The organism is Nocardia sp. bgisy134 (assembly GCF_057708325.1).
Map to the genome: position 1 here is coordinate 1 of NZ_JBYIRW010000009.1, position 228,008 is coordinate 228,008.

At 69.2% G+C, this 228,008-nt stretch carries 211 protein-coding genes and 3 pseudogenes (1 of these 214 running past the window's edge); 107 read left to right on the forward strand and 107 right to left on the reverse strand.

The annotated features are described in order from the left end of the window. Window positions 1–238: 238 nt before the first annotated feature. The 9 genes from AC3ERS_RS17070 to AC3ERS_RS17110 all read left to right on the forward strand — a co-directional run bounded on the left by AC3ERS_RS17070 (window position 239) and on the right by AC3ERS_RS17110 (window position 7,717). On the forward strand, window positions 239–2,089 hold the full coding sequence (locus AC3ERS_RS17070) for a hypothetical protein (protein ID WP_431969085.1): 1,851 nt from the start codon (window positions 239–241) through the stop codon (window positions 2,087–2,089). Further along, the gene (locus AC3ERS_RS17075) at window positions 2,086–2,277 is read left to right on the forward strand and encodes a hypothetical protein (RefSeq protein ID WP_431968568.1); all 192 of its coding nucleotides are present in this window, start codon (window positions 2,086–2,088) and stop codon (window positions 2,275–2,277) included. Before AC3ERS_RS17070 ends, AC3ERS_RS17075 begins: the two co-directional genes overlap by 4 nt. Next, a complete protein-coding gene (locus tag AC3ERS_RS17080; RefSeq protein WP_431968570.1) occupies window positions 2,274–2,657 on the forward strand; it encodes a hypothetical protein in 384 nt (127 codons plus the stop codon). Before AC3ERS_RS17075 ends, AC3ERS_RS17080 begins: the two co-directional genes overlap by 4 nt. Continuing rightward, the gene (locus AC3ERS_RS17085; RefSeq protein WP_431969087.1) at window positions 2,657–3,991 is read left to right on the forward strand and encodes a hypothetical protein; all 1,335 of its coding nucleotides are present in this window, start codon (window positions 2,657–2,659) and stop codon (window positions 3,989–3,991) included. The genes AC3ERS_RS17080 and AC3ERS_RS17085 overlap by 1 nt, the downstream gene beginning before the upstream one ends. A gap of 152 nt (window positions 3,992–4,143) precedes the next feature. Then, window positions 4,144–4,407: a helix-turn-helix transcriptional regulator gene (locus AC3ERS_RS17090; protein ID WP_431968572.1), complete on the forward strand. Its 264-nt coding sequence runs from the start codon at window positions 4,144–4,146 to the stop codon at window positions 4,405–4,407. Window positions 4,408–4,681: 274 nt separating this feature from the next. Continuing rightward, entirely contained in the window at window positions 4,682–5,080 is a 399-nt protein-coding gene (locus tag AC3ERS_RS17095; RefSeq protein WP_431968574.1) for a TOBE domain-containing protein, read from the forward strand. Continuing rightward, window positions 5,080–5,862, forward strand: coding sequence for a molybdate ABC transporter substrate-binding protein (gene modA / locus AC3ERS_RS17100; RefSeq protein ID WP_431968576.1), 783 nt, complete (start codon window positions 5,080–5,082; stop codon window positions 5,860–5,862). The genes AC3ERS_RS17095 and modA overlap by 1 nt, the downstream gene beginning before the upstream one ends. After that, a complete protein-coding gene (modB, locus tag AC3ERS_RS17105; protein WP_431968578.1) occupies window positions 5,859–6,671 on the forward strand; it encodes a molybdate ABC transporter permease subunit in 813 nt (270 codons plus the stop codon). The genes modA and modB overlap by 4 nt, the downstream gene beginning before the upstream one ends. Continuing rightward, window positions 6,668–7,717, forward strand: coding sequence for an ABC transporter ATP-binding protein (locus tag AC3ERS_RS17110; protein WP_431968580.1), 1,050 nt, complete (start codon window positions 6,668–6,670; stop codon window positions 7,715–7,717). Before modB ends, AC3ERS_RS17110 begins: the two co-directional genes overlap by 4 nt. Window positions 7,718–7,728: 11 nt before the next feature. On the opposite strand, the gene AC3ERS_RS17115 is transcribed toward AC3ERS_RS17110, so the two are convergent. The 3 genes and pseudogenes from AC3ERS_RS17115 to AC3ERS_RS17125 form a co-directional block, all read right to left on the reverse strand. Continuing rightward, on the reverse strand, window positions 7,729–8,367 hold the full coding sequence (locus tag AC3ERS_RS17115; RefSeq protein WP_431968582.1) for a P-loop nucleotide/nucleoside kinase family protein: 639 nt from the start codon (window positions 8,365–8,367) through the stop codon (window positions 7,729–7,731). Window positions 8,368–8,410: 43 nt separating this feature from the next. Then, a pseudogene (locus AC3ERS_RS17120) lies at window positions 8,411–8,694 on the reverse strand (ABC transporter substrate-binding protein); the annotation flags it as partial. A 14-nt stretch (window positions 8,695–8,708) separates the two neighbouring features. Continuing rightward, complete coding sequence (locus AC3ERS_RS17125; protein WP_431968584.1) at window positions 8,709–9,110, reverse strand: Dabb family protein; 402 nt, start codon at window positions 9,108–9,110, stop codon at window positions 8,709–8,711. Between the two features lie 386 nt (window positions 9,111–9,496). Between AC3ERS_RS17125 and AC3ERS_RS17130 the strand changes: the two genes are divergently transcribed. Beyond that, the gene (locus tag AC3ERS_RS17130; protein ID WP_431968586.1) at window positions 9,497–9,946 is read left to right on the forward strand and encodes an SgcJ/EcaC family oxidoreductase; all 450 of its coding nucleotides are present in this window, start codon (window positions 9,497–9,499) and stop codon (window positions 9,944–9,946) included. A 544-nt stretch (window positions 9,947–10,490) separates the two neighbouring features. Here AC3ERS_RS17130 and AC3ERS_RS17135 read toward each other — a convergent pair. The 3 genes from AC3ERS_RS17135 to AC3ERS_RS17145 form a co-directional block, all read right to left on the reverse strand. After that, complete coding sequence (locus tag AC3ERS_RS17135) at window positions 10,491–11,000, reverse strand: DUF8020 domain-containing protein (protein ID WP_431968588.1); 510 nt, start codon at window positions 10,998–11,000, stop codon at window positions 10,491–10,493. Between the two features lie 323 nt (window positions 11,001–11,323). Further along, entirely contained in the window at window positions 11,324–14,980 is a 3,657-nt protein-coding gene (cobN, locus tag AC3ERS_RS17140) for a cobaltochelatase subunit CobN (protein WP_431968590.1), read from the reverse strand. A 163-nt stretch (window positions 14,981–15,143) separates the two neighbouring features. Beyond that, on the reverse strand, window positions 15,144–15,581 hold the full coding sequence (locus tag AC3ERS_RS17145) for a nuclear transport factor 2 family protein (protein ID WP_431968591.1): 438 nt from the start codon (window positions 15,579–15,581) through the stop codon (window positions 15,144–15,146). Between the two features lie 98 nt (window positions 15,582–15,679). Here AC3ERS_RS17145 and cobG point away from each other — a divergent pair, with 98 nt between their 5' ends. Next, window positions 15,680–16,861, forward strand: coding sequence for a precorrin-3B synthase (cobG, locus tag AC3ERS_RS17150; RefSeq protein ID WP_431968593.1), 1,182 nt, complete (start codon window positions 15,680–15,682; stop codon window positions 16,859–16,861). 262 nt (window positions 16,862–17,123) lie between these two features. Here the strand turns inward: cobG and ddaH are convergent, their stop codons facing one another. Beyond that, window positions 17,124–17,969: a dimethylargininase gene (gene ddaH / locus AC3ERS_RS17155; RefSeq protein WP_431968595.1), complete on the reverse strand. Its 846-nt coding sequence runs from the start codon at window positions 17,967–17,969 to the stop codon at window positions 17,124–17,126. Window positions 17,970–18,104: 135 nt separating this feature from the next. Between ddaH and AC3ERS_RS17160 the strand changes: the two genes are divergently transcribed. The 5 genes from AC3ERS_RS17160 (at window position 18,105) to AC3ERS_RS17180 (ending at window position 22,113) form a co-directional block, all read left to right on the forward strand. After that, the gene (locus tag AC3ERS_RS17160; protein ID WP_431968597.1) at window positions 18,105–18,542 is read left to right on the forward strand and encodes an Lrp/AsnC family transcriptional regulator; all 438 of its coding nucleotides are present in this window, start codon (window positions 18,105–18,107) and stop codon (window positions 18,540–18,542) included. A 96-nt stretch (window positions 18,543–18,638) separates the two neighbouring features. Next, window positions 18,639–19,274: a precorrin-8X methylmutase gene (locus AC3ERS_RS17165; protein WP_431968599.1), complete on the forward strand. Its 636-nt coding sequence runs from the start codon at window positions 18,639–18,641 to the stop codon at window positions 19,272–19,274. Beyond that, window positions 19,271–20,821: a precorrin-3B C(17)-methyltransferase gene (cobJ, locus tag AC3ERS_RS17170; protein ID WP_431968600.1), complete on the forward strand. Its 1,551-nt coding sequence runs from the start codon at window positions 19,271–19,273 to the stop codon at window positions 20,819–20,821. Before AC3ERS_RS17165 ends, cobJ begins: the two co-directional genes overlap by 4 nt. Before the next feature lie 91 nt (window positions 20,822–20,912). Beyond that, window positions 20,913–21,518 carry a TetR/AcrR family transcriptional regulator gene (locus AC3ERS_RS17175; RefSeq protein ID WP_431968602.1) on the forward strand — a complete coding sequence of 202 codons (606 nt, stop codon included), beginning with the start codon at window positions 20,913–20,915 and terminating at the stop codon, window positions 21,516–21,518. A 70-nt stretch (window positions 21,519–21,588) separates the two neighbouring features. Next, window positions 21,589–22,113: a PadR family transcriptional regulator gene (locus AC3ERS_RS17180; RefSeq protein ID WP_431968604.1), complete on the forward strand. Its 525-nt coding sequence runs from the start codon at window positions 21,589–21,591 to the stop codon at window positions 22,111–22,113. On the opposite strand, the gene AC3ERS_RS17185 is transcribed toward AC3ERS_RS17180, so the two are convergent. The 4 genes from AC3ERS_RS17185 to dprE2 all read right to left on the reverse strand — a co-directional run bounded on the left by AC3ERS_RS17185 (window position 22,114) and on the right by dprE2 (window position 25,558). After that, the gene (locus tag AC3ERS_RS17185) at window positions 22,114–22,863 is read right to left on the reverse strand and encodes a cobalt-precorrin-6A reductase (RefSeq protein WP_431969089.1); all 750 of its coding nucleotides are present in this window, start codon (window positions 22,861–22,863) and stop codon (window positions 22,114–22,116) included. It abuts the gene before it with no gap. Further along, window positions 22,860–23,465, reverse strand: coding sequence for a DUF8020 domain-containing protein (locus tag AC3ERS_RS17190; RefSeq protein ID WP_431968606.1), 606 nt, complete (start codon window positions 23,463–23,465; stop codon window positions 22,860–22,862). The genes AC3ERS_RS17185 and AC3ERS_RS17190 overlap by 4 nt, the downstream gene beginning before the upstream one ends. 111 nt (window positions 23,466–23,576) lie before the next feature. Next, entirely contained in the window at window positions 23,577–24,806 is a 1,230-nt protein-coding gene (gene cbiE, locus AC3ERS_RS17195; protein WP_431968608.1) for a precorrin-6y C5,15-methyltransferase (decarboxylating) subunit CbiE, read from the reverse strand. Beyond that, window positions 24,803–25,558 (reverse strand): decaprenylphospho-beta-D-erythro-pentofuranosid-2-ulose 2-reductase, encoded by a 756-nt coding sequence (gene dprE2, locus AC3ERS_RS17200; protein ID WP_431968610.1) that lies wholly within the window; start codon window positions 25,556–25,558, stop codon window positions 24,803–24,805. Before dprE2 ends, cbiE begins: the two co-directional genes overlap by 4 nt. Window positions 25,559–25,664: 106 nt before the next feature. Between dprE2 and AC3ERS_RS17205 the strand changes: the two genes are divergently transcribed. Then, window positions 25,665–26,063, forward strand: coding sequence for a PPOX class F420-dependent oxidoreductase (locus AC3ERS_RS17205; protein ID WP_068066365.1), 399 nt, complete (start codon window positions 25,665–25,667; stop codon window positions 26,061–26,063). A gap of 16 nt (window positions 26,064–26,079) precedes the next feature. Here the strand turns inward: AC3ERS_RS17205 and AC3ERS_RS17210 are convergent, their stop codons facing one another. After that, the gene (locus tag AC3ERS_RS17210; RefSeq protein WP_431968613.1) at window positions 26,080–27,207 is read right to left on the reverse strand and encodes a M24 family metallopeptidase; all 1,128 of its coding nucleotides are present in this window, start codon (window positions 27,205–27,207) and stop codon (window positions 26,080–26,082) included. A 144-nt stretch (window positions 27,208–27,351) separates the two neighbouring features. On the opposite strand from AC3ERS_RS17210, the gene AC3ERS_RS17215 reads away from it, so the two are divergent. Next, window positions 27,352–28,320, forward strand: a complete 969-nt coding sequence (locus AC3ERS_RS17215; protein WP_431968615.1) for a 5'-3' exonuclease — start codon at window positions 27,352–27,354, stop codon at window positions 28,318–28,320. 337 nt (window positions 28,321–28,657) lie between these two features. Here AC3ERS_RS17215 and AC3ERS_RS17220 read toward each other — a convergent pair whose 3' ends face one another. From AC3ERS_RS17220 to AC3ERS_RS17250, 7 genes are all read right to left on the reverse strand, one after another. Beyond that, complete coding sequence (locus AC3ERS_RS17220; RefSeq protein WP_431968617.1) at window positions 28,658–29,392, reverse strand: DUF4333 domain-containing protein; 735 nt, start codon at window positions 29,390–29,392, stop codon at window positions 28,658–28,660. 122 nt (window positions 29,393–29,514) lie between these two features. Continuing rightward, window positions 29,515–32,214 carry a DEAD/DEAH box helicase gene (locus AC3ERS_RS17225; RefSeq protein ID WP_431968619.1) on the reverse strand — a complete coding sequence of 900 codons (2,700 nt, stop codon included), beginning with the start codon at window positions 32,212–32,214 and terminating at the stop codon, window positions 29,515–29,517. Window positions 32,215–32,217: 3 nt separating this feature from the next. Continuing rightward, entirely contained in the window at window positions 32,218–33,165 is a 948-nt protein-coding gene (gene tatC, locus AC3ERS_RS17230) for a twin-arginine translocase subunit TatC (protein ID WP_431968621.1), read from the reverse strand. A gap of 143 nt (window positions 33,166–33,308) precedes the next feature. Further along, window positions 33,309–33,569 carry a Sec-independent protein translocase subunit TatA gene (gene tatA / locus AC3ERS_RS17235; protein WP_431968623.1) on the reverse strand — a complete coding sequence of 87 codons (261 nt, stop codon included), beginning with the start codon at window positions 33,567–33,569 and terminating at the stop codon, window positions 33,309–33,311. Between the two features lie 102 nt (window positions 33,570–33,671). Continuing rightward, window positions 33,672–34,703, reverse strand: a complete 1,032-nt coding sequence (locus tag AC3ERS_RS17240) for a 2-dehydropantoate 2-reductase (protein WP_431969091.1) — start codon at window positions 34,701–34,703, stop codon at window positions 33,672–33,674. A gap of 19 nt (window positions 34,704–34,722) precedes the next feature. After that, window positions 34,723–35,703, reverse strand: a complete 981-nt coding sequence (locus tag AC3ERS_RS17245) for a helix-turn-helix transcriptional regulator (RefSeq protein ID WP_431968625.1) — start codon at window positions 35,701–35,703, stop codon at window positions 34,723–34,725. After that, window positions 35,700–36,695, reverse strand: a complete 996-nt coding sequence (locus AC3ERS_RS17250) for a helix-turn-helix transcriptional regulator (protein ID WP_431968627.1) — start codon at window positions 36,693–36,695, stop codon at window positions 35,700–35,702. Before AC3ERS_RS17250 ends, AC3ERS_RS17245 begins: the two co-directional genes overlap by 4 nt. A gap of 91 nt (window positions 36,696–36,786) precedes the next feature. Here AC3ERS_RS17250 and AC3ERS_RS17255 point away from each other — a divergent pair, with 91 nt between their 5' ends. Beyond that, entirely contained in the window at window positions 36,787–37,083 is a 297-nt protein-coding gene (locus AC3ERS_RS17255; RefSeq protein ID WP_431968629.1) for an MTH1187 family thiamine-binding protein, read from the forward strand. A 50-nt stretch (window positions 37,084–37,133) separates the two neighbouring features. Here AC3ERS_RS17255 and AC3ERS_RS17260 read toward each other — a convergent pair whose 3' ends face one another. The 8 genes from AC3ERS_RS17260 to dop all read right to left on the reverse strand — a co-directional run bounded on the left by AC3ERS_RS17260 (window position 37,134) and on the right by dop (window position 43,522). Continuing rightward, window positions 37,134–37,538 (reverse strand): type II toxin-antitoxin system VapC family toxin, encoded by a 405-nt coding sequence (locus AC3ERS_RS17260; protein WP_431968631.1) that lies wholly within the window; start codon window positions 37,536–37,538, stop codon window positions 37,134–37,136. Continuing rightward, a complete protein-coding gene (locus tag AC3ERS_RS17265; RefSeq protein WP_431968633.1) occupies window positions 37,531–37,770 on the reverse strand; it encodes a FitA-like ribbon-helix-helix domain-containing protein in 240 nt (79 codons plus the stop codon). Before AC3ERS_RS17265 ends, AC3ERS_RS17260 begins: the two co-directional genes overlap by 8 nt. Window positions 37,771–37,810: 40 nt before the next feature. Then, window positions 37,811–38,191: a nuclear transport factor 2 family protein gene (locus AC3ERS_RS17270; protein WP_431968635.1), complete on the reverse strand. Its 381-nt coding sequence runs from the start codon at window positions 38,189–38,191 to the stop codon at window positions 37,811–37,813. Window positions 38,192–38,314: 123 nt separating this feature from the next. Then, window positions 38,315–39,673: a Pup--protein ligase gene (gene pafA, locus AC3ERS_RS17275; RefSeq protein ID WP_218024195.1), complete on the reverse strand. Its 1,359-nt coding sequence runs from the start codon at window positions 39,671–39,673 to the stop codon at window positions 38,315–38,317. 337 nt (window positions 39,674–40,010) lie between these two features. Beyond that, window positions 40,011–40,781, reverse strand: coding sequence for a proteasome subunit alpha (gene prcA / locus AC3ERS_RS17280; RefSeq protein ID WP_431968638.1), 771 nt, complete (start codon window positions 40,779–40,781; stop codon window positions 40,011–40,013). Further along, window positions 40,778–41,626: a proteasome subunit beta gene (gene prcB / locus AC3ERS_RS17285; protein ID WP_431968640.1), complete on the reverse strand. Its 849-nt coding sequence runs from the start codon at window positions 41,624–41,626 to the stop codon at window positions 40,778–40,780. Before prcB ends, prcA begins: the two co-directional genes overlap by 4 nt. Window positions 41,627–41,640: 14 nt before the next feature. Further along, on the reverse strand, window positions 41,641–41,835 hold the full coding sequence (locus tag AC3ERS_RS17290; RefSeq protein WP_067781199.1) for a ubiquitin-like protein Pup: 195 nt from the start codon (window positions 41,833–41,835) through the stop codon (window positions 41,641–41,643). 187 nt (window positions 41,836–42,022) lie between these two features. Then, complete coding sequence (gene dop, locus AC3ERS_RS17295; protein WP_431968643.1) at window positions 42,023–43,522, reverse strand: depupylase/deamidase Dop; 1,500 nt, start codon at window positions 43,520–43,522, stop codon at window positions 42,023–42,025. 92 nt (window positions 43,523–43,614) lie between these two features. On the opposite strand from dop, the gene AC3ERS_RS17300 reads away from it, so the two are divergent. The 8 genes from AC3ERS_RS17300 (at window position 43,615) to yidC (ending at window position 52,075) form a co-directional block, all read left to right on the forward strand. Beyond that, window positions 43,615–44,814 carry a DUF418 domain-containing protein gene (locus AC3ERS_RS17300; protein WP_431968645.1) on the forward strand — a complete coding sequence of 400 codons (1,200 nt, stop codon included), beginning with the start codon at window positions 43,615–43,617 and terminating at the stop codon, window positions 44,812–44,814. Window positions 44,815–44,946: 132 nt separating this feature from the next. Further along, on the forward strand, window positions 44,947–45,660 hold the full coding sequence (locus AC3ERS_RS17305) for a hypothetical protein (protein ID WP_431968647.1): 714 nt from the start codon (window positions 44,947–44,949) through the stop codon (window positions 45,658–45,660). Then, window positions 45,657–46,193 carry an NUDIX domain-containing protein gene (locus AC3ERS_RS17310; protein WP_431968649.1) on the forward strand — a complete coding sequence of 179 codons (537 nt, stop codon included), beginning with the start codon at window positions 45,657–45,659 and terminating at the stop codon, window positions 46,191–46,193. Before AC3ERS_RS17305 ends, AC3ERS_RS17310 begins: the two co-directional genes overlap by 4 nt. Window positions 46,194–46,417: 224 nt before the next feature. Beyond that, window positions 46,418–48,226, forward strand: a complete 1,809-nt coding sequence (locus AC3ERS_RS17315) for an AMP-dependent synthetase/ligase (RefSeq protein ID WP_431968651.1) — start codon at window positions 46,418–46,420, stop codon at window positions 48,224–48,226. A 256-nt stretch (window positions 48,227–48,482) separates the two neighbouring features. Continuing rightward, window positions 48,483–49,682: a PucR family transcriptional regulator gene (locus AC3ERS_RS17320; RefSeq protein WP_431968653.1), complete on the forward strand. Its 1,200-nt coding sequence runs from the start codon at window positions 48,483–48,485 to the stop codon at window positions 49,680–49,682. A 155-nt stretch (window positions 49,683–49,837) separates the two neighbouring features. After that, window positions 49,838–50,653, forward strand: coding sequence for a helix-turn-helix transcriptional regulator (locus AC3ERS_RS17325; protein ID WP_431968655.1), 816 nt, complete (start codon window positions 49,838–49,840; stop codon window positions 50,651–50,653). 104 nt (window positions 50,654–50,757) lie between these two features. Then, a complete protein-coding gene (locus tag AC3ERS_RS17330) occupies window positions 50,758–51,051 on the forward strand; it encodes a DUF6412 domain-containing protein (RefSeq protein ID WP_431968657.1) in 294 nt (97 codons plus the stop codon). 103 nt (window positions 51,052–51,154) lie between these two features. Continuing rightward, window positions 51,155–52,075: a membrane protein insertase YidC gene (yidC, locus tag AC3ERS_RS17335; protein ID WP_431968659.1), complete on the forward strand. Its 921-nt coding sequence runs from the start codon at window positions 51,155–51,157 to the stop codon at window positions 52,073–52,075. A 17-nt stretch (window positions 52,076–52,092) separates the two neighbouring features. Here the strand turns inward: yidC and AC3ERS_RS17340 are convergent, their stop codons facing one another. Continuing rightward, a complete protein-coding gene (locus AC3ERS_RS17340) occupies window positions 52,093–52,473 on the reverse strand; it encodes a nitroreductase family deazaflavin-dependent oxidoreductase (RefSeq protein WP_431968661.1) in 381 nt (126 codons plus the stop codon). 90 nt (window positions 52,474–52,563) lie between these two features. Here AC3ERS_RS17340 and AC3ERS_RS17345 point away from each other — a divergent pair, with 90 nt between their 5' ends. Further along, entirely contained in the window at window positions 52,564–53,073 is a 510-nt protein-coding gene (locus AC3ERS_RS17345) for an NUDIX hydrolase (protein ID WP_431969093.1), read from the forward strand. Window positions 53,074–53,274: 201 nt separating this feature from the next. On the opposite strand, the gene AC3ERS_RS17350 is transcribed toward AC3ERS_RS17345, so the two are convergent. The 3 genes from AC3ERS_RS17350 to AC3ERS_RS17360 form a co-directional block, all read right to left on the reverse strand. Next, entirely contained in the window at window positions 53,275–53,955 is a 681-nt protein-coding gene (locus AC3ERS_RS17350; protein ID WP_431968663.1) for a TIGR00266 family protein, read from the reverse strand. Window positions 53,956–54,033: 78 nt separating this feature from the next. Next, window positions 54,034–54,402: an arsenate reductase family protein gene (locus AC3ERS_RS17355; RefSeq protein WP_431968665.1), complete on the reverse strand. Its 369-nt coding sequence runs from the start codon at window positions 54,400–54,402 to the stop codon at window positions 54,034–54,036. Window positions 54,403–54,424: 22 nt separating this feature from the next. Beyond that, window positions 54,425–55,960, reverse strand: a complete 1,536-nt coding sequence (locus AC3ERS_RS17360; protein WP_431968667.1) for a glycosyltransferase family 39 protein — start codon at window positions 55,958–55,960, stop codon at window positions 54,425–54,427. A 133-nt stretch (window positions 55,961–56,093) separates the two neighbouring features. Here AC3ERS_RS17360 and AC3ERS_RS17365 point away from each other — a divergent pair, with 133 nt between their 5' ends. Continuing rightward, window positions 56,094–56,597, forward strand: a complete 504-nt coding sequence (locus AC3ERS_RS17365; protein WP_431968669.1) for a PNPOx family protein — start codon at window positions 56,094–56,096, stop codon at window positions 56,595–56,597. 6 nt (window positions 56,598–56,603) lie between these two features. Here the strand turns inward: AC3ERS_RS17365 and AC3ERS_RS17370 are convergent, their stop codons facing one another. Both AC3ERS_RS17370 and AC3ERS_RS17375 read right to left on the reverse strand, forming a co-directional pair. After that, a complete protein-coding gene (locus AC3ERS_RS17370; protein ID WP_431968671.1) occupies window positions 56,604–57,482 on the reverse strand; it encodes a bile acid:sodium symporter family protein in 879 nt (292 codons plus the stop codon). A 95-nt stretch (window positions 57,483–57,577) separates the two neighbouring features. Continuing rightward, window positions 57,578–58,705 (reverse strand): PucR family transcriptional regulator, encoded by a 1,128-nt coding sequence (locus tag AC3ERS_RS17375; RefSeq protein WP_431968673.1) that lies wholly within the window; start codon window positions 58,703–58,705, stop codon window positions 57,578–57,580. Window positions 58,706–58,846: 141 nt separating this feature from the next. Here AC3ERS_RS17375 and AC3ERS_RS17380 point away from each other — a divergent pair, with 141 nt between their 5' ends. Further along, a complete protein-coding gene (locus tag AC3ERS_RS17380) occupies window positions 58,847–60,391 on the forward strand; it encodes an acyl-CoA synthetase (protein WP_431968675.1) in 1,545 nt (514 codons plus the stop codon). A 746-nt stretch (window positions 60,392–61,137) separates the two neighbouring features. Here the strand turns inward: AC3ERS_RS17380 and arc are convergent. Beyond that, window positions 61,138–62,898 (reverse strand): proteasome ATPase, encoded by a 1,761-nt coding sequence (arc, locus tag AC3ERS_RS17385; RefSeq protein WP_431968677.1) that lies wholly within the window; start codon window positions 62,896–62,898, stop codon window positions 61,138–61,140. 180 nt (window positions 62,899–63,078) lie between these two features. Here arc and AC3ERS_RS17390 point away from each other — a divergent pair, with 180 nt between their 5' ends. Beyond that, window positions 63,079–63,612, forward strand: coding sequence for a WKL family lipoprotein (locus tag AC3ERS_RS17390; RefSeq protein WP_431968679.1), 534 nt, complete (start codon window positions 63,079–63,081; stop codon window positions 63,610–63,612). Between the two features lie 92 nt (window positions 63,613–63,704). On the opposite strand, the gene AC3ERS_RS17395 is transcribed toward AC3ERS_RS17390, so the two are convergent. Further along, entirely contained in the window at window positions 63,705–64,538 is an 834-nt protein-coding gene (locus tag AC3ERS_RS17395) for a tRNA (adenine-N1)-methyltransferase (protein WP_431968681.1), read from the reverse strand. Window positions 64,539–64,620: 82 nt separating this feature from the next. On the opposite strand from AC3ERS_RS17395, the gene AC3ERS_RS17400 reads away from it, so the two are divergent. Beyond that, the gene (locus tag AC3ERS_RS17400; RefSeq protein ID WP_431968683.1) at window positions 64,621–65,529 is read left to right on the forward strand and encodes a RecB family exonuclease; all 909 of its coding nucleotides are present in this window, start codon (window positions 64,621–64,623) and stop codon (window positions 65,527–65,529) included. Window positions 65,530–65,542: 13 nt separating this feature from the next. Here AC3ERS_RS17400 and AC3ERS_RS17405 read toward each other — a convergent pair. From AC3ERS_RS17405 to metH, 11 genes and pseudogenes are all read right to left on the reverse strand, one after another. Then, window positions 65,543–65,688: pseudogene (locus AC3ERS_RS17405) on the reverse strand (putative sulfate exporter family transporter); the annotation flags it as partial. 78 nt (window positions 65,689–65,766) lie between these two features. Next, window positions 65,767–65,901 carry a hypothetical protein gene (locus tag AC3ERS_RS17410; RefSeq protein ID WP_431968685.1) on the reverse strand — a complete coding sequence of 45 codons (135 nt, stop codon included), beginning with the start codon at window positions 65,899–65,901 and terminating at the stop codon, window positions 65,767–65,769. Window positions 65,902–66,049: 148 nt separating this feature from the next. Further along, window positions 66,050–66,901 (reverse strand): ATP phosphoribosyltransferase, encoded by an 852-nt coding sequence (gene hisG / locus AC3ERS_RS17415; protein WP_431968687.1) that lies wholly within the window; start codon window positions 66,899–66,901, stop codon window positions 66,050–66,052. A 125-nt stretch (window positions 66,902–67,026) separates the two neighbouring features. Then, window positions 67,027–67,290 (reverse strand): phosphoribosyl-ATP diphosphatase, encoded by a 264-nt coding sequence (locus tag AC3ERS_RS17420; RefSeq protein WP_067847679.1) that lies wholly within the window; start codon window positions 67,288–67,290, stop codon window positions 67,027–67,029. Window positions 67,291–67,528: 238 nt separating this feature from the next. Further along, a complete protein-coding gene (locus AC3ERS_RS17425; protein ID WP_431968689.1) occupies window positions 67,529–68,095 on the reverse strand; it encodes a GNAT family N-acetyltransferase in 567 nt (188 codons plus the stop codon). After that, window positions 68,092–69,909 (reverse strand): choline/carnitine O-acyltransferase, encoded by a 1,818-nt coding sequence (locus tag AC3ERS_RS17430; protein ID WP_431968691.1) that lies wholly within the window; start codon window positions 69,907–69,909, stop codon window positions 68,092–68,094. Before AC3ERS_RS17430 ends, AC3ERS_RS17425 begins: the two co-directional genes overlap by 4 nt. 155 nt (window positions 69,910–70,064) lie before the next feature. Next, complete coding sequence (locus AC3ERS_RS17435; protein WP_431968693.1) at window positions 70,065–70,886, reverse strand: class I SAM-dependent methyltransferase; 822 nt, start codon at window positions 70,884–70,886, stop codon at window positions 70,065–70,067. A gap of 51 nt (window positions 70,887–70,937) precedes the next feature. Next, a complete protein-coding gene (locus AC3ERS_RS17440; protein WP_431968695.1) occupies window positions 70,938–71,798 on the reverse strand; it encodes a HalD/BesD family halogenase in 861 nt (286 codons plus the stop codon). A gap of 250 nt (window positions 71,799–72,048) precedes the next feature. Then, entirely contained in the window at window positions 72,049–72,720 is a 672-nt protein-coding gene (locus tag AC3ERS_RS17445; RefSeq protein WP_431968697.1) for an HAD family hydrolase, read from the reverse strand. A 207-nt stretch (window positions 72,721–72,927) separates the two neighbouring features. Beyond that, window positions 72,928–74,610 carry a serine/threonine-protein kinase gene (locus tag AC3ERS_RS17450; protein ID WP_431968698.1) on the reverse strand — a complete coding sequence of 561 codons (1,683 nt, stop codon included), beginning with the start codon at window positions 74,608–74,610 and terminating at the stop codon, window positions 72,928–72,930. A 460-nt stretch (window positions 74,611–75,070) separates the two neighbouring features. Beyond that, the gene (gene metH, locus AC3ERS_RS17455) at window positions 75,071–78,667 is read right to left on the reverse strand and encodes a methionine synthase (protein WP_431968699.1); all 3,597 of its coding nucleotides are present in this window, start codon (window positions 78,665–78,667) and stop codon (window positions 75,071–75,073) included. 324 nt (window positions 78,668–78,991) lie between these two features. On the opposite strand from metH, the gene AC3ERS_RS17460 reads away from it, so the two are divergent. Next, window positions 78,992–79,876, forward strand: a complete 885-nt coding sequence (locus tag AC3ERS_RS17460) for a PAC2 family protein (RefSeq protein ID WP_068069147.1) — start codon at window positions 78,992–78,994, stop codon at window positions 79,874–79,876. An 85-nt stretch (window positions 79,877–79,961) separates the two neighbouring features. On the opposite strand, the gene AC3ERS_RS17465 is transcribed toward AC3ERS_RS17460, so the two are convergent. Further along, entirely contained in the window at window positions 79,962–80,291 is a 330-nt protein-coding gene (locus tag AC3ERS_RS17465) for a hypothetical protein (protein ID WP_431968702.1), read from the reverse strand. A gap of 326 nt (window positions 80,292–80,617) precedes the next feature. Here AC3ERS_RS17465 and AC3ERS_RS17470 point away from each other — a divergent pair, with 326 nt between their 5' ends. The 6 genes from AC3ERS_RS17470 (at window position 80,618) to AC3ERS_RS17495 (ending at window position 91,077) form a co-directional block, all read left to right on the forward strand. Beyond that, entirely contained in the window at window positions 80,618–81,757 is a 1,140-nt protein-coding gene (locus AC3ERS_RS17470) for an XRE family transcriptional regulator (RefSeq protein WP_431968704.1), read from the forward strand. A 365-nt stretch (window positions 81,758–82,122) separates the two neighbouring features. Next, window positions 82,123–83,745 (forward strand): TIGR02677 family protein, encoded by a 1,623-nt coding sequence (locus AC3ERS_RS17475; RefSeq protein WP_431969096.1) that lies wholly within the window; start codon window positions 82,123–82,125, stop codon window positions 83,743–83,745. Continuing rightward, window positions 83,745–85,157 (forward strand): TIGR02678 family protein, encoded by a 1,413-nt coding sequence (locus AC3ERS_RS17480; RefSeq protein WP_431969098.1) that lies wholly within the window; start codon window positions 83,745–83,747, stop codon window positions 85,155–85,157. Before AC3ERS_RS17475 ends, AC3ERS_RS17480 begins: the two co-directional genes overlap by 1 nt. Window positions 85,158–85,159: 2 nt before the next feature. Continuing rightward, window positions 85,160–89,371, forward strand: coding sequence for a TIGR02680 family protein (locus AC3ERS_RS17485; protein WP_431968706.1), 4,212 nt, complete (start codon window positions 85,160–85,162; stop codon window positions 89,369–89,371). Window positions 89,372–89,381: 10 nt separating this feature from the next. Next, the gene (locus AC3ERS_RS17490) at window positions 89,382–90,743 is read left to right on the forward strand and encodes an MFS transporter (RefSeq protein WP_431968708.1); all 1,362 of its coding nucleotides are present in this window, start codon (window positions 89,382–89,384) and stop codon (window positions 90,741–90,743) included. 64 nt (window positions 90,744–90,807) lie between these two features. Beyond that, window positions 90,808–91,077: a DUF2283 domain-containing protein gene (locus tag AC3ERS_RS17495; RefSeq protein WP_431968710.1), complete on the forward strand. Its 270-nt coding sequence runs from the start codon at window positions 90,808–90,810 to the stop codon at window positions 91,075–91,077. A gap of 854 nt (window positions 91,078–91,931) precedes the next feature. Here AC3ERS_RS17495 and AC3ERS_RS17500 read toward each other — a convergent pair. From AC3ERS_RS17500 to AC3ERS_RS17515, 4 genes are all read right to left on the reverse strand, one after another. After that, complete coding sequence (locus AC3ERS_RS17500) at window positions 91,932–92,444, reverse strand: M15 family metallopeptidase (protein ID WP_431968712.1); 513 nt, start codon at window positions 92,442–92,444, stop codon at window positions 91,932–91,934. Window positions 92,445–93,334: 890 nt separating this feature from the next. Then, a complete protein-coding gene (locus AC3ERS_RS17505) occupies window positions 93,335–93,553 on the reverse strand; it encodes a hypothetical protein (protein WP_431968714.1) in 219 nt (72 codons plus the stop codon). A 134-nt stretch (window positions 93,554–93,687) separates the two neighbouring features. Next, window positions 93,688–94,083 (reverse strand): hypothetical protein, encoded by a 396-nt coding sequence (locus AC3ERS_RS17510; RefSeq protein WP_431968716.1) that lies wholly within the window; start codon window positions 94,081–94,083, stop codon window positions 93,688–93,690. Window positions 94,084–94,282: 199 nt separating this feature from the next. Continuing rightward, complete coding sequence (locus AC3ERS_RS17515) at window positions 94,283–95,959, reverse strand: fumarate hydratase (RefSeq protein ID WP_431968718.1); 1,677 nt, start codon at window positions 95,957–95,959, stop codon at window positions 94,283–94,285. Between the two features lie 327 nt (window positions 95,960–96,286). On the opposite strand from AC3ERS_RS17515, the gene AC3ERS_RS17520 reads away from it, so the two are divergent. Next, complete coding sequence (locus AC3ERS_RS17520; protein ID WP_431968720.1) at window positions 96,287–96,754, forward strand: MarR family winged helix-turn-helix transcriptional regulator; 468 nt, start codon at window positions 96,287–96,289, stop codon at window positions 96,752–96,754. Between the two features lie 7 nt (window positions 96,755–96,761). Here the strand turns inward: AC3ERS_RS17520 and mftD are convergent, their stop codons facing one another. Then, window positions 96,762–97,970 (reverse strand): pre-mycofactocin synthase MftD, encoded by a 1,209-nt coding sequence (gene mftD, locus AC3ERS_RS17525; RefSeq protein ID WP_431968722.1) that lies wholly within the window; start codon window positions 97,968–97,970, stop codon window positions 96,762–96,764. Continuing rightward, window positions 97,967–98,671, reverse strand: coding sequence for a mycofactocin biosynthesis peptidyl-dipeptidase MftE (gene mftE / locus AC3ERS_RS17530; protein ID WP_431968724.1), 705 nt, complete (start codon window positions 98,669–98,671; stop codon window positions 97,967–97,969). Before mftE ends, mftD begins: the two co-directional genes overlap by 4 nt. Window positions 98,672–98,756: 85 nt before the next feature. Between mftE and mftR the strand changes: the two genes are divergently transcribed. The 6 genes from mftR to AC3ERS_RS17560 all read left to right on the forward strand — a co-directional run bounded on the left by mftR (window position 98,757) and on the right by AC3ERS_RS17560 (window position 104,242). Then, a complete protein-coding gene (gene mftR / locus AC3ERS_RS17535) occupies window positions 98,757–99,350 on the forward strand; it encodes a mycofactocin system transcriptional regulator MftR (protein ID WP_431968726.1) in 594 nt (197 codons plus the stop codon). A gap of 125 nt (window positions 99,351–99,475) precedes the next feature. Continuing rightward, a complete protein-coding gene (locus AC3ERS_RS17540) occupies window positions 99,476–100,381 on the forward strand; it encodes an STAS domain-containing protein (protein WP_431968728.1) in 906 nt (301 codons plus the stop codon). Window positions 100,382–100,394: 13 nt separating this feature from the next. After that, window positions 100,395–100,784, forward strand: a complete 390-nt coding sequence (locus AC3ERS_RS17545) for an STAS domain-containing protein (RefSeq protein ID WP_067781095.1) — start codon at window positions 100,395–100,397, stop codon at window positions 100,782–100,784. Then, the gene (locus tag AC3ERS_RS17550; protein WP_431969100.1) at window positions 100,774–101,187 is read left to right on the forward strand and encodes an ATP-binding protein; all 414 of its coding nucleotides are present in this window, start codon (window positions 100,774–100,776) and stop codon (window positions 101,185–101,187) included. Before AC3ERS_RS17545 ends, AC3ERS_RS17550 begins: the two co-directional genes overlap by 11 nt. Beyond that, on the forward strand, window positions 101,180–101,815 hold the full coding sequence (locus AC3ERS_RS17555) for a SpoIIE family protein phosphatase (RefSeq protein ID WP_431968730.1): 636 nt from the start codon (window positions 101,180–101,182) through the stop codon (window positions 101,813–101,815). The genes AC3ERS_RS17550 and AC3ERS_RS17555 overlap by 8 nt, the downstream gene beginning before the upstream one ends. 126 nt (window positions 101,816–101,941) lie before the next feature. Then, window positions 101,942–104,242 (forward strand): SpoIIE family protein phosphatase, encoded by a 2,301-nt coding sequence (locus AC3ERS_RS17560; protein WP_431968732.1) that lies wholly within the window; start codon window positions 101,942–101,944, stop codon window positions 104,240–104,242. 8 nt (window positions 104,243–104,250) lie between these two features. Here the strand turns inward: AC3ERS_RS17560 and AC3ERS_RS17565 are convergent, their stop codons facing one another. Beyond that, a complete protein-coding gene (locus AC3ERS_RS17565; protein WP_431968734.1) occupies window positions 104,251–105,501 on the reverse strand; it encodes a PucR family transcriptional regulator in 1,251 nt (416 codons plus the stop codon). 250 nt (window positions 105,502–105,751) lie between these two features. On the opposite strand from AC3ERS_RS17565, the gene AC3ERS_RS17570 reads away from it, so the two are divergent. From AC3ERS_RS17570 to bla, 5 genes are all read left to right on the forward strand, one after another. Continuing rightward, window positions 105,752–107,209 carry a class I adenylate-forming enzyme family protein gene (locus tag AC3ERS_RS17570; protein WP_431969102.1) on the forward strand — a complete coding sequence of 486 codons (1,458 nt, stop codon included), beginning with the start codon at window positions 105,752–105,754 and terminating at the stop codon, window positions 107,207–107,209. Between the two features lie 116 nt (window positions 107,210–107,325). Further along, a complete protein-coding gene (locus AC3ERS_RS17575; protein WP_431968736.1) occupies window positions 107,326–109,146 on the forward strand; it encodes a DUF3556 domain-containing protein in 1,821 nt (606 codons plus the stop codon). A gap of 27 nt (window positions 109,147–109,173) precedes the next feature. Beyond that, on the forward strand, window positions 109,174–110,586 hold the full coding sequence (locus AC3ERS_RS17580; protein ID WP_431968738.1) for a phytoene desaturase family protein: 1,413 nt from the start codon (window positions 109,174–109,176) through the stop codon (window positions 110,584–110,586). A gap of 302 nt (window positions 110,587–110,888) precedes the next feature. After that, window positions 110,889–111,275, forward strand: coding sequence for a hypothetical protein (locus AC3ERS_RS17585; RefSeq protein ID WP_431968740.1), 387 nt, complete (start codon window positions 110,889–110,891; stop codon window positions 111,273–111,275). A 285-nt stretch (window positions 111,276–111,560) separates the two neighbouring features. Beyond that, window positions 111,561–112,457 carry a class A beta-lactamase gene (gene bla / locus AC3ERS_RS17590; protein ID WP_431968742.1) on the forward strand — a complete coding sequence of 299 codons (897 nt, stop codon included), beginning with the start codon at window positions 111,561–111,563 and terminating at the stop codon, window positions 112,455–112,457. 86 nt (window positions 112,458–112,543) lie between these two features. Here the strand turns inward: bla and AC3ERS_RS17595 are convergent, their stop codons facing one another. Together AC3ERS_RS17595 and AC3ERS_RS17600 are read right to left on the reverse strand one after the other, a co-directional pair. Further along, the gene (locus AC3ERS_RS17595) at window positions 112,544–113,029 is read right to left on the reverse strand and encodes a hypothetical protein (protein WP_431968744.1); all 486 of its coding nucleotides are present in this window, start codon (window positions 113,027–113,029) and stop codon (window positions 112,544–112,546) included. Between the two features lie 13 nt (window positions 113,030–113,042). Further along, on the reverse strand, window positions 113,043–113,216 hold the full coding sequence (locus AC3ERS_RS17600) for a hypothetical protein (protein ID WP_431968746.1): 174 nt from the start codon (window positions 113,214–113,216) through the stop codon (window positions 113,043–113,045). Window positions 113,217–113,792: 576 nt separating this feature from the next. Here AC3ERS_RS17600 and AC3ERS_RS17605 point away from each other — a divergent pair. From AC3ERS_RS17605 to AC3ERS_RS17640, 8 genes are all read left to right on the forward strand, one after another. Continuing rightward, on the forward strand, window positions 113,793–114,062 hold the full coding sequence (locus tag AC3ERS_RS17605) for a hypothetical protein (protein WP_431968748.1): 270 nt from the start codon (window positions 113,793–113,795) through the stop codon (window positions 114,060–114,062). Continuing rightward, window positions 114,059–115,201 carry a thiolase family protein gene (locus AC3ERS_RS17610; RefSeq protein WP_431968750.1) on the forward strand — a complete coding sequence of 381 codons (1,143 nt, stop codon included), beginning with the start codon at window positions 114,059–114,061 and terminating at the stop codon, window positions 115,199–115,201. The genes AC3ERS_RS17605 and AC3ERS_RS17610 overlap by 4 nt, the downstream gene beginning before the upstream one ends. 172 nt (window positions 115,202–115,373) lie before the next feature. Beyond that, complete coding sequence (locus tag AC3ERS_RS17615) at window positions 115,374–116,915, forward strand: class I adenylate-forming enzyme family protein (RefSeq protein ID WP_431968752.1); 1,542 nt, start codon at window positions 115,374–115,376, stop codon at window positions 116,913–116,915. Window positions 116,916–117,040: 125 nt separating this feature from the next. After that, window positions 117,041–117,859, forward strand: coding sequence for a crotonase/enoyl-CoA hydratase family protein (locus AC3ERS_RS17620; protein WP_431968754.1), 819 nt, complete (start codon window positions 117,041–117,043; stop codon window positions 117,857–117,859). A gap of 1 nt (window position 117,860) precedes the next feature. Further along, window positions 117,861–118,778 carry an SDR family NAD(P)-dependent oxidoreductase gene (locus AC3ERS_RS17625; protein WP_431968756.1) on the forward strand — a complete coding sequence of 306 codons (918 nt, stop codon included), beginning with the start codon at window positions 117,861–117,863 and terminating at the stop codon, window positions 118,776–118,778. A 107-nt stretch (window positions 118,779–118,885) separates the two neighbouring features. Then, window positions 118,886–119,587: a TetR/AcrR family transcriptional regulator gene (locus AC3ERS_RS17630; protein WP_431968758.1), complete on the forward strand. Its 702-nt coding sequence runs from the start codon at window positions 118,886–118,888 to the stop codon at window positions 119,585–119,587. Window positions 119,588–119,600: 13 nt separating this feature from the next. Then, the gene (locus tag AC3ERS_RS17635) at window positions 119,601–119,882 is read left to right on the forward strand and encodes a metallophosphoesterase family protein (RefSeq protein WP_431968760.1); all 282 of its coding nucleotides are present in this window, start codon (window positions 119,601–119,603) and stop codon (window positions 119,880–119,882) included. A gap of 166 nt (window positions 119,883–120,048) precedes the next feature. Beyond that, window positions 120,049–120,411, forward strand: coding sequence for a hypothetical protein (locus AC3ERS_RS17640; RefSeq protein ID WP_431968762.1), 363 nt, complete (start codon window positions 120,049–120,051; stop codon window positions 120,409–120,411). Here the strand turns inward: AC3ERS_RS17640 and AC3ERS_RS17645 are convergent. Continuing rightward, window positions 120,404–120,673, reverse strand: coding sequence for a hypothetical protein (locus AC3ERS_RS17645; RefSeq protein WP_431968764.1), 270 nt, complete (start codon window positions 120,671–120,673; stop codon window positions 120,404–120,406). The two genes, AC3ERS_RS17640 and AC3ERS_RS17645, sit on opposite strands and share 8 nt — an antisense overlap. A gap of 50 nt (window positions 120,674–120,723) precedes the next feature. Then, window positions 120,724–121,311 carry a DUF3558 family protein gene (locus AC3ERS_RS17650; RefSeq protein ID WP_431968766.1) on the reverse strand — a complete coding sequence of 196 codons (588 nt, stop codon included), beginning with the start codon at window positions 121,309–121,311 and terminating at the stop codon, window positions 120,724–120,726. A 120-nt stretch (window positions 121,312–121,431) separates the two neighbouring features. On the opposite strand from AC3ERS_RS17650, the gene AC3ERS_RS17655 reads away from it, so the two are divergent. Continuing rightward, a complete protein-coding gene (locus AC3ERS_RS17655) occupies window positions 121,432–121,668 on the forward strand; it encodes a hypothetical protein (RefSeq protein ID WP_431968768.1) in 237 nt (78 codons plus the stop codon). 211 nt (window positions 121,669–121,879) lie between these two features. Beyond that, window positions 121,880–122,353: an SRPBCC family protein gene (locus AC3ERS_RS17660; protein ID WP_431968770.1), complete on the forward strand. Its 474-nt coding sequence runs from the start codon at window positions 121,880–121,882 to the stop codon at window positions 122,351–122,353. Between the two features lie 61 nt (window positions 122,354–122,414). Here AC3ERS_RS17660 and AC3ERS_RS17665 read toward each other — a convergent pair whose 3' ends face one another. Continuing rightward, window positions 122,415–122,879 carry an iron chaperone gene (locus AC3ERS_RS17665; RefSeq protein WP_431968772.1) on the reverse strand — a complete coding sequence of 155 codons (465 nt, stop codon included), beginning with the start codon at window positions 122,877–122,879 and terminating at the stop codon, window positions 122,415–122,417. 288 nt (window positions 122,880–123,167) lie between these two features. Between AC3ERS_RS17665 and AC3ERS_RS17670 the strand changes: the two genes are divergently transcribed. After that, entirely contained in the window at window positions 123,168–124,748 is a 1,581-nt protein-coding gene (locus tag AC3ERS_RS17670) for a succinic semialdehyde dehydrogenase (protein ID WP_431968774.1), read from the forward strand. 129 nt (window positions 124,749–124,877) lie between these two features. On the opposite strand, the gene AC3ERS_RS17675 is transcribed toward AC3ERS_RS17670, so the two are convergent. Next, a complete protein-coding gene (locus AC3ERS_RS17675) occupies window positions 124,878–126,422 on the reverse strand; it encodes a hypothetical protein (protein ID WP_431968776.1) in 1,545 nt (514 codons plus the stop codon). A gap of 211 nt (window positions 126,423–126,633) precedes the next feature. Beyond that, a complete protein-coding gene (locus AC3ERS_RS17680; protein ID WP_431968778.1) occupies window positions 126,634–127,350 on the reverse strand; it encodes an alpha/beta fold hydrolase in 717 nt (238 codons plus the stop codon). A 149-nt stretch (window positions 127,351–127,499) separates the two neighbouring features. Here AC3ERS_RS17680 and AC3ERS_RS17685 point away from each other — a divergent pair, with 149 nt between their 5' ends. Beyond that, on the forward strand, window positions 127,500–127,874 hold the full coding sequence (locus AC3ERS_RS17685; RefSeq protein WP_431968780.1) for a helix-turn-helix domain-containing protein: 375 nt from the start codon (window positions 127,500–127,502) through the stop codon (window positions 127,872–127,874). After that, window positions 127,855–128,247, forward strand: coding sequence for a hypothetical protein (locus tag AC3ERS_RS17690; RefSeq protein ID WP_431969104.1), 393 nt, complete (start codon window positions 127,855–127,857; stop codon window positions 128,245–128,247). The genes AC3ERS_RS17685 and AC3ERS_RS17690 overlap by 20 nt, the downstream gene beginning before the upstream one ends. Here AC3ERS_RS17690 and AC3ERS_RS17695 read toward each other — a convergent pair. The 3 genes from AC3ERS_RS17695 to AC3ERS_RS17705 all read right to left on the reverse strand — a co-directional run bounded on the left by AC3ERS_RS17695 (window position 128,244) and on the right by AC3ERS_RS17705 (window position 131,073). Next, window positions 128,244–129,269 (reverse strand): hypothetical protein, encoded by a 1,026-nt coding sequence (locus tag AC3ERS_RS17695; protein ID WP_431968782.1) that lies wholly within the window; start codon window positions 129,267–129,269, stop codon window positions 128,244–128,246. The two genes, AC3ERS_RS17690 and AC3ERS_RS17695, sit on opposite strands and share 4 nt — an antisense overlap. Window positions 129,270–129,517: 248 nt before the next feature. Further along, window positions 129,518–129,913, reverse strand: coding sequence for a carboxymuconolactone decarboxylase family protein (locus tag AC3ERS_RS17700; RefSeq protein ID WP_431968784.1), 396 nt, complete (start codon window positions 129,911–129,913; stop codon window positions 129,518–129,520). Between the two features lie 185 nt (window positions 129,914–130,098). Further along, window positions 130,099–131,073, reverse strand: a complete 975-nt coding sequence (locus AC3ERS_RS17705; protein WP_431968786.1) for a DUF2332 domain-containing protein — start codon at window positions 131,071–131,073, stop codon at window positions 130,099–130,101. Between the two features lie 822 nt (window positions 131,074–131,895). On the opposite strand from AC3ERS_RS17705, the gene AC3ERS_RS17710 reads away from it, so the two are divergent. After that, entirely contained in the window at window positions 131,896–133,764 is a 1,869-nt protein-coding gene (locus AC3ERS_RS17710) for an acetolactate synthase large subunit (protein WP_431968788.1), read from the forward strand. A 379-nt stretch (window positions 133,765–134,143) separates the two neighbouring features. Here AC3ERS_RS17710 and AC3ERS_RS17715 read toward each other — a convergent pair whose 3' ends face one another. After that, entirely contained in the window at window positions 134,144–134,629 is a 486-nt protein-coding gene (locus tag AC3ERS_RS17715) for a MarR family winged helix-turn-helix transcriptional regulator (protein ID WP_431968790.1), read from the reverse strand. A gap of 46 nt (window positions 134,630–134,675) precedes the next feature. On the opposite strand from AC3ERS_RS17715, the gene AC3ERS_RS17720 reads away from it, so the two are divergent. The 3 genes and pseudogenes from AC3ERS_RS17720 (at window position 134,676) to AC3ERS_RS17730 (ending at window position 139,781) form a co-directional block, all read left to right on the forward strand. Next, a complete protein-coding gene (locus AC3ERS_RS17720) occupies window positions 134,676–135,044 on the forward strand; it encodes an antibiotic biosynthesis monooxygenase family protein (RefSeq protein ID WP_431968792.1) in 369 nt (122 codons plus the stop codon). A 29-nt stretch (window positions 135,045–135,073) separates the two neighbouring features. Next, window positions 135,074–135,172, forward strand: a pseudogene (locus AC3ERS_RS17725) (SDR family NAD(P)-dependent oxidoreductase); the annotation flags it as partial. Window positions 135,173–135,548: 376 nt separating this feature from the next. After that, complete coding sequence (locus AC3ERS_RS17730; RefSeq protein WP_431968794.1) at window positions 135,549–139,781, forward strand: WGR domain-containing protein; 4,233 nt, start codon at window positions 135,549–135,551, stop codon at window positions 139,779–139,781. A gap of 149 nt (window positions 139,782–139,930) precedes the next feature. Here the strand turns inward: AC3ERS_RS17730 and AC3ERS_RS17735 are convergent, their stop codons facing one another. Then, window positions 139,931–141,442, reverse strand: a complete 1,512-nt coding sequence (locus AC3ERS_RS17735; protein WP_431968796.1) for a cytochrome P450 — start codon at window positions 141,440–141,442, stop codon at window positions 139,931–139,933. A 113-nt stretch (window positions 141,443–141,555) separates the two neighbouring features. On the opposite strand from AC3ERS_RS17735, the gene AC3ERS_RS17740 reads away from it, so the two are divergent. From AC3ERS_RS17740 to AC3ERS_RS17750, 3 genes are all read left to right on the forward strand, one after another. Beyond that, window positions 141,556–142,740 carry a sensor histidine kinase gene (locus AC3ERS_RS17740; RefSeq protein ID WP_431968798.1) on the forward strand — a complete coding sequence of 395 codons (1,185 nt, stop codon included), beginning with the start codon at window positions 141,556–141,558 and terminating at the stop codon, window positions 142,738–142,740. Then, a complete protein-coding gene (locus AC3ERS_RS17745) occupies window positions 142,737–143,360 on the forward strand; it encodes a response regulator transcription factor (RefSeq protein ID WP_431968800.1) in 624 nt (207 codons plus the stop codon). Before AC3ERS_RS17740 ends, AC3ERS_RS17745 begins: the two co-directional genes overlap by 4 nt. A 406-nt stretch (window positions 143,361–143,766) precedes the next feature. Continuing rightward, complete coding sequence (locus tag AC3ERS_RS17750) at window positions 143,767–144,105, forward strand: STAS domain-containing protein (RefSeq protein WP_431968802.1); 339 nt, start codon at window positions 143,767–143,769, stop codon at window positions 144,103–144,105. Between the two features lie 52 nt (window positions 144,106–144,157). Here the strand turns inward: AC3ERS_RS17750 and AC3ERS_RS17755 are convergent, their stop codons facing one another. Beyond that, window positions 144,158–145,195 carry an LLM class F420-dependent oxidoreductase gene (locus AC3ERS_RS17755; RefSeq protein WP_431968804.1) on the reverse strand — a complete coding sequence of 346 codons (1,038 nt, stop codon included), beginning with the start codon at window positions 145,193–145,195 and terminating at the stop codon, window positions 144,158–144,160. Window positions 145,196–145,326: 131 nt separating this feature from the next. On the opposite strand from AC3ERS_RS17755, the gene AC3ERS_RS17760 reads away from it, so the two are divergent. The 4 genes from AC3ERS_RS17760 to AC3ERS_RS17775 all read left to right on the forward strand — a co-directional run bounded on the left by AC3ERS_RS17760 (window position 145,327) and on the right by AC3ERS_RS17775 (window position 148,884). Next, the gene (locus tag AC3ERS_RS17760) at window positions 145,327–145,986 is read left to right on the forward strand and encodes a cyclodeaminase/cyclohydrolase family protein (protein ID WP_431968806.1); all 660 of its coding nucleotides are present in this window, start codon (window positions 145,327–145,329) and stop codon (window positions 145,984–145,986) included. 148 nt (window positions 145,987–146,134) lie between these two features. After that, window positions 146,135–147,046: a GNAT family N-acetyltransferase gene (locus AC3ERS_RS17765; protein WP_431968808.1), complete on the forward strand. Its 912-nt coding sequence runs from the start codon at window positions 146,135–146,137 to the stop codon at window positions 147,044–147,046. A gap of 174 nt (window positions 147,047–147,220) precedes the next feature. Next, on the forward strand, window positions 147,221–147,973 hold the full coding sequence (locus AC3ERS_RS17770) for a L,D-transpeptidase (RefSeq protein WP_431968810.1): 753 nt from the start codon (window positions 147,221–147,223) through the stop codon (window positions 147,971–147,973). A 152-nt stretch (window positions 147,974–148,125) separates the two neighbouring features. Next, entirely contained in the window at window positions 148,126–148,884 is a 759-nt protein-coding gene (locus tag AC3ERS_RS17775) for a DUF8176 domain-containing protein (protein ID WP_431968812.1), read from the forward strand. A 104-nt stretch (window positions 148,885–148,988) separates the two neighbouring features. Here AC3ERS_RS17775 and AC3ERS_RS17780 read toward each other — a convergent pair whose 3' ends face one another. Continuing rightward, window positions 148,989–149,840: a bifunctional 5,10-methylenetetrahydrofolate dehydrogenase/5,10-methenyltetrahydrofolate cyclohydrolase gene (locus AC3ERS_RS17780; protein ID WP_431968814.1), complete on the reverse strand. Its 852-nt coding sequence runs from the start codon at window positions 149,838–149,840 to the stop codon at window positions 148,989–148,991. Between the two features lie 250 nt (window positions 149,841–150,090). Here AC3ERS_RS17780 and AC3ERS_RS17785 point away from each other — a divergent pair, with 250 nt between their 5' ends. Both AC3ERS_RS17785 and AC3ERS_RS17790 read left to right on the forward strand, forming a co-directional pair. Continuing rightward, window positions 150,091–150,963 carry a YdcF family protein gene (locus AC3ERS_RS17785; protein WP_431968816.1) on the forward strand — a complete coding sequence of 291 codons (873 nt, stop codon included), beginning with the start codon at window positions 150,091–150,093 and terminating at the stop codon, window positions 150,961–150,963. A 193-nt stretch (window positions 150,964–151,156) separates the two neighbouring features. Next, on the forward strand, window positions 151,157–151,957 hold the full coding sequence (locus tag AC3ERS_RS17790; protein ID WP_431968818.1) for a putative protein N(5)-glutamine methyltransferase: 801 nt from the start codon (window positions 151,157–151,159) through the stop codon (window positions 151,955–151,957). Between the two features lie 45 nt (window positions 151,958–152,002). On the opposite strand, the gene AC3ERS_RS17795 is transcribed toward AC3ERS_RS17790, so the two are convergent. Then, window positions 152,003–152,833 carry an SDR family oxidoreductase gene (locus AC3ERS_RS17795; RefSeq protein WP_431968820.1) on the reverse strand — a complete coding sequence of 277 codons (831 nt, stop codon included), beginning with the start codon at window positions 152,831–152,833 and terminating at the stop codon, window positions 152,003–152,005. A 26-nt stretch (window positions 152,834–152,859) separates the two neighbouring features. Next, window positions 152,860–154,434, reverse strand: a complete 1,575-nt coding sequence (locus tag AC3ERS_RS17800) for a succinic semialdehyde dehydrogenase (RefSeq protein WP_431968822.1) — start codon at window positions 154,432–154,434, stop codon at window positions 152,860–152,862. A gap of 147 nt (window positions 154,435–154,581) precedes the next feature. Here AC3ERS_RS17800 and AC3ERS_RS17805 point away from each other — a divergent pair, with 147 nt between their 5' ends. Both AC3ERS_RS17805 and AC3ERS_RS17810 read left to right on the forward strand, forming a co-directional pair. Beyond that, complete coding sequence (locus AC3ERS_RS17805; protein ID WP_431968824.1) at window positions 154,582–155,277, forward strand: TetR/AcrR family transcriptional regulator; 696 nt, start codon at window positions 154,582–154,584, stop codon at window positions 155,275–155,277. A gap of 54 nt (window positions 155,278–155,331) precedes the next feature. Then, the gene (locus AC3ERS_RS17810; protein WP_431968826.1) at window positions 155,332–155,991 is read left to right on the forward strand and encodes a TetR/AcrR family transcriptional regulator; all 660 of its coding nucleotides are present in this window, start codon (window positions 155,332–155,334) and stop codon (window positions 155,989–155,991) included. A gap of 89 nt (window positions 155,992–156,080) precedes the next feature. Here AC3ERS_RS17810 and AC3ERS_RS17815 read toward each other — a convergent pair whose 3' ends face one another. Then, window positions 156,081–157,574, reverse strand: coding sequence for a flavin-containing monooxygenase (locus tag AC3ERS_RS17815; protein WP_431968828.1), 1,494 nt, complete (start codon window positions 157,572–157,574; stop codon window positions 156,081–156,083). Between the two features lie 675 nt (window positions 157,575–158,249). On the opposite strand from AC3ERS_RS17815, the gene AC3ERS_RS17820 reads away from it, so the two are divergent. From AC3ERS_RS17820 to AC3ERS_RS17865, 10 genes are all read left to right on the forward strand, one after another. Beyond that, window positions 158,250–159,299 carry a 3-oxoacyl-ACP synthase III family protein gene (locus AC3ERS_RS17820; RefSeq protein ID WP_431968830.1) on the forward strand — a complete coding sequence of 350 codons (1,050 nt, stop codon included), beginning with the start codon at window positions 158,250–158,252 and terminating at the stop codon, window positions 159,297–159,299. A gap of 10 nt (window positions 159,300–159,309) precedes the next feature. Then, window positions 159,310–160,224 (forward strand): hypothetical protein, encoded by a 915-nt coding sequence (locus AC3ERS_RS17825; protein ID WP_431968832.1) that lies wholly within the window; start codon window positions 159,310–159,312, stop codon window positions 160,222–160,224. Continuing rightward, window positions 160,221–161,900, forward strand: coding sequence for a fatty acid CoA ligase family protein (locus AC3ERS_RS17830; protein ID WP_431968834.1), 1,680 nt, complete (start codon window positions 160,221–160,223; stop codon window positions 161,898–161,900). The genes AC3ERS_RS17825 and AC3ERS_RS17830 overlap by 4 nt, the downstream gene beginning before the upstream one ends. Then, window positions 161,897–162,223: a hypothetical protein gene (locus AC3ERS_RS17835; RefSeq protein ID WP_431968836.1), complete on the forward strand. Its 327-nt coding sequence runs from the start codon at window positions 161,897–161,899 to the stop codon at window positions 162,221–162,223. The genes AC3ERS_RS17830 and AC3ERS_RS17835 overlap by 4 nt, the downstream gene beginning before the upstream one ends. Continuing rightward, entirely contained in the window at window positions 162,220–163,263 is a 1,044-nt protein-coding gene (locus AC3ERS_RS17840) for an NAD-dependent epimerase/dehydratase family protein (protein ID WP_431968838.1), read from the forward strand. The genes AC3ERS_RS17835 and AC3ERS_RS17840 overlap by 4 nt, the downstream gene beginning before the upstream one ends. A 19-nt stretch (window positions 163,264–163,282) precedes the next feature. Then, a complete protein-coding gene (locus tag AC3ERS_RS17845) occupies window positions 163,283–164,476 on the forward strand; it encodes a peptide synthetase (protein ID WP_431968840.1) in 1,194 nt (397 codons plus the stop codon). A gap of 92 nt (window positions 164,477–164,568) precedes the next feature. Then, complete coding sequence (locus tag AC3ERS_RS17850) at window positions 164,569–166,695, forward strand: MMPL family transporter (RefSeq protein ID WP_431968842.1); 2,127 nt, start codon at window positions 164,569–164,571, stop codon at window positions 166,693–166,695. 150 nt (window positions 166,696–166,845) lie between these two features. Further along, entirely contained in the window at window positions 166,846–167,733 is an 888-nt protein-coding gene (locus AC3ERS_RS17855; protein ID WP_431968844.1) for a universal stress protein, read from the forward strand. 148 nt (window positions 167,734–167,881) lie between these two features. After that, window positions 167,882–168,271 carry a hypothetical protein gene (locus tag AC3ERS_RS17860; RefSeq protein ID WP_431968846.1) on the forward strand — a complete coding sequence of 130 codons (390 nt, stop codon included), beginning with the start codon at window positions 167,882–167,884 and terminating at the stop codon, window positions 168,269–168,271. A 160-nt stretch (window positions 168,272–168,431) separates the two neighbouring features. After that, window positions 168,432–168,737: a hypothetical protein gene (locus AC3ERS_RS17865; protein ID WP_431968848.1), complete on the forward strand. Its 306-nt coding sequence runs from the start codon at window positions 168,432–168,434 to the stop codon at window positions 168,735–168,737. An 86-nt stretch (window positions 168,738–168,823) separates the two neighbouring features. Here the strand turns inward: AC3ERS_RS17865 and AC3ERS_RS17870 are convergent, their stop codons facing one another. The 5 genes from AC3ERS_RS17870 to AC3ERS_RS17890 all read right to left on the reverse strand — a co-directional run bounded on the left by AC3ERS_RS17870 (window position 168,824) and on the right by AC3ERS_RS17890 (window position 173,002). Then, window positions 168,824–169,465, reverse strand: a complete 642-nt coding sequence (locus AC3ERS_RS17870) for an NAD(P)-dependent oxidoreductase (RefSeq protein ID WP_431968850.1) — start codon at window positions 169,463–169,465, stop codon at window positions 168,824–168,826. A 203-nt stretch (window positions 169,466–169,668) separates the two neighbouring features. Beyond that, window positions 169,669–170,073, reverse strand: a complete 405-nt coding sequence (locus AC3ERS_RS17875; RefSeq protein ID WP_431968852.1) for a hypothetical protein — start codon at window positions 170,071–170,073, stop codon at window positions 169,669–169,671. Window positions 170,074–170,083: 10 nt separating this feature from the next. After that, window positions 170,084–171,073, reverse strand: a complete 990-nt coding sequence (locus AC3ERS_RS17880) for a DUF6745 domain-containing protein (protein WP_431968854.1) — start codon at window positions 171,071–171,073, stop codon at window positions 170,084–170,086. 150 nt (window positions 171,074–171,223) lie between these two features. Next, on the reverse strand, window positions 171,224–171,778 hold the full coding sequence (gene msrA, locus AC3ERS_RS17885; RefSeq protein ID WP_431968856.1) for a peptide-methionine (S)-S-oxide reductase MsrA: 555 nt from the start codon (window positions 171,776–171,778) through the stop codon (window positions 171,224–171,226). Window positions 171,779–172,174: 396 nt separating this feature from the next. After that, the gene (locus AC3ERS_RS17890) at window positions 172,175–173,002 is read right to left on the reverse strand and encodes a hypothetical protein (protein ID WP_431968858.1); all 828 of its coding nucleotides are present in this window, start codon (window positions 173,000–173,002) and stop codon (window positions 172,175–172,177) included. Between the two features lie 432 nt (window positions 173,003–173,434). Here AC3ERS_RS17890 and AC3ERS_RS17895 point away from each other — a divergent pair, with 432 nt between their 5' ends. Further along, entirely contained in the window at window positions 173,435–174,391 is a 957-nt protein-coding gene (locus tag AC3ERS_RS17895; protein WP_431968860.1) for an alpha/beta fold hydrolase, read from the forward strand. Between the two features lie 102 nt (window positions 174,392–174,493). On the opposite strand, the gene meaB is transcribed toward AC3ERS_RS17895, so the two are convergent. Genes meaB through AC3ERS_RS17910 form a run of 3 tightly spaced genes read right to left on the reverse strand, consistent with a single transcriptional unit; the run spans window position 174,494 to window position 179,708 of the window. Next, complete coding sequence (meaB, locus tag AC3ERS_RS17900) at window positions 174,494–175,543, reverse strand: methylmalonyl Co-A mutase-associated GTPase MeaB (RefSeq protein ID WP_431968862.1); 1,050 nt, start codon at window positions 175,541–175,543, stop codon at window positions 174,494–174,496. Continuing rightward, window positions 175,540–177,819, reverse strand: coding sequence for a methylmalonyl-CoA mutase (gene scpA / locus AC3ERS_RS17905; protein ID WP_431968864.1), 2,280 nt, complete (start codon window positions 177,817–177,819; stop codon window positions 175,540–175,542). The genes meaB and scpA overlap by 4 nt, the downstream gene beginning before the upstream one ends. Continuing rightward, window positions 177,819–179,708, reverse strand: a complete 1,890-nt coding sequence (locus AC3ERS_RS17910) for a methylmalonyl-CoA mutase family protein (protein WP_431968866.1) — start codon at window positions 179,706–179,708, stop codon at window positions 177,819–177,821. The genes scpA and AC3ERS_RS17910 overlap by 1 nt, the downstream gene beginning before the upstream one ends. A gap of 182 nt (window positions 179,709–179,890) precedes the next feature. Between AC3ERS_RS17910 and AC3ERS_RS17915 the strand changes: the two genes are divergently transcribed. Beyond that, window positions 179,891–180,595: a TVP38/TMEM64 family protein gene (locus AC3ERS_RS17915; RefSeq protein ID WP_431968868.1), complete on the forward strand. Its 705-nt coding sequence runs from the start codon at window positions 179,891–179,893 to the stop codon at window positions 180,593–180,595. A gap of 107 nt (window positions 180,596–180,702) precedes the next feature. On the opposite strand, the gene AC3ERS_RS17920 is transcribed toward AC3ERS_RS17915, so the two are convergent. The 3 genes from AC3ERS_RS17920 to AC3ERS_RS17930 all read right to left on the reverse strand — a co-directional run bounded on the left by AC3ERS_RS17920 (window position 180,703) and on the right by AC3ERS_RS17930 (window position 183,387). Beyond that, the gene (locus tag AC3ERS_RS17920; protein WP_431968870.1) at window positions 180,703–181,635 is read right to left on the reverse strand and encodes a DUF4344 domain-containing metallopeptidase; all 933 of its coding nucleotides are present in this window, start codon (window positions 181,633–181,635) and stop codon (window positions 180,703–180,705) included. A gap of 328 nt (window positions 181,636–181,963) precedes the next feature. Next, window positions 181,964–182,869, reverse strand: a complete 906-nt coding sequence (locus AC3ERS_RS17925) for a S1C family serine protease (RefSeq protein WP_431969106.1) — start codon at window positions 182,867–182,869, stop codon at window positions 181,964–181,966. 209 nt (window positions 182,870–183,078) lie between these two features. Further along, window positions 183,079–183,387: a hypothetical protein gene (locus AC3ERS_RS17930; RefSeq protein WP_431968872.1), complete on the reverse strand. Its 309-nt coding sequence runs from the start codon at window positions 183,385–183,387 to the stop codon at window positions 183,079–183,081. A gap of 63 nt (window positions 183,388–183,450) precedes the next feature. Between AC3ERS_RS17930 and AC3ERS_RS17935 the strand changes: the two genes are divergently transcribed. Further along, complete coding sequence (locus AC3ERS_RS17935; protein ID WP_431968874.1) at window positions 183,451–184,566, forward strand: alcohol dehydrogenase catalytic domain-containing protein; 1,116 nt, start codon at window positions 183,451–183,453, stop codon at window positions 184,564–184,566. A gap of 40 nt (window positions 184,567–184,606) precedes the next feature. On the opposite strand, the gene AC3ERS_RS17940 is transcribed toward AC3ERS_RS17935, so the two are convergent. From AC3ERS_RS17940 to AC3ERS_RS17960, 5 genes are all read right to left on the reverse strand, one after another. Then, complete coding sequence (locus AC3ERS_RS17940) at window positions 184,607–185,317, reverse strand: hypothetical protein (RefSeq protein ID WP_431968876.1); 711 nt, start codon at window positions 185,315–185,317, stop codon at window positions 184,607–184,609. Between the two features lie 202 nt (window positions 185,318–185,519). After that, a complete protein-coding gene (locus tag AC3ERS_RS17945) occupies window positions 185,520–187,196 on the reverse strand; it encodes an asparagine synthetase B family protein (RefSeq protein ID WP_431968878.1) in 1,677 nt (558 codons plus the stop codon). Between the two features lie 13 nt (window positions 187,197–187,209). Continuing rightward, window positions 187,210–188,520: a nucleotide sugar dehydrogenase gene (locus AC3ERS_RS17950; protein WP_431968880.1), complete on the reverse strand. Its 1,311-nt coding sequence runs from the start codon at window positions 188,518–188,520 to the stop codon at window positions 187,210–187,212. A 3-nt stretch (window positions 188,521–188,523) separates the two neighbouring features. After that, the gene (gene asnB / locus AC3ERS_RS17955; protein ID WP_431968882.1) at window positions 188,524–190,305 is read right to left on the reverse strand and encodes an asparagine synthase (glutamine-hydrolyzing); all 1,782 of its coding nucleotides are present in this window, start codon (window positions 190,303–190,305) and stop codon (window positions 188,524–188,526) included. A 119-nt stretch (window positions 190,306–190,424) separates the two neighbouring features. After that, on the reverse strand, window positions 190,425–191,246 hold the full coding sequence (locus tag AC3ERS_RS17960; RefSeq protein WP_431968884.1) for a CorA family divalent cation transporter: 822 nt from the start codon (window positions 191,244–191,246) through the stop codon (window positions 190,425–190,427). Window positions 191,247–191,463: 217 nt separating this feature from the next. On the opposite strand from AC3ERS_RS17960, the gene AC3ERS_RS17965 reads away from it, so the two are divergent. Then, window positions 191,464–192,423: an Lrp/AsnC family transcriptional regulator gene (locus AC3ERS_RS17965; RefSeq protein ID WP_431968886.1), complete on the forward strand. Its 960-nt coding sequence runs from the start codon at window positions 191,464–191,466 to the stop codon at window positions 192,421–192,423. Here AC3ERS_RS17965 and AC3ERS_RS17970 read toward each other — a convergent pair. The 7 genes from AC3ERS_RS17970 to AC3ERS_RS18000 form a co-directional block, all read right to left on the reverse strand. Continuing rightward, window positions 192,410–193,285: a VOC family protein gene (locus AC3ERS_RS17970; protein WP_431968888.1), complete on the reverse strand. Its 876-nt coding sequence runs from the start codon at window positions 193,283–193,285 to the stop codon at window positions 192,410–192,412. The genes AC3ERS_RS17965 and AC3ERS_RS17970 overlap by 14 nt on opposite strands. Window positions 193,286–193,402: 117 nt before the next feature. Further along, window positions 193,403–193,579 (reverse strand): hypothetical protein, encoded by a 177-nt coding sequence (locus AC3ERS_RS17975; protein WP_431968890.1) that lies wholly within the window; start codon window positions 193,577–193,579, stop codon window positions 193,403–193,405. Continuing rightward, window positions 193,579–195,231 (reverse strand): hypothetical protein, encoded by a 1,653-nt coding sequence (locus AC3ERS_RS17980; RefSeq protein WP_431968892.1) that lies wholly within the window; start codon window positions 195,229–195,231, stop codon window positions 193,579–193,581. Before AC3ERS_RS17980 ends, AC3ERS_RS17975 begins: the two co-directional genes overlap by 1 nt. Next, window positions 195,228–197,030 (reverse strand): ABC transporter permease family protein, encoded by a 1,803-nt coding sequence (locus AC3ERS_RS17985; RefSeq protein ID WP_431968894.1) that lies wholly within the window; start codon window positions 197,028–197,030, stop codon window positions 195,228–195,230. Before AC3ERS_RS17985 ends, AC3ERS_RS17980 begins: the two co-directional genes overlap by 4 nt. 8 nt (window positions 197,031–197,038) lie before the next feature. Continuing rightward, window positions 197,039–198,334 (reverse strand): ABC transporter substrate-binding protein, encoded by a 1,296-nt coding sequence (locus AC3ERS_RS17990; RefSeq protein ID WP_431968896.1) that lies wholly within the window; start codon window positions 198,332–198,334, stop codon window positions 197,039–197,041. 183 nt (window positions 198,335–198,517) lie between these two features. Then, window positions 198,518–199,771, reverse strand: a complete 1,254-nt coding sequence (locus tag AC3ERS_RS17995; protein WP_431968898.1) for an SPFH domain-containing protein — start codon at window positions 199,769–199,771, stop codon at window positions 198,518–198,520. Continuing rightward, a complete protein-coding gene (locus AC3ERS_RS18000; protein ID WP_431968900.1) occupies window positions 199,771–200,202 on the reverse strand; it encodes an NfeD family protein in 432 nt (143 codons plus the stop codon). The genes AC3ERS_RS17995 and AC3ERS_RS18000 overlap by 1 nt, the downstream gene beginning before the upstream one ends. 145 nt (window positions 200,203–200,347) lie before the next feature. On the opposite strand from AC3ERS_RS18000, the gene AC3ERS_RS18005 reads away from it, so the two are divergent. The 4 genes from AC3ERS_RS18005 to AC3ERS_RS18020 all read left to right on the forward strand — a co-directional run bounded on the left by AC3ERS_RS18005 (window position 200,348) and on the right by AC3ERS_RS18020 (window position 204,979). Beyond that, window positions 200,348–201,172, forward strand: a complete 825-nt coding sequence (locus AC3ERS_RS18005) for a DUF3097 domain-containing protein (RefSeq protein WP_431968902.1) — start codon at window positions 200,348–200,350, stop codon at window positions 201,170–201,172. Window positions 201,173–201,301: 129 nt separating this feature from the next. Further along, on the forward strand, window positions 201,302–202,117 hold the full coding sequence (locus AC3ERS_RS18010; RefSeq protein ID WP_431968904.1) for a hypothetical protein: 816 nt from the start codon (window positions 201,302–201,304) through the stop codon (window positions 202,115–202,117). A gap of 349 nt (window positions 202,118–202,466) precedes the next feature. After that, window positions 202,467–203,741 carry a cytochrome P450 gene (locus AC3ERS_RS18015; RefSeq protein WP_431968906.1) on the forward strand — a complete coding sequence of 425 codons (1,275 nt, stop codon included), beginning with the start codon at window positions 202,467–202,469 and terminating at the stop codon, window positions 203,739–203,741. Between the two features lie 11 nt (window positions 203,742–203,752). Beyond that, window positions 203,753–204,979 carry a cytochrome P450 family protein gene (locus AC3ERS_RS18020; RefSeq protein ID WP_431968908.1) on the forward strand — a complete coding sequence of 409 codons (1,227 nt, stop codon included), beginning with the start codon at window positions 203,753–203,755 and terminating at the stop codon, window positions 204,977–204,979. A 136-nt stretch (window positions 204,980–205,115) separates the two neighbouring features. On the opposite strand, the gene AC3ERS_RS18025 is transcribed toward AC3ERS_RS18020, so the two are convergent. From AC3ERS_RS18025 to AC3ERS_RS18065, 9 genes are all read right to left on the reverse strand, one after another. Then, a complete protein-coding gene (locus AC3ERS_RS18025) occupies window positions 205,116–205,559 on the reverse strand; it encodes a hypothetical protein (RefSeq protein ID WP_431968910.1) in 444 nt (147 codons plus the stop codon). A 188-nt stretch (window positions 205,560–205,747) separates the two neighbouring features. Beyond that, complete coding sequence (locus AC3ERS_RS18030) at window positions 205,748–206,812, reverse strand: ferrochelatase (protein ID WP_431968912.1); 1,065 nt, start codon at window positions 206,810–206,812, stop codon at window positions 205,748–205,750. A 21-nt stretch (window positions 206,813–206,833) separates the two neighbouring features. Continuing rightward, window positions 206,834–207,670 carry an NADH-dependent enoyl-ACP reductase InhA gene (inhA, locus tag AC3ERS_RS18035; RefSeq protein ID WP_431968914.1) on the reverse strand — a complete coding sequence of 279 codons (837 nt, stop codon included), beginning with the start codon at window positions 207,668–207,670 and terminating at the stop codon, window positions 206,834–206,836. Window positions 207,671–207,782: 112 nt separating this feature from the next. Beyond that, window positions 207,783–208,505 carry a 3-oxoacyl-ACP reductase FabG1 gene (gene fabG1, locus AC3ERS_RS18040; RefSeq protein WP_431968916.1) on the reverse strand — a complete coding sequence of 241 codons (723 nt, stop codon included), beginning with the start codon at window positions 208,503–208,505 and terminating at the stop codon, window positions 207,783–207,785. A gap of 79 nt (window positions 208,506–208,584) precedes the next feature. Then, entirely contained in the window at window positions 208,585–209,589 is a 1,005-nt protein-coding gene (locus AC3ERS_RS18045; protein ID WP_431968918.1) for a VWA domain-containing protein, read from the reverse strand. Beyond that, window positions 209,586–210,542: a DUF58 domain-containing protein gene (locus AC3ERS_RS18050; protein WP_431968920.1), complete on the reverse strand. Its 957-nt coding sequence runs from the start codon at window positions 210,540–210,542 to the stop codon at window positions 209,586–209,588. Before AC3ERS_RS18050 ends, AC3ERS_RS18045 begins: the two co-directional genes overlap by 4 nt. A gap of 32 nt (window positions 210,543–210,574) precedes the next feature. Further along, on the reverse strand, window positions 210,575–211,750 hold the full coding sequence (locus tag AC3ERS_RS18055; protein WP_431968922.1) for an AAA family ATPase: 1,176 nt from the start codon (window positions 211,748–211,750) through the stop codon (window positions 210,575–210,577). Window positions 211,751–211,866: 116 nt separating this feature from the next. Further along, the gene (locus AC3ERS_RS18060; RefSeq protein WP_431968924.1) at window positions 211,867–213,279 is read right to left on the reverse strand and encodes an NlpC/P60 family protein; all 1,413 of its coding nucleotides are present in this window, start codon (window positions 213,277–213,279) and stop codon (window positions 211,867–211,869) included. Window positions 213,280–213,545: 266 nt separating this feature from the next. After that, window positions 213,546–214,121: an Rv1476 family membrane protein gene (locus tag AC3ERS_RS18065; RefSeq protein WP_431968926.1), complete on the reverse strand. Its 576-nt coding sequence runs from the start codon at window positions 214,119–214,121 to the stop codon at window positions 213,546–213,548. A 289-nt stretch (window positions 214,122–214,410) separates the two neighbouring features. Between AC3ERS_RS18065 and AC3ERS_RS18070 the strand changes: the two genes are divergently transcribed. Both AC3ERS_RS18070 and AC3ERS_RS18075 read left to right on the forward strand, forming a co-directional pair. After that, on the forward strand, window positions 214,411–217,227 hold the full coding sequence (locus AC3ERS_RS18070; protein WP_431968928.1) for an aconitate hydratase: 2,817 nt from the start codon (window positions 214,411–214,413) through the stop codon (window positions 217,225–217,227). Between the two features lie 130 nt (window positions 217,228–217,357). Beyond that, complete coding sequence (locus AC3ERS_RS18075; protein ID WP_011210017.1) at window positions 217,358–217,924, forward strand: TetR/AcrR family transcriptional regulator; 567 nt, start codon at window positions 217,358–217,360, stop codon at window positions 217,922–217,924. Between the two features lie 6 nt (window positions 217,925–217,930). On the opposite strand, the gene AC3ERS_RS18080 is transcribed toward AC3ERS_RS18075, so the two are convergent. Further along, window positions 217,931–218,722, reverse strand: a complete 792-nt coding sequence (locus AC3ERS_RS18080; protein ID WP_431968930.1) for a hypothetical protein — start codon at window positions 218,720–218,722, stop codon at window positions 217,931–217,933. Window positions 218,723–218,848: 126 nt separating this feature from the next. Then, complete coding sequence (locus tag AC3ERS_RS18085) at window positions 218,849–219,355, reverse strand: MarR family winged helix-turn-helix transcriptional regulator (RefSeq protein ID WP_431968932.1); 507 nt, start codon at window positions 219,353–219,355, stop codon at window positions 218,849–218,851. 150 nt (window positions 219,356–219,505) lie between these two features. On the opposite strand from AC3ERS_RS18085, the gene AC3ERS_RS18090 reads away from it, so the two are divergent. The 4 genes from AC3ERS_RS18090 to AC3ERS_RS18105 all read left to right on the forward strand — a co-directional run bounded on the left by AC3ERS_RS18090 (window position 219,506) and on the right by AC3ERS_RS18105 (window position 222,116). Further along, a complete protein-coding gene (locus tag AC3ERS_RS18090) occupies window positions 219,506–219,928 on the forward strand; it encodes a cupin domain-containing protein (protein WP_431969108.1) in 423 nt (140 codons plus the stop codon). Window positions 219,929–220,006: 78 nt separating this feature from the next. Continuing rightward, on the forward strand, window positions 220,007–220,423 hold the full coding sequence (locus AC3ERS_RS18095) for an acyl-CoA thioesterase (RefSeq protein WP_431968934.1): 417 nt from the start codon (window positions 220,007–220,009) through the stop codon (window positions 220,421–220,423). A gap of 259 nt (window positions 220,424–220,682) precedes the next feature. After that, window positions 220,683–221,138, forward strand: a complete 456-nt coding sequence (locus AC3ERS_RS18100) for a hypothetical protein (RefSeq protein ID WP_431968936.1) — start codon at window positions 220,683–220,685, stop codon at window positions 221,136–221,138. A gap of 15 nt (window positions 221,139–221,153) precedes the next feature. Beyond that, on the forward strand, window positions 221,154–222,116 hold the full coding sequence (locus AC3ERS_RS18105) for an MvdC/MvdD family ATP grasp protein (RefSeq protein ID WP_431968938.1): 963 nt from the start codon (window positions 221,154–221,156) through the stop codon (window positions 222,114–222,116). A gap of 154 nt (window positions 222,117–222,270) precedes the next feature. On the opposite strand, the gene AC3ERS_RS18110 is transcribed toward AC3ERS_RS18105, so the two are convergent. Together AC3ERS_RS18110 and AC3ERS_RS18115 are read right to left on the reverse strand one after the other, a co-directional pair. Next, window positions 222,271–222,510, reverse strand: coding sequence for a helix-turn-helix domain-containing protein (locus tag AC3ERS_RS18110; protein WP_357459224.1), 240 nt, complete (start codon window positions 222,508–222,510; stop codon window positions 222,271–222,273). An 83-nt stretch (window positions 222,511–222,593) separates the two neighbouring features. Continuing rightward, a complete protein-coding gene (locus AC3ERS_RS18115) occupies window positions 222,594–224,225 on the reverse strand; it encodes an ABC-F family ATP-binding cassette domain-containing protein (RefSeq protein WP_431968940.1) in 1,632 nt (543 codons plus the stop codon). A gap of 187 nt (window positions 224,226–224,412) precedes the next feature. Between AC3ERS_RS18115 and AC3ERS_RS18120 the strand changes: the two genes are divergently transcribed. The 4 genes from AC3ERS_RS18120 to AC3ERS_RS18135 form a co-directional block, all read left to right on the forward strand. Beyond that, complete coding sequence (locus AC3ERS_RS18120) at window positions 224,413–225,177, forward strand: SDR family oxidoreductase (protein ID WP_431968942.1); 765 nt, start codon at window positions 224,413–224,415, stop codon at window positions 225,175–225,177. Window positions 225,178–225,406: 229 nt separating this feature from the next. Next, on the forward strand, window positions 225,407–226,516 hold the full coding sequence (locus AC3ERS_RS18125; RefSeq protein ID WP_431968944.1) for a lycopene cyclase family protein: 1,110 nt from the start codon (window positions 225,407–225,409) through the stop codon (window positions 226,514–226,516). Then, window positions 226,516–227,472 carry a non-homologous end joining protein Ku gene (gene ku / locus AC3ERS_RS18130; RefSeq protein WP_431968946.1) on the forward strand — a complete coding sequence of 319 codons (957 nt, stop codon included), beginning with the start codon at window positions 226,516–226,518 and terminating at the stop codon, window positions 227,470–227,472. Before AC3ERS_RS18125 ends, ku begins: the two co-directional genes overlap by 1 nt. Window positions 227,473–227,598: 126 nt before the next feature. After that, on the forward strand, window positions 227,599–228,008 hold the 5' portion of the coding sequence (locus AC3ERS_RS18135; protein ID WP_431968948.1) for a DUF4247 domain-containing protein. It continues 10 nt past the right edge of the window; 410 of the gene's 420 nt are visible here — the first part of the coding sequence; the start codon lies at window positions 227,599–227,601; the stop codon falls past the right edge of the window.

The following is a 228,008-nucleotide window of genomic DNA, read 5'->3' on the forward strand; positions in this document are numbered from 1 at the left end:
CCCCCCCCCCCCCCCCCCCCCCCCCCCCCCCCCCCCCCCCCCCCCCCCCCCCCCCCCCCCCCCCCCCCCCCCCCCCCCCCGCCCCGTTCCGGCATCGACGGAAACGGGTCCGAACTGCCAACTCCCGGTACGGCGACGCAAGCACACCACACCACCGTTTATGTGTGCTACCTTTCGTAACATTAATACGGCTACGAGTGTAAACTCAGTGCGGTTGGAGGTTGTCGTGTCCGGCACGATGCACGAAGCGATAGGACGGCTCGCCGCGCCCGGCACCGAGGGCGGCGGCGCGGCGCTGGATCGGGTGGCGATCATGACCGGCTCCGCGGGCCTGATCGCGCTCGCCCTGCTCTGGGTCGGGTACCTGCACCGGACTCGACGCATCACCTGGCTCGGCGCACTGGCCGACCGCATCGGCGCCGTCTTCAACCGGCCCGGCTGGGTGGCCCTGCCCATCGTGATGTTCCTCGCCACCATCCTCACCGCGCTGCTCGGCTTCATCTGGGACGTCAGCCTGCACGTCGGCAACGGCCGCGACGAGGGACCGCTGGCCAATCCGGCGCACTACTTCATCCTGGCCGGCCTGTTCTTCCTGTTCACCGCCGGAATGCTGGCGATCGTGCTGCCCATGGACGAGAAGCCGGGCGCGGCGGCGGTGCGGATCACGCGCACCTGGTACGCGCCCGTCGGCGGCATCCTCATCGCGGGCGCCGGCCTCTACGCGCTCATCGGGTTTCCGCTCGACGACATCTGGCACAGGATGTTCGGCCAGGACGTCACGCTGTGGGGACCCACGCACCTCATGCTGATCGGCGGCGCAGGGCTTTCCCTGGTCGGCGTGCTGCTGCTGGAATTCGAGGGCAGCCGCAACCGGCCGGACCCGGATCGCGCGGACGGACGCCTGATCTGGACGCTGCGCGCGTTCGCGTTCGGCGGCCTCATCATCGGCCTCTCGGTGTTCCAGGTGGAATTCGATTTCGGCGTCGAACAGTTCCGGCTGGTGCTGCAACCGATGCTGATCGTCGCGGCCGCCACCGTCTCGCTGGTCGCCGCTCGCGCGACGCTGGGCGCGTTCAGCACCTTCGTGGTGGTCGGCTTCGCCGCGGTCGTGCGCGGGGTGGTGGCATTCCTGGTCGGCGGGCCGATCATCGACGCGCCGCGCAACGTCTTCCCGCTCTACCTCGGCGCCGCCGTCGTCGTGGAACTGCTCGCCCTGCTCCCGTTGGCGCGCAAGCCGCTCTGGTGGGGCGCGGCGGCGGGCCTCGCGGTGGCCACCGTCGGCGTCTGGCTCGAATCCCGGTGGGTCGACGCCGTATTCGTCGATCCGTGGCCGGCGGCGATGTGGCCGGAACTGCTGGCGATGAGCGTGCCGACCGGCATCGCGGGCGGCGTCGTCGGCGCGCTGCTCGGCATGGTGCTGCGCGCGGAGCCGCTGCCGCGCCCGCCGGTGCGCCGCGCCATGATGGTCGCCGCGGTGCTGATCGTCGCCGCCGCCACGACCAACGGCCTGATCGTTCGCGTCCCCGATCAGGCGAGCGCCACCGTCGCGCTGCGCGACGCCGAGCCCGTCGACGGCGGCCGCATGGTGACCGCCGATGTGCGACTAGACCCGGCCGACCTGGTCGGCTCGGATCCCGAGTGGTTGCAGATCCTGGCCTGGCAGGGCGGCGTCGGGTCGGACAGCCCCGGCCGCGGCCTGGTCGTCGATCAGCTGCGGCGAGTCGGCGACGGCCACTACGTCTCGACGAAACCCGTTCCGGCGCACGGATCATGGAAGACCGTGCTGCGCCTGCAGGACGGCCGCACGCTGACCGCGCTGCCGATCTTCATGCCCTACGACGCCGGTATCGGCGCGGCGGAGGTCGCCGCTCCGCCGGAGTTCACCCGCCCATTCGTCGCCGAGATCACGGTGCTTCAGCGGGAGCGTTCGTTCGATCACCCCGACTGGCTGTTCGGCGCGGCCTCGCTGGTCGTGCTGGTGTGCAGCGCGATCCTCATCGGCGCGCTGTCCTGGGGCGCGGCGCGGATCAACGACCGCTACTCCATCACCGCCCGGACCGACGCGACCGCGCCGGTGACGGCGGGATGACCACGCCCGGCGACGGCGTGGACCTGCTGGCGGACCATTCCGTTCTGCTGGCGATCCCCGCCTTCCTTCCCGCGCTCGCCGTGGTGGGCATCATCGTGCTCATCGCGGTGCGCGACCGCCGCGCCGAGCGGCGCGAGGGCCAACCGAACGAGAAGTCCCCCGCGAGCGGCGACGAGGAGACCCGATGACTCGCACCTGGCGAGACGCGGCGGTTGCCCTCGCGGTGGTGGCCGCCGCGCTCGGCTGTTCCGCGGAGGACAGCACGAAGCAGCCGGGCGTGAGCGCGACCGCCGAAGCCGACGCCGTCGTCGTGGAGTTCCGTATCGCGAACGGGACGGTGAGTCCCGTCAACGCGCGCAGGGACGCGAAGGTCGGCCAGCCGATCGATCTCGTCGTCGACAGTGACTCCGAGGACGAACTCCACGTGCACGCCACGCCGGAGTACACCTTCGTGGTCCGCCCCGGGGCCGGTCAGCGCTTCCGGTTCACGGTGGAGGTGCCGGGCCGGGTCGAGGTCGAGTTGCATCACGCGCACAAGACCGTCGCCACGGTCGTCGTTCGCCCGTGATCGAGATCAGCGCGCACGGGATCTCCGGTGCGACCGATCTGCCGATTCCGTTGTCCTACGCGTTGATCGGCGCCGCCTGGGCCCTGACGTTCTCCTTCGCCGTGCTGGCCTTCGCGTGGCGCGAGCCGCGACTGGATCCGGATTCGCCCGGCGCGCCGCTGCCCGGGTTCGCGCGCGCCGTGGTCGATTCCACTGCGGTGCGCACCATGCTGGGCGGCATCGGACTGCTCGGCGCGCTCGCGGTCCTGGTCGCCGGGCTCTTCGGTACGTCCGACTCGGCGCGCAATCCGGTGCCGGGGATCGTCTACATCTTCGTGTGGGTCGGGGTGATGGTGGCCTCGCTGGCGCTGGGGCCCGTGTGGAAGATCCTCTCCCCCACCCGCGCACTGCACCGCTCGATCTGCCGGGTGACGGGGCGGCCGCCCGAGTACGGGCCGCTGCGCTATCCCGAAGCGTGGGGCAACCGTCCCGCGGCGCTGGGCCTGTTCTCCTTCGTGTGGCTGGAATTGGCGTTCCCCGAACCGGGTTCGGTACTCGCCGTGACGATCTGGTTTCTCGGCTACCTGATCGCCGGAACCGCGGGCCTCGTGGTTTTCGGCACGGCGTGGGCCGAACACGGCGATCCGCTCGAGGTGTACAGCAGTCTGCTGGCGCGGCTGAGTCCCTTCGCCCGCCGCGAGACCGGCGTCCCGGTGCTGCGGTGGCCGCTGAACAATCTCGCGGGCACGCCCGCACTGGCCGGTTCGGTCGCGGTGGCGGCGACGCTGCTGGGATCCACTGCCTTCGACAGCTTTTCGATGTTCGCCGGGTGGCGTGACTTCCTCGATCGGGTGGGCGGCGACTCCACCCTGGCGACCACGCTGCTGCGCACCGCGGGCTTGCTCGGGTTCATCGCCGTGGTCGGCGGCGTCTTCGGTCTGGCGGCCCGGGCGACCGGCGGCCTCACGAAACCCGAACGGGCGCTGCTGCCGAGGCGGCTCGCGCACAGCCTCACCCCGATCGTGGCGGGCTACCTGATCGCGCACTACCTCAGCTTTCTCGTCGAGAAGGGGCAGGCGACGCTGATCCTGTGCGCCGACCCCTTCCAGCGCGGATGGAACATCCTCGGGCTGGCCGACCTCGACGTGCACTACATCCTGTCCACCCACCCCGCTGTGCTGGCCAGCCTCAAGGTGCTCGCCGTGCTCACCGGTCACATCCTCGGCGTCGCCGCGGCCCACGATCGCTGCCTGCGGCTGCTGCCTCCCGCGCACCGGCTCACCGGTCAGCTGGCGCTGATGCTGACCATGATCGGCTTCACCTTCACCGGCCTGTACCTGCTGTTCGAGGCCTGACCCGCCGCGGACGCGCGATGTCGGTCGTCATCGTCCGGCCCGGCTCGAACACCGGCTTCGGCAGGATCTCCACCGCAGGGTCGACCGGCGCACCGATGGCCCGGCCGCTTTCGAGATTGCGGTATTTAAATACCGCATCTACCCTGGGGCGCATGGTTCGTTTGCCGCTGACGCCCGCCCAGATCGAGGCGGGCCGCCGCTTGGGCGCTCTGCTGCGCGCGGCCCGCGGCCCGCGCGATCTCACCGAGGTGGCCACCGCGGCGGGGATCTCGCCGGAGACGCTGCGCAAGATCGAGACCGGTCGGCTGCCGTCGCCCGCGTTCGGGACCGTGGTCGCACTGAGCCAGGCACTCGACCTTCCGCTCCAGGAACTCGCCGACACGTGGCGATCGGCTGGGCTGGCCGAATCAGCCTGAGCCGCTATCGATTCGAGGGGCCCGAGACTTCCAGGGTGCCCAGCGTGCGGCGGGCGACGGCGAAGAGCTCCGACTTCGACTGCTCCAGCCGGTCCCCGATCGGCACATAGCCGTCGGCCCTGCCGAACGATCTCGTCGAGCGCGCGCCCGTAACGCACCGTCGACTGATTCAGGGACGACCGAGCGAACCCCTACGGACGCCCGGACTCAGCCGCGGCGGGTTCGCGGCCGGTTCGGTTTCCCTTTCCGCGAATGCGGCAATAAACTCCCGACCGTGGCGAATCTGCGGATCAGCGAGGCGGCCGCCCTCATGGGCGTCAGCGACGACACCGTGCGGCGGTGGATCGATCAGGGGCGACTGCCCGCGATCCTGCTCGACAACGGGCGCAAGGGCGTCGACGGCCGCGATCTCGCCGAATTCCTGCGCGCCAACGCCGAGGCGCCCGCGCCCGGCGTCACCGTGGCGGCGTCCGCCCGCAACCGTATGCGCGGCATCGTGACCCGCATCGTCAAGGACACGGTCATGGCCCAGGTCGAGATGCAGGCCGGGCCGTTCCGGCTGGTCTCGCTGCTGAGCCGTGAATCGGTCGACGAGCTCGGGCTCGAGGTCGGCAGCGTCGCCGTCGCGTCGGTGAAGTCCACGCACGTCGTTGTCGAAATACCGGAAAGTTGATGAGGATGACACTGTTTCGCACGGTGAGCGCGGTCACCGCGACGCTCGTACTCGCGTCTCTGACGGGCTGCGGCTCCGACGACGCACCGGCCACGGGTGACTCCGTGACCGGCACCGTGACCGTCTTCGCCGCCGCCTCGCTCACCGAGACCTTCACCGAACTCGGCAAGCAGTTCGAGGCCGCACATCCGGGCGTCAAGGTCGTCTACAGCTTCGGGGCCAGCTCCGCGCTCGCCGAGCAGATCAACCAGGGCGCCCCCGCCGACGTGTTCGCCTCGGCGGCGCCGAAGAACATGCAGCAGGTCGTCGACAAGGGCGAGGTCACCGCGACGCCGTCCACCTTCGTGCGCAACCGGCTGACGATCGCGGTGCCGAAAGGCAATCCAGGACACATCGCCGGGCTGACCGATTTCGGCAAGTCCGAACCCAAGCTCGCGCTGTGCGCCGAGCAGGTGCCGTGCGGGGCCGCGGCGCAGAAGGTCTTCGAAGCCGCGGGCGTCACTCCGCAGCCCGACACCCGCGAACCCGACGTCAAGGCCGTGCTGACCAAGGTGACGCTCGGCGAAGTCGACGCCGCGCTCGTTTACCGCACCGACGTGCGGGCCGCGAGCGACAAGGTGGAGAGCATCGACTTCCCGGAGGCCGACAAGGCGGTCAACGACTACCCGGTCGCGCCGCTGGCCGAGTCTCCCAACCCGGCCGCGGCGCAGGCCTTCGTGGACTTCGTCAAGTCGGACAAGGCCAAGGCGGTGTTCGCGCAGGCCGGCTTCGACACACCGTGACCGCACCCGCACGACGGCGGGCGGTCCGCGGGCGGCGACCGCTCGTCCTGGTGCTGCCCGCCGTCTGCGGGTTGCTGTTCCTGCTCGTCCCGCTGGCAGGGCTGCTGCTGCGGGCGCCGTGGCAGACCATGCCGGAACGCCTGTTCAGCGCCGAAGTAGGTGAGGCACTGCGGCTTTCGCTGTTCTGCGCGAGCCTCGCCACGGTCGTCTGCCTGCTGCTCGGTATTCCGCTCGCTTGGCTGCTCGCTCGCGGGGAAGTGCCCGGCCGCGGGCTGATTCGCGCGCTCGTCACCGTGCCGCTGGTGCTGCCGCCCGTGGTCGGCGGTGTCGCACTGCTGCTGGTGCTCGGCAGGCGCGGGCTGGCCGGCCGGTACCTCTACGACTGGTTCGGCGTCTCGCTGCCGTTCACGACGGCGGGCGTGGTGGTGGCCGAGGCCTTCGTGGCGATGCCGTTCCTGGTCATCTCCGTGGAGGGAGCGCTGCGCGCCGCGGATGTGCGGTTCGAGGAAGCCGCCGCCACCCTCGGCGCGTCGCGCTGGTACGCCTTCCGCCGCGTCACGCTGCCGTCGGTGCTGCCCGGCGTGGTCGCGGGCGCGGTGCTCTGCTGGGCCCGCGCGCTCGGCGAATTCGGGGCGACGATCACCTTCGCGGGCAACTTTCCCGGCAAGACCACCACCATGCCGCTGGCGGTGTACCTCGCGCTGGAGACCGATCCGGACGCGGCGATCGTGCTGAGCCTGGTGCTGCTAGTGGTCTCGGTAGGTGTGCTCGTCGCGCTGCGGGAGCGCTGGATCCGAGGTGCGCTGTGACGCTGGACGCCGAAATACGCGTCACCCGTGGCGCATTCAGCCTCGACCTCGCGCTCGCGGCCGAACCGGGCGAAGTGGTGGCGCTGCTCGGGCCGAACGGCGCGGGCAAGACCACCGCGCTTCGGGCGCTGGCCGGCCTGCTCCCGGTGACCGATGGACACCTGCGGCTCGGCGAGCGCACCTGGGACGCGCCGCCGTCGGTGTTCGTGCCCGCCGAACGCCGCGAGGTCGGCGTGGTGTTCCAGGACTACCTGCTCTTCGCGCACCTCTCCGCGCTGGACAACGTCGCCTTCGGCCTGCGCGCCCGCGGCCACCGTCGCGCCGAAGCCCGGCAGCGCGCCGCCGAATGGCTCGACCGGGTCGGGCTCGCCGAGCACGCGCACCGTAAACCTCGCGCGCTGTCCGGCGGTCAGGCTCAGCGCGTCGCGCTGGCCCGCGCGCTGGTCACCGACCCGCGGCTGCTGCTGCTCGACGAGCCGCTCGCCGCGCTCGACGCGAGCACCCGGCTCCAGGTGCGTTCCGATCTGGCCCACCATCTGCGCGACTACCCTGGCCACACGGTGCTCGTCACCCACGACCCGCTCGACGCCATGGTGCTCGCCGACCGGCTGATCATCCTCGAACACGGCCGGGTCGTGCAGCAGGGGCCGCCCGCCGAGGTCGCCAGGCAACCACGCTCGGACTACGTGGCGAATCTGGTGGGCCTCAACCTGTATCGCGGCGCCGCCCGCGAGCTCACCGTCGAACTCGACGAGGGCGGCGAGCTCACCGTCGCCGAACCCGCCGACGGACGCGTCCACGTCGCCTTCCCGCCGAACGCGGTGAGCCTGCACCTGGAACGCCCCGAGGGCAGCCCGCGCAACACCTGGCCGGTCACCATCGGCGGCATCGAACAGCACGCCCACACCACCCGCGTCCGCCTCGACGGTCACCCGCCCGTGCTCGCCGATATCACCCCGGCCACGGTCGCCGAACTGCGCCTGCGACCCGGCCTGCGCCTGTGGGCTGCGGTCAAGGCCACCGAGGCGCGGACGTATCCGGCCTGAGCTTCGGGCTGTCAGCTGGGAATCACGACATCGCAGGCGCGACAAGCCTTCTCGCGGGTCCCCGACTCGAGCACGGCGGACCGGTACGCCTCCCACTCGGCCAGCTTGGGCGCGTCCCGGTCGGCGCCCCGCGCGATCATCCGCGCCCTGATCCGATCCGCAGGGGTGTCCAGCCACACCGTGACGATCGGCATCGATCGCGCCGCCTCGGGATAGCCGCGCACGTACTCGCTGAGGGTGCGCCCGGCGGCGTGGGCGTTGCGGATCGTGGACAGGAACGGCGCGTCCAGCACCACCGGCGCGGCGGCGGCGGCAGTCAATCCGGTGCGGATGAGTCCCTCGTACAGGCCGGGCGAGATCAGCGTCCGATAGGTGTCGGAATCGCGGTCGTTGCGGTCGCCGGTCAACTGCTCCATCACCTGTTCCTCGAGCAGCGGCACGAAGCGGTCCTTGTCCAGCACCACGGCGCCGCACAGCGCGCGCAGATACGCTGCGGCCGTGGACTTCCCGGAGGCGGGGAAGCCGCAGAGCAGTACCAGCCCGCGGCGCCCAAGGGCCTCGGCCACCGGGCGCAGCCGCTCCCGCACAGGCGTCGGCACGCGCACGTCCAGCTGATCGCGGTTCTCCAGCATCGCTCCAGTCCACCACATCGCGGCGGCTCGACAACCGTCCGAGCCGGTCGACCGCGCGGGCTCAGACCGCGGCGGCCTCGGTGTCGGCGACGACCTCCCCGATCCACGGCAGCACCGCGTCGCGCACCGTACCGTGGCGGGCGGCAGCCCGTCGGCGGCCAGCAGGTCGGCGGCGCGCTGCTGCTCGTCGAGGAACGCTTCGGTGGCCGACCGGACGCCGAACGGCCTGCCGCGCAACGCCGCCTCCCACGCGTCCAGGTCGGCGGACCCGCCGCGGGCGACCGCGTCGTCGACGAAATACTGCGCGGCGGCCCGCGGGTGGGCGGTGATCCACGCGTCCGATTCGAGAGCGGGATTTCCTAGGCGACGAGCACTTCCGGGATCGACTCCATCAGCCGAGCCCACTCCGGGTACATCGCGAGCTTGCGTTCGTGCATGGCCATGATCTTGGCGCCGAGCTCCGGATCCATGTCGTCGGAGACGTCCGGGCCGATCGCGAGCTTGGCCAGGTGCGGAATGATGCCGGGATCGCCCGCGAGGTGCACCGGGTCGTGCATGTAGCGCTCGAGCGCCGCCAGGTCGGCGATGCCGACGCAGTAGCTGTGCGTGTACCCCGCCGTCGGATCTCCCAGGTGCTGCCCGACCGCCGAGAACGACACCGATTCCACCCCCGCCGTGCGCCGCATCGCGGCGAGGACGTCCGCTTTCCGCTCCTCCGTCGCCTCGTCGCGGAACGCGAAACGCAGCAGGTGAACGATCATGACAATCTCCTCAGCGCGGACAGGTCGTAGCGCGAGCCGCCGCCAGGATCAGCGACGCCTGCGGACCGTAGGTCTTGTTGTCCGCGGCCAGGCGCAGGATCCGATCGGGCCGAGCCAGGTTGAGGACGCCGTCTGGTGCGGTCGCCGCACCGCGCGCAGCGACTCGGCGGCATCGGTGAGGCGCGCTTGGAGCGCGCCGAACTTCCCTGATCGGTGATATCTCCTCGTGCCGAACCCACGCTGTGCTGCCGGCCACTCACGGTACGGAGGCCGCGGCACCGACAACCATGAGCCCAGTGGCCAGAACCTGCTCTTTTCGGCCAGAGTCGGCGAGCTTCCTCCGCCGATTTGACCTGAACCTTTGTTCGGGTACGAAGCTCACGGCCATGGACGCAACGACAGACGAATCGCCGGTGGTCGAGGACACGACCGTGGATCACACCGAGGACATCGCCGCAATCAAGCGATTGGTGGCCGATGTGGAGGAGGGCTTCAACAACAAGGACGCGGAGCTGATGGTCAGCGGGTTCACGGCCAACGCGTCGGCGGGGAACGCGATGGGCACGGTGATCACCGGACGGGAGGCGCTGCTCGACGCGGGGCGCAAGGGGCTGGCCGGGTTCCTGAAAGACGAGTACGCGAGGTACGAGGTGACCGACATCGTCTTCCTGCGCCCCGATGTCGCCGTCGCGCACAAGGCGGCGCGGGCGATCACGACGGACGGCGAGCCGATCGACCACGACCCGGCGATGGTCGCGCTGTACGTCCTGGTGAAGGAGAACGGCCGGTGGTGGACGGCGGCGCGGCACAACACGCTCGTTCCGAAGGCCGGATGAGGAGCGGGGCGAACAACCCCCGAACAGAACAGTCCCCGGTAGTCTCCATCGATTTCCATGAGTCTCAGTCGTCGCTGACGACTCCGGTCTTCGACTGGCTTGCCGGGGGCCTAGCCGGATCTTGAAGATTTGTCACTACATTCTTTGGACGTCTCCGCCGTTTGTACGACTCTTCTTCGGTGTTTCCGGTATACAACCTATCGTCCTCGGTTTTCCCCGCTAGTCAATAGCTGGACACCCCAATTTTCGACGCATTTCCGCCGCTCACCGCCGCCATCGGCACCCGCCGCGCCCTCCCCGCGAACCCGGGGCAGACCTGGCCGCCCCCACCCCTCGGCGAGGCGGGCTTCCCGCAGAGACTCGACACGCCGCGCAGATGCCGTATCGCCCATGCAGCGTTTCGAGAGTCCGCGCGAACCGATTTTCCGCGGAAATGAAAAGCGGGATGTCCGGAAATTGCGAGGGCGTGAGTGCGGCCCGTCCGGAATTCGTCCAGGACGGGCCGCCGGTGGTCGCGGGGCCGTTCCCCCCGCGATTGCTCGGCTCAGGCGTTCGCGCCGATGATCCCGCCGATCACGGCGCCGATGATGCAGCCGGGAATGGCGGGAAGGATGAGGAAGATCGCGCCGATCAATGCGCCGATCACACAGCCGATCGCGATACCACCGATCGTCGTTCCCGCATCGCCGATGAACGCCAGTTCCGGCCGGACCGGGCCGCTCACCGGGGTGAGCGTCAATTCCGTTGCGCTCGCGTCGATTACCGACGCGACTTGCACCTGCTGCCCCGCCACGGTGTGCAGCGTGGTCGGCAGGCTGCCGATCACCGTGCCGTCGGGCGCGTGCACCAGCACCGCGTCCGGCGCGACCTCGAAGGTCCCGGACGCGAGGGTGAGCGTGGCACCCGAGCGATCCGGCGCCACCGAGGCCGTGTACTCGACCCCCCGGTCCACCCCCGCCACCACGCCGCCGGGCGAGCCGTTGGCGGTCGCGGTGGCGATGCCGGTGGTCGCGGCAACGGTCAGCACCGCGGCCGCTATCAACTTTTTGATCATGATGAATCTCCATCATCCGGCCGATCCGAATATTGTGTGCCCCGAGAATCGGCTTTAGGGACATCGATAATGATGCGCCATGGGCGCTCTCGGTGTCGATAGAATGACGAGACCGAATTGTGTTGCAAGATCAGCGAATCGGCCCTGGAATTGGGGGGTTGCCAATTCTGGTCGATGGTATTTGCGCGCTCGAATCCACCGATAACTGGAACGAAACAACATGCGGCACAATAAAAACCGAGGCGTCGTTTTGCGGTGGTATACCACGGCATCGGTGGCGGGCGGACCTGATCATAACCGGGTCCGCCCGCACGACGCCGAGGCTACTCGAGCTCGCCCTCGGTCTCCAGGTACACCTGGCGCAACCGGTCCAGCGTCTCCGGCTCGGGGGCGGCCCACATGCCGCGCTCGGCCGCCTCCAGCAGCCGTTCGGTGATACCGTGCAGCGCCCACGGGTTGGACTGCTCCATGAACTTGCGGTTCACGTCGTCGAAAACGTAGCTCTCGGTGAGCTTTTCGTACATCCAGTCGGCGACGACGTCGGTGGTGGCGTCATAGCCGAACAGGTAGTCGACGGTGGCCGCCATCTCGAACGCGCCCTTGTAGCCGTGCCTGCGCATCGCCTCCAGCCAGCGGGGGTTCACCACGCGGGCACGGAACACCCGCGAGGTCTCCTCCGACAGCGTCCTGGTGCGCACCGCGTCGGGCCGGGTGCTGTCGCCGATGTAGGCCTCCGGGTTCTTGCCCGTGAGCGCGCGTACGGTGGCGACCATGCCGCCGTGGTATTGGAAGTAGTCGTCGGAGTCGGCGATGTCGTGCTCGCGGGTGTCGGTGTTCTTGGCGGCCACGGTGATTCGGCGGTAGGCCGAGCGCATGTCGTCGGCGGCAGGAGCGCCGTCGAGATCGCGACCGTAGGCGTAGCCGCCCCACGCGGTGTAGACCTGCGCGAGATCGTCGTCGGTGCGCCAGCTCTTGGAATCGATGAGCTGAAGCAGGCCCGCGCCGTAGGTGCCGGGCTTGGAGCCGAAGATGCGGGTAGTGGCGCGGCGGGCGTCGCCGTGCTCGGCGAGATCCGACTGGGCGTGCGCGCGAACGTAATTCGATTCCGCGGGCTCGTCGAGATCGGCCACCAGCCGGACCGCGTCGTCGAGCAGGGCGAGCACGTGCGGGAAGGCGTCGCGGAAGAATCCGCTGATGCGCACGGTCACGTCGATGCGCGGCCTGCCGAGCTCGGACAGCGGGATCACCTCGAGGGTGGTGACGCGACGGCTGGCCTCGTCCCACACCGGGCGCACGCCGAGCAAGGCGAAGACCTCGGCGATGTCGTCGCCGGAGGTGCGCATGGCCGAGGTGCCCCACACCGAAAGCCCCACCGAGCGTGGGTATTCACCGTGATCGGCCCGATAGCGTTCGACCAGCGATTCGGCCATGGCCTGCCCGGTCTCCCAGGCCAGCCGCGACGGCACTGCCTTCGGATCGACAGAGTAGAAATTGCGGCCGGTGGGCAGCACGTTGATCAGGCCGCGCAGCGGCGAACCGCTCGGGCCCGCCGGGACGAATCCGCCGTTCAAGGCGTGCAGCACCCGCTCGATCTCGACACCGGTCTGCCGCAGGCGCGGCACCACTTCGGTGGCGGCGAACCGCAGTACGGCCCGCACCGCGCCTGCCGTGCCGGGCTCCGCGCCTGCGACGGCCGCCGCCCCCGAGGGCGCCAGGGCGCCCGCGAAGTCCGCGACCAGTCCGTCGATCGCGTCGACCGACCACTCGGCGGCCTGCAACGCGCCGAGCAGCTCGCGCGCCCTGCCCTCGATCAGGTCGACCCGCTCGCGGGCCTCGCCGCCGGATTCGTTCAGTCCCAACGCTTCTCGCAGGCCGGGCACCGACACCTCGCCGCCCCACAGCTGCCGGGCGCGCAACATCGCCAGCACCAGGTCGAGTTCGCCCTCGCCGACGGGCGCCTGGCCGAGGACGTGCAGTCCGTCGCGGATCTGCACGTCCTTGATCTCGCAGAGCCAGCCGTCGACGTGCAACAGCATGTCGTCGAAGGACTCCTCGTCCGGGCGTTCGGTGAGCCCGAGGTCGTGGTCCATCTTGGCCGCGCGCATCAGCGTCCAGATCTGCTGGCGGATGGCGGGCAGCTTGGCCGGGTCGAGGGCGGAGATATTGGCGTGCTCGTCGAGCAGTTGCTCCAATCGCGAGATGTCGCCGTAGCTTTCGGCGCGCGCCATGGGCGGGATGAGGTGGTCGACCAGGGTCGCGTGCGCGCGGCGCTTGGCCTGGGTGCCCTCACCGGGATCGTTGACCAGGAACGGGTAGATCAGCGGCAGATCGCCCAGCGCCGCGTCGGTGCCGCACGAGGCCGACATGCCGAGGGTCTTGCCCGGCAACCACTCCAGGTTGCCGTGCTTGCCGAGATGCACCATGGCGTCCGCGCCGAAACCGCCCGTGGCCTGGGGCGCCGCCAGCCAGCGGTAGGCGGCCAGGTAGTGGTGGCTGGGCGGCAGATCGGGATCGTGGTAGATCGCGACCGGGTTCTCGCCGAAGCCGCGCGGCGGCTGCACCATCAGCACCACGTTTCCGAAACGCAGTGCGGCGATGACGATTTCGCCCTTCGGGTCGGCCGAACGGTCGACGTACAGCTCGCCGGGCGGCGGGCCCCACGCCTCGACGACGGCCTCGCGCAGGTCCTCGGGAAGGGTCTCGAACCACGCGGTGTAGGTGGCGGCGCCGATGCGGATCGGGTTGCCCTCCAACTGTTCGGCGGTGAGCCAGTCCGGGTCCTGGCCGCCCGCCGCGATGAGCGCGTGGATCAGGGCGTCGCCGTCGCGCTCGTCCAGCCCGGGAATCTCCCCTGAGTCGCCGAGATCGTAACCGGCGGAGCGCAATTCGGTCAGCAGCCGGATGGCGCTCGCAGGGGTGTCGAGGCCGACGGCGTTGCCGATGCGGGCGTGCTTGGTGGGATAGGCGGAGAGCACGACGGCCAGCCGCTTCTCGGCGGCCGGGATGTGGCGCAGCCGCGCGTACCGCGTCGCGATGCCCGCGACCCGCGCGGACCGCTCCGGATCGGGGACGTAGGTGGACAGGCCGTCGGCGTCGAACTCCTTGAACGAGAACGGCACCGTGATGATGCGACCGTCGAATTCCGGTACGGCCACCTGGGTCGCGACGTCCAGCGGCGAGAGGCCGTCGTCGTTGTCCTCCCACTGGTCGCGGCCGCTGGTCAGGCACAGGCCCTGCAGAATCGGCACGTCCAGGTCGGCGAGCGCGCCGACGTCCCACGCCTCGTCGTCGCCGCCCGCCGACGCGGTGGCCGGTTTGGTGCCGCCCGCGGCGAGCACGGTGACGACCAGCGCGTCGGCCTGCCGCAGCGTGGTCAGCAGCTCGGGTTCGGCGGTGCGCAGCGAGGCGCAGTACAGCGGCAGCGGTCGCGCGCCCGCGTCCTCGATCGCGGCGCACAGCGCGTCGACGTAGCCGGTGTTGCCCGCCAGATGCTGGGCGCGGTAGTAGATCACCGCGACGGTCGGCACACCGGCGACGGGCGCCGGGTGACGGGCCGCGCGCTCGAGCTCGCCCCAGCTCGGCAGCTGCACCGGCGGCGCGAAGCCGTGGCCGGTGAGCAAGACCGTGTCGGACAGGAAGTTGTGCAGCTGCCGCAGGTTCTCCGGACCGCCCGCGGCCAGGTAGTTGTGCGCGTCGGCCGCGACGCCGCCCGGCACCGTGGAGCATTCCATGAGCTCGGCGTCCGGCGCGATCTCGCCGCCGAGCGCCACCGTCGGCACGCCGCTGTCACGCAGCGCGGCAAGCCCGTCCTCCCAGGCGCGCTTGCCGCCGAGGATGCGGACGACCACGAGATCGGCTCCGTCCAGCAGCCCGGGCAGGTCGTCGACCAGCAGGCGGGCGGGATTGCCCAGCCGGTAGTCCGCGCCGCTGGCGCGCGCGCTGAGCAGATCGGTGTCGGACGTGGACAGCAGCAGGATCACGGGTGACCTTCCTCGGGTGACGCGCCCATCGGGGTGTGGTGCTCGCCGGAGAGGGTCTGGCTGTTCACAGTGGCGCGACCGCACCGGAATTGCACCGGTTTCCTCGTCGCCCGCCGAGCACGCCGATGCTACCCGGCCCGGTGCGGACCGCCGCACCCCCGGTTCAGGACAGGTCGGCGTTGCCGTCGACGACCTTGAGCAGATAGTGGAACCTGTTGATGCGCCAGCCCGCGGGCGTGCGCTCGACGCCGAGGTCGTAGCTGCCGACGAAGGTGCGGGTCTTGCCGTTGGCGGCGTCGTTCTTCACGTGCACGGCGATGGAGTCCGCGTGCACGTCGGCGGTGTCGCCGTCGCGATCGATCAGGTAGTTGCCCGCCTGATGGTGGATCGCGTCGAGGTCGCCGAGGCCCGCGCGCCAGTCGGCGACGATGTCGGCGGCAGGGCGCGACGCGGCGGGGTCGCCGAAACCGCCGTCGAAATCGACCTTCGCGGTGAACACCTCGGCCAGATCGTCCCAGCGCTTCTGGTCGCAGTAGACGAACATCTGGGTGGCGAGGTCGATGATCGCCAAACGATCTGCGACATCGGAGAAATCGGTCATGTCCGCCACCCTATCGATCGCGCGGGTCACCGCGCTCGGTGAATTCCCCCACGAGGCGCGATCTCGCGGCGCGGTCGCGCACGTAGGCTGAAGGAGCTATGACCAGAACCGCCCCCGATTCCTGCCCCGGCGTGCTCCGGCTCCATCAGGCCGCCGACGGACCGCTCGCGCGCATCAGGGTGCCCGGCGGACGCCTCACGCCGGAGCAGGTGCTGGCCTTGGCCGCCGCGGCGAGCGAACTCGGCGACGGCGCGATCGAACTCACCTCTCGCGGCAATCTCCAGCTGCGGCAGGTGCGCGACGCCGCGGAGCTGACCGCGCGCGCGACCGCCGCCGGACTGCTGCCGAGCCGGACACACGAGCGGGTGCGCAACATCGTGGCCTCGCCGCTGTCCGGGCGGGTCGGCGGACTCGCGGACGTGCGCGGGCTGGTCGGCGCGCTCGACGCCCGGCTGTGCGCGGAGGCCCGGTTGGCGGAACTGCCGGGGCGGGTCCTGTTCACGCTCGACGACGGACGCGGCGACGTCAGCGCACTGGATGGCGACATCGGCGTCCACGCGGTCGGTCCCGACGAGTTCGCACTGCTGCTGGCTGGGGCCGACACCCGCGTCCGTGTCGCCGGATCAGAGGCCGTCGATATCGTGCTGGCCGCGTCGGCGAGTTTCCTCGAGGTGAGCTCGGGGCAGTGGCGGCTACACGAGATCGCGGACGGCCCGGCCCGAATCGTCGAGTCGCTCGGTCTGGCTCCCGGTGCGGAGCGCGTGGAAATCCTCCCCGTCCAGGATGTTCCGATCGGCTGGCTGAACCAGGACGACGGCTTGGTCGCGCTCGGCGCGGGCGTGCGGCTCGGCGCGCTCGACGCCCGCGTCGCCGAATTCGTCGCGGCCATCGAACGTCCGGTGATCGTCACGCCGTGGCGCAGCCTGGTCATCGCCGACCTCGACGAGTGGGCCGCCGAACAGGTGGTGCGCGTCCTGGCCCCGATGGGCTTGATCTTCGACGCCGCCTCCCCCTGGCTGCACGTCAGCGCCTGCGCCGGACAGCCCGGCTGCGCGAAGTCGCTCACGGACGTGCGCGCCGATGTCACCGCCGCCGTCGAATCCGGCCGCGTGCTTGCCGAGGGCGCGTCGACCGACACCGCGCACGAGCAGGCCGTCCCCGCCGAAGAGGTCAGGGTCGCGGGCCGCCAGCACTGGTCCGGCTGCGACCGCCGCTGCGGACGCCCGCGCGGCGAGGTCACCGACGTGGTGGCGACTCCCGACGGCTATCGGGTCGACTGAGTCACACGGCTACCGACCACACGGCGACCTCACCGCCGCGGCGACAACTCACGACGGCTACCGCGTCGACTGATCGCACCCCCTGCCCGGAACCAGCCGCGTCTGCGGTGGCGCCGAGCCCATTCCGGCGTGCGGCCGTGGTCGCCGGGTTGGACTTCCGCCGAATCCGGAATCGGCGATGCCGCACGCGATCGTGACGCCGAGTCGGAGGTCCTGATGCAATGGCTGTGCCGCACGCGATTTCGGCTCCAGCCACTCGGGGTCAATGCAACTCCAAGGTGCAGCATTTGATCCCGCCGCCCGCCTTCAACAGCTCCGAGACGTCCACCGGGACCGGGAGGTAGCCGCGGGCGCGGAGGGCGGTGGCGAGGTCGGTGGCCTGCGGACTCAGGAAGACGTGGTAGCCGTCGGAGACGCCGTTCAGCCCGAGGGCCGCCGCGTCCGCGTCGGTCGCCTCGATGGCGTCGGGGAACAGGCCAGCGAGGACGGTGCGGCTGGTTTCGTCGAAGGCGGGCGGGTAGTAGGCGATGGTGGCGTCGTCGAGGACCATCAGGACCGTGTCCAGGTGGTAGAACCGCGGGTCCACCAATTCCAGTGAGATCACCGGGATTTCGAAGTGCAACTCGACCTCGCGGTGGGCCGCCGCGGAACTGCGGAAGCCGGTGCCCGCCAGGAAGCGTCCGCCGATCAAGGCGAAATCGCCTTCGCCCTCGTTGAATTCCGCCGCCGCCACGACCTGGACGCCGCCGCGTCCGGTGAACCAGCGGTGAAAGGCGGGTCCCTCGGCGGCGCGTTCGACGTGGGTGAAGCGCGCCGACATGATCCGGTCGCCGACGGCGAGGCCGCTGTTGGCGGCGAACACCATGTCGGGGAGCCCGGGTTCGCCGGGGACCACGTCGACCCGGTGCCCGTGGCGCTCGAAGGTCTCGCGCAAGGTGTCCCACTGGGCGAGCGCGAGTGCGCGGTTCACCGGAGCGTTCGGATCCATCCACGGGTTGATCGCGTACCGGACGTCGAAATGGTCGGGGCGACACATCACGAACCGGCGCGGCGCGGGTCGGCGCGCGGGGGTCGGCTCGGTGGTCTGGAGGGTAGCTACTGAGGTCATCGTGGCTCCCGGAGTCAGGCGCGGATTCGGCTGATCCGAAGGTAAACGGCCTACCATTGCGTCAGGAACGCCGAATCGTTGCGCAGATCGCCGTACATACGGCGGATCATTGCGCCGAGCGGAGGATGATGTGACGTGGACGATACCGACCGCCGAATCCTCGGCCATCTGTTGCGCTCGGCCCGCGCGTCCTTCCAAGAGATCGGCTCCGCGGTCGGCCTCTCCGCGCCCGCGGTCAAGCGCCGGGTGGACCGCATGGTCGCCAGCGGACAGATCACCGGCTTCACGGCGCTGGTGAACCCGGCGGCGCTGGGCTGGACCACCGAGGCCTACGTCGAGGTGTACTACCGCGACAACATCACCCCGGCCGAGCTGCGCCGCACCCTGGAGCCGATTCCGCAGGTGGTGGGCGTCTGGACGATCGCGGGCGAGGCCGACGCGCTGGTGCACGTGATGGCCACCGACATGGCCGAGATCGAGTCGACCGTGGAACGCATCAGGGAGAACGCGCGCGTCGGGCGCACCCGCAGCGCGATCGTCATGTCCCGCATCCTCGAACGGCCGCGCACCTGACCCGCGACCGGCGGGCGCGCTCGCCCAGGCGTGGCTCCGCCGCCCTGCGCGGGCTGTCGGCGAGGTCGGTTCGGACGCCCCATTAGGGTGGTGCCCATGTCCGACGTGCGCACCAGCTACCTCACCGACGGGGCCGAGATCTATCGGCAGTCGTTCGCGACGATCCGCGCGGAAGCGGACCTGAGCGCGTTCCCGGCGGACGTGGCGCGGGTGGTCGTCCGCATGATCCACGGCTGCGGCCAGGTGGACCTGACCGAGGACATCGCCTTCTCCCCCAGCGTCGTCGCGGCCGCACGGGCGGCGCTGCACGCGGGCGCGCCGATCCTCTGCGACGCCACCATGGTCGCCTCCGGCGTGACGCGCAAAAGACTGCCCGCCGACAACGAGGTGATCTGCACCCTCGCCGACCCCCGCGTGCCGGAACTGGCCGCGGCACTGGGCAATACCCGCTCGGCCGCGGCGCTCGAGCTGTGGCGCGACCGGCTGGACGGCGCGGTGGTCGCCATCGGCAACGCGCCGACCGCGCTCTTCCACCTGCTGGACATGCTCGACGCGGGCGCCCCGCGCCCGGCCGCGATCCTCGGCATTCCGGTCGGTTTCGTCGGCGCCGCCGAGTCCAAGGACGCGCTGGCGGCCTACGGCGGCGTCGAATACCTGACGGTGCGCGGCAGACGCGGCGGCAGCGCCATCACCGCGTCGGCACTGAATGCGATTGCGAGCGAGGCGGAATGAGTACAGCGGGCAAACTGTGGGGCGTCGGGCTCGGGCCGGGCGACCCCGAGCTGGTGACGGTCAAGGCGGCGCGCGTCATCGCGGCCGCCGACGTGATCGCCTTCCACTCCGCGCGGCACGGCCGCAGCATCTCCCGCGGCATCGCCGCGCCCTACATGCGGCCCGGCCAGCTCGAGGAACACCTCGTCTACCCGGTGACGACGGAGACCACCGACCATCCCGGCGGTTACCAGGGCGCGATCGACGAGTTCTACGAACAGGCCGCCGAACGGCTGGCCGCGCACCTGGCGGCGGGCCGGTCGGTCGCCCTGCTCGCGGCCGGTGATCCGCTGTTCTACAGCTCCTACATGCACATGCACCGCAGGCTGGCCGACCGCTTCGACGCCGAGATCATTCCCGGCATCACCTCCGTGAGCGCGGCCTCGGCGGCGCTCGGCACCCCGCTGGTGGAGGGCGAACAGGTGCTGACCGTGCTCCCCGGCACCATGCCGACCGAGGAGCTCACCCGCCGCCTGCGCGACACCGACGCCGCCGCCATCATGAAGCTCGGCCGGACGTATCCGGGTGTGCGGCAGGCACTCTCGGACGCGGGACGGCTCGACGACGCCTACTACGTGGAGCGGGCGAGCACCGACCGCGAGCAAGTGCGCACCGCCGCCGAGGTGAACGACGCCGACGTGCCGTACTTCTCGATCACGCTGGTGCCCGGCCCGCGACCGACCACGCCGCTGCCGCGAATCGCCGCGGCGAAGGAAGAAAAGGACGCGAACTCCACGACTGTTCCCGCGGAAGCGAATTCGCCCGGCGAGGTCGTCGTCGTCGGCCTCGGACCCGGCGCGGCGGACTGGACGACGCCGGAGGTGCGCGAGGCGCTGGCCGCCGCCACCGATCTGGTCGGCTACACCACTTACATCGACCGCGTTCCACACCGTCCCGGCCAGCGCAGGCACGCCAGCGACAACCGCGTGGAATCCGAACGCGCCGCCATGGCTTTGGATCTGGCCAAGCGCGGCGCCAAAGTCGCGGTGGTCTCCTCCGGCGATCCGGGCGTGTTCGCGATGGCGGCCGCGGTGCTCGAGGAATCCGCCGATCCGCAGTGGCAGGACGTGCCGGTGCGGGTGCTGCCCGGCCTCACCGCGGCCAATGCCGTGGCCAGCCGGGTCGGTGCGCCGCTCGGACACGACTACGCGATGATCTCGCTCTCCGACCGGCTCAAGCCGTGGGAGGTTGTCGCGCAACGCCTTTCGGCGGTCGCCTCGGCCGATATGGCGATCGCGGTGTACAATCCGGCGTCCTCGCATCGCACCTGGCAGGTCGGCGCGATGCGCGATCTGCTGCTGGAGCACCGCAAGCCCGACACTCCGGTGGTGCTCGGCCGCGATGTCGGAGGGCCCACCGAGTCGGTGCGGGTCGTCTCGCTCATCGATCTCGATCCGGCCGACGTGGACATGCGCACCCTGCTGATCATCGGCGCGTCCACCACCGCCGTGGTCGACACCGCGCACGGAACCCGCGTCTACACCTCGCGGCGCTACCACCGGCCGTGACCAGCGGGTGAGCCCTATCTGGTATGCGCATACCAGCACTCGTGATCGCCGCGTACCATAAGCCTCTTCGACGGGACGAAAGGAGACCGCGGTGCCGCGGCTGGTGGATCACGAGCAGCGCAGGCGGGAGATCACCGACGCGGCGCGGCGCGTCATCGCGCGCGGCGGACTGGAGTCCGCCACCTTCCAGTCGGTGGCCGCGGAAGCCGGAATCTCGGTCCGCTTGGTGCAGTACTACTTCGGCACCAAGAAGGACTTCCTGCGCGCCACCCACCTCGCGGTGAGCGCGGACGCGAGCGTCCGCTTCGCCCAGCGGTTCGCCGCACTCGGCGAGGCGGCCGAACCGCGCGATGTCATCTACGCGATGCTCGAGGAGTTGCTCCCGATGAACGAGGCGCGGCGACAGGACACCGTCGTGCTCGGCGCCTTCCAGGCCGCCAGTCTCGCCGGGTCCGGACTGTCGATGGACGAAACCCTCGGCGGCACGCGATGGCTGGTCACCGCGGTCGCCGATCAGCTCCGCCGGGCGGCCGATTCGGCCGACGCCGAGCGCGACGCCACCCTGATCGTGCTCGCCGCCGCCGCGCTCACGCAGACTATGGCGGCCGGGGTTCACACCAACGAGACGGCGACCGACCTGCTCGACCACCTGCTCCGACGCATACCCGGACCGGGCGCCGCCCGACCGGGCGAATGACGACACGACAACCGGCAGCGGGATCGTTCCGCTAACATTCCACTATGGAATGTCGAGAAGGGAGCGACCAATGGCCACGATCCGGCGCAAACCGTTGAATTCGACGGCCGCGTCGCTGCTGGGCTTTCTGCACGAGGGGCCGATGTCCGGCTGGGACCTGGTGACGCTCGCGCAGGACCGGATCGGCGATTTCTGGACCATCACACAGAGCCAGGTGTATCGCGAGCTCGCGGCCATGGACGCGGCGGGACTGGTGGTGAAGGGCGAGACCGGCGCGCGGGAACGCACTCCCTACCGGATCACCGACGCGGGCCGGGAGGCGTTTCTCGAATGGGTCACCCGCGATCCCGGCGCGGAGACCATCCGGGTGCCGCTGCTGCTCACCATGTCCTTCGGGGACCACCTGGACGCCGAGCATCTCGACCGGATCATCGCGGCCAATCGCGAGGTGCACCAGCGCCGCCTCGACCACTACTTGAAGGAAGAGGGCGCCCCCCGGCGGCCGCACCAGCGGGCCACCCTCGAGTTCGGCATCGGCTACGAGCGCGCGGTGCTCGCCTGGTTCGACCGGCTGCCCGGGCTGCTCGGGCGCTGATCACCGCGCGCCGGATGCCCTGGCCCGCAACCATTCCCAGGCTTCGGCCACCGTGTCGACGACCTCGGCGCCCGCGGGCAGTGGCGGCCGATCGATCACGACCACCGGAAGGTGCGCCGCGCGGGCCGCTGTCAGCTTGGCCTCGGTGCGATCGCCGCCGCTGTCCTTGGTCACGAGCACGTCGATGCGACGGCTCGCCAGCAGCCGGGACTCCTCGTCGACCGTGAAAGGCCCTCGGGCCAGCAGCACTTCGTGCCGCGGCGGCAGCTCGGTCTCGGGCGGATCGATGGCGCGGATGAGGAACCACTGCCGGGTGAGACCGGCGAACGCGCCGACGCCCTGCCTGCCGATGGTGAGAAACACGCGCTCACCCAACTCCGGAAGCGCGCGGGCCGCGGCGGCCGGATCGGGCACGCGAATCCATCGGTCACCCGGAACTTCGGACCAGCCGGGCCGCCGCAGGTGAACCAGCGGCACGCCCGCGTCCCGCGCGGCGGCGGCCGCGTTCGCGGTGATGGTGGCGGCGAAGGGATGGGTGGCATCGACAATGCTCTCGATCCCGTTGGCCACCAACCACTCCCGCAGCCCCGCGACGCCGCCGAAGCCGCCGATCCTGACCTCGCCCTCCGGCAGCAGCGGGTCGCGAACACGACCGGCGAGCGAGGAGACGATGTCGAATCCTCGCTCGCCGGAAGCGATGTGGGCCAGCTGCCGGGCTTCGCCGGTGCCGCCCAGAATCAGAGTTCTCAGGGCTGACCGCTGAAGTAGGCCATGCCCGCGTTCAGCAGCGACGGGCCGCCCGCGACCAGCAGACCGATCACGCCGCCGATGATGGCGCCGGGGATGACGCCGACGACCAGACCGAGCAGGCCGATCAGACCGCCGATCACGGCGCCGACGGCAGCGCCGAGCGAGGCGCGCTGCAACTCGGCGAAGAACCACTCCTGCGCGCTGACGTCCTGGACGGCGACCACGTCGGCCTTCGGGGTCAGCGTGAGGGTCTGGCCGGTGGCGTCGAGCGCGGCGGCGATCTCCACCGCGGCGCCGTTGCTGGCCTCGCGCGCGGCGAGCGGGATCGAGGTGACGACCTCGCCCGCGTCGTTCTTCAGCGTGACGGCCTTGCCGTCCGCGTCCAAGGAGAACGCGCCGCCGGTCACCGTGGTGACGATGGACTTGCCCGCGTCGGCGAGCGCCGCGGTGTAGCCGACGCCCTGGTCGACGCCCTGCGCCGACAGCGCGGCCTGCTCCTGCACGGCAGGCGCGTCGGCGGGGGCGGCGTAGGTGGTGCCCGCGGTGACACCAGTGGCGGCGACGGCCAGCAGAGCGGTGGCGGCGAATTTCTTGTACTTCATATATCTCCCCATCAGGAATCGGTTGTCCGATAACGGGCGGATGTCGCGACCGACCCTACCTGGCGACACACGCGTGTTTCACCCTCGCAGTGCAGATTTCAGGGTGAACCCCTAGGCTGATTTGACGATCGACCACTGGGCCACCGGCAGCTGGGGACGCCACGCGGTGAAGCCGCCCAGCGGTTCGGCGCGATAGATCTGGAACTTCCGCAGCTCACCGCCCCACTCGGCGGCCATCGTGACCAGCAACGATTCCGATTCCGCGGTGACGGCGTTCGCGACCAGCCTGCCGCCATGGCGCAGATGGGCAAGGCATGTCTCGAGCAGGCCAGCCTGAGTCACGCCGCCGCCAACGAAAATCGCATCCGGCGCGGACATTTCGTGCTCCGCGGCCAGTTCGGCGAGCACCTCGCCGCGCACCTCGACGTGCGGGACGCCCAGCGCGGTGGCGTTGGCGGTGATCTGCTGCCTGCGCCGCTCGAGCCGCTCGAAGGTCACCGCCCGGCAGGCGGGGTGTGTGCGGCACCACTCGATGGCGATGCTGCCCGAGCCGCCGCCGACGTCCCACAGCAGTTCGCCCGGTGCGGGAGCCAGCGCGGACAGGGTCAACGTCCGCACCTCGGCCTTGGTGAGCTGCCCGTCACCGCCGTAGACGGCGTCGGGCAGACCGGGCACGCGGGTGCGGCGGACGTGCTCCGCATCGGCGGCGCAGTCGACGGCGACGATGTTGAGCGGATCGCCCGTCTCGAGATCCCAGGACGCCGCGGCGCCGGATCGCACGCGTTCCGCGGGACCGCCGAGCTGCTCCAGCACCGTGAGGGTCGACGGGCCGAATCCGTTGTCCCGCAGCAGTTCCGCGAGGCGCGCCGGGGTGTGTTCGTCGCTGCTGAGCACCAGCAGCCGCCGCCCGTCGGCCAGGTCGGGCAGCACCGTCGCGACGGGACGGCCCACCGCGCTGACGACCGGCGTCTCCGCGAGCGCCCAGCCGAGCCGCGCGCACGCCAGCGACGCCGAGGACGGCTGCGGCAGTACGCGCAGCGAAGCGGGTCCGAACAACCGCGCCAGCGTGACGCCGATGCCGTAGAACATCGGGTCCCCGCTGGCGAGCACGCAGATCCGCCGCGCGCCGTGCTCGGCGAACAATCCGGGCAGCGCGGGCAGCAGAGGCGACGGCCACGCGCGGCGCTGTCCGCCGAGATCCGTTGGCACGAGCGCCAACTGACGCGCGGACCCGAAGAGAATCTCGGCCGCGGCCACGGCGTCGCGTGCTGCGGCGCCGAGACCGTCCCACCCGTCGGCCCCGATCCCGACCACCGCGATCGCGGGGCCGTGCCAGGTCATCGAGGCATCCGGCGCCAGAGGAATTGCGGAACCAGGCGCGCGACGACGACGGCCGGGCCGAGAGCGCGGGGCACCCAGATCCTGCCCGCGCGGCGGCGCAACCCGCGGACCACGGCATCGGCTACCTGACCAGGCGTGCTGGACAGCGGCGCGGGGTCCATGCCCTCGGTCATCGCGCCGATGACGAACCCGGGGCGCACCAGCAGCAGATGGACGCCGCTGCCGTGCAGCGCGTCGGCGACACCGCAGGCGAAACCGTCCAGACCGGCCTTGGCCGAGCCGTAGACGTAGTTGGCCCGGCGCACCCGCGCGCCCGCGATGGAGCTGAAGACGACGAGCTGGCCGTGCCCTTGCGCGCGAAGGAGATTCGCGAGGGTGGTGAGCACGCTGACTTGGGCCAGGTAATCGGTGTGCACGACGGCGAGCGCGTGCCCGGGTTCCCGCTCGGCGCGGGCTTGGTCGCCCAGGATGCCGAAGGCCAGCACGGCGACGCCGATGGGCCCGTGTTCGGCGGCGATCTTCTCCAGCAGCGCCGGGTGGCTGCCCGTATCGTCGGCGTCGAACTCCACCGGGTGCACCGCGCTCGCACCGGCCTGTTCGACGGCCGCGATCGGCCTCGCCAAGTCGTGGCTGCGCCGCGCCGCGAGGATCACCGTCCGGCCGGGGGCAAGACGCCGGGCGATCTCCAGACCCATTTCGCTGCGTCCGCCGAGTACCAGTACCGAGCCCTCGGCGATCCCTCGCATTCCCATGCGCTCAGTCTGTCATCCCGGGTTGCGCACCCCTCGATCCCCTCGCGGCCGGCCGAACACCCGCGCCGTGGCGGCCACCGCGGGACGCAACGGCTACCGTCGAGGGATGCCGACCACCACCGCACAGCTCTCCCCCGCCGCACTCGAGTTCGTCGCCGAACGCCATCTCGCGACCCTGACCACGCTGCGCGCCGATGGCACGCCGCACGTTGTCGCCGTGGGATTCACCTGGGACGCCGACGCCGGGATCGCGCGAATCATCACCAACGACGGTTCGGTGAAAGTGCGCAACGTGCGCCGCTCGGGATACGCGGCGGTGAGCCAGGTCGACGGCATCCGGTGGCTGACCCTGGAGGGACCCGCGACGGTGCTCGACGACCCGGACAGCGTCGCCGACGCCGTCGAGCGGTACGCGGGTCGCTACCGGGTACCGCGCGAGAACCCGACCCGGGTGGTGATCGCGATCGAGGTACGCCGCGTCCTGTCGTCGAGCACGTTGCGCTGACTGCACATTCCGGACGTCACAGCACGGTCAGGCCGTGCGGGCGCGCGTTCATGGATTCGCAGCCCTCGGGCGTGACCACGACGATGTCCTCGATGCGAGCGCCCCACTCACCGCCGAAGTAGATGCCCGGTTCGACACTGAACGCCATGCCCGGCTGCAGAACCAGGTCGTTGCCCGCGACGATGTAGGGCTCCTCGTGCACGGACAGGCCGATGCCGTGACCGGTCCGGTGCACGAACTTCTCGCCGAAACCGGCCTCCGTCAACGGATTCCGGGCGGCCGCGTCCACCGAGGCGGCGGTGACGCCGGGCCGGACCGCGGCGACGGCCGCGGCCTGGGCGCGTTCGAGTTCGGCGTAGCGGGCCGCGATGTCGGGGCTGGGCTCGCCGAGGACGTAGGTGCGGGTGGAGTCGGAGTAGTAGCCGGGCTCGACGGGTCCGCCGATATCGATCACCACCACGTCGCCGTTCTCGATGCGCCGATCGGACACCCCGTGGTGCGGATCAGCGCCGTGCGGGCCGCTGCCGACGATCACGAACGCCGCCTCGGTGTGCCCTTCGGCCACGATCGCCGCCGCGATATCGGCGCCGACCTCGGCCTCGGTGCGTCCTGCCTGGAGGAACTCGCCCATCCGCGCGTGCACCCGGTCGATGGCCGCGCCCGCTCGGCGCAGCGCATCGATCTCGGCGGCGTCCTTGAGCATGCGCAGCTCGCGCAGCACCGGCGTGGCCGAGACCGGCAGGCCGCTGAACGAGGCCGCCAGCGGCAGCAGGTGCAGGGCCGGCATGGCGTCGGCCACCGCGACACGGGAACCGACGTGCAGCGTCGACTTCACCACCTGGTACGGGTCGACGCCGTCGACCCAGTCCAGCACCTGCAGGCCGAGTTCCCCCGCCGCCGAGGCGGACAGCGAGGCCAGTTCGAGTTTGGGAATGATCACCGACGGCGTCGCACCGTCGGCGGGAATCACCAGGCAGGTCAACCGCTCGAAGGATTCGGCCGCCGAACCGATCAGATAGCGCAAGTCCGGGCCGGGGGTGATGAGCAGGGCGTCGAGGTGCGCCGTGCGCATCGCCTCCACCGCCCGCTCGAGCCGGTCTCCGTAGACATCCGCCGCGAATCTGGACTCCGTGTGCCCACTCATACCCATCGACGTTACCCGTGATCGACTCGCGGCGAACCCGAACACCGGGCGGCGCCGACCCCTCGGGCGAGCGCCGTGCCGTGTCGGGTGGATGCCGCGCCGGATCGGGTACGGCCTGTCGTAGCCTGCGGGTAGCCTCAGCGCGTGACCTCTGCTGCGACTTCCGGCCCGCTGCTGCTGCTCGACGGAGCAAGCCTGTGGTTCCGCGCGTTCTACGCGATTCCGGACAAGATCACCGCACCGGACGGGCGTTCGGTGAACGCGCTGCGCGGCTTCACCGATATGGTCGCCTCGCTGATCACCAAGCACGCGCCGAGCAGGCTGGTCGTCTGCCTGGACCTGGACTGGCGGCCGCGCTTCCGGGTGGACCTGGTGCCCTCCTACAAGGCGCACCGCCTGGACACCTCGGCCGACGCGGCGGAGGGCGCGGAGGAAGTGCCCGACAAGCTGACGCCGCAGGTCGAGATGATTCTCGAGGTGCTCGCGGCCGCCGGGATCGCGACCGCCGGTGCGGAGGGCCTGGAGGCCGACGACGTCCTCGGCACGCTGGCGAGCCGGGAGCGCACCGACGAGGTGATCGTGGTCAGCGGCGATCGCGACCTGTTGCAGCTGGTCCGCGACGAGCCCGCGCCCATCGTGCGGGTGCTCTACGCGGGGCGCGGTTTGGCCAAGGCCGAACTCTTCGGTCCCGCCGAGGTGTCGGCGAAGTACGGCGTCCCGGTGCGCAACGCCGGACCCGGCTATGCCGACCTGGCGACGTTGCGCGGTGATGCCTCCGACGGCTTGCCCGGCGTCGCGGGCATCGGCGAGAAGTCCGCGGCGACACTCATTTCCCGCTTCGGTTCGCTGGACGCGCTGGTGGCCGCGGTGGACGATCCAGAATCCGATCTGGCGCCGGGCGTGCGCGGAAAACTGCGCGCGGCCGAGGAGTATCTGAAGGCCGCGGCCCCCGTGGTGCGCGTAGTGCGCGACGCCGAGGTCGAACTCTCCCGCCCCGACACGCTGCCCACGGCGCCCGCCGACCCGGACCGCTTGCGAGAGCTGGCGGTGGCCTACAACGCGGAAAGCCCGGTCACCCGACTCACCGCCGCGCTGGCCGCACCGCGGTCCTGAGGCGCGAACACTCCCGCGAGGGCATGCGCCGCACCTTTGCACAAGGTGCAATTTCGCACACCATGCGTGCGCGCGCGTCGTGCCGCTGCGGCTCGATCCGAGTGATACCCGGCGGATTCGCCTCCACTCGCACGGCATGGGTTCTCGACCAGCTGCGCAGGAATCGCACGCGTGCATCCGTGCAGTGGGCTCGTCGGCGAAACGCGACGAGCCCACGAACATCGACGCCGACACCACGACCGTGGTGCACCGCCGAACCCGTTCGTGGGCCCGCTACTTCCCTACTCCCACCGGACGCCCGCGCCGCAGCACGGGCCGCCCGGTCTGGGCTCCGAGCTCAGTTCGGTCGACCGACCTCGTAGGTGCCGTCGTCCTTGGTGATCTTGATGTTGACCTTCTTCTGCTCACCGCTGACCTTCAGGGTGCACTGGAAGGTGGCGTCCACCTCGACCTTCTGGCCCGACGGGCAGGAGACGTCGGTGACGTCCTGGATGCCGTAGGAATCCGTGAGCACCTTCTTGACGCCGTCCTGGACGGCGGCCTGGTCCAGCTTGTCCGTGGAGGTCAGCACCACCACGAGGGCGACCACCGCGCCGATCACCAGCACGCCGAGCGCGGCCAGACCGATGATCAGCCCCTTCTTGCCACCACCACCGCCGCTCTGCTGCTGCGGCTGCTGCTGGCCCTGGCCCTGGCCCCACTGCTGCTGGGGCTGCTGACCCCACTGCTGCTGCGGCTGCTGTTGCTGGCCCCAATCCTGCTGCGGCTGCTGCCCCCACTGCGGCTGCGGCTGACCGGGCGTCTGTCCCCACTGCTGCTGCGGCTGTTGAGGCTGTTGAGGTTGCTGCGGCTGGCCCCACTGTGGCTGCGGCTGGCCGGGGGTCTGTCCCCACTGCTGCTGGGGCTGGTTCTGGTCACCCCAATGCTGGGTGGGCTGTGCCTGCGACGGAGTCTGCTGGCCACCCCAGTGCTGGGTCGGTCCGGCGCCGCCGGGCGCCTGCTGTCCGCCCCACTGCTGGGTGGGATCGTTGCGTCCCTCCCCGGGGTCGTTCGGTCCGTACGGGCCGCTCATCTGGTTGCCTCCACTCGCATAGTTACTCACACGGTAGCCCCCCGCCGGCGACTCGTCGTTGCAGAACACGACTCCTCCGCCACGGTCGGTACGCGAAAGAAATCAAATCACAATCGAATCCGCTACGCGGCGTCCACCGCCACGACACCCCGCCGGATGGCCCGGACCGCCTTCGCCGCCGTCCCCGCGATCTCCGGGTCGTCGGCCGTGCCGTGGATCTGATCGAGCAGGTCGATCACCTGCCTGCACCACCGGACGAAATCGCCCGCGGACAGCGGCGCGCCCTGGTCGCCACTGGCCAGCAACGACTCGGCCAACCCGTCGCCGCGCGCCCATTTGTAGACGCCGGTGACGAATCCGAGATCGGGCTCCCTGGTCGGCGGCAGCTTGTGCCGCGCTTCGTCGGAGCGCAGTTCGCTCCACACGCCGATGGTCGAGGCGACCGCGCGCCGGATCGGCGCGGTGGGACCCGAGGCGCCGAGAATGCCACCCTCCTGGCGAGATTCGTAGACCAGCGCGGACACGACACCCGCCAGCTCGGCCGGGCCGAGACCGCGCCAGAGGCCGTGCCGCAGGCATTCGGCGACCAACAGGTCGCTCTCGGCGTAGATGCGGGCCAGCCTGCGCCCGTCCGCGGTGACCTCGCCGTCGTGCACGAAACCGCGTTCCTCCAGCAGCCCGACGATGCGGTCGAAAGTGCGGGCCAGCGAGTTGGTCGTGGCGGCAACCTTCTGGCGCATGCTCTCGGTCTCGCGAAGCAGCCGGTTGTAGCGCTCACCGATCCGGCTCATCTGCTCGCGGTCCGGCCGGGTGTGCGCGGGATGCGCGCGCAAGCTCCGGCGCAGTGTGTCCAGTTCGCGGTCGTCGGCGGCCTCGGCGCGCTTGCCGCGGCGCGGACGGCCCGGCGCGCTGATGCCGGTGCTGCGCAGCGCGGACGCGAGGTCGCTGCGGGCGCGAGCGGTGCGGTGGTCGACGCGACGAGGCAGCCGCATGTGACCCAGCGGTTCCGCGGGCACCGGGAAGTCGGCGACCGACACCCGGCCCGCCCACTTGTCCGCGGTCAGCACGAGCGGGCGCGGATCGTTGGGCGTCGTGTCCGGTTCCAGGATCACCGCGAGCCCGGCGCGGCGGCCGGATGGAATGGCCACCACGTCGCCGCGACGCAGCGCCGTCAACGCGCTCACCGCCGCGCCGCGCCGGTCGGTGCGACTCTGCTGCGCCAGCTGACGCTCCCGCTGCCTGATCCGCTCGCGCAGCGAAATGTATTCCAGGAAGCCGCCTTCCGCGCCGCCGAGCTGGCCGCGCAGCTTGCGCAGCTGGCCCTCGTTGCGTTCGATGCCGCGCACCAGCCCGACAACCGAGCGATCGGCCTGGAACTGGGCGAAGGAGCGCTCCAGCAGGGCGCGCGATTCGGCGGCGCCCATCCGATCGATCAGGTTGATCGACATGTTGTAGCCGGGCCGGAACGAGCTGCGCAGCGGATAGGTGCGGGTGGAGGCCAGGCCGGCCACCGCGCTGGTGTCGACCTCCGGCTGCCACAGCACCACGGCGTGGCCCTCGATATCGATGCCGCGCCGGCCCGCGCGGCCGGTCAGCTGCGTGTACTCGCCGGGGGTGAGCTCGGCGTGCGTCTCGCCGTTGAACTTGACCAGTCGTTCCAGCACCACGGTGCGCGCGGGCATGTTGATGCCGAGGGCCAGCGTCTCGGTGGCGAAGACGGCCCGCACCAGCCCGCGCACGAACAGGTCTTCCACGGTGTGCCGGAAAGCGGGCAGCATGCCGGCGTGGTGGGCGGCCAGACCGCGGTGCAGCGCCTCGCGCCACTCCCAGTAGCCGAGCACCTCGAGATCGGACTTCGGCAGATCACCGGTGTGCTTCTCGATGATCGCGTCGATCTCGGCGGTTTCTCCCTCCCTGCTCAGGTCCAGTCGCGACCGCAGGCACTGAGCCAGCGCGCCGTCGCATCCCGCGCGGCTGAAGATGAAGGTGATCGCGGGCAGCAGCCCTTCCTCGTCGAGACGGGCCAGCACTTCGGGGCGGGGCAGCGGACGGAAGTCGCGGCGCATGCCGCCGCGACCGCGCGGCACACCCCAGTTGTTCATCCGGTCCGCGGACTCGCGGTGCCGGATGTAGCGCACCAGGTCCTCGTCGACGAGCACCTTCTGCTCGCTGGACTTGGTGTCGAACAGGTCGAACATTCGCTTGCCGACCATCACGTGCTGCCACAGCGGCACCGGGCGCGTCTCGTCGACCACCACCGTGGTGTCGCCGCGCACGGTCTCCATCCAAGCGCCGAACTCCTCGGCGTTGCTGACCGTGGCCGACAGGCTGACCAGCCGCACGTCCGACGGCAGGTGCAGGATGACCTCCTCCCACACCGCGCCGCGGAACCGGTCGGCCAGGTAGTGCACCTCGTCCATCACCACGTACGACAGCCCGCGCAGCGCCTCCGAGGACGCGTAGAGCATGTTGCGCAGCACCTCGGTCGTCATCACCACGACGGGCGCGTCGGGGTTGATCGACTGATCGCCGGTCAGCAGGCCGACTCTGTCGCGCCCGTACCGCTCGGTGAGATCGGCGAACTTCTGGTTCGACAGCGCCTTGATCGGAGTGGTGTAGAAGCATTTGCCGCCGGAGGCCAGCGCCAGGTGGACGGCGAACTCGCCGACCACGGTCTTGCCCGCGCCGGTCGGCGCGCACACCAGCACGCCGTGGCCGTCTTCGAGCGCACGGCAGGCGTCACGCTGGAAGGGATCGAGAGTGAACTTCAGCTCGGCGGAGAAACTGGCCAGCTCGCTGGTGCGGGACCGGTGATCTGTCACCGTTCAGAGAGTATCGGAGTAGTCCGACACCGGTCGCGTGGATTTTGCCGCCGGATCCATGATCGACTCCGCGGGCGTGATCGGCTCCGGCATGGCGATCGAGGAGGCCTCGTCGTCGGTCAGCGCGGCCAGCGCGTCCTTGCGCGCCTTGCGCTTGTCGTTGATCCTGGCGATCTGCACCGCCACTTCGAACAGCACCGTCAGCGCGGCCGCGAGCGCCAGCATCGAGAACGGGTCCTGCGGGGTGACCACCGCGGCGAAGACGAACAGGCCGAAGATGAGGCCGCGCCGCCACGCCTTGAGCCGCTCGTAGGTGAGCACGCCGATCATGTTCAACCCGATGATCAGCAGCGGCGTCTCGAAGCTGACGCCGAAGATGATCAGCAGCTGGATGATGAAGCCGAAGTACTGCGAACCGCTCAAGGCGGTGATCTGCACGTTGTCGCCGATGGTGAGCAGGAAGTCCAACGCGTGCGCCACCACGACGTAGGCGAGCACGGCGCCCGCCGCGAACAGCGCGGAGCCCGACGTGACGAAGCCGACCGCGACCTTGCGTTCCTTCGCGTACAGGCCGGGCGTGATGAACGCCCAGATCTGGTAGAGCCAGATCGGCGCGGCGAGCACGACGCCCGCGGTGAAACCGACCTTCAACCGGAGCATGAACTGCTCGAACGGCGCGGTCGCCAGCAGGCGGCAGGACCCGTCGGGGGTCAGCGCGGCCCTGGCCTCGGGCGGCAGCGAACAGTACGGTCCGCGCAGGATCTCGCCGAGGCTCTCGATGCCGAGGAACGGATGCGAGTACCAGAGGAAGCCGAGCACGGTGGTCAGCAGCACCGCGAACAGCGACTTCAGCAACCGGGTGCGCAGTTCCTGCAGGTGCTCGACCAACGACATGGTGCCGTCGGGATTCGTCCTGCGCCTGCTGCGCCGGGGATCGAACGGGATTCGCATATCTGTGGATTGCCCCTGTGCTCGAGTGCCGCGCCAGGCGCGGCGGTATCGCGTCCCGTGGGTTCAGGGACCGAAGCCTTCACGGACCGCCGAACAGCACTGACCGGGGTGAGTCCGAACTCACCCCGACGGGAGCATTCGACTCAGGCCGATTTCGTCTCGGTCTGCGGCGTGGTCGCCTGGTTCACGGGCTGCGCGGGCGGCAGCTGCTGCGCGGGTTGCTGTGCGGGTGCGGCGCCCGCGGTGGGGCTCGCCTCGTTCTGCATCTGGCTGACCTCGCTCTTGAAGATGCGCAAGGACCGCCCGAGGCCGCGCGCGGCGTCCGGCAGCCGCTTCGCGCCGAACAACACCACGAAGAGCAGCGCGATGATCAGCAGGTGCGACCAGCTGAACGTGCCTGACATCTGTTACCTCCCAAGACTGTGGTAGCTCCGATGCTACCGGACCGCCTGGCGCCCGAACTCGCCCACTTCGCCCGTTTACCGGGCGTTCAACCTCGACTTTTGCTATAGGGGCGGCTCGGCAGCAGCGGCGGCGCGCAGTTGCGCGAGCAACTCCGGCCCGGTCCAGGCCCGCCCGTGGCCCTGCTCGGCCGCGACGATGAGCTCGATGAGTCGCTCGTTCACCGGAGTCGGCGTGCCGACCATCGCGCCGAGGCCGACGATTTCGCCGCAGAGCCAGGTGATTTCGGTCTTGCGTCCGGCGGCGAGGTCGTCGGCCATCGAGGAGCGCGCCACCGGATCGATGGCGAGCACCTGCCCCGCGACCCGGCGGAACAGGCCGTCGGGCACGGTCAGCAGCCGGGTCATCAGCTCCGGCGGCAGCGGGGTGAGCCGGGCCGGGCGAATGCGCGCCTTGTGCATCGCGGCCAGTGCCTCGCGCTGCGTCAGCGCCAGGCAGCGGCGGTAGTCGCGGTCGGCGAGCTCCTCGCGCAGCGGGCGTCCGGACAGCGCGTTGATCGGGTTGTTCAGATTGAGCAGCAGCTTGGCCCACTGCACCGGCCGCAGATCCGAGTAGCGGCGCAGCGGCAGCCCGGCCCGCTCGAAGAGCTGGACATACTCGGCCAGCGCCGGATCGTCCTGCACCGCGAGCCCGCCCTCGGTGCCGCGGTGGAAGCGACCCTCCGGGTGGTGCACGACGTTGAACATCACCATCCCGGCCAGCACCACGCAGGTGGGCAGGATCTCCCTGATCACCGAGTCGTTGCCGATGCCGTTCTGCAGGCTCAGCACCACGGTGCCGGGACGGATCTTGCCGGTCAGCTCGCGCACCGCGCTCGCGGTCGCCCCGGATTTCACCGCGACCAGCACCAGATCGGCCGAGCCGACGTCCTCCGGGCCGGTCGCGAGCGTGAGCCGGTCCGGCGAGACGAGTACCTCACCGCCCTCGAGATCCGTCAGGCGCAGGCCCGAGGCGCCGACCTCGTCGAGCAACCACTGCCTGCCGACGAACGTGACGTCCGCACCGGCCGCCGCGAGTTTGCCGCCGACGAAGACGCCGATGCTGCCCGCGCCGAGCACCATGACTCGCCGCGGCATGTTGCCGAGCTCGGTCACCTCACTCCAATTCCTCTAGTCCGGCGTCCCGGTACGCGGCGAGCGCCGCGTTGGATCGCTCGCGCACGGCGGCGATCAGCTCCGGCGGACCGAGTACGGTCACGCCCGAGCCGAAGCCGAGCAGCAGGCGCGCCATCCAGTCCAGGGTGGCGAAGCGCATGGTCGTCTCCAGACTGCCGTCCGGATGCACGGCAAGCCGGTGCATCGGGTACTGGTCGAGTACCCAGCCGTAGTCGCCGCGGATGCGCAGCCGCGCCAACGGGACCGCCGGGTCGTCCTGGAACAGGTCGAGCGAGGCGGCCGCTTCGGTGGCGGCGTGGCTCGGCGGGCGGGCGGCCTCGGCGAGTTCGGTGGCGGCCTCGATCCGGTCGAAGCGGAACAGCCGCACGCCCTCGGCCTCCCGGCACCACCCCTGCAGATAGCTGTTGTCGTCGACGAGCACGATCCGGATCGGATCGACGACCCGCTCGGAGACCACATCGCGGCTGGCCGAGTAATAGATGATGCGCAGCGCGTGCTGACGAGCCAGGGCCGAGCGCACGGTCGCTACGGCGGGCGCCTCCACCGGGGTCGCCAGGGCGTCGTCGGAGAGCCGCGGGGCGCCGCCGGAGATGGCGGATTCGATCTTGGCGATGGCCGCGTGCGCGGCGGTCGGGTCCACCATGCCCGGCATCTCCGCGATCGATCGCAGGGCAACCAGCAGCGCGGTGGCCTCGGTGGAGGTCAGCCGCAGCGGCCGATCGATGCCCGCGGAGAAGGTGACCTCGATGCTCTCCTCCGAGAACGAGAGATCGATGAGATCGCCCGGACCGTAGCCGGGCAGGCCGCACATCCACAGCTGATTCAAGTCGCTCATCAGCTGCTTGGTCGTCACGCCGAGGTCGGCGGCGGCGTCCGCCGCGCTGATGCCGGGGTTGGCGATCAAGTACGGAATCATGTTGAGCAGCCGGGAAAGCCGCACCGAGAGCCGGCTGGTCGTCACGCCCGCACCTCCGTCGTGTCGAACACCGAACGTAGCCGGGCGACCACGTCGGCGCGCAGATCGTCGGGCGCGAGGACCAGGGCGTCCGGTCCGAGGCCGGTGATGAGCCTGGCCAGCCAGTCGCGCGAGCGGACGGGAACCTCGACCACCATGCCGCCGCGGTCGCCGACGGTACGTTCCTCGACGACCTGGCCGAGCCTGCGGATCTCCTGGCCGCGTCCGTCGGCGACCCATACCGTGGCCGAGCCGCTGACCGGCGCGCTGCTGGTGACCCGCGCGACGATCGCGCGCAGGTCGACGTCGTCGGGTTTGTGCACCGCGTTGACGGGGCCGTACGGCGTCACGTCGTCACCGATACGGGAGAGCCGGAAGCTGCGCACCGCGTCCCGGTCGCGGTCGTGGCCGACCAAGTACCAGCGACCGTGATGGGTCACCACGCCCCACGGCTCCACGTCGCGCATCAGGTAGGGCGCGTTGACCGCGCCGCGATGCTCGAAGCGGACGGCCTGCCCGGCGTCGACCGCCGCGAGCAGCTTGCCGAGCACCGGCTCCGAACCGCGGGTGCGGGCGGGCACGGCGGGCACCGACGCCACGGCCGCGTCGGTTTCGACGTGGATGCCCGCGGCCCGCAGCTTGAGCAGGGCGCCTTCGGCGGCGGCCGCCAGCTCAGGGGACTCCCACATCTGCACCGCGACCGCGACCGCCGCAGCCTCCTCGTCGCTCAGATCGATGTCGGGTAGCTCGTAGGCGTCGCGGTTGATCCGGTACCCCTCCAGCGTCGAATACCGGTTCACCGGTCCGACTTCCAGCGGAATGCCCAGGTCGCGCAGCTCGTTCTTGTCCCGTTCGAACATTCGGCTGAACGCCTCGTCGCTGGCCGAGTCCTCGTAGCCCGCGACGCTTTCCCTGATCCGCTCCGCGCTCAAGAACTGCCGGGTCGACAGCAGCGCGATGACCAGATTCATCAGCCGCTCGACCTTGGATATCGCCACCCGATAGAGGGTAATCGCCACCGCGACGTCACCGCGCGGCGGCGCGCGTTTCGTGGCCGTGCGATCGCCGCCCGCGGTGGACAATGATCCGGTGATCGTTGCCTTCTCAGTGACTCCGCTCGGCGCGGGAGTGGATGTCGGCCCCGCGGTAGCCGAGGCGGTGCGCGTCGTCCGGGCCAGCGGACTGCCCAACCGCACCGACGCCATGTTCACCACGCTGGAGGGCGAGTGGGACGAGGTGATGCGCGTCGTGAAAGACGCCACCGCCGCCATCCTCGCCATCGCCCCGCGCTGCAGCCTCGTCCTGAAAGCCGACATCCGCCCCGGCGTCACCGACGCGATGACGGCCAAGGTCGAGTCGGTCGAGCGCTACCTCGCCGAGGGCTGACTCCCGTGCCGGCATGAAAGAGCCGTACGTCCGTCCACTCGCGCCGTTGGCTACTCGATCAGCTCCACCACGCAGGGCAGACCCGGCGCATTCCCTAGTTTCGCGTCGCGTGTCAGCAAGGGGATCCCCAGCCGTGCCGCCAGCGCGACATAGAGCCCGTCGTAGAACGTGACCGAATGGCGAAGCTTCCACGCCTCGACCGATAACCAATCGTGGTGGGCATACCGCTCATCCACCAGCAACTTCAGCAACCGCATGCAGGTGAGCGCGGTGCGTTCCGAGATCAGCCCCTTCCGCTCCGCACGCCGCAGCACGCTACCCACCTCGGCGTCGATGAGGTGCGGCGAATGGCAGACGGACTCCGAGATTCGTTTGGCCAGCGCGACGCCAGCCGCGTCATCGCGCAACAGCGCATCCACGAGGGCCGACGCATCGACGACAATCTCGTCACTCACCTCGCAGCTCCCGCAGGGTTTCCAGGACGAAGTCGCGGTCGACACCAGGCCCGGAATCCTCGGCCAGTGCCTCGCGAATCTCCGCGAGGGCCTCCACCTTGGTCCGGCGCCGAGCCATGCTGATCAGCTCCCGGCGCATGTACGCCTGCAGCGACATTCCGGCCGCTTCAGCGCGCCGCCGGAGTACCTCGGCGTCTTCCTCGGGAACATCGCGGATCTGAATAGTCGCCATAGCGCTAGTTTAGCGCTCCCCTGGCGCTGAACCAGCGCGATTACTCCTCCGGGAAACGGGTCTGTTGGTAGCAGGTCAGGCGCCAGCCGTCGGTGGTGCGGAGGTAGATGCTCGACATCATGCCGCGGAAGGCTGGGGTGGGGTCTTCGCGGTAGGCGACGCCGATGTAGATCAGGGCCGCGGCGTCAGGGCCGACGTGCACCAGGCGCGGGTCCTGGATTTCGTAGGTGCGCCACGGGGGTGCGTGGCGTAGGGAGTCGACGACGCCGGCGCGGTCGAGCACCATGCCGTTGGCGAGGATCATCAGGGCGTCGTCGGTCATGAGGGCGCCGTAGAAGTCCGCGCCCGAGCTCGCACACAGCGAGTCCCAGCCGCGACCTTCGAGAGCGAGCAGCTCGTCGAGCACATCCGTGTCCGTCATGCGTCCCACATTAGGCAGGATCGGCGTGACGGCACCTCGTTCGATGCTCGGATTTCGTCCCGCCGACAAGCCGCTGGTCCACGACCTGGAGGTCGCGGACCAGCGTTTCCGAACTACATCGAGCTACATCGAGGCGATCAGCCGGTCGACGCGCTCGTCGACCGAGCGGAACGGGTCCTTGCACAGCACGGTCCGCTGCGCCTGGTCGTTCAGCTTGAGGTGCACCCAGTCGACGGTGAAGTCGCGACCGGCCTCCTGGGCGGCGGTGATGAAATCGCCGCGCAGCTTGGCGCGCGTGGTTTGCGGCGGGGTGTCGACCGCCGCATCCACCGCCTCGTCCTCGGTGATGCGCTTGGCCAGGCCCTTGCGCTGCAGCAGGTCGAAGACGCCGCGGCCGCGCTTGATGTCGTGGTAGGCCAGGTCCAGCTGGGCGATCTTGGGATCGGACAGCTCCATGTTGTAGCGGTCCTGGTAGCGCTGGAACAGCTTGCGCTTGATCACCCAGTCGATCTCGGTGTCCACCTTGGCGAAGTCCTGCGCCTCCACCGCGTCCAGGGTGCGGCCCCACAGGTCGACGACCTGGTCGATCTGCGGATCGCGATCCCGGTTGCGCAGGTGCTCGACGGCGCGCGCGTAGTACTCGCGCTGGATGTCGAGCGCGCTGGCCTGCCGGCCGCCCGCCAGTCGCACCGGACGACGTCCGGTGAGGTCGTGGCTGACCTCGCGGATGGCGCGAATGGGGTTGTCCAGCGCGAAGTCGCGGAACGAGACGCCCGCCTCGATCATCTCCAGCACCAGCGCGGCCGTGCCCACCTTCAGCATGGTCGTGGTCTCGGACATGTTCGAGTCGCCGACGATCACGTGCAGGCGCCGGTACTTCTCGGCGTCGGCATGGGGCTCGTCACGGGTGTTGATGATCGGGCGCGATCGGGTGGTCGCCGAGGAGACGCCCTCCCAGATGTGCTCGGCGCGCTGCGACAGGCAGAACGTGGCCGCCTTCGGCGTCTGCAGCACCTTGCCCGCTCCGCAGATCAGCTGCCTGGTCACCAGGAACGGCAGCAGCACGTCGGAGATCCGGGAGAACTCGCCCGCGCGCACCACGAGGAAGTTCTCGTGACAGCCGTAGGAGTTGCCCGCCGAGTCGGTGTTGTTCTTGAACAAATAGATGTCGCCGCCGATGCCTTCTTCGGCCAAGCGCTGCTCGGCATCGATCAGCAACTCCTCGAGCACCCGCTCGCCCGCCCTGTCATGGGTGACCAACTGATGCAGACTGTCGCATTCGGCCGTGGCGTACTCCGGATGCGAGCCGACGTCGAGATACAGCCGAGCGCCGTTGCGAAGGAACACGTTAGAGCTACGGCCCCAGGACACGACCCGGCGGAAAAGGTACCGGGCTACCTCGTCGGGGGACAGCCGACGGTGACCGTGGAAGGTGCATGTCACACCGAACTCGGTCTCGATCCCCATGATTCGTCGCTGCACACTATCGACATTACAGCCATGTCATGTACTCGCGTGGCGCTGCGGACAACACGGACGCATACGGCTTCACAACGATTCGGCACCGTATGCCCGGTGCACTCGGCCGGTCAGACGCGGATTTCGGCCCGTGGGCCGCGGCGAAAACCCGTGCGCCGAGCGCACGGAAGCACACAGAATCGTCGGCCGCATCGGCGTCGCACGACAGATCTTCCGACGTCCCGCCGACGCGCGCCGACCCGCCGGAATTTTGCACGGCTCCGCACGAGACGCGCTCGGAACCGCGAAAGGCCCGCACGGGACCGCCTCGGAGCGGTCTCGCGCGGGCCCTCGTCTTCGACTACTCCGAGTCCGACGACTCCTCGGGGAGCTCGACCACTTTGGTCTTCGCCCCCGGCTTGCCGGCCTGCAGCAACTTCTCCAACGTGGCGTCGGAGATCCTGCGGAACGCCCGGCGCGGCCGCGCCTGCTCCAACGTGGCCACCTCGAGCGAGCTCACGCCGAGCACCCGCTTGTCCTTGTCGGCGCCCTCCGGAATCCCGGCCTGCAACGCCTTGACCGCGACGCCGATCGCGCCTGCCAGGTCGAGACCCGGCCGGTAGGACCCCTTCAACGCGGAGACGATGGGCTCGGTCGTGCCGCCCATCACCACGAACTCGCGCTCGTCCACGATCGAGCCGTCGAAGGTGATCCGGTACAGCACCGACTGCGGCGACTGCTCCGGATATCCCACCTCCGCCACGCAGAGTTCGACCTCGTACGGCTTGAGCTGATCGGTGAAGATCGTGCCGAGCGCTTGCGCGTAGGCGTTGGCCAGCGCCCTTCCGGTCACGTCCCGCCGGTCGAACTGGTAACCGCGCAGGTCGGCCTGCAGGATGCCGCTGCGGCGCAGATTCTCGAACTCGTTGTACTTGCCGACGGCCGCGAACCCGATGCGGTCGTACAGCTCACTCACCTTGTGCAACGTCGCGGAGGGATTCTCCGCGACGAACAGCACTCCCTTGTCGTACGCCAGAACGATGACACTGCGACCACGAGCGATGCCTTTGCGCGCGAGCTCGGTCTTGTCGCGCATGATCTGCTCGGCCGACGCGTAGTACGGCAGTGTCATGCGTTGGCGCTCCCTTCCTCCGCCGCCGCGCGGTCGGCGACGATGCCGCGGGCGATCTCCTCCACACGCTCCTCGGGAACCTCCACCGCACCGTCCTCGTCGATCGTGACGATCGTCGGGTAGATGCCGCGAGCGAGATCCGGTCCACCGGTCGCGGTGTCGTCGTCGGAGGCGTCGAACAGCGCCTCGACCGCGATGCGCAACGCCCGGTCCGCGTCGATTCCCTTGGCGTACAGCTTCTTCAGCGACGTCTTGGCGAACATCGAACCGGAACCGACTGCGGTGTAACCGAATCGCTCCTCGCTGCGACCGCCGACCACGTCGTAGGACACGATGCGGCCGACCCGGTCGGGATCGGTGACCTGCTGGTCGTAGCCGACCAGCACCGGCACCACGGCCAGACCCTGCAGCGCGGCGGGGAGGTTGTCGCGCACCATCTTCGACAGCTTGTTGGCCTTGCCGTCGAAGGTGAGCGGAACGCCTTCGATCTTCTCGTAGTACTCCAGCTCCACCGCGAAGAGACGCACCATTTCTACGGCCATGCCTGCGGTGCCCGCGATGCCCGCCGCCGAGTAGGTGTCGGTGATGTACACCTTCTCCATGTCCCTGCTCGCCACCAGGTTCCCCTGCGTGGCGCGGCGGTCGCCCGCGATCAGCACGCCGCCGCGGTAGGTCACCGCGACGATGGTGGTGCCGTGCGGGGCGATGTCCTTCGCGACAGCGCCACCGGAGTGTCCGGTGGCGCCATCGATCGCGGCGAAACTGTTGCCCGGCAACAGTTCCGGTGCGTGTGCGCGGAGGTGTTCGGTGAACGAGGAGAGGGCGTACCCCGGGTGGAGACGCATGGGGTCACCTGCTGTCACTGGCCGCCCTTCTGCACATAGGCGCGGACGAAGTCCTCCGCGTTCTCCTCGAGCACGTCATCGATCTCGTCGAGCAGGTCGTCGGTATCCTCCGCCAGCTTCTCGCGGCGCTCCTGACCGGCGGCGTCGACGCCGTCGGGACCCTCGTCCTCGTCGCCGCCCCCGGTGCGCTTGGTCTGCTCTTGTGCCATGGCAGCCGACCTCCTCTGTCCTCATCATGACCGGAGCCAAAAGTATGAGCACGGCTCCGATCATGAGCAATGTGCGTGCTCGTACAACAACACTACCCAGCCGAGCCGACACGATGTCGGATCTGTGCCCAATTCGCCGCGCGGACAGCGCCCGATTCGCGACCCTGCCCGCGCGGGAGGAACGTAGCTACGTGGTGAGCTGCCGAACCAGCTCGGCGGCGGTGTCCACGCCGTCGAGCAGCTTGCCGACATGCGATTTGGTGCCGCGGCGCGGTTCCAGGGTCGGGATGCGCACCAGCGAGTCGCCGCCGAGATCGAAGATCACCGAATCCCAGCTCGCGGCGGCGATGTCCGCGCCGAAGCGGCGCAGGCATTCGCCGCGGAAGTAGGCGCGGGTGTCGGTGGGCGGCTTGGTCATCGCGTCGAGCACCTGCTGCTCGGAGACCAGCCGCTTCATCGAGCCGCGCGCCACCAGGCGGTTGTACAGGCCCTTGTCCAAGCGTACGTCGGAGTACTGCAGGTCCATCAGGTGTAGTTTCGGTGCGGCCCAGCTCAGTCCCTCGCGCTGGCGCATGCCCTCGAGCAGGCGCAGTTTGGCCGGCCAGTCGAGCAGGTTCGCGCATTCCATCGGGTCGCGCTCGAGCAGATCGAGCACCATCGCCCAGTTGTCCAGGATGTCCTGCACGCGGGCGTCCTCATTGCCCTCGCGGTCCATGAACTTGGCGACCCGCTCGTGGTAGAGCCGCTGCAGGGCCAGGCCGGTCAGCTCGCGGCCGTCGGCGAGCGCCACGGTGGCGCGCAGGCTCGGGTCGTGGCTGATCTGGTGCACCGCGGTGACCGGACGGGCCAGCTGCAGGTCGGAGAGGTCCTCGCCGGCCTCGATCAGGTCAAGGACCAGCGCGGTGGTGCCGACCTTGAGGTAGGTCGACATCTCGGCGAGGTTGGCGTCGCCGATGATGACGTGCAGCCTGCGGTACTTGTCGGCATCGGCGTGCGGCTCGTCGCGAGTGTTGATGATGCCGCGCTTGAGGGTGGTCTCCAGGCCGACCTCGACCTCGATGTAGTCCGAGCGCTGGGACAGCTGGAACCCGGCGTGATCGCCGGACTGGCCGATGCCGACCCGGCCGGAACCGCAGATGACCTGCCGGGAGACGAAGAACGGCGTCAGCCCGACGATGATCTGGTTGAACGGGGTGTCCCGGTTCATCAGGTAGTTCTCGTGGGTGCCGTACGAGGCGCCCTTGCCGTCGACATTGTTCTTGTACAGCTGCAACCGGGGGGCTCCCGGCACGCTGGAGGCGTGCCGCGCGGCGGCCTCCATCACGCGTTCGCCCGCTTTGTCCCAGATCACCGCGTCCAGCGGGTCGGTGACCTCGGGCGCGGAATACTCCGGGTGCGCGTGATCGACGTACAGGCGGGCGCCGTTGGTGAGGATCATGTTGGCAGCGCCGACCTCGTCGGCGTCGATCACCGGCGCCGGTCCGTTCATCCTGCTCAGGTCGAATCCGCGCGCGTCGCGCAGCGGCGACTCCACCTCGTAATCCCAGCGTGTGCGCTTGGCCCGCGGCACGCCCTCCGCGGCCGCGTACGCGAGGACCGCCTGGGTGGAGGTGAGGATCGGGTTGGCCGACGGCTCGGTGGGGGTGGAAATGCCGTATTCGACCTCGATACCGATGATGCGCTGCATACCTCGAGCCTAGGCGACACCGGCCAATGTCATACCGAGGGTGGTACTTCCGGAGGATCGCGGCGCCCGTGCGCGGGCCGGATAGTCGACACATGACCGAATCCATCGCCGAAACCGGGGCGGGAGCCGTCCAGCGGCCCCGCGTAGCCGACGCGCGCCCCGCGCGGCTCGTCGCGCTCGACGTGCTGCGCGGCATCGCGATTCTCGGCACGCTGGGCACCAATATCTGGATCCTGACCAATCCCGAGGGCCTGATCGGCTACATCGAGGAACTGGGCGCCGCGACGGACGGCGGCTGGATGTGGACCGAGCGGATGCTGCAACAGCTGGCGCAGGGCAAGTTCCTCGGCCTGCTGACGATCATGTTCGGTATCGGCCTCGCCATCCAGCAGGCCTCGGCGGTGCGCCGCGGGCGAGCGTGGCCGGGCGGCTATCCGTGGCGAGCCGGGCTGCTGTTCCTGGACGGCCTGCTGAACTTCGTGCTCGTCGCCGAGTTCGACGTGCTGATGGGTTACGCGGTGACCGGCTTGGTGGTCGCGTTCGTGCTCGCCACCGGTGAGCGCGCGCAACGCCGCTGGCTCGTGATCGCGGCGGCCGTCCATCTGGCACTGCTGACGCTCATCGCGCTCGCGATGACCTTTGCCCCGCAGCCGGATTCGGCCGCGCGCGAGCCGCTGAACCCGAATCCCTATGCGGACGGCTCGTTCTGGGACCTGGTGGTCTTCCGCCTGGAGAACGCCCTCGCGTTCCGCGTCGAGGCCGTCTTCGTGTTCGCCATGTCGGTGGCGCTGTTCCTCGCGGGCGCGCGGCTGTACCGGGCGGGCGTGTTCGCACCGGAGGGCGCGCGAATCCGGCGGCGTCTCATGCTGATCGGCGCGATCGCCGCACCGATCGACTTCGTCGTCGGCGTCCTCGGCGGCGATCTGGTGCTGTTCACCCGGTACGGCACCGCGCCGCTCGTCGCCTTCGGCATCCTCACCGTAGTCGCCGAGTTCTTTCTGCGCCGCCCGCGGCTGGGTTTCGCGGGCAGGCGGCTCACCGAGATCGGCCGTACCGCGCTGTCCTGCTACATCCTGCAGAACCTGGTGGCCTCGGCGCTGTGCTATGGCTGGGGTCTCGGCCTGGCCGCGCGGGTCTCCCCCGAGGCGCGGGTCCCGTTCACGATCGCGATCTACCTGGTGGTCGTGCTGATCATCGCGACGGGCGCCCACTTGTGGCTGCGGCGCTTCGAGCGCGGGCCGGTAGAGTGGGCGTGGCACACCTGCTATCGGCTCCTGGCCGGGGAGCGCTGAATCCGCCCTGGTCCGCGCCGTTGCACCGAGACCAGGTGGCGAACACGAGTAGCCCACTACTCGTGTTCACCGCCCCGCCTCGTCCCATGCTGAAATGAAACCTTTCCGCACTCTCGACGAGGGGAATCGTTCATGAAGGCCGCGGTGCGCCGCGTGTGGCTGGCGTTCAATGTGCCGTTGGAAGGCCGGGTGCCCTGGATGTACCTGGATTCCGAGGGTTTCGTGAGCACCGGTGTCGGCAACAAGCTCGACGACACCGCGCGGGTGCGTGCCGCCCCGACTCCAGCCGAACGAACCGCCTCGCTCATCGCGGCCCGCAGGCTGCCGTGGCGACGCCCGGACGGCTCGGCCGCCACCGGCGCGGAGGTCAACGCGGCCTGGGACGCGGTGAAGAACCGGATGGACCTCGTCGCGGGCGGCAATCGCGCTTTCGCGGACGTCTCCCTGCTGCGGTTGACCGACGAGGACATCGACCGCACCGTCTACGGCCGGCTCGACGAGCTGGAGACGCTGCTGCGCGGCCGCATGGTCCGGCACGGCAGCGGCGCGGTGGTCATGCCGTTCGCCGCCTTCGACTCCTGGCCCGCCGACGCGCAGCTCGGCATGCTCAGCATGTGCTGGGCGATGGGGCCGAGATTCAGCTTCCCCGCCTTCCAGGACGCCGCCTTCGCCCGCGACTGGCTGCGCTGCGCGGCCGCCTGCCGGGTCAATCCCGAGATCGGCACCGTGATCCGGCGCAACGATCGCGATCAGGAGTTGTTCCGCAACGCTTTTCGCGTCGAGGAGGAGCAGCTCGATCCGGAGGTCCTGCTGTTCCGTCTTCCTGAACTACCGTCGGGCAGGTGAGTTTCGCCGAGCGTTATCCGCTGCTGCACACCCCCGCCCGCTGGGAATGGGGCGGCCTCGATGTCCGCTTCTCCATCGAACTGCCACCCGACGAGCTGGTGACCAATGTGCACGCCGTGTGCTTCGTCGGCGAGCGGATCGTACTGTGCCGCGACGACCGCGACGTCTGGCTGCTGCCGGGCGGCACCCGCGAGGCGGGCGAATCCGTCGACGAGTGCCTGCGCCGCGAACTGCGCGAGGAGGCGGGCGCCCGTCCGATCGGCCCGGTGCGATGGCTGGGCGCGCACCACGCGACCAGCGACGCGCCGGAACCGTACCGGCCGTGGCAGCCGCACCCGCACAAGGCGTGGCTGTGGTGCGCCGCCGACGTCGTCCTCGACCGCTCCCCTAGCAACCCCGCCGACGCCGAGCAGATCCTCGAGGTCCGCGCCTTCGCATTCGAGGACGCACTCGAGCACGCCGCGTCGGATGGCGCGCACCTGCCCGAACTCCTCACGCTGGCAAGGGAACTGCACCGCCCAGGTGTGCGGTAGCGCACCGCGGCCGACAACCTCGGGACCATCCGCCGGGCGGGTGCTCCGGGGATGCCGGGCGCACCGCCGTTTGGTCCGGTGCACAAATCACGGCGGCACAGTCTTGTTCTTTGCCCCTGGTGAAGGGGGTCCGCGATGCGCTGAGCTTGGACGGACGACGAGGTCGACGCCACCGCCCCGGGTGCGGGGTTGCCTCGACCACACTCGAGCAGAAGGTTGCGGTCTTGGCTTCTCCCACAATTCCGGCGGTCGAGCGGGTGCGCCCGGACACCCTCTGCGCGGCGTTCCAGGCGAACGTCGCGCGATACGCCGACGCGGTCGCGCTGCGCACCCTCGGCGGCGGGCAGACCATCACCTGGCGCGAGTACGGAGAGCGGGTGCGCGCCATCGCGACCGGTCTGGCCGCGCTCGGCGTCCGCTCCGGCGACACCGTCGCGCTGATGCTGACCAACCGGCCGGAGTTCCACCTGTGCGACACCGCCGTGCTGCACGCGGGCGCCACACCCTTCTCCGTGTACAACACCAATCCGGTCGACCTGCTCGCCTACCAGTTCGGCAACGCGGGCAATCGGACCGTGATCTGCGAAAGCCAGTTCGTGTCACGGATTCTGGACGCGGTGGCCGAGGCCGCCACGCAGGGGCATCGCGTCGAGCGCGTGATCGTCGTGGACGAGGCGCCGGCCGGTACCGTCGCGCTCGCCGCGCTCGAATCGAGCACGGCCCCCGCGGGTTTCGATTTCGAGTCGACGTGGCGCGCGGTGCGTCCCGACGACCTGCTCACCATCGTCTACACCTCGGGCACCACAGGACCGCCGAAAGGCGTCGAGCTGACGCACACCAATTTCCTCGAGAACTCTCGCGTCATCGATCAATTCGGCGGCGGCCCGGACGACCGGGTCATCTCCTATCTGCCCGACGCGCACGCGGCCAACCGCTGGTTCGCGCACTACCTGACCATGCTGGAGGGCGGCCGGATCACCACGGTCGCGGATTTCACGCAGGTGGCCGCCGCGCTGGCGGAGGTGCGGCCGACGGTGTTCCTCGGCGTGCCCCGGGTGTGGGTGAAAGTCAAAGGCGCGCTGGAGGAACGCTTCGCCGCGGAACGCCCGCCGCGCCGCACGCTGGTCCGCTGGGCGGTCGGCATCGGGCGTATCCGTGCGCGTGCCGCCTCCGACGGACGCGCGCTCGGGTTCACCGAGCGGATCCAGCACAGCGTCGCCGAACGACTGGTGCTGCGCCCGCTGCGGGCGCGGCTCGGCTTTGACCGAGTGCGCGTCGCGGTGACGGGCTCGGTGGCCATCCCACCGGACGTGCACGAGTTCTTTCTCGGCATGGGTCTGCCGTTGTGCGAGGGGTACGGCATGACCGAGTGCACGGCGGGCGCGACGCTGAACGGTCCTGCCCGGATCAAGATCGGCACGGTCGGCACGCCGCTGCCCGGCGCGGAGGTCCGCCTCGCCGCGGACGGCGAGGTCCTGATCCGCGGCAAGATGGTGATGCGCGGCTACCGCGACGACCCGGCCGAGACCGCCGAGACGGTGGACGCCGACGGCTGGCTGCACACCGGCGACATCGGCTCCTTCGACGCCGACGGCTACCTGTCCATCGTGGACCGCAAGAAAGAACTCATCATCAACGCCGCGGGCAAGAACATGTCCCCGGCCAACATCGAGAACACGATCATCGAGAACTGCCCGCTGGCGGGCGCGGTCGTGGCGATCGGCGAGCAGCGCCCCTTCAACACCGCGCTGATCTGCCTCGACCCCGATCTGGCCGCCGCGTTCGCCCGGCGAATCGGGCTCGCGGCGGCCTCCCCCACCGAGCTGGGCACGGCCCCCGCAGTGCTCGCCGAGATCGAGCGAGGGGTGGCGGCAGCCAACGGCAAACTCTCCCGCGTGGAGCAGATCAAGAAGTACGTGGTGCTCGGCGAGGTGTGGGAGCCGGGCGGCGACTGCCTGACGGCCACCGGCAAACTTCGCCGCGCGCCGATCGCGAGCCGCTACACCGATACGATCGAGGCCATGTACTCGTGATGGTCGTACGGACTCGGAGGCGCTGATGAGCGAACGTGGTGAGCGAATCGTGTGCCAGCGCGCATCGCGCATGACGGAGCCGAGCGCCAGCGAGGCGGAGGCATGAGCGAACGCAGTGAGCGATTCATGTGCCAGCGCGCATCGCGCATGACGGAGCCGAGCGCCAGCGAGGCGGAGGCATGAGCGAACGCAGTGAGCGAATCATGTGCCAGCGCGCATCGCGCATGACGGAGCCGAGCGCCAGCGAGGCGGAGGCATGAGCGATGCGGGCGGAAGAGCAGGTCCGAGAGGCCACGCGCACCGCACCGCGGCGATCGACGGCCTGCACCAGGCCGCGGCGTCGCTGCTGGAGGGGTTCTACGGCACGCTGCCGCCGTACGCGCAACTGCCGCACTCGCTGGTGGAGACCGACTTCGCCCGCGGCGCGAAGCTCAATGTCGACCTGTTCTTCGAGTATCTCCGGCGCGGCGCCGAGCCGTCCGAAGCCGACACCAGGGAGCTTGTCGAGCTGGCGATGGACCGGCTGCGCGACGGCACCCCGCTGGCCGATGTGCTGGAACGGTATCGGCTCGGCGCCGTCTTCCTCTGGGACCGGCTACGCGATTCGGTCGGTGACGAGCGCCTGCTGCTGGAGGCCTCGCCCGCGCTGCTGAAGTACGTCACGCTGGTCAGCGCGCGCATCGCCACCGCGGCCACCCAGCGGTCGCACGATCCGCGGTGGGAACTGCTCGAGCGCCGCCGCGGCATCGCCGACGCGCTGCTGGCCGGACACGATCCGGTGGAGTGGGCCGCCGACCCGGTCATACCGGTGGCCGACGCCTTCCTGGTCGCGGTGTTCCGGCTGTGCGGAAGCCACGGCGGCACCGCCGCGGCCCTGCGGCACCGCGTCGAAGCCATCCCCGGCGTGTTCTTGCGGCTGGACACCGGCGGCTGGACCGCGCTGGTCCCGCTGGCCACGGGCGACGACGGCGCGGCCGCACTGGCCGGTCTCACCGCGCGCCTGCCCGCGCACGCGCCCGGCCGGGTCCCGCCGTACTGGGTGGGCGTCGGGGCCGCGTCCGCCAGGGCCGTGATCCCCGCGACGGCCGCCGAGGCGCGTGTCCTCGCCGAGCTCGGCCGCTGCCTTTCCTGGCGCGAGATCATCTGTCGCCGAACGGATCTGCACTTCGAGTACACCGTGGCGGCGAGCGACGCCGCGCGGCCGGGCCTCGCCGGGCTGCTCGCCCCGCTGGACGCCCAGCCGATGCTCGCCGAGACGCTGGAGACGTTCGTGGACACCGGCTTCAATCAGCTCGCCACCGCGCGGCTGCTCATGGTGCACCGCAACACCGTGACCTACCGGCTCTCGCGCGTGCACGAACTCACCGGGCTGGATCCGCACCGGCCCGCCGACGCCATGACGCTGTCCGCGGCGCGGCTGGCCCGCCGCCTCGAATCCGCGTCTTTCGCACCGTGATCGGCGTATCCCGTTCCGGCCACCGTGTCCGCGCGACCGATCGTGGGTGAATTCCTGGCTCACCTGACCGAAACGCTCACCGCCGCGGTGGGACCCGGATAGTCTCGGCGATGGGTCCGAAACCCGGATCCTTGCTTCACTGCCGGGAGCGTCCGATGGAGAAGGCTCTGGTCACCGACGGGGTGTCCGCGACACCCTGTAGTCCGGGCGGCGCCCGCACGCCCGACGAATCCCACCGGCGGGCAACGGCTTTACTCCGTCCCGGGATTCTCGCTTTCGGCGGCGCGATCCGCCCGACCGCATTGCACGCCCACCACACCGTTCAGGTGCTCGCCGCACGCACGCCGATCACGGTGATGGACGCGGGCGGGGTGCGCCACCGCGGCACCAGGATCATCGTGCCCGCCGACGCGCCGCACCGGATCGAGACCGCCGCCGAGGGCGCCGCGCTCTATCTCGATCCCGAGACCGCGGCGGGCGCCACCGCCGATCGCCGCGCGCACGCCGGCGGCTGGGCCGACGACCAGCAGGTCATGCCAACGACGCTGGCCACCGCGCCGATCGCCGAGCAGGTGGCCGCGATCGTGCGCGAATTGCGCTGCGCGCCAACGGCCGCCAACGGCTCGCACCGGCACGGCGCGGTGACCGAGGCGCTGCGGCTGCTGCCGAGTCTGGTGCCGGACCATTCGATGCGCGGCGCCGACGTGGCCAAGCGGGTCGGGCTCTCCCCCGCCCGGCTCTCGCACCTGTTCGCCGAACAGGTCGGGATGCCGTTGCGCCCGTACATCCTGTGGCTGCGGCTGCGTTTGGCGGTCAACCGGTTCCGCTCCGGCGACGATGTCGCCGCCGCCGCGCACGCCTCCGGTTTCGACGACAGCACCCAACTCACCCGCACCTGCCGTCGCACCTTCGGGTTGACGCCCGCCGCGCTGCATCGCGCCGAACTGTGGGACCTCGGCGACGGAGCCTGACGGACGCCGTCGGACGTCGGTCCGTCGACAGCCCGCGCACGGCCGGCGCGAAGCCGAACACACGCCATGACGCCGCGCCGCCCGTACCCGGTACGCTCGATCCCATGTTCTCGCGGGTGCGGCTGACGGCCTTCGCGGTGCTCGCGTGCCTGGCGCCCGCGCTCGCACTGCTGGTCGCGCCCCTGCCCGAGCACGCGTCGCTGGCCGCGCTCGGTGTGCTCGCCGTCGCGGTGTTCGCGATGGTGGCGCTGCACGGCGGCGCGGTCGCGCCGCTGGTCGTCGCCCGCGGCGGACCGCCGTCGGCACAGCGCCGCAGGCGCGGTTCCTATCTGCGACAGAGCAATCCCGATACGGCGGGCCGTCCGCGGCCGCGAGCACCGGGACTGGTCACGGGCTGATCGACGGCCCGCGCCGCGGCGCGGGTGTGGTCGGCCCGCGCCGTGACCATCTCCACTTCGCGTGCGTGTGCGCGCACGTCTCACCGAATCAGGTGCTCCCCCAATGCTCGATGTCCTCTATTACCCTGTCTCCGCCGTGCTCTGGCTCTGGCACACCGCGTTCGCCGCGCTGCTCGGATCCACCAGCGGCCTGGCCTGGGTACTGGCGGTGGTGTTCCTCGTCGTCACGCTCCGCGCGGCCATGTATCCGCTGTTCCTGAAACAGGTCCGCACCCAAGCCGTCGTGCGGCGCCTGCGACCCGAGATCGAGGCGCTGCGCAAGCGCTATCCCGACGACAAGCAACGACAGGCCGTCGAAATCCAGAAACTGCACCGCGAGAACGGTGTCGGCGTGCTGGCGGGCTGCCTGCCGATGCTCGGCCAGGGGCTCGTGTTCCTCGCGCTGTTCCATGTGCTTCGCTCGTTCGACCGCACCGGAACGCTCGGCCATCTGCCCTTCCAGGCGACGTCGACGCCGATGACGCCCGAACAGAACGCGCAGACCCCGAACTACGTCTTCGACGCCGCCGATGTGCAGTCCTTCCTGAACGCCAAGCTGTTCGGCGCGCCGCTGTCGGCCACGCTGACCGGTCAGCCGAGCGTGGCGATCGCCGCGGTCGCAGGCACGCTGATGCTGGTGGCGGCCATCGCGACGCACTTCACCGCGCGCGCCGCGATCGCCCGCCAGGACCCGGCCACGGCACAGCTGCCGCTGCTGAACACGATGACGCTCTGGGTGTTTCCGGCGGGCGCGCTCGTCGGCGGCGCACTGCTTCCGGTGGCGATCCTGCTGTACTGGGTGGCGAACAACGGGTGGACGCTCGCGCAGCAGCACGTCGCCCACCGCCGCGTCGACGCCGAGGTCATGGCCGCGGCGGCAGCGGCGGCCACGGCGCGGCAGGACAGCGCGCCGAAGCCAGGGGTGAAGCCGATGCCGGGCGTGAAGCCGCGACCGGGCGTGAAATCCCGGCGTGGCCGTCGGTGACCTGCCGGGGCACGCCGTCAGGCAGCGGGTGTGGCCCGCAGGTAGTGCTTGGCGGCGATGCCCCACAACACCTGGCGCACGCCGAGCGGAGCCCAGCCCGCCGAGCGATCCTCCAGCACCACCGGATCACGCAACGTCACGGTGTGCCCCTTGGTCTCCAGCTCGAAAACGCCCGCGGCGAGGACGTTCTTGACCCATTCCGTCTCACGGCCGTACGTCAGCGCGATGCGGTAGACGCCGTCGTCTTCGAACACCCACACCGGTGTCCGGTAGGCGCGGCCGGATCGTCGTCCTTTGTGCAACACCACAGCGAAGGGCGGCACCGTGCCCGCGACCAGTCCCGCCACCGGGTTGGTCACGTGCCGGTTGAATCTCGCCACTATGCGCGGAAGCACCATCGGACGGTCCTCTCTCCAGGTGGCGTGCGCTGCCCAGGTTACTCTCGAGCAGTGTCTGCGCAGCCGAACTTCGACGGTCCTTCCGGCGAGATGATCGCGGTCTACGACCGGCAGGGTCGCGCGGTCGGCGCGGCCGATCGCGCCGAGGTCTACCGCGAGGGTCTATGGCACGCCAGTGCCGGGGTGCTGGTGCGTTCGAGGGATGGCGAGCGGGTCTACGTACACCGCCGCACCGACACGAAGATGGTGTTCGCCGGGATGCACGACTGCCTCGCGGGCGGTGTCGTCGCGCCGGGCGAGGACCCGGCGCGGACCGCGATCCGGGAGCTGGCCGAAGAGCTCGGCATCGTGCTCACCGAGGACGCGGCGCCTCCGCTGCCGATGGCCAGCGCGTCCTGGGACGGGGAATGGGAGGGCAGGCCGATGCGCTGCCATTTGTTCGCCTACGAGCTGCGGTACGACGGCCCCATCCGTCATCAGCCCGAGGAGATCGCCGACGGCTGGTGGTGGACCGACGCGGAACTGCGCGCCCACCTCGCCGACCCGGACTGGCCGTTCGTCCCGGACACCCTGGTACTGGTCGGCGATCTCCTGGCCTGAACCAGTTACGCCGCGCTGCCGCTGCCCAGGGACAGCATCGTGGTCAGAATGTTGGCGACGACTTCGAGCAACTCCATGAAAGGCAATCCTTCGGGTAGTTCATCAGGTGGAGGGCCCAGCATCACGGATGTGGGTGTCGGGGAGGTTACCCGAACATGACGGACTCGGATGGGAGTCCTCGCAGCGTGACCCTCGCCGCGGTCAGCTCGACGAGGCGCCGGTGCTGGCCCAGGACAGGAACGCGCCGGGATTGCGGGTCTGCAGCAGCACCCGGCCGGGACCGACGAAGTCGAAGACGAAGCCTTCGCCGGACTTCAGCGACTGAATGGAGCGGCCGGAGACGGCGCGCCGGATGGTGAAGTTCATGGCCAGGTCGTAGGCCACCACGTGTCCGGTGTCGATGGTGATCGGTTCGCCCGGCTGCAGATCGATCACATCGATCGCGCCGAAGACGCCGACCACGATCTCGCCGTCGCCGTGCGCGCGCAGGCCGAAGCCGCCCTCGCCGCCGAACAGATTCGCGAAGCCGCCCCACTTGCTCTCCACTTGCACGCCGTGCGAATTGGCGATCCAGCCGCCGCGGCTGATGAAGTACGGCCGGTCCGGGGTGATCTGCAGGTTCAGCATGTCGCCGGGCAGGGCGGGCGCGACGTCGACCCAGCCGCCCTGCGGCGGAGCGGTGAAGGTGGAGACGAAGAACGATTCTCCGGAGAGCACCGAGCGCTTGAGCCCGGCCAGGATGCCGCCCTCGGCCTTGGCCTGCAATGTGACTCCCGCCGAATGGGCGACCATGGCGCCGCTCTCGACCCGCATCGGCTCCCCGCCTGCCAGGAAGCACCGCGCGACGGTGGAGGCGGGGTTGTGGCGCAGATTTACCTTCATGCCGCCGACCCTACCGCGTGTGCGCGGTGGACAGGGATGAGCGAATTCGGCCCCGGGAGACCGGGATTCGCTGGATCGTCAGTCGAGCGAGCGCAGCGTGTCCTCGCTGCGCGCGACCACCGCGCCGCCGTCGCCGGTGAGCACGATCGGACGCTGGATGAGCTGCGGGTTGTCGGCCAGCGCCGCGATCCACCGATCCCGGTCGGCGGGCGTGCGGCCCCAGTCCGCCATGCCCAGATCCTTGGCGATCTGCTCGCCGGTGCGGGTGATGTCCCACGGTTGCGCGTCGAGCCGCCGCAGCACCTCGCGCAACTCGTCGGCGGTGGGCGGGTCGTCCAGGTAGCGGCGCACGGTGTAGGTCGCACCCGTCTCGTCCAGGTGCGCGGTCGCGGCGCGGCTCTTCGAGCACCGCGGGTTGTGCCAGATCTCGGTCTGCCCAGATGTCATGCCTCCAGATAATCACGTCCCGCTACAGGTGCATCAAGTCCGGCCAGGTCTCGGCCCACGGATGACGCGCGCCAGTGCACTTCCACACGGTGACGTCCTGGGTGTTGCCGGGGAAGCCGAGCCTGCTGTCCGCCTTGCCGACCGGCTCCACGCTGTCGAAATTCCAGCGCAGGAAGCTCTCGGTCATCCCGACGGCGAGCACGGTGCTCGCCTCGTCGAGCGGCCTGCCGAAGTAGCCGTAGCCGCGGCTCGGGCTGTAGATCGGCGGCAGCTCGTCGCGGACGAACTGGTCGAGCACGCTGGCCTGCCAGTAGGTGTCGGTGACGACGACGGCGTTCGCGCGTTCGGCCGGGGCGAGGGCCGCCGCGGCCCGCGACACCGCGGCGGTCAGCTCGGGCCAGCCGAATTCGCCGTATACGCCGATGTTGATCGCGGCCTCGGCATCGTCGGCGGGCGGTGCGATGTGGTCGGGGTGCTGCCACGGTGTCGACCACAGCACGAGCGCCGCGGAGCACAGCACGACCGCCGACCCGCCCCCGGTGAGCAGCCGCCGCGGCGAGGGACCCAGTCGGCCCGCCTGCTCGACCAGTCCGGCCGCGCCCGCGGCGAGCACCACGCCGTACATGCCCGCCACGTAGTAGATACGTCCGCCCGTCACCAGGAAGATCGCGACGAGCAGCAGTAGCGTGGCCCCGAGGAAGCGGTACGGGCGCAGGGCCGGAGTGCGCAGCAGCGCCCACACGCCGTACACCAGCACGACCGCGCCGAGAATGCCCGCGGTCAGGATGGCCAGGGGCACGAACATCAGCCGCCCGCCGAGTACGCCCTGCTCGCCGCTGATCACCTCGCCCATGCGCAACTGCGGCCAGCCGTTGCCCGCCTGCCAGATCAGCGTCGGCAGCGTCGCGAGCAGGACGATCGCGCCGCCGAGCCACAGCAGCGGGCGCCGGACCAGCTCGCGCGGACCGAGGGCCAGCGAGGTCACGGCGACCACGATCCAGAAGAACGGGATCAGCCACTTCACCTGCATGTCCAGCGCCGTCACCAGCGCGGCGCACAGCAGCAGCGAGTCGCGGCGGGTGCGCACCCACCGCACCACGAGCCAGGTGACGATCACCCACAACGCGGTGTCGATCGCGTTGGTGGTGAGCATCTTGCCCTGCAACAGCAGAAACGGTGAGGTCGCGTAGGCGGCGGCCGCGAGCAGTTGCGCGCCGCGCCCGCCGCCCAGCTCCCTGGCCAGCAGCGCGGTGAGCGCCACGGCGAGCGTGGTCAGCGCGACCGCGGGCAGCCGGAACACGAAGAACGAGCCGGGAGCGATGGTGTCCATGAGCCGGGCCAGCATCGGAAGCACCGGGCCCTGATCGGCGTAACCGAAGGACGGGTGACGGCCCGCGGCGAGGAAGTACAGCTCGTCGCCGAAGTAGTCGTAGCGAGCGGCCGAGAACAGCAGCACCGCAAGGGAGATACCCGCCACTACGGCGATACCCGCGGTCGCCGCCGGAGGGCGCTCCTCCCCTGCCACGTCCAGCTCCTGACGCTCAACGGTATCGGTCACGCCGCTCCTCGACGAGTTCGGACTCGGGCCTGGTCGAATCTAACGAGAAACGGCCGCCCGCCCATCCGCCCACGGGGGGAGTCGAGATCAGCCTTTCGGCGTAGCCAACGGGGGATCGACAGATACTGGAAGGATGAGCGACACATCGAAGCCCGAAAATCCTTACGGAACACCGACTACCAGCGGTCCCAGTCCGATCCCGCGCTATCAGGCCGTGGTGAACCGCGTAATACGCTCGCTGCTGCGCGTCCCCGTGCTCTCCGGGGTGGTCGGGAAACGACTGATGACGCTGCACGTCGTCGGCCGCACCTCGGGCAAGATCTACGAAGTGCCTGTGGCATACACCCGCCACGGCAGCGCGTTGCTGGTCGGCACCGTGCTGCGGCCGTGGGTGAAGAACCTGCGCACCGGCACGTCGGTCACGCTGACCCGCGGTGGCGCGCCCGAACGCTTCGATCCCGTGGTGCACACCGGCGAGGAGGAGGTGATGCGGCTGTTCGAGATCATCGCGAAAGACAACAAAACCAACGCCTCGTTCAGCGGCATCGGGTTCGACGCCGACGGTTCCCCGAACAAGGCCGACATCTACCAGACCTGGCGGCAGGGCGGTGTCGTCGTCGAGCTGCGGCCGGTCTGATCCCGCTCACACAGTGGCGGTCGCCCGAACAGGCCGACGGCGTCGAGCCAGGAGGTAGGCCGCCCCGGCGGCGGGGATGTTCATCAGCACGCCGTACACCGCACCGGGAACCGCCATCGTGTCGTTGTGCAGCACCGTCACCGCGACGGCGATGGCGATCGCGCCGTTGTGGATGCCGATCTCCATCGCCGAGGCGACGGCCTGATCGTCGTCGACTCCGAACAGCCGCGGCGCGAAATACCCGACCGTCAGGCTCAGCACGGCGAACACCAGGCACAGCGCGGCCAGCTCGCCGAGGTGTTCGGTGAGCGTCTCGAAGTTCTTCGCCACCGCCGCCGCGACCACCAGTGCGAGCACCACGATCGACAACACCTTGACCGCGCCGCGCATCCGCCGCGCCCAGTCGGTGAACCGCCGATGCACCCACATGCCGAGCGCGACGGGCACCAGCACGATCGCGAAGACCTGCGCGAACTTGTCCGGCCGCAGCCCGATCGAGCCCTCGCCGTCCAGGAACACCGTGTAGGACAGCGCGACGACCAGCGGCATGGTGAACACCGCGAGCACCGAATTCACCGCCGTGAGTGTGATGTTCAGCGCGACGTGCCCACCGGCGATGTGGCTGAACAGATTCGCCGACGGTCCGCCCGGCGAGGCCGCGAGCAGCATCATGCCCACCGCGAGCGCGCCCTCCACCCGGAACAGCAGGATCAGCCCCAGGCAGGCGGCGGGCAGGAGCACCATCTGGCAGACCAGCGCGATCGCCGCGGCCGCGGGATAGCGCAGCACCCTGGCGAAATCGTCGACGGTGAGCGTCAGCCCGAGCCCGAACATCACCAGGGCCAGCGCCAGCGGCAGAAATACGGCGAAAGCCGTTGAACCCATGCGGATCTCCTTCCGAACCGACGCCCGCGAGCGGCATTGCCGGAGTCGACCGTAGCGACGGAAGACACGCAAGGAAAGCCCGCGCGGCGAATGTCTCATCCGCGCGGCGGGTACTGCGCCTTCCGGTATTGAATCGCCCACCAGACTTGCAGCGCGGTGTGCGCGACGCGCAGATCGGCGCCGGTGAGTTCTTCGAAGCGACCGAGGCGGTAGCGAACGGTGTTGGGGTGCACCACGAGTCGCTCGGCGGTGACCTCGACGCGCATGCCGGTGTCGAGGTACGCCTCGACGGTGTCGACGACCGTGCGGACGGACTCGCCGTCGCCGAGGGACGCCAGATAGCGCCGGACGAGTTCCCCGCCCAGGTCGGTATCGGCGGCGATCGCGGGCAGCAGGCCGACGCTGTCCAGGTCGACGATTCCGGTGCGGCCGAACAGCTGCGCGGTGGTCAGCATGCGGCCCGCCAGGCGAAACGAGCGAGCCAGGTCCTCCAGGCGGGCAGGCGGGCCGAGGCCGACGACCCCGTGCCCTTCCGGGCTTCTGGACTTTTCCACAAAACCGGCGATATCGCCGTCCACCGTGGTCACGAACCCGCGCGGGGCGATGCTCCGGCCTGCGGCGCGGGATTCGTCGGTCCTGGCGCGGTACGCGCGGTACTCGAGCTCCGGGTCCGCGCCGAGTTGCTGGGCGCGGATGCGCAGGTCCGCGGGACCGAGGGTGCCGAGCAGCGCGGCCCTGGTGAACTCGGCGCGGAACTGCTCGTCGTGCCGTGCCGCGGCGATCTCGACGTCGCGGTGCCCAGCGCTGTACGGGACGACGGCCACGTCGACGAGATCGAGCAGCGCGGTGGTCAGCCTCAGCAGTGTGCGATCGGCGGCCTGGCTCTCGCCCGCGGCCGCGCTCAGCTCGGCGAGAATCTCGCGCACCGCGATGCGCCACCCGTTCTGCACATCGGCGAGCGAAATGCCTTGGCGGGCACGGATTTCGCCGAACTCGCGGAGCGCGGCCAGATCCGCGGCGGCCAGCAGGTTGCCGTCGTGCAGCGCGGTGAGCAGGCGGTCGACGATCGAGGTGGTCGACGCGGCGATGGTCGCGGCGGGCAGCGGCGCGTACGCGGGCACCTCCGCCCTCGCCCGCGCCACGATGCGGTCGACCAGTTCGGGCGCCCGATCCCGCACGCGCACCACCGCTCGGCGTTCCGCGGCGGTCGAGAGTCTGCTCATGGCGATCGACCCTACGGCCGGGCGTTTAGAGAAATCAACAAACTGGCGACTGATAGTTCGACACGCCCTCCATGGCGCAGATCACACCTCCCGCCGAATACTCGTCGGGACCCACCACCGCTGTTCGACGAGGAATAGACGATGTATCTGACTCAGGGCCTGCACCGCGCCGCCCAGCACAACCCCGACGGCCTGATGACCATCTGCGGCCCGCGGACGCGGACCAACCGGGAGGTGCTCGACCGGGTGTCCCGATTGGCGGGCGCGTTGCGTGGCCTCGGCGTCGGCGCGGACGACCGGGTGGCGATGCTGTCACTGAACTCCGACCGCTACCACGAGTACCTGCTCGCGGTGCCGTGGGCGGACGCCGTCCTCAATCCGGTGAACATCCGCTGGAGCCCGGCCGAAATCGCCTATTCCCTGGCCGATTCCGACAGCCGGGTCCTCTTCGTCGACGACGCGTTCGCCCCCATGGTCCCCGCGCTGCGGGCGCAGTATCCCGAGCTCCGCGCCGTTGTCCACTGCGGCGACGGCCCGGCCCCCGAGGGCGCGCTCGACTACGAGCGGCTCATCGCGGATGCCACGCCCATCCCCGACGCGCGCCGCGGCGGCGCAGCGCCGGCGGGCATCTTCTACACCGGCGGCACCACCGGATTCCCCAAGGGCGTGGTGCTCAGCCACGCGAACCTGCTGACCTCCGCGCTCGGCGGCGTCGCCACCGGATACCTGATGGCTCCCGGTGCGGTCTTCCTGCACGCGGCGCCGATGTTCCACCTCGCCGACCTGGCCGGATGGCAGGGTGTGCTGATGCTGGGCGGCACCCACGTGATGATCCCCGCGTTCGATCCGGTCGCCACGCTGACCGCGATCCAGCAGCATCGGGTGAGTTCCTCGGTACTCGTGCCGGTGATGATCCAGATGCTGGTCGACCATCCCCGCGCCGCCGAGTTCGACCTGTCCAGCGTGGAGCACATCATGTACGGCGCCTCGCCGATCTCGCAGGCGGTGCTCGAGCGCGCGATGGCCGCCTTCGGGCGAGCCGGGTTCACCCAGGCCTACGGCATGACCGAGGTCGCGCCGATCGCCACCCTGCTGGGCCCGCAGGACCATCTGGCCGGTCGGTTGCGCTCGGCGGGACGGGCCGCCCCGCACAGCGAGGTCCGGATCGTGGATTCCGACGGCGTCGAGGTGCCGCGCGGCGAGGTCGGCGAGGTCGTCGTGCGCGGTGGCCACGTGATGCTCGGCTACTGGAACAAGCCCGCCGAGACCGCGGACGCGGTGCGGGACGGCTGGATGCACACCGGCGACGGCGGCTACATGGACGAGGACGGCTACGTCTACATCGTGGACCGCATCAAGGACATGATCGTCTCCGGCGGCGAGAACGTGTACTCCGCCGAGGTGGAGAACGCCGTCGCCGCGCATCCGGCGGTCGCCGCGGTGGCGGTCATCGGCGTGCCCGACACCGAATGGGGCGAGCGGGTACACGCGGTCATCGTCTGCAAGCCGGGCCGGCAGGTGACGGCGGAGGAGATCCGGGGCCACGCCAAGGAACTGATCGCCGGGTACAAGGCGCCGCGCAGCATCGAGATCGTGGACGCGCTGCCGGTGTCGGGCGCCGGGAAGATCCTGAAACGCGATCTGCGGCAGAAGTATTGGGACACCGGGGCACGGCAGGTCAACTGATCGGGCCGGATCTATTCCCGGAGCGCGAGATTCGCTCCGCGTCGGCACAGACGAAGGGCCGAGCCCCCTCTCGGGAGGCTCGGCCCTTCGATCCGTCGTGCGCGGTGGCCACGTGCGCTGCCCGACGGCGTCCGTCGGCCGTCCGCGCATGGCCGCCGCGGAGGCGGCGGTGGGCTCAGCTCGCGCTGCCCGACCCCAGCAGCTGCTGGATGGTCTTGATCAGAACTTCGGCCAGGAAATCCGCTGCAGATCCGGACATGGGGTGCTCCTCATCTCGATACGGTGCGCACGGTCGGCGCGCCGTTAATCTGAAGCATGCATGATTCAGATGTTTGCCGGAGGCGTTTTCGGTCCAAAAAGACCGGAGAAGCATCGCGCGCACACCTAGAGCAGGGCTCCTAGCTGGCATTATCTTCCCAGACAAGCGTCCAGTGGGTTGAATCACATTCCATTCAGTGGAACGCGGGGATCCGTTCGCCGGACACGGCGAAGGGCCGCGCCCATGGGAGACGCGGCCCTCGGCACAACCACCACCCGACACGGCGCGAGCCGCGCCCCCAAAGGAGACACGGCCCGCCACACCACCGAACTACAGGTACTGACCCGTGTTCGACTCTGTATCGATCGCACGACTGGCGCTGGCGTTCTTGCCGGTGCATCGAGCGCAGCCGGATGTACACAATGCGCTCACCCGACACGGCGCGAGCCGCGCCCCCAAAGGAGACACGGCCCGCCACACCACCGAACTACAGGTACTGACCCGTGTTCGACTCTGTATCGATCGCACGACTGGCGCTGGCGTTCTTGCCGGTGACCAGAGTGCGGATGTACACGATGCGCTCACCCTTCTTACCCGAAATGCGGGCCCAGTCATCGGGATTCGTGGTGTTGGGCAGGTCCTCGTTCTCGGAGAACTCGTCCACGATCGAATCGTAGAGATGCTGGATGCGCAGACCCGGGTTGCCGGTGTCGAGCACCGCCTTGATGGCGTACTTCTTGGAGCGGTCCACGATGTTCTGGATCATGGCGCCGGAGTTGAAGTCCTTGAAGTACAGGACTTCCTTGTCACCGTTGGCGTAGGTGACCTCCAGGAAGCGGTTGTCCTCGCTCTCGGCGTACATCCGGTCGACGACCCGTTCGATCATTGCGGCAATGCAGGCGACCTTGTCGCCGCCGAACTCTTCGAGATCGTCGGCGTGCAGCGGCAGGTGCTCGGTCAGGTACTTGGAGAAGATGTCCTGCGCCGATTCGGCGTCCGGCCGCTCGATCTTGATCTTCACGTCCAGGCGGCCGGGCCGCAGGATCGCGGGGTCGATCATGTCCTCGCGGTTGGAGGCGCCGATGACGATGACGTTCTCCAGGCCCTCGACACCGTCGATCTCCGAAAGCAGCTGCGGCACAACGGTTGTCTCCACATCGGAGGAGACGCCCGAGCCGCGGGTGCGGAAGATCGAGTCCATCTCGTCGAAGAACACGATCACCGGAGTGCCCTCGGAGGCCTTCTCGCGCGCCCGCTGGAAGATGATCCTGATGTGGCGCTCGGTCTCGCCGACGAACTTGTTGAGCAGCTCGGGGCCCTTGATGTTCAGGAAGAACGACTTGGCTTCCTTGGCATCCTCACCACGCGCCTCGGCGATCTTCTTGGCCAGCGAGTTGGCCACCGCCTTGGCGATCAGCGTCTTACCGCAGCCGGGCGGACCGTAGAGCAGCACGCCCTTGGGAGGGCGCAGCGCGTACTCGCGGAACAGATCCTTGTGCAGGAACGGCAGTTCCACCGCGTCGCGGATCTGCTCGATCTGGCGTCCGAGACCGCCGATGTCGTTGTAGTCGACGTCGGGGACTTCCTCCAGCACGAGATCTTCGACCTCGGCCTTGGGGATGCGCTCGAAAGCGAAGCCCGCCTTGGTGTCGACCAGCAGCGAATCACCGGGCCGCAGTTTGCGAATGGGGGCATCGGGGTCGTCCAGATCATCGACCTCGGCGACCTTCGCCAGCGGGCCCGCCAGCCAGACCACGCGCTCCTCGTCGGCATGGCCGACGACCAGCGCGCGGCGCCCGTCATCGAGGATCTCGCGCAGGGTGCCGATCTCGCCGACCGAGTCGTAGGTGTTCGCCTCGACGACCGTCAGCGCCTCGTTGAGGCGCACGGTCTGGCCGTACTCGAGGATCGCGGTGTCGATGTTCGGTGAACACGTCAACCGCATCTTCCGACCCGAAGTGAACACGTCGACCGTCTGATCGTCGTACACGCCGATCAGAATGCCGTATCCGCTCGGCGGCTGACCCAGCCGATCGACCTCCTCGCGCAACGCGACCAGTTGCTGGCGCGCCTCCTTGAGCGTGTCCATCAGCTTCGTGTTGCGAATGGTCAGCGAATCGATGCGGGCTTCCAATTCCCGTGTGCGATCCGGCGAATCGGCGAGTTGCCTTCGGAGTGCAGCCGCCTCGGCGCGTATCGCCTCGAGCTCTCTCCAGGCCGCCGAATCCGAATTCTCGATGGGGCTCATGTGCTGCTCCTCCCAGTCCCGGTCTATCAACGCTACCGGGCGCGAACCGTTCTCGCTTTCCGACATGGTTTCGTCGTGATCACATCTGTGCTGCGATCGGCGGCTGAGTGTCCATGTTAGCCTGCCCTAACCCGACGTGGGCGAGGTCCCTCGTCACCCGAGCCGAAAGGTTGCTGGACAATGCTCCTTCCTGCCAAAACCCTGCGTGTTTCCGTGGCTACCGCCGCGGCAGCCCTCGCCGTTACGGTGGGGCTGACCGCCTGCGGCTCGGACGACTCCTCCGACACCGCCGCGACCGGCACCTCGGCGGTGGTCACCACCTCGGCAGCGGCCACCACCGGCGCGGCGGGCGGGCACGACCACGCCGCGGGCGACGCTCCCAAGCCCGAGGAGTTGCAGGCCACCTTGGCACTGGTCGCCGATCCCAGCAAGCCCACAGCCGAGAAGACCGCGATCATCGTGGACGGTGAGAAGCGCGCCGCCAACATCGACCAGATGAACCAGCTGCTCGCCGGCTACGGCCAGCTCACCTTCGTGGTCAGCGACGTCAAGACCGAGGGCGAGACCGCCACCGCCCAGGTCGTCATCACCTCCCCGCACGGCTCGGCCCCGGCCATGCCGATGACCTGGCAGCACGTCGACGGCAAGTGGAAGCTCTCGGACGCCACCGCGTGCACCATGCTGGGCTTCGCCCAGGCGCCCTGCACGTCCTAGTCGCACCTCGGCCCGCGCGCCCGTGCGTGATTTCCCCGTCTCCGGTGAAACCTCGCCCGGGCGCGTTCTCGGCGCTGCGGCTCCCGAGCGCCTCAGCCCTTCGAGGGGCGGCGTTGCGGCTTGGGGGTGACCACACCCTCGGCGAGCCTGCGGGCGCTCACCAGGAAGGCCGTGTGGCCCTGCATGCGGTGCTCGGGGCGGACGGCGAGGCCGACGACGTGCCAGCCGCGCACCATCGACTCCCATGACCTCGGCTCGGTCCAGCACTCCTGTTCGCGCAGCGCCTCGACCACCTTGGACAGCTGGGTGACGGTCGCCACGTACACGATGAGGACGCCGCCCGGCACCAGCGCCTTGGACACCGCGGGCAGCGCGTCCCACGGCGCCAGCATGTCCAGCACCACCCGGTCGACCGGATCGCCCGCGTAGTCGGCGACGTCGCCGACGGTGAGACTCCAGTTAGCTGGACGTTCGCCGAAGAAGCGCTCCACATTGCGAACGGCGTGCTCGGCGTGGTCCTCACGGATCTCGTAGGAGACGACCTCGCCCTCCGGGCCGACCGCCCGCAACAGCGAACAGGTCAGCGCGCCGGAGCCCGCCCCGGCCTCCAGCACCCGCGCGCCGGGGAACACATCGCCCTCGTGCACGATCTGGGCGGCGTCCTTCGGGTAGATGACGGCCGCGCCGCGCGGCATGGACAGCACGTAGTCGACCAGCAGCGGGCGCAGGGCCAGATACGGGGTGCCGTTGGTGGAGTGCACGAGGCTGCCCTCGTCGGCGCCGATCAGATCGTCGTGCTTGATCCCGCCGCGGTGGGTGTGGAACTCCTTGCCCGGCTCCAAGATCACCGTGTGGAGGCGTCCCTTGGCATCGGTCAGCTGCACCCGGTCCCCGGTGGTGAATGGCCCGGTCCGTCTGGCCGTCATGAATCTCCGTTCGCTGCTGGTCTTCGCGCTGTCGTCGCGGTTCGGCACCGGCGTGTCGGTGCCGCCGGATAGCCTGCCAGGTATGCCAGCGCCCGTGTCCACGCCCCCTGCCGACGCCGCCTCCGCACCGGAGCCCGCGCCCGCCGAGACGCGCCGCAGGCCCGCGCTGTCCCCTTCGCGGGCAATGGATTTCAAGCAGTGCCCGCTGAAGTACCGGCTGCGCGCGATCGACCGGATTCCGGAGCCGCCCTCGCGGCACGCGGTGCGCGGCACGGTGGTGCACGCGGTGCTCGAGGACCTGTACGGGCTGCCCGCCGCGGACCGCGTACTCGAGCGCGCCGCCGCGCTGGTGGAACCGGCTTGGGACCGCGTGCTGGCCGCGCAGCCGGAGATCGCGGAGCTGGTCGCGGCCGACGGGCTCATGCCGTTCCTCGGCGAGGTCCGCGCGCTGGTCGAGAGCTACTACCAGCTGGAGGACCCGACCCGGTTCGAGCCGGAATCCCGCGAGGCCAGGGTCGAGGTCGAGCTGGACGACGGCGTGCTGCTGCGCGGGTTCGTCGACCGGATCGACGTGGCCCCGACCGGCGAGCTGCGGGTGGTCGACTACAAGACCGGACGCGCGCCGGGTCTCGCGCAGGAGACCAAGGCGCTGTTCCAGCTGAAGTTCTACGCGCTGGTGGTGCTGCGCACCCGCGGCGTGCTGCCCGCCCAGCTGCGCCTGATCTACCTGGCCGACCGGCAGATCCTCACCTACGCGCCCGACATCGAAGAGCTCGGCCGCTTCGAACGCACCCTGTCGGCGCTGTGGACGGCGGTGCGCGAGGCGGGCCGCACGGGCGAGTTCCCGCCGTCGACGAGCTGGCTGTGCGGCTACTGCGACTACAAGCCGCTGTGCCCGGAGTTCGGCGGCACCCCGCCGCCCTACCCCGGCTGGCCGGAGGGCGGCGGGGAGTCGCCGGACGAGACCCTGGCCGAGGCCGTCGCCGACTGACCTCCGGACCGGATCACACGCTGAAGTCGCGGAACAGCAGCACCGAGAGTCCAAGGCCGACAAGCAGATTCACCGCGACGGCGGACCGAAGACGGCGACAGGTCGCCAGCCCGCCGCACGCAGCCCGCGCAGCGAGAATTCCAGGCCGATCGAGACGAAGCAGCGCGGAGGTTTCCGAGCGCACCGGCGGCTCGGCGGAGGGCGCGGGATCGGCCTGCCGCGCGTGGGTGTCCGACATCAGGGCACCAGCCGATCCGGGATCGCGCCGAGCAGGACGAGCGCGACGAGCGCCAGTCCGACGATCGCCGCCAGCCAGTCCTCGTTCCAGGTGAAAGTGCTGCCCGGACGTTCCTCGGGCGGTGTCTGCGACACGGTGGTGCTCCTTGCGTTCCTCATCGAGAGGCCGCACCGTACCAACGCGCCGCCGCGGGTCGCAGCGGTTGAACTCCGCGTGAATCGATCGGTGGGAACGGACGATCCGGGCGGATACACTCCGGTATCCGCCCGGCGTCCGGCGAGGTCAGAAGGCCCGGCAGGACCGGATGTCGGTGGCCAGGATGGCCTTGGCGCCGAGGTCGGCGAGCTCGTCCATCACCGCGTTGCCCCGGTTGCGCGGCACCAGCGCCCGCACCGCGACCCAGCCGGCGTCGGCGAGCGGGGAGACGGTCGGCGATTCCAGGCCCGGCGTGATCCGCACGGCCTGCTCGAGCAGCTCCTTCGGGCAGTCGTAGTCCAGCATCAGGTACTGCTGGGCGAACACCACGCCCTGGACGCGGGCGATGAGCTGGTTGCGGGCCCGGTCGTTGCGGTCCGACCCGACGGCCTCGATGAGCACGCCTTCCGAATCGCACAAAGTTTCGCCGAAGGCGACCAGGTTGTGCTGGCGCAGCGTGCGCCCCGAACCGACCACATCGGCGATGGCGTCGGCGACGCCGAGCTGGATGGAGATCTCGACCGCGCCGTCGAGGCGGATCACCTCGGCCTCGATGCCGCGGCGCTGCAGGTCCGCGAGCACCAGGTTCGGGTAGGAGGTCGCGATGCGCTTGTCATAGAGATCCTCGACCTTCCATTCCCGGCCCGCAGGCGCGGCGTAGCGGAAGGTGGAGCGGCCGAAGCCGAGCGCGAGGCGTTCCTGCACCGGCGCACCGGAGTCCAGCGCGAGATCGCGGCCGGTGATGCCGAGGTCGAGTTCGCCGGAGCCGACGTAGACGGCGATGTCCTTGGGACGGAGGAAGTAGAACTCGACCTGGTTCGCGGGGTCGAGCACGCTCAGGTCGCGGGAGTCGGTGCGCTTGCGGTATCCGGCCTCGGCCAGGATGGAGGTCGCGGATTCGGACAGGGCGCCTTTGTTGGGGACTGCGACGCGCAGCATGGGGGTGGAGTCCTTTCGGTGTTCGACTTGGCGTTAGCGGGGGCCCTCCGTGGTCACGCTCCGCTACCGCCTACGGGCCTGACCCGTTCACGCCCGGGAACGAAACTACGGGATGGACGCGACCGTCACAGATGTCGGTACACGTCGTCGAGCTTCAGTCCCCGGCCCACCATGAGCACCTGGACCCAGTAGAGCAGCTGCGAGATCTCCTCGGCCAGCGATTCGTCGCTCTCGTGTTCGGCGGCCAGCCAGACCTCGCCCGCCTCCTCCAGCACCTTCTTGCCCTGGGCATGCACGCCGGCGTCCAGCGCGGCCACGGTGCCGGAACCCTCGGGGCGGGTGATGGCACGATCCTGCAGCTCGGCGAACAGGGCTTCGAAAGTCTTCACGGCTGGCCATTCTTTCAGACGCGCATTCCCAGCTACCGTCCCGGTCCACCTCCGACCGGCCGCGAGCCGTGCGTCCGACGGACGCGGGCGAACGAGGTCCGCGCGCGGCCGGACCGAACGCGGCGGAACGCCCAGCGTCCATGGTGACCGGATCGTCCCCGGGCCCGTCGCGCCGTGCCGAACCGTTGGGGCGGTTCGGCACGGCGACTCGGAGTGAAACGAGCGGCGCGATCCGGATTCAGCGCGGCCGGTCGACGCGGTAGATGTAGTGCGCGGTGCCGTTGGCCGGGTTGTCCGGCGTCAGCTCGCCCTCCGCGACGCGCCGCAGTCCCGCCTTCTCGAGCGCCCGCCACGATGCCGCATTGGCCGCCGCGACCGGCACGATGACGCAGTCGGCTTCCGGATACGCCGCCCAGGTGTCGGCCAGGGCGGCACGGATCATCGCCGAACCCACGCCGCGCCCGACCAGGTCCGGCTCGCCGACCAGGTAGTCGACGGTCATCGCCGACTCGGGCACCTCGGCGAGCTCACGCAGCTCGTCGAGGTACTCCGGATAGTCGGCGATCCGGCACCGCTGCACCAGGCCGATCGGCACGCCGTCGGCGTGGGCGAGAAGGTCTTCGGCCGGCTCCTCGCCGCGGGCGGTGGGGCCGAAATCGCGCCGCACCGCCTCCGGCGAGGTCTCGTGGTTCCACCACCGCGCCACGTGCGGACGCGCCAGCCAACCGCCGAGCAGCGGGAAATCCGCTTCGGCGACGCGACGCCAGGTGAACTCCGGCGTGCGCACCTCCTCCGCGCCGGTCACTCCCCCGACGACAACAGGTCCGCCAGTTCGGCGACCGCGACGCGCAAGTAGTCGGCGTACTCGTGCATCTGGTCGGCCACCGCCTTGGGCGTCGCCAGGTAGAGGTTCCAGCGGTCCGGCAGCAGCACGTAGGCCACGCCGATGCAGCGCGGGCTGGTCGAGCCGAAGCCGAAGTACTGGATGTTGACCGACGGCGCCGAGCTGGTGCTGAGGTAGTCGTCGCGCATGATCACCCAGCCGGGGCTGTCGTAGAGCGAAATCGGTTCGGTGACACCGAGTTCCGCGCCGCGGCGGCGCTGGATCCACTGCAGCTCCCACAGGTGCTGCTCCGGCGCGTCACCCGCCTGGCATTGCTTGGCCCGCTCGACATGCTTGGCCGCGGCGGTCCGCGCGGCGGCGAGCCGGGTCGCGGTGTCGGCGGCGGGGTCCTGCATGGCGTCGACGAAGGCGATCATCTCCGGCGTCACCACGCGCATGGCCTCGGTGCGACCGTTGCGGTACTGGCGGGTCGCGATCGATTCGTAGGTGGCGCCCGTGATGCCTTTGCTGCGCCGGTGCGCGAGCTGGTAGCTCAGCTGGGCGAAGGCGTCCGGCGAGATGCCGAGCTGCTTGGCCCGCGCGGTGCCGAAGTCCTCGAAAGAGACGGTCTGCGTGGCGTTTTCGGCCGCGTAGCGGGCGAAGGCGGCGCCCGCCGACGCGATGTCGGTGCGCAGTTCGGCGTCGAGGGTGAACTCGATCGATTCCACCGGCGGCAGCCCCTGCGCCTGCGCGCCCGAGCGTTCCGCGTGCTCGGCGGCCGAGGACTCGAGCACGGTGTCGACGAAGGACAGGATGGTGGTGCCGTCCAGCCCGCAGTGCTCCACGTTGATGCCCGCCTGGCCGTCGCCGAAGACGATGAACGAGACCGCCTTGTCGAACCAGCGGTTGGCGCTGTCACCGTGCAGCAGCTGGTCGCAGGCGTGCAGGGTGTCGCGCGGGGCGAAGTCCTCCAGGCACAGGCAGAACAGCGCCGTCTCGATGGTGTCGAGCGCCGCGACGTTGGCGGGTTCGGCGCGGAGCGCCGTCCGGCTCGCGGCCCACTCGGCGCGCGCCTTGGTGGTGAGGTGACCGACGGCGGTGTCGGTGCGCGCCGAGCGCGACCCGGCCTTGAGTACCGCGCGCAGACCGTCGGCGAGGTCGTCGAGCGAGTACGGCGCGCCGCCCGCGCCGATCACGTCCATCCGGAACATGCTGCCGCGGTAGAACACCACGATGTGCCGCTCCCGCGAGGGTCCCGGCCACTCCGGGCTGTAGGGCACCCGGACGGAGTCCTGCTGCTCGCCGGGAATCCTGGTCTCGGAGAACAGGTACTTGTTCTGCCACATGGACAGCTGCTGCCCGCGCTGGGTGACCGGCGGGATCGCCTCCTCGTCGAGGGCCAGCTTGTAGTCGACGGCGGCCGAGACGATGGCCGCGGCCCGCTCCACCTGATCGGCCGCGGTGGAGGCGGCCAGCGGCGTGTCGTCGCGGAAGAGGAAGAAGAAGTTGGCGTTCAACGCGATTCGGTCGCGCCTGCCGAGATAGCGCGACGGCCAGAACAGGTCGAGCCAGCTGCCGACGCCCGGCGTGGCGTCGTAGTCCGCCAGTGCCGCGTGCAGCGTCCGGCCCGGGCCGTCCGGGCGGAGCAGGTCGGCGACCGCCGCCTCGGTGGTGGCGAGTTCGTCGTCGGTGAGCAGCGGGCTGCACCACTCCAGGAACCTGGCGCAGCTGTCCTCCAGCGTCGGCAGCGGTACCCGGGGCAGGTGGTCTTCGGCGGCGAAGGTGCGGTCGGTCAAGTCGGGGTCCTCGCGGTTCGGGTGCGGTGGGTGAGACGCGCACGGCGGGACAGCATCCGTGCGCGGGAGTTCGTGGAATGCGTCGCTCCACTACAGATCCTCGGCGACGAGGCCGAGTTTCGACAAGAGGTTGCCGGTGTTTTCGAGCGAAAGGCTCAGGCTTGGCCCTTCGGGCCGGGACGCGACAGGTAGAGCTGCGCGTACAGCCAGCCGTCGGCTTCCCGGCCGGTGGTGTCGATTCCCTTGTCCGACAGCGTGTTCAGCACGCGCTGCTGTTCGTCGGCGGAGGCGAACCTGCGCTGCGCGAACAAACCGGACGCCTGCTCGGTGCGGTAGCCGAGCGCCGCCAGCTCTTCGGCCATCGGATCGAAATCGAACATGCGCAGCACGAAGTGCGCCATCCACGGCCTGCGCCGCGGGTGCGCGGTGGCGATCCGCAGCAGCGTCTTCTCGGTGACGTAGCCGATACAGCCGGTCGACAGGACGATGTCGGCGGCGGCGAGCACCTCGCACTGCTCGTCGGTGGGATCGGCGGATTCGAGGTCGGCGTGCACGATGTCGTGCAGGAATCCCGCGGCGTGCGCGTAGTCCAGCGCGGGGCCGGAGACGTCCACGCCGACGAAGCGCACGTCGGAATGATGTTCGCAGCCGGCGAGACGGTCGCGATCGCGCGCGACGAGCTGCGCACGGTCGACCTCGGCGGCGGTGCGGTAGTGCTCGGTGAGCTCATCGATGCTGGTCTCGAAGCGCAGCAGCGCCGCGTTCACGCCGTAGGAGCAGCCGATGTCGAGCACGGTCGGCGTCGCCACGCGCGCGGAGGCGCGGTACTCCCGAATCTGCTGCTCGAAGAAGGGCTTCGCCAGTTCCGGTATGCGGTAGTCCAGCTCGGACATCCGTGCGTAGTAGTCGCGGGGATCGGGACGGTCGTAGATGTCGTCGAAGGAGGCTTTCCCGGTCGTGTCTAACGGCACTGGCACGTGTGTTCCTCTCGGGTCGAGCTGAGCCCAGTCGATCGGGTCGAGCTGAGCTCAGTCGAGTAGTCGGTCACCGCGGACCAAGCGGTCCTCGGCGACGTGTTCGGGCAGGACGCGGCCGAACAGCTGGCGGGTCCGCTCCACGGTGCCGATGACACCGGGCCGGTCCGTGTAGGCGAAGATCGCCGAGTGTCGTTGCCTGCCACCGGAAACCGGGGACACGCGATGCAGGGAGAAGCGACCTTGGAACAGTTGCAGGTCGCCGGGGCGCAGTTCGAGCCTGCGGATCAGGCGCTCGCCGGAACCGGCGAGCACGTCGCGCACATCGGCGAGGTTCTCGGCGTGCGGCGTGCGGATGTCGGGGCAGTATTCGAAGACCCCGCCCGCTTCCGGCAGCTGAGTGAGCATGCTGACGGTGAACTCGTTGGTGTCGAAGTGCCACGGATGCGACATGCCGGGCGCGACCACGTTCAGGCACAGTCCCGCCAGCGGATCGGCGTATTCGTGCAGTTCGGACAGGCCGAAGCAGTCCGCGACGAAGCGCTGGAACGCGTCGCTGGTGTAGAGCCGGTGGATCAGCGCCTCGGCGGGGATGCGGTCGCGGGGCACGAACGCGTTTCCGCGTTCCATCACGATGCGGCCCGGATGATCCCGGGGCAGTTCGGTGTTCAGCGGAATGTTGTAGGCGTTGACCCGCTCCACCTCGTAGTGCGCGTGCGGCGCGATGTCCTCGCCCTGCGCGCGCAGCGTCTCGATCAGCTCGGGACGGATGAACTCGCGCAGGACGGTGCAGCCGCCGTCGGCCAGGTCGGCCCGCGCCGCGTCGACCGCCGCCCGCCACCCCGCCGACCCCTGCGACGCGAGCGGATACCTTGCGGTATCGACGATTTCGTCCAGCACACCCGTCGCAGCCATGGCGTCATCTTGGTGCAGAAATCGACGACACGCCCGGGGATTCGGAAAAGTTGCCGGTGAATACGGTCACACTTACCATCTGCGCGCACTTGCGTTGCAGGACAGTAACTCCCGAGCATTTGCTCGGTACTCGCAACGCGATCCGACCGACCAGTCCCGGGTTCGCTCCGCGACGTCTTCTTCCGCTCGCGCAACGGCTCCCGCCCCGCCGGACGCGATCGCGGCGCCGCCGCGGACGCGCGAAGGAGCGTCAGCCGCGGGCGTGCAGTGTGCGTTCCAGATCGACGTGGGTGAGACCGACCAAGGTGTCGCGGAAGACGAGGCCGGGCGCTTCCGGGACCGGGATCTCGCAAGGGACGACGAGGACGGCGCAGCCCGCGGCCGCGGCGGCGCGGGCGCCGGTCGGCGAATCCTCGATGGCCACGCAGTCGCGCGGGTGGACGCCGAGCAGCTCGGCGGCGCGTAGGTAGACGTCCGGTTCGGGTTTTCCCTCCGGCACTTCGTCACCGCAGACGGAGACGTCGAAGAAATCGCGGCCGAGGGTGTCCAGGCCGTACTCGGTGAGCGAGCGTTTGGTGTTGGTGACGAGCGCCGAGGCGAGGCCCGCGTCGCGGACGAGGCCGAGGGCGCCCTTGGCGCCGGGCCGCCACGGGATCGGGCCGGTCATCAACTCGGTCACCCGCCGCTCCAGGAAGCCCGCGGCGTCGCGCAGGGCCTGCGGCGTCGGGTCGAGGCCGAGTCCGTCGAACAGGATGCGCAGGGCGTTCGGGCCGGACGCGCCGATGAGCGCGTGCCTGATCTCGTCGGCCATCGCGGTGCCGAGTTCGACCGCCAGCTCCCTGACACCTATGTCCCAGAGCTTCTCCGAGTCCAGCAGCGTCCCGTCCATGTCCCACAGCACCGCGGCGAGTCGCGCTGTCACGTGCGGTCGTTCTCCTCGTGCGCCGATCGAATCGACGGACCGTGCGCCCGCCGGGGAAACCGACGTCCAGCGTAATGGGCACCGCCCCCGCACCTTCCGTCGGCCGGGCACGGCCGGACCACGGGTCCGGCAGGCGCCGCCGGACGCGGTCTGTCGCCAGTCCGCGCGGGACGGCGCTGGGGCGAGAGTCCCCCGACAGGCGGAGCGTCACACTCCGGAGGCGGTGATGACCAACCTGCCGCCGTCCTGGCGAACCTGGATCCAGCGGTTCTCCCGATCGACCGAGCCGTTGGTCTTCACGTAGGTCAGCGCGACGGTGGCGCCGTCGTCGCCGCGTGGGGTGATCCCGTTGACCTGGACCGAGCGGATGGTCGACCAGAACGCGGCGTAGGAGTTGTAGCCGCCGGTCTGGGCCTGGTAGCCCGGTGCGAGCTGCGTCCACGCGCCGGACACGTTGCCCGGCAGCATGCCGTAGTAGCCCTGGATGAACTGGGCGATCCGGTCCGGCGTCGGCGGGCCGAACGGCGTCGTGGTGATCGTGGTCGTCGGCGGACGCGTCGTGCTGCTCGGCGACCCCGACGGGCTGATCGACGGTGTGGCGGACGGGGATGCGCTCGGCGGTGCGGAAGTCGGGGCCCCGGTCGGCTGCGCGGCGGTGGGGACCTGAGCCTGGGGCTCCTGGGTCGGCTGCCCGCCCGCGTCCGTCGGGGGCTGCACCGGCTCACCGGTGCCGGGCGGCGGAGCGGCGGTGGGACCGTCCGAACCGCCTCGGTCCCCGCCGGAGAGGGCGAACGCCACCACGATCACGACGAGCACGACCACCGCGGCGGCCGCGAGGGCGAGGATCTGCTTGTTCGGCCCGCCACCCGTGGTCGCGCCGGGCAGCGTACCGCCGCCGGACGGCCCGCGTGGCGGCGCCGAGGCCAGGGCCGCCGTCGGCACGAATTCGGTGGCGTCGGAGGCGTTCGCGGTGCTCGCGGTGGCGGCGGACGTGGCGAGCACGGTGGTCGCGTCCGCGCCGGGCGCAGGGAGCACCTTGGTCGCCACCGGCGCCGCGGCCAGCGCCGGAACCCGGCCCGCCGCAACGGCTTCCAGCGCCTCCTGCGCCTCGCGCATGTTCGGGCGCGCGTCGATGCTCGCGGCGAGCAGGTGCATCAGCACCGGTCCGAGTCCGTCCGCCTGCCGCGGTTGCGGCACATCGGCCCGCGCGACAGCGTGCAGCACCGCCAGCGGGTTGTCGCCCTCGCCGAACGGCGGCGCGCCCTCCACCGCGGCGTAGAGCGTGGAGCCGAGGGCGAAGACATCGGACGCCGGTTCCGGGTTCTCGCCGCGCGCCACTTCCGGCGCGAGGTACGCGGGGGTGCCCGCGAGGAATCCGGTGGCGGTGACGGTCACGTCGCCGACCGCGCGCGAGATGCCGAAGTCGGTGATCTTCACGGTGCCGTTGTCGGCGACCAACAGGTTGGCGGGTTTCACGTCGCGGTGCATGATGCCCGCGTCGTGCGCGGCGGCCAGCGCGGCGGCGGCCTGCGCGCCGATCTTGGCCACCTCGATCGGCGACAGGGTGCGCCGACCGGACAGCTTGACGGCCAAGCTCGGCGCGTTCATGTATTCCATGACCAGCCACGGCTGGCCGTCCTCTTCGGCGACGTCGAAGACGGTGATCGCGTTCGGGTGGTGCAGCCGCGCGGCGATCCGCCCCTCACGCATCGCGCGCAGTTTCGACTCCAGCGCCTGCGCCTTGGAGAGCCCGGGCCCGAGTAGCAGCTGTTTCACCGCCACCGTGCGGCGTAACCGCACGTCGGTCGCCCGCCACACCACACCCATCGCGCCGGTGCCGATCGGATCCGTCAGCCGATACCGTCCAGCGATCAACCGATCCGCCGTCATGGGTCGTGCCCCTCCTGCTATGCGCCGAGCCGTCCAGCACTCCGGTGCGCTCGGCGAGTTTCCCGCGAAACCCATACGCTCCGAAGTGTTTTGCACCCGTCAGCAGCGAGACGAACAACATCCGCCGACTGCTCCGGATGCAGTTGCAACTCTTCGACAATGGCATACGGACCCGACAGACATCCAGCCGCGTGACCCGATACCGCGGACCGGGCGGTCGAATACCCAGGTCGCCTCGAAACATCAAGCGTACCCGCAGGTAACAGATACTTCGGCGACACCCGTGCGGTGACCCGCGCTTCCGCACGTCTCAGCAGGTCAGGGCCCATGGCAGGGGCCGGGCGATGGCGGCCCTCCGCTCATCGCGGTGAGTACCGTCACATCTCCCCGAGCCGTGTGCGCCGCTCACAGCGGAACGGCGGCTCCACACAGCGCGGAGCCGCCGTTCTCGCCGGACGAATCAGGCGTTGAAGTACTTCGCCTCGGGGTGCAGCAGGACGAACGCGTCGGTGGACTGTTCGGGATGCAGCTGGAGTTCCTCCGACAGGACGACGCCGATGCGGTCGGCTTCGAGCAGGTCGACCAGCTTGGCGCGGTCCTCCAGCTCCGGGCAGGCGCCGTAGCCGAAGGAGTAGCGCGCGCCGCGATAGCCGAGCTTGAAGTAGTCCAGCACGTCGTCGGGGTCGGATTCGGCCACCGAATGCCCGTCCAGCACCAGTTCCTCGCGGACGCGGCGGTGCCAGTATTCGGCGAGTGCCTCGGTGAGCTGGACGCCGATGCCGTGCACCTCGAGGTAATCGCGGTAGTTGTCGGCGGCGAACAGCTCGTTGGCGAAGTCGGCGATGGGCTGACCCATCGTCACCAGCTGGAACGGCAGCACATCCACCTGACCGGTGGCCTTGGCGTCGTCGCGCGAGCGCAGGAAGTCGGCGATGCACAGGAACCGGTCGCGCTGCTGGCGCGGGAAGGTGAATCGATAGCGGTGCGGCGCATCGGGATCCGGCTCGGTGAGCACGACGACGTCGTCGCCTTCCGACACGGCGGGGAAGTAGCCGTAGACCACGGCCGCGTGCTGCAGGACGCCCTCGGTGGACAGCCGGTCAAGCCAGGCGCGCAGCCGCGGCCTGCCCTCGGACTCCACCAATTCCTCGTAGGAGGGCCCGTCACCGCCGCGCTGGCCGCGCAGACCCCACTGGCCGAGGAACAGCGCCCGCTCGTCGAGCAGTCCCGAATATTCGTGCAGCGCAAGGCCTTTTACCACGCGAGTGCCCCAGAACGGCGGCACCGGCACCGGCAGGTCGGCGGCAACGTCCGAGCGGGCGGGCACCTCGACGGGGATCTCGGCCGCCTTGCGCTGCGCGGCGATCCGCTTGGAACGTTCGTGGCGGGCCTTGCGCTCGGCGGCCTTCTCGCGCTCGGCGACGGCCTCGGGGCTGTCCGGGTCGAGTCCGCCGCCGCGCTTGCGGGTCATGATGTCGTCCATCAACCGCAGGCCTTCGAAGGCGTCGCGGGCGTAGTGCACGTCGCCCTCGTACACCTCGGTCAGGTCGTTCTCCACGTAGGCACGGGTCAGCGCGGCGCCGCCGAGCAGCACGGGGAACTGGTCGGCCACGCCCCTGGCGTTGAGCTCCTCCAGGTTCTCCTTCATGACCACGGTCGACTTCACCAGCAGTCCGGACATGCCGATCACGTCGGCCTTCTTGTCCATCGCGGCGTCGAGGATGGTCGCGATCGGCTGCTTGATGCCGAGGTTGACCACCTCGTAGCCGTTGTTCGACAGGATGATGTCGACGAGGTTCTTGCCGATGTCGTGCACGTCGCCCTTGACGGTGGCCAGCACGATGCGGCCCTTGCCGGAGTCGTCGGTGGCCTCCATGTGGGGTTCCAGGTACGCGACGGCGGACTTCATCACCTCGGCCGACTGCAGCACGAACGGCAGCTGCATCTGTCCGGAGCCGAAGAGTTCGCCGACGGTCTTCATGCCTGCCAGCAACGTCTCGTTGATGATCTGCAGCGGCGGCACCTCGGCCATGGCCGCGTCCAGGTCGGCCTCCATACCGGCCTTCTCGCCGTCGACGATGCGGCGCTCGAGCCGTTCGAACAGCGGCAGCGCGGCCAGCTCCTCGGCGCGCGAGGCCTTCGACGACGACGTCGAGACGCCCTCGAACAACGCCATCAGCTTCTGCAGCGGGTCGTAGTCCGGGGTACGGCGGTCGTAGACCAGGTCGAGCGCGGTCTCGCGCTGTTCGTCCGGGATCCGGCTCATCGGCAGGATCTTGGAGGCGTGCACGATCGCCGAGTCCAGGCCCGCCTGCACGCATTCGTGCATGAACACCGAGTTCAGCACCTGCCGCGCGGCCGGGTTCAAGCCGAAGGAGATATTGGAGAGGCCCAGGGTCGTCTGCACCTGCGGGTGCCTGCGCTTGAGTTCCCGGATCGCCTCGATGGTCTCCAGCCCGTCGCGGCGCGACTCCTCCTGACCGGTGCCGAGGGTGAAGGTCAGGGTGTCGATGATGATGTCGGACTCGACCAGGCCCCAGTTGCCGGTGATGTCGGCGATCAGGCGCTCGGCGATCTCGACCTTCTTCTCGGCGGTGCGGGCCTGCCCCTCCTCATCGATGGTCAACGCGACCACCGCGGCGCCGTGCTCGGCCACCAGCCGCATGGTCTGCTGGAACCGGGATTCCGGTCCCGCGCCGTCCTCGTAGTTCACCGAGTTGACCGCGCACCGGCCGCCCAGGTGCTCGAGCCCAGCCTGCAGCACCGGGGCTTCGGTGGAGTCCAGCATGATCGGCAAGGTCGACGCGGTCGCCAGGCGCGAGGCCAGCGCCTCCATGTCCTTGGTGCCGTCGCGGCCGACGTAGTCGACGCACAGGTCGAGCATGTGCGCGCCGTCGCGGGTCTGGTCCTTGGCGATGTCCAGGCACTTCTGCCAGTCCTCGGCCAGCATGGCCTCGCGGAAAGCCTTGGAGCCGTTGGCATTCGTGCGCTCGCCGATCATCAGGACCGAGGCGTCCTGTTCGAACGGCACCGAGGTGTACATGCTCGACACGCTCGGCTCGTGCGCCGGGGCACGGCGCTCGGTGATCGGCGGCAACGCGGGCTCGACCTCGCGCACCGCATCGCGCACCTGGCGGATGTGCTCCGGCGTGGTGCCGCAGCAGCCGCCCACCAGCGCCAGACCGAACTCGGAGACGAAACCGCGCAGCGCGACCGCCAGCTCCTCCGGCGTCAGCGGATACTCCGCGCCGTTGGCGCCGAGCACCGGCAGGCCCGCGTTCGGCATCACCGAGACCGGCACCCGCGCGTGCCGCGACAGATGCCGCAGATGCTCGCTCATCTCGTCCGGACCGGTCGCGCAGTTCAGGCCGATCATGTCGATGCCGAGCGGCTCGATCGCCGTCAACGCCGCGCCGATCTCACTGCCGACCAGCATCGTGCCGGTGGTCTCCACGGTGACGTGGGTGATGATCGGAATCCGCCGGCCGGCCCGTTCCATCGCCCGCCTGCTGCCCGTCACCGCGGCTTTCACCTGCAACAGGTCTTGGCAGGTCTCGATCAGGATCGCGTCCGCGCCGCCCTCGAGCATGCCGAGCGCCGACTCGGTGTAGGCGTCACGCAAGATCGTGTACGGGGCGTGCCCCAGCGTCGGCAGCTTGGTGCCCGGCCCCATCGAACCGAGCACATACCGCGGCGTGCCGTCCTCGCTCGGCCCCATCTCGTCGGCCACCTCGCGGGCCAGCCGGGTGCCGCGCTCGGACAGATCACGAATCCGGTCGGCGATGTCGTAGTCGGCGAGGTTCGGCAGATTGCAGCCGAAGGTGTTGGTCTCGACCGCGTCGGCACCCGCCTCGAAGTACGCGCGATGGATGTCGCGCAGCACGTCGGGCCGGGTTTCGTTGAGGATCTCGTTACAACCTTCCAACCCGCGGAAATCGTCCAGGGTCAGATCCGCGGCCTGCAACATCGTGCCCATAGCGCCGTCACCGATGACTACACGCCGACGGAGCGTGTCGAGAAGCGTGGTATCGAACACGGCGGAGCGGGACACAGACATGTGTACAAGCGTAAAGGCCCGGTACGACTGGTAACCAACAGCCTGCGAATGTTCACGGCGAGCGTGTGCGGCGCCACATCCCCGACCACCCCCAGAATCGGTACACCGAAATCCCGAACCCCGACATCCCGCACTCCCAGCCACCCCGAGGGCGAGTCTTACGAGCCCGTTCGCGGCCCGTCTCGCGTCCGAGCCCTCGCGACGCAGGCGCCGCAGGCGCGAGTCGCGAGGGCTCGGACGCGAGACAACAGGGGGCCGCGAACACGCGCGCGCCAGCGCGCAATAGATACAGCACCATGCGGGCGCAACCCGTAGGCTGACCGGGTGAACCCCAGTGAAACTTCCGATTCGGAACTGCCGACGTTGCGGGATCCGGTGCTGGTTGCCGCCTTCGAGGGCTGGAACGACGCCGGTGACGCGGCGAGCGGCGCCGTCGAGCATCTGGAACTGATCTGGGATGCCGAGCCGCTGGCCGAACTCGATTCCGAGGACTACTACGACTATCAGGTGAATCGGCCGACGGTCCGTCAGGTCGACGGCGTGACCAGGGAGATCCAGTGGCCCGCCACCATGCTTTCGGTGTGCTCGCCACCGGGCAGCGACCGGGATGTGGTGTTGCTGCGCGGGATCGAACCGAATATGCGGTGGCGCAGTTTCTGCGGGGATCTGCTGGAGTTCATCGAACAGCTCGGCGTACAGACCGTGGTGATCTTGGGCGCGTTGCTCGCCGACACCCCGCACACCAGGCCCGTTCCGGTGACCGGTTCCGCGTACAGCAAGGAGGCGGCCGAGCGCTTCAATCTGGAGCAGACCCGCTACGAGGGCCCGACCGGCATCACCGGTGTGTTGCAGGATCAGTGTGTGAAGGCGGGCGTGCCCGCGGTGTCGTTCTGGGCGGCGGTGCCGCACTACGTGTCGCAGCCGCCGAATCCGAAGGCGACGATCGCGTTGCTGCATCGGGTGGAGGATGTGCTCGACATCGAGGTGCCGCTGGGTGAGCTGCCCAAGCAGGCCGAGGATTGGGAGGCCGCGGTGAACGAGATGACCGTGGGCGACGAGGAGATCACCGAGTATGTGCGTTCGCTCGAGGAACGCGGTGACGCGGCAGTCGATTTGAACGACGCGATGGCGAAGATCGATGGTGACGCGATCGCGGCGGAGTTCGAAAAGTATCTACGCAGAAGGGGTCCGGGTAGTTTCGGGCTGTGACCGTCCGGTCGCGGCTGCGCGGGTCCGGTCCCGGCGCGAGCAACACCGTGTCGAGGTGTTGCTCGCCGCGCCTGGGGTCGGTGGTTCACGCCACGGAGGGCGGCGCGTTCACCTCCTCGACGGCCCAGACCTGGGCCGCGGCCTCGTGGGCCAGTTTCGCGATCAGGATGTCTCGCGGAATCGTCTGGCCGGCAAAGTGATCGAGTGACGGCACCACCACGTGGTGCGCGTCGGCCCGCTTGAGTTCCTGCGTCAGCTCGGCGAACGCCGTACCGTCGCCCGCTGTCGATTCATGGAATGTTGCGGCGAAGCAAAGCCCTTCGGCTCGGGCGAACGTGCTCATCGCGCGCTCGAGCTCATCGCTGTGGCCGTCGGCCAGATCATCACGCAAGTATCCATAGATCAACGCTTCCACCCGAACCTCCGTTGGATAGGGCCGCTGTTCTCTTGTTTGGATCTTCCCGTGCAGGGTACTGCGACGAGGGCGATCCCGGATCTTGCATCTGCACTTACATTTGCAAATCCGGCAAACCTGACCGCTCCCACTTCAGGATCGCTGACGCCAAACTGCGAATGCAGGTGTCAACCCGCTGACATCTAGATGCCCTATCCGGGCCACCAGACGTTAACTGGTGCGATACTACAACCGTGGCCGCTGGAGACGATCGACCCGTCTGGGCAGTCCGGATGCGTTCCGAGCGCGATGCGAGGGGGTGGTCACAGGCAGACGCCGTCCGCGTGATGCGCGCGAAGTCATCGCACAATCTGCCGACAGACAGCACGCTGCTACGCAATTGGCGGCGTTGGGAGTCGGGCGAGTCGCGACCCGACGACTTCTACGCGCCGATCATCGCCGCCGCCTTCGACACCGTCACCGCGGCGTTCTTCCCCAAGGCCAGGCCGAATCGGGACGACGAGCTGCTTTCCGCAACGGGGATGGACACTTTGGAGTTCATCGGCAGGCTGCGCATGTCGGACGTCTCCGCGGCGACGCTGGACGCCATCCGGATCACCGCCGAGCGCCTGTGCTGCGAATACCCTTACGCCGATCCGCATGCGTTGCACGCCGAGGGCACGTCGTGGCTGCGGCGGATCACCTCGCTGCTCGACGGGCGGCTGACGCTGGCCCAGCACCGGGAGATCCTGGTGCTCGCGGGCTGGGTCGCGCTGCTCGTCGGCTGCGTGGACTACGACCTCGGCCGCCGTACTTCGGCGGAGGCCACCCGGCGTGCTGCGTGGTCGCTCGGCAAGGAGGCCGACCATCTCGAGATCCTCGGCTGGGCCGCGGAAATGGCGGCGTGGTTCGCGCTGACCCAAGGTAACTATCGGGGTGCTGTGGAAGCCGCCAACAGTGCGCTAGAGGACAGTTGCCATCTCGGGGTCGGTGTGCAACTGGCCGCCCAGCGGGCCAAGGCGTGGGCACGACTCGGCGATCGCGCCGAGGTGGAGCGGGCGCTGGGCAAGGGCCGAGCGATCCTGGAGCGACTCGACCATCCGGCGAACCTGGACAACCATTTCGTGGTCGACCCGCAGAAGTTCGACTTCTACGCGATGGACTGCTGCCGCGTGGCGGGCGAGGATCGGCTCGCGGAATCCTTTGCCCGCGAAGTCATCCGGAACTCCACCCGGGCCGACGGCACGGTGCGTAACCCGATGCGCGTGTCCGAGGCGCACCTGACGCTGGCCGTCGTGGCGGTGCGCGGACGCGATCTGGAACTCGCGCTGGCCGAAGGGATGCGCGCCTTCTCGGGGAAGCGCCGCTCGCTGCCTTCGCTGATGTGGATCGCGGGCGAGGTGGCCCGCGAGATCATCGAACGCTATCCGGGCGATCCGCGCACGCGCTGTTATCTCGAGCAACTGCGCGCGCTGTCCACCGAGTGAGCGGCCCGCGTCCGGGCGTGGGCGAACCGCGGGACAGCGGACGCAGCCACGCCGAACAGGGGTCGGTCTTGCCGGGCGGCGACCGGCCCGCTACTACCCTGTTCCCGGTGACCGACTCCGACGACGGCCCGCCCGCGGGCGATCAGCCCGGCGCGACCGCACTGGGTGATCGACCCGGCACCGCCGCGCAGGGTGATCAGCCCGGCACCGCCACGCAAGGCGATCAGCCCGGCGCTACCGCATTGGATGATCAGCACGGCTCCGCCACGCAAGGCGATCAGCACGGCACCACCGCACCGGGCGATCAACCCGGCACCACCGCATTGGGTGATCAGCACGGCTCCGCCGCACTGTGGGACGAGCGGCTGCGACTGTTCTCTTTCGCGACGGCGGAGAAGCGCGCCGATTACCTCTGGGTGCTGCGCGCTTTCGACAGCGCGCGGGCCGCCTACGTGGTGCTGCTGCACGCCGACGATGTGGCGGACTGGACTCGCCGCAACGGCGGACGCGCACGGGTCGCGGAGAGCGGACCTTCGCCGGACCCGACGGCATCCGGTCCGGCCGAGGCGCAGCCCGGTCTGTTCCGGCGCAGCGACGCCGCGCCGCTGAGCGCCGCGGAGATCGGCCCGCTGCTCGACCAGCTGCACCAGTGGGGCGTGCTGGAACGCAGCTACGACGGCACCCGCGCGGCGACGCTGGCCGAATACCGCAACCGGCACTACGTCTACCAGTTCTCGCAGGCCGGGTTCCAGGCCTATCGCGCGGTGGCCGGCGTACTGGAGGCGCGGCTGGACGAGGCGTCGCTCTCGCGGCTCGTGCTGCCGGAACTACTCGCCGACCTGCACACCCTCGCCGTGGCGAATCGGGCGGGCGACGCCGAGCGCGTCTATCGCACGCTGCGCAGGCTGGACGCGGCGCTGTCCGATATGGCCGCGCGCGCCGCCCATTTCTATCTGTCGCTCGGCGATTTGGTGCGCACCACCGAGATCACCCCGGAATCCTTTCTCGCGCACAAGGACGCGCTGCTCGCGCACATGCGCGAGTTCAGCATGGACCTGGCACGTTTCGCGCCCCGGCTGGCCGCCGCCATCGGCGAGATCGAGGAGACCGGCGTCGACGACCTCATCGCCCGCGCCGCGAGCTGCGACGAGCGGGTGCTGTTGAGCGCCGCCGAACGCGAGGCGGATTGGCACGCCCGTTGGCAAGGTCTGCGCACCTGGTTCGTCACCTCGGACGCCGAGGGCGAGTCCACGGAGGCGGACCGGCTGCGCGAGGCCACCATGAGCGCGATCGCGGCCGTGCTGTCGCTGCTGCGGCGGGTCACCGAGACGCGCCGCGGCGGGGTGAGCCGGGAGTCGGCGCTGCGCCACCTCGCGGGCTGGTTCACCGCCGCGCCCACCGCGGACAGCGCGCACGCGCTGTTCGACGCGGTGTTCGGGCTCGGCAGGCCGCGCCACATCGCCATGGAGCATCCGGACGCCGATATCGTGCCCGCGACGCGGTCGTGGTGGGAGGCGCCGCCGCTGGAGATCTCGCGCACCCTGGCCGAGACCGGGCGGCCGCCCTCGGCGGGTGCGCCGAGTCGAATCCAGCGCAACGACGCGGGGATTCGCCGTTTGCGCGAGGCCCAGCTGGCGGCGCAGCGAGCCAGGGCGGAGGCGGCGCAGTCCTTGGCCGCCGCGGACGTTCACGAACGGGTGCTCGACGAGCGCGAAACCGAGGTGCTGCTACGGCTACTCGACGCCGCTTCCACCGCGTGGGTGCCGGTCAGCGGGCGGGTCGGCGGCACCACGGGTTCGGAGAGCGGCGTCACCCTGACGGTCTCCGAACATCCGGGGCCGACCGTGGTCAGGACCTCGCGCGGGCTGCTGCACCTGAACAACCGCAAGCTCGACGTCCGCGCGACCAGGTCCCGAGGCGGGAACGCAGGGCGCGGGAAGGCCACCGAGAATGTGTCCGATGCCGAAACAGCAAGGGGCGGAGCATGATCCACGCCCAGCGCATCGACGCGCTCGCACTGGACAACTACCAGCGCGCCGCCAGGGTGATCCTGGCCAACCACCTGGTCACCCGCACCTATCCGGACCGGATCGCGCTGCCGCTGATTCGCCGGTGGGCCACCGAACTCCGCGAGGATCTCGCCGAACTGTTCGGTTACCGGCTCGAGGTCACCGAGACCACGGCGCGGGTCTATCCCGTGATCGATCGGCTCGACGGCGGCAAACCCGCCCGCACCGTGAACGACCGCGTCTTCGACCGCCGCCGCTACGCCTACCTCGCGCTGGCGCTGGCCGCGCTCGGCCGCGCGGGCGATCAGATCACGCTCTCGGAGCTCGCGGATCAGGTCGCGGCGTACACGGCCAGGATCGACGGGCTCGAGCTGGCGCCGGATCGCGCGGCCGACCGCGACGCCTTCGTCGACGCGGTCGGCTGGCTGGCCGCCCGCGGCGCGCTCGCACTCGCCGACGGCGACGCGGGCGGTTGGGCCGCCGATCCCGAGGCGGGCGAGGCGCTCTACGACATCGACCGGCCGGTGGTGTTCGCACTGTTCCGGCCGCCGCGCGCCCTGCAGCATCTGCACAGCGTGCGCGGCCTGCTGGCCGAGGATCCCGCCGTCACCGCCGGGCAGCCCGCCGCGGCGGCCGGCGAGATCGCCCGCCGGGTGCGCCGAGCGCTGGTGGAGCGGCCGGTGGTGTACTCCGAGGACCTGATGCCCGAGGAGCGTCCGGTGCTTGCGCAGGACCGGACGGTCGCCGATGTCGAGCTGTTCACCGGCCTGCGCGCCGAACGCAGGGCCGAGGGCGTCGCGCTCATCGACACCTCGGGGCGGCTGTCCGATGTCCGCTTTCCCGGCACCGGCACGCTCGCCCAGGTGGCGCTGCTGTTGGTCGGCGAGATCGCCGATGTGGTCCTCGACATCGATCACCCGCTCCCCCACCGCCCGCGCGCCGCCGATCCCGGTGTGGCGCTGGCCGATCGGCTCGACGACGCCATCCCCGAATCCACACTGTTCGCGCCGATGGCTGATCACCCGTTCACCGGAACCGAAGCGGCCGAGGCGGATTCGGCGGAGGACGAGGACGAGACCGAACCAGGGGCGACCTATCCGTTCGTCGCGGCCGACTGGGTGCGCGACACCGTGCAGGCGCTCACCGATCGCTACGGCGTCACCTTCGCCGCGCAGTGGCAGGCCGACGTGCCCGGCCTCACCGCGCAGGTCAGCGCGCTGCTCGCGCGGCTGCGGCTGGTCCAGCCGCTCGAGGACGGGTTGCTCGTGCTGCCCGCCCTGGCGCGCTATCGGGGTGCGGTGGTCACCGTGCGCACCAAGCGCGCCGCGGAACTGTTCGTCACCGCCGCCGACACGGTCGGGGCCGCAAGCACCGGTACGGAAGGGATCTGAACATGTCGGTCATTCACGGCGGAGTGCGTTTCCTCCCGACCCGCGCCGGAATCGTCAACCTGTGGGACTACCGAGACCAGGAGTTCTGCTTCGCCGACGGCAGGCTGGTGCTGCGCGGACCGAACGGCTCGGGCAAGACCAAGGCGCTCGAGGTGCTGTTCCCGTTCGTGCTCGACGGCCGCATCGAACCGCGCAGGCTCAACCCGTTCGCGGGCGAAGAGCGCACGATGAAGTCGAATCTGCTGTACCGCAAGCAGGAATCGGCCTACTCCTATGTCTGGATGGAGTTCGCGCGCGGGAAGTGGGACGACCCCGAGGTGGTCACCGTAGGGATCGGCATGCGCGCCACCCGCTCCTCGGACAAGGTCACGCGCTGGTACTTCGTCGCCGACGGACGGGTGGGCGTCGACTTCTCCCTCATCGGTCCCGACGACCGCCCGTTCACCCGCAAACAGCTGGCCGAGCAGATCGGCACCGACTCCATCGTGGACCGGCCGGTCGAATACCGGGCCGCCATCGACGCCCGCATGTTCGGGCTCGGCGCGCAGCGCTACGACCAGCTCATCAATCTCATTCTGACGCTGCGCCGCCCGCAGCTCGCCAAGAACCTCGACCCGCGCGGGCTCTCCCAGGCGCTCACCGACGGCCTACGCCCGCTGGACGAACAGCTGATCCTGGACGCGGCCCGCTCCTTCAGCGATATGGAAGAGGTCGGGCGCACCCTCGAGGGCTTGGTGCATGCCGACACCGCCACCCGCGCCTTCGTCGGCGTGTACCGGAAATACCTTGCGGTGCAGGCCAAGACCGATGTCGACCAGGTACGCGCCCGCTTGGACGCGGTCACCCACGCCAGCACCGCGCTGTTCGCCGCGACCGCGCTGCGCGAGCGCCGCGAGGCCGAGCGCACCGCCGCCGAGGCCCGCGCCGACGACGCCGACCGCGCCTACGAACAGGCCCTCACCGACCGCGAGACCCTGCAACGCTCCAGCGCTTACGAGGGCAAACAGCAACTCGACGACCTGGCCGACGCGGTGCGCAGGCTGGAGACCTCCGCGGCGGTGCACCGCGACAAGGCGCTCAAGGCCCGCCAGACCCTCGACCAGCGGGCCGAGGAGGCCGAGCGGGCGCGCGCCGCGGTGCAGCAGGCCGCAGCCGCGCTGTCCCGCGGCGAGGACGAGTTGCGCGCCGCCGCCGAGGAGGCGGGCATCGCCTGGACCGCGCTGTCCGACGACGCGCGCGGCGATCAGCTCACCGCGACCGTGCGGGCCCGCGCCGAAGAGCGCGATGCCGATGTGCGCGCGGTGCGTAAAGCGTTGCTGCTCATGGATTCCGCGGCTGCCGAGCGGGCCAGGGCGGAACGGCTGGCCGAGCGCGCGGTGGGGTCGCGCGAGGCGGCCGCCGCCGAGGTGGCGCACGCCGAGGCGGCGGTGACGCTGGCCCGCACCGAGGCCGCGGCGGCGCTGCGCGCCTGGTGGGAAGGGCACCGCGAGTGCTACGCCCCGCTCGGCGGCGGACTGTTCGACGCGCTCGACGCGGCGCTGGCCAAGGTCGGCTCCGACGACGCGGCGGGCGTGGCGGAGGTGCTGGCCGAACGCGCCGAACCGCTGCTCGACGAGTTGCGCGACCGCAGGCTGGCGGCGAAGGCGCGCGCCGCGGCGGCGGCCGAACAGATCGCCGAGCTCGGGGCCGAACGCGACCGGGTCGGCGCGCGGCGCGACGACGCGCCGCCCAGCACCGCGACACGCACCGACGACCGGACCGGGCGCTCCGGCGCTCCGCTCTGGCGGCTGGTCCGCTTCGGCGACGACGTGACGCCAGAGACCGCCGCCGGTGTCGAGGCGGCACTGCACGCCGCTGGGCTGCTCGACGCCTGGGTGTGCGCCGAGGACGAACTACCCACCGGCTATCGCAGCGACCAGTTCTTGGTTCCGCTGCCGCCCTCCGCCCGGCCGACCGGACGCACCCTGGCGGACGTGCTCGTGATCGAGGACGACGCCGAGGGTCTGACCGTGCCGCGACGGGTCGTCTCCGACGTGCTCGCCTCGATCGCGCTGCTCGACGAACTCGACGCCGCCGCGGGCGTGGCGATCAGCGGCGCGGGCGGGTTCCGGCAGGGCGTGCAAGCGGGCAGGCACCACAAGCCCGACGCCGAATTCATCGGCGCGACCGCCCGCGCCCGTCGCCGCGAACTGCGGCTCGCCGAGTTGACGTCCCAGCGGGACGCGGCCGCGGAGGTTCAGCGCGTCGCCACGGCGGAGGCCGACGCGGCCGACGCGGAACTGGCTCGGATCACGGCCGCCGCCAAGGCCCTTCCGCGTCCGGCCGCGGTCACCGCCGCACTGCGTTCGGTGTCGGAGACCGCGGGCGTCATGCGGTCCCGCTCGGAGGCCGCCGCGCAGGCCGAGAAGGATCTGGACCAGGCCGTCACCGAGGTCGCGGCCATCGAGAAGAAGTTGCGGGCCGCCGCCGTCGCGCACCGTGCGCCGCGCGAATCGCGCGAACTGGACGCGCTGGCCGCCGCCATCCGGCATTTCGAGAACACCGGCACCGGGCTGCTCCGGCTGCGCGCCGACCACGACCGGGAACGCGAACGCGAACGCGAGGGCGCCGACCGCTACGACGAGGCGCGCGACCTGGCGGAGGCGTTCGCCGAGGAGGCCGAGGCCGCCCAAGCCGGCTATCAGGAACAGCTGCGCAAACTGGAGACGCTGCGCGAGGCGCTCGGCGCGGGCGCGGCGGACATCGACCGCGAACTCGACCTGGCCAGGCAGCGCATCGAGGCGACGAGGGCCGAACAGAAGGCCGCGCGCAAGGCCGCCAACGAGGCGATCGAGGCGGTGGGTGACGCGGAGGCGGCCTTCCGCACCGCACACGAGTCGCTGGGCACGGCACTCACCGAGGTGCTCACCGACGTGAAAAGCCTTGCGCCCTATGCCCAGCCGGATCTGCTGTCGCTGCTGGGCGCGTCGCCGGAGTGCCGGTGGCCGAGCAGCGATGCGGCCTGGTCGACATCGGAACAGCTGCTCTACCGGATCACCCAGGCGGGGCCGGAACACGAACCGCGGGTGCTGCCCGAGGAGGTCGCCGAGCTCTTCGACGGCCTCACCGCGGCCACCGCCGCGGTGCGCGCGGGCGAGGCGGCACGCAAGTCCACCCGCAGCGCGGTGACCGCGGCCCTCCAGGAGTTCGACGCCGCGCTGGCAGCCTCGGGCCGCGACTACCGCTTGCAGTGGGACGCGGCCGACGGGCTCACCGTGGTGCAGGTGCAGGACGAGAACGGGATCGCCGCGCTCGCCGACTTCGCCGGACGCATCGACCAAGCAAGGCACGACCAGGAACTGCTGCTCACCGACGCCGAGCGCCGCATCCTGGAGGACGCGCTGCTCACCGGCCTCGCCCAGCAGATCCACGAACGCACCAGCGACGCACGCGAACTCATCGCCAAGATGGGCGCGGAGATGAAGAAGCGGCGGATGTCCTCGGGCAACACCATCGGCGTGCACTGGGTGCTCGCCGACAACCTGTCCGACGCCGCGAGGGCGATGTGCAAACTGCTCGACCGCGACGCCACCACCCTCGGCTCCGAGGACCTGGCCGCGATCCGCTCGCACTTCGCCGCCGAGATCCGCGCCGCGCGCGCCGCGCACCCCGAACGCTCCTACCCCGAGATCCTCGCCGCCACCCTGGACTACCGCACCTGGCGGGTGTTCTCGTTCACCCTCATCTCCGGCGACGGCAGCGAGGACAAGCTGACCGTGGCCAGGCACAGTGCGCTCTCCGGCGGTGAGCAGTCGGTGTCGCTGCACCTGCCGCTGTTCGCGGCCGCGCACGTCATGCTCGACTCCGCCGATCCGCAGGCGCCGCGCCTGCTCGCGCTGGACGAGGCGTTCGCGGGCGTCGACGACAACGGCCGCAGCGAATTGCTGGGCCTGAGCGTGCAATTCGACCTCGATCTGTTCATGACCGGCTACGACCTGTGGATCACCTACCCGCACGTGCCCGGCTGCGCCCACTACGACCTGGCACACTCCACCGCCGAGAACACGGTGAGCGCGACGCTGCTGGTGTGGGACAGCGGCGATCTGCTCGCCGAACACGACGGCGCCGATCTGACCACCGCGCTCGGCTCCCCCAACCGCCGCCGGGTGCCAGCCACCATCGAAGGCGGGCTCACCCTCGACGACATGCCGGGCGCACCCGCGCCCGTCGGCTGAATGGATTGCAGTGACCTCGGTTCCACCCCGCTCGACCGCCGTGTCCGCCCCGCGCCGGGTCGCCGCGGCCACCCTGATCGGCACGACGCTCGAGTGGTACGACTTCATGCTGTACGGCACGGCGTCGGCGCTGATCTTCGGTAAGCAGTTCTTCCCCTCGCTGAGCCCGGCCGCTGGCACCCTCGCGGCCTTCAGCACTTTCGCGGTCGGGTTCGGCGCGCGCCCGATCGGCGGGCTGCTGTTCGGGCACTTCGGCGATCGGTTCGGGCGGCGCACCACGCTGGTGGTGTCGCTGATCGTCATGGGCGTCAGCTCGACGCTGATCGGTGTGCTGCCCACCTACGCGAGCATCGGATTCTGGGCGCCGGTGCTGCTGGTCGTGCTGCGGCTCGTGCAAGGCGTCGGGCTCGGCGGCGAGGGCGCGGGCGCGACGGTGCTGTCCATCGAGCATGCACCGCCCGGGCGGCTCAACCGGTACGCGAGCTTCCCGCAGATGGGAACGCCCGCCGGGTTGATCCTGGCCAACGCGATGTTCCTCGGCGTGAGCGCGCTGCTGCCCGATGCGGCGTTCCAGTCCTGGGGATGGCGGATTCCGTTCCTGTTCAGCGTGATTCTCGTGGCGGTCGGCCTGGTGGTGCGGCTGCGCGTCACCGAATCCGAGGAGTACGCGGGACTGGTGCGGCGCGGGGAGGTATCGGCGTTTCCGCTGCGCGACGCGCTGCGCGTCGGAGCGCCGCGACTGGCGCTGATCCTGTGCGCGGCGGTCGCGACCTCGGCCGTGGTGTACATCTTCATGGTCTTCACGCTCACCTACGGCGCCAAGGAGCTCGGGTTCAGCAGGGATTTCCTGCTGTCGGGCGTCATCGTGGCCGCGATCGTCTGGTGCGCCACGATGCCGCTGTGGGGCGCGCTCGGTGATCGGATCGGTACCGCGCGGGTCTTCCTCGCGGGCACCGCGGCGCTGCTGGCGTGGTGCGCGGTCTACTTCCCGCTGTTGAACACCGGCAACCGAGTCGTGGTCTTCCTCGCGCTGCTCGGGATGGGCGTGGTCCTGCCGATCAGCCACAGCGTGGGCGGCATCATCATCGCCGAGTTGTTCCCTCCCGCGGTGCGGTACTCGGGGACCTCGCTCATCGTTCAGATCTCCGTGATTCTCGGCGGCGGGCTCGCGCCGCTCATCGCGACGGCGCTGTGGTCGATGGGATCGGGATCGGGGTCGGCGGGCTCCGGGTCGGCCCCGGTCGCCTGGTACATCGTCGCGGTGTGCGCGATCAGCCTGATCAGCACGTTCGCGCTGTTCTGGGTGCTGCCGCGGCGAGCGGGACGCACCGGCCGACGGATCGAGGCGACCGAACCTGTGCCGGTGCGCTGAGGCGCTGTCCGGCCGTCCTCATTACGGCTCGCGACTCGGCGGCGCGACCGTTTCGGAGTTACCGTTGAGTGCTCACGGCCCCGGCGACCCGATGGAGGACCCGGACATGCACATGACCTACGACCCGGCCGCCGACGCCGCCTACTTCACCATCGCCGACGAGATAGCCCCGGGCGAGGCGACCCGCCAGGTCGTCACCCCGGTCGAGGGCGGCACCGTAGTCCTCGACTTCAGCTCCTCCGGCACCCTGCTCGGCATCGAGGTCCTCGGCGCCCAACGCCTGGTCCCGACGGAAGTCCTCGGCCGGGCCCCGAGCCCGCCGTCGCGCTCGTGAGCCGCCGCCTCGATCCCGGCGTACCCACAGCCTGATCTCGGCCAGGCGCGGGCCGACGACCCCCTCCCCACCGGCGTGCCCTGGACGTGCCCGTCTTCGCCGCCGCTCCGGCCGTACGATGGACGAACTCCGCTGGCATCGAACGGGTAGACATCGCTGCGCCGCAGCCCTTTCCAGGCCGACGATCAATACCCTCCCGCAGCGCAACCAGGCCCACCTCTCCGCGCTCCGGCCGTGGGCGGGCCGACGACCGGCATCGTCGGACAGCAGCGATCAGGCGCACCTCGAGCTGCTCCGGCCATGAACAGGTGGTGGACGGATCCCGTCCAGCTACGGCAGCCCGCGACATACATCGGCCTCCGGTCCCGCCCCAAGCGGACCAAAGCCCGTCCAATAGCACCGATCTGACGCACCCTTCCCCTCGCTCTCGGCCATGCGCGGGCGCACGACCAAGCCCAGCAACGCCAACCAGCCATACCACGCCCAATCCCGCCATGCGCGGGCCGACGACCGGCACTGTCCCGCAAACGCAACCAGGCGCACCTCGCCCGGGCGTCGGCCGTGGACGGACCGACGACCGGCATCGTCGGACAGCAGCGATCAGGCGCACCTCGGTTGCTCCCGCCGAACTTGTCGTCGACGGACGTAGTTCCGCTGACGCCAACCCGGCATACTTCGGCCTGCTCTTCCGGCACACGGGGCCTACCGACCGACTCGGCCCGCGGTATGCCAGGCGCACCGCGGGCCCGCGCTTCGCCCATGCGCCGGTGGTGACCGGAAGCTGTCCAGCGGTGCCGAGCACGCATACCTCCGCCTGCTTTCGCCATGCGCGGGCTGATGACCGACAGCGTCGATCAGCGTTCGCTGGCGTCCGGACGGAGGGGCGGGCAGGCGGCGCCGGGGATGGTGGCCAACTCGAAGTGCCACCATTCGTTGGTGTAGGTGCGGCAGAGGCCCCAGCGGTTTCCGTTCTGTTCGAGCCATTGCGCGCCCGGTTGCGGGCCGACGTCGATGGCCTGGCCTGCGACGTGGGTGGATTCCTCGGCCGGCAGCACCCAGCGGCGCGCCTCCTCGGGGCTGCCGTAGGTGGCGATGCCGTCTTCCCAGAGGGCTTGCTGTTCGGCGTAGCTGCGGTATCCGGAGTTGATCCAGATCGGAACGCCTTCCGAATGCGCCGCATCCTCGGCGAACGAGTACGCCACCGCGAGCGCCGGATCGAGCCCTTCGGTGGCGGTGGCCAAAACCAAGACCTCCCGCTCGTCGCTCGGCGTAGCGAGCGCCTGCGGCGTACCCGCGGCGCCGATCGCGGCCGCCGCCAGCACCCCAACCGCCGTCCGCTTCCCGAATCCCGCATTCCTCACCAACATGGGCGCCATCCTAACGACGCCCAACCGCCCACTCCCCCAACCGATGATCACCAGGCGACCCACCCCCACCAGCATCGATCCGCGGCAAACTGGCCGCTACGCCGTCACAATCCAGTGCTTTTCGGACGCGACAAGCCGCCTGGCCGCACACCCCGGCGTCCACATCCAGAGAACCACCTGAGCCCCGCTCGACAATGCAGCCTGCACATCACCACCGGCAGCCGACCACCGCACCACCACCTACCCAGCAGCAGCCAACACCTCGGCCACCAACCCGTGCGGCACGCGGACCACCCCGCCCTCGCCCCAAAGGGCAACCACCAGCACACAACTGCCGCCCGCTCGGCAATAGGGCCTGCAAAGCTCACCCGACCCACCCGGCAGGCGGCCTGCGCACTTCGACCCCTACACCCTCACCCAGCCGAAGAACCGCACAGATCGACGGGAGAGAAATGGTTGTCCGACAACCACGTTCAGCCACGCTTTCTCTCCCGGCGAATCCATTTCTCTCCGCTCGGTAGCGAAAGGGTGGCTGGGCAACCAGAGACTGGACGGTCCCTTCGAGCGCCCCCGGGAACCCGGACAAAGTGCGCGGGCCCGCGCCACCATCGACCCCGAAACTGGCAGCGCGTGCAAGTTACCGTCAGGCACCAGGGATTTCGTGTGGATCACCTGTGGAGAGATGCCCGGCGGAGACTACATCTATCCCCCGAATCCACAGGCATGTGGATAACCAGAGGTGATAGCTTTTGGCTACATCCCGGCCCCAGATCGCCGCATCGGATCCCGAGTGCACATGCCTGGCAATCCCGATATCCACAGGAAAGATCGCTGTCCACATAGTTATCCAGTGCTGTGGATCACACTGGGGCGAGCCTGCTACCAATCCCCTACCGCGCCCGGACGACACGCACCAGCTCGCCGTCGGCGTACTCCAATCGGACACGGTCGCCGACGCGGACCGGAATGTCCGTATCCAGCAGGACATCTCGCACGCTGACGGATTCACAGGTCTCGGTGATCACCTCACCGAAGCCTCCGTCGGAATCCGGTACCCAGGTCGACACGATCGCCCACATCGGCTCGACCTTACCCCCGGCGTCGATCACGAGCGTTTTGTCCGAATCATCCCAGCCGCGAGCCCTTTTCGCTCGCGGGAGTACAACCCGAACTCGGAGAAAAGAAAAGCGCCGAGGTCGACGAGCGGCCTCGGCGCAGCGACCAACCGGTCGGCTTTCTGGGTCTAGATCGGCTCGCCCCGTTGAATCGCTTCGGTAGCTTGACGATTGCGACCGATCCGGGTGCCGATCTCCATCCGGTTGTCCCACGCGTACGCGAGCGCGGTCCTGATCTTGCGGGAGTGCAGATCGGATTGCCCGCTCAGCACGGCGATCCGGCGTTCCACCGGACCGTCCAGCTCGAGCAGCCTGGCCACCACCTCCCAGACATCGGGTCCGGCGGCCAGCGCGGCCCGCCGGTTGTGGATCGGCCCGCGGAACACGATCCCCGGGTGCTCCAACTGGTCGACCCCCTCCCGAATCAACCTGTCGAGCAGTGTGGTCGAACTGGTTCCCTCCAGTGCGGCTCGCGCGACAAGCCGTCGCCCGGCCGATTCCGAGACGCGAAACGACGTACCCATTGCCCTCCTCGGCTCGAAACTCAGCGACCTACTCGCTAAGGGTGCCCGGGAGGGCGGCGATGTCACACCGGTGATCATGGTGACATCGCCGTGTCCGCACCGCTGACCGCCTAGCGCCACAGCCGCATTCGAGAAGCGCCGCCGGACCGCAGTCTGTTCCACAGCCCCGCGAACGGCCGGAACGAAGGCGGAGGTACGCCTAGACCCGTTCCTTGGACCGGGTGCGCACCCGCAGCGCGATCGGCTTCTGCGTCTCGGCGAAGAAGTCGTTGCCCTTGTCGTCGACGACGATGAACGCGGGGAAGTCCTCGACCTCGATCTTCCAGACCGCCTCCATGCCCAGCTCGGGGTATTCCAGCACCTCGACCGACTTGATGCAGTCCAGCGCGAGCCGGGCCGCGGGGCCGCCGATGGAACCGAGGTAGAAGCCGCCGTGCTCCTTGCACGCCTTGGTCACCTGCGCCGAACGATTGCCCTTGGCCAGCATGACGAACGAGCCGCCCGCCGCCTGGAACTGATCGACGTAGGAGTCCATCCGGCCCGCGGTGGTGGGGCCGAAGGAGCCGGAGGCGTAACCGTCGGGGGTCTTGGCGGGACCGGCGTAGTAGACGGCCATGTCGCGCAGGTAGTCGGGCATCGGCTCGCCCGCGTCCAGCCGCTCCTTGATCTTGGCGTGCGCGATGTCACGGGCGACGACCAGCGGGCCGGTCAGCGAAAGCCGGGTCTTGACAGGGTATTTCGACAGTTCGGCGCGGATCTCCGACATCGGCCGGTTCAGGTCGACCTGCACGACGTCGCCGCCGAGGATCTCGTCGGTCTGCTCCGGCAGGTACTGCGCGGGCTCGCGCTCGAGCTGCTCGAGGAACACGCCCTCCGGGGTGATCTTGGCCAGCGCCTGCCGGTCGGCCGAGCAGGACACCGCGATAGCCACCGGGCAGCTGGCGCCGTGCCGGGGCAGCCGCACCACACGCACGTCGTGGCAGAAGTACTTGCCGCCGAACTGCGCGCCGATCCCGAACGACTGGGTGAGCTTGAAGACCTCTTCCTCGAGCTCGAGGTCGCGGAAGGCGTGCGCGGCGAGCGAGCCCTCGGTGGGCAGGTTGTCCAGGTAGTGCGCCGAGGCGTATTTCGCCGTCTTGAGCGCGAATTCGGCGCTGGTGCCGCCGATCACGACCGCGAGGTGGTAGGGCGGGCACGCCGCGGTGCCCAGCGAGCGGATTTTCTCGTCCAGGAACTCCAGCATCCGCGTGGGGTTCAGGATGGCCTTGGTCTCCTGGTAGAGGAAGGACTTGTTGGCCGAACCGCCGCCCTTGGCCATGAACAGGAACTTGTAGGACGGGTGCGCGGGATCGCCCTGGGTGGAATACAACTCGATCTGCGCGGGCAGGTTCGAGCCGGTGTTCTTCTCGTCCCACATGGTGATCGGAGCCAGCTGCGAGTAGCGCAGGTTCAGCTTGGTGTAGGCGTCGTAGACGCCGCGGCTGATCCATTCGGCGTCGTCGACGCCGGTGAGCACGCCCTCGGACTTCTTGCCCATCACGATGGCGGTGCCGGTGTCCTGGCACATCGGCAGGATGCCGCCCGCGGAGATGTTGACGTTCTTGAGCAGGTCGAGCGCGACGAAGCGGTCGTTGCCCGAGGACTCCGGGTCGTCGATGATCTTGCGCAGCTGACCGAGGTGCGCGGGACGCAGGTAGTGGCTGATGTCGTGCATCGCCTCGGTCGTGAGCAGCCGTAGCGCCTCGGGATCGACCTGCAGGAACGTGCGTCCGTTGTGCTCGAAGGTGCTGACGCCCTCGGTGGTCAGCAACCGGTACGGCGTGTCGTCCGCGCCGGTCGGCAGCAGATCTGAATAGCGGAATTCCGGGGCGGTCACGGATCGCACTCCTTCGGGTGGGACTGGGGCTCGAGCGGACCGTCGGCCGCAGGCGGGCTGGGCCAGGCTGGTCACAAGCACAGCGAGCCTATCCAGCGGTCCAGGACCGGCCACGGGTTAGGCAAACCTAATTGTGCAGGCGGACGCCTCACAGCCGCACCGAACCCATAGTGCGACTGTGCGACTCGGGGCCCGCGCATTGGTACGCCGCACAAAAGGTTGCACGTTCAACCCCAGTGGTGCTACCTGTCAGTCCCTACAGTTTGTCGCGCTCGACACGACCACAGCGGGGCAATTGGCTGACACGTCAGAGGCTTGGAGGCTGCCGTGACCGATCCGCAGTGGCTCGACGACGTCGAGATGCGGGCCTGGCTGGGATTCGTGCGCACGCGCGATCTCATCGCCGCCGCCGTGGGACGCGACTCGTCGCGTGAGTCGAACCTCACCTACGTCGAGTACTCGGTGCTCGCACGCCTGGCGGGTTCCGAGGACCACCGGCTGACCTTCGCCGACCTGGCCGAGGCGCTGGAGTGGTCGCAGAGCAGGCTCTCCCACCAGATCACCCGAATGGAGAAGCGCGGATTGGTGGTGCGCGAGCCGATCCCCGACGACGCGCGCCGCACCGCCGCGCGGCTCACCCCGCGCGGCGCCGCCGTGCTCGGCACCGCGGCGCCCGCGCATGTGCGCAGCGTGCGCAAGCACATGATCAACGCGCTGGACCGCGAACAGCTCAGCGCGCTGGCCGACATCTACGACACGCTGCTCTCGCACCACCGCAGACAACCTCCGGGCTGACCCGGGGTCAGGCCGACGCGGACGCCGCCTTCGCCGCGGCAGCCCCGGGCACGCCGAGCGCCCGTTCGAAGCCGTCGGGCACCACGAGGTCGCCGCGGTTCAGCTCGGTGATCGCCGTCTTGCGCAGACCGAGCAGGGCCGAGTCGATGCCGCCACGCAGGATGTCGAGCACGTTCTCCACGCCCGCCTGCCCGTTCGCGGCGAGGCCCCACAGGTAGGCGCGGCCGATCATCACCGCGCGGGCGCCGAGCGCCACCGCCTTGACCACGTCGCTGCCGCGGCGGATACCGCCGTCGAGCACCACCTCGATCTGGCCGCCGACGGCGTCGGCGATCACCGGCAGCGCCCGGATGGCGGCCGGGGTGCCGTCCAGGTTGTTGCCGCCATGGTTGGAGACCGAGATCGCGGCGACGCCCGCGTCGACGGCGCGCTGCGCGTCGTCGACCCGCATCACGCCCTTGAGCATCACCGGGCCGTCCCACTGCTCGCAGATCCAGCGCACGTCGTCCCAGTCCGGCGCGGGGGTCCCCATCCACTCGCCGTAGGCGCCGAAGAAGCCGGGGGCCGGGCCGCCGCCCACCGCCATGTTGGGCGCGGTGAGATCAGGAATGTGGCCGGAGCGGGCGTAGGTCGCCAGCCAGCGCGGGCGGGCGAGGGTCTGCGGCGCGAATTTGAGCATGGTGCGCAGGTCCAGCTTCTCCGGGATCACCGGGCTGCCCCAGTCGCGGCCGTGCGAGAAGGACCAGTCGAGCGTCAAGATGAGCCCGACCGCGCCTGCCGCCTTCGCCCGCGCCATGCGCTGCAGGATCTCGTCCTTGCCGCCGCACCAGTAGAGCTGGAAGAAGGTGGCCGGGTTCGCCGCGATCACTTCCTCGATCGGCTTGCTGGCGAAAGAGCTGAGCCCCATGGCGATACCGCGCGCGGCGGCCGCCCGCGCGACGGCTACCTCACCGTCGGGGTGCACCGCCTGCACGCCGGTCGGCGAGATCAGCACCGGCATCGACAGCGGCTGGCCGAGCACCGTGGTCGACTGGTCGCGCTCGCCGATCGGGCCCGCGACGTGCGGCGCGAAGCCGAGTTCGGTGAAAGCCTTCTGGTTCTCCTCGATGGTCTGACCGCGCTCGGAGCCCGCGATCAGCGCGCCGTACACCGATGTGGGCAGCCGCTTCTTCGCGCGGCGCTGCGCCTCGGCGACGGTTTCGAACCAGGGATTCATGATGGGAGTCCTTTCGGGGCGTGCGCCGGCCACCAGTGCCGGGTCTTCTGAGTCAGGTCGTCGGTCAATCGGGCGAGCAGGGCCCGGCCCTCCTCGGCGTGCGCGCCCTCGGGATCGCCGAGCACACCGTTCGGGCTCACCGCGCGCACTCCCCCGGCGCGCAGCAGCGGCAGCAGCTCGTCCAGCGGACGGGTGTCGCCCTTCTCCGCGCGGTCGGCGCGTACGAGATCGGGGCGCAGCGCGAGTTGCAGCGCGGTCTCGGCGCGACCCGCGTGCAAGCCGCCCGAATAATGCGGCAGGTACACCCGCACGTCACGGGATTCGCTGCGCAGCAGCTCCTCGGCGCGGCGCAGCGGGTCCAGGTTCCCGCCGTGCCCGCTCACCACGAGGACGCGGTCGAAGGTGTCGGTGGCCGAGCGGCACAACTCCACGATCACCAGCTCGAGCGCGGCCTGCCCGATGGACAGGGTGCCCGCGAATCCCGCGTGCTCGCCGCTGGATCCATACGGAATCGCCGGTGCCACAAGCACATCCGCGCGCACCGCGGCCAGCCCCGCGCAGAGCGCCGTGGCGATGTCGGTGTCGGTGGACAGCGGCAGGTGCGGTCCGTGCTGCTCGGTGGCGCCCACCGGCACGGCGAGGATCGCCCCGGTGGCGCGCGCGCCCGCCTCCGGCCATGTGAGATCCGCCATGCTGCCCATGCCAGCGAGATTAACGTCACCGACTGACATAATCAATACTTTCAGGGACTGACAAAATTAGACGGGCAGCGGCCATAATGACTCCGTGACCACGCGGACCACCCGGGGCCGACCCCGCGGCACCACCAAGCGCGAGCTCGAAGTCATCGCCATGCGCCTGTTCACCGAGCAGGGCTTCGACGACACCACCGTCGACCAGATCGCCGCCGCCGCGGGCATCAGCGGGCGCACCTTCTTCCGCTACTTCCCCACCAAGGCCGAGGTGCTCTGGCACCAGTTCGACGACGAAGTGGCCGCCCTGCGCGCGGCCTTCGCGACGGTGCCCGACGACGTGCCGATGATGACGGCCGTGCGCCGAGTCGTGGTGAACGCCAACCGCTATCGCGCCGAGGACGTGCCCGAGCTGCGCAGGCGAATGCACTTGGTGGCCACCGTGCCCGCGCTCGCCGCCACGGCGGGCGCGCACTACGACGCCTGGGAGCGCGCGGTGAGCGCCTTCGCCGGGCGACGGCTCGGCGAACCCGAGGACGGGCTCATCCCGATGGCCGTCGGCCGCACCACGCTCGCGGCGGCCCGCGCCGCCTTCGACGCCTGGTTGCGCCGGGCGGACGCCGATCTCACCGTCTACCTGGACGAGGCCCTGCTCGCCCTGGAGCGCGGATTCGTGACGACCACATGAATTGTGCGCGAGCTACCCATAGGTTTCAGCGGCAATCGGGATGGGGTATGACTAGGCTCGGACTCGGCCACGGCCGAGCGCACGACGAACCACCGACCTACCCGTCGAAAGGGGCTGGAATTTCCATGTCCGAGGTGTCCATGAGCCTTTCGGCGGACTCGCTGGCCGCGGGACCGGTAGACAACTTGCTTCCGCAGCTGGTCGAGCACCTGCGCCAGAACCGCACCGCGCTGCGCGAGGAGTGGGCGCGCCGTATCACCGATGCCCAGCTGCTCACCGCCATGACCCCGGAGGAGATCTTCTCCGAGGCCACCTCCATCTACGACAACTACGTCGAGGTGCTGGAAACCGGTAGCGTCGAGGCGCTGCAGGCCTACGCGCGCGACCTGTCCGAACGCATCATCCCGAGAGGAGTCGAGACCGACGAGGTCCTGGGCATCGTGCTCCTGCTGCGAGATGTGCTGGCCCGCTCGCTCTTCGAGAAGTACCAGTCCAACTTCGACCTGCTCAACCACGCGCTCGACGCCTACGAACCGGCCGCCAACCGCATCGCGAGCACCGTGGCCATCTCGTTCGTGCAGGAACGCGAACGCGTCATCCGCCAGCAGCAGGAAGCCATCCGCGAGCTGTCCACCCCCGTGCTCCAGGTCCGCGAACAGCTGCTGATCCTGCCCATCATCGGCGTACTCGACAGCCAGCGCGCCCGCCAGCTCACCGAACAGCTGCTCCGCGCCATCCGCCACAACCGCGCCAAGGTCGTCGTCATCGACATCACCGGCGTACCGACCATCGACTCCACCGTCGCCAACCACCTCGTCCAAACCGTCGACGCCTCCGGCCTGATGGGCGCCAGCGTGATCATCACCGGTCTGTCCTCGGAGATCGCGCTGACCCTGGTCACCATCGGCCTCGATCTGTCGAAGATGAACGCCGTCGGCGACCTCCAGGGCGGCATAGAAGAGGCCGAACGCCTACTCGGCTACGAGGTGACGCGCGTGACCGATCGAGCGGCCGAACGCGACGGACGCTGATCGAGCGCCCGCGATGCCGGTCCCCATTCTCAAGCAAGGCACCTATCTCATCGCGTCGGTCCAGTCCGCACTGACCGACGCCGACACCGAGCGCCTGCAGGACGACCTGATGAAACAGGTGAGCAGATACAGAGCGCACGGCATCATCGTCGACGTGACGGCGATCGACGTGATGGACTCCTTCGCCGCGAGATCGCTGCGCACCATCGCGCACATGACCCAGTTGCGCGGGGCGGAGACCGTCATCGTCGGACTGCAACCCGAGGTCGCGTTCGCCATGGTGCAGCTCGGACTGACCTTCGAGGACATGCACACCGCCCTCGACCTCGAAGAAGGACTGGCATGGCTGGATCGAAAATCTTCCGTACGCCGCCAGCGAGACGGTCGTGACAGTGGCCGCTGAGAACGTGGTGATCGCGGTCAAGCTGTCCGCGGACATCGTGACAGCACGACAAGCCGGACGGGAATTGGCAGCCAAACTCGGCTTCTCCCTGACCGACTGCACCATGATCTCGACGGCCATCTCCGAAATCGCCCGCAACATCACCAGTTACGCGGGCACCGGCGAAATTCGCCTGCTGGTCGACGATCGCGAGGGCCGCCAGGCGCTCGTGGTCCAGGCCAGCGATCAAGGACCCGGCATTCGCGACATCCCCCGCGCATTGGAGGACGGCTATTCGACGGGCCGCGGACTCGGGCTCGGACTGCCCGGCGCGCGACGGTTGATGGATCGGCTCACGATCGACTCCGCGCCCGGCCGCGGCACGTTGGTGGAAATGTGGAAGTGGGTACCCAACGGTGCATGAAGACGGGTTCATCGGCCGAATCGAGTGGGCGGTGGCCGGTCGGGCGTTACCGGGGCAGCACATCTCCGGTGACCGCTGCGTCGTCCTGGACGCGGGCGGCGGCGCGGTGCTGTTCGCGGTGCTCGACGGGCTCGGCCACGGCGCCGCCGCGGCGGACGCGGCCGACCGGGCCGCCCAGGTGCTCGCCGAGAACCGCTCCGAGCCTTTGGATGTGCTGATGGTGCTGTGTCATCGAGCCATGGCCGACACCCGCGGTGCCGCGGTGTCGCTGGCGCTGTTCGACGTCAAGGACACCATCTGCTGGCTCGGCGTGGGCAATGTCGATTCCCGGGTGCTCACCGCGAGCCCCGCCGGACTCACCGTGCGCGCCGCGGTCCTACTGACCGGAGGCATCGTGGGATATCGGCTACCGCAGAACCTGCAACCGCAGACCGTGCAGGTGCGCGCGGGCGATCTGCTGCTGATGACCACCGACGGCATCGTCACCGAGTCCGCCGAGGGCATCGACCTTTCCAGGTCCACCGCCGAGATCACCGCCGACATCCTGGCCCGGCACGCCAAGGACACCGACGACGCCTTGGTGCTGGCCGCCCGGCACCGCGGCGGGACCGCGAACGGGGTCTCATGAGCGAACGCAGTGAACGAATCGTGTGTCGGCGCGCTTCGCGCATGCCGGAGCCGAGCGCCTGCGAGGCGAAGGCATGAACGACGCGGCCGGGTGCAGGCGAGGCGAAGCCGGAAAGGGCGGTCGCCGATGAGCACTGTGCTGGCCGAATTCCTGGACGCCTACGCCGACGCCCTACGACGCCATCTGGACTCGCCCAGTCAGGACAGCCTGTCCGAGGGCTACGACCTCGGCCGACGCGCACTGGTCGAGGGCATCAGCCTGCTCGACCTCACCGAGAACCACTTCCGCCTGGCCACCGAGGCCGAACTGGCCGAGCGCGCGACCGAGGGCGCGCGGGAGCCGCGGATCGCCGAGACCGCGCTCGAATTCCTGTTGCAGACCCTCGCCGCGCTCGACATCGCCACCCGCGGCTACCTCGACGGCACCCGCCGCTACGAGCAACAGCGTTCGCGCGCAGACGATCTCGCGGGCCGCGACGCCTTCCGCACCGCGCTGGTCGAATCGTTGCAGGACGGGTTCTTCGTGGCCGACGCGCGCGGCACCATCGTCGAGGTGAACTCCGCCTTCGGCGCGCTCACCGGCTACGGTCCCGCCGACGTGCCGTACCCGGTGCCGCATCCGTGGTCGCTGCCCGCCGGGCCGCGCTACCCCGATCTCGGCACCGAGGCGCTGCGTTTCGTGCTGCCGATCCGGCACCGCGACGGGCGTCGGCTGTGGCTGGCGGTGAGCACCAGCGCGCTGGTCAAGCCGGAGAACAACGAGCTGATCTACGTCGGCACCATCCGCGACGTGACCGCCGAGCACGACGCGCAGGCCCGCGACCAGGCCGCCTCCCGGCTCGCCACCGCGGTGGGCGCGGCGACCAGCGTGGTCGAGGTGCTCGCGGTGGGCCTGGACGAATTGCGGCGCACCGTCGGCGCGGAGTCCGCGGTCGTCACCGTGTGGCCCAGCCGGAATGCCGACCCGGAGGTGTACGTCTCGGGATCTGTCGAGCGGCCGGGCGATTCGGCCGCAGGCGTCGAGACCGACCCCGCCGCGCTCGACAAACCCGCGCGCGCCCTGCTCGAGCGCGCCCGGCGCAGGCCGCCGCGCAGCCTGTTCGCGATCCCGGAAGGCGCGGAGAGCTCCGAGGGCATCGTCGCCCCACTCGGCGAAACCGGCGACGCCGCACTGTGGTTGCGCTTCGCCGCGCCGCGCGCGATCAGCGCCGCGGACTGGACGCTGTTCTCACTGCTGATCGGGCACCTCAGCCTGGCGGTACAGCGGGCGCGCAACTTCGATCAGGCCCGCGCCACCTCGCTCACCTTGCAGCGGGCCATGCTCGGCCCCATCGAGCTGCCGCCCCGGTTCTCGGTGCACTACGAACCGGCGCTGCCGCCGCTGGAGATCGGCGGCGACTGGTACGACGTGGTGCCGTTGCGCGACGGCACGATCGGCATCGTGGTCGGCGACTGTGTCGGCCGCGGCCTGTCCGCGGCCGTGGTGATGGGCCAATTGCGCACGGCGGGAAGGGCTTTGCTGTTGCGCGGCGCGGGCCCCGCACAGTTGCTCGCCGAGCTCGACACGGTGGCGAGCCGCATCCCCGGCGCCATGTGCACCACGGTGTGCGCCGCGGTGCTCGATCCGGTGCGCGGGCTGGTCCGCTACAGCAGTGCGGGCCACATGCCGCCGATCCTCGCCGACGTCGGCACGCCGGGCAGGCTGCTGGAGGGCGGGCGTTCGGTGCCGCTGGCCACCTTCGAGATGCCGCGCCGCCCCGAGGCCACCACCGCGCTGACGCCCGGCTCGACGCTGGTGCTGTTCACCGACGGTCTCGTCGAACAGCGCGGTGTCGACATCGACGACGGTTTCGCCAAGATCGCGGCCGTGCTCGCCGACACCGCGGGCAAACTGCCGCGCGAGGTGGCCGACGCGGTGCTCTCCCGGCTGCGTCCGGCCGCGGGTTACGACGACGACGTCGCGATGGTGGTCTACCGGCAGCCTCCCGCGCCGCTGCGCATGGACGTGCCCGCCGACGCCGACGAGCTCTCCGGCATGCGCCGCAGGCTCAAGGCCTGGTTCGCGGCCGCGGCCGTCCCGCACGATCTCGCCTCCGACCTGGTCGCCGCGGCGAACGAGGCATGCAGCAACAGCATCGAGCACGCCTACCGCAACGGCACGGCCGCGACCGAACACGTCGGGTTGAGCGCGGAATGCGACACCGAACGGGTGGTCATCGAGGTCACCGACACCGGCACCTGGAAGCCGCGCTCCGCCGATCCCGGCCATCGCGGCCGCGGCATCGACATGATGCGCGCGCTCACCGAGGAACTGGAGATCCACCACAACGGACCGGGCACGCGGGTTCGCATGTCGGTCACCCTTCCGGCGATCAAATCGCCCGTGGCGAACCCGCTGCGCGGCGCCAACCGTCGCATCGCCGGGTGACGCGACGGTCACTCCGCGGTGTCGGAGCGGCCGGAAGCCGGTGCGGTGACACCGAACTGCGCGCACACCATGAGCGCGATCTCGACGTCGAGCCGATTGGTGCCGAGCGAATGACCGAGCAGCTCTTCGGCTTTGCGCACCCGGTAGTGCACGGTGTTCTTGTGGACGTGCATGCGGGCGGCCGCGTCGGTGAGGCTGCCGCGCGCGTCCAGGTACACCTGGGCGGTCTCGCGCAGGCGGGCCGTCGACTCGTCGTCGCGCATCAGATCGCCGAGCACCCGGTGCGCCCAGGCCCGCACGTCCGGCAGGCGGTCCATCAGCAGACCGGCCACGGCGACGCGCGAGTACAGGGTCAGCTGGCGGACTTTGGCGGCGGCTACCGCCACGCCGCGCGCGCCCTGGGCGTCGTGGAACGTCTGCCGGAACCCGGCGAGCCCGAACCCGCGATCGCCGACCGCCATCCGGAGCGACGGTTGCTTGCGCAATTCGGCTTCGAGCACCGCCACGTCGAGTGAGGGCCTGCCCGTCGAGGAGATCCAGGCCCAGCAGTTGTGTTCGTCGACGAGGATCGTCAGCGGAAGCTTGCCGGTCGCGGTGGCGAGCATGCCCGCACCGGTGCGCAGCAGGTCGTAGGAGGCCGGGGAGCCGGGCGGCGTCCAGATGATCGCGGCCAGATGCCAGCCGCGCAGCGAGGTCCCCAGCATCTGTTCCGCCGAAGGCAGATCCAGCCGCTCTCCCTCCAGGACGGCCCGGACCTGCGCGGCGCGCGTCGCGTCCGAGCGCGCGTCCCAGCGCCGCCGCTCGTTCTCGTAGATGTCGATGATGCCCTCGATGACTGCGTCGATATAACGGTTGACCAGTGACGCGATCCGGCTGGTGGTCGCCAGGGCCAGTTCGGCCGATGGGTCGAGTGTCCGCAGCACGCTCATCGCCGTCTGCGCGAACATGTGCTCCCCTAGGCGATAGGCGCGCAGCAAAGCCTCCAGCGACATCCCGTGCTGGGCGAACCGGCGGGCGTACTCGGCGGCGGCGGGCGGCACGGTGAGGTCGTCGAACGAGATGCCCAGCGTCAGCAGATCGAGGATCCCGGCGAGGTTCGAGGCCGTGCTGGCCACCATCAGCCGCCGCACCTCGTCGTCGTGCCGGAACTCCGGGATCATCTCGGCGAACATCGCGGTCATGTCCGTGAGCAGCCGGGGAAGGTCGGCTTTGATGTCTTCGGCGACCTCGCGGACCGTCGACTCGACCTCGTCGTTCATGCCCGTGCCCCGCCGCCCGGCTCCGGCACGGCTGTCGCACGTCGGCCCATCGTTCTCTCACTGCATTCGCTCATCGGCCCGGACGATACTCCAGGTCAGCGGTCCGGACGGGCGCTTGCGCACTCCCTTTGTGCCACGGGCACAACACGCGGCGGAAACTCTGGGATACCGGCCCGTAGCCCTGCCCCGGCAATTTCCCTACCTTGGGAATGTAATCCCCGTCACATACGCATTCGATGGTGAGGAAATGGTGCAGCACGTAGCCGAGACACCCCGCGTCCGGGCGCTCTGGAATCCGACCGGACCCTGCCTCGCGGACGATCGCGAAGAACTCGACAACGCGAATTTCGCGCGCCGCGTTCAGACCGCCGCGACAATTCTGCACACACACGGAGTGGGGCGCGGCGACGTGGTCGCGGTGGTCTTGCCGAATCAGCTGGAATTGGTGGTCATCCTTTTCGCGGCCTGGCATCTCGGCGCCGCTGTCACCCCGGTCAAACCGGATTCGACTTTCGACGAACTGCAATACCAGATTTCGGATTGCGCCGCGAAAGTCGTGATCACCGAAGGCGGGCGCGGCCTCGAGTCGCTGGATGTGGCCGACGTGGCGGGCCCCGCCGCGACGACCACCGCGCCGGCGCCCGCGGCCGTCACCGAGGACGACGCGACCGCGCTGATCATCTACACCAGCGGCACCACCGGACAGCCGAAGGGCGTGGTGCTCGATCACTCGAACATCGCCGCCATGTGCGCCATGCTCATCGAGACGCTCGGCCTGGACGAGACCGATCACAGCCTGCTGATCCTGCCGCTGTTCCACGTCAACGGGATCGTGGTCAGCGTGCTCTCGCCGCTGCTGGCCGGGGGCAGGGCCACCATCGCCGGGCGTTTCTCCGCGTCGACCTTCTTCGACGTGATCGAACGCGTCCGGCCGACCTACTTCTCCGCGGTGCCCGCGATCTACGCCATGCTGGTGACCCAATCCCCGGAGCGGACACCGGACACCTCGTCACTTCGCCGGGTCGTGTGCGGCGCGGCGCCGATGCCCGCCGAGCTCATCGCGCGGTTCGAATCTCGTTTCGACGTACCGGTCGTCGAGGGCTACGGCCTGTCCGAGGGCACCTGCGCGTCGACCGTGAACCCGCCGGGCGGGCCGCGCAAGCCGGGCACGGTCGGGGTGCCGCTGCCCGGTCAGACGGTCGCGATCGTGGACCCCAACGGCTTCATCGCCGATCCTGGCGAGACCGGCGAGGTGGTGATCAAGGGCCCGAACGTGATGCGCGGATACCTGGGCCGCCCTGAGGCGACCGCGCAGACCGTCGTCGACGGCTGGCTGCACACCGGCGACGTCGGCTACTTCGACCAGGACGGCTACCTGGTGCTGGTCGACCGCATCAAGGACATGATCATCCGCGGCGGGGAGAACATCTACCCCAAGGAGATCGAGAACGTCCTGCACGCCCACCCGGACGTGCTCGAGGCCGCCGTGGTCGGCGCACCGCACGAGGTGCTCGGCGAGGTGCCGGTCGCGCACGTGGTCGCCATGCCGGGGACCACGGTCACCGCCTCGAACTTGCTCGAGCATTGCGGCATCTCGCTGGCCCGGGTCAAAATCCCGGTCGCCATTCATCTCACGGAAGAACTACCACGCAATCCGGTGGGCAAGATCGACAAGAGAAAATTGCGCACGATGCCGGCTCCTGCCTGAGCATCGACAGCATTCGGTAAACAAATCCACGAAGGCACAGTACGCCGTCGGAGCCACGCGCTCACGGACGTCGATGTCGTGCACCCGAAAAACGGTAGCAAGAAAGGTTCGAAACAATGGGGTTCAAAACGGGAGATTTCCCGCCCGTCGACGTCGATACATTTCTCGACAAACCACTGCGCGAGCGCATGCAGACCCTGGCGCTGCACTGGGTGGATTACGGCTTCGGCAGCCCGAGAATGATCCACACCGTCTATATCGTCAAACTCCTCGTGCTCTACATCCTGGGTGGCGCGGCGCTGGCGACCTGGACCTCCGGCGTCGGACCGGTCTGGGACGTGAGCGGCTGGTGGAACGAACCGATCGTCTACCAGAAGCTGGTGCTGTGGACCGTCCTGCTCGAGGCCATCGGCCTGGCCGGTTCCTGGGGTCCGCTCGCGGGCAAGTTCAAGCCGATGACCGGCGGAATCCTGTTCTGGGCCAGGCCGGGCACGATCCGTCTGCGGCCGTGGCGGCGCGTGCCGCTCACCAACGGCGACACCCGCACGATCCTCGACGTCGTCCTCTACCTGGCCTTCCTCGGCACGCTGCTGGTGGCGATCGCGCTGCCCGGCGTCCCGAGCGCGTCGCTGAACGCGGCGCTGCCGGGCGACACCTCCGGGCTGGTGAATCCGGCGCTGCTGATCGCGCCGATCGCGCTCTACGTGCTGTGCGGGCTGCGGGACAAGACGATCTTCCTCGCGGCGCGCGGTGAGCAGTACCTCCCCGCCTTGATCTTCTTCGCGGCGCTGCCGTTCGTCGACATGATCATCGCGGCCAAGCTGCTGATCTGCGTCGTCTGGATCGGCGCAGGCGTCTCCAAGTTCGGCATTCACTTCACGAATGTGGTTCCGCCGATGGTGTCCAACAGCCCGAGCGTGCCGTTCCGGTGGCTCGAGCGGCTGCACTACCGCGACTTCCCGCGCGACCTGCGCCCGTCCAAGGTGGCCTCGTTCCTCGCCCACGTCGGCGGGACCACGGTGGAGATCATCACGCCGCTGGTACTGCTGTTCTCGACCAATTACTGGCTGACCCTGGCCGGCGTGGTGATGATGGTGGTGTTCCACTGCTTCATCATTTCCACCTTCCCGCTGGCGGTGCCGCTGGAGTGGAACGTCTTGTTCGCCTACCTGTCGGTGTTCCTGTTCCTCGGCTATCCCGCGGCCGACGGCTATGCCGTCACCGACATGTCCTCGCCGTGGCTGGCCCTCGGCATCACCGCCGCGCTGCTGTTCTTCCCGATCCTCGGCAACCTGCGTCCGGATCTGGTGTCGTTCCTGCCGTCGATGCGGCAGTACGCGGGCAACTGGGCCTCGGCACTGTGGGCCTTCGCCCCCGGCGCGGAGGAGAAGCTGAACACACTGCCGCACCGGCCGACCGAGAATCAGCTCGACCAGTTGCAGGCCATGGGCTACCCGAAGGCCATCGCCGAGATCACCATGCAGCAGACCATCGCGTGGCGGTCCATGCACAGCCAGGGCCGCGGCCTGTTCTCGCTGCTGTACAAGCACATTCCCGAGCTCGATCGGTGGACGGTGCGCGAGGCCGAGTTCGGCTGCAACTCGCTGATCGGCTTCAACTTCGGCGACGGGCACCTGCACCACACCGATTTGATCGAGGCGGTGCAGTCCCGCGTCGGCTTCGCCCCCGGTGAGTGGATCATCGTGTGGGTGGAGTCCCAGCCGGTCCACCGCGGCACCCAGCGGTACCAGGTCATCGACGCGGCGCTCGGCGTCGTCGAGCGCGGCGAGTGGCGGGTGCGCGACGCGGTGCAGGCACAGCCGTGGCTGCCCGACGGCCCGATCCCGCACGAAGTGACCTGGCGGCGTGCCGGATACGAGGCGCCGACACTGCCCGCCGGGCCCGCGCCCGAACCCGAGCCGCAGCGCGTCGGCTGACCCGCGATCAACGGAACGGAGAGCGATATGAGCACAGCACTGGTGGTCGGCGGCGGCCCCAACGGCCTCGCGGCGGCGATCGTCCTGGCCAGGGCGGGGCTTCAGGTCACCGTGCTGGAGGCCGCCGACGAGATCGGCGGCGGCGCACGGACCCGCGAAGCGATCGTGCCCGGTCTGCTGCACGACCAGTGCTCGGCCATCCACCCGATGGCCGTCGGCTCTCCGCTCCTGCGGTCGCTCGACCTCGCCCGCTACGGGCTGACGTGGGTGTGGCCGGAGATCGACTGCGTCCACCCGCTCGACGACGGCAGCGCCGGTGTGCTGCACCGATCCGTCGCCGACACGGCCGAGGGCCTCGGCGCCGACGGCCGGGCCTGGCGGCTGCTGTTCGAACGCCCCACCGCGCGCTACGACCGCATGAGCCCGGACATCATGCGGCCGCTGCTGCGCGTGCCGCGTCATCCGTTGAGCTTGGCGCGCTTCGGGATTCCCGCGCTCGCCTCGGCCGACCTGCTCGCCGAGGCCTTCCGCACCCCGCAGGCGCGCGGTCTGTTCGGCGGCGTCGCCGCGCACGCCTTTCACCCGCTGAACCGGCCGCTCAGCGCCAGCATCGGCCTCGGCATCCTCACCGCGGGGCACGCCTACGGGTGGGCCGTCGCCGCGGGCGGATCCCAGCGCATCACCGACGCGATGGCGGCGCTGCTCAGCGATCTCGGCGGCAAGATCGAGACCGGGACGCCGGTGCGGACCGCGACCGACCTGCCCCCGGCGGACGTCGCCCTGTGGGATGTGGCGCCCACGGCCGTCGCCGACATCCTCGGCGACCGGCTGCCCGCGCGAATCAGCAAGGCCTTCCGGCGTTTTCGCTACGGACCCGGCGCCTTCAAAGTCGACTTCGCCGTCCAGGACGGAGTCCCTTGGACGGCCGAAGCCGCCCGCCGCGCGGGCACTGTGCACCTCGGCGGCAGCTACTCCGAGATCGCCGCGACCGAGCGCGACATCCACGCCGGACGGATGCCCGAGCGGCCGTTCGTGCTGGTCGGGCAGCAGTACCTGGCCGACCCACAGCGCTCGGTCGGCGACATCCACCCGATCTGGGCCTACGCCCACGTCCCGCACGGCTACACCGGCGACGCCACCGCCGCGATCATCGATCAGATCGAACGATTCGCGCCCGGCTTCCGCGACCGCGTCCTCGGCGCCGCCGTGCGCACCACCACGGAATTCGCCGACTACAACCCCAACTACGTCGGCGGCAACATCATGACCGGAGCCAAGGACATCCCCCAGCTCGTCTTCGGTCCGCGGAAAACCTTGTGGCCCTATGACATCGGCATCCCGGGTCACTACCTGTGCTCGGCCGCCACCCCACCCGGCCCCGGCGCGCACGGCATGTGTGGCGCCAACGCCGCCGAGCGCGCCCTGCGCCGCCTTCGATGAGCCGCGTGCCGACCTCGCACGGCGAAGACGCCACGAATCCGCGCAGGTCTCGGTAGTCGCCCGCCTCGACCTCGCGGTACATCTGACCGGCTCATATGAGTGACCGGATCCGGACCCCGAACCCGCGGCGACCTGGACCGGAAAGGAATCGCTCGAACGGCGAAGTGCCACGAATCACTGCTTGCCCCGCAGGACAAAATCCGAGACGCTAGCTGTGGGGAGGTCGCGCCGGGTAACACCGGGTGGACTGGGTTTCGATCGAATGGGTAGTCCTCATCCCCGTGCGCCGTGAGAGGAGGGCCATGAAGATCATCGTCCTGTTGCTGTTGGCTCCGTTCCTGTGGCCTTTCTACCTCGTCGTCTGGTGCTTCCAGGACCCCGACAAGACCAAGCAGGCCTACGCCAGGGTGCGGGAGTCGATGCGGCGGCATCCCGGCGCGTGGACGTGGGCCGTCGCGGCATTCGGTTTGCTCATCGGGATCGGCAACCTGTTCGACGCCGAGCTCGGCGGCACGGTTCTCGGCTTCGCGATCGTGGCCGGTTGTCTCGGCGTGCTGCTGAAGCTGCGCCGCAATGCCACCGCCGAGGTCGCCGCCGCACTCGCCGCCCGCGCCGACGCTCAGCATCTCGCGTACTTGCGCGGTGACGAGTGGGGGATCTACGGGACGCGGAATCGGCCCGTTCTTTGAGCCTCGTGAAGGACAGAAGCACCGCTGCCCCAAAGACGGCGAGCCCTCAGCGAAGCCACGGGCCGTCACCGGACCGAGTCCGCGGTCGATGCACGTCGGTGAGAGCCGGAACGTGCGCGAGCCGAGATGTTCCGGTATTCATGGGACCACAGGATGATCAGGCGTGCGCACTACTGCCGGGGTCAGCGGCCGGGGAACGCCGGACGACGCGACCGCCGACACCTAGCCCGCAGTGTGTGTCATCGACACCGCGAGCATCGCGCACCAGGGGAAGGAACAGTGACGTTGTCGCGACCGCTACTCACCCGCCGCGGTCTCCTCGGCGCGGCCGCGTTCTTGCCCCTCGCGGGCTGTGCGACGGCACCGGCGCCGCCTGCCGCGGCTCCGGCGACTCCGACGGAGATCAACCACGAGCGTCTCGACGAATTGGAACGACAGTTCGACGCACGCCTCGGCGTCTACGCACTCGCGACGGGCACCGGCGCGACCATCACCCACCGAGCAGACGAGCGCTTCGCCTTCTGTTCGACGTTCAAAGGGTTGGCCGCGGCGGCGGTGCTGCACCGTAATCCGCTGTCGCACTTGGACACTGTCGTCTCCTACACCGAAGCGGATCTCTTGAAGAGCGCCTCCGTCACCTCGCGACACGTGGCGACGGGGATGACGATCCGCGACTTGTGCGACGCGGCAGTCCGTTTCAGCGACGGGACCGCGGGCAACCTGCTGCTCCGCGACCTCGGCGGCCCCGCCGAACTGACGGCGTACGCGCGAAGCCTCGGCGACACCGTCACGCGGATGGATCGCATCGAACCGGCGATCACCGAGGCCACACCGGGCGACCCCCGCGACACCACCTCGCCGCGCGCCCTCGGCACCGACTACCAGCGAATCGTGCTGGGCGACGCCCTGCCCGCCGACAAGCGCGCCTTCCTCCGCGACCTCCTCGAACACAACACCACCGGCGCACAACGCATCCGGGCGGGGGTGCCGCAGGGCTGGACGGTGGCCGACAAGACCGGCACCGGCGACTACGGCACGCTCAACGACATCGGCATCGTATGGCCGCCCGGCTCCGCCCCGCTCGTCATCGCGCTGATGTCGAGCAAAGCCACCGTGGACGCTCGCTACGACCAGGCCCTGCTCGCGCAGGCCGCCACCTACGTCGTCGACACCCTCACCTGACCGCTTGGTCGCCGAATTCTTCGCGACGCCGAGGTGATTGCAACTCAGTCGCCGAGTTCTTCGCGACGTGAAGGTGACCGCAAGTGTCATGCTACGAGAACGAGGGCGCTGGTAGCCATCGCGAGGATCGAGATCACCTGCATTCCGGCGGCGCCCATCAGCAAGTATGCCTTCAGCGACGTCCCGGCCCGCAGCGAGGCGATCGACTCCAAGTGGCAGTACGCCGCCACATAGCGGGCGTCCACCTCGGCATCGCGCCAGTGCTCGGTCAACATCGCACGCATCGAATCGAGGGAGGTGACGCGATAGCGCCAGCTCACCCCGGCGAGGACCGCGAGCACCGCCGAGCCGAGCAGCGCCAGCATCGCGACGTAGAGCGCGACAAGCGCGGCTCCGGTGAGCGTGAAGTCCTTGCCCTTCAACACCGCCACCACCGCGAGCACGAGGGTGACGAGGCCGGTCGCGCTGGTGACGGCGGACGCGGCCCGCGTATTCAGTGTGTCGCGGCGGGAGTACTCGCGCTCGAGCTGGTCGTGAATGAAGCTCGCCCACGCCGCGCCCTGTTCCGCCATCGCCGAACCGCCGCTACTTCGTCCTGAACAATCGCTTGAAGAACCTTCTGATCGGGCCCTCCGCCGAACCTACGCCGTACGGCTGCTGCGGATACCCGAACCCGGCGGGGCCGTAGGCGTGGTCGAACGTGATCCATCCCGTAGGAGGCGGATCCTTGTCCTCGCCCGAATCCTGCTGCTCGGTCATCAGACTTCGATTGTGACAGTTCCGGGGTCCGCTCATGCGCGGATCCGGTGCCCGAGTTCTCGATCGGCCGCTTCGGTCTCGCGGGTTCCGCACGTGCCACGGCCTGCCGGTGGCGGCCCCGCGCACAGCGGTGCGATACCAGCGGGGATTACCCCCGCCGAACCTTCGCGGCCGCGCGGTCGGGTCGCCGGACTCCACGATCCTGATCGATACCGAGACGCGGCGGTCGGTCGAGGCGCTCGGCGACCTCACCGCCGAGACTCCGACCTGGCGCTCGTGCCCACCGGATCCGGCGAATCCGCGCCGAGATGTCGCAGCTCGTGCGGCTCATCGCGAGGTCGGGGGCGCTCTTTCTCCAGGGGCTGTTTCTCTCGCAGGAGAACTGCTAGCATTAACTTGCTGAACGGCTAACAAGTATCTTGGAGGTTGCGGTGCGAGTCGCTATCCACCCCCGGCTCTACGATCCCTCGCTCGATGACCCGGTTTTGAAGGGTGCCGAATGCGCGAGTTGTGGCCGGGTACTTCCCGCCGATCGGGCTCGGGTGTGAGAGTTGCGGCGCCTCAGCGGATCAGCTCGTGTCCAAGCCGCTGCCCTCGGACGGCGTCGTGTTCGCGGTCGCCGACGTGACCATGAATTCGCAGGGCGCTGCGCCTTTCACGGTTGTCGAGGTTGCCCTCGATGCCGGGCCGTTGATCCGTGCCGTGGCGCACCCGGAATCTCCGGCTGTCCGAATCGGAGATCGGGTTTCGGCGCGATGGCATGTCGTCGGGCACGGCGATGCCGGTTCGGAGCTGGTCGAGCCTGCGTTCGCGAGCGCGGCCCAGGTGGACGGAGCGGATGCGTGAGCGCGGCAACCGGACTCCGGAGGGCATGGGTGGTCGGCGTGGGGCTGCACCCTTATCAGAAGCCCGGCGGAACGCCGTACACCGAATTGGGGCTCACCGCCGTCCGGGCGGCACTCGCCGATGCGGGCATGAGCTGGACGCAGGTGGAGACCGCTTACACAGGTACGGCGACGACGTCGATGGCGTTGTCGCGCTTGATGTATCGACACCTGGGGGCAACCGGTATCCCGATGGTGCAGATCGAGAACGCCTCCGCGTCGGGTTCCAGCGCGTTCCGCCAGGCCTACCTCGACGTAGCCGCCGGGGTGCACGATGTGGCCATCGCGGTCGGCGTCGACAAGCCGCTGAACTTCTCGACCCCGACCCATGCGGCGGGTCTGGACGATTTGGTCGGGAGCCGGATACTGCCGGTCACCCACTTCGCATTGCTGGCCTCGCGCTACATGCACGAGACGGGCGCGGCACCGGAGCAGATCGCTCAGGTGGCGGTCAAGAACAGTCGCAACGCGGCGCTGAATCCGAATGCGCAGCGCCCCAAGGCCCGCTCCCTGGCGGAGGTGCTGGCGCCACCGCATCTCAGCGGCATCTTCACTCGCCTGCAGTGTTGCCCTGTCGGTGAGGGCGCGGCGGCGGCTCTCGTCGTCTCCGACCGTGCGATCGACGAGCTCGGCCTGAACCGGGAAAGGGCCGTGCGGGTTCGATCATCGGCATTGCGGTCGGAAACGTTCTACGGCACAGCGAATTTCGATGCGGCACTGACGGCCGAGACCACCACCGAGGCGTTGGAAGCCGCTGGCGTTTCCGCCGACGATGTGGATCTGGTCGAGCTGCACGATGCCTTCACCATCGAAGAGCTGGTGTATCTCGAGGCCATGCGAATCTGCAAGCCCGGGCAGGCGGCGGCCGCGCTGTCGGCGGGCGAGTTCGATATCGGCGGCCGGGTGGCGGTCAATCCCTCCGGTGGGTTGTTGTCGATGGGCCATCCGATCGGCCCGACCGGCGTGGGCCAGATCGCGGAATTGACCACCCAGCTGCGCGGGGAAGCCGGTCCGCGCCAGCATCCCGGCGCTCGCATCGGCGTCGCCCACATGGTGGGCATCGGCGCCGTGTGCGCCGTCCACGTTCTCTCACGAAACTGATTGCGGCGAAATCCACTGCACGAAAGTCGAATTCACCTACCGAGGCGACCTGAACACACAACCCGTGTCCAAGATATTTGCTGACTGTTCAGCAAGTTACATGTCGCAGGAATCGAATGCGCCTGCGTCACAACCCGCGTCGGTTCCGAGCGACGCACAGAGAGGGACAACGATGACCCACCCTGACCATGGATCCCCGGAATATTGGGCCGCCCACCGGCCGGATCGGCCCGCGGTGATCAGTCGTTCCACCGTATTGACCTACAAGCAGTGGAACGACGCCGCCGACCGTGTCGCGGAGGGCCTGGCACGAAGGGGGCTGAGCCCCGGCGACCGCATCGGCATGCGTTTTCGGCTCGCACCCGAGTGGTTCGTGATCCAACGTGCCCTGCAGAAGATCGGCGTGGCGCAGGTAGCCGTGAACTGGCGCCTGACCCCTGACGAAGCGATGTACATTCTGCGCGACAGTGGCGCAAAAGGGCTGGCATGCAACGATACCGATGTCAGCGAGTGGGCCGGCGTCGACCCCGGCCTGCTGATCACCGTCGGACAAACTCGCGGCGCTGCCGGGATCCGTTACGAGGATCTGCTCGAGACACCCGATGCCCCTGCCCGTTTCGGTCCCGCGCGTCCGTCGTTGGTGTTGTATACCTCGGGCACCACCGGCCGCCCACGAGGTGTGCCGCCGACGAACCCTGCCGACATCGAAGACCCCGAACGTCTGGTGCGGTACGGGCTGTCGGTGGCTGGGACTCCACCCCAGCCCGACGGTGTGACCGCCCTGTTGACGATGCCGGTACACCACGGCGCAGGACCGCAGATCGCCGCCATCACCTGCGGCCGCGGCGGAACAATCGTGACGTTGGACCCGTTCGAGCCCGAACAGGCGTTGCGGCTGATCGAGGACCACAACATCCAGTCGTGGGCGGGAGTTCCCACAATGATGCTGCGCATCCAGAAACTGGCCGTCGAGGTATTCCAGCGCTACGACCTCTCCTCGCTGACACAGATCATGCTCGGCGCCGCGCCCGTCCCGCAGTCACTGAAGGAATGGGTGGTCGAGCGCTTCGGCGACGACGTGCTCTGGGAAAGCTACGGCGCCAGCGAGCCAGGCATGATCAGCTACACCGCACCGGAACACCAACTGAGCAAACCCGGCACCAGCGGCCGTCCCTATGAGGGGGTCGACATCGCGATCGTCGACGACGAATGGAATCGGCTGCCCGTTGGCGAGGTGGGTGAAATCGCCGTCAGTACCCCGATCGTTCTACGCAACTATCTCGGCGGTCCAACGCTCGGCGAGGACGTGATCAAGGACGGCTTCTACCGTACCGGCGACGTCGGCCATCTCGACGAGGACGGTTTCGTGTTCATCACCGACCGGATCAAAGACATGATCGTCGCGGGCGGAGTCAACATCTATCCGGCCGAGATCGAGAAAGCACTGGTATCGCACCCCAGGGTCGTCGAAGCCGCGGTGATCGGCATCCCCGACAGCGACTTCGGCGAGAAGCCGCTGGCCTACATCATCGCCACACCGGGATCGCCGCTGTCCGAGGAGGAACTCCTCGCGCATCTCGAAGGCCGCCTCGCCCGCTACAAACGGCCCCGCCAGTTCGCCTTCGTCGGCGATCTGCCTCGCAATCCGGTCGGCAAGGTACTCAAAAATGCACTGCGCCAACCCTATTGGGAGGGGCGGCGACGCAATGTCTGACTCAACGGGCCACCGTTGTCGACCGATCACCGTCGTGAGCCACGCGGCAGCGATGATCGGCTTCCTCGCCTTCCCGGCCGGTAGCTGGATCACGGGACGAACCTATCCAGTGAATGGAGGATTCAGTGTCACTCGGTGACCGAACAACAGACGAGACACCAGGTCTCGACGCGAGCAGTTCCGATCTCATCCTGACCGAGGTGATAGACGGACAGATCCTGATCATCAGGATCAACCGGCCCGAACGCCGCAACGCGTTCGACGGAGCGACCGCCCACGCCCTCGAGGAAGCGATCGACGACTTCGACGCCGACGACTCCTTGCGGTGCGCGATCCTCACCGGCTCCGACATCGTGTTCTCCGCCGGACAGGACCTCATCGCCGCCGCCCGCGGCGACATGGGAGTCACCGAGCGGCGCGGCGCGTTCGGCATGATGGCTCAGCCACCGAGCAAGCCGGTCATCGCCGCCGTGGAGGGCCACGCCCTCGCCGGTGGGCTCGAGTTGTGCCTGGCATGCGATCTGATCGTGTCCTCCCGCACCGCCACGATGGGCCTGCCCGAAGCCGCTCGCTCCCTGGTTGCCATCGGCGGCGGATGCTTCCGGCTCCCCAAGCGCATCGCGTACCACATCGCGATAGAGCTGATCCTGACCGGAAAGACCTGGCCGGCCACACGATTCGCCGAACTGGGCCTGGTCAACAAGCTCACCGAACCGGGCCAGGCCCTCACCGCAGCTCTGGAGCTGGCCCGCGAGGTGTGTGCGGCAGGGCCGCTCGCGGTGCGGGCCAGTAAGCAGATCGCCGCCCACGCTCAGGACTGGACCGACGACGACGCCTGGCACGAACAAATGAAATACGTTGCCGCATTGCATGATTCCGAGGACCTGCACGAAGGCTTGCGCGCCTTCGCGGAAAAGCGGCCTCCGGTGTGGAAAGGATGCTGACATGCTGATCGAACCCAGTCTCACCAGCAACCTGCTCGAGGGCCAGGTCGCGATCGTCACCGGCGGCTCGCGTGGGATCGGCGGCGCCACCTCGGCGCAGTTGGCCGCCAACGGCGCCAAAGTCGTCATCGCCGACGTCGACAAGGCCAAGGCCGATGAAGCGGTGACCGAGATCAACGACAGGTACGGGTCCGACACCGCCACCGCCTTCGTTGCCGACCTGGTGCAACCCGGTGTGTGCGATGAACTCGTCAGCCACACTCTCACCCACCACGGCGGCCTCGATATCGTCGTCAACAATGCCGGCTACGCCTGGGATGGCCGCGTACACGCCATGACCGACGACCAGTTCCAGGCAATGCTCGACATCCACCTGGTGGCGCCCTTCCGCCTGGCGCGCGCCTGCGCTCCGGTGTTTCGCGCCGCCGCCGCGACCGATGCCGCCAATGGTCTACTGCGCCACCGCAAAACGGTGATGGTCTCCTCCATGGCCGGCTTGATCGGGCTCGACGGCGCGGCCAACTACGCCTCGGCCAAGGCGGGTGTGCTCGGTCTGATGCGCACTCTCGCCCAGGAATGGGGAGCGATGCACGTCAACGTCAACGCCGTGGCGTTCGGCATCATCCAAACCCGCTTCGGACTACCGCAATCCGAACGCGAGGTCATCCACACCGGCGGCCGCACCATCCAAGTCGGCATGCCAGACAAACAGGCCAAGCGACTCGGGATCACCCTCGACCCGGATTCCCCGCCCACCGAAGCCGAGGTCTATGACTCGAAGCCGATGCCGTTCGTCTCCCTCGGCCGCACCGGCACGATCTCCGAGGCCGCCGACGCCATCTTCTGGCTGTGCTCACCCTTGTCGAACTACGTGACCGGCCAAGTCGTGCCGGTCAACGGCGGTACGCGCCTCGGCTGACAAAACCGACCAGCGATCTGCGGGCCCACCGAGGCATCGCGGGCAGGGGCCCGCAGATCATCTATTCTTGTCGAACGTTCAGCAAATAGACAGTTAGGGTTGGGCTCATGGCAGGTCGTGCGGCTAGGTCAGTGACGTCCATCGGCTCCGATGGCAAGACAGCCACGCCGCCACGGCGCACTCAACAAGAACGCACCGCCCAAGCCGAGCAAGCCCTACTGGATGCCGCCGAGACATTGTTCGCCCAGCGCGGCGTCGACCAGACATCGCTCGCTGATGTGGGGCAACTCGCCGGGTACAGCCGCGGCCTGGCCAGCCATCACTTCGGCAGCAAAGCCGCGCTGGTCGACCGCCTCGCCCAACGCATCCAGGAGCGCTTCGTCACCGAAGCCATCGACGTCGCCGACATCGAAGGCACCGACGCCGACGCGGTCGAGATACTGGCAGGGCTCGTCGAGGACTATCTGAAGGCGATAGTTCGGCATTCGCAAACCGGTCGCGCGTTCTTCGTCATGTGGGGGGCCGCGATTCCGTCCGAGGCGACCATGCGCCCGGTATTCGCCACAGACGACGCACGGTTCCGCCTCGGCGCCGAAGCCCTACTCCGCGCCGGTCAAGCCAATGGCACCGTCGATGGCGACATCGATCCGGTGGCCACCGCGGTCGCGGTGATCGGCATGGTGCGCGGCGTGGCCGCACAACACCTCATCGCCCCGGACGCATTCGACCTGAACGCAGCAGCCGAGGCTTGTCGGCAATTCGTGAGGAAGAGCCTGACACCGGCCGCGAACAACACCCACCGAAACTGAAACACCGGACATCGTGCGGTTGCTCATCATCTACGACACCCACATCCCGAAACGCGCGCGCGACCTCCCCGAGCCCGTGTGGCGCGCAGTGGACGACGCCGACGTCGTCGTCTTCGGTCACAGCCACATCCCGTGGGACAGCGTCACCACCACCGGCCTCCGCCTGCTCAACCCCGGCTCTCCCACCGACAAACGCCGCCAACCGGATCACACCTACCTGACCGCCACGGTTCGCTCGGGTCGGCTGAGCGAGGTCGAGTTGCACACGATTCCGCCCCCCACCGAGGCCCGATGAGTCAAGGCCGTGGGCAGCGAGCGGCCGCATCGCGAAAGTCGAGTAGCGAACTACCCATGACCACGGGCAACGACGGTTGGACACTGACGATGCGATCGACGAATGACGCGCGCAAGCACCGCATAACCATCTCTCGGCCCTCCGAATCATCGCGGAAAGGTTTGTCATGGCTTTCGATTTCAACGTCGACGTCGAACTGACCGACGCCAACGACCCAGCCAGCGTCCAGTTCATCAACATGACCATCGAATCGGCACCGGCGGGCTCCGACCGATTGCTCGGCGAATGGCGCGGCGCCTCGGTGTTCGTACCCGCGGAATCGGGCGAGTTCGATTGGGACGATCGGCCAGGAGCCGGGACCGCGTTCGTCTTCGACGGCGCCTCGGCGGATGCGCGACTGGTACTCGGCCTCCTCGACTTCCGGGCGCCCGGAGGCGGTTTGCCGGGGCGCGGCACCAGCGGAGCCGGATCGATCACCGACCCGGACGACCCGCAGTTCCTCGGCGACATCAAGTGGAAGATCACCTGAGATAGCCGCCTTCGACCTCCGGATGTCCAGTCCGTTCCCCAGCGGCGCGAACGGCCTGTTCCACGGTGGGCCCGGCGAGGGCGGCCACGCTGGCCCGCACTGGTTCGACGAGTTCGGCATGGACCTCGGCGCGCCCGTGGGCACGGCGGCTCATACTGGCCGCATGCGCTCCGCTCTCGTCGACCCGCAATCGCTCCCTGGCGAGTTGCGGCCTTACCTGGAGGACCTCGTTCAGCGCACCCGTACCATGTGCGGATCCCATCGATTCGGCCCCGATTTCGGCATCGGCCGACCGAGCAGCGCGTTCGGACCTCAGCGCATGCGCGCGGTGATGACGGTGGCGACGTCGATGGTTTTCGCGCAGACGTCCCAGTCGACGCCGGTATCGATGCCGGAGACGGCGATACCGACGTAGAACGATCCACCGGACGGCACCGACACGTCGACCGAGCAGCCGCCGTTGCTGCCGTCCGGCCGGACGCTCGGCGCGAGTGCGGCTCGGCGGTCCCCGATCGTGATCGTCCGCTCGAGCGGATCACGAACTCTGCGTCGGTCGAGATCGCTGTGATCGCTGGTGTTCGGGGCGAATCCGATGGTGAAGCTGCCCGTAGGCCCGGTTTGGATGGAGGACCACGAGCACCTGGGCAGCGCCTTCGGAGGCGTGGCAGGCTTCCCCTGCGGTTCGAGCACGAAGCGGGCGAAATCGTCCGGTCCCAGGACGCTGCACGGATGGTAGGTGAGGTCGTCCACCGTCCACGGGGGCGGCGTCGGCGGCGCAGCGGTGGCCGCGCTCGGCGACGGATCGGGTCGCGGAGTCTCCTCGGTGTCGCACCCCGTGACCGTCACGACGAGCACCGCCGCACCGAGCATCCACCGGCGATCGAACAGAAAACCCCGCATCACGAACGTCCTCCCTCGCCCCGATCAGACCAGATCCCGGCGCGGACCGCCATTCCTGCTGCACTGAACTGCGCTCGGGAGTTCTATTTCGGGCCGGCCTTCGATGACATTCGTGCGGTCGTGACCGCACCGGGGTTCGATCTGACATCCAGCACCAAGCCGCCCTATCTGTCCGAATCGGGTACGACCTCGACGATGCTCGGCCCCGGGCCGCAGCGATGGTATCTCGATGTGATGTCGTACGGGCCGATGGCGGTGTTGGATCCGTGGCTGGGATCGACCGATGAGCAGCGCCTGGCGATCAGGGCCGGCACGCCGGTCTTGATGAATGTCTCAGTGAATTGTTACGACGGCTGACGGATTTCGGCGCTCGATGGCGGTTGTCTCGCTTCTCGTCGATCGGGACGAGCGGCCGTGACGCGCTGTGGGCACTCGGTGGACGCATCCGCGTAAGGCTACGAGGCGGCAACCGCATCCGACGAATTCGCGACCCGATGGACCTCCGGAGATTCGGCCGCCTCGAGCGCAACGGTTGTGGGCGCGAGCGACGGATGATTCGATTCAGCCCGTGACCGACAAGATCGACGACACTCGTATCGTCAGCGCCAGCCGGGAGATCGCCGCGGACCCGGCCGACATCTTCGAACTCATCGCCGACCCCGCCCAGCAGCCGCGCTGGGACGGCAACGACAACCTCGCCGAGGCGCCTTCGGGCCAGCGGGTGCGCGCCGCGGGCGACGTGTTCGCCATGACCCTCACCAACGGCGCCGTCCGCGACAACCATGTCGTCGAGTTCGTCGAAGGCCGGCTCATCGCCTGGCACCCGTCGGAACAGGGCAAAGAGTCGCCCGGTCACCTGTGGCGCTGGGAGCTGGCGCCCGCGCAGGAGGGCCGCACGCTGGTGACGCACACGTATGACTGGACGAAGCTGACCGACGAGAAGCGTCAGGTTCGAGCGCGTGCCACCACCGGCGAGAAACTGTCCGCGTCCCTCGAACGCCTCGCGCAGCTGGCGGAGAAGGAAACGAATTCCGCCGGATAACGCGCACCGCGGGTGTCCCGGCGGCAGGTCGCGTGGTGGACGACCGCTGAGCCGCCGGGCCTCAGCTCACCGCTTTCTTCACCAGTTCACCGATCCGCTGCTCCACCTCGGCGGACAGCTCGCTCAGCGCGAAGGCGGTCGCCCACATGCCGCCCTCGTCCAGCTTCGCCGGGTCGTTGAAGCCGAGCGTCGCGTACCGCGCTTTGAACTTCTTCGCGGGCTGGAAGAAGCACACGATAGCGCCGTCCTTGGCATACGCGGGCATTCCGTACCACAGCTTCGGCGTCAACTCGGGCGCATTGGCCGTCACGATGGCATGAATCCGCTCGGCCATCGCGCGATCGAAATCCTCCATCTCGGCGATCTTCGCCAGCACGTCCTGCTCGCCGTCGGCCTTGGTGGCCCGCGAAGCCGTCTTCAGCTCCTGAGCGTGCTCCTTCATCGCCGCCCGCTCGTCCTCGGTGAAACCCACCGAAGCGGCACCCTTCGCGACGGTCTCCGTGCCGGACTTCTGTGCCTTGCTCATTGCCGGTTTCCTTCCTGACGGACTCGATGACGACACTGACAATGCTAGGAAGCGGACGCGCGCGGCGGCTTCTTCGAAACTGATCAATCGCCCGCGCGACCCGAACTCGAGGCTTTCGGCGCCGCGGTGTAGCTGCTCGTACCCGCCTGTGAGGGCCTCCGCGGGACCTCAGTCGAGCCTCCGGATTGTGCTGCGGCACAGCCCAGTCGCGTCGAGCGAGGTGCCCGGGCACATGGTGACGCGCGTCCTGTCCGCGTAACGCTGATGGACGCCGAAAAGGAGTTCATCATGACCGAAACATCGACCGCGACGGCTGCGCAGCCCCTTGGTGAGAAAGCCCTGGCGAGCACTGTGATCGACCGGCTCACCCGCGGCGTCACCGGCACCGCGGCGACGGTGACCACCACATCCCCCGTCGACGGCCGGATCGTGGCGACCTTGCCGCAGAGCACGCCCGCCGACGTCGAAGCGGCGTTCGACCGGGCCCGTGCCGCGCAGCGCGAATGGGCGCGCGTGCCCGTGAAGCAGCGGGCGGCGCTGGCCTTGAAGCTGCACGACCTCATGCTCGACCGGCAGTCGGAGGGACTGGACATCGTCCAGCTGGAGACCGGCAAGTCCCGCATGCACGCACTCGAGGAACTGGTGGACGGCGTCGGATCCACCCTCTACTTCGCCCGGCGCGCGCCGCGACTGCTGTCCCCCAAGCGACGCGCGGGCGCCTTGCCGCTGCTGACCCAAACCCGCGAGGGATACCACCCGAAGGGCGTGGTCACGACCATCACGCCGTGGAACTATCCGCTCTCGCTCACCATGGACGTGATCCCCGCGCTGCTCGCGGGAAACGCCGTGGTGCACAAGCCCGACACCCAGACGGCGCTGTCCAGCCTGTGGCCGCGCATGCTGCTCCTCGAGGCAGGGCTTCCCGCCGACCTGTGGCAAGTGGTCATCGGCGACCCGGCGGACATCGGTGACACCCTCATCGACAACGCCGATTTCGTCTGCTTCACCGGATCCACCGCGGCGGGCAAGGCCATCGCGACCAGGGCCGCCGCCACTCTCACCGGCTGTTCCCTCGAACTCGGCGGCAAGAACCCCATGCTGGTGCTGCGCGACGCCGATATCGACGCCACCGCCACCGCCGCCGTGCGCGGCTGTTTCGCCAATGCCGGGCAGCTGTGCGTGTCGATCGAGCGCATCTACGTGGACAGGGAGGTCTACCCGCGGTTCGTCGACGCCTTCGGCGCCAAGGTGCGCGCGCTACCCCTCGGCGCGGCAAGGGAATTCACCGAGGGCATCGGTTCACTGACCTCCGCCAAGCAGCTCGACCGCGTCCAGGCGCACGTGGCGGACGCGGTCGCGGCGGGCGCGCAGGTCGTCGCGGGCGGCAAGGCCAGGCCGGATATCGGGCCGTACTTCTACGATCCCACCGTGCTCACCGATGTGCCGCCTTCCGCCAAGCTCTATCGCGAGGAGACGTTCGGCCCCGTGGTGTCGGTCGCGCCGTTCGACTCCGAGGACGAGGCGATCGAGCTGGCCAATGACACCGAATACGGTTTGAACGCGGCCGTTTTCAGCAAGGATGTCAAGCGGGCTCGCGGCGTCGCGGCCCGAATTCAAGCGGGCACCGTGAACATCAACGAGGGCTACGCCTCCTCCTACGCCGCCCAGGACGCACCTATGGGCGGCATGAAGCAATCCGGCCTCGGGCGCCGCCACGGCACCGCCGGTCTGATGAAATACGTGGAGCCGCAGAATATCTCGGCACAACATGTGCTCGGATTCGACCCCGCGTTCGGCCGCACCGCGGCCCAGCACGCCGACTTCCTGCTGAAGGCCATGAAGGCGATGAAGGTCCTGCGTATTCGCTGAACCCCGCAGCCGAAAGCCGCCGCCTGAAACCAGACGGCGGCTTTCGGCTGCTCAGAACGCTTTTCGCTGCCATCCCCTCCGCTCGAGACAAGTGCTTGCCACTTCGTCGGCGACTCTCGGTGTAAGCGATTATTCGTTCCGCACCAGAATCCGGTTCGTATAGTCGACCGCAGCGGTAATACTCGACTCGAACAACTCATCGCTGATTGCGTTCGAACGTCGAAGCTGATCGATGTCCTTGTGGTCGAAATCCAGGCCCGCCGACATCGCGACTTCGCCGGACACCCGGCTTCGCTTCGATAGCCTGCGGTAGATCAGCAACTGACACAGCAGAATTCGCCAGAAGACCGGCCGGTCCTCGGGGCGAAAGTTGTAGATCGGGTTGCAGAACAGGCCAAGCGACTTGTGCCGGCTGTCGTCCGGACGGTTGAACAAGTCGATGTAACGCGTCTCGAATTCATCGACAGTAGCGGCCCGATCGGCCTCGCGGTTGATGCACACCTCGATGGCCGGGTCCAACCGCCCGCGGGTGATCCCCTGCCACCAATAGGTCGCCGGGTTCTCCACACGCTTCTCACGCCATCCGGGAACAACCGGGTCATACGTGTGCGCCGGTGGGATTTCGGCGATCGCGTAGTCGTCGAGGTGAGCGTTGTAGGCGCCGCGAGCGAGGGCGTAGATTTCGAACAGCCGTCGCTCGTAGGCCAAATCGACGAAATTCGTCTTCTCTCGGAGCAGGGTGAGCAGAGCGAGCGGTTCGAGCAGCGCGTGGACCGTGGAGATCACTTCCGACGAGCGGCTCAACATCCAACTGGTGCTGCTGTCGACCGTTGCTTGCAACGCAGGCCACCTCCTCGGCTCGGACAGACCGATGATCCGGGATGCCGCGTAGTCCGCACTTTCGGCGAGTTTCAGAACGAGGGGCTCACTTTCGGCATAGATCTTCGCCCTGGCCTGGTACTCGAGGTTCCGTCGCGCCTCGGCGGCCGCGGCCTCTTGGACCAGCTTCGCCTTGAGAACCTCCACGTCCTTGCTGGTCCTGGTCGTCGACCGAACCGAGTAGACAGCGGAACCCAACGCCAGAACCCCGGCGGCAAGAGCGGGAACGGCTGTAGTCAGCTGGCTGGCAAGAGACATGAGTACCGGCCTTTTCTCGCGGAGGATCACCGGCAGTTCTCGAACCACTGGTGTTGTCGGCTGCACATCCGAGGACCGTAGGACACGAAACGCTACCGGCAGCTTACGTGACGGCTGCTGCGGCGACAGCCGACTGAACGCGTTCGGCGACGCATTCAATGCGGGTGGGGCCGAGTGGCATTCGAGTAGCGCGCTACTCGCGATGGACGCCTGTCGCATCAATAAGGTCGCGATTGCGGTCGACCGATTGGGCACCGTTTCCGAAATACAGAGGGAGGTGCGGTGATGGTTTTTCGGTCCGTTGGCGCGGGTGGCCAGAATCTGCCGGAGGACGTGCAGGATGTCCAGAGATTGATCAACCGCAACATCGCGCTGATCGGCCTGCCACCGCTCGCGGTCGATGGTGCGGCAGGCCCGCTGACGCTCGCGGCGATCACGGCGTTCCAGCTCGCCCACGGCGGAGTCGGAGACGGCATGATGCGCATCGCGGTGGGCGAGGAGCCCATGCCCGGTCCGGAGCCGCTCGAGCTGAGCCAAGGTCAAGCGGATGGCGCGACGATCGCGGAGGCGTGCAAGGCCGCCCGTGAGGATTGCCAGGCACAGGCGGGGTGCCAGCCGGGGACACTGAAGATGGACAAGAAGTGCATCTGTTGGAAGGGCGGGGCGGCAGGCGGATTCACGTGCACGGTCGGATGTGGGTGCAGCACGCCGATCGTCTGAAATAACGTCTGCTACAAAAGAATTCAGTTCAGCGGCGAGATCGCGGCTCCGCGCGGCACGCTCGTGTGACGATGTCGACCCACACCTGTGGATCGGTCGACCACAGGTTGTGGGCAACTCCGGGCAGTTCCTCGAAGCTGCCGCGCGGGACCAAGGCCGCGAGTTGCCGCAGCGGCCACGACGGACGGATATCGTGCTGCGGAGCGACGAACGTCATGGCGACCTCGGAATCGGCCAGCCCGCGGAACAATTCGGGTTCGTGAATCCACTGCACGAACGACGCACTCAGGGAGGCGTGAACGTCTGGCGCCCAATCGATCTCGAAATCATCCTCCAGATGCCGCGAGGACTCGTACACCTGCGACCAGGTGCGGTCCTTGTGCAATCCGTGCCCGGCGACGCCCACCACGGATCGGACGCGGTCGGGATGGTCCAACGCGTAGCGCACCGCCAGGTCCGAGCCCCAGGAATGACCGAGGACAACCCAGCTGTCGATGTCTCCGGCTCGGCGCACCGCTTCGATGTCGGCGACTGCCTGCGCGAGGTCGTGCGGCCCGCCCTCGGAGCGTCCGACACCCCTCGGCTCCGGGTACCACGCCCGCATCCCGCGCGGCGCCAGCCCGTCATCCTCCAGGTAATGGACGCAGCCCGGTCCACCGGACAGAACCACGACATCCGGACCGCGGCCGGTGACACCGACGTGCAGCGCGGTCCCGTCATCCGCAGGCACCATCATCGATCGCATTTCGCCCCCTCACCGCAGCGAATCCGAGGTACGGAATTCGACGCGCCCTACCCTATCGCCACCCCGTCGGATCCGCTGTAGTGCGAGACTCCGCCTAGTGCCTCGACCGGGAAGGTCGATGCTGTAACCCCGCGGCTCGGGGTGGCGGGTTGATCATCGACGGGTGGGCGGTGACGCTGCCGGTGAAGGTGATGCCGGTGGCTCGCAAGCCAGATGTGTTCGTCAGGGCGGTGACGCCCGAAGAGGGCCGCAAGCTGGCCCAGATCGCGCGGCGTAGCAAACAGCCGATCCGGATGCGGCGGGCCGTGGTGGTGATGGCCTCGGCTCGGCATCAGCCGGTCGGATTCCTCGCGAAGCTGATGGGGGTGTCGGAATCGTATGTGCGGCAGGTGATCCACGACTTCAACGAGAAAGGGTTCGACGCACTGGACACAAAATGGACACCGTTGGCGAATCCGAATTCGCCAACGGTGTCCAAAATGGAGCGGGGGCAGACCGGCGAAGATCGATCAACCGACGCGTGATCGGATCTGTCAGATCGCCCGGTGCTGCCCCCGCGACCTGGGCTGGCCCTTCTCGACGTGGAGCCTGTCGAAATTGGCGGAAGTGCTGCGGACCAACGGCATTGCCGAGCTCAGCCGCGAAACCGTCCGGCAGATCCTCGAAGCTGGCGGGGTGTCGTGGCGGGCCACGAAAACGTGGAAAGCCAGCAACGACCCTGACTTTCAGGCCAAGATGGCGCGAGTGCTCGACCTCTACGATCATCCGCCCGCCGACGGCCGGGTGATCTGTGTGGACGAGTTCGGGCCGTTGAACCTGCAGCGTCCGGGACTTCGCGGTCGGCTCCAAAATCCGCCGACCGGATTACCTAGCGAACATTGCCTGACACGGCACTAGCAGCGTTCATACTGACGCGCGAAGGGCTCCGACTCCGGTGAAACCTCGCGCCCGGATTCTGGGCAGCCGCCGACAAGGACGGCGAAACGGGGGCCGTTGCGCGTAATGATCGTGTAATCGACCACGACACCGCGCTGGGACAAGTAGCGAAGATGCCGATCGGCAAGTTGTGTCGCCTGCGCAGCGCTGAATTTCTCTCCGACGGGCGGGAATACCGTGACGCCCAGTGTGCGGCCTGCTGTGTCGGGCGGGTCGAATACCGACACCTCGACAATCGACGAGGTGGGTTGATCGGTCAGGAACCACTCCCACAATTCGAGTTCGCCGTTGGAGGGGAAGCGGGGGCGGCGGTCCAAGTACGTCAAGCTGGGTTCCAGTCTCGAGTGGTGCTCAAAAAGGCCGTCCTCATGAAGGGGGGACACTGTCCAGTCGTTGGATGCCAGTTCCGGGAAGTCCTGGATGATTCGGCGCATCGCCGCAGTGGCACGCTGGGGTTCGGCCTCGGAGCCCGCTCGGACACTGATGGATTCGGCTCCGTCCGCGTCTCCGGCGGGCTTGACGCCGTGGGTGGCCCAGTGAATCTCCGCACCGGTATTGGCCGATGACACTCGTGTCCAGGTGTATGCCGCGTTCGCTTCCACGTCCACGTCCCGCCCGAACCGCCAGTCCCCGAAATAGGAGTCTGTCATCCGGTGGATTCTGACCAAGGTCGAGTCGCCTTGATAGTGCGGCGGCAGCTGCTGAGCGCCCATGACACGCACCACAGACGCGGCCTCGGCTGGTGTTGCGTCATCGTCGAGCTGCACGTCGAGCTTGGAGATGTAGTACGAGTTGGGGCCGTACGGGTGGTACTGGAACGTATGTGACGCGTCGGCCACCCCCGGAAGGGCCTCGATGGCCGTCTCGATCACCCGGGACCAGCTGTCACGCTCGGCCTGATCGGGCCCTTGCGCGAAGAGCGAACATCCAGTCAGCAGGACTGCCCCCATCATCAACGCGATGGTGGGCACGGTGAAGCGCATAGCCGTTCATCCTGCCAGAGGTTAGCGCGTCAGGTCGTTGAGGAAGGACGTTCTCGAATGTCCTTGGTTCGGCGGTTATGGATCGACTTCGACTGGGGCCCACGGGAACAGCGCCGGGCAGTTACGGCATCAGCCATTCTGGACGCGGCACTAGCTCTCCGCCAGGCCTATTGAAGAGCGATCCAGCTCGCGATCTCGACGAAAGAGCCGAACACGATCTCGATCCCGCTGTCGCACGGGCCGCGGGATCAGGCCTGATCGAATTGCTGCTGGACGACGCGCATGGCGGAGAGTGCGGCGGGTGCGCCGCAGTATCCGCTGGTGTGGATGATCGCCTCGACGATTTCCTCGCGGGTGAGTCCGTTGTTGAGGGCGCCGCGCACGTGACCCGCGAGTTCTTCGTGCGCCCGCAGCGCAGTCAGGATGCCGAGGTTCAGCAGGCTGCGTTCCCGCCGGTCGAGGCCCGGCCGATTCCAGACCGCGTCCCAGACGTGTTCGGTGACGAAGCGTTGGATCTGCTCGGATTCGGTGCCCGCGGTGCGAGCCAGTGCGCGGTCGACGAATTCGTCGCCCATGACTTCGCGGCGGGTGTTCAAACCGCTCGTGTAGGCGGGTGACGCCGCCGCGTCGGGGTTGGTGTCCATAGTTTCGTTTCCTGTCTCGCGGGTTCGCGTGGCCGCGCCGAGCCACTTTACGGACCGCGAGTGCACGGCCTCACTGCCCCGGGGATCGAGGGGCAGGTGCGTGTCGTCCACGAATCTCGACGGCGATGAGACCGCGTGTGTCAGGGCGTTCGGTTCCGTGGACCGGGGATGTATTCGGAACCGGGTCAGTGACGGAACCAATCGAGCGTCTGACCATGTGCACCGGCATATCCCAGCGGAATCCCGTCCAATGCGACGACGAACCGCCCTGGCGTGTCCTGAGCGGGAACCGGAAGCTGCTCGGCCACCGATCCCACGACACCGCAGCCTTCGTTGGACAACCAGTGACAGGGCAAGCTTCGGATCGTCCGTTCGAAGCGGACTCGTTCGTCGACGCTCAGATAAGCCAAGACGGCGCTGTGGAAGACCACCACCGTCGTCCCATCCGGCGCGGCGTCGACCAACTCGGTCACCGTCTCGTTCAGATCCCCGGTCACGACATCCACCGGCCTGGCCCGGGCGATCGCCACCGCTTCGCGCAGCCGTCGCAGCCGCTCGGGCTGTCCCGGCCACACGAGGCATTCCAGCCAACGCATCTCGTCGGCATCGCTCACATCCAGCGGGTTCAGATCGACGCCCGCCCGCCACACGACCTCGGGCAAGCGATCCGGGATGGGCGGCTCCCCCGAAGTCACACACCGCAACATCACGCCGGAGGCGCCACCGGCTGGATGCAGATCGATGCGACCGTCATAGCGATAGCTGAACAGATCCGGATACAGGCACAGCCCCGCCGACGCACCGACCTCGATCAACGCCAATGGACCGGCAAGTTGCGCCAACGCCGGAAGCAGCACCGCGGCCCTGCCGACCTCGTTGGTCTGCGTCCTGCGCGCCGTCACAACCCGCGCGACATCATCCCAATGCTGGAACACCCAATCCCTGAACGCGGGATACGACGACTCACCGACCCCGAGATAGCGCGCCGCCGTCAACACGAGATTCGGCTGCCTCTTCTCCTCCGGAAGCCGATCGATCAACGACAACAGCCGGTTATCCGACGCAATCCCCCACGCCCACAACTCATAACACGACGAACTGCCCCGAGCCTCGAACTCGGCGAAACGTCGATACCGGTCAGCGGTCGTCTCCCAATCCACATTCTCGTTCTATCCGAACATCCACCGAGCTGACCAGCCAACGGATCCGGTCGACGAAAACCGTAGAACGCCTTGCCCATTCGATCGAGTTCGGAGTGATTTCGCCCGGAGCGCCGGTCGGTGACTTCCCGGGTGGTGATCGGCCGCATGATCGCCGAACTCGGCTGGAATGCAGTGCTATTCGGGGTATCACAGGCGATGCCCGTGGGCGTCGGTGCTGACTCGCCGGATGTCGGCTCATCGAGCGGGTAGCGTGGGCAAAGCTCGAGTCGCTGGTGCAACTGCTGGTCGGTGATGGTTAACGCGTGGGCGCGTTCGTTGTCGCTCATGCCGATCGCCGCCGCGGTGTGGCGAGGGTCCATGGTGCGTCGGAGTTGCTGCGCGGCAGCGTGTTCCGGTCCGCCGGTGATACGGCGGTCCGCAACCCCGACAAACTCCGCCCGCGGACGACCGGCGGCAACGGCTGAGGACGGTCTGGCGCGGCGATCCCTTCGATCCCGCGCCTGGCGACAGGTAGCGGGTGGCATCGGGGATGCGGCCGAGGGTCGGTTAAGATCATCGGCAGTGCGTGCACGCCGCATCAGGCGTCCGCGCCAGGACGGTCCGTCCTCACCACGGGAACCCGGACCGGCGAGCCGATCATCTTGCGGCACACCCACGGCGGAGAGACCCGCCGGAACAAGTCGGTGTGCCCGGTCAGGAACGGCTTTCCCTCGACGCGTACCGGCATCTCCGGAATCGAGCCGTTCCGGCAGTGCCGGATCGGGCCGGTGCGCTCGCCCACGGTCGCCGCCGCGCGCGGCGCATCAGAAGGAGTTTCCCGTGAGATCCGCCCTGTCACGGCCCGAAGCGCCGCAGCACAGCGAAAATCGCTGTCCCACAGATATTTCCGGCACCAACGAGCCGATCGTCAAACGTGTCACCGGCGCGCGATCCGTGGTGCGATCGCTGGAGGAACTCGGCGTCGAGGTGGTCTTCGGCATTCCGGGCGGGGCGATCCTGCCGGTCTACGATCCGCTGCTCGACTCCCGGCGCATCCGCCACGTGCTGGTGCGGCACGAGCAGGGCGCCGGTCACGCCGCAACGGGCTATGCCCAGGCGACCGGCCGGGTCGGGGTGTGCATGGCGACCTCGGGCCCTGGCGCGACGAATCTGGTGACCCCGCTCGCCGACGCGCAAGCCGATTCCGTTCCCCTCGTGGCGATCACCGGTCAGGTGCCGAGGCCCATGATAGGTACCGACGCATTCCAGGAAGCCGACATCACCGGCATCACGATGCCGATCACCAAGCACAACGTCCTCGTCACCCGCGGCGCCGACATCCCGCGAATCCTCGCCGAGGCATTCCACCTGGCCAGTTCGGGCAGGCCGGGCGCGGTCCTGGTGGACATCCCGAAGGACGTGCTGCGCGCCCAGACGGTCTTCCGCTGGCCGCCGCAACCGCGGCTGTCCGGCTATCGGCCGGTCACCGAGCCGAATCCACGCCAGCTCCGAGCGGCGCTGCACCTCATCGCGCGGGCGCACGCGCCGGTGCTCTACGTGGGCGGAGGCGTCCTCAAGGCCGAAGCCACCTCCGCGTTGCGCACTTTCGCCGAACGCACCGGCATTCCGGTGGTGACCACCCTCATGGCGCGCGGTGCGTTTCCCGACAGCCATCCCCAGCACCTCGGCATGCCCGGCATGCACGGAACGGTCGCCGCGGTGGCGGCAATGCAGAAGAGCGATCTGCTGATCGCCCTCGGCGCCCGGTTCGACGACCGAGTCACCGGCGACCCCCGCTCCTTCGCCCCGCACGCCGCGGTGATCCACGCCGACATCGATCCCGCCGAAATCGGCAAGATCCGGCACGCCGACGTGCCGATCGTCGGTGACTGTCGAGCGGTACTGGAAAGCCTGATCGCCGCGCTCGACGCGCATCGGGAACCGTTGCCGGACCTGTCGGCCTGGTGGGCGACGCTGCGCGAGCTCCGCGCGTCGTATCCGCTCGGCTACGACCGGCCCGCGGACGGCGCGCTCGCACCGCAGTTCGTCATCCGCGCCCTCGGGCGTGCCGCCGGGCCCGACGCCATCTTCTGCGCCGGTGTCGGCCAGCATCAGATGTGGGCCGCGCAGTTCATCGAGTACGAGAAGCCCCGGACGTGGCTCAACTCCGGCGGTATGGGCACCATGGGCTACGCCGTTCCCGCCGCCCTCGGCGCCAAACTCGGTGTGCCGCAGGCGGAAGTCTGGGCCATCGACGGCGACGGCTGCTTCCAGATGACCAACCAGGAGCTGGCCACCGCGGCCGTCGAAGGCGTGCCGATCAAGGTGGCGGTGATCAACAACGGCCATCTCGGCATGATCCGTCAGTGGCAGCACCTCTTCTACGAGGAACGCTATTCGCAGAGCGAGCTGGCCACCCACTCCCGGCGCATCCCCGATTTCGTCGAACTCGCCGAAGCTCTCGGTTGCGTCGGGCTGCGCTGCGGGCGAGAAGCGGACGTCGCGAGCGTGATCGAAGCGGCCCGCGCCGTGCACGACCGACCGGTCGTCATCGACTTCGTCGTCGGATCGGACGCCCAGGTGTGGCCGATGATCGAAGCGGGCGCGGGCAACGACCTGATCATGGCCGCCCGGAATCTGCGACCGCTCTTCGACGACGCGGACGCCGGTACGGCCGAAACCAATGCGGCGCAGACGGGTACGCGATAAGTCGCGGCTCGGCGGCGGTGCGACACCGGCTCGGCCCGCGCGGGCTCGCCGCGATCCCTCGGCGGCGAGCCCGCATGCGTTTCAGCGACCCGGCTCCGGTGCGGCCGACCGCCGTCCTGGCGCGTCAGGAGTCCTGGCCTTACTCATGCAGCCCCTCGCGTCGCGACTGTCTGCTATCGGTTGCGCCGATAGCGGGTTCGAGGCCGGTAGCGATGCGGAGGGCAGCGGCACAGGCGTCCGTACCGTCCTGAGTGAGGGTGATCTTCAACATCCCGAGTTTGGTCCGCTCGGCCCTCTCCTACCTCTCACGAGATCACTGAGATCACCTTCAGCCTTCGACCTAAAGCTCGACTTCGTTCGTGGCGAGGCACCCAGTCGCCTACACCGAAGGGGTGGCCCGCCGCCGTCGCTGGAGGCCGGGATGAATACCCGGCGGCAACCCCGCATGCGAGGAAAGTCGGCGCAGTTGCTGGATGAGGTTCGCCCGCTCGGCCTCGTCGAGCGGTGCGAGGATCTCGTTCTCGATGGCCTCGGCCTCGGCTTCGGCTTCGGAGAGGGCCCGGCGAGCGCGTTCGGTCAAATGCACCGCATGGGCGCGCCGATCGGTGGGATGTCTTCCGCGGCGCACCAGTCCGCGTTCTTCCAGTTCGTCGACGAGCCCGACCATGGCGTTGCGGTGCACGTTCAGCAGATCGGCGAGCTCCTGCTGACTGCGCCCGTCGACGGCCACCAGGTGGGTGAGGATTCCGAAGTGCGCGGGTTCGAGCCCCAGCGGTGCGAGCCGCGCGGTGAACAGGTACGAGACGTGGTGGCCGATCTGGGACAACAAGAAGACGCCCCGGTCGTCCAGCGGCTGATTCGGCACACATCGACAGTAGCAAGCGCACGATACTGTCATCTAAGATGACAATATGACTATCCCGACCGGACACACGATGGCCGGCACCGAGCAGCCGGTGACACTCGTCAACGCCTTCTCGGTGCCCATGTCGCAGAAGGATCGATTCCTCGACCGCTGGAAGGACAACGCGCGGTGCATGGCGTCCGCGCCCGGATTCCTCCGCGCGCGCATGCTCCAAGCGGTCAACGACAAGGCCGAGCTGACCTTCATCAATGTGGCGGAATGGGCCACCGGCACCGCCTTGGACGCGGCTCGAACCAACCCGGAGTGGCAGCAATCGATCAAACGGTTGACCGACGACCCCGAGCTCGACGTCACCCCGCGCCCCATGGTCTACCGGACCGCGATCGACGTGGCGCCTGGAGACACACTCCTCTAACGCCGGAAGCCCCGAGAAAGGTCGTTCTCATGGATCTACATCCCACCGGAAAGACCGCCGTCGTCACCGGCGCCGGACGGGGCATCGGCCTCGCCATCGCCGAGACACTGGCCCGCGAGGGCGTCCGCACGACGGCACGCTGAAGACCGCGTAGTCGGCGTGCTGTCGGTGACCACACGCGTCCGCCCTCGAGCAGCCCTGCTGAATAGCGCAGGCGACCACGGGTAACACCCCCGGCGTTGAACCCGCCGATCGGGGGATGCACATCGAGACCGCTTTCGCCGCGCGGCAACGGCACGGGCCCCGCGTTCGGCCTGGCAGCCATCGCAAGTGGCGTACCACGCGAAAGGCGCCGCGCGACTGCGGGATACGCGCGAATCCTCGACCGGCGGGCGTCCGACTCGGCCACCGTCATCCCTGTACCGCAGGAGTGGAATCGGTGTCTGCCGTTCCTGTCACAGCCGAACGGTAGCGTCCCGGACCATACGATCGTTCGTCTGGACGGTGTGGGCCCAGCCATCTGCTACAAGCTGGCGAGCCATCTCGGACCAGAACCGTCTTTCGTACCGGCACAGCGCATTTCGATACCAGAAAGAAGCCATGGACCTGCACCGATCCGCCAGCCGCTACTTCGGCGTGCCCGTACCCGCTCGCGTAGCCGACGCCCTCGACGACCGGCTGCTCGAGTATTGGGTGGGCGAGCGCGGCCCGCTCGTGGACGCCCACTTGGCGATCAACTACCCGTACTTCGGAGCGATCGACAAATCGCTGAGCGGCTTCGTCGTCATCGACGACGAGGGGGACGACTACACGCTGCTGGATCTGCGCGGCAGCGGCCGGGTGTGGTGGCAGAGTCACGAAACCCGGGAACTGGAACTGTGGTTCGACTCTTTCGACGACTGGCTGGCCTACCGGGACGAGCTCGAGCGCGCCGAAGCGAACGACGAGGACGAGCGGTCGAGATTCGATATTCGCGACTCCTTCCGTTCGCCGTCATCGGCCGCGGACTCCGAACCCGACCCGACCAGCGCCGAACTGGCGAAGCGCTATCAGTGGCTGATGTGGCTGCTGGCGCAGCCGTTGCTGCGCGACGGACAGCCCATGCAGTCCGCTGATGACCTGGCGTCCAGCGCCGCCGGGCACTTCCTGCATCTGTGGAACGCTGCCGACGCCCGGAAGGTGCTCGAGGTGGAATTGCCGCTGCTGCACCGAGATCCACATCTGTCCATCTACTGGCTGCTGCACACCGGTCTGCTCATGCAGGACGACGACCGCGCCCGCGTACTCGCCGAGATCGGCCGTGCCGAGGAGCGTTCCGACCTACTGGACGCCTTCGCAGAGGTCTTCGGCACGCTGGCGATCGACGGCGACGTGGCGTCCGTGCCGGAGTTCCGCGTCCGCCGTTCGCTGCTTCAGCAGTACGTCGCTTCCGACGACGAGGCGCGAACGCGGGCCGCGCTCACAGCGATGGAGATGGCCCCGGAGCACGTGCCGCTGGGCCGGGCGAGCTGGATCGTTCACGGCCTGAACAACGGAACGCTCACCGCCGAACAGGTGCGCGCCGCCCTGGATCGCATGCCCGTCACGACGGGTACGGCACTGGTGCGCGCCGAGGCGGATCGGCTGGCGGGACACGATCACAGCCCGGCCGCGGACACCCTCGTGCGTTTGCTGCTCACGTCCACCTGCGCCTGGTCGACGCGCGTGTGGGCGCTGTCCGTGGTGACGCCGCTGGTGCGCGACGGCGCGGCGCTCGCCGCGGCGGCCGGAGAGCTGCTCGGCAAAGACCCACACAGCGGTGCGTGCCTGATCGCCCTGCGGCGGGCCCACGAACTGTGCGAGACCGAACCGGTGCTGACCCGCGCGGAGCTCGACCTCCGCTGGGCCGACGCCCAGATATCATCCTCCTACCTGCAGCGGCTGGGCGATGCCGCGGGCGACCACGCCGCCATTCTGGCCGAGATCGACGGTGCCGAGCTGAGCGAGCTTGTCGCACAACGTGTTCTGCGGCGCGCGGACGTCGAGGACTCGCCGGCCGAGGTGATCGAATGGGCGCTGAGCGCCATGCTCGGCAGCGCGCACGCCGAGCGGGCCGCGCTGGCCGCCACCGGTATCGAGCACCTGCCCGCCGAGGTGCGCACCCGCGTGGTCCAGGGGCTGCGCGTGGACTCCCCGGACAGTGCCTTCGTTCCAGTGCTTATCCGGCTGCTCGAGCACACACCGGAGCCGGATGCGTCCGACATCCTCGCCGAGATGAACAACGACGAACTGAAGAAGGCTGTCTGCCTCGCACTGGCCCCGGTGGCGCATCATCCGCCGGTATTCGATGAACTGATGCGGCTGGCGGGCCTGCCCGCACCGGCCAGCACGGTCGAAGCGCTGTGGCAGCAGTTGTTCGATTCGAGCAAGAAGCATTGTGTGCTGCGACGGGCGTCGCCCGAGCAGGCCGTGCGGGCCGCCGCCGCCATGATCGACACAATTGTGGCCCATCCCGGAATAGGCGCTCGCAATGTCGCGGGCCACCAGCTGTATCGCTTCCAGCACTCCGGTGCGCACGACTTTCTCATCGAGGCGCTCGACGACTACGGCCGCCGCTATGCCGACTCCGACCCGGTGCACAGCGTGGCGCTCAGCCACGGGCAGACGGTGGACGATCAGCTCGAGGATGTGGTCGCCAATCTGTATTCCGCGGTACGGAACCTGAACTCCGACACCGCGCGCACGGCGTTGATCGAGCGGCTGTTCACCGAACGACGCAGCATCTGGCGGATGGGCAACGCACTCGGCGAGATCTTCTCGGCGGAGGTGCACCGGGATGTCATGCGGCGGTTGCACGATCGACACGACCATCGTGCTGCCGCGCACTACGCCAATGCCGTCACCGATCACGTGAAACAGCGATGGCCCATGGTCGAACTGCTGCGTGAGATCAGCGACTGGGCGACACCGCAGGACGAGACCGAACAGCGGGTGTTCAAGTACGCGCTGGCTGTCGGCATCATTGCCGCGTTGGAAGCCGATGAGTACGGCCTGGTCCGAACCGCCTACGCCACTTGGGAATCCATCGCTGTCGACGCCATCGAGCCCGACAACCTGTCTCGTGGACGAGAGTGGGCCGATCCGCTCATCTCGGACGACATGCGCGCCCAACTCGCCAACGTGCTGTCAGGAGAGGCCGATTCGGCGCGGCGTGACCTACTCGACAAGGGCGAGCGAGCACGTGCGGCGGGGCGGCCGCTCGCTCGGATCGGTGACGACGACCTCGGGACCTTGGCGGGCACCACCGTGCGGCGACGTCTGCTCACCGACCGAATCACGGGAGAGGTGTGGTTCCTCGACTCGGACGGCGATATCCACGCCTTCGACGGATTCGGCATGTCGGACGGCACCCCCTTCCAGTCGAGCCGGATCGGCCATAGCGGTATGCGAGAATTCCTGGGCGAGGGGCGCGAGCAATCCGCGCGCGCGTTGTTGTGGACGGTCTCGGGCAACGAATTCGTCGAATTGGTGCGCTATCTCGACCAGATCGTGTACCGGTGGGGCGTCAACAACGGCCGCTTCGACACGGTCGGCCTCACCTTTCCCGACCCGGCCACCGCCGAAAACGCCTTCACCCGAATGAAAACCACCTGCGCGGCGGCGAAATACACCGAATCCGATCCGTGGTATCTGCCCGGCCGGGCGGCGATCCTGCGCACCTTTTACCGGCCCGACGCTGACAGCGAGCGCCTGATGGCCTTCGACCGGCCCCGGTTCGCGGTGGACGCGGCGCTCGCGGCGGCTCATGAACGCCGGGAGCTGGAGCTGTATCGCGATGGTGCGGCGCTGTCCAAACTGGAGTGGGTGACCTGGAACGGCTATCGGGTACGCGAGGAACTGACCGTCGCCGAATGGGTCCGCGCTCGCATCCGCGTCGACAATCAAGACCCCGCCTGGCATGTCGCCGCCCTCGGCGAGATCGCCGAATACCTGACGGCACAGGGTTTCACCGCGCATTCGCCCGGTCTGCACGGGTTCGAGGTGGAAGTCGGTCCACCCGCCTCGCCCGAGGACATCGACGCCCTCGAAGCCGAGCTCGCGGCACCGCTACCCGCCATCCTGCGCACGCTGTGGGAGCGTATCGGCTACGCCGAGTGGCGAATCGGAGAGACCGGTCTGCGACTCCTGTGCCCCGCCGAGGTACGGCAGGAACGGGCCCGCATGCGCAAACTCGGGGCGAAGTACACGGCCGCGCTGCGCGGTGAGCAGCAACTCGAATGGGAACCCGTGCTGTCGGCCATGAGCGCGCTGGTGGTCGGCCTCGACGGCACGGTCGACACCGTATTCTCCGATGTGTCACCGAGCTCCGACGACCGGGTCTTCATGTACCTGGATCAGCATCCGGCCGAGGCGTGGTGGGAGAAGTCGCTGTCGTGGATCCTCGCGTCCTCGTTCCTGAGCCGATTCGCCCACCACCTCGAACAGGCAGCGCCCGAAACCATGATGCTCTTCGGCGGCCAGCGGCGCGGCCCCGAACTCACTCGCCGGTACTTCGAGGCCGCCGGGCCGCACGGCACCAAATTCTGGGAGATCGTCACCGATCCCGGCCTCGATACCGTCGCCACCCGGCACGGTAGAGAAGGCGCCGTGGGCACCGTCAACACCAAACGCTACGGCGACCCGGTCAAGGCCGCCGCCCAGGCCGCGAAAACAATTGCCGCCAAACAGAAGAGCGGATACCGGGAGACCGCTGACTGACGCGCACTCAGCCGAGCAGTTGGCACGCGAAGGTGGCGTAGGTGTCGGCGAGATCGTCGACACCGATCCCGAGTTCGGGACGCCACCATGCCGTCATCGCCTACAACGGCGAACCTTCGCCGGGGCCTGCGCTTGTGCGAGTCGCAACCTCAGTGGCGGAGGGACTGATTCCTGTCGCGGTCGACCGTCCGGCCGCTCGCATGCATGGGAACTGGTCCGTCGGGGCCGCCGGTGAAGGAGAACTGCGGGCGAGTCGGCTTCGCGGTCGCCAGGTCCATCTCGAGGCGTTGAGCCATGGTCGCCAGTGCGAGAACGGCTTCGGTGTTGGCGAAGACATGGGCTACGCACATGCGTTTTCCGGCTCCGAAGGGCAGCGTGGCGTGGCGTTGTGTGGGTGTCAGGTTTCCGGGCAGGTAGCGGGTCGGGTCGTAGATCTCGGGATTCGACCAGACTCCGCCGTGATGATGCAGAGCATGCAGGCTGATCGTAATGGTGGTGTTGGCCCGTATCGGGAAATCGCCGAGCAGATCATCACTTCTCGCAACGCGGGCAAGTCCGACGATGGGCGGATACAGTCGCATGGTCTCGGCGACAACGGCTTTCGTCCATGGCAGGAAATCCACGTCGTCGGCGGTGGGGGTACGGCCGGCGAGGACGTCGTCGAGTTCGGCGTGCAGGCGAGCGCGGACATCGGGGTGTTCGGCGAGCAGTTTCCAGGTCCAAGCGAGCACTGTCGCAGTGGTTTCCATCCCGGCACCGATGAATGTCATCAGCTCGTCGTGGATTTCGGCATCGGTATAACGGTGCCCGGTCTCCGGATCGCGCGCCTCCATGAGCAGTGCGAGCAGGTTGTCGCGGCGGGTGATCGCACCACTGCGATGATCGGCGATGAGCTGATCGATCACCCGGTCGACGTGCCGGAGATCAGCGATCATGCACGGCGCGATAATCCAGCTGGCGGCGCGCATGACACGCATGGGCAGGTTATAGCGGTTCGTGAGCTCGGCGAGCGCGTGCAGCGGACGAGAGACGCCCGCGACGAACCCGACTCCGAACAGGCGCAGCATCCGGGAGAGGGTGATCTCCGACATCGGCCCCGTGAGGTCGACGCCGAACATGGTGCGGGCGACGATATCGAGTGTGAGCCTGTTCATTTCGACGTTCACGTCGACGGATGCTCCGTCGGCACCGAGCTGGAGGATACGCTCGGCGCAATCTCGTGCGGCGTCGGTGATCGGGCCTGCGAGTGTGGCGATGTTGCGTTTGCCGAACACGGGCGCTACCAGACGGCGATTTCGTTGCCAGCGTTGCTCATTCCGCTCTGTGACCAGGCCGCGTCCGAATGCTACGGCGAGCATGTCATATTCCGCGCTCTTGGTGTAGTTGTCCTGGTTGGTCACCAGGACATGCCGCGCCAGCTCTGGGCTGCGCACCACCACAAAGCGCTGAAACGGCATTCGGGCCACTAAAATGTCGTCTCCACCGGGAAGTTGGGTGCCGTAGAAGTCGGCGAGAGTGCGGTCGCGCCAACGCGGCACCACCTGGGCGGCAAGCTTCCACGACTGCCACCACGACACGCGTGTGCGATGCCAGCGCAGCGGAGCCGGCTGCCATCGGGGCGGGTAGAGCGTCCGGTCAGGCTCGACCGATCGTGTCATCATGACGAATCCCCCTGTCTACAAAGGCTTTTGTCGCAGCGTAGGCCGCGAAATCGAGGTAGACGTCCGCCGTTCGAAGGACAACCTGCATGCCCGGTCCGGGTTATCGTCGAAGCATGACAGCGCGCGGCCCAGCGCCCGTAGGGTGGGATTTCTGGTACCGGATCTGGTGCGCCTACGTGGTCGGCGGCACCATCGCCACCGGCGTTCTCGTTGTCGTAATGCAGTGGGGCGATGCCTGGAATATGTGGGCTGCTTTGGCGGCGTTGGCATGCCTGCTGGCATGGTCCGCACAGCTGGCGCCGCGCCGCAATAACCCAGAGGCGTTCTATCACCGTACGGTGAGCCGGAAATCGGTGACGTTCGTGGCCGGGGCGCTGGTGTTGTTTCTTGCCGCCGCCTGGTGGTCGCCGGATGCCATCGCGGCGGTGATGGTGGCGTACGCACTGATCTACATGTCGCTGCCGGTACGACCGGCGATGCTGGTCGCCGGGGCGGTCAGTTTCACGCCGCTGATCGTCTCACTACTGGCACACACGCATGTCCCCATGGGTCTAGCGATCTCGCTGGTCGCGGTGGTGTTCAACCCCGCGATCGGCGCGACGATCACTCTGGCCATCGACCGCGGCGAACAACTGGCCGTATTACTACGCCAGCTGGAAGGCAGCCGCGCCGAGGTGGCACGACTGTCTCGGGAAGCAGGTTCGGCGGCCGAACGTGCCCGCCTGGCACGGGAAATCCACGACACCCTCACACAGGGCTTCACCGGCATCGCGACGCTGGCCCAGGCGGTGGAATCGGAATTCGATGCCGACCCCGTTCTCGCGCGCCGACATATCGCGCTGATCGAGGCCACCGCGCAGGAGAATCTGATCGAAGCACGCGCGATGGTCGAGGCATTGGCACCACCCGAACTGGGTACCGGCCCTCTGGCCGAGTCGGTGCAGAGGCGCTGCCACAGGCTCGCCGACGAGACCGGTATCGACGTTATTGTGGAGGTGGATTCGACTGTGCCTCAGCTCGATACCGGCTCCGAGGTGGTGCTGCTGCGTGCGGTGCAGGAAGCGCTGGCCAACGTGCGCAAGCATTCACACGCCGACAGTGTGAAGGTCACACTCACCCGAACCGACCAGGGTGTGCGACTGTCGGTGGCGGACAACGGAATCGGTTTCGACAGCGCCCACACCAACGGATTCGGGCTGCCCGGCCTGCGCAGCCGGGCACGGGAAGTCGGCGCGACAGTCACGGTCACGACCCACCCGAGTGCGGGGACCCAGGTGGATATCGTGGTACCGGCGTGATCACCGTCCTGCTTGTCGACGACCATCCGGTAGTACGGGAGGGCATGCGCGGAATGCTTTCCCGGGAAGCCGATCTCGCTGTCGTCGGCGAGGCGGCCGGTGGGGCGGAGGCCGTGACGGTGGCGACCGCGCTGCGCCCTGACATCGTGCTCATGGATCTGCGGATGCCTGAAGTCGACGGCGCTACCGCGACCGAGCAGATCCTGGCCGTCTGCCCTGACACCCGGGTGGTGGTCCTCACCACGTATGAGACCCACACCGACATCGTGCGCGCCGTGGAAGCCGGTGCCTGCGGATACCTGCTGAAGGGCAGCTCGCGCGCCGAACTCGCCGCAGCCGTGCGCGCGGCCGCCCGGGGCGAGACCGTGCTGGCGCCCTCGGTCAGCGCACGGCTGCATCACCGACAGCATCGCCCGCGCGCGGCGTTGTCAGCCCGTGAGGTGGAGGTCCTCGGGCATGTCGCGCACGGACTGACCAACGCCGAGGTCGGGCGACTCCTGCACATCAGCGAGACAACCGTGAAAACACACCTGCAGCGCGCGTTCACGAAACTCGACGTCTCCGACCGCACCGCTGCCGTCACGGCAGCCTTGGCACAGGGACTGCTGGTTACATCGTGAGCCGTACTCCCAGCCAGCCTTCACCCTGTTGCACGAGCAAGATCGACAGCCAGCACGAACGCGCACTCATGGCTCCCCTTTATGTCAAGACACTCTTGCGGGGTAGCAAGCCATTCGAAGGCACGAGAAACTTCGCACCCTGGCTACTGACCTTCAGCTACGCGCGGCCGTCGGCCGTAGAGCCGACGAGGCGGTCTCGGATCTGACCTGCGAGGCGCACACGTTCGCGCACGGCCGCGCCGTCCCCTCGCGCCGACGGATGCCCACGTCAACGCACCGCGGGCGGCCCCTGACTCCGGTAATGTTTGGAGCGTATGAACACGCCGAGCTTGCGAATTCGCCGCAACCTGTGTGTTGTAGTGGTGTGACCAACACTTCCGGAGACGCGTATCCCATGGCGGACACGATGACCACCTCCGTCGCAGTGCGTGACGGTGCGACCGTGCTCACGGTGGCCGGCGAGGTCGATCTCGCGACCGCGCCCGCACTGGAGACCGCGATCGAGGGCATCCTGGCGAGCAAGCCGACAGCACTGATCATCGACCTGACCGCGGTCAGCTTCCTCGCCTCGGCGGGGATGGCGGCCCTGGTCGCGGCGCATCAGCGGGCCGGGTCGGCGACGACCATCGCGGTGGTCGCCGATGGACCGGCGACGAGTCGTCAGCTCAAGATGACCAGCCTGGATCAGGTCTTCGCGCTGCACTCGACGCTCGAGGCGGCGCTGACCTCGCTGCGACCCAATTGACCCGAACGCGATGGCTTCCCGGCGTCTACACGCCGGGACGCCGTCGCGTTCGTCAGACCAGCTCGCGCAGCTGCTCGATCAGCTTGACCCGCTCGGCGGGCGTGGCGGCCATCGGCACCACGTTCAGGACGGTGACGCCCGCCTCGCGGAAGGCGGCGATACGTTCCTTGACGAAACCGGCCGGTCCGACCAGCGAGATGTCGCGGACCAGATCGTCCGGCACCACCTTGGCCGCCTCTTCCTTGCGCCCGGCCAGGTACAGCTCCTGGATGCGGTCCGCCTCGGCGCCGTAGCCGTACTTGGTGGCGAGGGTGTGGTAGAAGTTCTTGCCCTTGGCGCCCATGCCGCCGATGTAGAGGGCCAGGTGCGGCTTGACGAACTCCAGCAGCGGCGTCACGTTCTCGCCGATGGCCAGCGCCGGACCGGCAAACACGTCCAGCTTGCCGAGGGCGGGGTCGCGCTTGGCCAGGCCCGCGTCCAGCGACGCGCCCCAGACCTCCTTGGCCCGCTCGGGCAGGAAGAAGATCGGCTGCCAGCCTTCGGCGATCTCGGCGGCCAGCTCCACGTTCTTCGGGCCGAGCGCCGCGAGCAGCACCGGAATGCGTTCGCGCACCGGGTGATTGATCAGCTTCAGCGGCTTGCCGAGGCCGGTGCCCTCGCCCTCGGGCAGCGGGATCCGGTAGTGCTTGCCCTGGTATTCGAGCCGTTCCCGGCGCCACACCTTGCGGCAGATCTCCACCAGTTCCCTGGTGCGCCCGATCGGCGCGTCGTAGGGCACGCCGTGGAAACCCTCGATCACCTGCGGGCCCGACGCGCCGAGGCCGAGCAGGAACCGGCCCTCGGAGACGAAATCGAGGCCAGCGGCGGTCATCGCCGTCAAGCTGGGGGTACGGGTGTAAATCTGCAGGATGCCGGAGGCCAGCTGCAGTCGCTCGGTCTTCGCGGCGAGGTAGCCGAGCGCGCTGACCGCGTCGAAGGAGTACGCCTCGGGCACGAAGACGGTGTCGAGTCCGGCCCGTTCGAGGTCGGCCACTTCGGCGGCCGCTTCCTTGAAGCCGCCCGAATAGTTGATGCCCAATCCGATCCGCATGTGCTCAACATAACCCCAGGTTTGCGCCGACTGCGCACCGGCCGTCCGACGCGGTGGTCGGGCAGGGTGCGCACGGCCGCAGGCGGTAGCGTGATCATTAATTCACGCCGCCGGAGAACGAAAGGCAACCCGTGTCGCAGCCGAGCACGTCGTCCCAGGAAACTGCGTCTTCCTTCGGTGAGGTCACCCTCGCGCAGTACCTGTCCGATCTGGCCGCCAAGATCCCCGCACCCGGCGGCGGTGCGGTGGCCGCGCTGCACGCGGCGCAGGGCGCGGCACTGATCGGCATGGTCGCCCGCTACACGACCCGGGCCAAGGACGCCGAGCACCGGCCGATCGTGGACCGCATCATCGAGGCCGCCGACGCGGCCCGCGCACGCGCGCTGGCCCTGGCGGATGCCGACGCGGCCGCGTTCACCGCGGTGGGCGCCGCATACAAGCTCCCGAAAGCCACCGGCGAGGAGACCGCGGCCCGCACCGAGGCGATCAACGCCGCCCTGGTGGAGGCGGCACGCGTGCCCGCGGCGGTGGTCGACGAGGCCGACGAGGTGCTGTCGCTGGCCGCTGAGCTGCTGCCGATCGGCAACCCGAACGTCGTCACCGACATCGGCGCCGCGGCCGACGCGGCACGCGCCGCCGCCACGAGCTCGCGGCTCAACATCGAGATCAACCTGGCCTCGCTGCCCGCAGCGCTGGGCGACAAGTTCGCGCCCGCGTTGCTGCGCATCGAGGAGATCACCGCGCGCGCCGACAGCCTGCACGCCGAGGTCGTGCACGCCGTACGCAGCTAGCACGACCCCTGGGCGACACGCCGATACGGAAACACGCCGCCATCTTCCTCGGCAGGAGCGGCCTGACCAGGGCGCGTCGGGCGGTTCGCGCGGCGATGTATCGGCAAGCCTCCCCAGGTGACCATGTCCGGATCTACGGTTGATGGTCATGAGTGACGATCCCCCGTCCTCCGAGATACCCGGCTCCGATCCGGCGCTCCAGGTCCGCGCGCGGCGCGCGCAAGCCTGGAGCAACTACCATGCCGCGCGCATCGCGCTCGCCGACCTGCGCATCCGCACCAACTTGCAGGGCAGGCCCGCTTGGCTCGGCCGCTTGCCCGGCGGCGCGTACGAGCGCGCGGAACGGCGTCTCGACAAGCTGCGGCGCGAACTGGGCAGGCACGGGGTCGGGGCCGACGAGCACTCCTGGGGATTGCTCTCCGGCGGCGAGACCACCACGTTGGCCGGTGTGGTCGGCATCGAGACCACCATCGCCGTCGTCACGTCGCGTTTCGCGGTGAGCGCGCCGCAGTGGGCGCGCCAGCTGCGCGCCATCGGCCGCGACTGCCCCTTCGTGCGCGAACAGGCCGCCGAAGGCGACCGCCGGTGCGTCGACGAGCTCACCAACCGGCTGCTGGAGAGCGTCCGGCTGGCCCCTTCCGAGGTGGCGCGGCAGCGGCTGATCGATCATCTTCCCGGCGAACTGCGCCCGATCCCCTCCGACATCGCGCAGTTGCGCAGACGCGGACCGGGCCCGATCGAGATCGGCTTCGAGATCCACACCAGCACAATCGAACTCGAGGGCATCACGGTCACGCCCGCGTTGCGCGGAATGGGCCTCGGCAGTGCGGGACTCGCGCACCTGTGCCGGACGGCGGACGCACATCGCCTGCACATCGTCGGCCAGCTGCTGCCCACCTTCCGCGACGACGAGGCCGCGATCCCGGCGCTGGCGAGCTGGTGCCGCGGGCACGGGTTCACGGTGCACGAACGGCTCGGCGGGCGCATCGCCCGCCCGCCCGCGACGCCCAAGCCGGAATCGCGATCCGTGCGGGGGCTCGGCGGAGCGCCGACGACGTAATCGGACCCCGTGGCTGGATGAGAGGCGCGCTACTCTTCGAAGGCTTAGAGAAAACCGACCGGTCTCATGGTTGATCCCCGGGAAATCCTGTCCTGGATGTTCGGCAAGCCGGGTTGATCATGAAGGCGTAGACTGGTTTTTCGCGTACGACACCATCTCGAAAGGGGTGGAGCCATGAGGAGCGTACTTCGCCACCTGTTCCTCGCGACCGTGGTCATCATGCTGACCGCGTTCGGCTCCGGTGCGGCGGGAGCGACACTGATCGTTCCTCCGTCCGCCGACAGGATCACGGCGATCACGCCGACCGCAGGACAGGAAGTCGGCATCGCGCATCCGATCACCATCCAGTTCGCCGCACCCGTCACGAATCGCGCTCGCGCCGAGCGTCTCGTGACAGTCGGCTCGGCAGGCCCGCTCGACGGCACGTTCGCCTGGACCACCGACCGCGAACTCACCTGGACGCCGACGGGCTTCCTGCCCGCACGCTCCGCCATCACCGTCCGAATCGGCAACGCCCGCACCGAATTCCGCACCAACGAAGGCGTGTACGCCGAGGCCGACATGTCCGCGCACACCTTCACCGTCAGCATCGGCGGCCAAGTCGTGCGGAGCATGCCCGCCTCCATGGGCAAGTCCGGATTCGAAACTCCCACAGGCACTTTCCCGGTGCTGGAGAAGTTTCGCTCGGTGGTCTTCGATTCCCGCACCATCGGCATCCCGCTGAGCTCGCCGGAGGGCTACCTGATCAACGGCGAGTACGCCGAACGCCTCACGTGGGGTGGCGTTTTCGTGCACTCGGCACCGTGGTCGGTGGATTCGCAGGGCTACGCCAACGTCAGCCACGGCTGCATCAATCTCGCACCCGACGACGCGGCCTGGTACTACCAGACGGTCGGCATCGGCGACCCGGTCAACGTGCACTGGTGAGCCCAGGTCCAGTGGTCCGCCTCTCCGCGCCACGCGCCCCGGACGTTTCGCAGAACGCGGTTCCCTGGCAGTATCGTGCCGGGGAGCTGGTTTCGATGTGGGACTACCCGACGGCGTGACCTGATGAAGGCGGGGAGATGGAACGACCGGACATGACGACACGACCCGGACAGAGCATGATGCCGCGGGCTGCCGCGCCCGGGTCGCCGCCGTGGCCCGGTGAATTGCGCTTTCGCGGCGCCTGGCCGGTCCGGGAGTCGCAGCGGCCGTACGACTCTCACGAACCCGAGGGGGAACCCGACGCCGAATTCGCCCCGGAGCCAATGCACTTCCCCGAAGAGGACGTCTTCGCACGGATGATCGACCGATCCCCCAAACGCCCGCCGCTGCGCCGCTGGGCTCCCGCGCTGATCGGTTCCGTCGCCGCACTGGCGGTCACTGCCGCGGCTTTCCTGTACTTCCGCGGCGGTCCCGCGCCGCAGCCCACGGCCTCCAACAGTCCCGCCCCGACCACCGAGCCGCTGGTGGTTCCCGCGTCCCGCTGTCCCGCGGAGCGCATCGGCGACAAGATTCAGGGCAACGGCGACGGCGGCACGGATTCCGGTCCGGGGGCCATCTTCGCGTTCCAGTACGCGTACTACGTGACGCGCTCCGCCGAACAGGCGCGCACCGTGGTCGCGCCGAACGCCTCGGTGCCCACCGTGGACGCCATTCAGCACGGCATCGACAGCATCCCCGCGGGCACCACGCACTGCGTCGCGATCACTCCCGGCGCGTTCGCGGGCCAATATCGCGTCGTGATCACCGAGTCCCGGCCCGGCCGCGACCCGATGACCTACAACGCCCAGCTGGTCAGCGTGGCCCGCGCGGGCGACCGCACCCTCATCACGGGCATCGCCGCCGCGGGCTGAGCCGCACCGCCCGCCGATCTCGCGGACGATTCCCCGCCGCCCGGCCGCCGCCGGCTGAACCGCGCCGCTCGCCGATCTCGGCGACGGTTCCGCCACCGCAGCCGTCAGCCGCGCAGCTTCTCCGCCGCCGCGACCACGTGCCGCATGAGCAGCGCGGTGGTCACCGGGCCGACGCCGCCGGGGACGGGGCTGAGTCCGGCGGCCTTGCCGCGCACCGAATCCGCGTCCACGTCGCCGACGATGCCGCCGTCCGGCGCCTCGTTGGTGCCGACGTCGATGACGATCGCGCCCTCGCGCACGTGCTTGCCGGTGACCAGCCCGGCCCGGCCCGCCGCGGCCACCACCACATCGGCCGTCGAGGTCACGCCGGCCAGGTCGGCGGTGCGCGAATGGCACACGGTGACGGTGGCGTCCTCGGCGAGCAGCAGCTGCGCCAGCGGCTTGCCGACGATGTTCGAGCGCCCGACGACCGCGACCAGCTTGCCGCGCAACGGGATCTCATGGTGCTTCAGCAACTCGACCACGGCCTCGGAGGTGGCGGGCACGAAACCGTCCAGACCGGCGGCGAGCAGGCCGAGCGAGAGCGGGCTGACGCCGTCGACGTCCTTGTCGGCGGCGATCGCCGAACTCACGTCGTCGAGCGAGACGCCCGCGGGCAGCGGGGTCTGCAGCATGATCGCGTCGAAGGAGGGGGCGGCGCTGCGCGCGTCGAGTTCCGCTCGGATCTGCTCCGCCGTGGCGTCGGCGCCCAGATCGATGCGATCGCACGCGATTCCGAGTCGCTCGGCGGCCTTGCGCAGCGAGTTGACGTACCAGGCGCTGGCGGGATCGTCGTTGGCCACGACCAGGGCCAGCCGCGGGGCGTGCGCGCCCGCGACGAACGCGGCGGCGCGTTCCTTGGTATCGGCGTTGATGGCGGCGGCGAGTTCCTTGCCGGTCAGCGAAAGGGTGTCCACGGGGTGACAGCTTAGTGGGCGCTGCCGGACGCATTCCGGCAGCAACCCGCGCACCCGAGCGGAGTCATCGTCTCCCGGCCCGTCATCGCGAGAAGTCGCGGCGCGATCGCGCGAAGTCACGGGGCGATTCGGCCCGCGAATTACCGGGTTCCGCCCGGTCGCGGTCGTATCGTGGACGGAGCTTTGCCACCGGCCAACTGTCAGCTGACGTACCGAAACCCGTTTCACGCGTGGAAAGGTGTCGACTGTAGTGAGAATCTCGAGGCATTGGAAATCCCTGGTCGCGGCGTCGTTCGCGGCCTTCACCCTCACCGGTCTGGTCGGCGCGCCCGCCCAGGCTTCCCCCGAAACCGACGCCCTCTACAACTCCGCCCAGCGCCACTTCACCGACGGCAACGAGGGCGCGGGCCTCGCCGACCTGCGCGCGCTGCTCGGCACCGATCCCGGTGACGCCGAAGCGCTCTCGTTGCAGGCCATCTGGTCGCACTACGCCAACGACCTGCCCGCACTGGCCGACGCCATGGGCCGGTTGCAGGCCACCGACCCGGTGATGGCCGCGGGCACCGGCCACGTGCTCAATGCCATCGGCGCCGCGGTCGGCACCCTGCCGAATCCGCTGCCCGCGCTGATCGGTCCGCAGACGGGCATCGTGGTGCTCGGCTACGGTCTGCTCCCCGACGGCGCGCTGCGCCCCGAGCTGGTGAACCGGTTGACCGCCGCCTGGATCCAGGCCGTCGCGGCACCGTTCTCGCCGATCGTGGTGACCGGCGGCAATCCGCAGAACGGGATCACCGAGGCCGATGCCATGCGCAACTGGCTGGTCGAGCGCGGCATCCCGGCCTCCCGAGTCCATGTCGAGAACCGGGCGAGTTCGACGGTGCAGAACGCGCTGTTCAGCAGTCGGCTGCTGCGCGATGTCGGCGCGACCAGCGCCGTCGTGGTGACCTCGCCCAATCACATTCGCCGCGCGGTCGCCGATTTCATCGTGGCGGGCACCCGCGTCGTCGGCGCCACCACGTCCCTCGAACAGCTGGTCTCCCAGCTGCCCCCACCCGCCCGCAACGCCCAGCGCGGCATCTACCTCGACGCCACCCGCACCTTCCAGCTGGACATGTCCCGATAGCCACGCGCGTCGCGGCCCGAGTGAGACGTCCTCGCTCGGGCCGCGACGCGTTCGGACCACCGGTTTGCTCGACGAACACACAGGCCACGGCGTTCGGTAGTCATCGACGAACCTGGTGGTGCGGCAGTCCCATCTCGCACCGGCACCGGATACCCGCTGGCAGACGCCGAGCCGACTCGTGCAGGATGGCCGGGTGTCAGGTGTGGAGGTCGCCGAGGTGGCGGCGCAGTTACGGGCGGCAGGGTGTGTGTTCGCCGAGGACGAGGCGCGGCTGTTGATCGGCGCGGCGGACGAGACCGGGAGCGATCTGAACAGCCTTGTCGCGCAACGGGTTTCCGGGACACCGCTGGAGCACCTGCTGGGGTGGGCGGAGTTCCGCGGGCTGCGGGTCGCGGTCGGGCCGGGGGTTTTCGTGCCGCGGCAACGCACGGTCTTCCTGGTCGAGGAGGCACTCGCGCTCGCGGGCGCGGTCGGGTCGGCGCCCACGGTGGTCGACCTGTGCTGCGGTTCGGGGGCGTTGGGGTTGGCGCTGGCCACCGCGCTCATCGCCGAGGGACGGACCGTCGAACTCGCCGCCGCCGATATCGAACCCGCCGCTGTCGCGTGCGCGCTCCGCAATCTCGATCCGCTCGGCGCGGCGGTCTACCAGGGCGACCTGTTCGAGCCGCTGCCCGGCGACCTGCGCGGCCGCGTCGACATTCTGCTCGCCAACACCCCGTACGTGCCGTCCGGCCACATCGCGGGCATGCCACCCGAAGCCCGCGACCACGAGCCGCGCACGGCGCTCGACGGCGGCGCCGACGGACTGGACGTCTTCCGCCGCGTCGCCGCCGAAGCGTCCGAGTGGCTTGCCCCCGGCGGGCACCTGCTGGTCGAATCGAGTCCCGAACAGTCGGTCGTCGCCATCGAGATCCTCGCGGCGCACGGTCTCACCGCGCGCGTCGCGGAGTCCGAGGAGTACTACGCCACCGTCGTCGTCGGCGCCCGCCCCTGACCACCGCGCAATCGAGGGCGGGCGCTGCAACGGCGCCGAGGCCGGTTACTTCTTGCGCCCGGTGAACTGGTCCATGGAGCGGTAGACACCGACCGTGTCGAGGAAGAGGTCGCGGAGCTTCAGCGGCAGGACGCCGGAGAGCGCCCGGTTGAGGCGGGAGGTCCACGGGAGGACGACCAGCGGGTTGCCCTGCTTCATCTCCTTCCACGAGGTGTCGACCACGTCGTCCTGCTCGAGGATCGGGGTGAGCCAGAAACCCTTGGCGCCGTCGAACATTCCGGTGTTGATGTAGGTCGGGCACACGGTGGTGACCTTGACGTGGTCGTGGCCCGCCTGCTCCAGTTCCAGGCGCACCGAGTCGGACCAGCCGAGCGCCGCCCACTTGGACGCGGCGTAGACCGACATGCGCGGGTTGGACACCAAGCCCGCGGAGGAGGCGATGTTCAGCACCCGCCCCTCGCCGGCGCCGCGCACCATGGCGGGCAGGAATTCGAGCGTGATGTACATCGGCGCGAGCGAGTTGATCGCCATGGTCTTGTCGATGTCAGCGCGGTTCTCGGTTTCCCAGAAGTAGGTGTTGCCGCGCACGATGCCCGCGTTGTTCACCAAGATGTCGATGTCGCCGACCGCCTCGCGCACCGCGGCCGCCGTCTCGGCGATGGCGTCGCGGTCGGACACGTCCACCACGAACTCCTCGATCCGCGACCCGCGACCCGCGAGTTCGGCGGCGGTGCCCTTCAGCGCGATCTCGTTGACGTCCCACAGCACCACCGCCGCGGCGCCCTCGCGCACCGCGCGCTCGGCGAACAGCTTGCCCAAGCCCATGGCAGCGCCCGTGACCAGGACCTTCTTGCCCGCAACCGTGTCCAGCTTCATTCGTTCCCTATCCCTGCGTTCGTGTCTTACTTCTGGCGCAGCGTCTTCATGACGGCGAAGTAGAGCGTCATGGTCTTGGCCCACAGCTCCTCCGACATCCCCGGCAGCGGCGCGATCGGCAGCACCCGCTGCACCGCGATGGTCTGGGTGTCGATGTACTTGAGCAGGCCCTCGGGGCCGTGCCGCCGCCCGGTGCCGGAGATGCCGAGACCGCCGGACGGCGCGTCGGCGCTGCCCCACGCGGCGATGAAGCCCTCGTTGACGTTCACCGAGCCCGCGTTGATGCGCGCGGCGACCTCCCGGCCGCGCTGCACGTCCTTGGTCCACACGCTGGCGTTGAGTCCGTAGGCGGTGTCGTTGGCGGCCTCGATCGCTTCCTCGTCGCTGCCGACGCGATAGATCGAGACCACGGGGCCGAAGGTCTCCTCGCGGTAGACCGTCATGCCCGGCCGCACACCGGCGAGCACCGTCGGCTCGTAGAAGAAGGGGCCGAGATCGGGGCGCGCGCGACCGCCCGCGAGCACCGTCGCGCCCTTGGCCACGGCGTCGTCGACATGCGCGCGCACGGTGTCCAGCTGGCGCTGGAAGGTCAGCGAGCCCATGTCGCTGCCGTAGTTCAGCTCCGCGCCCAGCTCGATCGCGCGCACGTTGGCGACGAATGCGGAGACGAAGCGGTCGTAGACCGCCTCGTGCACATAGATGCGCTCCATGGATTCGCACAGCTGCCCGGCCGAGGCGAAGCAGGCGCGGATGGCGATCCTGGCGGCGCGGGACACGTCGGCGTCGGCGAGCACCAGCAGCGGATTCTTGCCGCCCAGTTCCAGCGAGTAGCCGATCAGCAGTTCGCCCGCCTGCTGGGCGATGGTGCGGCCGGTGGCGCTGGAGCCGGTGTAGTCGACGTAGTCGGCGCGGCCGATGACCTCGCCGCCGATCACCGAACCGCGGCCGAGCACTGCCTGCCACAGTCCGCGCGGCAGCCCGGCGCGCACGGCGGCATCGATAGCCCACAGCGCGGTGAGCGCGGTCTGGTTGTCGGGCCGCGCGACCACGGCGTTGCCGGCGACGAGCGCGGGCAACGCGTCGGAGGCGGCCAGCGCGAGGGGGTAGTTCCACGGGGAGATCACCGCGACGACGCCCTTGGGCCGGTGGCGGACGTCGACCTGGGTGAGGACCGGCAGCACGCCGCGCGGCTTGCGGGTGGCGAGCAGCTTCTCGGCGACCGAGGCGTAGTACCTGGCGTTGACCGCCACGTCGCCGACCTCGTCGAAGGCGTGCGCACGGGACTTGCCGGTCTCGGTCTGCACGAGGTCGAGGATGGTGTCCTGCTCGGCGAGCACGATGTCGTGGAAGCGGCGCAGCACGGCGACGCGCTCGCGCACCGGGCGGCGCGCCCATTCGCGCTGCGCGGCCCGTGCCGTGGCGAAGGCCCGCTCGATGTCGCGGGTGGACGACTGGGGCAGTTCGGTGATCAGCCGCCCGGTGGCGGGCGCGAACACTTCGACCGCGGGCGCGCGGCCCGCGACGGCATGCTCGAGCAGCGGCCGGACCAGGTCGGCGGGCAGTGCGGCGGCTTCGGCGGGCAGCTTGGCGGCGGTCGTCATGGTCGGACCTCTCGGAGGACGGTTCGGGTGCGCACGTCCAGACATTTACTGAACAGTGGTGTTAGATTAATCCTCGTGACGTGTCCCGTGTCAAGCTCTCCGTTGTGCAGCACAGACATGCCCGACATCCGGTTGTGAGGTCTCACCATGTCCACTGACGCGACGACGACGCGCCGCGGCCGCCCACCGCAGACCAGGGAGCAGGCCGAGGAGGTCAAGGCCAGGATCGTGCTGGCCACGGCGGAAGTGTTCACCCGCAACGGCTCTCGCGGACTGAGCGTCGCCCAGATCATCGAACAGGCCGGGCTGGCGCGGCCGACGTTCTACCGGTACTTCGGCAACGCCGCCGAACCGCTGCACGTGCTGCTCACCGCTTCCAACGAGGGCCTGGTCAGCGGCATCCGCGCCGCGCTCACCGGCACCGCCGAGCCCGTGGAACTCGGCATCCGGCTCATCGACGCCTACCTGGGCTGGGCGCGCGGCCACGGCGCGATGCTGCGCCCGCTGTTCGCCGAGCTGCACGATCCGGGCTCGCCCGTCTCCGCCTATCGCGAGCGCGCCCTCGACGACATCCGCGCGACCGTCCGCGAGACGTTCACCGAGCTGGACCGACCGATCCCCTCCCCGCTCGATCTGGACGCCGCGCTGCACGTCTGCGAGTACGTCGTCTACCGCATCTCCGCGGGCACCGCGCCCGGCGCCGAACCCGACGCCGAGACCGTCGACGCCGCGCGACTCACCATGATCCGGGTGCTGCTGACCACCCTCGGCACCCGCGCCGACGTCGAATACGCCCTCGACATCCCGAACCTCTTCCCCGAGGCACCCCCCGCGGCAGGCTGAACGCCGGGAACTCGGCCCCCGTCGTAGCCGATTCGGACATGAGAGGATCGGGGGATGGTCGCAGATTCCGATGAATCCTTCGCCCGTATGCGCAACTGGCGTGGCCTCGCCCCCGCCGAGCGGATCGCCACGCGCCGAACACAACTCGTCGAGGCGGCGACCGAGCTGATGGCGACCGTCGGCGCCGCCGAGATCTCCATGCGCGGGGTGTGCAGGCAGGCCGGGCTGACCGAGCGCTATTTCTACGAGAGCTTCCCCAATCTGGAGGCGCTGCTGGTCACCGTGCTGGAAACCGTGGTCGTCGGGGCGCGCGACCACCTGCTCGACGCGCTGACCGAGGCGCCGATCGAACGCGAGGCGATGTTCCGCCACGTCGTGGCCGCCTTCACCGACTATCTGACCGAGGATCCGCGCCGGGGCCGGATCATGTTCGTCGAGTCGCAGGCCACCCCCGTGCTGTCGCAGCGCGGCGACGAGCTCATCGAGTTGTTCACCGCGCCCATCGCCATGACCATCGGCGCGGGCGACTACCGCGAACCCGGCCCCGACCACCTCGACAGCGTGCTCAACGCGAACGCGATCTTCGGCGCGCTGGCCTACCTGTACCGGCCGTGGCTGAACGGCGCGATGGACGTCCCGCGCGAACGGTTCGACGAGCATGCCGCCCGCCTGCTCACCGCCGTCGCGCTGGTCCGGTCCTCGGACGCGAAGTAAACGCATCTCCGCATTCGCTCCGGCCGTGCGCAGTTCACGGACGGACTCATCCGGCAGCGCCTACCGAGCGCCCCTCCCGGAAGCGCTCGCTACGTCCCGGCGGGGATCCGGTCGCGGCGCGCGGCGCCCTCGAATCGCATGGCGCCGTCGGTGATCGCGCCGTGGCGCAACGTGATCAGATCGCGCACGTAGTTCATGTGCAGCGCCCACGGCGCGCGATCGCCCTGCATCGGGAACAGGGTGGCGGCGCGCAGCACGTAACCGGGCATGAAGTTGGTGAACAGCGGCGCCTTGCCGACCGAAGGGTCGCGCACCGGCATGCAGCGGGCGTAGCCGTGCGCGTCCATGTGCCGCAGCAGGCGAACTACGTATTCGCTGACCAGATCCGCTTTCAGCGTCCACGACGCGTTCGTGTAGCCGATCACGAAGGCGAAGTTCGGCACCCCGGAGAGCATCATCGCCTTGTAGGCGAGGTGATCGGCCATCTCGACCGGCTTCCCGTCCACGACCAGTTTCATGCCGCCGAAGGCGAGCAGGTTCAAACCCGTTGCGGTGATGACGATGTCGGCGTCGAGGTGGCCGCCGGAGGCCAGCGCGAGACCGCGCTCGGTGAAGGTCTCGATGCGATCGGTGACGATGTCGAGCTCGCCCTTGCGAATAGCGCGGAAGAAGTCGCCGTTCGGCGCGAGGCACAGCCGCTGGTCCCACGGGTTGTACTTCGGCGTGAAGTGGGTGTCGATGTCGAAGCCCGGCGGCAGCCAGCGCTGCTGCCACCCGCGGATGCGTGCCCGCATGCGTTCCGGGTAGCGCTGGCTCAGCTGATAGATCGCGGTCGCGATGGCGACGTTCTTCGCGCGCGCTACCGCGTAGGCAGCCTTGGCGGGCAACCACTTTCGCGCCCGGTGGGCCAGATTGTCGCGTTCGGGCGCGGAGATGATGTAGCTGGGTGAGCGCTGCAGCATGGTGACGTGCGCACCCTGCGCGGTCAGCGCGGGCCCGAGCGTCACGGCGGTGGCGCCGCTGCCGACGAGCACCACGTGCTTGCCCGCGACGTCCAGCTCGTCCGGCCAGTGCTGCGGGTGGATGATCGGACCGGAGAAGCGCTCGGTGCCCGCGAAGTCCGGCGTGTAGCCCTCGTCGTACCGGTAGTAGCCGGAGCAGCACCACAGGAAATCGGTGGTCAGCGTGACCACGTCGCCCGTGTCGGTCCGTTCGGCGCGCACGGTCCACCGATTGTCGGACGAGGACCATTCGGCCCGCACCACGCGGTGGTGGTAGCGGATGTGTTCGGCGATCCCGTTCTCGCTCGCGGTGTCCCGCAGATAATCGAGGATCGTGTGACCGTCGGCGATCGCCTTGTCCCCCAGCCAGGGGCGGAAGCGGTAACCGAGGGTGTACATGTCCGAGTCCGAGCGAAGTCCCGGGTAGCGGAACAGATCCCAGGTGCCGCCGAGGGCGGCGCGGCTCTCCAGAACCGCGAAACGACGTCCCGGGAAAGCCCGCCGCACGTGGTACGCCGCACCGATGCCGGACAATCCGGCCCCGACGATGAGTACATCGACGTGCTCGGTCTCGGTCGTCATGACACAGCTCCTCCGATTCTTCTGCGGACGGGTGCGGCGGTGCATCCGCGATAAGGGAAGCCTAATCGCGCCGCCTGCGACGTCTGTCGATGGCCTGTCCGGAGCCGGGCCGCAGGCGCGAGTACGCCCGGTCGCCCAATTCGATGTCCACTCGGCCGCCCATCCGGACCGGAGGCGAGCACGCGCGGGCCCGAAATCGGCGACGAACCGGTTCGCCTCCACCCCAACGCCATTGCCGAGATTCGGGGGCGACGAACCCGCTTTCGATACCGACCGGTTCGCAAGGCCTCGCAGGCGAGTGAGGTCACTCACAGGAAGCTCGGCGGTACCACTTCGTACATCCGCCTAGCTATTTCGAACCCTGGTTAGCCAATTGTTCGCGCTCACAACGCACCCGCATCGCGCCGCGGATCGCCTTCGTCGCCCAGCAAGCTCGCAAAACGAGTGTCAGGGCGGTGAAGTGCCCCCTACCGGCCACCATAGCGAGCGGCCATAGCCGAGCAGTATCCAGTTAGTGACACCGCACGAAACGTATACGTCGCCGCGCCGACTGTCTGAGAAGGAGGGTCGATTTCGAAACGTACCCATTTCTAGTTACTGTCCGGTAGTGTTCCGACGCACCGACGATCAGAGAAGATCCGGAACCGTATCTGTCAACGATTTCCAGGAGCTCACGTGTCGCATTCTCGCTTCGAATCCATCGGCGCATATCTGCCCTCGAACAGCGTCACCACCGAGGACTTGATCGCGCGGCTCAAGGTGCCGCCGTCGTTCGATCTCGAGCGAATCACAGGAATCAAGGAACGCCGGGTGCACGATACGCGTCCGGAAAGTTACGAGGATTCCTTCGCGCTCGCCATCAAGGCCGCCGAGGACTGCCTGTCCAGGTCACGGTACTCCGCCGCCGAACTCGACGTGATCATCTCCAGTTCGATCACGCGCAGCAAGCACGGCACCAGGGTGTATATGGAGCCCGCTTTCGCCTCGTCGATCGCCAAACACGTCGGCGCTCGAAAGGCGATCACTTTCGATATTTCGAATGCGTGCGCCGGAATGCTCTCCGGCACCTACATCCTCGATCGGATGATTCGTGCCGGCATCGTCCGAAACGGCATGGTGGTCAGCGGTGAAGCAATTACGCCGATCGCCGAAACCGCGGTGAACGAAATTTCCGAGAAATACGATCTGCAGTTCGCCTCGCTCTCGGTCGGTGATTCGGGATGCGCGATCGTGCTGGACGAGGCGGTCGACGACGCCGACAAGATCCACTACATCGAGATGATGACGGCCTCGGAGCACTCGCACCTGTGCCTCGGCATGCCCAGCGGCCGGACCCAGGGCGTCGCCCTGTACACCGACAACCGCAAGATGCACAACGAGGCCCGGTTCATGCTCTGGCCGAACACCCAGGGCAGCTACCTGGACGCGCAGGGCAAGACCTTCGCCGACGAGCAGTTCGACTACATCATCCACCACCAGTTCGGCGCCGCGGCGGTTCCCTACGCCAACGCGATCGCCGCACGCGAGTTCGGCTCGCCGATGCCGCCGGACCTCAACGTCATCCACAAGTACGGAAACACCTCCACCACTTCGCATTTCATCGTGCTGCACGATCAGCTCAGCGATCAGAACATCCCGGCGGGATCGAAACTGCTGATGATCCCGGCCGCTTCCGGCGTCGTGACCGGCTTCCTGTCCACCACCATCTCCTCCCTGAAGGTCTGAGGTAATCGACATGGGCGTGCGTATCAAGTCCACCGGAGTCAGCCGGGCGGGCGACACCCACAGCATCATCGCGCACAGCGGCCGCGCCGCACGGCGCGCGATGGACCGCGCGGGCATCGAGCCCGCGCAGGTCGGCGTGCTGATCAACGCGGGCGTGCACCGCGATTCGAACACCGTGGAACCCGCGGTATCCGCGCTGATCCAGAAGGCGGCGGGCATCGGCCTCGAGTACGAGAAGGACGATCCGACCTCGTTCTCGTTCGACCTGATGAACGGCGCGGTCGGCGTGCTCAACGCGGTGCAGGTGGCCATCTCGATCCTGGAGACCGGCAGCGCCGAGCACGTGCTGATCGTCTCCGGTGACACCCACCCGTCGCTGACCCGCGCGATTGCCGACGACGAATTCCCCTACGCCACAGCGGGTGCCGCATTGTTGCTGGAGCGCACCGACGAGCCCGAGGGCTTCGGCCGTGTGCACACCGCGACCGCCGAGGGCACGCCGGCCATCGAGGCCTACGTCGACACCGCCACCATGGGCACCGTCGGCCGCGGCCTGATGACCGTCGAGCGTGAGCCCGGCTTCGAGGACCGCCTCCTCGAGGTCGCGCTGGAGCCCGCCCGCGCGGCGCTCGCCGAGGCCGGTGACATCGATCTGGCCGCCACGGTGCTCATCGCCTCCACACCGAGCGCGGAATTCCCGCTGCGGCTGGCGGACGCGCTCGGCATCGCGCGTGATTCGGTGCGCACCCCCGACCTGTCCGACGGGGACCCGCACACCGCCGCGCTGCCACTGGCCTACGACCGCGCCGTGGCGCAGGATGCGTTCGGCCCGCACACGCAGGTGCTGTTCGTCGCGGCGGGCGCGGGTCCGTCGGCGGCGGCGGTGCTGTACCGGCTGCCTGCCCTCGTCGGGGCGCCCGCGTGACCGCAGGGACTTACTGGCAGGCCATCGACCGGTTCCGTGCGTTCGCGCGCACGGAGCCGGACCGCCAAGCGGTGATCTACCCCGAGGGGAAGAATCCCGATGGCCTGCCGGCCTACCGGCACCTCAGCTATCGCGAACTCGACGAATGGTCGGACGCGATCGCCGAGCGGCTGACGGCCTCCGGCGTCGGCACCGGCACCCGCACCATCGTGCTGGTCCTGCCGAGCCCCGAGCTCTACGCGATCCTGTTCGCGCTGTTGAAGATCGGGGCCGCGCCCGTGGTCATCGACCCGGGCATGGGTGTGCGCAAGATGTTGCGCTGCTTGCGCGCGGTGGACGCCGAGGCGTTCATCGGCATCCCGCAGGCGCACGCCTTGCGCGTTCTGTTCCCCCGCAGCTTCCGCGGCGTGCGCACCGCGGTCACCGTCGGCAAACAGTGGTTCTGGCGCGGTGAGCGGTTGCAGGACTGGGCCCGGCGCCCGCAGCGCCCGGCGCCGAATCGCGCACCCGCCGACCCGGGCAGTCTGCTGATCATCGCCTTCACCACCGGAAGCACCGGCCCGGCGAAGGCGGTTCAGCTCACCCACGGCAACCTCGCCGCCATGGTGGAGCAGGTCGACACCGCGCGCGGCCACGTCCCTCCGGACACCTCGCTGATCACCCTGCCGCTGGTCGGCGTGCTCGATCTGCTGCTCGGCGCGCGCTGCGTGCTGCCGCCGCTGATTCCCAGCCAGGTCGGCTCGACGGACCCGGCGCACGTGGTCGACGCCATCGGAAAATTCGGGGTGCGGACCATGTTCGCCTCCCCAGCGGTGCTGATCCCGCTGCTGCGCCACCTGGAGCGGCACCCGACGGATCTGCCCACCCTCGGCAGCATCTACTCCGGCGGTGCGCCGGTGCCGGACTGGTGCATCGCCGGGCTGCGCGACGTGCTGAACGAGGACGTGCAGATCTTCGCCGGCTACGGCTCCACCGAGGCGCTGCCCATGTCCACCATCGAATCCAGGGAACTACTCGGCGGCTTGGTGACCAAGGCGCACCAAGGCGAAGGCACCTGTATCGGGCGGCCGTCGGACCGGGTCGAAGCCCGGCTGGTGGCCATCACCGACGCGCCGATCCCGACCTGGGCGCGCGCCGAGGAGCTGGCGGGCGAACTGGAGAAGACCAGGGGCGTGGGCGAACTCGTCGTCTCGGGTCCGAACGTGAGCACCGCGTACTACTGGCCGCACGAGGCCAACCACCAGGGCAAGATCGTCGACGGCGACCGGATCTGGCACCGCACAGGCGATCTGGCCCGGATCGACGAACAGGGCCGAATCTGGTTCTGCGGGCGCAAGAGTCAGCGGGTGGTCACCGCGGACGGTCCGATGTTCACCGTGCAGCTCGAGCAGATCTTCAACACGGTGTCCGGCGTGGCGCGCACGGCGCTGGTCGGCGTCGGCGTGAAGGGCGCGCAGCGACCCGTGCTGTGCGTCGAGCTGAAGCCGGGTGTGGATCGCACCGCCGTCGAGATGAAGCTGCGCACCCGCGCCACCGAATACGAGCTCACCAAGCAGATCACCGATGTCCTGGTGCACCCCAAGTTCCCGGTGGACATCCGGCACAACGCCAAGATCGGCCGCGAACAGCTCGCGGTGTGGGCAGACAAGCAGCTGAAGGCCGAGGCGCGCCGATGAGAACGACAGCGCTGCGAGCGATTCCGGTCCTCGGCTGGCTCTACCTCGCGGCAGGCCTGGTCGCGGCGCTCGTCGAACGGGCGCCACGCAACCGCTGGCTGCGCGCCGTGTGGTGGATCGACGCGTTTCTCAGCGTGGTGGTGCACGCGGCCCAGATCCCGGTCGCGCTGCGCGCCACGCGCGGCACCGGGCATTCCCCGCTGAAAACCGCGGTGCTCACCCAAATCTTCGGCTTGACCTGGTACGGGGATCGGCTCGGCTCCGGCCGGGCCGACGCGACCGGCGGCGGCACACCCACCGATCATCGAGAGGGCCAGCGATGAAGATTCTCGTTACCGGGGCCTCGGGCTTCCTCGGCGGCGCGCTCGTGCGCAGGCTGGTGGCCGACGGCGCGCACGACGTGCGAATCCTGGTGCGGCGCACCAGCAATCTGAGCGATCTGAGGGATGCGCGCGAGCGGGTCGAGATCGTCTACGGTGATCTCACCGACGCGCCGTCGCTGGTGGAGGCGACCGGCGGGATCGACGCCGTCGTGCACAGCGCCGCCCGCGTCGACGAACGCGGCACCCGCGAGCAGTTCTGGGAGGAGAACGTCCGCGCCACCCAGCGGCTGCTCGACGCGGCCAAGCGGGGCGGCGCGTCGCGGTTCGTGTTCATCTCCAGCCCCAGCGCGATGATGGACTACCACGGCGGCGACCTGCTCGACGTCGACGAGTCCCTCCCCTATCCGCGCCGCTACCTGAACCTCTACTCCGAGACCAAGGCCGCCGCCGAGCGCGCTGTACTCGCCGCGAACGCACCGGGTTTCGCCACCTGCGCACTGCGGCCGAGGGCGATCTGGGGGGCGGGCGACCGGTCGGGCCCGATCGTGCGGCTGCTCGATCGCGTCGCCGAGGGCAAGCTGCCGGATCTGTCGTACGGGCGCGACGTGTACGCCTCGCTGTGCCACGTCGACAACATCGTCGAGGCGACGATACTGGCGCTCGCCTCCGAATCCGTCGGCGGCAAGCCGTATTTCATCGCCGACGCCGAGCAGACCAACGTGTGGAAGTTCCTCGGGCAGGTCGCCGCCGAGCTGGGTTATCAGCCGCCGACCAGGCAGCCGAATCGGCGGGTGCTCGACGCGGTGGTTGCCGTGATCGAGACGGTCTGGCGGATTCCCGCCGTGGCCACCCGCTGGTCGCCGCCGCTGTCACGGTATGCGGTGGCGCTGATGACCCGCTCGGCGACCTACGACACCGGCGCGGCGAGCCGCGATTTCGGCTACCTCCCGATCGTCGATCGGGAGGCCGGGCTGGCGAGCTTCCTCGCCTGGCTCGACACCCAGGGGGGCGTCCGCGAATTGACCAAAAACCTGCGCTGATCCCGACCCGGAGGCAATCATGAGCAGCGACACCACCTTTCGCCGTCCCATCACCCCGACCGAACGCCTGTACTTCGCCGCGCGTGAGCTCGCACCGCCGTTCCTGATGCAGGTGGCGGTGCACGGGCAGGGCGTACTGGACCCCGCCGAACTCCAGCGCGCGGTCGACGTCGCCGCGGCGGCCATCCCCGGCTCCCGGCTCGTCCGGGACGGCGACGACTGGGTGGACAGCGGCGTCGCGGCCACCGTGCGGGTCGTCGACGGCCACACGCTGACCTACCCCGAGCTGGAGAACGACCCCGTCCTCAACAGCCCGATCGGCCCGACGCCGGACCGCACCTGCGAAATCCTGCTGCTCACCGCGGATCCGGTGACCATCGTCTTCCGCGCGTTCCACGGCGTCATGGACGGCATGGGCATGCGCATGTGGGTGGACGACGTGTTCCGCGCGCTGCGCGGCGTCGAACCGGTCGGCGCGCCCGACCCGGTCGCCGACGCCCAACTGGTCGCGCGCATCGGCGCGCCCGGCAAGCCCTCGCTGCTGATGCCGACCTTCTCGTCGGCGGCCGGTCGCGGCAAGCAGGATCCGGCCGCCTCGCGCTGGCTGCTGCGGCACCGCACGATCGAGGGCACCGGCAAGGGAATTCTCGCGCGGGTCGCCGCCGTGCTCGCCGAGGCGGCGCAGACCAAGTCCCGCTTCATGATTCCGGTCGACCTGCGCAGGCACGACCACACGCTGCGGTCCACCGCCAACCTGGCGCTGCCGCTGTTCCTCGACGTCGCCCCGGGCGACGACTGGAAGTCCGTGAACGACCAGTTGCGCGCGGGCCTCAAGGAGAACCGTGAGCTCAATCAGATGGACAACGGCGGCCTGACGGCCTTCCCGCCCGCGGTGGTCCGTGGAGTGATGCGCGTGGGCAACTGGGTCGGTGCGCGCCTCGGCCGGAACCTGGTCTCCGCCACGGTGACCCACGTGGGCGTCTTCGATCTGACGGACATGGCGGTGCCCGGCTACACCCCGACGTCCATCCGGGTGCTGCCGCAGCACAGCGGGATGATGCCGCTGCTGTTCGCCATCGTGCAATCGGGTGGGCGGCTGGAGATCACGGTGTCGTGCCGCAACGGCGCGGGGGTCGAGCGGCGACTGGAAGCGCTGCTGGATCGCCTCGTGGCCACCTTGGAACACGAACTCGCGGCGTCGCCGGCGCACTGACGCCGGACAGCTACAACCACTGCGGCACAGGAGTTTCCGATGAGCGACACCGATCCGTACATTCCGGGGGGCTACCGTCGGGCAGGTCGGCGATGATCGCCTGGGCCCGGTTCGTGATGGCGCGACCGCGCACCGTGCTCGGTGTCGCGGTGGTTGTGATGGGGTTGTGCGGCCTGTTCGGGGCGGGCGCCGCCAAGCAGCTCAGCGCGGGCGGCGTCATCGACCCGAACAGCGAATCCGCACTGGTCGACCGGCTCGTCACCGAGCATTTCGGCCCGCAGAATCCCGACGTGGTGGCGATCTACACGGCCCCGGAGGGCCAGACACTCGAGGACATCGGGCCACGGGTGCGCGCGGCGATCGCCGCCATCGATCCCGCGCTGCTGGCGCGGCCGATCGAAAGCTATTGGAACAGCGTCCCACCGCGCACGAACTTCCTGCGCTCCCCCGACCGGCGTCACGCGCTGGCGGTGGTGTTCACCGCGGGCGACGAGACGGAGCGCATCGCCGCCTACCCGAAACTCGAAGCAGCGCTGCGCGTTCCCGGCATCGACACCGAGCTGTCCGGCTACAGCGCGCTGTCCACCGAGATCACCGCCCAGTCGCAGCGGGATCTGCTGGTGGCGGAATCGATCTCGCTGCCCGTGACCCTCTTGCTGCTGGTGCTGGTGTTCGGCGGCGTCGCGGCGGCCTCGCTGCCGGTGGTGGTCGGCATGCTCGCCGTCGCGGGCGCGATGGGCGCCATCCGGGTGCTCAGCGAGATCACCGAGGTGAGCACCTTCGCGGTCAACATCGCCTCGCTGCTCGGTTTGGGCATGGCGATCGACTACGGCCTGTTCCTCGTCAACCGGTTCCGCGAGGAGATGGCCGATGGGCGCGACGTGCCGAGAGCGATCGAACGGACCTGCGCGACCGCGGGCCGCACCGTCGCCTTCTCGGCGCTGCTGCTGATCTGCGCGTTCGCCGGTACCTTCGTCTTCCCGCAGGCGGTGTTGCGCTCCTTGGGTTTCGGTGCCATCGCCGCCGTCGGGTTGGCCGCCGCGCTGTCGCTGACCGTGCTGCCCGCGATGCTCGCTCTGTTCGGGCCGCGCATCGGGCGCGCCACGCCGAACGAACGCACCGAACGGTTCTGGGGCCGCATCGTCGGCGCCGTGCTGCGCAGGCCGGGCACGGTCACGATCGCGGTGGGCGCGGTGCTGCTCGTGCTGGCCGCGCCGCTCGGCGGCATCCGGCTCGGCGACATCGATCACCGCGCGCTGCCCGCGGGCAACGCGATGCGCGAGACCGTCGACCGGCTCACCGCCGACTTCCCCGCCGCGAGCAGCGGCGTCACCGCGGTGCTGCGCGGGGTGGACGGCTCGGTGCCCAACGCGGCCGCGGTCGACAAGACGCTGCGCGCGCTCGGTTCCGTGTCCGGCGTCCGCTCGGTGCTGCAAGTCGGGCGGGCCGAGGACTTCGTGGTGGTGCACGTCTTCCTGACCGCCACCGATCGCAGCGACGCCGCCGCGGCCGCGGTGCGCGACATCCGGGCGCTCGAGCCGCCGCCCGACACCGTGATTCGGGTCGGCGGCGACACCGCGGCCACCCGGGACAGCGTCGACTCCATCGTGGCGAGGATGCCGCTGATGGTGCTGGCCATGGTGCTGGCCACCGTCGGCCTGCTGCTGGCCGCCTTCCGCTCGATCGTGCTGCCGCTCAAGGCCGTCGCGATGGCCTTCCTCAGCCTCGCCGCGACATTCGGCGTGCTCACCTGGATCTTCGCCGACGGGCACCTGGCGGGCGTGCTCGGCGTCAGCGTCGGGCCGATCGCCGCGGGCATGATGGTCCTGATCATCGCGGTGGTCTTCGGGCTCTCCACCGACTACGAGGTGTTCCTGCTCTCGCGCATGGTCGAGGCGCACAACGCGGGCGCGGACACCGCCGAGGCGGTGCGCGTCGGCACCGTGAAGACCGCGCGCGTCATCACGGCGGCGGCCGTCCTGCTCGTCCTGGTCACCGGCGCGTTCACGCTCTCGCCGCTGACGCCGATGCGGTTCCTCGGCATCGGCATGATCGTCGCCCTCGTCATCGACGCGACCCTGGTGCGGATGCTGCTCGTGCCCGCGCTCGTGCAGCTCATGGGCGGCGCCAACTGGTGGATGCCGTGGACGAAACGTCCGAGGCGGCATGTCGCCACCGTCCTGGAAAAGGCCGAGGAGCCCGCGGCCACCTCCTCCTGAACGAAGTCCGGCGATCGGCCCGCGGCGCCGTCGGTGCGACCTTCGGCGCCGGAAGACCGACGATCACACGGGGTATCGTCACGGGTGGTGGCCGTGTCCACCGGAACTTTCTCGAGGGCAGCTGGCGCGTGGCACACGAGAGGAGCGGTCATGGCGGTGAATCCGGCGTTCCTGGTCGGCGTGGACGGTTCCGCCGGCTCGACGGCGGCGGTGATCTGGGCGGCGCAGACGGCCGCGCGACACCGGGCGCCGGTGCACCTGCTCCACATCGTGGACGTGGTGGCCGACTACGGTCCCGGCGCCACGGAGCCGCTCACCAGCGCCGACCACGCGCGACTCACCGACCACGGTCGCAGGCTGCTCGACGCGGCGACCCAGCAGGCCGAGAAAGCGGCGGCGGAATTCGGCGGCGTCGAGGTCACCACCGAACTCGCGCAGGCGGTGACCACCCCGAGCCTGCTCGATCACACCGCGGACGCCCGGATGATCGTGGTGGGGACCAGGGAACGCGGCACCCTGCGCCGGGCCCTGCTCGGTTCGGTGAGCTCGGCGCTGGCGCGGCGCGCGCACTGTCCCGTCGCGATCGTGCGCGAAGGCATCGACCTCTCGCCGGAAATGCGTTCGCGGCCGGTGATCGTCGGCGTGGACGGCACCCAGGTGAGCGAGCCCGCGGTCGGCATCGCGCTGGCCGAGGCGGCGGCGCGCGGGGTGGACGTCATCGCGTTGCACGTCTGGACCGGCGTCGAGCTGCCCGAGCGCTACGGATTCGAGCCGGACTCGATCGCCACCGAGATGGACTACGTGCTCGCCGAGAGCCTGGCGGGCTGGCAGGAGCGCTTCCCAGGCGTCCGCATCCACCGGGAGGTCGTCAAGGACCGGCCGGAACGCCTGCTGCGCGAACGGTCCGAGCAGGCGCAGCTGCTGGTGGTCGGGAGCCGGGGCCGGGGCGGCTTCAGCAGCATGGTGTTCGGCTCGACCAGCCAATCCCTGCTTCTCTCCGCGAACTGCCCGCTCGTCATCGCCCGCGACGCGGGCTGACGAGCCGAGGGGCGCGGCTCCCGCGACGTGCTCGCCCAGCGGACGCCGGAAACTGGCGGCCCGCGGGGTGAATTCGTGTTTCGATGGAACCGGTTCCGGGGCTGGCGCGTCTGATTCATCGACGGAACCAGTGGAAGGGGCGACCGCCATGGCCGTGACTAACCCGTTCGGGGCATTCATCGAAGACGCGAAAGCCGGTGCGCTACAAGTGCGCCTCGAACCTCAGGTCTTCCTCGACCTGGACCGCGCGTGCCAGGACCTGATCACCGCGCTCGCGGCCGCGCAGCACGACGCGCGGGTGCTCGGCGACCTCGGCCACTGGGGGCTCGGCGAGGACGATCCACGGCTCCGGTCGGCGATCGAGTTGGTGAAGTTGTTCCGGGAGAAGGCGTTCGGCGGACCCAACAACGCCTACGACACGCTCGCCGAGTACATCGCGGTCGCCACCGAGATCCAAGCCCTCTTCGGCGCCATCCGCGAAGCCTTCGAGCGCACCGACGCCGAGTTCGCCGCACGCATCAGGGAGATCACCGGGTGAGAAGCCGACCCGAGTCCGGCGTCACCGCCTGATCGGGTCGGGCGGCATCGTGCCGCGCATCTTCGGTGATGCCCGTCACATCTGCGCGCGCAAGGGAACCGAATGCGCCGCGAAACGTCCAATGCCATGACAGACAACCTCTTTCGAGACAGGACGACGCATGAGGCTTCGAGCGGCCACCCTCCTCGCTTCCGCCGCGATCGCGGCATTCGGCGCGATCACCGCGGGATCGGTCACGGCAGAACCCCTCACCCACATCCTGCCTGCGGCGCGGTTCGATCACGACCCGAGCCATCCCGGCAACGGCTGCCCGCCGCCCCCGCTGGGCCAGGACGGCAAGCCACGGCCTCCGCCGCTGGGCGCCGACGGCAAGCCGCTGCCCCCGCCGATCGGCGCCGACGGCAAGCCGTGCCCGCCGCCGCTCGGCCCCGACGGCAGGCCGGTACCGCTGCCGCCCGGACACTGAGCCACGCCACCCGATCGGGTGTGAATCCAGCGCCGAGGTCGGGAGCGAGCGCGTTCGCGCTCGCTTTCCGACCTCGGCGCCGGTTCTCACGCCGCCGCGACGGTGAACCTGACGCCGCGGTGCGCCGGGCGCTCCGCCTCGTCGAGCAGCGCGACCGCGAAGTCCTCCATCGAGATTCGGGAGACGCCGTCCGGATCACCGAGCAGTTCGTCGCCGCCGACGCGGTATGCGCCGGTACGCTCGCCGGGCGCCAGTTCCGCCGGTGGGCTCAGGTAGGTCCAGTCCGCGACCGCATCGGCGCGGCACAGGGCGAGTTGGTCGGCGCAAGCCTGGGCGATCGCCCGCAACTCGACTGGGAAGTCCGGCATCTCGTGCAAGGTCGCGCCCTCGGCGCCGGGGACGATCAGCGTCGCCGCACCGCCGACCAGCAAGAGCCGAACCCCGGAGCGGGCCGCTCCCGAGAGCAGGGCCGCGGTCATCCCCGACAGCTCGGCTTCCCGACCGACGGCGGGGCGGGTCGCCGTGATCACCAGATCCTGTCCCGCACCGAGTGTTTCGACGTCTGCCGCGTTCGCGGCATCGCCCGTACGCACCGCTACGCCGACCGGCAGCCCCGCTGCCCTTTCGGGATTGCGCACGACCGCCGTCACCTCGTGCCCCCGCGCGAGCGCCTCGGCCACGACCCGGCGTCCCACCTCTCCCGCCGCTCCGAACACCGTGATCCGCATCGTCAGAACCTCCTCGCTCCGCTTTCGTTCAGCGTTAAGTAATTTATCTCAACGCTAAATTATTCCGGTACGGGGATACCGCTTTGTGGAACCACTTCGGAGGCACAACGGTAGCGGCTCGCCGCCACCCCGCGGACACTCCTCGAACCCCTCGGTGGCACCGCCTGATCGGCCGAGGCTCGCGAAACACCTTCCCGGACAACTCAGTCGGCCACGAGGCGGGCCCCGTAGTTGCTGTTCTCGCGTTGGCGACGGATCACGTAGGCGCCGGGAGCCGACCCGGTGGCTCCGTGTTCGGGGTGCATGAGATACGCGACGGTGTCGGCGACGAACATGCCCAAGGACAGGCCGGTGGGATCGTAGAGCTGCGTTGTCCATCGGCACGAGCCGGGTTCGGCGACAAGGGTGTGCGGGTTGCCGCCTGCCGCGCCGCGCAGCACCTCGATGCCGCCCGGCGGGACGAGGCGCCATTCCGCGTTCGGGAGTGGTGTCACCGAATCGAGCAGATGCGCGGGAATGACGAGGAGGTCGCCCTGCGCGTGCATGCCGTCGATGATCGGGATTCGAATCGTCTGCTCGAGCTGTTCGAGCACAAGGGAATCGGTCATGTGTCTCACCTCAGGTGCGATGGAGGAGTTGGGAGTACTGCGCGCGGCTCAGGCCGTAGGTCCAGGCGGCCGCGGCGAGGGGGTCGTCGAGATGTCCCGGCACGGTCAGGCCGTAGCGGCGGCGGGTGCCGTCGCGTTCGACCGATCCGTTCACCGCGACGAGGACGCGTTCGTTGCGGGGCAGGTCGTAGAGCAGCAGGTCGAAGCCGGGGTTTCCCGGATCGGGCGCGGTCGCCATGAGCCGCATCCCGGCCTGCTCGAGGTAGGCGGGCCACCCGAGACGCTCGATCGCACAACGCCGTACCTCGACATTGGATTCGCGATCTATAGCGGCTGCGGTCGGGTCGGTGATCACCCACTCGGGCACCCGCGTGCCGTGCCAGAAGTACAGCTCCCAGCCGTCGCGGAAGCGCACGGCGGGGCCGTCGGCACAGTGCGGCCGCATCTCGTCGTGGTCGCCCGCCGTCTCCATGAGGAGCGTCTCCGGCGGGTCCGAAACGATGCACAGCCGTTCGTCCGGCCACCACCATGGGCCACATGCGCGGACGGTCGCGGCCAGCGCATCCCATAGCCGCATCGAACGGGGATGACGCCCGTATCGAACATCGGACCAAGCCGGAATCCAGCCGATCCCGAATCGAGTGTTCCACTGCAGCAATGGGCTGCGCCGACCGTGCGCCGCATCGAGAATCGGCTGCACGTAGTTGCTCCACGACGACAGCAGTGGCGTGGCAACCCACATCTCGAACAATCGACCCGGCATCTGGGCCGCACGCGGCAGATCGGCGGCGACGTCCGACCAAAGAGCCTGCGGCACAGTGCCATCGAGGCCGCGCCACCGCTGCCCCAGTTGATCGGACAGCCCCGGTTCACCGGTCGTCAACGCGATCAACGGCGAGGAGACCCACCGGAATCGGGGCGGACTCAGTCCCGCCGATTCGTAGAGTAAGGAGATCGCCGCTTCGGCGGCTGGACGGTCGGCGGGTGTGGTGGACAGCATCCGGCCCGACCATTTTCGACGGATTTCTGCAGCTTCTCGCTGCGTGAGACCACTCACCGGATGACGGTGGTGTCGTCCTTTCCACTGATCATGACAACAAGAGTGACAGACCGACCGCGCTTCGGCAACGGTCGGTCTTCGGCGAAACCCTTACGCGGTCTGCCGCTTCGGCAGTTTCCACCCGGGCCGCGGGAAGTGGCAGGTGTACCCGTCCGGGTAGCGCTCCAGGTAATCCTGGTGCTCCGGCTCGGCCTCCCAGAACTCGCTCGCCGGTGTCACCTCGGTGACCACCTTGCCCGGCCACAGCCCGGAGTCTTCGACATCGAGGATGGTCTCCAGCGCGGCCCGCTTCTGATCCTCGTCGAGGTAGAAGATGCCCGAGCGGTAGCTGGTCCCGATGTCGTTGCCCTGCCGATCCTTCGTGCTCGGATCGTGGATCTGGAAGAAGAACTCCAGCAGCGCGCGGTAGTCCGTCTCCGCCGGGTCGTACACGATCTCCACGGCCTCCGCATGGCCCGGATGATTCCGGTACGTGGGGTGATCGTTGCGCCCACCGGTGTACCCGACCCGCGTGGACAGCACCCCCGGCTGCTTACGAATCAAGTCCTGCATTCCCCAGAAGCATCCGCCGGCCAGAATCGCCTTCCGCGTGTCGGTCACGCGTCCTCCTTCGCAGAGCGAGCTGATGTAGTTCCCGACATCCATTATCGGCCCCACGTACAACCGAGGACCCGACGCGAAAAGTCCCGACCCTGTCGACACACGCACGGCGGGACGCGGCGCGATCACCGGTCTGCATGCCGCCTTCGCGCGGCTCGGCGAGCTCGAGGATCACGCGCTCGACACCGGGGACCTCGACGCCGAGGTCAGGCGTCTGCTCGGCTCGGGCGCCTCACGCTTGACATAACGGGCGCGGTCACCATCGGTGAGCCGGACCAGCGGGTATTCCCGGTCGGACTCTCGCTGGCACTCCTCGAAGCGAGGCTGGGCGCGGCGAGGCACCGCCATGAGTCCGATCGCCCGTGTCACCACGCGCGACAGACCCCGCCGTCGCTGTGGCAACGGCGGGGTCTCGTCCGGCTCTTCGCTACGAACGGGTGATCAGGCGAACTGCGAACCCACCGCGCCGCCGATGAGGCCGCCGACCGCGGCGGCGGGAAGACCGACCGCGGCCGCGCCGACCGCGGCGCCGATCGCGGCGCCTGCCACCGTCGCGCCACCGGCGACAGGGACGGCGGCGACCAGTGCCGCTCCGAGAGCGGGCACCGCACCTGCGCCACAGGTGGGAACACCTGCCGCGGCGGCCGCGATGACGCCGCCCGCCGCCGTCCCCGCGACGCCGACCCCGAATCCGACGCCTGCCCCGATCAGCCCGCCGCCGACCCCGCCGATCACCGCGGCGGGCACACCCGCGACAGCCGCGCCGATCAGCGCGCCGCCGACGATGTTGCCCGCTCGATGCGAGTCGATGCCGACGCCGACGCCTTGCGATGCCGCCGTCACCTGGGCTTGGAACTCGGCGATACCGTGATTCACGCCGGCCAGCACGTCGCCGGGCACTTCCTGGGGCATGGGTGCGCTGAAGTCACCGACACGCAGGGTGTGCGGCGCGACCTCGGGCAGCTGCGGCTCCTGGTGGACTTCCGGCTCGACCGGCGCGCTCTGCGGAACCGGCTGCGGTTCCGGAGTCGCCGGTTCGACGCGCTCGAGTCCGGGGTCGACCTTCGGTTCGGGCACCTGGACAGGGTCGGACGGGCCCGGCTCGGCCGGCCGGATCGGCTCGGTGGTGACACCGGGCTGGCGGGGCGTCGTCGGCGTCACCGCAGGCTGCACCGGCTGCTCGGGCTGGGTGATGCCTGGCGTCGCGGGAGCGACGGTCGGGTCAGCGGTCGCCGTGCCCGCGCAGACCACGACTAGCGCGATCGGCACCGCACCTACCATGGGCCGGACGGCATTACGTGCCCCGGAGTTGGTTACCCGACGATGCCGACCTGCCACGGCAAACACTCCCACTGCGTAGGTGAAACACATTCGGAGAACAGGACGTCGATCGCTGCCGCGACGAACCCTGTTCCCGGCCAGTAAGTTACAGCACAATAGCCCGGGTGGGCACATCGTGGAAGGCGCGCGGTGATCCGTCACAGCATCGCGAGGTAAAAGCTCAGCTCACCGCCGTCTCGGTGCGTTCGGCCGCCCGCAACAGACCTTCGATCGCCGCGCCGGACCCGCCGAGCCGGACCTCACCTAGGTGGTGATTCCGCTCCACCTCTGGGGGACCGGCCTCAGCACTCGGGGGCCTGCTATCGGCGGCCGTGATGGCGGACAGTAGGACAAGCCACCATCAGCGAACCGGAGCACGCCATGTCGAACGTCAGCAGCATCGCCACCAAGGCGCGACGACGTCTCACGGTCCGGACCGGGGACGGTGTAAAACTCGCCGTGCGCGAATACGGCCCCCGCGACGCGGACCTCACGGTCGTGCTGTTGCACGGGCATTGCCTGCACACCGGATCGTGGGCCTACGTCCGAGACGCGCTGTTGCGTCGCTACGAGTGCGCCAGGGTCGTCTGCTACGACCACCGCGGCCACGGCGTCTCGGACGCGGCGTCGCATCGGACCTACAACATCGAGCAGCTCGGCGACGACCTGCGCCACGTCCTCGACGTGGTCGCCCCCACCGGACCGGTCGTCCTCGTCGGCCACTCGATGGGCGGCATGACCGCGCTGACCTACGCGGCCCGGTACCCGCACCAGATCGGCACACGCATCGTCGGCGTCGCACTGATCGCGACCGCCGCGGGCGGGGTCGCCGACGCCGGCTTCGGCCGCCTCCTGCGCAATCCGGCCCTCTCCCTGTTCCAGGCCGCGGTCCGGCGCGCTCCGAACACGATGCATCACGCGAAGCTCGTGGCGAGCAAGGTCTTCGCGCCGCTCATCCGCACCGCCGAATTCGGCGATCGCCGGGTCAGCCCCAGGGTTCTCGCCCTCGCGGGCGCGATGCACAACCAGACGTCGATCGTGACGATGGCGAGCTTCCTCAGCTCCTTCGCCGCCTTCGACCAGACCGAGGCGCTCGCCGTGCTGTCGAAGATCCCCACCTTGGTGCTGTGCGGGTCGGCCGACCTGATCACGCCGCCGTCGCATTCCGTCGCGATGGCCGCCGCCGTCGAGTACTCGGATCTGGTGCTGCTCGACGGCGCCGGTCACTCCGTGATCCTCGAGCAGCCCCGGCCGGTCGCCGACGCCATCGACCGCCTCCTCACCCGCGCGGAAGGCGCCTGCCGGAGCGAGGCCCCGCACCTCGAGCTGGTCTCGTAGCCCACTCGAACGGTCGCGCCGCGCCATCCGTCTGCCCGAAGCCCTCGGGGTCGGCCACCGGAGACGCTTCGCCGCGTCTCGGCCATCGCACCGCGCGGACGGTCAGTCGCCCGCGTTGTCGAAGGCGTCGAGGATTTCCTCGGCGGCGAGCGCCGCGGTCAGCGTGCCCTCGCGCACCTGCTTTTCCACCTGCGCGCGAATCGCTTTCACGTTCGGGTTGTCGGCGAGCCTGCGCAGCAGCTGGTCGTGCACCATCGTCCAGGTCCAGTCGACCTGCTGGCGGCGGCGCTTCTCGTCGAACTCCCCCGCGTCGGTGAGCACCCGGCGGTGCTGGAGCACCGTGTCCCAGAACTTGTCCAGGCCGACGCCTTCCAGACCGCTCATCGTCAGCACCGGCGGACGCCACAGCGCGTCGTGCGGGTGGATGAGGCGCAGCGCGCCGGCCAGCTCGCGCGCGGCCGCCTTGGCCTCCACCTCGTGCTTGCCGTCGGCCTTGTTCACCGCCACCAGATCGGCGAGCTCGAGCACGCCCTTCTTGATGCCCTGCAACTGATCTCCGGTGCGAGCCAGGGTCAGGAAGCAGAACACGTCGACCATGTTCGCGACCGTCACCTCGGACTGGCCGACGCCGACGGTCTCCACCAGGATCACGTCGTAGCCCGCCGCTTCCAGCAGCACGATGGTCTCGCGGGTCGCCTTGGCCACGCCGCCCAGCGTGCCCGCCGTCGGCGAGGGCCGGATATAGGCGTCGCGCTCCACCGAGAGCCGCGCCATCCGCGTCTTGTCGCCGAGGATGGAGCCGCCGGTGCGGGTCGAGGACGGGTCGACGGCGAGCACCGCCACCCGATGCCCCTTCCTGATCAGGTACATGCCGAGCGCGTCGATGAACGTCGACTTGCCGACGCCGGGAACACCGGTGATGCCGACCCGATTCGACAGGACCGCGCTCGCGGAACCGTGTGTCTCGGGGGTCAGCTTCAGCAGCAGCTGCTGTGCCAAAGCCCGGTGATCGGCCCTGGTCGACTCGACCAGGGTGATGGCCCGCGCCAAGGCGGCCCGCTCGTTGTTGCGGACCGCCGTGGCGAGTGCGTCGACGTCGATGGTGCGGCGCGCCGCTCCTCCGCGTGGTGGAGCGGAGTCTGCGTCGGTCATTCGGCGGCGGCGGATTCCGCGGCGCCGCTGCCGATGTCGTGACCGAGCTCGGCCGCGAGCTTCTTCAGCAGATCGATCGCCGCTTCGGCGATGACGGTGCCGGGCGGGAAGATCGCGGCGGCGCCCGCTTGGTAGAGCTCGTCGAAGTCACCGGGCGGGATGACGCCGCCGACGATGACCATGATGTCGGGCCGCCCGACATCGGCCAGTGCCTGCCGCAGGGCGGGCACCAGCGTGAGGTGGCCTGCCGCCAGCGAGGACACACCGACGACGTGCACGTCGTTGTCGGCCGCCTGCTGCGCCACCTCTTCCGGGGTCTGGAACAGCGGGCCCACATCGACGTCGAAGCCGAGATCGGCGAAGGCGGTGGCGATCACCTTCTGTCCTCGGTCGTGTCCGTCCTGACCCATCTTGGCGACGAGGATGCGCGGCCGCCGTCCTTCGGCCTCCGCGAATTCCTCGACGAGTTCGCTCGCCGTGGTGATGTTGGTGACCTTCCCTGCCTCGTCGCGGTACACGCCGGAGAGCGTGCGGATCTCGGCCTGGTGGCGGCCGTACACCTTCTCCAGCGCGTCGGAGATCTCGCCGACGGTGGCCTTGGCGCGTGCCGCGTCGATGGCCAGCGCGAGCAGGTTGTTCGCCATACCGCCTTCCGAAGAGGAAGCGGCGCGGGTCAATTCGTTCAGCGCCCGCTCGACGGCCACGGGATCGCGGTCGGCGCGCAGCTGCCGCAGCTTCTCGATCTGCTCGGCGCGCACCCGCGAGTTCTCGACCTTGAGGACCTCGACCTCGTGGTCCTCCTCCACCTGGTACTTGTTGACGCCGATCACCGGCTGCTGGCCGGTATCGATCCGCGCCTGGGTCCGGGCGGCGGCTTCCTCGATGCGCAGCTTCGGGATGCCCTCCGAAATCGCCTGCGCCATACCGCCGTGCGCCTCCACCTCGGCGATGTGCGCGCGGGCGCGGTTGGCAAGCTGGTGGGTCAGCCATTCGACGTAGTAGGAGCCGCCCCACGGGTCGATCGGCCGGGTGGTGTTGGACTCCTGCTGGATCAGCAGCTGGGTGTTGCGGGCGATGCGCGCGGAGAAGTCCGTGGGCAGCGCCAGCGCCTCGTCGAGCGCGTTGGTGTGCAGCGACTGGGTGTGGCCCTGGGTCGCGGCCATCGCCTCGATACAGGTGCGCGCCACGTTGTTGTAGGCGTCCTGCGCGGTCAGCGACCAGCCGGAGGTCTGGGAATGGGTGCGCAGCGACAGCGATTTCGCGCTCTTCGGCTCGAACTTCGCGACCAGCTCGCTCCAGAGCAGCCGTCCCGCACGGAGTTTGGCGACCTCCATGAAGAAGTTCATGCCGATGGCCCAGAAGAACGACAGCCGCGGCGCGAACTTGTCGACCTCCATGCCCGCGTCGATGCCCGCGCGGATGTACTCCACGCCGTCGGCGAGGGTGTAGGCCAGCTCCAGATCGGCCGTGGCTCCGGCCTCCTGGATGTGGTAGCCGGAGATGGAGATCGAGTTGAACTTCGGCATCTTCGCGCTGGTGTAGGCGAAGATGTCGGAGATGATCCGCATCGAGGGCTTGGGCGGGTAGATGTAGGTGTTGCGGACCATGAACTCCTTCAGAATGTCGTTCTGAATGGTTCCGGCCAGCTGTTCGGGCGCGACGCCCTGTTCCTCCGCCGCGACGACGTAGAGCGCCAGGATCGGCAGCACCGCGCCGTTCATCGTCATCGACACGCTCACCTGGTCCAGGGGAATGTGGTCGAAGAGCTGGCGCATGTCGAGGATGGAGTCGATGGCGACGCCCGCCATACCGACGTCACCCTGCACGCGCGGGTGATCGGAGTCGTAGCCGCGGTGCGTCGCGAGGTCGAACGCCACCGACAGGCCCTTCTGACCGGCCTGCAGGTTGCGGCGGTAGAAGGCGTTGGAGTCGGCCGCGGTGGAGAAGCCCGCGTACTGGCGGATGGTCCACGGCTGGTTGACGTACATGGTCGGGTACGGACCGCGCAGGAACGGCGCCACACCCGGCACGCTGTCGAGCGGATAGCCCTCGGCCGCGACGGCGTCGCGATCGGCCTTGGTGAACACCGGCGGCACGTCGATGCCTTCGGGGGTCGACCACACCACTTGCTCGGGGGTGTAGTTGTTGGCCGCCGCCGCGCCCTGCATGTAGGCCTCGACCTGGGCGGCGTCGACCGCGGCAGGTTCGGGCGCGTGCTCGTCGAGCGGCACCTCGGCGAAATTGCCGATCACGTGCTTGATCTCACGCGTAGTCATCAGGCTCCCACCTTCTCCAGCAGGCCGGACAGCGCCGCCACCGCGTCGATCTTCGCGGCGAGGAATCCGTCCGGGCGCTGCGTGCCGCTCAGCTCGGCGACGGCCTTCGCCGCACCCGCCAGCAGCACCGTTGTCACACCGGCGGCGCGCAGCGCATCGACCGCCGCGCCCGCCTCCGCGCCGTAGCGCGCGTCCGAACCGCAGAGTACCGCGATCGGGGCACCGGCTTCCGTTGCGGCGGAGGCGATTCCGGGCACGTCCAGCGGGCCCGGGTTGATCGACTCGATACCGCCGGAAGCCAGCAGGTTCGCGATGAAGGTGACCCGCACGTTGTGCTCGGCCACCGTGCCGAGCGGCACGAGCAGCGCCTTCGGCCGGGTTCCGTTGGCCGCCAGGTACACATCGGACCGGTCACGCAGCGCTTCGAAGGCCGCGCCGTAGCGGGCGACCCGGCTCGGCGTGCGGGCCGCCGCCGAGAGCGGCTGCTCGGCCAGGTTCGGGAATTCGTTGACGCCGGTCACCGCGGTCTTGCGGTGCGCGACATCGGAATCGCGGGCGGCCTTGGTGGCGGCGACGCGCTCGGCGAGCAGACCCGAGTCCAGCGCGGCCAGATAGCCGCCCGCGGCCTCCAGCTCCTGCATGAATTCCCAGGCCTTGGCGGCCAATTCGGCGGTGAGCTCCTCGACGTACCAGGAGCCCGCGCCCGGATCCTGGACGTGGCCGAGATGCGATTCCTCCAGCAGCAGCAACTGGGTGTTGCGCGCCATGCGGTCCGCGAACGATTTGGATACGTTCAGTTCACCCGCGGGCAGCGCGGAGTCGAAGGGCAGCACGGTCACGGTGTCCGCGCCGCCCACGCCCGCGCCGAACGCGGCGAGCGTGGTGCGCAGCATGTTCACCCAGGGATCGCGCTGGCTCATCATGGCCGCGGAGGTCACCGCGTGCTGCGGTGCGCCGCCGAAGTCCGGCGCGCCGCACGCGTGCGCGACGCGGGCCCAGAGCTTGCGCGCGGCACGGAATTTCGCGATCGTCGCGAACTGGTCGTCGGTGGCGGCGAACCGGAATTCCAGCTGGCCGAGCGCGTCCGCGATGTCCTGGCCCTCGGTGAGCGCACGCAGATACTCCAGGCCCGCGGCCACCGCGGCGCCGAGTTCCTGCGCGTCGGAGGCGCCCGCGTCGTGGAAGACGGTGCCGTCCACGGTGATCGCGCGCGCCGACTCCGGCCGCGCGATCGCCTCGGCGGCCAGCGCGACGGTCTCCGCGAGATCCGCGTCCGCGACGCCGGCGAAGCGGCTGGTGAGCGGCGCCGCGCCGAGCGAGATCCGGATATCGGCCCGCTGCGGCGCCTCGTAGCCGTCCAGCGCCGCGAAAAGCGCTGCGGCGGCGGACGATACGTGCTCGCCCGCGTCCAGGGTCAGCGGCGCCAGCTCGAAGAGCAGACCGTCCAGCGCCGCGGACAGCTCGGTGACCGGGACGCCGCGCTCGCCGACGCCGAGCCAGATCGCGCTGATGCCGTTCTCCAGTCCGGCCAGGATCTCCCGCTTGGCGGCGGCTCCGTCGCCCGCGCCGACGAAGGCGCTGACGTACCAGCCGCGGTGTACGTCGCGCGTGGCGTCGCGGCCGCGCACGAAGGGGAAGGCGCCGGGCAGCGGCAGTTCGGGCCGCTCGTCGCGCCGGGTGTACAGCGGTGCGACGGTCAGCCCGTCGTAGGTGGTCTGCGCGAGCAGCTGCTCCGGCTCGTCCGGCAACTCGGCGACCTCGACCCTGCGCGCCTTGGCGAGCACACCCGCGACACCCTTACGCCAGGCGCCGTACTGGGGAACCGGATCCGCGCCCTCGGGTCGCTCCGCGAGCTCCGCGCCCGGAGACGGATCTGAAGCAATCGGCATAGCTGCTGTTCCTCTTCCACTCGACCACGGGGCGCACCCGGGGTGCGCGCCCAAACCGTCGCATTCGCCCAGCTCAGCGAGCACTTCGGTTAACGAGCATTCGTCCCGTTTCCCTCGATGCTAGCGGCAGCGGCAGCATCGGTTGACCCTGGCCGCCACTACCAACCGGTAACCTGTCGCGGGTGACCAGGCTGTTCCGTAACCCGCGTATCCTCGCCTCGCTCGCCGGTGTGGGTGCGCTGTTCGTCGCGGTGCTGCTGGTCCCGCTACCCGGTCCGACGCAGATCCAGCAGTGGGCAGGCTCGGTCGGTCCGTGGTTCCCGCTGGTGTTCTTCGGGGTCTATTCGATTCTGGCAGTGGCGCCGCTGCCGCGCACGGTACTGACCGTCAGCTGCGGTGTGCTTTTCGGAGCATTGCCCGGCACCGCGGTCGCGCTCTCGGCCACGGTGGTCGCCGCCGGTCTGGCGCTCCTCTCGGTGCGCGCGCTGGACCGCACCAAAGTGGCGTCCCGGCTCACGCATCCCGCCGTACGGGCCATCGACGAACGGCTGGAGCGGCGCGGCTGGCTGGCCGTCGGTTCGCTGCGGCTCATCTCCTTCGCGCCGTTCTCGGTGGTCAACTACTGCTGCGGACTCTCCTCGATCCGCTTCTGGCCGTACCTCGCCGCCACCTTCGTCGGCTCGGCCCCCGGCACCATCGCCACCGTCATCCTGGCCGACGCCCTGACCGGCGGCTCCCATCCCGCCATGGTGATGGTCTCGGGCGTGTGCCTTGCCATCGGACTGCTCGGGCTGGTGGTCGACGCCCGCTGGCAGCCCGAAGCGCTACCGTCCGAAGCCCTACCGTCCGAGGATCTGCTCGCCGAACCGCTGGCCGTCCGCGACTGACCGGATCACACGGCTCGCGTCCGGTTCGGCCACTGCACTCGATCGCATTCCGGCGACGCGGCGCGCGCACAGGGCAACCCCGAATCAAGAGGGAAGACCGGCCAGCTCTACCGGGTCGTTGTCGTGGCAGGTGCCGCACCCGTGGTCGTGGCGCCGGTGGCGTCGGAAACGCCGAGGTTCACCTTGATATAGGGCTTCAGCAGGGTCTCCCACGAACCGCGCATCTTCTTGTACTCGTCGACGCAGCTGATGGCACGCTCCAACGGCAGGCGCCCCTTCTGATCCGGCTCACCCGGCATAGTCACGAGAACACCGAGCACGTCGGGTAGTGCGCCGTAGTCCCAGCACAGCAGGTTGTAGGCACGTACCTGGGAGAGGGAGTGTTCGTCGGCGAAGGAGTGCGCGTCGAAGGTGCCCGGATCGTCGGAGATGTCGAACCAGAAGTCGGCCGCCGCGGCCACGCTGCCGACCCCGGTGGGGCCGGGGGTGGTCAACTCGAGCAGGGCGGCGAGCTGGTCCGCGGAGTCCTCTTCGCGTCCCGTCGTGGGCAGTGAATACACATCGATCGCCATGTGTCCGGACTCGTGGAAGGTGATCATGCGTGTCACGCCGTCGAAGTACAGGTTGAAATAGTCAGGGCGTCCCTCGGACTGCGCCCTCGCATACTTCTCGGCCTCCCCGAACATCTCGTAGCAGAGGACGATCGATTGCTTCTCGGGGTCCCAATAGGCGTTGAACCCGCCGCATTCCATGCCGACGACCGGAACATCCTTCGGCAGCCGGTACATCGCACCCAACGCCTCGGCCAGGTCTTCGATGACGTGGTTGTCCTGAGCGACGCTCTTACCGTCCTTCGCCAGCTCCGAAAGCATCGCACGGTCGTACTTGGGCACGAATTTCCCGGTGTCCGGCGCCTGGCCCGCGGTCGCGGTGGTCGTCGCCGCCGACGCAGGCTTCTCCCCGTCGTCCGCCGTACACGCCGCTGTCGCCGCGACCACCATCGCCGCGGTCCCGGCCCATCGACACCAATTGGGAACCATCGAAATCCGCCTTTCCATACCGCAGGACCCCAACACTCGATGATTGCCACATGGTAGCAACGCCGCGTACTCGACACCGTGGGTTTCCCTCGTATCGCCGAGGCCTCACGTCACACCATGACGTTCACCGATACACCGGCCAATCCGAGGATCGCCTGCCAGAAGGCCGCCCCGAACTGAACAAGATGGCATTTTCCATGCAGATTCGAACAGTCCCCGAGAGGACGGTTTCGGCAAGGTGCGTCGATGTCGCGTACCAGCGGTTGGCCGTCGGCAGCCCGGATTCGCCAGGCCGCATCGCAGACAAACCGCCGTTGCTATCGAGTAGCTAGTCGACGGTCAGTTCGCTCGGTACGGCGATCACGTCGACCATCGCGCCGTTGCGCAGCACGGTGACCGGGGTGGGTCGGCCGATGGCGTCGGCGAAGAGCTGACGCTGGATGCCCTGGGCGTCGCGGACTTCCGACCGCCCGACACTGAGCACCAGGTCGCCGCGGTACAGCCCGGCGGTGTCGGCGGGCGCGCCGCGCACCACCTCGACGATGCGCACCCCTGCCTGTTGTCCGGTCCGCTCGGCCACGTCGGACGGCAACGGGGCCGGGACACCGACCAGTCCGAGGTAGGCGCGGCGGACACGGCCCTCGGAATGCAGGGTGGCGATGATGCGTCGGGTCGTGGCGTTGATCGGAATGGCAAGTCCCAGGCCGATTCCCGCGACGGCGGTGTTGATGCCGACCACCCGGCCCGCCGAATCCGACAGCGCTCCACCGGAATTGCCGGGATTCAGCGCGGCGTCGGTCTGGATGACGTCCTCGATGACCCGTCCGGCGCGGCGCGAGGCGACCGGCACCGCCCGCCCGAGCGCGCTGACCACGCCCGCGGTGACCGAACCCGCCAGACCCAGCGGACTGCCCACCGCGACGACCAACTGACCGACCACGAGCTTGTCGGCGTCGCCGAGCACCGCCGCGCCGGGCCCGCCACCGCCCCGCACGCGCAGCACGGCCAGGTCCGAGAGCGGGTCGATGCCGACCACCTCGAAGCGGGATTCGACGCCGTCGGCGAACACCACCTCGCCGCGCGTGGCCGCGCCGATGACGTGGGCGTTGGTGAGCAGGAATCCGTCGTCGGTGAACACCACGGCAGAACCGCTCCCCCGCCGGGTTCGCAGGCTCGCCACGTGTGGCGTGACCGATTGGGCCACCGCGATCACCGTTCGCGAGTACGCGTCCATCGCATCGTCCACACCGACCACCCTCTCGCCATCGAAACCAGGCACCTCCCAGGATGCCCCCGCCCGCAGCGCCGCGCACCGTCTTTTGCACCGAGCGAAAACCGCCGGGCGCGGCGGGCGAAAGTTCAGTTGTCCAATCGAATTCCTCGTCGCGGAACGTCACATGACGCCCTTGTCATCGATGCGCCGCGTCAAGACCGCTGAACATGTCAAGCCGCCCGGCGCCGCCGCCGCGGGCGATCCACGCCGCATTCGGCGACCGAGGTCGTTCGGCGGACAATTTCCAGCACGATCGCCTGTTCACCGGCACCACCGATCCCGATCGAACAAACGGCGAAATGGCCGCGAAGGTGGCCTCGAGTCAGTTTTCGTCCGCGAAACCGAGGTGAATTCAGGATGTTACGGCGTTCATGTCGAAGACCGCCGGGTACCGCCACCATGAAGCAGTGGCGAATCACGATCATCGATCCGCCGACGATCGGGTCCGTTAAACTCCCCGTGTGGCGGAATGCGCCCATCAAGCCGAATCCCGCACACATCGATCATCTGCTTCACCGACGATTCCGAACAAGGAGTGCGAAGTGGATTATGCCGGAACATCCGAGGATCGGATAATACGCGCGCGTTGCCTCGTCGTACCGCCCGATTCCACGGGCGCGCCGCGCGAGGTGATCAGAACGATGGATGCCATCGATCCGCGCGGCCCCTTGATTCGCACCCTGGAGGTGGGCGTCTGCGGGACCGACATCCAAATCGTCGCGGGGACAGAGGGACAGCTACCCGCGTCGGCGGACGAAATGGTGCTCGGCCACGAGGTCCTCGGGCGGGTGGTGCACAGTTCGACGCCCGGAATCGAAACCGGTCAGTTGGTCACCTGCGTGGTCCGCGATCCCGATCCGGTGCCGTGTAGCCAATGCCGCCGGGGCCGACCCGACCTGTGCAGCAACGGATCGTGGAAAGAGCGCGGCATTCGCGAACTCGACGGCTTCATGGCCGAGTACTGGCGCGCGCCTGCCGACAAACTCGTCCCCGTTCCGGAGGAGCTGATCCACCTCGGCGTGCTGATCGAGCCCGCATCCATCGTGGTCAAGGCGCTGGACACGCTGCGAACGATGGACCAGCGGCTGGGCATGTCGGATCCGTCCGGCCATACGCTGGTGATCGGCTGCGGCATCATCGGCCTGCTCACCACCGCCTTCCTGCGATTCGCGGGACACAAGGTGACCGTGGTGGATCCCGCGCCGCCGGGTTCGCTCGCGGCCCAGGCGGCGACCTCTTTCGGCGCGGAATACCAATCCCACCAACTGGTTCCCGGCGACATGGTGACCGAGCAGACGATCGCGGCCCACCGCAGCATCATCGACGCGGCGGGCGTGGCGTTCCTGCCGCGGTTGCTGGCGACACACGGCGCGGAGAACGCGTCCTGCTGCGTAGTCGGCCTGCCGAGCGGGCAGCACGCCGAGGTGGACGGCGGTGCGCTGCTCGGCACCATGGTCAAGCGCAATCAGGTGCTGTTCGGCGTCGTCAACTCCTCGCGGGTGCATTTCGAGGACGCGATCGATCTCTTGCGCGAGGTCGATGCCACCTGGCCCGGCGTCATCGGCTCGACGACGACGCGCATTCCCTTCGATCGTTTCCGGGAAGCGTTTCTCCCGCACGCGCGGGCGGGCGCGAAAGAAATTCTCGTCTTCCGATAATTCTCTGCGGAAAAATGTAGCGGCGGCACTCGAACCGCCGCTACATCTCTTCGTATCCGATTATTCGAATGTTGCTGTATTCGAGCCCGTCCAATTCACAATGCACGGCCACGAGAAAATCCTTTTTGTCGCGGATGAGATTCCAGACATCGGTGCCCCTGGCCACCCGCTCGAGCAGTGCGATGGTGGCGATCAGCGTGCCGAAGGCCCAGACGCCGAACAGCGCGACGCACCGTTTCCCGGACGGCGTGCGGCTGACCGCGATGAATCCGTAGTCCTCGAGCAGCGAGCCGTTCTCGTCCGCGGTCACGTCGTAACTCATCGAACCGTAGGACGCCACGTGCTCGGGATAGCGAATCTGGAACTTCGGAAAGCACCGCTTGAGAAGATTCCCGGTCAACCTGTTGACGCTCGGGCCGCCGATGAGAATCGTCAGACCGTGAGTGTCCTGGTAGGCGTCCTGGGTGCTGATACTGATCCGATTCCGATTCCCGAGCCCGCGCCAGGCCAGCACGGCCTCGGCGATCGCGCCGCCCTCCGCCATCGGCATCACCCGGACATTCGGCGGCATCTCCGCCTTCTGATCGGTGCCGTAGATCGAGAGCCAGCCGGCATGGAAATCGGGGATCACTATCTGAATGTCCTGGCCTTCGGCCAGGACATTCAGGTGTCCGAATTTACGCCGGACCCGCGTCGCGTCGTAGAACCGCGTCACCCCGAACGTGGTGGTCGCGACGATCAGTCCCGACACGATACTGAGTAGCCAGGTAACCATCGAGCGTCGAATCCTGTCTTCGAGAAATGGTCAAAGGCCATCCGATCACTCTGCGAGCGGTACTCGTGACGGGCTCGGCAGCGAAGAGGGCCGCCATTCGGATAGTGCCAGTTTCGGCTTGCGGTGTCCCGGGATTCGCGGACTCGCGCCGAAGTCGTCCGCACCGCAGCGTAATCCACTATCGTGCGGCGGGCTCCGTCGTACCGCCGGGCACGGTCCCGTCCGAGCTCCGCGGCGGCAACGCGCTCAGCCACGCGTCGAGGAACCACAGCGCCCACAGGATTCCGCTCTTGTCGTCGAGCCCGCGGTCGTGCGAGTCGATCAGTGCCCGAACTCGTTTCTCGCCCAACAGCTCCGTGGCCACCGTGCCGTGCGGCAGCGCGTCGTGCAGGTGGGCGCGCAGTGGGCCGCGGAACCACTCGGCGAACGGGATCCAGAACTTGTGCTTCCTGCGCTTCAGTATGCGATCGGGCAGGTGCGCCGCGATACCCGCCCGCAGCATGGCCTTGCCGTCCAAGGCCCGGTAGCGCTGATCGGCGGGCATCCCCGCGACGAACGACAGCACGCGCGGATCGGCGAACGGCAAGACGCTGGTCATCCCGGCGCCGCCGAAGGTGTGGTGGTCTTTGCGATACACGCCCTCGGTCAACCAGGTCTTCCACTGGCCGAACAGCAAACGGTCCAGCGCGGTGTGCGCTCGATGCTCCTCGTACAGACCGGCCAGAACGCCGAGCGCGAGGTCCTCGCCCCCGCCGAGCGCGTCGTACATCAGCGCGCGATCCTCCGGACTGCCCAGCCCGATCTGCCCCAGGTAGTACCGCGCCAGGTCCGTCGATTCCGCGGGGAGAGGCACGAGGTGGATGTCGTCGTGCGGCGACATCGGGAAACCCATCACCTCGTCGCCGCCTTCGCCCGTGACGATGTGCGAGCATCCCAACTGCGCGGCGCGCTCGGCGATCGCTTGCGTGGCGACGATCGCCTGGTCGGCGTTCGGACTGTCGAAGGCGCGCACCATGTTCGGCAGGCGCTCGACGATCTCGGGCCCGACCGGCACCACGACGTGGTCGAATCCGAACCGTTCCGCGACGATCGCGGCGTATTCGGTTTCGTCGTACCCGGCCTCGCGGAACGACGCGGTGAACGCGGTCGGTCCGATCCCCAACCGGGTGGCGAGCACGGTGGCGTTGGTGCTGGTGTCGATGCCGCCGCTCAGCATCATGCCCACGCGCTCCGCGGGCGCGATGCGGCGGGCGAGCGAATCGGTGAGCAGGTCGAGCACCTCGGCCGCCAGCTGCTCGGGCGCGATCGCGTCACCCGCCGACGGCTCCGCAGGCCGCGGGAGCGAGGCGTGGTGACGCACGTGGCAGCCGCCGCCCCGCCGGGTCACCACGGCGCCCGGAGGCAGCCGCCGCACCCCGTCGAAGATCGAAAACGGCGCGGGGACATATTGAAACGTCAGATACAGGGCGAGACCTTCGCGCGACACCGTGCCGGTCCCGACGTCGCAGGGCCGCGACCCGAACGCGAACGCCGAGCCGGAGTCGCGATAGCACGCGTGCCCGAATCCGCCGGGGTCGCTCACCAGGTGCGTCTGCCCGCGGGAACGATCGTGCACGACGGCGACGTAGTGCCCCTCCTGCGCGGCTACGGCCGACATCCCCTGCTTGCGATAGAGCGCGAGCAGCTCCGCCGCGCCGCCGCCGGAGCAGAGCCAACCGTCGAGAACGCAGACCGCGTCGTCGGTCTCCTCGACGCTGTACTGCGCGCCGTCGGCCGAGACGACGATGTCGTCCACCGCGCGCCGCCAGCCGCCGTAACCGCCACCTTCGGCACGCGGCCGGACCACAATCCCCATGGCGACATCCCTTCTACTTCGCGTCGACGTCCTGTTCCGCGGCGCCGGGGTCGCCGGCGCCGCCCGCCCGTCCGACCCCTCGATAGCGCAGCCCCGCCGCCTCGACATCGGACCGCGCGAGGGCGTTCTTGGCGTCCACGACAAGGCAATCCGGCCGCGCCAGTTGCGCCAGCGCGGTCCAGTCGAGGGCGAGCACGTCCGGGAACTCGGTCAGCACGAGGACGACGGAGGCATCGAGGACGGCCTCCTTGATGCCCGCCGTGCGCCGGACACCGGGGAACAGGTCGGCGAAAACCTCTTGGCTCAGTACCGGATCCCAGACCCGGACGTCGGCGGCGATCGCCGCGAGCTCGGGCACCACCGTCCGGCTCGGCGCCGCTCGCATGTCGTCGCTGCCCGGTTCGTAGAGCAATCCCAGCACGGCGACCTCCGGCGGTGCGCCCGGCGCCGTTTCGTGCGCGACGATCTCGACCGGGAATCGCAGCTGGCGGTCATTCAGCTCGGCGACCGATTCGAGCATTCTCATCGGTCGTCCACGACGACGGGCGGACCGGGTCAACGCGGTGACGTCCTTGCCGAGGCAGGAGTCGCCGTATCCGATGCCGGGGCGCCAGAATCCCTGCCCCATACGGGGATCCAGCGCCACACCGTCGAGCACGGCGTCCACGTCGATGCCGTGGTCGCCGCAGAAGTTCGCGATCTCGTTCGCGAAGCTGATCTTGGTGGCCAGGAAGGCGTTGCTGGCGTACTTCACCGCTTCGGCCTCGGTCGGACCGACCACCAGCCGCGGCGCGGTCATATCGTGGTACAGCGCACCGAGCAGCGGCAGCAGCTCACGGTTCCACAGCCCGAGGACGATGCGGTCCGGCGCTCGCCAATCCGCAAGGGCGCGGCCCTGATTCAAGAATTCCGGATTGTGCGCGTAGACACGCCGGAGCGCGGGGAACCGCGCCGCCCACTCTTCGCTGGTACCCGGCGGGATCGTGCTTTTCACTACGACGAGATCCGGAAGCGATCCGGCCGAGAGCAGCTCCGCGAGCACGGACTGCACGTTGCCCAGGTCGACGGCGCCGGTCGCGTCGAGCGGCGCGGAGACCGCGATGATCACCGCCCGGACCGGAACGTCGAGCGTCCGCTGGAACGTCACCGTGGTGGTGAGCAGCGCCTCCGCGACGTCCGGCTCGTGGAACGGGCAGCACCGCTCGCGCAACAGGGCGACGCGGCGCTCGTCGTGATCGATGCCGAGGACGTCGTGGCCCGACGCCGCGAGTCCGAGCGCCGCCGTGAGGCCGACATACCCCATGCCGATCACTGCCACCTGCATCGATCATCTCCTCGCACGAGCGACATTGCGCCGACACCACATTTCGAGCATCAGGGCTTTGAACGAGAAGGGCGAGCCCGCCCCGTCCGGGAAGTCGGCGACCGAAAGCCGCCGGGCGGCGAATTCGGTGAGAATGCCGCGGCGCACCAGCTCGCCGCCGGGCAGCAGGTCGCCGTAGGCCCGCAGGAAGGCGGCATGCCACGCGCGCAACGGCGGCGAGAAGCTCTGCTTGGGCCGGTCGGCGATCCGCGCGGGAAGGAGCGCGTAGGCCGCCTCCCTGAGCCGCTGTTTCGGCGGGTCACGGTGATCCGGCCGAGTCTTGCGCGTACCGACCACGGCCTCGACCAGGCGGTGATCGACGAACGGCGCACGCAGTTCGACGGAGTTGGCCATGCCGAGCCGATCGCACTGGGCGATGCCGTTCTCGCGCAGATAGGTTCCGGCGATCAACCCGGTCAGATCGATATCGGGGCGAGCGCCGGAGGGCTCGAACTCGGTCCGCGCCGCATCGCGCATCGCTTCGCCGAAATAGCCCGGCCCGTCCCGGTCGGCCTCTCGGAAGTCCGGATCCAGCTGGTAGAACACCAGTTTCCCGCGCGCTTCGCTCAGCGCGACGGCCCGCCGCACCCACGGGTAGCCCCAGAAGAGCTCGTCGGCGCCCTGACCTTGCAGCATCACCCGCACGCCCGCCTCGGCCGCCGCGCGCATGACCGCGTGGTAGCAGATACCCGCGAAGTCGGCGACCGGATCGTCCTGCGCCGCGACGACGACGGGCAGATCCGCGGTGGCGCGCGCGGTGTCGATCTCGATCTCGTGGAACGGCATGCCGAGCGAGGTCGCCAGCTGCCGCGCATGGTGTCGTTCGTCGTTGGCCGGTCGGCCCGCGTAGCCCACCGAGAAGGCCCGCACCGGTGCGGCGCAGAACTTGGCCGCGAGCGCCGCCACGACGCTCGAATCGAGTCCGCCGCTGAGCGAAATGCCCAGCGGCCGATCGGTTCTGGTGACCAGCGGACCGAGTCCGGTGAGAATCTCGCCGACGAGCTCGGCGCACGAACCGTCGATCGGCTCCACGTCCTCGAGACGCCAGTAGGGTCGTGACCGTACCCGCCACGGCCGGATGTCCACCGTCACGACGTGTCCGGCCGGAACTTTGCGCACATCGCGCAGGATGCTGCGCGGCTCGGGCACGTATTCGAGGTGGAAGAAGTCGGCCACGCCGTCCGGATCGAGTTCGACCGGGACGCCCGCGGCCGTCAGCGCTTTCGCTTCGGAGGCGAACAGCAGTCCGTCCGGTCGTTCCGTGTAGTAGAGCGGTTTCTCCCCCATCCGATCGCGCGCCAGCGTCAGCCGACCCCTGCGCCGGTCCCACAGGGCGAACGCGAACATGCCACGCAGGTGATCGACGGCGCGTTCGCCGTGCTCCTCGTACAGATGCAGGATCACTTCGCAATCGCCGTCGGTGGTGAAGACGTGGCCGCGCCGTCGCAGCCCCTCACGCAGTTCGGCGAAGTTGTAGATCTCGGCGTTCGCGACGAGGACCAGCTCACCGCCGGCGCACGATCCGCCGTCGGCACTGCGCAGCGGCTGCGATGAGCCGGAGACGTCGATGATGGCCAACCTGGTGCACCCGAGGGCGAGCGATGGGTCCGCGAACACCGCCGCGGCATCGGGTCCGCGATGGCTCAACGCTGCGGTCATCCGCTCGACGAGATCGATACGCGACGGAAAGCCCGATCTGGCGACGTGGCCACTGATTCCACACAAGGCCCGCTCCGTTCTTCCCACCCGCGGGTCTGTCGAATACTACCCGGCGGCGCGGCGCGGAACGGCCGGATCGCGAGGACGAGTTCGGCTGGGAGACTGGGATTTTCAGCGCAGGTTTCGGTAGCGGTACGGCTGCCGGATCAGCCGAGGACCACCAGGTAACACAGGGCGAGGATGCCGAGGGAGACCAACGCGGCCGACAAGGCCAGGATCTTGACGATTCTGGCGTGCTGTATCTCGACGCGCAGCAGCAGCGCGTGCTGCAAGTAGCGGATGCGATCGTGTTCGGCGTCCGCTCGCCCGTGCACGTCGGCGATGTCGGCGAGCAGGTCGCCGATCGCGCCGTCCAGATCCGCGGTGCGGCCGCCGTGCTCGGCGAGCAGGCGGCGTCCGGCGCGGACCAGGTCGCGCTGGGTGTCCCGCACCCGGGTGACGGCGCCTTCCACGGCGTCCATCCGGGCCAGGGCGGCACGCAGATCGGCGATCTCGCCGGTCCGGTCGCTCCCGTCGACGGCGGCGTCCATGTCGCGAGCCAACGCGTCCGATTCCTCCCGCGCGTGCCCGAGCACCCCCTCGGCGGCCTCGTTCAGCGAGCGCAGCAGGGCGTAGAGCACGCCGTGCGGGGAACCGGCGAGGGCGGGCCTGCGCCCCATCTCGGCGACGGCGCGGTCGAATGGGTCGAACGGTTCCGCCGAATACACGGTGACCACGAAATCGCCGCCGAGCGCGAACACGATCGTCTCGCGCCGCGCGGCGTCGCCGCGCAGATAGGTCGCGGTGACCGGGAGGTAGACGAAATCGCCGGTTTCCCAGATGCGGTCGTGGGTGCGGGAGAAATCGATGCCGAGGCGTTCGCGCAACACCGCGGCGGTGTCCTCGTCGGATGCGGTCAGCGGAATCCAATGCAGCCCGAGCACTTCGGTGTCGAAACGATCGGTGGGCGTGCTGAGCGCGCTGGTCATCTCGGACTCCGAGTCGGCGTTCCGATGGTTGTATCCGGCATCCGCCGCTCACCCCGCTTCGCTCGTCAGGCTGCTGTGTGGCGCGATACGCGCCACCGTCCATTAGTAACCGGCGTCTCCGGCCGCGTCAATCGAGGCGGATGTGCGGTTCCCCACGCTCGCGTTCACGTATTCGCCGTGGCCGCAGCGAGTTCCACGCCCGCCGTATCCTTGACTGGTGGAATCTGCGACGCTCGACGTGGTCGACCTCGGGTTGCTGCACGCCCTGCAGGTCGACGGGCGGGCGCCGTTCAGCAGGATCGCGCAGGTGCTGTCCGTCTCGGACCGCACCGTGGCGCGGCGGTTCGCGCGGCTGGCCGCGACGGGCGCGGTGCGGGTCACCGGCGTGACCGACAGCGGACGCACGGGCGGCGCGGAATGGGTGGTTCGCCTCCGGGTCCGGCCGCACCGGGCGGATGATCTGGCGCTGGCGCTGTCCGCCCGGCCGGACACCGCGTGGGTGACGGTGCTGTCCAGCGGCGCCGAGATCGTCTGCGTCTTCCGTACGGCGGCCGCCGAATCCGCACCATTGTCCGCGCTGGCGAGGCATTCCGACATCCTCGGCGTCGACGCGCAGCGACTCGTTCGCCATCTCACACGTCAGCGCTGGCGCGGCCGCACCTCCGCGCTCGACGCCGACCAGGTGGCCGCGCTGCGCCCCGCACAGCCGGCCCAGAGCGCGCCGGTCGCCCTCGGCGACCTGGATAGGCGCATGCTGCCCCGGTTGGCCGCCGACGGGCGAGTCGCCTATCCGAGTCTGGCCGGTGCGCTCGGCTGGTCGGAGTCCGCGGTACGCCGCAGGCTGGACGAGCTGCGGCGGGCCCGCGTGCTCGGCTTCGACGTCGAGGTGGACGCCGCGCTGTTCGGTTACGGCTTCCAGTGCGTGCTGTGGCTGACGGTGGCGCCCCGGCATCTCACCGCCGTCGGCGCGGCGCTGATCGAGGACCCCGAGATCGCGTTCGCGGGCGCGATCACCGGACCGCACAACATCATCGCCGTTGCGGTCTGCCGCGACGCCGACGCGGTGTTCGACTACGTCGTCGACCGGGTGGGCGCGCTGCCCGGCGTGACGCGTCTCGACACCGCGGCGGTCACCAGGTACGCCAAACGCGCGGCGCCCGCGCTCATCCCGCGGTGAAGAACAGACCCGCTCCGTAGGCGTCGCGGCCGGAGACGAAGAATCCGCCTCGCACCTCACGCGTGGGAATGCCGCCGTGCTCGACCACCCCGCGCGCCGCGGAGACGTCGGCCACGCGGATCGTCATGGCGGCGAGATACGAAGGGGCCGGATCGGGTTCGCCGGGCAGCACGGCGGCGACATCGGCGGCGCGCAGCAGTTCCAGGCGCACGTCCTTCTGTTCGAGAACGGACAGCGGTCCGTCCGCCACCCATTCGGCTCCGAGCAGGTCGGCGTATCGCCGCGCGATGCCGTCGTATTCCTCGGCGGCCGCCACGATCAGCACCGCGGCAATGCCGCGCGCGCCGTTCGGATGCGTCAGATAGCGCGGCTGGTGCACGAAGTCGCGCGTGAGGTGTTGCGCGAGACCGATGTAGCCCTCCGGCGTGGTGCGCGGATCCAGGTGCACGGCGCGCGCCCGGACCGTGCGCGGTCCGTCGGCGGTCTCGACGTCGCGCTCGAGGTCGAGCACGCCGGAGGTCCGCATCCCCAGCGCCGCCAGCCGGTCGTGCGTGCGCGCCGCGTCCTCGGTGTCGAGGTTGAGAATGCGGAATCCCTCGTACCGATCGGCCATTGCCTTGGTGTGCCACGGGTCGGGCGCGGACTCGTCGACGATGCCGAGCAGTTCGATATAGGACCCGCCGAACAGGGCGCACAGATTCGCGGTGCAGCCCGGCTGCGGCGGCTCGCCGGGCCGTGCGCTCAGTAGGTGCCGCGAGCGCGGGCTGAGGGTGAAACCCATGGCGCGGTAGACGCTTTCGAGTCCGTCGAGATCGCGGGTGAGGATGCCGGTGTGGTGCACGGCGGTGATGTGGTTGACCATGGCCTCAGCCTGCGGGCCGCTGCCGCCGAGCACCCGTCCCCGGCCGGGCCGCGCCGGATTCCGGCACGGGCGCATCGCGGCCGGGCGGATTCCGACGCGCCGGATCCTCGTCCGGAGTCAGCGATCCGGGTCGAGCGCCGCGCGCAGTTCCTCGGTGTGCACGGTGGCGCCGTCGAGCAACTTCGCCTCGGTGATCTCCAGCCTGCCGGTGACCAGATCCAGCGCCAAGCGCAGCACTTCGCGCTCGGTCGGCGCGACCACCTGCGACTGCTCGAGCGACCGATCAGGACGCATCACCCACTGGTCACGTTCTCGTCGAGCGGCAAGGGCCACCGGTTCGCGCTGGAGCGCGGGGTGACCCCGTGCCGTGTGATCGCCTCGGCCCGATAGTGATTCGCCGTCATCGCGGCGGGGTACAGCGCCTGGGCCTCGGCCAGCCAGCCGGTCGCCTCCTCGACCGCGAGCGCGGGTGGCCGCGCCGGATCCGGCCCGAGCGCCTCGTCGGCGCAGCGTGGGTCGGCGATCACCGCCGCGGCGAGATGCTGGAGGCAGCGGGCGATGCCGTGATCGTCGCGCAACGCCTGGTAAGCGGTCAGCGACAGCCGCCAGCAGCGCAGCGCGCGCGTCCCTTCGCCGCGAGCCCACCAGACGTGGCCGAGGATCTCGTGCATGTGAGCGCGACCGTCCGGATCGCGGCCCTGCCTGGTCAGCGCCTCGGCCAATTCCAGGCGGTCCTGCGCGTCGTCGAGCAGACCCTGACGCAGCAGCACCACACCGAGGTTGACCAAGGCGCAGACCTCGCCCGGGATGTCCTCGCGCGGCAGCGACCACCAGACCCGATCCAACCGCAGGCGCGCCTGCTCCAGCTCCGCGGCGGTGCTCGCCGACGGGTCGGCGCCCAGCGTTTCGAGCGCTTTCGCGTGTTCGTAGCGTGCGGTCAGATCGGCGTAGCGACCTGCGTCGCCGCCGCGGCGCGGCGGTTCGGCGTCCGGCTGCGCGCGCAGCCGCACCTGCGCGGCGTGCGCGCCGAGCGCGTCCAGCTCGGGCAAGTGGCACAGTTTCAGAGCCAGCTCGGCGTCGTGTCCGCCGGTGCGCGCGTGCCAGACGTCCAGGGAGTCGGCGATCCGGATCAGGCCCGGTATCGCGGTCCTCGGCAGCTCGGCCCCGAAGGACGCGCACTCGATCACCAATCGCCGCAGGAACGGTTCCTCGGCCTCGAACCACCCACGCCCCGCGGCGGCGAAACGCGGCGTGCCGAGACCGATCGCCCACCGCTCGGCGCGCTCCGCGTGATGTCCCACCAGCGCCGTCACCGCGGCTTTCCAGCGCAGCCCGGACCGTGCCTCGGCCGGGGTCGGCGCACCGGGCGCCGCGACGACCCAGTACTGCTGCACTCCTCCGGCACCCCGGACGAATCCCCCATCCGAAAGCTCGGCGAGCAGCAGCGGCGCGGTGGTCGACGCGGGCGCACCGTCGGACGGATCGCGGGCGGGCGCGTCGAGTACGGCCGTGAGCACGGCGAGCAGCGCGGCCGCGCTGTATTCGCGCACCGGCAGCTCACCGAGCACCGCAGCCTCCTCGTGGGTGGCGGCGTACAGCGTCGTCAGCGGCGGCGCGGAGGTGGTCGGGCCTGCCCCGATCGGCGTCTGCGCGTCGTCGAACTCGCTGAGCAGCTCCAGTTCCCGTGCGGTGTGCGGGCTTTCGCGAAGCCTGCGCCGTTCGGCATGCAGCCAGCGACCGACGAGGAACACCACGGCGAGCAGCGCGACCGCCAACAGTCCCACCGACAGCACCACGCCGACACCGCGTTCGAGGAAGAGGCTGGACACGATATTGATGACCAGCCCGAGGAGTACTGCGCCCGCCAGCGCGCCACCGCCGAACCGAAAGCGCAGCAGCGCGGGCGGGGGCGCGGCGACCCCGGGAGACGGCGGCGGCGCGTTCATCGCAGCGCTCCCCCGGTCAGTCCCGGCACGAGGAATCGGCGCCAGGTCGCCAGCAGCAACAGGACGGGCACGATCGCGAACACCAGCGACCCGGCCGCCAATTGCGGCAGGTTCTCCTCGTACTGGCGGGCCTCGCCCCACAGCAGCAGCGACCACGGGCTGACTCCCGCACCGCTGATCATCAGGCTGACGAAGAAGTCGTTCCACACCAGGATGAACTCCAGCACCGCCGCCGTGACCACGGCGCGACCGGCGCCGTCCCACAGCCGTCGCGCCACGGCGCCGGGTCTGGCCAGCCCGTGCAGCGCGGCCGAACTCGGATTCTCCTCGGCCGCTCGCATCGCACCGCGCAGGATCAGCACGCTGACCGGCAGTCCCGCGGCGCCGTGCACCAGCATCAGCGGGTACTGGGTGCCGGACAGCCCGAAGGACTCGCTCACCTGGTCGATCGGCCCGAGATACATCTGGGCGGGCAGCACGGCGAGCACGACCAGGGCGGTGACGACGAGGCGAACAGCCCACGTGTCCGACGGCGTTGTGGCCAGCCACCGTGCGACCGGCAGCGCGGCCGACACCGCGAGCACGGTCGCGACCGTCGCCACCAGCGCGGTCAGCCCCAGCGTCGAGGGCAGCCCGGCCTGCCAGACGCGCCCGATCGCGGGCCAGCCGAGACCGTCCGGCCGCCGCATCGAAACCCACGCCAGCATCAGCAGCGGTGCCACGGAGACGACGGCCATCAGCACCGCGAATCCGGTGGCGAGCCCTCCGGCCCGCCGCGCACCGTACGCTTCGTGCGCGCTCGGGTGCGGCGGCAACCGCAGTTCGCGCGCGCCACCCGCCTGCCACAGCGCGAACGCGCAGACGCCGACCAGGACGGCCAAGGGAACCGAATAGGTCGCCACCCCCGCGGGGCCCTCCGTGGTGAGCAATCGCCACCAGCGCACGGTCGCGCTGTCGCTGTCGTACTGGTAGGCCGAGGGAATGCCGATGAGGATGACATCGAACACCCTGGCCGCCGCGACGACCGCCGCGATCCCGGCGATCAACACCACCGGCTGCACCAGCTGCCGAGCGCGCCACGCCATGACCGCGAACCGGAAACGCCCGGTCGGCGCGTTGAGGTACCCCCAGCGCACCGGGTCGGTCTCGATCGCCCGCAGACCCGCCGAGAACATCCCGGTGAGGAACCCGAACCAGGTCCAGCAATACGCGAGCACCGGCATCCACCGGTAACCGGACTGGAACGTCGCGACATTGCCCTCGGGCACCGCCGCCTCGAACATCACCCGGAACGCGAGGCCCGAGACGAAAGCGGCGACGCCGAACGGCACGACCAGCGGCAGCCACAACCACCGCACGTCGCGACTCCACCACGCGGTGCACAGCGCGGCCGTCATGACGCCGAGTCCGGCCAGCACGAAGAGCAGCGTCCGGCGGTAGACGCCCAGCGCGTCCGCGTCCGCGTTCACGACGAACAGCAGCGGCCCCGCCACCAAGAGAGCGACGGCGGCGACTTGCGCGACGACCCGCGACGCGCCGTGCGCGAACAATCGCGTCACGATCACGGTCCCGACGCCGACGGCGAAAACCAGCAGCGGCACCCACACCCACGTTCCCGCGGTGAGCAGCGTCCAGCCGGAAGCTAGCAGCAGGAGCGCCGCGAGCGACCACGCGGGCGCCACCCTGGCCCACTCCCATCCGCGCCAGGGATGGCGACCGCCGATCAGCGCCCCGCGCATGCGCCGGGTGGCGAGCTCGAGATGCAGTCCGTTGCTGGAGAATCCTGGCGGCGTCGTCATCGTCGCGCTCACCGCCGATCGAGGGCGTGGACGGCGGCGTCGATCGCGGGACCGACGCGAAAGGGATCGCCGTCGACGGCGATCAGGAACTCGGTGAGTATCCGCCACAACCCGTTTCGGCCGCCGAGCGGTCCGATCCGATCGGACAGGTCGAACACCGTCTGGTCGTGCGGATCGGAAGCCGCCGACTCGCGCAGCCGCTGGGCCGACGGACGCAGGAACGGCGAATAGGCCGCGTCGGTGTGCGTGTTCGGCGCGAGAAAGCCGTGAAACCCGTTGATCCACGGCAGCGGCGCCGAGGGGGCGGCGAGGGCGGCGAGCACTCGTCCCGCGCGATCGTCCGCCGACCGGGTGAGCACGAGGACGTCGCCGCCGACGATGCGCGGGCGCGGCCCGCCGGGGCCGACGCCGGGAAAGGCCGTCACGCCGACGATATCGGCGGGATTGCGGCCGGAATCCGCGACGGCCTTGCGCACGACCGGTTCGGCGAAATCGGGCGCGACCACCATCACCGCGCGCTTGCGCTCGAACACCTCCCGGACGGCATCGGAGAACTGCATGGTCAGCGCGGTGCCGACCCCGCCGGCGAACGCCTCGCTGTTCGCCGCCCACGATCCGAGCAGCGCGAGCGCGGCGCGCACCGCGTCCTTCTCCCAGGTCACCGCCCCGACGCGCCGGGCGAGCGCCGCATAGGTGTCCGGGTTCTGCGCGTAGAGCAGGTTCTCGAACAGATCGGTCAGCGCCCATCCGTCCGCCGCGGCCAGCGCGAGCAGCCGCTGATCCTTGCCCGCGAGGAATTCGATGCGGTCGAGCCAGTAGTCCAGTGTCCACAGCGCCGGGGTGCCGACCCCGGATTCGGCCGCCGACTGACGGTCGAACCAGACCATCGACTTGTCGGCCGCTTTGAACGGCACACCGTACGGGCGTTCGTCGTAGTAGAGCAGGTCCGCCCACACGTCCGAATAGTTCGGCTGCTGGGCCTCGTCGAGCCACAGCGATTCGGGCACATCGCGCAGCACGCCGAGCTCGGCCAAGTCGCGAACCCAGCCCGCCTGCGGCAGCATGACCAATTCCGGCGCCGACCGGCCGCCCGTCAACGCCGTCTCGATCTCGTCGCCGAGCGGGATCACGTCGACCGAGTGCGACAACCGCAGCGCGTCGAGCACCGTGCGGAACGCGACCAGCTCGGAACCGCTCCACGACACCGCGATCCGCACCGTGCCCGGCGTGCCGAGCACGCCCGCGCCGCAGCCCGCCAGCGGCGCGACCAACGCCATCTGCACCAGCGCCCTACGGGTCAGCATGTTCCCCCGGATGTCGGTTTGCACGCGAGCACTGCCGATTATCCGCCGGGCCGGGGTTTTTCGGCGGAACACGGCGAAAAGCACTGTGCCCCTGATTACTTGGGCAACTCTCGAGTCACGACCGCACGCCGAGAAAACCGGCCCGCCGCTCGACGATCGGAGCGGCGGGCCGGTGCGAAAGGGCTACTGCCGGTAGTTCTCCGGCGGCTGCCATGGGCGCCCGTGCGGGTCGTCCGGGCGGTGCGCCGGGGGCTGCTGAGCGGGCAACGACTCGCCGCCGGGTGGGATCACCTGCTGGTGCGGGGAGGGTTCCTGCGGACGGGGCAGCGGGGTGGGCGTCAACCCCTCGACGGGCTGGCGCGCACTGGCCTCCGCGGCCCGCACGGCGCGTTCGATGGTGGGATCCGGTGCGGTGTCGAACCAGTCGGCGACGTCGGAATCGTCTTCCACCTTCACCGCGGCCACCTCCTCGGCGGGCGGCTCGTAGCGGAACACGCCGTCCTCGCCCTGGGTACCGAAGCTCTTGGCGAAGCCCTCGAGCGCCTTCCCGAAATCGCTCGGCACCAGCCACACCTTGTTCGCGTCGCCGCGCGCCACCATCGGCAGTGTCTGCATGTACTGGTAAGCGAGCAGTTCCGGCGTCGGCTTGCCGGATTTGATTGCGGCGAAGACCTTTTCGATGGCCTTCGCCTGACCCTGCGCTTGCAGGTAGGCGGCGGCGCGCTCACCCTGGGCGCGCAGGATGCGGCTCTGCCGTTCGCCCTCGGCGCCCAGGATGGCGGACTGCTTGGCGCCCTCGGCGGAGAGGATCTGCGCCTGCTTGGCGCCCTCGGCCGTCTTGATCTGCGACTCCCGCGTGCCTTCCGCGGTGAGGATCATGGCGCGCTTCTCGCGGTCGGCCTTCATCTGCTTTTCCATCGACTCCTGGATCGACGGCGGCGGATCGATGGCCTTGAGCTCCACCCGCGCCACGCGCAGGCCCCAGCGGCCGGTGGCCTCGTCGAGCACTCCGCGCAGCTGGTTGTTGATCTGGTCGCGGGAGGTCAGCGTCTCCTCCAGCGTCATGCCGCCGACCACGTTGCGCAGCGTGGTGACGGTGAGCTGTTCGACGGCGGCGATGTAGTTGCTGATCTCGTAGACCGCGGACTGCGGGCTGGTGACCTGGAAGTAGACCACCGAGTCGATCTGCAGCGTCAGGTTGTCCTGGGTGATCACCGGCTGCGGCGGGAAGGACACCACGCGCTCGCGCAGGTCCACTTTGGCGCGGATCCGGTCGGCGAACGGCACCAGGAAGGTCAGCTGACCGGACACCGTCCGCGAGTACCGGCCGAGCCGTTCGATGACCGCCGCCTCGGCCTGCGGCACCAGGGCGATGGATTTGAACACCACCACCACGACCAGCAGGACGAGCACGGCGGCGACGATCAGTACAGCCATTACGGCCCCTTCCAGACGACGGCCGTCGCGCCGTCGATCTTCATGACGTACACGGTCACGCCCGGCTCGTACACCTCGTCCGGGTTCATCGGCCGCGCGGTCCACACCTCGCCGCCGAGCTTCACCCGGCCCGAATGAGCGGCGACTTCCTCCAGCACCAAGGCCGACTTCCCCGGCAGCGCATCGACATTCGTCGGAATCGGCGGCGGCGTGCCGAACCGGCGGCGCAGCATCGGCCGCACCCCGAGCAGCAGCACCGCGGTGATCACCGCGAAGACCACCGCGTCGACCACCAGCGAGGTGTCCGCCGCGGCGCTCACCCCGGCCGTGCCGAGGGCCGCGACGCCGATCATCAGCAGCGTGAGGTCCCCGGTGAGCATCTCTGCCGCCGCGAGCAGAATCCCCGCGACCAGCCAAGCTATTGCGGCCACGCACCCACTCTAACGGCGCTGTCGGCCGATGTCCGTCGAAAAACCCAGCCCAGCGCCGCCCGCCGCCGCACACCACGCCCTTCCACGGCGGAACACACTGCGTCGCGCCCGCGAAATCCGCGCGCCACCGGGTAGTTTCGGGCGGGTGGGTACGCGCGACAGGCACGGCGACATCTTCGCCGGACACGACAGGTCCAAGAAGAATCCGGCGCCGCGGGTGACCGCCGAACGCGACCTGGTGGTGGAGGACGCGGCCAGCGGATTCTGCGGCGCCGTGGTCGGATTCGACCGCAGCTACGACGGCGAGTTCGTGAAACTGGAGGACGCGCGCGGCGCGGTGCGGCTGTTCGCGATGCGAGAGGCCGCGTTCCTCATCGACGGACGGCCGGTCACCCTGGTACGTCCCACCGCGGCCGCGCCGCGGCAGCCGACCAGGTCGGCCTCGGGTTCCACCCGCGTGACCGGGCTGCGCGCCCAGGTCGCCAAGGCCAGCAGGATCTGGGTGGAGGGCGTGCACGACGCCGCGCTGGTGGAGCGGGTGTGGGGCCACGACCTGCGGGTCGAGGGCGTGGTGGTGGAGCACCTGGAGGGTCTGGACAACCTGGCCGAGCGGCTGACGGAGTTCGGGCCCGGACCAGGCCGCCGGGTCGGCGTGCTGGTCGACCACCTGGTCACCGGCTCCAAGGAAACCCAGCTCACCACCGGCCTCGGCCCGCACGTGCTGGTGACCGGGCATCCTTACATCGATGTCTGGCAGGCCGTCCGGCCCGCGGCGCTGCGCATCGAGGCCTGGCCGCAGGTGCCGCGCGGGGAGGATTGGAAGACGGGCGTGTGCCGTCGCCTCGGCTGGGGCACCCCGCAGGACGGGTGGCGGCGGGTCTACGACGCCGTCGAGTCCTTCCGCGATCTGGAGGCTCCCCTGATCGGCGCGGTCGAACGTCTGATCGACTTCGTCACCGAGCCGGAGTAGCAGGCAGACGCGACGAGCGCGAGCGGACGCGACGCCGTCCCTGGCCGCCCGATTCGGGAGTGCGTGCAGCTCACGAGGGTTGGTGCGCCGATGCCCGCCGGTAGCGCCAAGCGTTTATGCTCGATGATTATGTGCTCTCCTAGTGCCACGCTGACGGTCTGGGCCGGCTCATGGCTGGCCGGATGCAGCGCGCCCGACGACGTCTTGGAGGCGCTGCACGCGTGGGCGCCGCGGCACACCATCGCCGCGGGCGACCCGATGACCGGCGGTCGCACCGACCTGCCGTGGTCCTCGCGCAGCGCGCTACCCGGGTCCGGTCTCATGGCGCTGCTCAAGGTGATTCGCGAGGCGATGGCCCAGCCCGGCGCACAGCTGCGCCTGGTGCTTCCCGTTCCCGGCGACGTGCGCGGACTGCCGCCGGGCACCGTGTTCACCGCCGACGCGATGGACGCCGAGGAGGGCACGCTCGTCGGTGTGCCCGGCGCCGAGGGCATCGGGCTGATCCCCCAGTGGACGGACGACACCACCCTCCAGTGGACGCTCTACAGCACTCCCATCCCGCCCCCGCCCGGCCCCGACATGTCGCTCGGCGAGGCCGAGTACACCATGCGAGAAGCCGTCCGCGACGCCGCCGACGCGCTGATGCAACTGCACACCACCGCGGTCGGTTCCGTCGAATCCGATCCGCGCGAACTCATCGAGGCCGAGCTGGCCGACTACGCCAGGCACGAATACCCCGGCTCGATTCCGCTGCGCGCCAAGCGCATCCTCGACACCGCCGATCACGTCGCCGCGATTCTCACGGTGGCGCAACACGAACCGGCCTCCGCTCCGACCTCTGCCAGCGCCATCGGCGCGCAGGAGACGCTGCTGCGCCCGCTGTGGGACGCGATCCGCGCGGCCCGGCTCGTCGCGGTGCACGCCGCGGCTCGCGGCGAGCGCTAGCAGGCCGCCGCCGCGAGCCCGGCGCCGCGGTACGCGAATCAATCACCCTGACAGCCACTTTCGGCGCTCTCTCCGCTTTGTCGCGCGAACAGGCGTTTCGGCGATCCGCGCAGACGGTGCAGAAAGTTTGTTACCGCATCGAAAGAGAACTCCTCGCATTGCTGCTAACGTGGGCGAGTTGTCGAGTTCTGGACGCTTGGGTCGGGATGTGCTCGGATCGACGGCGATCGCAGGCCCGGATCGCCTGTCCGGCAAGGACTGCGCGGTGAACCTGGCGAACGACGGTGCACCCCACCAGAGTTCCGGTCCTCGGCGCGGAGCACATGTCCCTCGTCTGGAGTACCGTCTTTTGACCTCGTCACAGCCCGCGGTCACCGCGCCGCACGCTACCGCACCCGGAGTCTGCCCCGTCCAGCACGGATCCCCGATCGGGCCCGACGGCCCCAGGATCCCGCTGCACGGACCGGAATTCGCCGCCGACCCGCATGGCGCCTACGACGGCATGCGTCGCCAGTACGGTTCGGTGATCCCCATCGAGCTGGCGCCCGATGTGCCCGCGACGCTGATCATCGGGTACAGCACGGCGCTGCGCATCCTCAACGACCCCGACCATTTCCCCGCCGACCCGCGGACTTGGCAGAAGGACATTCCGGCCGACTGCCCCGTCAAACCGATGATGGAGTGGTACCCGAACGCGCTGCGCAACGCCGGGGCGGTGCACGCGCGCTATCGGCAGGCCTACGTCGCCAGTATCGACGGGATCGACCTGCACGCGCTACACGCGACCGTCGAGAAGATCGCCATCCCGCTGATCAACTCCTTCTGCGAGGCAGGCTCGGTCGACCTGGTCACCCAGTACGCCTTCCCGCTCGTCTTCGAGGTCCTCAACCAGATGGTCGGCTGCTCGGCCGAGCTCGGCCAGCGCGTGGCGACCGGTATGGCGATGCTCTTCGACACCGTCGAGGCCGCCCGCGGCATGGAGATGCTCAGCGCCGCGCTGCTGGAACTGATCGCGCTGCGGCGTGCCGAGCCCGGCGACGACGTCACCTCACGGCTGGCGCACCACCCGGCGAAGCTGGACGACGAGGAGATGCTCTGTCAGCTGATCAGCTTCTACGGTGCGGGGATCGAGCCGCAGCAGAACCTGATCACCAACACCCTGCTGCTGATGCTCACCGACGACCGGTTCGGCGGGCACGTCCTCGGCGGCAGCCTCTCGACCCGCGACGCGCTGGACGAGGTGCTGTTCAACGACCCGCCGATGGCGAACTTCTCCATCACCTACCCGCGCCAGCCGATCCTGATCGACAACACCTGGCTGCCCGCGCACCAACCGGTCCTCATCAGCCTCGCCGGATGCAACAACGACCCGGCCGTCCGCGGCGGCGACCGCACCGGGAACCGCTCGCATCTGGCGTGGGGCGGCGGACCGCACGCGTGCCCGGCCCGCTCGGTGGCCTACCTGGTGGTGCAGGACGCCATCGATCAGCTGCTCGACGCGCTACCCGAGCTGGAGCTGGCGGTGCCCGCCGCCGAATTGTCCTGGCGGCCAGGGCCGTTCCACCGCGCCATGGCGGCGCTACCGGTCGTCTTTTCCCCGTCCCCTCCGTTGCATCTCGGGTAAGGAGCCCACCGATGGAGTATGAACCGATCGTCCTCGACCTGACCGGCGCCGATATCCAGGGCGAGTCCGCGCGGATTCGCGAGCGCGGGCCTGCCGCGCTCGTGGAACTGCCCGGCGGCGTGCCCGCCTGGTCGGTGACCGACGCCGCCGTGCTCAAGAGCCTGCTGGCCGATCCCCGAGTGTCCAAGGACGCGCGCCAGCACTGGTCGGCGTTCATCAACGGCGAGATCACCGAGGCGTGGCCGCTGCATCCCTGGGTGGCCGTGGACAACATGTTCACCGCCTACGGAGCCGACCACCGCCGCCTGCGCAAGCTAGTCGCCCCCGCGTTCACCCATCGGCGCACCGCGGCGCTGCGACCGCGCATCGAGGAGATCACCACGCAGCTGCTCGACGCCCTCGCCGCCACGACGCCCGGCGAATCGGCCGATCTGCGTGAGGGTTTCGCCTACCCGGTGCCGATCCAGGTCATCACCGAGCTGCTCGGGGTGCCCGAATTCCTCGGCCCGGGGCTGCGCAAGTGCGTGGACGGGTTCTTCGACACCTCGCTCGGTCCAGAAGAAGGAGTGGCCAACTACCTGGAGATGTACGGGCTCGTCAGCGAGCTCGTCGCCTACCGGCGCGACAACCCCGGCGACGACGTCACCAGCGTGCTGATCGCCACCCGCGACGAGGACGGCTCCCAACTGGCCGAGAAGGAGCTCGTCGACACCCTGATGCTGGTGATCAACGCCGGGCACGAGACCACGGTCAACCTGCTCGACCAGGCCATCTTCGCGCTGCTCACGCATCAGGGCCAGCGCGCCGACGTGGTCGAGGGCCGGGTGCCGTGGTCGGACGTGGTCGAGGAGTCGCTGCGCCACGAGTCGCCCGTCGCGCACCTGCCGCTGCGCTACGCGGTGGAGGACATCGAGATCGGCGACATCCGCATCCCGAAGGGCGAGGCGATCCTGGCGTCCTACGCCGCCGCGAGCCGCGACCCGAAGGTGCACGGCGCGACCACGAACGAGTTCGACGTGCACCGCGCGAACAAAGAGCACGTCGCCTTCGGCTACGGCGCCCACCACTGCCTCGGCGCTCCCCTGGCCCGGCTGGAGGCCGAGATCGCACTGCCCGCGATCTTCCGGCGGTTCCCGGCCATGCGGCTGGCCGTCGACCCGTCGGAGTTGCTGCCGGTCGGCAGCTTCGTCTCCAACGGGCACCGCACGCTGCCGGTGTATCTGGATGCGGTGCAGTAGGTTTCGATCGCGCTCGGGTGGGGTCCGTCCACCCGAGCGCCCGGCCTTCGCGGCCCGGCCCGTCCGCCACACGCGGTAGGCGTCGAAATGGGTTGCCGGACCGGCACGTTCACCGCAATCGCGCGCGGTGCTGCGGTCAGTAGTGCGGCGGGTACTGCTGCTGCGGATACTGCTGCGGGTAGGGCTGCTGCGGATAGGGCGGCGGATACTGCGGCTGCTGCGGGTAGGGCACGTGCTGGTACTGCTGCTGCGCGTACGGGGCCTGGCCGTAAGGCTGCTGGCCGTACTGCTGCTGCGGATACTGCTGCTGTTGCGGATACTGCTGGTGCGGCGGCAGCTGGTGCGGCGGAGGGGTTTCGGAGCTCTTCTTGTTGAAGTACCGAATCACCAGGACGAGCACGACGATCACCACGATCGCGAGGATGATCCACATGACGTATTCGGAGACTTCGACATCGGCGCCGCCTCCGCCGCTGCTCCCACCGCCTCCGCCGCGCCGGGCTTCATAGGAATCCAGCGCCGTCGTCCAGACGGCGCCGTCCGCCAGCAGATCGGCACTGGATAGCAGCTCGAGATACATCGAAAGGGCCTCCCCGGCACGAGTTACGGTCGGCCCTCCTCCCGAAGGCCGGCCCCGATGCTATCGCAGGCCATGGCGCCCGACGCAACCGGTGCGCTCGTAGCGACGACGCCCCGATCACGCTCGCGTCCAGGCAATGACGAATGCGGCTCGCGCACCGTCGTGGCACAGCGGCCCGGGATCGAGGCTCAGCCCCGCCCAGGCCGTCCGCCGCGGGCCGGTGCGCAGCAGCCGACGGCGCACGGCTCTCCGTCGCGGGTGCAGCCGTAACCCGGCACAGCGCCGAGCCGCCGCGGTTCGACACCGCCGATGCGCTCGCCGACCAGCTCGATCACCAGCCGCGCGAATCGCGGGTCGGTGCCGGGCGTGGCGGCGCGGGCGAAGGCCATCCCGAGTTCGGCCGCCTTGTCCTTGGCTTCGTTGTCCAGATCCCAGATGACCTCGAGGTGGTCCGACACGAAACCGACGGGACAGATCACCACGGCCCGCACGCCCTTCCCGGACAGCACGTCGAGGTGGTCCACGACGTCGGGCTCCAGCCACGGCATCTGCGGCGGACCGGAGCGCGACTGCCAGACCACGTCGTAATCGTCGAATCCGGTGGCGGCCGCGCACAATCGGGCCGCCTCGGCGACCTGGCGGCTGTACAGCCCGCCGCCGTCCGCGGGCGGGCCCGCGGTGGCGTCGGCGGACACCGGGATGGAGTGGGCGGTGAACACCAGACGAACATCGTCGCGGCGCTCCGCGGGCAGTTCGGCCACGGCGGCGCGGATCGCGTCGGCGAACGCCTCGATCAGCAGCGGGTGGTCGAAGTACTGCCGCAGCTTCACCAGTTCCGGTGCGCCGTCGCCGAAAGCCGTTCGCGCCCTGGCGATGTCCTCGTGGTATTGCAGGCAGCCGGAATAGCCGCCCCACGCCGAGGTGGGAAACACCAGGGCGGTGCGGACACCGTCGGCGGCCATGCGCGCGACGGTGTCCTCCACCAGGGGATGCCAGTTGCGGTTGCCGAAATACACCGGCAATTCCAAACCCGCGGCGGCCGATTCGCGCTCCACCGCCGCGATGATGTCGCGGTTGAGCGCGTTGATCGGGGATACCCCGCCGAAGTGCAGGTAGTGCTGCGCGACCTCTTCCAGGCGTTCGCGCGGCACCCCGCGGCCCCGAGTGACGTTCTCCAGGAACGGCATCACGTCCTCGGGGCGCTCCGGCCCGCCGAAGGACAGCAGCAGCAGTGCGTCGACGGCCGGTGCCACGGCATCTCCTCCGTTACGAACTCAGTTGTCCGACCAGTTCTCCGGGAACCAGGTGTTGTGGCTGGCGCCGCCGTCGACGTAGATGATCGAGCCGGTGGTGCCGGGCAGCCAATCCGAGAGCAACGCGACGATCGACTTGGCGACCACGGTCGGGTCGTCGACGTCCCAGCCGATCGGCGAGGCGCCATCCCAGTAGGTGTTGAGCTGGTTCAGCTTGGCGGCGTCGTCGGTGGCGGTGCCCGCGATGGCCTTGGCGGCCAGGGTCTTGATCGGGCCCGCGGCGATCAGGTTGGAGCGGATCCGCTTGGCGACGCCGACCTCGCGGGCGACGTAGCGGTTGACCGACTCCAGCGCCGCCTTGGCCACGCCCATCCAGTTGTAGTACGGCATGGCGGTGCGCGGATCGAAGTCCATGCCGACGATGGATCCGCCCTCGTTCATGACGGGCAGCACCGCGCGGGCCAGCGAGGCGTAGCTCCACGCCGAGATCTCGAACGCCTTGGCGGCGTCGGGGCCGGGACCGTCCAGGAACGGACGGGCCTCGGGACCCATCAGCGTGCGCGGCGCGAAGGCGATCGAGTGCAGCACGCCGTCGACGCCCTCCGGCGCCAGCTCGCGCACCTTGTCGGCCAGCGCGGCCAGATCCTCTTCGTTGGTGACATCGAGCCCGATGGCGGGCGGGATCTCCTGGGGCAGCCGCTTGCCGATCCGGTCGATCAGCCGCAGCCGCTCCGGAATGCCGGTGATGATGACCTTGGCGCCCTGCTCCTGCGCGACCGCGGCCGCGTGGAACGCGATCGACGCGTCGGTGATGATGCCGGTGACCAGGATGGTCTTGCCTTCGAGCAATCCGCCCATGAGTTCTCGGTTCTCCTGAAGTTGAAAGTCGAGTGTGTCGCCCGTCGCCTGCGAGACATCGTCCCGCCGCGCGACGCCGCGGTGTTCGGGGCGCGCGCCCGGAACGAAAGTACTAGTGGCCCATGCCCATGCCGCCGTCGACCGGGATGACCGCGCCGTTGATGTAGGAAGCGTCGTCGGAGGCGAGGAAGCTGATCGCGGCGGCGACCTCCTCCGGCTGGCCGGGACGGCCCGCGGGCACGCCGTACTTCAGGACCACCTCGCGCATCTCCTCGGTGACTTCCTCGCGCGTCATGTCGGTCTCGATGAAGCCAGGGGCGACCACGTTGGCGGTGATGTTGCGGGAACCGATCTCGCGGGTGATCGAACGCGCCATACCGATCAGGCCCGACTTGGACGCCGCGTAGTTGACCTGGCCGGGACCGCCGCCGAGGCCGACCACCGAGCCGAGGAAGATGATCCGGCCGAACTTCGCCCGCAGCATGGCGCGGTTGGCGCGCTTGGCGCAGCGCCACGCGCCGGTCAGGTTGGCGTCGAGAACACGGGTGAACTGGTCTTCGCTCATCCGCATCAGCAGGGTGTTCTCGACGATGCCCGCGTTGGCCACCAGCACCTCGACGGGGCCCTGGTGGGCCTCGACCTCGGCGAACGCCCGGTCCACCGACTCGGTGTCGGTCACATCGCACTTCACGCCGAACAGTCCATCCGGCGCCCCCGACCCACGATGAGTGACGGCCACCTTGTGGCCGTCGGAGGCCAGACGCTGTGCGACCGCGAGTCCGATGCCGCGGTTACCACCGGTCACCAGGACCGACCGGGATGTGATGTTCGACATAAGCATCAACCTATCTGTTCGGGTTCGTGCACCGAGCCCCGGGCACCGCACCCTGTGCGATGCCACAGCGAGCGCGGCGTTACGGCAGGCGTTGACGATAGAGCAATCCGGTCACGATGCCTGCGGCGACGACCAGCATGCCGAGCAGCAGCCACGGCCTGCTCGCGTCGCCACGCGTCGTCTCGTAACCGATCTGCTCTTCGAGAGTGTCGTAGACGGCGGTGAGTTCCTCCAGGCTGGAGGCGGTGTAGAACTCGCCGCCGGACAGCTGGGCGATCTCTTGCAACGAGTCGTTGTCGACGGGCACCTTGACCCGCTGCGCGCCCTGCCCGTCCTGATCCGGGATCTCCACCGAACCCCATTCGGTGCCGAAGGAGATCGTCGACACCGGAATGCCCTTGTTCTTGGCCAAGCGAGCGGCGGTGAAGGCGTGCCTCGGGTTGTCCACGTCCTTGTCGTCGGGCACGGTCTGCTTACCGTCCGACATCAGCACGACGCGCGCCGGCGGCGGGGTCTCCGCTCCACCGAGCACGGTGGCCAGGGTGTCGATGGACTGGAGCGCGGTCAGGATGCCTTCACCGGTCGCGGTGCGTTCGGCGAGCTTGATGTTGTCGATGGCGGCCTTGACCGACTCACGGTTCGTCGTCGGCGACACCATCACCGAGGCGGTGCCCGCGAAGGTGACGAAACCGAGGTTGATGCCCTGGGTCAGCCCGTCGACGAACGCCTTGCCCGCCTCCTGGGCGACTTGGAGCCTGCTCGGCGGCACGTCGGTGGCTTCCATGGACAGCGAAACGTCCATCACCAGAACGACTGTCGCGCGGTTGCGCGGCACCTTCTTGACCGCCGTCGGACCGGCAGCGGCGACGGTCAGGAACATCAGGCCGACCAGCATCAGCGCGATCGGCACGTGCCGCATCGGACTCGGCCGCGCGGGCGCGACCTTCTCCAGCAGCTCCATATTGGTGAAGCGCAGCATCTGGCGGTGCCTGCTGCGCTGCACCAGCACGTAGCCGAGCGCGATCAACACGACGATCGCCAGGAAACCGAGCCAGATCAGTGCGGTGAAATGCGAAATACTCACTGGCGCGGCACCCGCCCGGTCGGGGCGCCGAAGCTGTGACGCCGGGTGGATACGAACCGGACCACGTCGGCGATCCAGTCCCGGTCGGTCTGCAGGGTCAGCACAGGCGCGCCGCAGCTGCGCAGCGCCTGCTCGACCTGCTCGCGGTGCCGCTGCGCGGCGGCCGCGAAATCGCTACGGAGCGTGGGGGTCACGCTGAACTCGCGGGTGCGGCCGGTCTCCGGGTCGTGCAGCACGACATCGCCCACATCGGGCAGCTCCAGATCCCGCGGGTCGAGTACCTCGACCGCGAGCAGATCGTGGCGCGCGGAGATGGCGCGCAGCGAACGCTGCCAATCGATCTCGCCGAGGAAGTCGCTGATGATCACCGCCAGACCGCGTTTGCGTTGCGGGCGGCGCAGCGACTCGATGGCGCCGCGCAGATCGCCGCGCACTCCGTCGCGGGCGTGCGGGGTGGTGGCCACGCCGCGCAGCAGCGACTGGGCGTGAATTCGCCCGCTGCGCGCGGGAATTCGCACCAGTTGCTCGCCCGTGGCGACGACCGCGCCGATCCGGTTGCCGCCGCCGCTGGTGAGGTGGGTGATCGCCGCGGCGGCCGCGATGGCCAGATCGCGTTTCTGGCAGGCCGCCGTGCCGAAGTCGAGACTGGCCGAGAGGTCGACGACCATCCAGGTCTCCAGCTCGCGATCGGCGATCATCTGCCGCACGTGCGGATGCGTGGTGCGGGCGGTGACCGACCAATCCATCTGGCGCACATCGTCACCCGGCTGATACATCCGGGATTCGCCGGGCTCGGAGCCAGGGCCGGGAATGAGGCCGAGGTGGTCGCCGTGCAGCACGCCGTCCAGCCGCCTGCGCACGGTGAGTTCCAGGGTTCTCAGCGCCGCCGAGAGCCGCGGGTCGGTCAGCTCTCCGGCTCGGAACGACGGCGGTGCGTGCGATGACGTTGTCACTCGGGAACCCTCGGGCGCGGCCGACGCGGCCGTCACTTGGTCTGGTGGTTGCCGGCGGCCGGAGCCATCTGCGGCTGGCTCTGCTGCTGCGGCGGCTGCGGAATCTGCTGCTGGTGCGGCGGCTGGGGCGCACCCGGCGCGGGCGCGGGCTGGCCGGAGTGCACCGCCTGCGGCGCGACCTGCGGCAGGCCGACGGTCTGCAGCACCCGCTTGATCACGTCCTCCGGGCTGACCTCGTCGGCCAGCGCGTCGTAGGACAGCACGAGGCGGTGGCGCAGCACGTCCGGGATCACCTCGACCACGTCCTGCGGCACCACGTAATCGCGGCCGCGGATCAGCGCGACGGCGCGGGCCGCGGCGATGATGCCGAGGCTGGCGCGCGGCGAGGCGCCGTAGGCGATCCAGTTCGCCACGTCGGCCATGCCGAAGTCGAGCGGCTTGCGGGTCGCCGCGATCACCCGGACCACGTAGTCGACCAGCGCGTGGTGCACGAAGGTGTTGGCCGCGACCTTCTGCAACCGGATCAGGTCCTCGGGGCCGAGGATCGGCTTGGCCTCCGGCGGGGTGACGCCCATCCGGTAGATGATCTCGCGCTCTTCCTCGACCGAGGGGTAGTCGACGACGACCTTGAACAGGAAGCGGTCGCGCTGCGCCTCGGGCAGCGGGTAGACGCCCTCGCTCTCGATCGGGTTCTGGGTCGCCATGACCAGGAACGGATCGGGCATCGGGTAGGTCTTGCCGCCGATCGACACGTGCCGCTCGGCCATTACCTCGAGCAGTGCGGACTGCACCTTGGCGGGCGCGCGGTTGATCTCGTCGGCGAGCACGAAATTGGCAACGACGGGGCCGAGCTCGGTATCGAATTCCTCGCGGCCCTGGCGGTAGATGCGGGTACCGATCAGGTCGGTCGGCACCAGGTCGGGGGTGAACTGGACGCGGGAGAACGAACCGCCGACCACCGTGGCGAAGGTCTCCACCGCGAGGGTCTTGGCGATACCCGGCACGCCCTCGAGCAGCACGTGGCCGCGCGCGAGGACGCCGACGAGCAAGCGTTCGACGAGCCGATCCTGACCCACGATGACCCGCTTGACCTCGTAGATCGCCTTCTCCAGGGTCTGAACGTCACGCTCCAGGGTGCCCGACGCGGGCTCCGGCGCCTCTTTCGCCAGATCTGCCCCGCTCACACTGTCCGTCGAAGTCACCAACATCCCCGCTTTCGCCTTGGTCTTAGTGCGTGCTCGCCCCAACTATTCCAGGTATTCGCGCAGCATGCCGCAACCGGCTCCGGTATCAGGGGAATTCGTGCCGTATCGATAACGGTTTCTCAGGTCACGATGCGCACCGCGTACGGCATGATGCCGCTCTCGCGGACCGGGGACACCTTCACCACGTCGCCGGATTGGGGCGCCTCCACCATCTTTCCGTCGCCCAGATACAGCGCCACGTGCTGGCTGCCGTTCGGGCCCCAGAACAGCATGTCGCCGCGGGCGCGCTCGTCCACGGGAACGCGGGTGCCCGCGTTGTACTGATAGCCGCTGTAGTGCGGCAGCGAGACGCCGATACCCGCGAAGGCGTAGATCATCAGGCCCGAGCAGTCGAAGCCGACCTTGTTGAAATCGCCGTGGCTGTCGGCGACGCCGCCGTCGCGAATACCGAGCGTCGGACCGTCCTCGTCGCCGCCGCCCCACGCGTACTGCACGCCGAGCTGCGAAAGTGCCCGGTCCACCACGATTTCCACCGCCTGCGAGCCGCGCACCGACGGCCCGCTCGGCCGCGGCGTGCTCTGCCTCGGGGCGGGCGCGTTCTCGAGCTGGGTGTGCGGGCGTCTGCCGTTGCCCGCCTGGGCGGCCCGGTCACGAGAGGCCTGGTCGGCAGCGGCGCGGGCCGCCGCGGCCGCCGCGGCGGCGCGGATCGCGGCTTCCTCGGCGCGGCGTTGTTCGTCCCAGGCCAGGAAGGCGTCGCGCTGGCTCTGCAATCCGGCGACGTTGGTACGGGCGATGTCGAGCCTGCCCTGCGCGGCGTCGCGCTCGCGCAGCAGTTCGTCGCGCCGCACGGTCTGCTGATCGAGTTCGGCCTTGGCCGCGGCCACCGCGTGCTCGGCCTCGTTCTTCTTCTCCTCGGCCAGCGCGGCGGCCGCGTCGGCCTCCGATTTGGCTTGGCGCGCACTGGAGTTCCTGTTGCCCTGGGTGATCTGGGCGCGGCGCAATTCGTCGAGCACCTGCTGCTGGTTCTTCGTCACCAGGCCGAGCAGCTGCGACCGGTCGATCGCGCCGCCGGGGGTCGAGGCCGACAGATGGGTGATCATCGAGCCGGTGCCTGGCCGGGTGTAGGCCTGGGTGGCGAACTCGTCGAAGTTCCGTCTGGCCTGCGCGACCTCGTCCCCGGCCTGCGAGAGGTCGGTCTGGGTCTGCACGACGACGGCGGCGGCCGCGTCGGCGGCATCGCGCGCGTTCTGCAGGTCGACCAGGGCCTTGTTGACTTCCTCGCGCTTGCGCGCCACCGCGTCGTCGAGTTCCTGCAGCTGCTGGTTCACCGCGCCGACCTGGTTGATCAGCGCACCGACCTCGGTGACGCCCGCGTCGACGCGGGCCCCGGCAGCGGCGATCTCACCATCGCTCGGATTGGGCGGGGCGGGTGGCACGGCGGCGGTCGGTCCCGCGGTCAGCGCGACGGAGACCAGCAACCCGAGAGCGACCGATAGTCGGCGGCACCGACCGGTCGGACCTTTTTTGTGCATCGCATCTCCCAAGGACTCGAACGCGGCTTCGCCTCACGAGCCCCGACCGAACCATCCAGCTCAGTGGTCGGCGGGCAACCCTCGACTACACAGTTTCCCCATCAGTAGCCACTTGAACCGTACGACACTTCTTTCACCAAGAGAACTCCAGCAACACAATCACACGCACGCAATTTGCACATTGCCCGGAATTAGCCGGATCGCCGATCGGAGTGTGCGAGATGAAACAAACCGAACGTCAGGAAAAGTGACGGAAGGGAAACCGCTTATCGAATGGGAGCCGCGAGCTCATCGCCCTCGGCAACCGGCACGGCCGCGGATTCGCGAGCCGCACGCCGCGACTTCACCCAGTACAGCCCGGCGATGGCGATCGCCGTGCCCGCCAGCAACACACTGGTGATCGCGGTCCACGAGAGGGCCTCCGGCTTCTCGAGGCGGTCGACGAAGACCCGCGCGGCCTCGACCGAGTTGCCCTGCTTGCCCTTGGCGACGTCCTCGGCCCATTCCAGCTGCACGCGGCTGATGGAATCGCTGTAAGTGCCGACCCAGTCGTCGCTGAGCACGACCACGGTGCCGTGCTGGGACTTGCCGATCTCGGTGGCCAGGTCCCGTAGATTGGAGTCGTGGCCTGGATTGCCGGGGATGACCACGATGCTGAGCGGGATCCCGTGCGATCGAGCCTCCGTCACGATCGCCTCGAGTCCCGCCTGATCCTTCCCCTTCGGCGTCGCCACGTGATTGTCGGCGACGTCGGCCTTGATGGTCCGCAACGCGCTGTCGTTGATGGTGGGCGGCAGTTCCGCGGCCATGGGGGAGAACACCGAGGTGTACGAGGGGGCCATCTTCCATCCGGTCTGTCGATCCGCGTCAGCGGGCGCTGCGACGGGCATCCAACTCTGCAGGGTGAGCTACCTATACCCCGACTAGCTCGAAAGCACAGTACGCGACACGATGTTCGTTCACCGCCACCCGCCACACCGAACGGCCCCCGCGCATTTCACAGGACAAGCGTACTGTTAGAGTCGTGGCGCGAGGAACCGGCGCTCCCCCAGGCGCTGGAGCCCCTCCAAAGACTCGAGTCGCCGGCACAGCCCCGCCGGTGACCAACCCTCACAGACGAGTGGAGCTGACGTGACGACAAGTATCGATACTTTCGGCGCCAAGGGCACCCTCGAGGTCGGAAGCAACTCCTACGAGATCTTCCGTCTCTCGGCCGTGCCCGGCACCGAAAAACTCCCCTACGCACTGAAGGTCCTCGCGGAGAACCTGCTTCGCACCGAGGACGGCGCCAACATCACCGCCGACCACATCCGCGCCATCGCGAACTGGGATCCCTCGGCCCAGCCGGACACCGAAATTCAGTTCACCCCGGCCCGCGTGATCATGCAGGACTTCACCGGTGTGCCCTGTGTCGTCGACCTCGCCACCATGCGCGAGGCCGTCACCGCTCTCGGCGGCGACCCGAACAAGGTCAACCCGCTCTCCCCCGCCGACATGGTCATCGACCACTCGGTCATCCTCGACGTCTTCGGCCGCGCCGATGCCCTCGAGCGCAACGTCGACCTGGAGTACCAGCGCAACGGCGAGCGCTACCAGTTCCTGCGCTGGGGCCAGGGCGCCTTCGACGACTTCAAGGTCGTCCCGCCGGGCATGGGCATCGTGCACCAGGTCAACATCGAGTACCTGGCGCCGACCGTCATGGTCCGCAACGGCCAGGCCTACCCCGACACCTGCGTCGGCACCGACTCGCACACCACCATGGTCAACGGCCTGGGCGTGCTGGGCTGGGGCGTCGGCGGCATCGAGGCCGAGGCCGCCATGCTCGGCCAGCCGGTCTCCATGCTGATCCCGCGCGTCGTCGGCTTCAAACTGACCGGTGAGATCCAGCCGGGCGTCACCGCTACCGACGTCGTGCTCACCGTCACCGACATGCTGCGCAAGCACGGTGTGGTCGGCAAGTTCGTCGAGTTCTACGGCAAGGGCGTCGCCGAGGTGCCCCTCGCCAACCGCGCCACCCTGGGCAACATGAGCCCCGAGTTCGGCTCCACCGCCGCGATCTTCCCGATCGACGCGGAGACCATCAACTACCTGCGCCTGACCGGCCGCAGCGACGAGCAGCTCGCGCTCGTCGAGGCGTACGCCAAGGAGCAGGGCATGTGGCACGACGCCGATCACGAGCCCGCGTACTCGGAGTACCTGGAGCTGGACCTGAGCACCGTGGTGCCGTCCATCGCAGGCCCGAAGCGTCCGCAGGACCGAATCCTGTTGTCGGAGTCCAAGACCGCGTTCCGCAAGGACATCCACAACTACACCAGCGACGCCGAGAGCGGCCCCGCCGCCGTGACCCCGCACTCGCACCTGGACGAGGCCGTCGAGGAGTCCTTCCCGGCCAGCGATCCGGCCGTGCTGTCCTTCGCCGACGACGACGCGATCCTGCCGTCCGCCGCCAACGGCAGCGTCGGCCGCCCGTCCAAGCCGGTCAAGGTCTCCGATCCGGAGCGCGGCGATTTCGTGCTCGATCACGGCGCCGTCGTGGTCGCGGGCATCACCTCCTGCACCAACACCTCCAACCCGTCGGTCATGCTGGGCGCCGCCCTGTTGGCTCGCAACGCGGTCGAGAAGGGTCTGTCCTCCAAGCCGTGGGTGAAGACCAACATGGCGCCGGGCTCGCAGGTCGTCGCCGACTACTACGAGAAGGCCGGCCTGTGGCCGTACCTCGAGAAGCTCGGCTTCTACGTGGGTGGCTTCGGCTGCACCACCTGCATCGGCAACACCGGCCCGCTGCCGGACGAGATCTCCAAGGCGATCAACGACAACGATCTGTCGGTCACCGCGGTGCTCTCCGGTAACCGCAACTTCGAGGGTCGCATCTCCCCCGACGTGAAGATGAACTACCTGGCCTCGCCGCCGCTGGTCATCGCGTACGCGCTCGCGGGCACCATGGACTTCGACTTCGAGACCGACGCCCTCGGCCAGGACACCGACGGCAACGACGTCTTCCTGAAGGACATCTGGCCGTCGCCGCAGGAGATCGACGACACCATCAAGTCGGCGATCAACCGCGACATGTTCACCAAGTCCTACGCCACCGTCTTCAAGGGCGACGAGCGCTGGCAGAACCTGAGCACCCCGGAGGGCGACACCTTCGCGTGGGACGAGAACTCGACCTACGTCCGCAAGGCGCCGTACTTCGACGGCATGGAGATGGAGCCGGCCCCGGTCACCGACATCAAGGGCGCTCGCGTGCTCGCGCTGCTCGGCGACTCGGTCACCACCGACCACATCTCCCCGGCCGGTCCGATCAAGCCGGGCACCCCGGCGGCGCAGTACCTCGACTCGCACGGCGTCGAGCGCAAGGACTACAACTCCCTTGGCTCGCGTCGCGGTAACCACGAGGTGATGATCCGCGGCACCTTCGCCAACATCCGGCTGCGCAACCAGCTGCTCGACGATGTCTCGGGTGGCTACACCCGCGACTTCACCCAGGACGGCGGCCCGCAGGCCTTCATCTACGACGCCTCGCAGAACTACCAGGCCGCGGGCATCCCGCTGGTCGTGCTCGGCGGCAAGGAGTACGGCTCGGGTTCCTCGCGTGACTGGGCCGCCAAGGGCACCAGCCTGCTGGGCGTGAAGGCCGTCATCACCGAGTCCTTCGAGCGCATCCACCGCTCGAACCTCATCGGTATGGGCGTCATCCCGCTGCAGTTCCCGGCCGGTGAGTCGGCCGCGTCGCTGAAGCTGAACGGCACCGAGACCTTCGACATCGAGGGCATCACCCAGCTGAACGAGGGTGTGACTCCGAAGACCTTGAAGGTGACCGCCACCAAGGAGACCGGTGAGAAGATCACCTTCGACGCGGTGGTTCGGATCGACACCCCCGGTGAGGCCGACTACTACCGCAACGGCGGCATCCTGCAGTACGTGCTGCGCAACATGATCCGCGGCTAGGTCGGGTTCCGGGGATGATCCCCCAGCGGTCTTCCCCGACCGTCAGCTCGTGAAGGGTCCGCGCATCGCTTCGGCGATGCGCGGACCTCTCCGCATCCCGCCGCGCCACCCGCTTCGGAGGAGCCACGCCATGCCCAAAGTCAGTGATGATCACCTCGCCGCCCGGCGCAGTCAGATTCTCGACGGGGCGCGGCGCTGCTTTGCCGAATACGGGTACGACGGCGCGACCGTGCGCCGCCTCGAAGAGGCCATCGGCCTGTCCCGCGGCGCCATCTTCCACCACTTCCGCGACAAGGACGCGCTGTTCCTCGCGCTGGCGCAGGAGGACGCCGAGCGAATGGCCGACGTCGCGGCCAATCAGGGCATCGTGCAGGTGATGCGCGATATGCTCGCCCACCCCGAGCAATTCAATTGGCTCGGCACCCGTTTGGAGATCGCGCGGCGGTTGCGCACCGATCCCGAATTCCGCGCGGGCTGGACCCAGCGCTCGGCCGAACTGACCGCCGCGACCCTGGCGCGCTTGGAGCGCCGCAAGGCCGCGGGCGCACTGCGCGACGACGTCCCCACCGACGTCCTGCTCGGCTATCTCGACCTGGTCCTCGACGGCCTCATCGCCCGGATCGCCTCCGGCCACACCAACGAAAACCTCTCCGCCGTCCTCGATCTCGTCGAAGCCTCGGTACGCCGCAAGGACTGACCGGCGTCAGTGCGTGGCGTTCAGGTAGTCGGCCGCGTGTGTGGTCCAGAGGACGTTCGTGCCCGGCATGTTGTGGCCCGAGTAGAGGACGTGCTGACCGTCCGGCCACGGCGTGAGGTAGCCGATGACGCCCTGCACGGCCTTGGTGTAGCGGTCCAGGTTGGCCTGCGGGTTCTGCAACAGGAAGCGCAGCAGTTCGTCGAAGATCAGCGGGGTCACGTTCCCGAAGCGAGCGCCCTCGACGAACGAGAACGGGGAGATGCCGACGTCGATCACGCGCAGCGGCGAGTCCGCGGGCGAGGCCGTGATGATGTCGCCGGGATTGGCGTACTCCTTGACGTCGAGACTCGGCCACGCGCCGCGCTGCCCGTGCAGCCCGTAGGTGGACGGCGGGCACAGGTTGCCCACGGACTGGCCCGCTTTGCGCAACGGGTTGGCGATGTTCACCGCGAACGCGATCTCGAGCGGCGAACCGTCGACGTTGCGGTACTTGCCCGACCTGACGCCCTCCAGAATGCGGCTCGCGCAGATCCCGCCCAGCGAATAGCTCAGCAGCCCGCAGACATTGGGCGAATCCTGGATCGCGCGCACGCCGGCCGCGATACCGAGCCGCACCGAGGTCTCCAGCGAAGGACCCCATACGTCGGGCGCCGGGCCGACCGACGCGGGCCAGTTCGGCTCGAACGCGGTGAACTTCTCCGGATCGAGCAGCTTGGTGACGTCGCGCAGCATGCCCGCGGGGGCGCCGTCCGCGTTCCGGGGCTCGCCGGTGCCCCGGAGGGTGATGATGTCGATCATCGGTTCTCCTTGCCCGCCTGGAATTCTGGAGCCAGGGCCACACGGTAGGTCCGCGCGGCGCGGGGCACACGAGTAGCGCACTACTCGATTTCGCACGACGCTTTCCGCGACGCGCCCGGCCGAATGTCAGTCCTTGCCTTCGAGACTGGCGAGCAGGCGCCGCGCGATGCGGTCCAGATCCTTGCGGTCCTGCGCGGAGAGCACCGAGAGGATGCGGGTCTCGTTGAGGGTGTGCGCGGTCACCACGGTGTCGACCAGTTCCCTGCCCTCGTCGGTCAGCGCCACGCGAACGGCACGCCGGTCGGTCGCGTCGGCCAGGCGGCGCACCAGACCCGCCGATTCGAGCCGGTCGAGGCGCCCGGTCATGCCCGCGCGGGAGAGCATCAGCGTGTCGGCGAGCACCGAGGGGTTCAACTCGAAGGGCGCGCCGGAACGGCGCAGAGCGGCAAGCACATCGAACTCGCCGCGTTGCAGTCCATGCGCGGTGAACACCGCCTCGATCGCGTGCTGCGCCACGATCGTCAGCCGCCCGAGCCGCCCGATGATCGCCATCGCCTCCAGGTCGAGATCGGGTCGCTCGCGCCCCCACTGCTCGGCGATGGCGTCCACGGGATCCGTTGTCGTGTCAGTCATGGACACGATTCTATTCGCTGATATATAGTTCTGTAGCGAATTATCAATCACCGAACTACTGGAGTAGTCATGACCACCTCCCTCCCCCGCCGCGACTTCGCCATCCGTCAGCCGCACGAGGCGGAGAATCTCGGCACCGACACCGCGCGCATGCGTCTCTTGATCGACGCGAACGAGACCGGCGGGTCGGTCAGCAGCCTGGAAGTCACCATGGCCCGCGGCGCCGACGGGGCCGCGCCGCACTACCACACCAAGTCCGACGAGCTGTTCTACGTGGCGGAGGGCGAACTCCAGGTGCTGGCGGGCGACAAGATCGTCACCGTCGGCGCGGGCGGCGCGCTCGTGGTCCCCAAGCTCATGCCGCACGCGTTCGGCGCGTCGCCGGACAGCTCCGCGCGGCTGCTGATCGCGCTCATGCCGGGCGTCGAACGTTTCGAGTACTTCCGCCTGCTCGACCGCCTCGGCAGGGGCGAGGCGACGCTCGACGACCTGGCCGCTGCACAGGAGGAGTTCGACAACCACTTCGTGGACGCACCGCAGTGGTGGGCGGAGCGGAACGCCAACCGGCGGTAATGCGTTGGCGCGCAGGACTGTGGCGCATACTTCAGCCGGCCCGGGAACATCCGTGGGCCGCGACGGGTTCGACTTGGCATGACCTTTTCCGTCCCCGTCGTCGTCCGCGGATACGAGCTCGACACTCAGGGCCACCTGAACCAGGCGGTATACCTGCAGTACGCCGAGCACGCCCGCTGGGAGCTGCTACGCGCCGCCGGGATCGCGCAGGAAAAGCTCATCGCGGCAGATATCGGCCCGGTGGTCCTGGAGACCACGATCAAGTACTTCCGCGAACTGCGCGGCGGCGACGAGGTGACGATCAGCTGCGAATTCGAGTGGGCGGCGGGCAAGATCTTCCGGATGCGCCAGCAGATCCGGAAGCTGGACGGTACCGTCTCGGCCGAAGTCGCGGTGACCGGCGGCCTGCTCGATCTGTCCGCGCGCAAGCTGGTCGCCGAGCCGGGCGAGCGTTTCCGAGCTCTCGCCGAGCGACCGGATCTACTCGGTCTGTAGCACCGAGGCGCGGGCGGTATGGCCGCCAATCTTGGGCAATACTCGTCCGCTACCCCCATATGGAATTAGCTGAAAGATAGCGGCAGGGCTATTTTCGGACTGCCGAAAATCTTTCGGCGCTAGCGCCTTCCGCGTCCGGATCCGGTTTGCCAACGGCCGTGAAATCTTTCGATCTGGGCCGAGGGAGCCCCCTCCCGCGTTATGATTCGGTTCACGCTCGGGGGTCCTGGCAAATCGCGAGCAGATCGGAGAGCAGACCATGGCCGACGCAATCCACCGCCCCGGTGCCACGTCGACGGAAGACCGCGTACCCGCGCTGCAGGGCCGTTTGGTGGCCGAGTCGGAACGCGAGATCACCGTCCGCGTCGCCGAGGGCACGTGGACCTTCCGCCGTGACGATGTGCTCCGCGTGCTCGACAACGCCGCCGACGACCGCGCGGGCGACGGCAGGCCGGTGCTGGTGGACATCCGCCCCGGCGCCACCGCGGATTTCACCCGCAGGCTGCGCATCGATCTCGTGGACCGGCCGATGACCATCGCCGGGCCGCCCTCGGAAGCGCTGGGCGACGAACTGCTGCAACAACTCACGGCCACCTGGGCCGATCGGTTGCGGCTGGTGGACTATCCGGCGGGCAGCGGTGCGACCTATACCTATTGCCAGACGAAATCGTTCGCGACGAGCGACGACGGCATCAACTGCGACAGTCTCGACTGAGCGGATCTGTTGCCCATGGTGAGCCGTCTCCCAGGCTCGGTCCTGATCGTTTCCGAATCCGATGATCTGCACGCCACCGCGATGGCGGCGACATTGCGAGAACACCACGGACTCAGTCCGATACACCTCGACCTGCGCGATTTCCCGCGCGAGTCAGGCAGTTTCCGGCTGGACCGGCTCGGCACCACGCGCTCGCTCTCGCACGTCATCGGGCTCGACACCGTCCGCTCGGTGTGGTGGCGGCGACCGCACCCGTGCCAGGTGCCCGGCGGCGTCCGCGCCTCCGACGACGCCTACCGTCAGGCCGAATGCGACGGCTTCATCCAGGGCCTGCTGTGGTCGATCCCGGCGTTCTGGATCAACGATCCCGGCGCCGACCGCACCGCGGCCCGCAAGATCGTCCAGCTCGAGACGGCGCAGCGGGCCGGATTCGCGATACCGGAGACGCTGATCACCAACGATCCGGACGAGGCCCGCAGCTTCGCCGAATCACGGCCCGGCCCAGTGGTTTACAAGCGCACCGGCACGGGGCGCGCGGAGTTCGCCGAGACCAGGATCATCACCTTGGCCGACTTCGGCAAGCTGACCGGCATCAGGTCGGCGCCGACCACCTTCCAGGACTACATCCAGGCCGAATGCGATCTGCGGGTGGTATGGGTGGACGGCATCGCGTGGACGGTGCGCATCGACTCCCAGGCGGGCGTCGGCCGGGTCGATTCGCGGCTGGACACCTCCGTCGAGTTCGCCCGCGACCAGCTGCCCGCCTCGGTGAGCAAATCCCTGGCCACGCTCATGGGGGCGCTCGGCCTCAGCTTCGGCGTGCTCGACCTGCGCCTCGGGCTGGACGGCGAGTACTACTTCCTGGAGGTCAACCCGCAGGGCCAGTTCGCCTACCTGGAGATCAAGACCGGCCTGCCGATCTTCCGCAGCCTGTCCAACCTGCTCGTGCACAGCGACGGCATGGTTCCCGGCTACTGACCGAGGCTCGTCGGCCTCTCGCGATCTCTCGCCGGACCGGGTCCGCCTCGCCGCGCACCGTCGCGACATCTCGCCCGGTGCGGGCATCACGAAAGACCCCGCGGTGGCTGCGAAAGATACCGCGCAGCCACCGGATTCGAGCCGGCGCGGACGGCTACTTGCCTACGCCCTTACGGCGGTTCGCTCCACCGCGGCTGCGGAGTTGCACATGCGACTCCACCAGCACGTTGTGGATGAAACCGTAGGAGCGCCCCGTCGACCGCGCCAGCGAGCGGATGCTTGCACCCGCCTCGTATTGCTTCTTCAGCTGCGATTGCAGACGGTCACGCGATTTCCCCGTGACGCGTGTGCCCTTACCCAATACGGCCTTGCTTTGTGTGGCCCTGTCGCTCATGGCTTCCTCCGAGTCGCCGAGCAGCGCGTCTTTCCAGGCTAAGCACTGAGCAGTCCGTGATCAACGGGTTCGTGTGATGAAACTCACGCAAGCTGAATAAGTTCCAAATATTCCGCGGACCAGTGGTCTTCGGTGCCATCGGGGAGGAGAATGACCCGCTCCGGGGACAGCGCCTCCGCGGCGCCCGGATCGTGGGTGACCAGCACGACGGCCCCCGCGTACGTGCGCAGGGCGTCGAGCACCTGCTCACGGGACACCGGATCCAGGTTGTTGGTCGGCTCGTCGAGCAGCAGCACATTGGCCGCCGAGGACACCAGTCCGGCCAGCGCCAGACGGGTCTTCTCGCCGCCGGACAGGGTGCCCGCGGGCTGGTCGAGCTGCGGACCGGTGAACATGAACGCGCCGAGCAGCCCGCGCAGGTCCTGCTCCCCCGCGTCCGGCGCCGCGTGCCGGATGTTCTCCCAGACCGTGGCGTCGTCGTCGAGGGTGTCGTGCTCCTGGGCGAAGTAGCCGATCTTCAGACCGTGACCGGGCACCAGCCCGCCCGCGGTCGGCTGTTCCACCCCCGCCAGCAGGCGTAGCAGGGTCGTCTTGCCCGCGCCGTTGAGGCCGAGCACGACGACCCGGCTGCCGCGGTCGATCGCCAGGTCGACGCCGGTGAAGATCTCCAGCGAGCCGTACATCTTGGTCAGGTTCTCGGCCATCAGCGGCGTCTTGCCGCAGGCGGCGGGCTCGGGGAACTTGATCCTGGCCACCTTGTCGGCGACTCGCACGTCGTCCAGCTCGTCGAGCAGCCGCTCGGCCCGCTTGACCATGTTCTGCGCCGCAACGGCTTTCGTCGCCTTGGCGCCGAGCTTGGCGGCCTGCGCCTTGAGCGCGGAGGCCTTCTTCTCGGCGTTGGCGCGCTCGCGGCGGCGGCGCTGTTCGTCGGTGGCGCGAGCGTCGAGGTACTTCTTCCAGCCCATGTTGTAGACGTCGGCCTCGCCGCGTACGGCGTCGAGGAACCACACCCTGTTGACCACCGCGTCGAGCAGCTCGACGTCGTGGCTGATCACGATCAGGCCGCCGTCGTGGCTCTGCAGGAACCCGCGCAGCCAGGTGATCGAGTCGGCGTCGAGGTGGTTGGTCGGCTCGTCCAGCAGCAGGATGCGGTCCGAGCGCCCGCCGCTGCCGTCGGAGGCGGAGAACAGGATGCGCGCCAATTCGATTCGGCGGCGCTGACCGCCGGAGAGGGTGCGCAGCGCTTGACCGAGCACCCGGTCCGGCAGACCGAGGCTGTGGCAGATGCGGGCGGCCTCGCTCTCCGCGACATAGCCGCCGAGCGCCGAGAACCGCTCCTCGAGCCTGCCGTACTTGCGGATCGCCTTCTCGCGCTCCTTCTCGTCGGCCACCTCGGCCATCAGCGCCTGCTGCTTCTCCATGTCGCGGATCAGCGTGTCGAGGCCGCGGGCCGAGAGCACCCGGTCGCGCGCGAGCACGTCCAGATTGCCTTCCTTGGGGTCCTGCGGCAGATAGCCGATCTCGCTGGAGCGCAGGATCTTTCCGGCGTACGGCTCGCCCTCGCCCGCCAGGATGCGCAGCGTGGTGGTCTTGCCCGCGCCGTTGCGCCCGACCAGTCCGATGCGGTCACCGGCCTGCACCCGCAGCGCGGGACCGGGCGCCGACAGCAGGGTGCGGACTCCGGCCCGGACCTCGAGGTCGGTCGCGGTGATCACAGATGGGCTCCTCACGGATGGCGGTGCTGGGGTGTTACGGCCGGGGCCGGGCTCGCTGCCCGATTGTGCGCCCCGAAACGCACAAGAACCACCGATTTTACCTGTGCCCCGACGGGGCCTCGCACCAGAGGAAGCCGGTGTGACCGCGGTAACTGTCGTTCGCCCGGCTTCGGTAGCGTGCGGTGTCATGAGTACCGATCTGTTGGGCAAGAGCGCGCTGGTCAGTGGGGCCAGCCGGGGCATCGGCAAAGCGGTGGCGGCCGAGCTGCTGCGCCGCGGCGCGAACGTGGTGATCACCGCGCGGAAACCCGAACCGCTGGAGGCGGCCGCCGCCGAGCTGCGGGAGCTGGGCCACCAGGGCGAGGTCGTGGCGCTGGCGGGCAACTCCGGCGACGCGGACAGCCGCGCGGCCGCGGTCGCGCGCGCGGTCTCGGAGTTCGGTTCGCTCGACATCCTGATCAACAACACCGGCATCAATCCGACCTACGGCGCGCTGATGGACGCCGACCTGGATGCCGTGCGCAAGATCTTCGATGTCAACGTGGTCGCGGCGCTCGGGTACATCCAGGAGGCGTACAAGGCGTGGATGGGCGAGCACGGCGGCGCGATCGTGAACGTCGCGAGCGTCGCGGGCATCCGCTCCAGCGGCGTGATCGCGGCTTACGGTGCCTCCAAGGCCGCGCTCATCCACCTCACCGACGAGCTGGCCTGGCAGCTCGGCCCGAAGATCCGGGTGAACGCGGTGGCGCCCGGCGTGGTCAAGACCAAGTTCGCCGACGCGCTCTACTCCGCCGACGAGGAGCGGGCGGCGGCGATGTACCCGATGAAGCGGCTCGGCGCGCCCGAGGACGTCGCGCGGCTGATCGGGTTCCTGGTGTCGGACGAGGCCGCGTGGATCACCGGCGAGACCGTGCGGGTCGACGGCGGACTGCTCTCCACCGGAGGCATCTGAGCCGCACTGCTCAGGCGACGGCCGTCGCTGCCGCTCGGCGCCGATCGGCCCGGAACCAGGCCCTGCCTCGAAGTCCGGCCGGATGCATCCGTGGCGGCGATCTGGGCCGCGAAGGCGCCTGATGGGACTTCGCGACAGGGCCTAGGCTCGGCGGGACCGAGTCGATGGGAGGGCAGCAACCGATGCGCCGAGTCGTGATCGCGCCGCGCCGTCGTCCTGCGCCGCTGTCGTGACGGCCGACGTCGCCGTCTGCGGCCTCGGCCCGGCCGGACGCGCGTTGGCGCATCGGTGTCTGAGCAGAGGTCTGTCCGTGGTCGCGGTCGATCCGTCGCCCGAGCGGCGGTGGACCGCGACCTACGCGGCCTGGGCCGACGAACTGCCCGAGTGGCTGGATCCCACGCTCGCTGCGGCGACCGTGGCGCGCCCGACGGCGTGGGGCGCGCGGCGGCACGAGCTGGATCGGCCCTACGTCGTGCTCGACACCGAGCGGCTGCGCGACTCGCTCGCACTCGACGGGGCGGAGATCGTCGCCGATCGCGCCGTACGGCTCGATCGGCGCGCGGTGACGCTGGCCTCGGGCCGGGTGCTCACCGCCGAGCGCGTGATCGACGCGCGCGGAATCGCCCGCTCCCCCGCTCGCGCCGAGCAGACCGCCTACGGGGTGGTCGTCGACGCGAGCGCGGCCGCGGGGATCGAGCCGCTGTTCATGGATTGGCGCGCCGACAACGGCGCGGGCCCGGCCGCGCCGCGCTCGTTCCTGTACGCGGTGCCGCTCGGCGGCGGCGCGATGCTGCTCGAGGAGACCTGCTTGGCCGGGCGGCCCGCGCTGGACATCGGCGAGCTGCGCACCCGGCTGCTGCACCGGTTGCGTGCGCGCGGTATCGCGCTCGGCGGTGACGAGCCCGTCGAGCGGGTGCGCTTTCCGGTGCAGGGCGGCCGACCGGGCCCGCGCGCGTTCGGCGCGGCGGGCGGATTCACCCATCCCGCAACGGGTTACAGCGTGGCGGCCGCGCTCGCCGCCGCCGACACGGTGGCCGCGGGACAGAATGCGTGGCCGCCGTCGGCGCGCGCCGTTCATGTCCTGCGCGCGGCCGGGCTGCGCGCGCTGCTCGCGCTGCCGCCCGCCGACGTTCCCGGGTTCTTCGACGCCTTCTTCGCACTGCCCGCGCCACTGCAACGCGCCTACCTGTCGGGTCGCGCCGACCTCGGCGGGACCGTCGCCGCCATGCGCGCGCTGTTCGCCGCGCTTCCCGCCCGATCGAGGGTGCGAATCGCCGCCGCGACCTCGGCGATTCCGGTTCGGTCGCGCGGGCGGGGTGGTTCGGCCATGATGGAGTGATGGCACGAGCTATCTGGAAGGGCTCGATTGCATTCGGGCTGGTAAACGTCCCGGTCAAGGTGTACACCGCCACCGAGGACCACGACATCAAATTCCACCAGGTGCACGCCAAGGACGGCGGCCGGATCAAGTATCAACGCGTCTGCACCGTCGACGGCAAGCCGGTCGAGTACGTCGACATCGCGAAAGCGTACGAGTCCCCGGAGGGCGACACGGTGATCCTCTCCGACGAGGATTTCGCCCGCCTGCCCGCCGCCGAGAAGCACGAGATCCCGGTGTTGCAGTTCGTGCCGTCCGAGCAGATCGACCCGATATTTTTCGACAAGAGCTACTACCTCGAGCCGGACTCCACCACGCCGAAGGCCTACGTGCTGCTGGCGACCACGCTGGAGCGCATCGACCGGACCGCGCTGGTCCACTTCACCCTGCGCCAGAAGACTCGCCTCGCCGCGCTGCGGGTGCGCGAGGGCATGCTGGTGCTCCAGACGCTGCTGTGGCCCGACGAGGTGCGCGCCGTCGAGTTCGAATCACTGGAGGACGCGACCGAGCCGCGGCCGCAGGAGATCAAGATGGCCGAGACGCTCGTCGAGTCCATGTCCGACGATTTCGACCCGAGCCAGTTCACCGACGAGTACCAGGCCGAGCTGCAGAAGATGCTCGACGAGGCGATCGCCAGCGGCAGCGACCGGGTGACCGCCAAACCCGAGCCCGTGGCCGCCGAGATGGACGCCGAGGTGGTCGATCTGGTCGCGGCGCTGCAGCGCAGCCTGGAGGCCAGCGGCAGGCGCGCGGCGGGTTCCGGCGGCGCGGCGAAGAAGACCGCCGAGAAGGCCGCGCCCGCGAAGAAGACCGCGAAGGCGGCCAAGACCACCAAGGCGGCCAAGGCCACCAAGAAGACCCCCGAGAAGCCGGCCAAGAAGGCCGCGAAGAAGACCCCCGCGCGCAAAGGCGCCTAGCGCACGGGCGAATTCGCGGACTGGACGCCGACCGTGGCGTCGGTGATACAGTGCCGGTCGAGTTTCGACGGAGGGGACTCGACGTATCACCTACCGGGCCCGGCCCGGCGCTCGACGGGGGGACGCATGAACCACCTCGGCAGAACGGTCATCGGCTTCGCGGCGCTGACCGCGCTGCTGCTCTCGGTCGTCGGCTGCGGCAAAGACACTCAGAGCGCACGCGATTTCATCGCCGCCAAGTATTCCCGGGCCACCTCGCTGGATCAGGTGAACGACGGCCGCGCCTACACCGCCGCCCTGGCGCCCGCCGCGGTCGGCAACGCCATCGCCGCGGCCGAGAAGCCGCTGGACAACCGCCGTGTCGGCGACCGCACCTATCTGCAGTACCGCAACGACATCGTCACCGTCGCCCCGCACGGGACGGGCTCGATGATCCTCGTCGACCAGTACGGCAACGGGTACCGCCGCCATCACTCGACGGTGTCGGGCTTCGGCTGGCCGAGCCAGCCGCCGGGCAGCGAATACCGCAGCCAGGG

Excerpts from the sequence above, each read along its gene's own strand:
- AC3ERS_RS17325 (WP_431968655.1), top strand. The coding sequence starts at position 49,838 with ATGGAGAAGGCTCTGGTCACCGACGGGGTGTCCGCGACACCCTGTAGT.
- AC3ERS_RS17910 (WP_431968866.1), bottom strand. The coding sequence starts at position 179,708 with ATGCCGATTGCTTCAGATCCGTCTCCGGGCGCGGAGCTCGCGGAGCGA.
- AC3ERS_RS17855 (WP_431968844.1), top strand. The coding sequence starts at position 166,846 with ATGGCGGTGAATCCGGCGTTCCTGGTCGGCGTGGACGGTTCCGCCGGC.
- AC3ERS_RS17440 (WP_431968695.1), bottom strand. The coding sequence starts at position 71,798 with ATGGCTGCGACGGGTGTGCTGGACGAAATCGTCGATACCGCAAGGTAT.
- AC3ERS_RS17585 (WP_431968740.1), top strand. The coding sequence starts at position 110,889 with ATGAAGATCATCGTCCTGTTGCTGTTGGCTCCGTTCCTGTGGCCTTTC.
- AC3ERS_RS17115 (WP_431968582.1), bottom strand. The coding sequence starts at position 8,367 with ATGTGGTGGACTGGAGCGATGCTGGAGAACCGCGATCAGCTGGACGTG.
- AC3ERS_RS17125 (WP_431968584.1), bottom strand. The coding sequence starts at position 9,110 with ATGATCGTTCACCTGCTGCGTTTCGCGTTCCGCGACGAGGCGACGGAG.
- AC3ERS_RS18110 (WP_357459224.1), bottom strand. The coding sequence starts at position 222,510 with ATGAGCGACAGGGCCACACAAAGCAAGGCCGTATTGGGTAAGGGCACA.
- AC3ERS_RS18020 (WP_431968908.1), top strand. The coding sequence starts at position 203,753 with ATGGAGTATGAACCGATCGTCCTCGACCTGACCGGCGCCGATATCCAG.
- AC3ERS_RS18080 (WP_431968930.1), bottom strand. The coding sequence starts at position 218,722 with ATGATCGACATCATCACCCTCCGGGGCACCGGCGAGCCCCGGAACGCG.
- AC3ERS_RS17355 (WP_431968665.1), bottom strand. The coding sequence starts at position 54,402 with ATGACATCTGGGCAGACCGAGATCTGGCACAACCCGCGGTGCTCGAAG.
- AC3ERS_RS18100 (WP_431968936.1), top strand. The coding sequence starts at position 220,683 with ATGGCCGACGCAATCCACCGCCCCGGTGCCACGTCGACGGAAGACCGC.
- AC3ERS_RS17970 (WP_431968888.1), bottom strand. The coding sequence starts at position 193,285 with ATGGTCAACCACATCACCGCCGTGCACCACACCGGCATCCTCACCCGC.
- AC3ERS_RS18055 (WP_431968922.1), bottom strand. The coding sequence starts at position 211,750 with ATGTTGGTGACTTCGACGGACAGTGTGAGCGGGGCAGATCTGGCGAAA.
- dprE2 (WP_431968610.1), bottom strand. The coding sequence starts at position 25,558 with ATGGGAATGCGAGGGATCGCCGAGGGCTCGGTACTGGTACTCGGCGGA.
- AC3ERS_RS17875 (WP_431968852.1), bottom strand. The coding sequence starts at position 170,073 with ATGACCGATTCCCTTGTGCTCGAACAGCTCGAGCAGACGATTCGAATC.
- AC3ERS_RS17205 (WP_068066365.1), top strand. The coding sequence starts at position 25,665 with ATGCCGACCACCACCGCACAGCTCTCCCCCGCCGCACTCGAGTTCGTC.
- AC3ERS_RS17735 (WP_431968796.1), bottom strand. The coding sequence starts at position 141,442 with ATGATGACACGATCGGTCGAGCCTGACCGGACGCTCTACCCGCCCCGA.
- mftD (WP_431968722.1), bottom strand. The coding sequence starts at position 97,970 with ATGAATCCCTGGTTCGAAACCGTCGCCGAGGCGCAGCGCCGCGCGAAG.
- AC3ERS_RS17375 (WP_431968673.1), bottom strand. The coding sequence starts at position 58,705 with ATGAGCAGACTCTCGACCGCCGCGGAACGCCGAGCGGTGGTGCGCGTG.
- AC3ERS_RS18065 (WP_431968926.1), bottom strand. The coding sequence starts at position 214,121 with ATGGCCCCCTCGTACACCTCGGTGTTCTCCCCCATGGCCGCGGAACTG.
- AC3ERS_RS17765 (WP_431968808.1), top strand. The coding sequence starts at position 146,135 with ATGAGTGACGATCCCCCGTCCTCCGAGATACCCGGCTCCGATCCGGCG.
- AC3ERS_RS17305 (WP_431968647.1), top strand. The coding sequence starts at position 44,947 with ATGAAGGCCGCGGTGCGCCGCGTGTGGCTGGCGTTCAATGTGCCGTTG.
- AC3ERS_RS17545 (WP_067781095.1), top strand. The coding sequence starts at position 100,395 with ATGCCGGTCCCCATTCTCAAGCAAGGCACCTATCTCATCGCGTCGGTC.
- AC3ERS_RS18120 (WP_431968942.1), top strand. The coding sequence starts at position 224,413 with ATGAGTACCGATCTGTTGGGCAAGAGCGCGCTGGTCAGTGGGGCCAGC.
- AC3ERS_RS17370 (WP_431968671.1), bottom strand. The coding sequence starts at position 57,482 with ATGGGTTCAACGGCTTTCGCCGTATTTCTGCCGCTGGCGCTGGCCCTG.
- AC3ERS_RS17895 (WP_431968860.1), top strand. The coding sequence starts at position 173,435 with ATGTCGAACGTCAGCAGCATCGCCACCAAGGCGCGACGACGTCTCACG.
- AC3ERS_RS17400 (WP_431968683.1), top strand. The coding sequence starts at position 64,621 with ATGCCAGCGCCCGTGTCCACGCCCCCTGCCGACGCCGCCTCCGCACCG.
- AC3ERS_RS17670 (WP_431968774.1), top strand. The coding sequence starts at position 123,168 with ATGACCGAAACATCGACCGCGACGGCTGCGCAGCCCCTTGGTGAGAAA.
- AC3ERS_RS17945 (WP_431968878.1), bottom strand. The coding sequence starts at position 187,196 with ATGGGGATTGTGGTCCGGCCGCGTGCCGAAGGTGGCGGTTACGGCGGC.
- AC3ERS_RS17650 (WP_431968766.1), bottom strand. The coding sequence starts at position 121,311 with ATGCGGGGTTTTCTGTTCGATCGCCGGTGGATGCTCGGTGCGGCGGTG.
- AC3ERS_RS17070 (WP_431969085.1), top strand. The coding sequence starts at position 239 with ATGCACGAAGCGATAGGACGGCTCGCCGCGCCCGGCACCGAGGGCGGC.
- msrA (WP_431968856.1), bottom strand. The coding sequence starts at position 171,778 with ATGGATGTCGGGAACTACATCAGCTCGCTCTGCGAAGGAGGACGCGTG.
- AC3ERS_RS17075 (WP_431968568.1), top strand. The coding sequence starts at position 2,086 with ATGACCACGCCCGGCGACGGCGTGGACCTGCTGGCGGACCATTCCGTT.
- AC3ERS_RS17470 (WP_431968704.1), top strand. The coding sequence starts at position 80,618 with ATGCGCGCGAAGTCATCGCACAATCTGCCGACAGACAGCACGCTGCTA.
- meaB (WP_431968862.1), bottom strand. The coding sequence starts at position 175,543 with ATGACCGACGCAGACTCCGCTCCACCACGCGGAGGAGCGGCGCGCCGC.
- AC3ERS_RS17645 (WP_431968764.1), bottom strand. The coding sequence starts at position 120,673 with ATGGGATCCGCACATGGTACGGGTGCGCTGAACGAGGTCCTCCAGGTA.
- AC3ERS_RS18025 (WP_431968910.1), bottom strand. The coding sequence starts at position 205,559 with ATGTATCTCGAGCTGCTATCCAGTGCCGATCTGCTGGCGGACGGCGCC.
- tatC (WP_431968621.1), bottom strand. The coding sequence starts at position 33,165 with ATGCGAATCCCGTTCGATCCCCGGCGCAGCAGGCGCAGGACGAATCCC.
- fabG1 (WP_431968916.1), bottom strand. The coding sequence starts at position 208,505 with ATGTCGAACATCACATCCCGGTCGGTCCTGGTGACCGGTGGTAACCGC.
- AC3ERS_RS17840 (WP_431968838.1), top strand. The coding sequence starts at position 162,220 with ATGAAGATTCTCGTTACCGGGGCCTCGGGCTTCCTCGGCGGCGCGCTC.
- AC3ERS_RS17190 (WP_431968606.1), bottom strand. The coding sequence starts at position 23,465 with ATGAAGTACAAGAAATTCGCCGCCACCGCTCTGCTGGCCGTCGCCGCC.
- inhA (WP_431968914.1), bottom strand. The coding sequence starts at position 207,670 with ATGGGCGGATTGCTCGAAGGCAAGACCATCCTGGTCACCGGCATCATC.
- modA (WP_431968576.1), top strand. The coding sequence starts at position 5,080 with ATGAGGATGACACTGTTTCGCACGGTGAGCGCGGTCACCGCGACGCTC.
- AC3ERS_RS17145 (WP_431968591.1), bottom strand. The coding sequence starts at position 15,581 with ATGACCGATTTCTCCGATGTCGCAGATCGTTTGGCGATCATCGACCTC.
- AC3ERS_RS18010 (WP_431968904.1), top strand. The coding sequence starts at position 201,302 with ATGTGCTCTCCTAGTGCCACGCTGACGGTCTGGGCCGGCTCATGGCTG.
- AC3ERS_RS17975 (WP_431968890.1), bottom strand. The coding sequence starts at position 193,579 with ATGCGTCCTGATCGGTCGCTCGAGCAGTCGCAGGTGGTCGCGCCGACC.
- AC3ERS_RS17320 (WP_431968653.1), top strand. The coding sequence starts at position 48,483 with ATGAGCGATGCGGGCGGAAGAGCAGGTCCGAGAGGCCACGCGCACCGC.
- AC3ERS_RS17870 (WP_431968850.1), bottom strand. The coding sequence starts at position 169,465 with ATGCGGATCACGGTGTTCGGAGCGGCGGGAGAGGTGGGACGCCGGGTC.
- AC3ERS_RS17330 (WP_431968657.1), top strand. The coding sequence starts at position 50,758 with ATGTTCTCGCGGGTGCGGCTGACGGCCTTCGCGGTGCTCGCGTGCCTG.
- AC3ERS_RS17220 (WP_431968617.1), bottom strand. The coding sequence starts at position 29,392 with ATGAGCGGCCCGTACGGACCGAACGACCCCGGGGAGGGACGCAACGAT.
- AC3ERS_RS17740 (WP_431968798.1), top strand. The coding sequence starts at position 141,556 with ATGACAGCGCGCGGCCCAGCGCCCGTAGGGTGGGATTTCTGGTACCGG.
- scpA (WP_431968864.1), bottom strand. The coding sequence starts at position 177,819 with ATGACTACGCGTGAGATCAAGCACGTGATCGGCAATTTCGCCGAGGTG.
- AC3ERS_RS17770 (WP_431968810.1), top strand. The coding sequence starts at position 147,221 with ATGAGGAGCGTACTTCGCCACCTGTTCCTCGCGACCGTGGTCATCATG.
- AC3ERS_RS17080 (WP_431968570.1), top strand. The coding sequence starts at position 2,274 with ATGACTCGCACCTGGCGAGACGCGGCGGTTGCCCTCGCGGTGGTGGCC.
- prcA (WP_431968638.1), bottom strand. The coding sequence starts at position 40,781 with ATGACACTGCCGTACTACGCGTCGGCCGAGCAGATCATGCGCGACAAG.
- AC3ERS_RS17240 (WP_431969091.1), bottom strand. The coding sequence starts at position 34,703 with ATGCCGCGGCGAGTCATGGTGCTCGGCGCGGGCAGCATCGGCGTCTTC.
- cbiE (WP_431968608.1), bottom strand. The coding sequence starts at position 24,806 with ATGACCTGGCACGGCCCCGCGATCGCGGTGGTCGGGATCGGGGCCGAC.
- AC3ERS_RS17380 (WP_431968675.1), top strand. The coding sequence starts at position 58,847 with ATGTATCTGACTCAGGGCCTGCACCGCGCCGCCCAGCACAACCCCGAC.
- AC3ERS_RS17990 (WP_431968896.1), bottom strand. The coding sequence starts at position 198,334 with ATGCTGACCCGTAGGGCGCTGGTGCAGATGGCGTTGGTCGCGCCGCTG.
- AC3ERS_RS18105 (WP_431968938.1), top strand. The coding sequence starts at position 221,154 with ATGGTGAGCCGTCTCCCAGGCTCGGTCCTGATCGTTTCCGAATCCGAT.
- metH (WP_431968699.1), bottom strand. The coding sequence starts at position 78,667 with ATGTCTGTGTCCCGCTCCGCCGTGTTCGATACCACGCTTCTCGACACG.
- AC3ERS_RS17300 (WP_431968645.1), top strand. The coding sequence starts at position 43,615 with ATGACCGAATCCATCGCCGAAACCGGGGCGGGAGCCGTCCAGCGGCCC.
- AC3ERS_RS17720 (WP_431968792.1), top strand. The coding sequence starts at position 134,676 with ATGACTATCCCGACCGGACACACGATGGCCGGCACCGAGCAGCCGGTG.
- AC3ERS_RS17265 (WP_431968633.1), bottom strand. The coding sequence starts at position 37,770 with ATGGCGACTATTCAGATCCGCGATGTTCCCGAGGAAGACGCCGAGGTA.
- AC3ERS_RS17845 (WP_431968840.1), top strand. The coding sequence starts at position 163,283 with ATGAGCAGCGACACCACCTTTCGCCGTCCCATCACCCCGACCGAACGC.
- AC3ERS_RS17805 (WP_431968824.1), top strand. The coding sequence starts at position 154,582 with ATGTCCACTGACGCGACGACGACGCGCCGCGGCCGCCCACCGCAGACC.
- AC3ERS_RS17575 (WP_431968736.1), top strand. The coding sequence starts at position 107,326 with ATGGGGTTCAAAACGGGAGATTTCCCGCCCGTCGACGTCGATACATTT.
- AC3ERS_RS17270 (WP_431968635.1), bottom strand. The coding sequence starts at position 38,191 with ATGACGGACACGGATGTGCTCGACGAGCTGCTCGCTCTCGAAGGTCGC.
- AC3ERS_RS17920 (WP_431968870.1), bottom strand. The coding sequence starts at position 181,635 with ATGGTTCCCAATTGGTGTCGATGGGCCGGGACCGCGGCGATGGTGGTC.
- AC3ERS_RS17180 (WP_431968604.1), top strand. The coding sequence starts at position 21,589 with ATGGCCACGATCCGGCGCAAACCGTTGAATTCGACGGCCGCGTCGCTG.
- AC3ERS_RS18085 (WP_431968932.1), bottom strand. The coding sequence starts at position 219,355 with ATGACTGACACGACAACGGATCCCGTGGACGCCATCGCCGAGCAGTGG.
- AC3ERS_RS17950 (WP_431968880.1), bottom strand. The coding sequence starts at position 188,520 with ATGCAGGTGGCAGTGATCGGCATGGGGTATGTCGGCCTCACGGCGGCG.
- AC3ERS_RS17625 (WP_431968756.1), top strand. The coding sequence starts at position 117,861 with ATGCTGATCGAACCCAGTCTCACCAGCAACCTGCTCGAGGGCCAGGTC.
- AC3ERS_RS17485 (WP_431968706.1), top strand. The coding sequence starts at position 85,160 with ATGTCGGTCATTCACGGCGGAGTGCGTTTCCTCCCGACCCGCGCCGGA.
- AC3ERS_RS17850 (WP_431968842.1), top strand. The coding sequence starts at position 164,569 with ATGATCGCCTGGGCCCGGTTCGTGATGGCGCGACCGCGCACCGTGCTC.
- AC3ERS_RS17210 (WP_431968613.1), bottom strand. The coding sequence starts at position 27,207 with ATGAGTGGGCACACGGAGTCCAGATTCGCGGCGGATGTCTACGGAGAC.
- AC3ERS_RS18060 (WP_431968924.1), bottom strand. The coding sequence starts at position 213,279 with ATGCACAAAAAAGGTCCGACCGGTCGGTGCCGCCGACTATCGGTCGCT.
- AC3ERS_RS17700 (WP_431968784.1), bottom strand. The coding sequence starts at position 129,913 with ATGGACACCAACCCCGACGCGGCGGCGTCACCCGCCTACACGAGCGGT.
- AC3ERS_RS17835 (WP_431968836.1), top strand. The coding sequence starts at position 161,897 with ATGAGAACGACAGCGCTGCGAGCGATTCCGGTCCTCGGCTGGCTCTAC.
- AC3ERS_RS17795 (WP_431968820.1), bottom strand. The coding sequence starts at position 152,833 with ATGAAGCTGGACACGGTTGCGGGCAAGAAGGTCCTGGTCACGGGCGCT.
- mftE (WP_431968724.1), bottom strand. The coding sequence starts at position 98,671 with ATGGGCAGCATGGCGGATCTCACATGGCCGGAGGCGGGCGCGCGCGCC.
- AC3ERS_RS17615 (WP_431968752.1), top strand. The coding sequence starts at position 115,374 with ATGACCCACCCTGACCATGGATCCCCGGAATATTGGGCCGCCCACCGG.
- AC3ERS_RS17600 (WP_431968746.1), bottom strand. The coding sequence starts at position 113,216 with ATGACCGAGCAGCAGGATTCGGGCGAGGACAAGGATCCGCCTCCTACG.
- AC3ERS_RS17450 (WP_431968698.1), bottom strand. The coding sequence starts at position 74,610 with ATGACGGCGGATCGGTTGATCGCTGGACGGTATCGGCTGACGGATCCG.
- AC3ERS_RS17930 (WP_431968872.1), bottom strand. The coding sequence starts at position 183,387 with ATGGGCGCATTCCGCCACACGGGGAGTTTAACGGACCCGATCGTCGGC.
- cobJ (WP_431968600.1), top strand. The coding sequence starts at position 19,271 with ATGAGTACAGCGGGCAAACTGTGGGGCGTCGGGCTCGGGCCGGGCGAC.
- AC3ERS_RS17565 (WP_431968734.1), bottom strand. The coding sequence starts at position 105,501 with ATGAACGACGAGGTCGAGTCGACGGTCCGCGAGGTCGCCGAAGACATC.
- AC3ERS_RS17695 (WP_431968782.1), bottom strand. The coding sequence starts at position 129,269 with ATGCGCTTCACCGTGCCCACCATCGCGTTGATGATGGGGGCAGTCCTG.
- tatA (WP_431968623.1), bottom strand. The coding sequence starts at position 33,569 with ATGTCAGGCACGTTCAGCTGGTCGCACCTGCTGATCATCGCGCTGCTC.
- AC3ERS_RS18095 (WP_431968934.1), top strand. The coding sequence starts at position 220,007 with ATGACCTTTTCCGTCCCCGTCGTCGTCCGCGGATACGAGCTCGACACT.
- AC3ERS_RS17135 (WP_431968588.1), bottom strand. The coding sequence starts at position 11,000 with ATGATCAAAAAGTTGATAGCGGCCGCGGTGCTGACCGTTGCCGCGACC.
- AC3ERS_RS17880 (WP_431968854.1), bottom strand. The coding sequence starts at position 171,073 with ATGCTGTCCACCACACCCGCCGACCGTCCAGCCGCCGAAGCGGCGATC.
- AC3ERS_RS17630 (WP_431968758.1), top strand. The coding sequence starts at position 118,886 with ATGGCAGGTCGTGCGGCTAGGTCAGTGACGTCCATCGGCTCCGATGGC.
- dop (WP_431968643.1), bottom strand. The coding sequence starts at position 43,522 with ATGCAGCGCATCATCGGTATCGAGGTCGAATACGGCATTTCCACCCCC.
- AC3ERS_RS18090 (WP_431969108.1), top strand. The coding sequence starts at position 219,506 with ATGCGTCTCTTGATCGACGCGAACGAGACCGGCGGGTCGGTCAGCAGC.
- AC3ERS_RS17815 (WP_431968828.1), bottom strand. The coding sequence starts at position 157,574 with ATGACGACCGAGACCGAGCACGTCGATGTACTCATCGTCGGGGCCGGA.
- AC3ERS_RS17775 (WP_431968812.1), top strand. The coding sequence starts at position 148,126 with ATGACGACACGACCCGGACAGAGCATGATGCCGCGGGCTGCCGCGCCC.
- AC3ERS_RS17090 (WP_431968572.1), top strand. The coding sequence starts at position 4,144 with ATGGTTCGTTTGCCGCTGACGCCCGCCCAGATCGAGGCGGGCCGCCGC.
- AC3ERS_RS17680 (WP_431968778.1), bottom strand. The coding sequence starts at position 127,350 with ATGCGATCGATGATGGTGCCTGCGGATGACGGGACCGCGCTGCACGTC.
- AC3ERS_RS17825 (WP_431968832.1), top strand. The coding sequence starts at position 159,310 with ATGGGCGTGCGTATCAAGTCCACCGGAGTCAGCCGGGCGGGCGACACC.
- AC3ERS_RS17980 (WP_431968892.1), bottom strand. The coding sequence starts at position 195,231 with ATGAACGCGCCGCCGCCGTCTCCCGGGGTCGCCGCGCCCCCGCCCGCG.
- AC3ERS_RS17595 (WP_431968744.1), bottom strand. The coding sequence starts at position 113,029 with ATGGCGGAACAGGGCGCGGCGTGGGCGAGCTTCATTCACGACCAGCTC.
- AC3ERS_RS17500 (WP_431968712.1), bottom strand. The coding sequence starts at position 92,444 with ATGTTGGTGAGGAATGCGGGATTCGGGAAGCGGACGGCGGTTGGGGTG.
- AC3ERS_RS17350 (WP_431968663.1), bottom strand. The coding sequence starts at position 53,955 with ATGAAGGTAAATCTGCGCCACAACCCCGCCTCCACCGTCGCGCGGTGC.
- AC3ERS_RS17340 (WP_431968661.1), bottom strand. The coding sequence starts at position 52,473 with ATGGTGCTTCCGCGCATAGTGGCGAGATTCAACCGGCACGTGACCAAC.
- yidC (WP_431968659.1), top strand. The coding sequence starts at position 51,155 with ATGCTCGATGTCCTCTATTACCCTGTCTCCGCCGTGCTCTGGCTCTGG.
- AC3ERS_RS17810 (WP_431968826.1), top strand. The coding sequence starts at position 155,332 with ATGGTCGCAGATTCCGATGAATCCTTCGCCCGTATGCGCAACTGGCGT.
- AC3ERS_RS17860 (WP_431968846.1), top strand. The coding sequence starts at position 167,882 with ATGGCCGTGACTAACCCGTTCGGGGCATTCATCGAAGACGCGAAAGCC.
- AC3ERS_RS17925 (WP_431969106.1), bottom strand. The coding sequence starts at position 182,869 with ATGGACGCGTACTCGCGAACGGTGATCGCGGTGGCCCAATCGGTCACG.
- AC3ERS_RS17665 (WP_431968772.1), bottom strand. The coding sequence starts at position 122,879 with ATGAGCAAGGCACAGAAGTCCGGCACGGAGACCGTCGCGAAGGGTGCC.
- AC3ERS_RS17995 (WP_431968898.1), bottom strand. The coding sequence starts at position 199,771 with ATGGCTGTACTGATCGTCGCCGCCGTGCTCGTCCTGCTGGTCGTGGTG.
- ddaH (WP_431968595.1), bottom strand. The coding sequence starts at position 17,969 with ATGACCTCAGTAGCTACCCTCCAGACCACCGAGCCGACCCCCGCGCGC.
- arc (WP_431968677.1), bottom strand. The coding sequence starts at position 62,898 with ATGAGCCCCATCGAGAATTCGGATTCGGCGGCCTGGAGAGAGCTCGAG.
- AC3ERS_RS17390 (WP_431968679.1), top strand. The coding sequence starts at position 63,079 with ATGCTCCTTCCTGCCAAAACCCTGCGTGTTTCCGTGGCTACCGCCGCG.
- AC3ERS_RS17290 (WP_067781199.1), bottom strand. The coding sequence starts at position 41,835 with ATGGCACAAGAGCAGACCAAGCGCACCGGGGGCGGCGACGAGGACGAG.
- AC3ERS_RS17985 (WP_431968894.1), bottom strand. The coding sequence starts at position 197,030 with ATGACGACGCCGCCAGGATTCTCCAGCAACGGACTGCATCTCGAGCTC.
- AC3ERS_RS17960 (WP_431968884.1), bottom strand. The coding sequence starts at position 191,246 with ATGACCAGCGCGCTCAGCACGCCCACCGATCGTTTCGACACCGAAGTG.
- AC3ERS_RS17345 (WP_431969093.1), top strand. The coding sequence starts at position 52,564 with ATGATCGCGGTCTACGACCGGCAGGGTCGCGCGGTCGGCGCGGCCGAT.
- AC3ERS_RS17640 (WP_431968762.1), top strand. The coding sequence starts at position 120,049 with ATGGCTTTCGATTTCAACGTCGACGTCGAACTGACCGACGCCAACGAC.
- AC3ERS_RS17580 (WP_431968738.1), top strand. The coding sequence starts at position 109,174 with ATGAGCACAGCACTGGTGGTCGGCGGCGGCCCCAACGGCCTCGCGGCG.
- AC3ERS_RS18075 (WP_011210017.1), top strand. The coding sequence starts at position 217,358 with ATGCCCAAAGTCAGTGATGATCACCTCGCCGCCCGGCGCAGTCAGATT.
- AC3ERS_RS17560 (WP_431968732.1), top strand. The coding sequence starts at position 101,942 with ATGAGCACTGTGCTGGCCGAATTCCTGGACGCCTACGCCGACGCCCTA.
- AC3ERS_RS17755 (WP_431968804.1), bottom strand. The coding sequence starts at position 145,195 with ATGCGGATCGGATTGGGCATCAACTATTCGGGCGGCTTCAAGGAAGCG.
- ku (WP_431968946.1), top strand. The coding sequence starts at position 226,516 with ATGGCACGAGCTATCTGGAAGGGCTCGATTGCATTCGGGCTGGTAAAC.
- AC3ERS_RS17395 (WP_431968681.1), bottom strand. The coding sequence starts at position 64,538 with ATGACGGCCAGACGGACCGGGCCATTCACCACCGGGGACCGGGTGCAG.
- AC3ERS_RS17865 (WP_431968848.1), top strand. The coding sequence starts at position 168,432 with ATGAGGCTTCGAGCGGCCACCCTCCTCGCTTCCGCCGCGATCGCGGCA.
- cobG (WP_431968593.1), top strand. The coding sequence starts at position 15,680 with ATGACCAGAACCGCCCCCGATTCCTGCCCCGGCGTGCTCCGGCTCCAT.
- AC3ERS_RS17130 (WP_431968586.1), top strand. The coding sequence starts at position 9,497 with ATGGACGCAACGACAGACGAATCGCCGGTGGTCGAGGACACGACCGTG.
- AC3ERS_RS17800 (WP_431968822.1), bottom strand. The coding sequence starts at position 154,434 with ATGACGACCGCCGCCAAGCTGCCCGCCGAAGCCGCCGCACTGCCCGCC.
- AC3ERS_RS17510 (WP_431968716.1), bottom strand. The coding sequence starts at position 94,083 with ATGGGTACGTCGTTTCGCGTCTCGGAATCGGCCGGGCGACGGCTTGTC.
- AC3ERS_RS17540 (WP_431968728.1), top strand. The coding sequence starts at position 99,476 with ATGTCCGAGGTGTCCATGAGCCTTTCGGCGGACTCGCTGGCCGCGGGA.
- AC3ERS_RS17165 (WP_431968599.1), top strand. The coding sequence starts at position 18,639 with ATGTCCGACGTGCGCACCAGCTACCTCACCGACGGGGCCGAGATCTAT.
- AC3ERS_RS17365 (WP_431968669.1), top strand. The coding sequence starts at position 56,094 with ATGAGCGACACATCGAAGCCCGAAAATCCTTACGGAACACCGACTACC.
- AC3ERS_RS17750 (WP_431968802.1), top strand. The coding sequence starts at position 143,767 with ATGACCACCTCCGTCGCAGTGCGTGACGGTGCGACCGTGCTCACGGTG.
- hisG (WP_431968687.1), bottom strand. The coding sequence starts at position 66,901 with ATGCTGCGCGTCGCAGTCCCCAACAAAGGCGCCCTGTCCGAATCCGCG.
- prcB (WP_431968640.1), bottom strand. The coding sequence starts at position 41,626 with ATGCGTCTCCACCCGGGGTACGCCCTCTCCTCGTTCACCGAACACCTC.